The 225684-nt window shown below is 69.3% G+C and carries 225 protein-coding genes, 3 tRNA genes and 1 pseudogene (1 of these 229 only partly in view); 126 read left to right on the forward strand and 103 right to left on the reverse strand.

All coding sequences use genetic code 11. The annotated features are described in order from the left end of the window. The 12 genes from dnaA (at position 1) to LXM64_RS00060 (ending at position 15242) form a co-directional block, all read left to right on the forward strand. Entirely contained in the window at positions 1-1413 is a 1413-nt protein-coding gene (dnaA, locus tag LXM64_RS00005; protein ID WP_137418506.1) for a chromosomal replication initiator protein DnaA, read from the forward strand. Between the two features lie 438 nt (positions 1414-1851). Further along, complete coding sequence (gene dnaN / locus LXM64_RS00010; protein ID WP_137418505.1) at positions 1852-3000, forward strand: DNA polymerase III subunit beta; 1149 nt, start codon at positions 1852-1854, stop codon at positions 2998-3000. A gap of 31 nt (positions 3001-3031) precedes the next feature. Continuing rightward, positions 3032-4186 carry a DNA replication/repair protein RecF gene (recF, locus tag LXM64_RS00015; RefSeq protein ID WP_234074082.1) on the forward strand — a complete coding sequence of 385 codons (1155 nt, stop codon included), beginning with the start codon at positions 3032-3034 and terminating at the stop codon, positions 4184-4186. Beyond that, entirely contained in the window at positions 4179-4670 is a 492-nt protein-coding gene (locus tag LXM64_RS00020) for a DUF721 domain-containing protein (RefSeq protein WP_234074083.1), read from the forward strand. The genes recF and LXM64_RS00020 overlap by 8 nt, the downstream gene beginning before the upstream one ends. A gap of 121 nt (positions 4671-4791) precedes the next feature. After that, complete coding sequence (gene gyrB / locus LXM64_RS00025; RefSeq protein ID WP_137418502.1) at positions 4792-6825, forward strand: DNA topoisomerase (ATP-hydrolyzing) subunit B; 2034 nt, start codon at positions 4792-4794, stop codon at positions 6823-6825. A gap of 68 nt (positions 6826-6893) precedes the next feature. Next, entirely contained in the window at positions 6894-9452 is a 2559-nt protein-coding gene (gene gyrA / locus LXM64_RS00030; RefSeq protein WP_234074084.1) for a DNA gyrase subunit A, read from the forward strand. Further along, a complete protein-coding gene (locus LXM64_RS00035; protein WP_137418500.1) occupies positions 9449-9853 on the forward strand; it encodes a DUF3566 domain-containing protein in 405 nt (134 codons plus the stop codon). The genes gyrA and LXM64_RS00035 overlap by 4 nt, the downstream gene beginning before the upstream one ends. 64 nt (positions 9854-9917) lie before the next feature. Further along, positions 9918-9994: transfer RNA gene (locus LXM64_RS00040), tRNA-Ile, on the forward strand. A 10-nt stretch (positions 9995-10004) separates the two neighbouring features. Beyond that, a tRNA-Ala gene (locus LXM64_RS00045) sits at positions 10005-10077 on the forward strand. A gap of 295 nt (positions 10078-10372) precedes the next feature. Further along, positions 10373-11959 carry a recombinase family protein gene (locus tag LXM64_RS00050; protein ID WP_234074085.1) on the forward strand — a complete coding sequence of 529 codons (1587 nt, stop codon included), beginning with the start codon at positions 10373-10375 and terminating at the stop codon, positions 11957-11959. Positions 11960-12301: 342 nt separating this feature from the next. After that, the gene (locus LXM64_RS00055; protein ID WP_234074086.1) at positions 12302-13771 is read left to right on the forward strand and encodes a HEPN domain-containing protein; all 1470 of its coding nucleotides are present in this window, start codon (positions 12302-12304) and stop codon (positions 13769-13771) included. A gap of 175 nt (positions 13772-13946) precedes the next feature. Further along, on the forward strand, positions 13947-15242 hold the full coding sequence (locus LXM64_RS00060; RefSeq protein WP_234074087.1) for a hypothetical protein: 1296 nt from the start codon (positions 13947-13949) through the stop codon (positions 15240-15242). Positions 15243-15316: 74 nt separating this feature from the next. Here the strand turns inward: LXM64_RS00060 and LXM64_RS00065 are convergent, their stop codons facing one another. Then, on the reverse strand, positions 15317-16255 hold the full coding sequence (locus LXM64_RS00065; protein ID WP_234074088.1) for a hypothetical protein: 939 nt from the start codon (positions 16253-16255) through the stop codon (positions 15317-15319). Between the two features lie 215 nt (positions 16256-16470). Between LXM64_RS00065 and LXM64_RS00070 the strand changes: the two genes are divergently transcribed. The 3 genes from LXM64_RS00070 to LXM64_RS00080 all read left to right on the forward strand — a co-directional run bounded on the left by LXM64_RS00070 (position 16471) and on the right by LXM64_RS00080 (position 21192). Continuing rightward, on the forward strand, positions 16471-17763 hold the full coding sequence (locus LXM64_RS00070) for an RES domain-containing protein (RefSeq protein WP_234074089.1): 1293 nt from the start codon (positions 16471-16473) through the stop codon (positions 17761-17763). Positions 17764-18129: 366 nt separating this feature from the next. After that, positions 18130-19917, forward strand: coding sequence for an AIPR family protein (locus tag LXM64_RS00075; RefSeq protein ID WP_234074090.1), 1788 nt, complete (start codon positions 18130-18132; stop codon positions 19915-19917). 138 nt (positions 19918-20055) lie between these two features. Beyond that, positions 20056-21192: a PIN domain-containing protein gene (locus tag LXM64_RS00080; RefSeq protein WP_234074091.1), complete on the forward strand. Its 1137-nt coding sequence runs from the start codon at positions 20056-20058 to the stop codon at positions 21190-21192. 899 nt (positions 21193-22091) lie between these two features. Here LXM64_RS00080 and LXM64_RS00085 read toward each other — a convergent pair. From LXM64_RS00085 to LXM64_RS00095, 3 genes are read right to left on the reverse strand one after another with little or no spacing between them, the layout of a single operon-like run. Further along, entirely contained in the window at positions 22092-23405 is a 1314-nt protein-coding gene (locus tag LXM64_RS00085) for a hypothetical protein (RefSeq protein WP_234074092.1), read from the reverse strand. Next, on the reverse strand, positions 23405-23725 hold the full coding sequence (locus LXM64_RS00090) for a type VII secretion target (RefSeq protein ID WP_234074093.1): 321 nt from the start codon (positions 23723-23725) through the stop codon (positions 23405-23407). The genes LXM64_RS00085 and LXM64_RS00090 overlap by 1 nt, the downstream gene beginning before the upstream one ends. Before the next feature lie 20 nt (positions 23726-23745). Further along, positions 23746-24099: a hypothetical protein gene (locus LXM64_RS00095; RefSeq protein WP_234074094.1), complete on the reverse strand. Its 354-nt coding sequence runs from the start codon at positions 24097-24099 to the stop codon at positions 23746-23748. Between the two features lie 66 nt (positions 24100-24165). Here LXM64_RS00095 and LXM64_RS00100 point away from each other — a divergent pair, with 66 nt between their 5' ends. Beyond that, positions 24166-24606 (forward strand): NUDIX hydrolase, encoded by a 441-nt coding sequence (locus LXM64_RS00100; RefSeq protein ID WP_234074095.1) that lies wholly within the window; start codon positions 24166-24168, stop codon positions 24604-24606. Between the two features lie 43 nt (positions 24607-24649). Then, a complete protein-coding gene (locus tag LXM64_RS00105) occupies positions 24650-25819 on the forward strand; it encodes a PIG-L family deacetylase (protein WP_234074096.1) in 1170 nt (389 codons plus the stop codon). 16 nt (positions 25820-25835) lie between these two features. Here LXM64_RS00105 and LXM64_RS00110 read toward each other — a convergent pair whose 3' ends face one another. Continuing rightward, positions 25836-26285, reverse strand: a complete 450-nt coding sequence (locus LXM64_RS00110; RefSeq protein WP_419144871.1) for an aminoacyl-tRNA deacylase — start codon at positions 26283-26285, stop codon at positions 25836-25838. Between the two features lie 20 nt (positions 26286-26305). Then, positions 26306-26887, reverse strand: coding sequence for a DNA helicase (locus LXM64_RS00115; RefSeq protein WP_234074098.1), 582 nt, complete (start codon positions 26885-26887; stop codon positions 26306-26308). Between the two features lie 99 nt (positions 26888-26986). Between LXM64_RS00115 and LXM64_RS00120 the strand changes: the two genes are divergently transcribed. Beyond that, positions 26987-27544, forward strand: coding sequence for a peptidylprolyl isomerase (locus tag LXM64_RS00120; protein WP_234074099.1), 558 nt, complete (start codon positions 26987-26989; stop codon positions 27542-27544). A gap of 13 nt (positions 27545-27557) precedes the next feature. Continuing rightward, positions 27558-28430, forward strand: a complete 873-nt coding sequence (locus LXM64_RS00125; protein WP_234074100.1) for a rhomboid family intramembrane serine protease — start codon at positions 27558-27560, stop codon at positions 28428-28430. Positions 28431-28504: 74 nt separating this feature from the next. Here LXM64_RS00125 and LXM64_RS00130 read toward each other — a convergent pair whose 3' ends face one another. Further along, the gene (locus LXM64_RS00130) at positions 28505-28741 is read right to left on the reverse strand and encodes a cell division protein CrgA (RefSeq protein ID WP_137418491.1); all 237 of its coding nucleotides are present in this window, start codon (positions 28739-28741) and stop codon (positions 28505-28507) included. Positions 28742-28796: 55 nt separating this feature from the next. Here LXM64_RS00130 and LXM64_RS00135 point away from each other — a divergent pair, with 55 nt between their 5' ends. The 3 genes from LXM64_RS00135 to LXM64_RS00145 are packed head-to-tail and all read left to right on the forward strand — an operon-like array spanning position 28797 to position 30396. Next, positions 28797-29585: a class E sortase gene (locus LXM64_RS00135; protein WP_234074101.1), complete on the forward strand. Its 789-nt coding sequence runs from the start codon at positions 28797-28799 to the stop codon at positions 29583-29585. Continuing rightward, positions 29585-29740 (forward strand): hypothetical protein, encoded by a 156-nt coding sequence (locus tag LXM64_RS00140; RefSeq protein WP_234074102.1) that lies wholly within the window; start codon positions 29585-29587, stop codon positions 29738-29740. Before LXM64_RS00135 ends, LXM64_RS00140 begins: the two co-directional genes overlap by 1 nt. Beyond that, the gene (locus tag LXM64_RS00145; protein WP_234074103.1) at positions 29737-30396 is read left to right on the forward strand and encodes an anthranilate synthase component II; all 660 of its coding nucleotides are present in this window, start codon (positions 29737-29739) and stop codon (positions 30394-30396) included. Before LXM64_RS00140 ends, LXM64_RS00145 begins: the two co-directional genes overlap by 4 nt. Here the strand turns inward: LXM64_RS00145 and pknB are convergent. The 7 genes from pknB to LXM64_RS00180 form a co-directional block, all read right to left on the reverse strand. Continuing rightward, a complete protein-coding gene (gene pknB, locus LXM64_RS00150; RefSeq protein ID WP_234074104.1) occupies positions 30381-32090 on the reverse strand; it encodes a Stk1 family PASTA domain-containing Ser/Thr kinase in 1710 nt (569 codons plus the stop codon). The two genes, LXM64_RS00145 and pknB, sit on opposite strands and share 16 nt — an antisense overlap. 78 nt (positions 32091-32168) lie before the next feature. Further along, positions 32169-33914, reverse strand: coding sequence for a serine/threonine-protein kinase (locus tag LXM64_RS00155; RefSeq protein ID WP_234074105.1), 1746 nt, complete (start codon positions 33912-33914; stop codon positions 32169-32171). After that, positions 33911-35371 carry a peptidoglycan D,D-transpeptidase FtsI family protein gene (locus LXM64_RS00160; RefSeq protein WP_234074106.1) on the reverse strand — a complete coding sequence of 487 codons (1461 nt, stop codon included), beginning with the start codon at positions 35369-35371 and terminating at the stop codon, positions 33911-33913. The genes LXM64_RS00155 and LXM64_RS00160 overlap by 4 nt, the downstream gene beginning before the upstream one ends. Next, positions 35368-36750 (reverse strand): FtsW/RodA/SpoVE family cell cycle protein, encoded by a 1383-nt coding sequence (locus LXM64_RS00165; protein WP_234074107.1) that lies wholly within the window; start codon positions 36748-36750, stop codon positions 35368-35370. The genes LXM64_RS00160 and LXM64_RS00165 overlap by 4 nt, the downstream gene beginning before the upstream one ends. Next, positions 36750-37982: a PP2C family protein-serine/threonine phosphatase gene (locus tag LXM64_RS00170; protein ID WP_137418484.1), complete on the reverse strand. Its 1233-nt coding sequence runs from the start codon at positions 37980-37982 to the stop codon at positions 36750-36752. Before LXM64_RS00170 ends, LXM64_RS00165 begins: the two co-directional genes overlap by 1 nt. Before the next feature lie 9 nt (positions 37983-37991). Then, complete coding sequence (locus tag LXM64_RS00175) at positions 37992-38513, reverse strand: FHA domain-containing protein FhaB/FipA (RefSeq protein ID WP_234074108.1); 522 nt, start codon at positions 38511-38513, stop codon at positions 37992-37994. Beyond that, entirely contained in the window at positions 38513-39259 is a 747-nt protein-coding gene (locus tag LXM64_RS00180) for an FhaA domain-containing protein (protein ID WP_234074109.1), read from the reverse strand. The genes LXM64_RS00175 and LXM64_RS00180 overlap by 1 nt, the downstream gene beginning before the upstream one ends. A gap of 161 nt (positions 39260-39420) precedes the next feature. On the opposite strand from LXM64_RS00180, the gene LXM64_RS00185 reads away from it, so the two are divergent. From LXM64_RS00185 to LXM64_RS00220, 8 genes are all read left to right on the forward strand, one after another. Beyond that, positions 39421-39504, forward strand: a tRNA-Leu gene (locus LXM64_RS00185). 243 nt (positions 39505-39747) lie between these two features. Continuing rightward, positions 39748-40677: a ribokinase gene (locus LXM64_RS00190; protein ID WP_234074110.1), complete on the forward strand. Its 930-nt coding sequence runs from the start codon at positions 39748-39750 to the stop codon at positions 40675-40677. After that, positions 40674-41675: an ABC transporter permease gene (locus LXM64_RS00195; protein ID WP_234074111.1), complete on the forward strand. Its 1002-nt coding sequence runs from the start codon at positions 40674-40676 to the stop codon at positions 41673-41675. The genes LXM64_RS00190 and LXM64_RS00195 overlap by 4 nt, the downstream gene beginning before the upstream one ends. Before the next feature lie 53 nt (positions 41676-41728). Beyond that, positions 41729-42757: a substrate-binding domain-containing protein gene (locus LXM64_RS00200; protein ID WP_234074112.1), complete on the forward strand. Its 1029-nt coding sequence runs from the start codon at positions 41729-41731 to the stop codon at positions 42755-42757. Further along, positions 42757-44277 carry a sugar ABC transporter ATP-binding protein gene (locus LXM64_RS00205; protein ID WP_234074113.1) on the forward strand — a complete coding sequence of 507 codons (1521 nt, stop codon included), beginning with the start codon at positions 42757-42759 and terminating at the stop codon, positions 44275-44277. Before LXM64_RS00200 ends, LXM64_RS00205 begins: the two co-directional genes overlap by 1 nt. Before the next feature lie 37 nt (positions 44278-44314). Then, positions 44315-44770 (forward strand): D-ribose pyranase, encoded by a 456-nt coding sequence (gene rbsD / locus LXM64_RS00210; RefSeq protein WP_234074114.1) that lies wholly within the window; start codon positions 44315-44317, stop codon positions 44768-44770. A 41-nt stretch (positions 44771-44811) separates the two neighbouring features. Then, entirely contained in the window at positions 44812-45522 is a 711-nt protein-coding gene (gene deoC / locus LXM64_RS00215; protein ID WP_234074115.1) for a deoxyribose-phosphate aldolase, read from the forward strand. Positions 45523-45663: 141 nt separating this feature from the next. Further along, positions 45664-46374 carry a GntR family transcriptional regulator gene (locus tag LXM64_RS00220; RefSeq protein ID WP_202876816.1) on the forward strand — a complete coding sequence of 237 codons (711 nt, stop codon included), beginning with the start codon at positions 45664-45666 and terminating at the stop codon, positions 46372-46374. Between the two features lie 16 nt (positions 46375-46390). Here the strand turns inward: LXM64_RS00220 and LXM64_RS00225 are convergent, their stop codons facing one another. From LXM64_RS00225 to LXM64_RS00235, 3 genes are all read right to left on the reverse strand, one after another. Further along, complete coding sequence (locus LXM64_RS00225) at positions 46391-46672, reverse strand: hypothetical protein (RefSeq protein ID WP_234074116.1); 282 nt, start codon at positions 46670-46672, stop codon at positions 46391-46393. A 133-nt stretch (positions 46673-46805) separates the two neighbouring features. Further along, positions 46806-47498, reverse strand: a complete 693-nt coding sequence (locus LXM64_RS00230; protein ID WP_234074117.1) for a response regulator transcription factor — start codon at positions 47496-47498, stop codon at positions 46806-46808. Position 47499: 1 nt separating this feature from the next. Beyond that, complete coding sequence (locus tag LXM64_RS00235; protein WP_234074118.1) at positions 47500-48783, reverse strand: sensor histidine kinase; 1284 nt, start codon at positions 48781-48783, stop codon at positions 47500-47502. A gap of 343 nt (positions 48784-49126) precedes the next feature. Between LXM64_RS00235 and LXM64_RS00240 the strand changes: the two genes are divergently transcribed. Continuing rightward, the gene (locus LXM64_RS00240) at positions 49127-50068 is read left to right on the forward strand and encodes an aldo/keto reductase (protein WP_234074119.1); all 942 of its coding nucleotides are present in this window, start codon (positions 49127-49129) and stop codon (positions 50066-50068) included. 157 nt (positions 50069-50225) lie between these two features. Here the strand turns inward: LXM64_RS00240 and LXM64_RS00245 are convergent, their stop codons facing one another. Further along, on the reverse strand, positions 50226-50867 hold the full coding sequence (locus LXM64_RS00245) for a GntR family transcriptional regulator (RefSeq protein WP_234074120.1): 642 nt from the start codon (positions 50865-50867) through the stop codon (positions 50226-50228). A 312-nt stretch (positions 50868-51179) separates the two neighbouring features. Here LXM64_RS00245 and LXM64_RS00250 point away from each other — a divergent pair, with 312 nt between their 5' ends. After that, positions 51180-51386, forward strand: a complete 207-nt coding sequence (locus LXM64_RS00250; RefSeq protein ID WP_137418469.1) for a cold-shock protein — start codon at positions 51180-51182, stop codon at positions 51384-51386. A 57-nt stretch (positions 51387-51443) separates the two neighbouring features. On the opposite strand, the gene LXM64_RS00255 is transcribed toward LXM64_RS00250, so the two are convergent. The 4 genes from LXM64_RS00255 to LXM64_RS00270 form a co-directional block, all read right to left on the reverse strand. After that, a complete protein-coding gene (locus LXM64_RS00255; RefSeq protein ID WP_234074121.1) occupies positions 51444-53525 on the reverse strand; it encodes a bifunctional lysylphosphatidylglycerol flippase/synthetase MprF in 2082 nt (693 codons plus the stop codon). 26 nt (positions 53526-53551) lie between these two features. Next, positions 53552-54232 carry an HAD hydrolase-like protein gene (locus LXM64_RS00260; protein WP_234074122.1) on the reverse strand — a complete coding sequence of 227 codons (681 nt, stop codon included), beginning with the start codon at positions 54230-54232 and terminating at the stop codon, positions 53552-53554. Positions 54233-54301: 69 nt separating this feature from the next. Continuing rightward, positions 54302-55036, reverse strand: coding sequence for an endonuclease NucS (gene nucS / locus LXM64_RS00265; RefSeq protein WP_234074123.1), 735 nt, complete (start codon positions 55034-55036; stop codon positions 54302-54304). A 38-nt stretch (positions 55037-55074) separates the two neighbouring features. Then, on the reverse strand, positions 55075-55809 hold the full coding sequence (locus LXM64_RS00270; protein WP_234074124.1) for a GAP family protein: 735 nt from the start codon (positions 55807-55809) through the stop codon (positions 55075-55077). Between the two features lie 116 nt (positions 55810-55925). Between LXM64_RS00270 and LXM64_RS00275 the strand changes: the two genes are divergently transcribed. The 5 genes from LXM64_RS00275 (at position 55926) to LXM64_RS00295 (ending at position 59554) form a co-directional block, all read left to right on the forward strand. After that, positions 55926-57113 (forward strand): sensor histidine kinase, encoded by a 1188-nt coding sequence (locus tag LXM64_RS00275; RefSeq protein ID WP_234074125.1) that lies wholly within the window; start codon positions 55926-55928, stop codon positions 57111-57113. Then, positions 57110-57751, forward strand: a complete 642-nt coding sequence (locus tag LXM64_RS00280; protein WP_234074126.1) for a response regulator transcription factor — start codon at positions 57110-57112, stop codon at positions 57749-57751. The genes LXM64_RS00275 and LXM64_RS00280 overlap by 4 nt, the downstream gene beginning before the upstream one ends. A gap of 180 nt (positions 57752-57931) precedes the next feature. Beyond that, complete coding sequence (locus tag LXM64_RS00285) at positions 57932-58210, forward strand: hypothetical protein (protein ID WP_234074127.1); 279 nt, start codon at positions 57932-57934, stop codon at positions 58208-58210. A 50-nt stretch (positions 58211-58260) separates the two neighbouring features. Then, on the forward strand, positions 58261-58839 hold the full coding sequence (locus LXM64_RS00290) for a HEAT repeat domain-containing protein (protein WP_234074128.1): 579 nt from the start codon (positions 58261-58263) through the stop codon (positions 58837-58839). Further along, positions 58826-59554, forward strand: a complete 729-nt coding sequence (locus tag LXM64_RS00295; RefSeq protein WP_234074129.1) for a hypothetical protein — start codon at positions 58826-58828, stop codon at positions 59552-59554. The genes LXM64_RS00290 and LXM64_RS00295 overlap by 14 nt, the downstream gene beginning before the upstream one ends. A gap of 39 nt (positions 59555-59593) precedes the next feature. Here LXM64_RS00295 and LXM64_RS00300 read toward each other — a convergent pair whose 3' ends face one another. Further along, positions 59594-60829: an MFS transporter gene (locus LXM64_RS00300; protein ID WP_234074130.1), complete on the reverse strand. Its 1236-nt coding sequence runs from the start codon at positions 60827-60829 to the stop codon at positions 59594-59596. Positions 60830-60892: 63 nt separating this feature from the next. Here LXM64_RS00300 and LXM64_RS00305 point away from each other — a divergent pair, with 63 nt between their 5' ends. From LXM64_RS00305 to mnhG, 7 genes are all read left to right on the forward strand, one after another. Then, entirely contained in the window at positions 60893-61969 is a 1077-nt protein-coding gene (locus LXM64_RS00305; protein ID WP_234074131.1) for a LacI family DNA-binding transcriptional regulator, read from the forward strand. Between the two features lie 75 nt (positions 61970-62044). Beyond that, a complete protein-coding gene (locus tag LXM64_RS00310) occupies positions 62045-64948 on the forward strand; it encodes a Na+/H+ antiporter subunit A (protein WP_234074132.1) in 2904 nt (967 codons plus the stop codon). Then, positions 64945-65484 carry a Na(+)/H(+) antiporter subunit C gene (locus tag LXM64_RS00315; RefSeq protein ID WP_234074133.1) on the forward strand — a complete coding sequence of 180 codons (540 nt, stop codon included), beginning with the start codon at positions 64945-64947 and terminating at the stop codon, positions 65482-65484. The genes LXM64_RS00310 and LXM64_RS00315 overlap by 4 nt, the downstream gene beginning before the upstream one ends. Further along, the gene (locus LXM64_RS00320; RefSeq protein WP_137418459.1) at positions 65481-67046 is read left to right on the forward strand and encodes a Na+/H+ antiporter subunit D; all 1566 of its coding nucleotides are present in this window, start codon (positions 65481-65483) and stop codon (positions 67044-67046) included. Before LXM64_RS00315 ends, LXM64_RS00320 begins: the two co-directional genes overlap by 4 nt. After that, positions 67043-67636, forward strand: coding sequence for a Na+/H+ antiporter subunit E (locus tag LXM64_RS00325; RefSeq protein WP_234074134.1), 594 nt, complete (start codon positions 67043-67045; stop codon positions 67634-67636). The genes LXM64_RS00320 and LXM64_RS00325 overlap by 4 nt, the downstream gene beginning before the upstream one ends. After that, positions 67633-67902, forward strand: a complete 270-nt coding sequence (locus LXM64_RS00330; protein WP_234074135.1) for a monovalent cation/H+ antiporter complex subunit F — start codon at positions 67633-67635, stop codon at positions 67900-67902. Before LXM64_RS00325 ends, LXM64_RS00330 begins: the two co-directional genes overlap by 4 nt. Then, a complete protein-coding gene (gene mnhG, locus LXM64_RS00335; protein WP_234074136.1) occupies positions 67899-68279 on the forward strand; it encodes a monovalent cation/H(+) antiporter subunit G in 381 nt (126 codons plus the stop codon). The genes LXM64_RS00330 and mnhG overlap by 4 nt, the downstream gene beginning before the upstream one ends. Before the next feature lie 5 nt (positions 68280-68284). Here the strand turns inward: mnhG and LXM64_RS00340 are convergent, their stop codons facing one another. Next, positions 68285-69745, reverse strand: coding sequence for an RNA polymerase sigma factor (locus LXM64_RS00340; RefSeq protein WP_234074137.1), 1461 nt, complete (start codon positions 69743-69745; stop codon positions 68285-68287). A 261-nt stretch (positions 69746-70006) separates the two neighbouring features. On the opposite strand from LXM64_RS00340, the gene LXM64_RS00345 reads away from it, so the two are divergent. The 8 genes from LXM64_RS00345 (at position 70007) to LXM64_RS00380 (ending at position 76564) form a co-directional block, all read left to right on the forward strand. Then, positions 70007-70630: a hypothetical protein gene (locus LXM64_RS00345; protein ID WP_234074138.1), complete on the forward strand. Its 624-nt coding sequence runs from the start codon at positions 70007-70009 to the stop codon at positions 70628-70630. 75 nt (positions 70631-70705) lie between these two features. After that, positions 70706-71332 (forward strand): hypothetical protein, encoded by a 627-nt coding sequence (locus LXM64_RS00350; RefSeq protein ID WP_234074139.1) that lies wholly within the window; start codon positions 70706-70708, stop codon positions 71330-71332. After that, positions 71329-71925 (forward strand): hypothetical protein, encoded by a 597-nt coding sequence (locus LXM64_RS00355; RefSeq protein WP_234074140.1) that lies wholly within the window; start codon positions 71329-71331, stop codon positions 71923-71925. Before LXM64_RS00350 ends, LXM64_RS00355 begins: the two co-directional genes overlap by 4 nt. A gap of 53 nt (positions 71926-71978) precedes the next feature. Then, positions 71979-72521, forward strand: coding sequence for a hypothetical protein (locus LXM64_RS00360; RefSeq protein ID WP_234074141.1), 543 nt, complete (start codon positions 71979-71981; stop codon positions 72519-72521). Continuing rightward, positions 72518-73798, forward strand: a complete 1281-nt coding sequence (locus tag LXM64_RS00365; RefSeq protein WP_234074142.1) for a hypothetical protein — start codon at positions 72518-72520, stop codon at positions 73796-73798. Before LXM64_RS00360 ends, LXM64_RS00365 begins: the two co-directional genes overlap by 4 nt. An 8-nt stretch (positions 73799-73806) precedes the next feature. Continuing rightward, complete coding sequence (locus LXM64_RS00370) at positions 73807-74469, forward strand: hypothetical protein (protein WP_234074143.1); 663 nt, start codon at positions 73807-73809, stop codon at positions 74467-74469. An 86-nt stretch (positions 74470-74555) separates the two neighbouring features. Beyond that, positions 74556-75077, forward strand: coding sequence for a signal peptidase I (locus tag LXM64_RS00375; protein WP_267955116.1), 522 nt, complete (start codon positions 74556-74558; stop codon positions 75075-75077). A 92-nt stretch (positions 75078-75169) separates the two neighbouring features. Further along, positions 75170-76564, forward strand: a complete 1395-nt coding sequence (locus LXM64_RS00380; RefSeq protein WP_234074144.1) for a helix-turn-helix transcriptional regulator — start codon at positions 75170-75172, stop codon at positions 76562-76564. A gap of 10 nt (positions 76565-76574) precedes the next feature. On the opposite strand, the gene LXM64_RS00385 is transcribed toward LXM64_RS00380, so the two are convergent. After that, on the reverse strand, positions 76575-76955 hold the full coding sequence (locus LXM64_RS00385; RefSeq protein WP_234074145.1) for a winged helix-turn-helix transcriptional regulator: 381 nt from the start codon (positions 76953-76955) through the stop codon (positions 76575-76577). Positions 76956-77052: 97 nt separating this feature from the next. Between LXM64_RS00385 and LXM64_RS00390 the strand changes: the two genes are divergently transcribed. Then, positions 77053-77907 carry an SDR family oxidoreductase gene (locus tag LXM64_RS00390; protein WP_234074146.1) on the forward strand — a complete coding sequence of 285 codons (855 nt, stop codon included), beginning with the start codon at positions 77053-77055 and terminating at the stop codon, positions 77905-77907. Positions 77908-77965: 58 nt separating this feature from the next. Here the strand turns inward: LXM64_RS00390 and LXM64_RS00395 are convergent, their stop codons facing one another. From LXM64_RS00395 to LXM64_RS00450, 12 genes are all read right to left on the reverse strand, one after another. Beyond that, positions 77966-78700 (reverse strand): hypothetical protein, encoded by a 735-nt coding sequence (locus tag LXM64_RS00395; RefSeq protein ID WP_234074147.1) that lies wholly within the window; start codon positions 78698-78700, stop codon positions 77966-77968. A gap of 347 nt (positions 78701-79047) precedes the next feature. Beyond that, on the reverse strand, positions 79048-80901 hold the full coding sequence (locus LXM64_RS00400) for a YhgE/Pip family protein (protein ID WP_234074148.1): 1854 nt from the start codon (positions 80899-80901) through the stop codon (positions 79048-79050). After that, entirely contained in the window at positions 80898-81527 is a 630-nt protein-coding gene (locus tag LXM64_RS00405) for a hypothetical protein (protein ID WP_234074149.1), read from the reverse strand. The genes LXM64_RS00400 and LXM64_RS00405 overlap by 4 nt, the downstream gene beginning before the upstream one ends. Beyond that, complete coding sequence (locus tag LXM64_RS00410) at positions 81527-82144, reverse strand: TetR/AcrR family transcriptional regulator (RefSeq protein ID WP_234074150.1); 618 nt, start codon at positions 82142-82144, stop codon at positions 81527-81529. The genes LXM64_RS00405 and LXM64_RS00410 overlap by 1 nt, the downstream gene beginning before the upstream one ends. A 48-nt stretch (positions 82145-82192) precedes the next feature. Then, positions 82193-83635 carry an argininosuccinate synthase gene (gene argG, locus LXM64_RS00415; protein ID WP_137418449.1) on the reverse strand — a complete coding sequence of 481 codons (1443 nt, stop codon included), beginning with the start codon at positions 83633-83635 and terminating at the stop codon, positions 82193-82195. 187 nt (positions 83636-83822) lie between these two features. Next, on the reverse strand, positions 83823-84503 hold the full coding sequence (locus tag LXM64_RS00420) for a peptidylprolyl isomerase (protein WP_234074151.1): 681 nt from the start codon (positions 84501-84503) through the stop codon (positions 83823-83825). Between the two features lie 220 nt (positions 84504-84723). Then, on the reverse strand, positions 84724-85479 hold the full coding sequence (locus LXM64_RS00425) for an ABC transporter ATP-binding protein (RefSeq protein WP_234074152.1): 756 nt from the start codon (positions 85477-85479) through the stop codon (positions 84724-84726). Further along, entirely contained in the window at positions 85476-86285 is an 810-nt protein-coding gene (locus LXM64_RS00430) for an ATP-binding cassette domain-containing protein (RefSeq protein ID WP_234074153.1), read from the reverse strand. Before LXM64_RS00430 ends, LXM64_RS00425 begins: the two co-directional genes overlap by 4 nt. Then, positions 86282-87154 carry an ABC transporter permease gene (locus tag LXM64_RS00435; RefSeq protein WP_234074154.1) on the reverse strand — a complete coding sequence of 291 codons (873 nt, stop codon included), beginning with the start codon at positions 87152-87154 and terminating at the stop codon, positions 86282-86284. Before LXM64_RS00435 ends, LXM64_RS00430 begins: the two co-directional genes overlap by 4 nt. Continuing rightward, positions 87151-88113 carry an ABC transporter permease gene (locus LXM64_RS00440; RefSeq protein WP_234075503.1) on the reverse strand — a complete coding sequence of 321 codons (963 nt, stop codon included), beginning with the start codon at positions 88111-88113 and terminating at the stop codon, positions 87151-87153. The genes LXM64_RS00435 and LXM64_RS00440 overlap by 4 nt, the downstream gene beginning before the upstream one ends. A 60-nt stretch (positions 88114-88173) precedes the next feature. After that, positions 88174-89667: an ABC transporter substrate-binding protein gene (locus LXM64_RS00445; RefSeq protein WP_234074155.1), complete on the reverse strand. Its 1494-nt coding sequence runs from the start codon at positions 89665-89667 to the stop codon at positions 88174-88176. A 55-nt stretch (positions 89668-89722) separates the two neighbouring features. After that, complete coding sequence (locus LXM64_RS00450; RefSeq protein WP_234074156.1) at positions 89723-90421, reverse strand: DUF1684 domain-containing protein; 699 nt, start codon at positions 90419-90421, stop codon at positions 89723-89725. 201 nt (positions 90422-90622) lie between these two features. Between LXM64_RS00450 and LXM64_RS00455 the strand changes: the two genes are divergently transcribed. Beyond that, positions 90623-91909, forward strand: coding sequence for an adenylosuccinate synthase (locus tag LXM64_RS00455; RefSeq protein ID WP_137418441.1), 1287 nt, complete (start codon positions 90623-90625; stop codon positions 91907-91909). Between the two features lies 1 nt (position 91910). Further along, a complete protein-coding gene (locus tag LXM64_RS00460; protein WP_234074157.1) occupies positions 91911-93101 on the forward strand; it encodes a lactonase family protein in 1191 nt (396 codons plus the stop codon). A gap of 17 nt (positions 93102-93118) precedes the next feature. On the opposite strand, the gene LXM64_RS00465 is transcribed toward LXM64_RS00460, so the two are convergent. Beyond that, a complete protein-coding gene (locus LXM64_RS00465; RefSeq protein ID WP_234074158.1) occupies positions 93119-94243 on the reverse strand; it encodes an AI-2E family transporter in 1125 nt (374 codons plus the stop codon). A 54-nt stretch (positions 94244-94297) separates the two neighbouring features. Here LXM64_RS00465 and LXM64_RS00470 point away from each other — a divergent pair, with 54 nt between their 5' ends. Beyond that, entirely contained in the window at positions 94298-94600 is a 303-nt protein-coding gene (locus tag LXM64_RS00470; protein ID WP_234074159.1) for a chorismate mutase, read from the forward strand. A gap of 49 nt (positions 94601-94649) precedes the next feature. Here the strand turns inward: LXM64_RS00470 and LXM64_RS00475 are convergent, their stop codons facing one another. The 4 genes from LXM64_RS00475 to LXM64_RS00490 all read right to left on the reverse strand — a co-directional run bounded on the left by LXM64_RS00475 (position 94650) and on the right by LXM64_RS00490 (position 97873). Next, positions 94650-95828 (reverse strand): MalY/PatB family protein, encoded by a 1179-nt coding sequence (locus tag LXM64_RS00475; protein WP_234074160.1) that lies wholly within the window; start codon positions 95826-95828, stop codon positions 94650-94652. A 70-nt stretch (positions 95829-95898) separates the two neighbouring features. Next, positions 95899-96594: a hypothetical protein gene (locus LXM64_RS00480; protein ID WP_234074161.1), complete on the reverse strand. Its 696-nt coding sequence runs from the start codon at positions 96592-96594 to the stop codon at positions 95899-95901. Further along, complete coding sequence (locus LXM64_RS00485; protein ID WP_234074162.1) at positions 96591-97493, reverse strand: ABC transporter ATP-binding protein; 903 nt, start codon at positions 97491-97493, stop codon at positions 96591-96593. The genes LXM64_RS00480 and LXM64_RS00485 overlap by 4 nt, the downstream gene beginning before the upstream one ends. Further along, positions 97490-97873 (reverse strand): GntR family transcriptional regulator, encoded by a 384-nt coding sequence (locus LXM64_RS00490; protein WP_234074163.1) that lies wholly within the window; start codon positions 97871-97873, stop codon positions 97490-97492. Before LXM64_RS00490 ends, LXM64_RS00485 begins: the two co-directional genes overlap by 4 nt. A 405-nt stretch (positions 97874-98278) precedes the next feature. On the opposite strand from LXM64_RS00490, the gene LXM64_RS00495 reads away from it, so the two are divergent. The 3 genes from LXM64_RS00495 to LXM64_RS00505 all read left to right on the forward strand — a co-directional run bounded on the left by LXM64_RS00495 (position 98279) and on the right by LXM64_RS00505 (position 101462). Next, on the forward strand, positions 98279-99577 hold the full coding sequence (locus LXM64_RS00495) for a quaternary amine ABC transporter ATP-binding protein (RefSeq protein WP_234074164.1): 1299 nt from the start codon (positions 98279-98281) through the stop codon (positions 99575-99577). After that, positions 99574-100452: an ABC transporter permease gene (locus LXM64_RS00500; RefSeq protein ID WP_137418431.1), complete on the forward strand. Its 879-nt coding sequence runs from the start codon at positions 99574-99576 to the stop codon at positions 100450-100452. Before LXM64_RS00495 ends, LXM64_RS00500 begins: the two co-directional genes overlap by 4 nt. A 113-nt stretch (positions 100453-100565) precedes the next feature. Then, entirely contained in the window at positions 100566-101462 is an 897-nt protein-coding gene (locus tag LXM64_RS00505; RefSeq protein WP_234074165.1) for a glycine betaine ABC transporter substrate-binding protein, read from the forward strand. Positions 101463-101530: 68 nt separating this feature from the next. Here LXM64_RS00505 and LXM64_RS00510 read toward each other — a convergent pair whose 3' ends face one another. From LXM64_RS00510 to LXM64_RS00520, 3 genes are all read right to left on the reverse strand, one after another. Next, the gene (locus LXM64_RS00510) at positions 101531-102163 is read right to left on the reverse strand and encodes a TetR/AcrR family transcriptional regulator (RefSeq protein WP_234074166.1); all 633 of its coding nucleotides are present in this window, start codon (positions 102161-102163) and stop codon (positions 101531-101533) included. 83 nt (positions 102164-102246) lie between these two features. Further along, positions 102247-103059, reverse strand: a complete 813-nt coding sequence (locus tag LXM64_RS00515) for a hypothetical protein (protein ID WP_234074167.1) — start codon at positions 103057-103059, stop codon at positions 102247-102249. Between the two features lie 37 nt (positions 103060-103096). Beyond that, the gene (locus LXM64_RS00520; protein WP_234075504.1) at positions 103097-103372 is read right to left on the reverse strand and encodes a helix-turn-helix domain-containing protein; all 276 of its coding nucleotides are present in this window, start codon (positions 103370-103372) and stop codon (positions 103097-103099) included. A 46-nt stretch (positions 103373-103418) separates the two neighbouring features. Here LXM64_RS00520 and map point away from each other — a divergent pair, with 46 nt between their 5' ends. Continuing rightward, entirely contained in the window at positions 103419-104189 is a 771-nt protein-coding gene (gene map / locus LXM64_RS00525) for a type I methionyl aminopeptidase (RefSeq protein ID WP_234074168.1), read from the forward strand. Positions 104190-104215: 26 nt separating this feature from the next. Here the strand turns inward: map and LXM64_RS00530 are convergent, their stop codons facing one another. The 4 genes from LXM64_RS00530 to LXM64_RS00540 all read right to left on the reverse strand — a co-directional run bounded on the left by LXM64_RS00530 (position 104216) and on the right by LXM64_RS00540 (position 109290). Beyond that, the gene (locus tag LXM64_RS00530; RefSeq protein ID WP_234074169.1) at positions 104216-105079 is read right to left on the reverse strand and encodes a hypothetical protein; all 864 of its coding nucleotides are present in this window, start codon (positions 105077-105079) and stop codon (positions 104216-104218) included. Between the two features lie 238 nt (positions 105080-105317). After that, positions 105318-105452 (reverse strand): hypothetical protein, encoded by a 135-nt coding sequence (locus tag LXM64_RS16025; RefSeq protein WP_267955117.1) that lies wholly within the window; start codon positions 105450-105452, stop codon positions 105318-105320. Then, entirely contained in the window at positions 105452-107782 is a 2331-nt protein-coding gene (purL, locus tag LXM64_RS00535) for a phosphoribosylformylglycinamidine synthase subunit PurL (RefSeq protein ID WP_234074170.1), read from the reverse strand. Before purL ends, LXM64_RS16025 begins: the two co-directional genes overlap by 1 nt. 338 nt (positions 107783-108120) lie before the next feature. Then, on the reverse strand, positions 108121-109290 hold the full coding sequence (locus LXM64_RS00540; RefSeq protein WP_234074171.1) for an RtcB family protein: 1170 nt from the start codon (positions 109288-109290) through the stop codon (positions 108121-108123). 532 nt (positions 109291-109822) lie between these two features. Here LXM64_RS00540 and LXM64_RS00545 point away from each other — a divergent pair. The 4 genes from LXM64_RS00545 to LXM64_RS00560 all read left to right on the forward strand — a co-directional run bounded on the left by LXM64_RS00545 (position 109823) and on the right by LXM64_RS00560 (position 113845). Continuing rightward, on the forward strand, positions 109823-110344 hold the full coding sequence (locus tag LXM64_RS00545; RefSeq protein ID WP_234074172.1) for an SMI1/KNR4 family protein: 522 nt from the start codon (positions 109823-109825) through the stop codon (positions 110342-110344). A 124-nt stretch (positions 110345-110468) separates the two neighbouring features. Continuing rightward, the gene (locus LXM64_RS00550) at positions 110469-110807 is read left to right on the forward strand and encodes an ArsR/SmtB family transcription factor (RefSeq protein WP_137418423.1); all 339 of its coding nucleotides are present in this window, start codon (positions 110469-110471) and stop codon (positions 110805-110807) included. Positions 110808-110854: 47 nt separating this feature from the next. Then, positions 110855-111835, forward strand: coding sequence for an SRPBCC family protein (locus LXM64_RS00555; RefSeq protein WP_234074173.1), 981 nt, complete (start codon positions 110855-110857; stop codon positions 111833-111835). 282 nt (positions 111836-112117) lie between these two features. Continuing rightward, positions 112118-113845, forward strand: coding sequence for a DEAD/DEAH box helicase (locus LXM64_RS00560; protein WP_234074174.1), 1728 nt, complete (start codon positions 112118-112120; stop codon positions 113843-113845). 225 nt (positions 113846-114070) lie between these two features. On the opposite strand, the gene sufU is transcribed toward LXM64_RS00560, so the two are convergent. The 3 genes from sufU to LXM64_RS00575 form a co-directional block, all read right to left on the reverse strand. Beyond that, positions 114071-114532: a Fe-S cluster assembly sulfur transfer protein SufU gene (gene sufU / locus LXM64_RS00565; protein ID WP_234074175.1), complete on the reverse strand. Its 462-nt coding sequence runs from the start codon at positions 114530-114532 to the stop codon at positions 114071-114073. Further along, positions 114529-115806: an aminotransferase class V-fold PLP-dependent enzyme gene (locus tag LXM64_RS00570; protein ID WP_234074176.1), complete on the reverse strand. Its 1278-nt coding sequence runs from the start codon at positions 115804-115806 to the stop codon at positions 114529-114531. The genes sufU and LXM64_RS00570 overlap by 4 nt, the downstream gene beginning before the upstream one ends. 147 nt (positions 115807-115953) lie before the next feature. Then, positions 115954-117918 (reverse strand): APC family permease, encoded by a 1965-nt coding sequence (locus tag LXM64_RS00575; RefSeq protein ID WP_234075505.1) that lies wholly within the window; start codon positions 117916-117918, stop codon positions 115954-115956. Positions 117919-118144: 226 nt separating this feature from the next. On the opposite strand from LXM64_RS00575, the gene LXM64_RS00580 reads away from it, so the two are divergent. Continuing rightward, entirely contained in the window at positions 118145-118870 is a 726-nt protein-coding gene (locus tag LXM64_RS00580; RefSeq protein ID WP_234074177.1) for a Pr6Pr family membrane protein, read from the forward strand. On the opposite strand, the gene LXM64_RS00585 is transcribed toward LXM64_RS00580, so the two are convergent. Beyond that, positions 118871-119758, reverse strand: coding sequence for a hypothetical protein (locus tag LXM64_RS00585; protein WP_234074178.1), 888 nt, complete (start codon positions 119756-119758; stop codon positions 118871-118873). Between the two features lie 109 nt (positions 119759-119867). Here LXM64_RS00585 and LXM64_RS00590 point away from each other — a divergent pair, with 109 nt between their 5' ends. From LXM64_RS00590 to LXM64_RS00600, 3 genes are read left to right on the forward strand one after another with little or no spacing between them, the layout of a single operon-like run. Further along, the gene (locus tag LXM64_RS00590) at positions 119868-120275 is read left to right on the forward strand and encodes a YbaB/EbfC family nucleoid-associated protein (RefSeq protein WP_234074179.1); all 408 of its coding nucleotides are present in this window, start codon (positions 119868-119870) and stop codon (positions 120273-120275) included. Next, positions 120272-120604 (forward strand): hypothetical protein, encoded by a 333-nt coding sequence (locus LXM64_RS00595; RefSeq protein ID WP_234074180.1) that lies wholly within the window; start codon positions 120272-120274, stop codon positions 120602-120604. The genes LXM64_RS00590 and LXM64_RS00595 overlap by 4 nt, the downstream gene beginning before the upstream one ends. Next, on the forward strand, positions 120601-121404 hold the full coding sequence (locus LXM64_RS00600; protein ID WP_234074181.1) for a hypothetical protein: 804 nt from the start codon (positions 120601-120603) through the stop codon (positions 121402-121404). Before LXM64_RS00595 ends, LXM64_RS00600 begins: the two co-directional genes overlap by 4 nt. Before the next feature lie 25 nt (positions 121405-121429). Here LXM64_RS00600 and LXM64_RS00605 read toward each other — a convergent pair whose 3' ends face one another. Both LXM64_RS00605 and LXM64_RS00610 read right to left on the reverse strand, forming a co-directional pair. Beyond that, positions 121430-122644, reverse strand: a complete 1215-nt coding sequence (locus tag LXM64_RS00605) for an amidohydrolase (protein WP_234074182.1) — start codon at positions 122642-122644, stop codon at positions 121430-121432. Positions 122645-122816: 172 nt separating this feature from the next. After that, on the reverse strand, positions 122817-124490 hold the full coding sequence (locus tag LXM64_RS00610; protein WP_234074183.1) for a glycoside hydrolase family 13 protein: 1674 nt from the start codon (positions 124488-124490) through the stop codon (positions 122817-122819). Positions 124491-124609: 119 nt separating this feature from the next. Here LXM64_RS00610 and LXM64_RS00615 point away from each other — a divergent pair, with 119 nt between their 5' ends. Then, complete coding sequence (locus LXM64_RS00615; RefSeq protein WP_234074184.1) at positions 124610-125143, forward strand: adenine phosphoribosyltransferase; 534 nt, start codon at positions 124610-124612, stop codon at positions 125141-125143. Between the two features lie 44 nt (positions 125144-125187). Here LXM64_RS00615 and LXM64_RS00620 read toward each other — a convergent pair whose 3' ends face one another. Further along, positions 125188-125511, reverse strand: coding sequence for a hypothetical protein (locus LXM64_RS00620; protein ID WP_234074185.1), 324 nt, complete (start codon positions 125509-125511; stop codon positions 125188-125190). Between the two features lie 113 nt (positions 125512-125624). Between LXM64_RS00620 and LXM64_RS00625 the strand changes: the two genes are divergently transcribed. Then, a complete protein-coding gene (locus LXM64_RS00625; RefSeq protein WP_234074186.1) occupies positions 125625-125810 on the forward strand; it encodes a hypothetical protein in 186 nt (61 codons plus the stop codon). Positions 125811-125972: 162 nt separating this feature from the next. Here LXM64_RS00625 and LXM64_RS00630 read toward each other — a convergent pair whose 3' ends face one another. Then, on the reverse strand, positions 125973-127343 hold the full coding sequence (locus tag LXM64_RS00630) for an HNH endonuclease signature motif containing protein (RefSeq protein ID WP_234074187.1): 1371 nt from the start codon (positions 127341-127343) through the stop codon (positions 125973-125975). A gap of 237 nt (positions 127344-127580) precedes the next feature. Here LXM64_RS00630 and LXM64_RS00635 point away from each other — a divergent pair, with 237 nt between their 5' ends. The 4 genes from LXM64_RS00635 to LXM64_RS00650 all read left to right on the forward strand — a co-directional run bounded on the left by LXM64_RS00635 (position 127581) and on the right by LXM64_RS00650 (position 130604). Then, on the forward strand, positions 127581-128687 hold the full coding sequence (locus LXM64_RS00635; RefSeq protein ID WP_234074188.1) for an NAD(P)-dependent alcohol dehydrogenase: 1107 nt from the start codon (positions 127581-127583) through the stop codon (positions 128685-128687). A 156-nt stretch (positions 128688-128843) separates the two neighbouring features. Beyond that, complete coding sequence (locus LXM64_RS00640) at positions 128844-129347, forward strand: hypothetical protein (protein ID WP_234074189.1); 504 nt, start codon at positions 128844-128846, stop codon at positions 129345-129347. Positions 129348-129351: 4 nt separating this feature from the next. Beyond that, positions 129352-130143 (forward strand): hypothetical protein, encoded by a 792-nt coding sequence (locus tag LXM64_RS00645; RefSeq protein WP_234074190.1) that lies wholly within the window; start codon positions 129352-129354, stop codon positions 130141-130143. 35 nt (positions 130144-130178) lie between these two features. After that, on the forward strand, positions 130179-130604 hold the full coding sequence (locus LXM64_RS00650) for a hypothetical protein (RefSeq protein WP_234074191.1): 426 nt from the start codon (positions 130179-130181) through the stop codon (positions 130602-130604). 36 nt (positions 130605-130640) lie between these two features. Here LXM64_RS00650 and LXM64_RS00655 read toward each other — a convergent pair whose 3' ends face one another. Continuing rightward, the gene (locus tag LXM64_RS00655) at positions 130641-131483 is read right to left on the reverse strand and encodes a helix-turn-helix transcriptional regulator (protein ID WP_234074192.1); all 843 of its coding nucleotides are present in this window, start codon (positions 131481-131483) and stop codon (positions 130641-130643) included. Positions 131484-131601: 118 nt separating this feature from the next. Here LXM64_RS00655 and LXM64_RS00660 point away from each other — a divergent pair, with 118 nt between their 5' ends. After that, the gene (locus LXM64_RS00660) at positions 131602-131967 is read left to right on the forward strand and encodes a bleomycin resistance protein (protein WP_234074193.1); all 366 of its coding nucleotides are present in this window, start codon (positions 131602-131604) and stop codon (positions 131965-131967) included. Here LXM64_RS00660 and LXM64_RS00665 read toward each other — a convergent pair. Then, positions 131964-132485, reverse strand: coding sequence for an HAAS signaling domain-containing protein (locus tag LXM64_RS00665; RefSeq protein ID WP_234074194.1), 522 nt, complete (start codon positions 132483-132485; stop codon positions 131964-131966). The two genes, LXM64_RS00660 and LXM64_RS00665, sit on opposite strands and share 4 nt — an antisense overlap. Then, positions 132482-132775, reverse strand: a complete 294-nt coding sequence (locus LXM64_RS00670) for a PadR family transcriptional regulator (protein ID WP_234074195.1) — start codon at positions 132773-132775, stop codon at positions 132482-132484. Before LXM64_RS00670 ends, LXM64_RS00665 begins: the two co-directional genes overlap by 4 nt. 168 nt (positions 132776-132943) lie before the next feature. Between LXM64_RS00670 and LXM64_RS00675 the strand changes: the two genes are divergently transcribed. Continuing rightward, on the forward strand, positions 132944-133711 hold the full coding sequence (locus LXM64_RS00675; protein ID WP_234074196.1) for an SDR family oxidoreductase: 768 nt from the start codon (positions 132944-132946) through the stop codon (positions 133709-133711). Positions 133712-133775: 64 nt separating this feature from the next. On the opposite strand, the gene LXM64_RS00680 is transcribed toward LXM64_RS00675, so the two are convergent. Next, positions 133776-133967 carry a hypothetical protein gene (locus LXM64_RS00680; RefSeq protein ID WP_137418399.1) on the reverse strand — a complete coding sequence of 64 codons (192 nt, stop codon included), beginning with the start codon at positions 133965-133967 and terminating at the stop codon, positions 133776-133778. Positions 133968-134126: 159 nt separating this feature from the next. On the opposite strand from LXM64_RS00680, the gene LXM64_RS00685 reads away from it, so the two are divergent. From LXM64_RS00685 to LXM64_RS00695, 3 genes are all read left to right on the forward strand, one after another. Next, positions 134127-134987: a GIY-YIG nuclease family protein gene (locus tag LXM64_RS00685; protein WP_234074197.1), complete on the forward strand. Its 861-nt coding sequence runs from the start codon at positions 134127-134129 to the stop codon at positions 134985-134987. Between the two features lie 123 nt (positions 134988-135110). After that, positions 135111-136295 carry a hypothetical protein gene (locus tag LXM64_RS00690; protein ID WP_234074198.1) on the forward strand — a complete coding sequence of 395 codons (1185 nt, stop codon included), beginning with the start codon at positions 135111-135113 and terminating at the stop codon, positions 136293-136295. Continuing rightward, positions 136295-137011, forward strand: coding sequence for a hypothetical protein (locus tag LXM64_RS00695; RefSeq protein WP_234074199.1), 717 nt, complete (start codon positions 136295-136297; stop codon positions 137009-137011). Before LXM64_RS00690 ends, LXM64_RS00695 begins: the two co-directional genes overlap by 1 nt. Here LXM64_RS00695 and uraH read toward each other — a convergent pair. Then, positions 136996-137328, reverse strand: a complete 333-nt coding sequence (gene uraH / locus LXM64_RS00700) for a hydroxyisourate hydrolase (protein WP_137418396.1) — start codon at positions 137326-137328, stop codon at positions 136996-136998. The genes LXM64_RS00695 and uraH overlap by 16 nt on opposite strands. Further along, on the reverse strand, positions 137325-137849 hold the full coding sequence (gene uraD / locus LXM64_RS00705) for a 2-oxo-4-hydroxy-4-carboxy-5-ureidoimidazoline decarboxylase (RefSeq protein ID WP_234074200.1): 525 nt from the start codon (positions 137847-137849) through the stop codon (positions 137325-137327). The genes uraH and uraD overlap by 4 nt, the downstream gene beginning before the upstream one ends. 112 nt (positions 137850-137961) lie before the next feature. On the opposite strand from uraD, the gene allB reads away from it, so the two are divergent. Genes allB through LXM64_RS00730 form a run of 5 tightly spaced genes read left to right on the forward strand, consistent with a single transcriptional unit; the run spans position 137962 to position 144538 of the window. Continuing rightward, entirely contained in the window at positions 137962-139308 is a 1347-nt protein-coding gene (allB, locus tag LXM64_RS00710; RefSeq protein ID WP_137418394.1) for an allantoinase AllB, read from the forward strand. Beyond that, a complete protein-coding gene (locus LXM64_RS00715) occupies positions 139305-140417 on the forward strand; it encodes an acetamidase/formamidase family protein (RefSeq protein WP_234074201.1) in 1113 nt (370 codons plus the stop codon). The genes allB and LXM64_RS00715 overlap by 4 nt, the downstream gene beginning before the upstream one ends. After that, positions 140414-141982, forward strand: a complete 1569-nt coding sequence (locus LXM64_RS00720) for an AtzH-like domain-containing protein (protein WP_234074202.1) — start codon at positions 140414-140416, stop codon at positions 141980-141982. The genes LXM64_RS00715 and LXM64_RS00720 overlap by 4 nt, the downstream gene beginning before the upstream one ends. Before the next feature lie 22 nt (positions 141983-142004). Further along, a complete protein-coding gene (locus tag LXM64_RS00725; protein WP_234074203.1) occupies positions 142005-143231 on the forward strand; it encodes a pyridoxal-phosphate-dependent aminotransferase family protein in 1227 nt (408 codons plus the stop codon). Then, positions 143228-144538 (forward strand): allantoate amidohydrolase, encoded by a 1311-nt coding sequence (locus tag LXM64_RS00730; protein WP_234074204.1) that lies wholly within the window; start codon positions 143228-143230, stop codon positions 144536-144538. Before LXM64_RS00725 ends, LXM64_RS00730 begins: the two co-directional genes overlap by 4 nt. A 132-nt stretch (positions 144539-144670) precedes the next feature. Here LXM64_RS00730 and LXM64_RS00735 read toward each other — a convergent pair whose 3' ends face one another. Then, on the reverse strand, positions 144671-145255 hold the full coding sequence (locus LXM64_RS00735) for a helix-turn-helix domain-containing protein (protein WP_234074205.1): 585 nt from the start codon (positions 145253-145255) through the stop codon (positions 144671-144673). 114 nt (positions 145256-145369) lie between these two features. On the opposite strand from LXM64_RS00735, the gene add (LXM64_RS00740) reads away from it, so the two are divergent. The 3 genes from add (LXM64_RS00740) to LXM64_RS00750 all read left to right on the forward strand — a co-directional run bounded on the left by add (LXM64_RS00740) (position 145370) and on the right by LXM64_RS00750 (position 149143). Next, positions 145370-146422, forward strand: coding sequence for an adenosine deaminase (gene add / locus LXM64_RS00740; protein WP_234074206.1), 1053 nt, complete (start codon positions 145370-145372; stop codon positions 146420-146422). A 28-nt stretch (positions 146423-146450) separates the two neighbouring features. After that, entirely contained in the window at positions 146451-147515 is a 1065-nt protein-coding gene (locus LXM64_RS00745; protein WP_234074207.1) for an ABC transporter substrate-binding protein, read from the forward strand. Between the two features lie 257 nt (positions 147516-147772). Further along, positions 147773-149143: an amidohydrolase family protein gene (locus tag LXM64_RS00750; RefSeq protein WP_234074208.1), complete on the forward strand. Its 1371-nt coding sequence runs from the start codon at positions 147773-147775 to the stop codon at positions 149141-149143. A 55-nt stretch (positions 149144-149198) separates the two neighbouring features. Here the strand turns inward: LXM64_RS00750 and LXM64_RS00755 are convergent, their stop codons facing one another. Next, positions 149199-149699, reverse strand: coding sequence for a septum formation family protein (locus LXM64_RS00755; protein ID WP_234074209.1), 501 nt, complete (start codon positions 149697-149699; stop codon positions 149199-149201). Between the two features lie 305 nt (positions 149700-150004). Here LXM64_RS00755 and LXM64_RS00760 point away from each other — a divergent pair, with 305 nt between their 5' ends. The 7 genes from LXM64_RS00760 to add (LXM64_RS00790) all read left to right on the forward strand — a co-directional run bounded on the left by LXM64_RS00760 (position 150005) and on the right by add (LXM64_RS00790) (position 156455). Then, entirely contained in the window at positions 150005-151081 is a 1077-nt protein-coding gene (locus LXM64_RS00760; protein ID WP_137418383.1) for an ABC transporter substrate-binding protein, read from the forward strand. Between the two features lie 88 nt (positions 151082-151169). Further along, on the forward strand, positions 151170-151997 hold the full coding sequence (locus tag LXM64_RS00765; RefSeq protein WP_234074210.1) for an ABC transporter ATP-binding protein: 828 nt from the start codon (positions 151170-151172) through the stop codon (positions 151995-151997). After that, positions 151984-152817, forward strand: coding sequence for an ABC transporter permease (locus LXM64_RS00770; protein WP_234074211.1), 834 nt, complete (start codon positions 151984-151986; stop codon positions 152815-152817). The genes LXM64_RS00765 and LXM64_RS00770 overlap by 14 nt, the downstream gene beginning before the upstream one ends. Before the next feature lie 5 nt (positions 152818-152822). After that, the gene (locus LXM64_RS00775) at positions 152823-153704 is read left to right on the forward strand and encodes an ABC transporter permease (RefSeq protein ID WP_234075506.1); all 882 of its coding nucleotides are present in this window, start codon (positions 152823-152825) and stop codon (positions 153702-153704) included. A 49-nt stretch (positions 153705-153753) separates the two neighbouring features. Then, complete coding sequence (add, locus tag LXM64_RS00780) at positions 153754-154788, forward strand: adenosine deaminase (RefSeq protein WP_234074212.1); 1035 nt, start codon at positions 153754-153756, stop codon at positions 154786-154788. A gap of 9 nt (positions 154789-154797) precedes the next feature. Then, on the forward strand, positions 154798-155418 hold the full coding sequence (locus LXM64_RS00785; RefSeq protein ID WP_234074213.1) for a helix-turn-helix domain-containing protein: 621 nt from the start codon (positions 154798-154800) through the stop codon (positions 155416-155418). After that, positions 155415-156455: an adenosine deaminase gene (gene add, locus LXM64_RS00790; RefSeq protein WP_234074214.1), complete on the forward strand. Its 1041-nt coding sequence runs from the start codon at positions 155415-155417 to the stop codon at positions 156453-156455. Before LXM64_RS00785 ends, add (LXM64_RS00790) begins: the two co-directional genes overlap by 4 nt. Before the next feature lie 96 nt (positions 156456-156551). Here add (LXM64_RS00790) and LXM64_RS00795 read toward each other — a convergent pair whose 3' ends face one another. The 11 genes from LXM64_RS00795 to LXM64_RS00845 form a co-directional block, all read right to left on the reverse strand. After that, complete coding sequence (locus tag LXM64_RS00795) at positions 156552-156968, reverse strand: hypothetical protein (protein ID WP_234074215.1); 417 nt, start codon at positions 156966-156968, stop codon at positions 156552-156554. Positions 156969-157159: 191 nt separating this feature from the next. Next, positions 157160-158725, reverse strand: a complete 1566-nt coding sequence (locus LXM64_RS00800; protein WP_234074216.1) for a GMC family oxidoreductase — start codon at positions 158723-158725, stop codon at positions 157160-157162. A 73-nt stretch (positions 158726-158798) separates the two neighbouring features. Next, entirely contained in the window at positions 158799-159413 is a 615-nt protein-coding gene (locus LXM64_RS00805; protein WP_234074217.1) for a thiamine pyrophosphate-dependent enzyme, read from the reverse strand. Further along, the gene (locus LXM64_RS00810) at positions 159410-159910 is read right to left on the reverse strand and encodes a thiamine pyrophosphate-binding protein (protein ID WP_234074218.1); all 501 of its coding nucleotides are present in this window, start codon (positions 159908-159910) and stop codon (positions 159410-159412) included. The genes LXM64_RS00805 and LXM64_RS00810 overlap by 4 nt, the downstream gene beginning before the upstream one ends. 35 nt (positions 159911-159945) lie before the next feature. Further along, the gene (locus tag LXM64_RS00815; protein ID WP_234074219.1) at positions 159946-161322 is read right to left on the reverse strand and encodes an NtaA/DmoA family FMN-dependent monooxygenase; all 1377 of its coding nucleotides are present in this window, start codon (positions 161320-161322) and stop codon (positions 159946-159948) included. Next, positions 161319-162824: an aldehyde dehydrogenase family protein gene (locus LXM64_RS00820; RefSeq protein ID WP_234074220.1), complete on the reverse strand. Its 1506-nt coding sequence runs from the start codon at positions 162822-162824 to the stop codon at positions 161319-161321. Before LXM64_RS00820 ends, LXM64_RS00815 begins: the two co-directional genes overlap by 4 nt. Before the next feature lie 11 nt (positions 162825-162835). Further along, positions 162836-164209: an amidohydrolase family protein gene (locus tag LXM64_RS00825; protein ID WP_234074221.1), complete on the reverse strand. Its 1374-nt coding sequence runs from the start codon at positions 164207-164209 to the stop codon at positions 162836-162838. A 180-nt stretch (positions 164210-164389) separates the two neighbouring features. Next, complete coding sequence (locus LXM64_RS00830) at positions 164390-165004, reverse strand: helix-turn-helix domain-containing protein (protein WP_234074222.1); 615 nt, start codon at positions 165002-165004, stop codon at positions 164390-164392. A gap of 129 nt (positions 165005-165133) precedes the next feature. Beyond that, positions 165134-167836 (reverse strand): molybdopterin-dependent oxidoreductase, encoded by a 2703-nt coding sequence (locus tag LXM64_RS00835; RefSeq protein WP_234074223.1) that lies wholly within the window; start codon positions 167834-167836, stop codon positions 165134-165136. Further along, the gene (locus LXM64_RS00840; RefSeq protein ID WP_234074224.1) at positions 167833-168669 is read right to left on the reverse strand and encodes an FAD binding domain-containing protein; all 837 of its coding nucleotides are present in this window, start codon (positions 168667-168669) and stop codon (positions 167833-167835) included. The genes LXM64_RS00835 and LXM64_RS00840 overlap by 4 nt, the downstream gene beginning before the upstream one ends. A gap of 345 nt (positions 168670-169014) precedes the next feature. Then, positions 169015-169605, reverse strand: coding sequence for a TetR/AcrR family transcriptional regulator (locus tag LXM64_RS00845; RefSeq protein WP_234074225.1), 591 nt, complete (start codon positions 169603-169605; stop codon positions 169015-169017). A 74-nt stretch (positions 169606-169679) separates the two neighbouring features. Between LXM64_RS00845 and LXM64_RS00850 the strand changes: the two genes are divergently transcribed. Both LXM64_RS00850 and LXM64_RS00855 read left to right on the forward strand, forming a co-directional pair. After that, the gene (locus tag LXM64_RS00850; RefSeq protein WP_234074226.1) at positions 169680-170072 is read left to right on the forward strand and encodes a DUF1304 domain-containing protein; all 393 of its coding nucleotides are present in this window, start codon (positions 169680-169682) and stop codon (positions 170070-170072) included. A 73-nt stretch (positions 170073-170145) separates the two neighbouring features. After that, positions 170146-171123, forward strand: coding sequence for a zinc-binding dehydrogenase (locus LXM64_RS00855; RefSeq protein WP_234074227.1), 978 nt, complete (start codon positions 170146-170148; stop codon positions 171121-171123). A gap of 96 nt (positions 171124-171219) precedes the next feature. Here the strand turns inward: LXM64_RS00855 and LXM64_RS00860 are convergent, their stop codons facing one another. Next, a complete protein-coding gene (locus LXM64_RS00860; protein ID WP_137418366.1) occupies positions 171220-171987 on the reverse strand; it encodes a nucleoside phosphorylase in 768 nt (255 codons plus the stop codon). A gap of 123 nt (positions 171988-172110) precedes the next feature. Further along, entirely contained in the window at positions 172111-173187 is a 1077-nt protein-coding gene (locus LXM64_RS00865) for an XdhC family protein (protein WP_234074228.1), read from the reverse strand. A gap of 50 nt (positions 173188-173237) precedes the next feature. On the opposite strand from LXM64_RS00865, the gene LXM64_RS00870 reads away from it, so the two are divergent. Genes LXM64_RS00870 through LXM64_RS00880 form a run of 3 tightly spaced genes read left to right on the forward strand, consistent with a single transcriptional unit; the run spans position 173238 to position 175491 of the window. Continuing rightward, a complete protein-coding gene (locus LXM64_RS00870; RefSeq protein ID WP_234074229.1) occupies positions 173238-173798 on the forward strand; it encodes a nucleotidyltransferase family protein in 561 nt (186 codons plus the stop codon). A 35-nt stretch (positions 173799-173833) separates the two neighbouring features. Beyond that, the gene (locus LXM64_RS00875) at positions 173834-174688 is read left to right on the forward strand and encodes a hypothetical protein (RefSeq protein ID WP_234074230.1); all 855 of its coding nucleotides are present in this window, start codon (positions 173834-173836) and stop codon (positions 174686-174688) included. A gap of 32 nt (positions 174689-174720) precedes the next feature. Next, the gene (locus LXM64_RS00880) at positions 174721-175491 is read left to right on the forward strand and encodes a hypothetical protein (RefSeq protein WP_234074231.1); all 771 of its coding nucleotides are present in this window, start codon (positions 174721-174723) and stop codon (positions 175489-175491) included. Positions 175492-175495: 4 nt separating this feature from the next. Here LXM64_RS00880 and LXM64_RS00885 read toward each other — a convergent pair whose 3' ends face one another. The 6 genes from LXM64_RS00885 to aztB all read right to left on the reverse strand — a co-directional run bounded on the left by LXM64_RS00885 (position 175496) and on the right by aztB (position 182277). Next, positions 175496-176413: an NAD(P)-dependent oxidoreductase gene (locus LXM64_RS00885; protein ID WP_234074232.1), complete on the reverse strand. Its 918-nt coding sequence runs from the start codon at positions 176411-176413 to the stop codon at positions 175496-175498. A 173-nt stretch (positions 176414-176586) separates the two neighbouring features. After that, positions 176587-177897 (reverse strand): threonine/serine ThrE exporter family protein, encoded by a 1311-nt coding sequence (locus tag LXM64_RS00890; RefSeq protein WP_234074233.1) that lies wholly within the window; start codon positions 177895-177897, stop codon positions 176587-176589. Between the two features lie 167 nt (positions 177898-178064). Continuing rightward, on the reverse strand, positions 178065-179249 hold the full coding sequence (gene aztD, locus LXM64_RS00895; RefSeq protein ID WP_234074234.1) for a zinc metallochaperone AztD: 1185 nt from the start codon (positions 179247-179249) through the stop codon (positions 178065-178067). Positions 179250-179313: 64 nt separating this feature from the next. Then, positions 179314-180228 carry a zinc ABC transporter substrate-binding protein AztC gene (aztC, locus tag LXM64_RS00900; protein ID WP_234074235.1) on the reverse strand — a complete coding sequence of 305 codons (915 nt, stop codon included), beginning with the start codon at positions 180226-180228 and terminating at the stop codon, positions 179314-179316. Beyond that, positions 180225-181421: an ABC transporter gene (locus tag LXM64_RS00905; RefSeq protein ID WP_234074236.1), complete on the reverse strand. Its 1197-nt coding sequence runs from the start codon at positions 181419-181421 to the stop codon at positions 180225-180227. Before LXM64_RS00905 ends, aztC begins: the two co-directional genes overlap by 4 nt. A 10-nt stretch (positions 181422-181431) precedes the next feature. Further along, entirely contained in the window at positions 181432-182277 is an 846-nt protein-coding gene (aztB, locus tag LXM64_RS00910; protein ID WP_234074237.1) for a zinc ABC transporter permease AztB, read from the reverse strand. 55 nt (positions 182278-182332) lie between these two features. Between aztB and LXM64_RS00915 the strand changes: the two genes are divergently transcribed. Further along, the gene (locus LXM64_RS00915) at positions 182333-182980 is read left to right on the forward strand and encodes a metal ABC transporter ATP-binding protein (RefSeq protein ID WP_234074238.1); all 648 of its coding nucleotides are present in this window, start codon (positions 182333-182335) and stop codon (positions 182978-182980) included. Between the two features lie 239 nt (positions 182981-183219). On the opposite strand, the gene LXM64_RS00920 is transcribed toward LXM64_RS00915, so the two are convergent. The 6 genes from LXM64_RS00920 to purS form a co-directional block, all read right to left on the reverse strand. After that, entirely contained in the window at positions 183220-183813 is a 594-nt protein-coding gene (locus LXM64_RS00920) for a response regulator transcription factor (RefSeq protein ID WP_234075507.1), read from the reverse strand. A gap of 17 nt (positions 183814-183830) precedes the next feature. Continuing rightward, positions 183831-184922, reverse strand: a complete 1092-nt coding sequence (locus LXM64_RS00925) for a sensor histidine kinase (RefSeq protein ID WP_234074239.1) — start codon at positions 184920-184922, stop codon at positions 183831-183833. 9 nt (positions 184923-184931) lie between these two features. Beyond that, on the reverse strand, positions 184932-185693 hold the full coding sequence (locus LXM64_RS00930; protein WP_234074240.1) for an ABC transporter permease: 762 nt from the start codon (positions 185691-185693) through the stop codon (positions 184932-184934). Further along, positions 185690-186643 (reverse strand): ABC transporter ATP-binding protein, encoded by a 954-nt coding sequence (locus LXM64_RS00935; protein WP_234074241.1) that lies wholly within the window; start codon positions 186641-186643, stop codon positions 185690-185692. Before LXM64_RS00935 ends, LXM64_RS00930 begins: the two co-directional genes overlap by 4 nt. Before the next feature lie 207 nt (positions 186644-186850). Beyond that, positions 186851-187558: a phosphoribosylformylglycinamidine synthase subunit PurQ gene (purQ, locus tag LXM64_RS00940; RefSeq protein ID WP_234074242.1), complete on the reverse strand. Its 708-nt coding sequence runs from the start codon at positions 187556-187558 to the stop codon at positions 186851-186853. Then, positions 187555-187803, reverse strand: coding sequence for a phosphoribosylformylglycinamidine synthase subunit PurS (gene purS / locus LXM64_RS00945; protein ID WP_137418351.1), 249 nt, complete (start codon positions 187801-187803; stop codon positions 187555-187557). Before purS ends, purQ begins: the two co-directional genes overlap by 4 nt. A 225-nt stretch (positions 187804-188028) precedes the next feature. Between purS and LXM64_RS00950 the strand changes: the two genes are divergently transcribed. The 5 genes from LXM64_RS00950 (at position 188029) to LXM64_RS00970 (ending at position 193858) form a co-directional block, all read left to right on the forward strand. Further along, complete coding sequence (locus LXM64_RS00950; RefSeq protein ID WP_234074243.1) at positions 188029-189300, forward strand: extracellular solute-binding protein; 1272 nt, start codon at positions 188029-188031, stop codon at positions 189298-189300. A 72-nt stretch (positions 189301-189372) separates the two neighbouring features. Further along, the gene (locus LXM64_RS00955; RefSeq protein ID WP_234074244.1) at positions 189373-190428 is read left to right on the forward strand and encodes a carbohydrate ABC transporter permease; all 1056 of its coding nucleotides are present in this window, start codon (positions 189373-189375) and stop codon (positions 190426-190428) included. Next, positions 190425-191336 (forward strand): carbohydrate ABC transporter permease, encoded by a 912-nt coding sequence (locus LXM64_RS00960; protein WP_234074245.1) that lies wholly within the window; start codon positions 190425-190427, stop codon positions 191334-191336. Before LXM64_RS00955 ends, LXM64_RS00960 begins: the two co-directional genes overlap by 4 nt. 28 nt (positions 191337-191364) lie before the next feature. Further along, on the forward strand, positions 191365-192837 hold the full coding sequence (locus LXM64_RS00965) for a glycoside hydrolase family 1 protein (protein WP_234074246.1): 1473 nt from the start codon (positions 191365-191367) through the stop codon (positions 192835-192837). A 7-nt stretch (positions 192838-192844) separates the two neighbouring features. Beyond that, positions 192845-193858, forward strand: a complete 1014-nt coding sequence (locus LXM64_RS00970; protein ID WP_267955118.1) for a LacI family DNA-binding transcriptional regulator — start codon at positions 192845-192847, stop codon at positions 193856-193858. 71 nt (positions 193859-193929) lie between these two features. Here LXM64_RS00970 and LXM64_RS00975 read toward each other — a convergent pair whose 3' ends face one another. The 3 genes from LXM64_RS00975 to LXM64_RS00985 all read right to left on the reverse strand — a co-directional run bounded on the left by LXM64_RS00975 (position 193930) and on the right by LXM64_RS00985 (position 196564). Continuing rightward, positions 193930-195249: a uracil-xanthine permease family protein gene (locus tag LXM64_RS00975; protein WP_234074247.1), complete on the reverse strand. Its 1320-nt coding sequence runs from the start codon at positions 195247-195249 to the stop codon at positions 193930-193932. Positions 195250-195416: 167 nt separating this feature from the next. Continuing rightward, complete coding sequence (locus tag LXM64_RS00980) at positions 195417-196349, reverse strand: phosphoribosylaminoimidazolesuccinocarboxamide synthase (RefSeq protein WP_234074248.1); 933 nt, start codon at positions 196347-196349, stop codon at positions 195417-195419. A 44-nt stretch (positions 196350-196393) separates the two neighbouring features. After that, entirely contained in the window at positions 196394-196564 is a 171-nt protein-coding gene (locus LXM64_RS00985) for a hypothetical protein (RefSeq protein ID WP_234074249.1), read from the reverse strand. Positions 196565-196623: 59 nt separating this feature from the next. On the opposite strand from LXM64_RS00985, the gene LXM64_RS00990 reads away from it, so the two are divergent. From LXM64_RS00990 to LXM64_RS01000, 3 genes are all read left to right on the forward strand, one after another. Then, positions 196624-197241 carry a PadR family transcriptional regulator gene (locus tag LXM64_RS00990; RefSeq protein WP_234074250.1) on the forward strand — a complete coding sequence of 206 codons (618 nt, stop codon included), beginning with the start codon at positions 196624-196626 and terminating at the stop codon, positions 197239-197241. After that, a complete protein-coding gene (locus LXM64_RS00995) occupies positions 197238-198707 on the forward strand; it encodes a DHA2 family efflux MFS transporter permease subunit (protein WP_234074251.1) in 1470 nt (489 codons plus the stop codon). The genes LXM64_RS00990 and LXM64_RS00995 overlap by 4 nt, the downstream gene beginning before the upstream one ends. A gap of 165 nt (positions 198708-198872) precedes the next feature. Continuing rightward, entirely contained in the window at positions 198873-199385 is a 513-nt protein-coding gene (locus tag LXM64_RS01000; protein ID WP_234074252.1) for a hypothetical protein, read from the forward strand. A gap of 3 nt (positions 199386-199388) precedes the next feature. Here LXM64_RS01000 and LXM64_RS01005 read toward each other — a convergent pair whose 3' ends face one another. Further along, positions 199389-199544: a hypothetical protein gene (locus tag LXM64_RS01005; protein WP_234074253.1), complete on the reverse strand. Its 156-nt coding sequence runs from the start codon at positions 199542-199544 to the stop codon at positions 199389-199391. Positions 199545-199664: 120 nt separating this feature from the next. Here LXM64_RS01005 and LXM64_RS01010 point away from each other — a divergent pair, with 120 nt between their 5' ends. Next, the gene (locus tag LXM64_RS01010) at positions 199665-199940 is read left to right on the forward strand and encodes a helix-turn-helix transcriptional regulator (RefSeq protein WP_137418340.1); all 276 of its coding nucleotides are present in this window, start codon (positions 199665-199667) and stop codon (positions 199938-199940) included. Between the two features lie 75 nt (positions 199941-200015). Then, positions 200016-200387 (forward strand): DUF6907 domain-containing protein, encoded by a 372-nt coding sequence (locus LXM64_RS01015; protein WP_234074254.1) that lies wholly within the window; start codon positions 200016-200018, stop codon positions 200385-200387. Between the two features lie 8 nt (positions 200388-200395). Here the strand turns inward: LXM64_RS01015 and purD are convergent, their stop codons facing one another. Beyond that, positions 200396-201682: a phosphoribosylamine--glycine ligase gene (purD, locus tag LXM64_RS01020; protein WP_234074255.1), complete on the reverse strand. Its 1287-nt coding sequence runs from the start codon at positions 201680-201682 to the stop codon at positions 200396-200398. 51 nt (positions 201683-201733) lie between these two features. Between purD and LXM64_RS01025 the strand changes: the two genes are divergently transcribed. The 7 genes from LXM64_RS01025 to LXM64_RS01055 all read left to right on the forward strand — a co-directional run bounded on the left by LXM64_RS01025 (position 201734) and on the right by LXM64_RS01055 (position 209115). Next, positions 201734-202087, forward strand: a complete 354-nt coding sequence (locus LXM64_RS01025; protein ID WP_234074256.1) for a sterol carrier family protein — start codon at positions 201734-201736, stop codon at positions 202085-202087. Between the two features lie 72 nt (positions 202088-202159). Next, complete coding sequence (locus LXM64_RS01030) at positions 202160-202969, forward strand: HtaA domain-containing protein (protein ID WP_234074257.1); 810 nt, start codon at positions 202160-202162, stop codon at positions 202967-202969. Beyond that, positions 202966-204069 (forward strand): heme/hemin ABC transporter substrate-binding protein, encoded by a 1104-nt coding sequence (locus LXM64_RS01035; protein WP_234074258.1) that lies wholly within the window; start codon positions 202966-202968, stop codon positions 204067-204069. The genes LXM64_RS01030 and LXM64_RS01035 overlap by 4 nt, the downstream gene beginning before the upstream one ends. Beyond that, a complete protein-coding gene (locus LXM64_RS01040; protein WP_234074259.1) occupies positions 204066-205115 on the forward strand; it encodes a FecCD family ABC transporter permease in 1050 nt (349 codons plus the stop codon). The genes LXM64_RS01035 and LXM64_RS01040 overlap by 4 nt, the downstream gene beginning before the upstream one ends. Beyond that, complete coding sequence (locus LXM64_RS01045) at positions 205112-205882, forward strand: heme ABC transporter ATP-binding protein (protein WP_234074260.1); 771 nt, start codon at positions 205112-205114, stop codon at positions 205880-205882. Before LXM64_RS01040 ends, LXM64_RS01045 begins: the two co-directional genes overlap by 4 nt. A 110-nt stretch (positions 205883-205992) precedes the next feature. Then, positions 205993-208560, forward strand: a complete 2568-nt coding sequence (locus tag LXM64_RS01050) for an HtaA domain-containing protein (RefSeq protein ID WP_234074261.1) — start codon at positions 205993-205995, stop codon at positions 208558-208560. Positions 208561-208764: 204 nt separating this feature from the next. Next, a complete protein-coding gene (locus LXM64_RS01055; protein WP_234074262.1) occupies positions 208765-209115 on the forward strand; it encodes a potassium transporter Trk in 351 nt (116 codons plus the stop codon). 2 nt (positions 209116-209117) lie between these two features. On the opposite strand, the gene LXM64_RS01060 is transcribed toward LXM64_RS01055, so the two are convergent. Continuing rightward, complete coding sequence (locus LXM64_RS01060) at positions 209118-209708, reverse strand: zinc-binding alcohol dehydrogenase (protein WP_234074263.1); 591 nt, start codon at positions 209706-209708, stop codon at positions 209118-209120. A 278-nt stretch (positions 209709-209986) separates the two neighbouring features. Here LXM64_RS01060 and purM point away from each other — a divergent pair, with 278 nt between their 5' ends. Next, positions 209987-211039, forward strand: coding sequence for a phosphoribosylformylglycinamidine cyclo-ligase (gene purM, locus LXM64_RS01065; protein ID WP_234075509.1), 1053 nt, complete (start codon positions 209987-209989; stop codon positions 211037-211039). A 6-nt stretch (positions 211040-211045) separates the two neighbouring features. Continuing rightward, positions 211046-212506 (forward strand): amidophosphoribosyltransferase, encoded by a 1461-nt coding sequence (gene purF / locus LXM64_RS01070; RefSeq protein WP_137418328.1) that lies wholly within the window; start codon positions 211046-211048, stop codon positions 212504-212506. A 96-nt stretch (positions 212507-212602) separates the two neighbouring features. Here the strand turns inward: purF and LXM64_RS01075 are convergent, their stop codons facing one another. Continuing rightward, complete coding sequence (locus LXM64_RS01075; protein WP_137418327.1) at positions 212603-212797, reverse strand: DUF3073 domain-containing protein; 195 nt, start codon at positions 212795-212797, stop codon at positions 212603-212605. A gap of 145 nt (positions 212798-212942) precedes the next feature. On the opposite strand from LXM64_RS01075, the gene LXM64_RS01080 reads away from it, so the two are divergent. Further along, on the forward strand, positions 212943-213437 hold the full coding sequence (locus tag LXM64_RS01080) for a universal stress protein (RefSeq protein WP_234074264.1): 495 nt from the start codon (positions 212943-212945) through the stop codon (positions 213435-213437). A gap of 3 nt (positions 213438-213440) precedes the next feature. Here LXM64_RS01080 and LXM64_RS01085 read toward each other — a convergent pair whose 3' ends face one another. From LXM64_RS01085 to LXM64_RS01100, 4 genes are all read right to left on the reverse strand, one after another. Next, on the reverse strand, positions 213441-214046 hold the full coding sequence (locus LXM64_RS01085; RefSeq protein ID WP_234074265.1) for a PadR family transcriptional regulator: 606 nt from the start codon (positions 214044-214046) through the stop codon (positions 213441-213443). Continuing rightward, positions 214046-214879: a DUF4097 family beta strand repeat-containing protein gene (locus LXM64_RS01090; RefSeq protein WP_234074266.1), complete on the reverse strand. Its 834-nt coding sequence runs from the start codon at positions 214877-214879 to the stop codon at positions 214046-214048. Before LXM64_RS01090 ends, LXM64_RS01085 begins: the two co-directional genes overlap by 1 nt. Positions 214880-215103: 224 nt before the next feature. After that, positions 215104-215967 (reverse strand): class I SAM-dependent methyltransferase, encoded by an 864-nt coding sequence (locus LXM64_RS01095; protein WP_234074267.1) that lies wholly within the window; start codon positions 215965-215967, stop codon positions 215104-215106. Between the two features lie 76 nt (positions 215968-216043). Further along, positions 216044-216208: a DUF2207 domain-containing protein gene (locus LXM64_RS01100; RefSeq protein WP_137418322.1), complete on the reverse strand. Its 165-nt coding sequence runs from the start codon at positions 216206-216208 to the stop codon at positions 216044-216046. 229 nt (positions 216209-216437) lie between these two features. Between LXM64_RS01100 and LXM64_RS01105 the strand changes: the two genes are divergently transcribed. The 5 genes from LXM64_RS01105 to LXM64_RS01125 all read left to right on the forward strand — a co-directional run bounded on the left by LXM64_RS01105 (position 216438) and on the right by LXM64_RS01125 (position 221770). Next, on the forward strand, positions 216438-216707 hold the full coding sequence (locus tag LXM64_RS01105; protein WP_137418321.1) for a DUF7218 family protein: 270 nt from the start codon (positions 216438-216440) through the stop codon (positions 216705-216707). 1 nt (position 216708) lies between these two features. Further along, a complete protein-coding gene (locus LXM64_RS01110; protein WP_234074268.1) occupies positions 216709-217671 on the forward strand; it encodes a DNA topoisomerase IB in 963 nt (320 codons plus the stop codon). Between the two features lie 76 nt (positions 217672-217747). Continuing rightward, entirely contained in the window at positions 217748-218122 is a 375-nt protein-coding gene (locus tag LXM64_RS01115; RefSeq protein WP_234074269.1) for a fluoride efflux transporter FluC, read from the forward strand. Beyond that, complete coding sequence (locus LXM64_RS01120) at positions 218119-218490, forward strand: fluoride efflux transporter FluC (RefSeq protein WP_234074270.1); 372 nt, start codon at positions 218119-218121, stop codon at positions 218488-218490. The genes LXM64_RS01115 and LXM64_RS01120 overlap by 4 nt, the downstream gene beginning before the upstream one ends. Before the next feature lie 115 nt (positions 218491-218605). Continuing rightward, positions 218606-221770: an efflux RND transporter permease subunit gene (locus tag LXM64_RS01125; RefSeq protein ID WP_234074271.1), complete on the forward strand. Its 3165-nt coding sequence runs from the start codon at positions 218606-218608 to the stop codon at positions 221768-221770. Between the two features lie 145 nt (positions 221771-221915). On the opposite strand, the pseudogene LXM64_RS01130 reads toward LXM64_RS01125, so the two are convergent. Continuing rightward, positions 221916-222563, reverse strand: a pseudogene (locus tag LXM64_RS01130) (DUF998 domain-containing protein); the annotation flags it as partial. A gap of 287 nt (positions 222564-222850) precedes the next feature. Further along, positions 222851-223759, reverse strand: a complete 909-nt coding sequence (locus tag LXM64_RS01135; RefSeq protein ID WP_234074272.1) for an aldose 1-epimerase family protein — start codon at positions 223757-223759, stop codon at positions 222851-222853. 234 nt (positions 223760-223993) lie between these two features. Here LXM64_RS01135 and LXM64_RS01140 point away from each other — a divergent pair, with 234 nt between their 5' ends. After that, a protein-coding gene (locus LXM64_RS01140; RefSeq protein ID WP_234074273.1) for a DEAD/DEAH box helicase crosses the window boundary here: on the forward strand, positions 223994-225684 show its 5' portion. 445 nt of this gene lie beyond the right edge of the window; 1691 of the gene's 2136 nt are visible here — the first part of the coding sequence; its start codon is at positions 223994-223996; its stop codon lies off the right edge, out of view.

Here is a 225684-nt window from a genome sequence, read left to right on the forward strand (position 1 = left end):
ATGACCGCGCAAGACACTCCCGACGTCCCGGTCTGGTCGGCGGCTCTCGAGATCCTCGGCAGTGACGCCCGGGTCTCGCCGCAGATGCACGGGTTCCTCAACCTGGCGGTCGCTCAGGGCGTGATGTCGGGGTTCCTCTACCTCGATGTCCCCAACGACCTCACGGCCGCGCAGCTCAACAAGCGACTTCGACCCATGATCCTGGAAGCCCTCGCACAGGCGTCCACGAACGATGTCACCGGCTTCAGAGTCGTCGTCAACCCGGAACTGATCGACGCGCACCTCACGGCAGAGGTTCCGGTTCAGACCATGGTGATCGAGCAGCCCATCGCCACACCCGCGCCGGCCGCGGAGGCCGCGGATCCCGCATCCGCCCGGGCAGACACGCGGCTGAATCCGAAGTACACCTTCGACCGATTCGTCATCGGCCAGTCCAACCGTTTCGCCCACGCGGCCGCGGTCGCCGTCGCGGAAGCACCCGCCAAGGCGTACAACCCGCTGTTCATCTACGGCGACTCAGGTCTGGGAAAGACACACCTGCTGCACGCCATCGGTGATTACGCACTGAGCCTGTATCCCGGCATCCGCGTGCGCTACGTCTCCAGCGAAGAGTTCACGAACGACTTCATCAACTCCATCGCCAACAACCGGGGCTCCGCCTTCCAGGCTCGCTACCGCGACGTCGACATCCTTCTGATCGACGACATCCAGTTCCTCCAGGGGCGCGCCGAGACCCAGGAAGCGTTCTTCCACACCTTCAACACACTCCACGATCACGACAAGCAGGTCGTGATCACCAGCGACGTCCCGCCGAAACACCTCACCGGTTTCGAGGATCGGATGCGGAGCCGCTTCGAGTGGGGCCTGATCACCGACGTCCAAGCGCCGGACCTCGAGACCCGCATCGCGATCCTCCGTAAGAAGGCGCAGAACGAGCGGCTCCAGATCCCGCCCGAGGTCATGGAGTACATCGCGACCGTCGTCTCCAGCAACATCCGCGAGCTCGAGGGCGCCCTCATCCGCGTCTCCGCCTTCGCCAGCCTGAATCGGTCGACGCTCGACATGTCGCTCGCGCAGCAGGTGCTGCGCGACATCGTCGATCAGGACGACACCAACGTCATCTCACCGACGGACATCATCACGGCCACGGCCCAGTACTTCAAACTGTCGGTCGACGACCTCTACGGATCGAGCCGCTCGCAGGCGATCGCGACCGCACGCCAGATCGCGATGTATCTGTGCCGGGAGCGCACGAACCTCTCCCTGCCGAAGATCGGCCAGCTCTTCGGCAACCGTGACCACACGACCGTCATGTACGCCTACAAGAAGATCAGCGACCTCATGAAGGAGCGCCGCTCGATCTACAACCAGGTCTCGGAGATCACCGCCCAGCTCGGCAGAGCGGGTCGCTGAAGCTCCTCGAACCCCACGGCACGACGCCGTGGGGTTCGTCGTTTCCGGTGCGCGAAGACTCTCATTTGACAATCGCCTCGCGCGGCCTCATCCTCCGCTTTCACACATGTGGACAAGTTGTGGATAACTGTGCGAAACGCCGACGGCCGGTGTGAACGACACGGCGATCACGTGTGGAGAACGCTCGAGCTCGATGAATCACAGGAAACGTGTTCGACAGCTCCGTCCGCAGCGCGTCCACATCTCACACGCGTGTAGTTCCCATGAGCCGAGAGTCATCCACCGACTTATCCACAGTTTGCACAGGTGTTAACAAGATGACTCTCACTTCACTCTTGATGAACGTGCGATCACCTCTGGGGGCGGGAAGCGTGTTCTTCGTCTGGACCGATCGCAGCACTAGCATGGGTAAGCCCAGCCCGCCGGAGAGGGAGCACTGTGAAGTTCCAGGTCAATCGCGACGTTTTCAGCGAAGCCGTATCGTTCGTCGTCAAGCTCCTGCCCCAGCGCAATCCGCAGCCGATCCTGGCGGGTGTGCTCATCGAAGCCGGTTCCGAGGGACTCTCCCTTTCGGCCTTCGACTACGAGGCGTCCGCGCGCACCACGATCGAGGCCTCGGTGGAGGCACCCGGCACGATCCTCGTGCACGGTCGTCTGCTCTCCGACATCGCCAGCCGCCTGCCCAACGCTCCGATTCAGATCGAGGTGGACGACGACGGCATCCTGCTCACCTGCGGATCCGCGCGCTTCACGCTCGCGTCGATGCCGGTGCAGGAGTATCCCGCGATCCCCGAGGTGACGGGCGAGTCCGGCCTCGTTCCCGCCGAGGAGTTCGCCACCGCGATCGCACAGGTCGCTTTCGCCGCATCGCGTGACGACGTGACCCCCGTGCTCACGGGAGTCCAGCTCGAAGTGAGCGGAACGCAGCTCAGCCTCGTCGCGACCGACCGCTACCGCGTCGCGCTGCGAGAGATCCCCTGGGACGGGCCCGCCACCACCGACGGCGAGTCCACCACGGCGCTCGTCCCCGCGCGCACGCTCCAGGAGGTCGGCAAGACCTTCTCGCACGGCGAGAACATCTCGATCGCGTTCTCCGGTTCGGGCGACCGCGAGATCATCGCTTTCACGTCGGGCAACAAGACCGTGACCTCGTTGCTGATCAAGGGCAACTTCCCTCCCGTGCGCCGCCTGTTCCCGGAGCAGACCGCGCATCACGCCGTGGTGAACACCGCGGAGCTCGCCGAGGCGGTGCGTCGTGTCGCGCTCGTGCTCGACCGCTCCGCTCCGCTGCGCTTCACGTTCACCGCGGAGGGCGTGGCGATGGAAGCGTCGGGTACCGAGCAGGCGCGCGCATCCGAGTCCGTCGACGCGACGCTGACCGGTGACGATGTGACCCTCGGGCTCAACCCGCAGTACCTGCTCGAGTCCCTCTCGGCGGTGCGCAGCGAGTTCTCCCGCATCACCTTCACCTCCAGCGACAACGCGAACAAGCTCAGCCCGATCCTCGTGACGCCGCAGACGTCGGTGGAGCGCGCCGGCGAGGGCGAGTTCAAGTACCTGCTGCAGCCGAACCTGCTGCTGCGCTGATCGCGTCGCACCGTCGCCGTAGGGTTGTCCGGTGATCGTGGAACGCCTGAGTCTCGTCGACTTCCGTAACTACGAACACGCCGATCTCGAATTCACCCGCGGAGCGAACCTGCTCGTCGGGCGCAACGGCCAGGGCAAGACCAATCTCGCCGAGGCCGTGACCTACCTCGCCACGCTCGGCTCGCATCGTGTGTCGGCGGACGCACCGCTGGTGCGTTCGGGAGCGGATGCGGCATTCGTCCGCGCCCGTCTCGGTCACGGTGAACGACACATCCAGCTCGAGATCCAGATCAACAAGCAGGGATCGAACAAGGCGCGTGTCGGCGGGGCGCCGGTGCGCTCCGCCGAGCTGCCGCGCTACGCGCAGGTCGTGCTGTTCGCTCCGGAGGATCTGCAGATCGTGCGCGGAGACCCCTCCGCCCGCCGGCGGTTCGCCGACCAGCTGCTCGTGCAGCTCTCCCCCCGGCTCGCCGGGGTCATCGCGGACTACGACCGCGTGCTCAAACAGCGCACCGCACTGCTGAAGTCCGCGCGCGCCCGAGGTTTGCGCGGCGACGCCCTCCCGACCCTGGATGTCTGGGACGACAAGCTCATCGCCCTCGGCACGGAGATCATCGAGGCGCGAGCTCGGCTCGCCGCCGACCTGCATCCGCACCTCGTCTCCGCCTATGCCGCGATCGCCGGCGCCGATCACTCGCCCGAGCTCGAGTGGGCAAACTCCATCGCCGGTTTCGATCCGGAGGACGGCGACGATCAGCGCGTCGCGTCGGGGGCCGTGACGGCGGAAGCCTTCCGCGCCGCCCTTGCAGCGAAGCGGGCCGCGGAGTTCGACCGAGGCGTGACGCTGGTCGGTCCGCACCGCGACGACCTCATGCTCCGCATCCGCGCGCTCCCCGTGAAGGGATACGCGTCGCACGGCGAGTCCTGGTCGGTGGCACTCGCGCTGCGTCTCGCCTCCGCGCAGCTGCTTCGCGCGGATTCACTGCTGGGAGATCCGATCGTCATCCTCGACGACGTCTTCGCCGAACTCGATGCCGAAAGGCGGATGCGGCTGGCATCCCTCGTCGCGGACTTCGAGCAGGTGGTGGTGACGGCCGCCGTGGAGGCGGACGTTCCCGAAGAGCTCCGCGGGCGCACGGTGCGCGTCGAGGCCGGCCGCATCCTGGAGGTCCGCGACGATGAGTGACGAGGACGAGGTCCCCGAGACCCTCGGCACCTACCTGCGTCTGCGCGGACTCGAACCGACGACGCGTCGCGGTGCGAAGAAGCGCACGCGTCGCGGCACCGATGATGAAGGTGCGCCGTTCACACCCGGTCGCGACCCGCACGGCGTCGGCGACGTGCTCGCGCACTGGACGAAACAGGCCGGCTGGGACCCGCTTCTCGCCCGCGCGGACCTGGTGCGGCAGTGGGAGGTCGTCGCCGGCGAGGAAACCGCCAGGCACACGCGCCCAGTGGGACTGGATGCGGGAGTGCTCACGGTGCAGTGCGACTCGACCGCCTGGGCGAAGCAGCTGCGCCTCATGCGCACGCACATCGTCACGACCATCGCGCAGCGGTTCCCGGATGCGGGCGTCCAGAACGTCCGCTTCGTCGGCCCGGACGTCCCCTCCTGGAAATGGGGTCCCAGAGCCGTTCCAGGGCGCGGTCCCCGGGATACCTACGGATGAGGCATGTACGGACGTATCTCGCGTCCGTTTACGACGCCACACGGGCGTACACGCCCCGCGCGGAGCCTCCGCTTGATAGACTGGGACGGTCCGTCTACTAGAACCGGAGCGCTCGAAACCTATGACGTCCCCCACCCCCTCCAGCGTTCCCCACGACGGACAAAGCACCCCCGAGCCGGTACGGAACGAGTACGGGGCAGACGCGATCCAGGTTCTCGAGGGACTCGAGGCCGTTCGCAAGCGCCCCGGCATGTACATCGGTTCCACCGGCCCGCGCGGACTCCACCACCTGGTGTACGAGATCGTCGACAACTCCGTCGATGAGGCACTCGCGGGATACTGCGACCGCATCGAGGTGACGATCCTCGCGGACGGCGGCGTGCGCGTCGTCGACAACGGTCGCGGCATCCCCGTCGACATCCACAAGACCGAGGGCAAGTCCACGGTCGAGGTCGTCCTCACGGTCCTCCACGCCGGCGGAAAGTTCGGTGGCGGCGGCTACGCGGTCTCCGGTGGCCTGCACGGCGTCGGTTCGTCCGTCGTGAACGCGCTGTCGACGCGGCTCGAGGTCGCCGTCAAGCGCCAGGGCTACGAGTGGAACCAGTCGTACGCCAACGGTGGCGTGCCGCAGGCACCGCTCGCACAGGGCGCGGCGACCGAGTCCACCGGCACGACCATCACCTTCTGGCCGGATCCCGCGATCTTCGAGACCGTCGACTTCGACTACGACACGCTGCGCACCCGCTTCCAGCAGATGGCGTTCCTGAACAAGGGCCTCACCATCACGGTGCGCGACGAGCGAGCCGACCACACGGTCGACGAGGAGATCGACGGCAAGGTCACCACCGTTCAGCCGCACGACGAGTTCCTCTACGAGCGAGGCCTCGTCGACTACGTCGAGTACCTCAACCGCGTGCGCAAGGCGGATGCGGTCAACGACGAGATCATCGACTTCGAGTCTGAGGACACCGAGCGCCACATCGCGCTCGAGCTCGCGATGCAGTGGACGACCTCCTACACGGAGAACGTGTTCACCTACGCGAACACGATCAACACTCACGAGGGCGGAACGCACGAAGAGGGCTTCCGTGCGGCGCTCACGACTCTTGTGAACAAGTACGCCCGCGCGCAGAACCTGCTCAAGGAGAAGGACGACAACCTCTCCGGCGACGACGTGCGCGAGGGCCTGACGGCCGTCATCTCCGTCAAGCTGTCGGAGCCCCAGTTCGAGGGTCAGACCAAGACGAAGCTCGGCAACACCGAAGCGAAGGCGTTCGTGCAAAAGGTCGTGGGCGATCAGCTCGGCGACTGGTTCGACCGCAATCCGCAGCAGGCGAAGAACATCGTCCGCAAGGCGATCGACGCCGCGACCGCTCGGATGGCCGCCCGCAAGGCTCGCGAGACCGCGCGCCGCAAGAGCGTCTTCGAGTCGGCCTCCATGCCCGACAAGCTCAAGGACTGCACGAGCAAGGACCCGTCGATCAGCGAGATCTTCCTCGTCGAGGGCGACTCGGCCGGCGGCTCCGCGGTGCAGGGTCGCGACCCGCACACGCAGGCGATCCTGGCGCTGCGCGGCAAGATCCTCAACGTCGAACGCGCCCGGCTCGACCGCGCCCTCGGCAACAACGAGGTGCAGGCGATGATCCAGGCGTTCGGCACGGGCATCGGTGAGGACTTCTCGATCGAGAAGGCGCGGTATCACAAGATCGTGCTGATGGCCGATGCCGACGTCGACGGTCAGCACATCACGACGCTGCTGCTCACGCTGCTGTTCCGTTACATGCGCGGGCTCATCGAGGCCGGGTACGTGTACCTGGCACAGCCGCCGCTCTACCGCTTGAAGTGGTCGAACTCGCCGCACGAGTACGTCTACAGCGACATCGAGCGCGACGCGCTGCTGGCCGAAGGGCTCGCGGCAGGACGCCGCATCCCGAAGGACAACGGCATCCAGCGCTACAAGGGTCTCGGCGAGATGAACGCCAAGGAACTGTGGGAGACCACGATGGATCCGACCACCCGCACCCTCCTGCAGGTGACGATCGACGACGCCGCCGCGGCGGACGAGATCTTCTCCACGCTCATGGGCGAGGACGTCGAATCCCGCCGCCACTTCATCCAGCGCAACGCCAAGGACGTCCGGTTCCTCGACATCTGATCGCACCGGATGCGGCCTGAGCCGCATCCGTCAGATGACACGACACCGACGCAGAGAAGAAGAGACGAATGACTGACGAAGAGCGTCCGACGACGGAGCCCGCCGAGCACGACCACGGCCGCATCGACCAGGTCGACCTGCAGTCCGAGATGCAGCGCAGCTACCTCGACTACGCGATGAGCGTGATCGTCGGCCGCGCGCTGCCGCGCGTGGAAGACGGCCTCAAGCCCGTGCACCGCCGCGTGATCTACGGCATGTACGACGGCGGCTTCCGGCCCGACAAGTCGTTCTCGAAGTGCGCCCGCGTCGTCGGCGAGGTCATGGGCCAGTACCACCCGCACGGCGACTCCCCCATCTACGAGGCGCTCGTTCGGCTCGTCCAGCCGTGGTCGCTGCGCTACCCGCTGGCCCTCGGTCAGGGCAACTTCGGCTCCCCGGGCAACCAGGGCGCGGCAGCCCCCCGGTACACCGAGACCAAGATGGCCCCGCTCGCGCTCGAGATGGTGCGCGACATCGAGGAAGACACCGTCGACTTCGTCGACAACTACGACGGACAGACGCAGGAGCCGGTCGTGCTTCCGGCGCGCTTCCCGAACCTCCTCGTCAACGGTTCCGTCGGCATCGCCGTCGGTATGGCCACCAACATCCCGCCGCACAACCTCCGCGAGGTGGCCGACGGTGTGCTCTGGGCGCTGGATCACCCCGAGGCGACGCAGGAGGAGCTGCTCGAGGCGCTCATCCAGCGCATCAAGGGTCCCGACTTTCCGACTTCGGCGCAGATCCTCGGCACGCGCGGCATCATCGAGGCGTACCGCACCGGTCGCGGTTCGATCACGATGCGCGCCGTGGTCAACATCGAGGAGATCCAGGGCCGCACGTGCCTCGTGATCACCGAGCTGCCCTACCAGGTCAACCCCGACAACGTCGCCGTCAAGATCCGTGACCTCGCCCGCGACGGCAAGATCACCGGCATCGCCGACATCCGCGACGAGTCGAGCGATCGCACCGGTCAGCGACTCGTGGTCGTCCTCAAGCGGGATGCGGTCGCGAAGGTCGTCCTGAACAACCTGTACAAGCACACGCAGCTGCAGGACAACTTCGGCGCCAACATGCTGGCGATCGTCGACGGCGTACCGCGCACGCTCTCGCTCGACGGCTTCGTCTCGTACTGGATCACCCACCAGATCGACGTGATCGTGCGCCGCACGGCGTTCCGCCTGCGCAAGGCCGAAGAGCGCATGCACATCCTGCGCGGCTATCTGAAGGCGCTCGACGCGCTCGACGAGGTCATCGCCCTCATCCGTGCGTCCGCGACGGTCGACGATGCGCGCGGCGGACTGAAGAAGCTGCTCGACATCGATGACATCCAGGCGGATGCCATCCTCCAGATGCAGCTGCGCCGCCTGGCCGCCCTCGAGCGGCAGAAGATCATCGATGAGGCCGAAGAGCTGCAGGCGCAGATCTCGGAATACCAGGACATCCTGGCGACGCCCGCACGCCAGCGCACCATCGTGCGCGAGGAGCTCACCGAGATCGTCGCGAAGTACGGCGACGAGCGTCGCACGCAGATCCTCTACGGGTTCGACGGCGACATGTCGGTGGAGGACCTCATCCCGGAAGAGGAGATGGTGCTGACCATCACCCGCGCCGGCTACATCAAGCGGACGCGCAGCGACAACTACCGCTCGCAGCACCGAGGCGGCAAGGGCGTCAAGGGCGCGCAGCTGCGCGCCGACGACGTGGTCGAGCATTTCTTCGTCACCACGACGCACCACTGGCTGCTGTTCTTCACGAACAAGGGCCGCGTCTACCGCGCAAAGGCCTATGAGGTCCCCGAGGCCGGTCGGGATGCCAAGGGCCAGCACGTCGCCAACCTTCTCGCGCTGCAGCCGGATGAGGAGATCGCACAGATCCTCGACATCCGCGACTACGCCGTCGCGACGTACCTCGTGCTCGCCACCCGCGGCGGACTCGTGAAGAAGACGCGCCTCACGGAGTACGACACGAATCGACAGGGCGGCGTCATCGCCATCCGTCTGCGCGAGGAGGATGAGCTCGTCAGCGCGCTGCTGGTCGATGAGAGCGATGACATCCTGCTCGTGAGCCGTCACGGGATGTCGCTGCGGTTCACGGCGACGGATGCGTCGCTGCGGCCGATGGGCCGCTCCACCGAGGGCGTCAAGGGAATGTCGTTCCGCGGCACGGACAGCCTGCTGTCAGCATCCGTCGCCTCTGTCGACGGCGACGTGTTCGTCGTCACCGAGGGCGGCTACGCGAAGCGCACGGATGTGGATCAATACCGCGTCCAGAGCCGCGGTGGACTGGGCATCAAGGTGGCCAAATTGCACGAGGATCGGGGCGATCTGGCGGGCGCTCTGATCGTCGGAGACGACGACGAGGTCCTTGTGGTTCTTGCCAGTGGCAAGGTGGTACGCTCTGCCGTGGCCGAGGTCCCTGCGAAGGGTCGCGACACCATGGGCGTCGTTTTCGCCCGACCGGATGATGACGACCGGATCATCGCGATCGCCCGCAACAGCGAGCGGCGCCTTGCGGATGCGGCGGATGCCGACGCATCCCAGGAGACCGAACCGGCCGCCACCGTTCCCGAGGAGAGTACTGACGCATGAGCACGGTAGCCGACAAGCTCGCCAAGAAGTCGAGCAGCAAGACGAGCGCCAAGCAGGTTCGTCTCCGCCTCGTCTACGTCGACTTCTGGTCGGCCGTGAAGCTGTCGTTCCTGGCGGCCGTCGCCCTGGCGATCGTCACGGTCGTGTCGTTCCTGCTGGTCTACCTGGTCGTGCAGACCACGGGTCTGATCGGCCAGGCCGATGAGTTCTTCAAGTCGTTCTCGGACGGCTCGCTCTCGCTCAGCCAGTTCGTGGGGCTCCCGCAGGTGATGGCGTTCGCGGCGGTCGTCGCGATCCTGAACCTCATCGTCGTGACGGTTCTCGGAGCGGTCATCGCGGGGATCTACAACCTCGCGGTCAAGGTCACCGGCGGTCTGCTGGTGGGCTTCACCTCCAACTGACCGCGATTGGTCAAACCGGTCCGCATCCGGTAAAGTCTTGGAGGTTGGCGCCGCGAGGTGCCGAGGGGCTATAGCTCAGGCGGTTAGAGCGCTTCACTGATAATGAAGAGGTCCCAGGTTCAAGTCCTGGTAGCCCCACCACCCTTCTCACGGGGCCTTAGCTCAGTTGGTAGAGCGCCTGCTTTGCAAGCAGGATGTCAGGAGTTCGAATCTCCTAGGCTCCACCCATGGAAAGCCTCCAACTCCTCGCGAGTTGGAGGCTTTCGGCCCGTTCGGGGGCTTTTTTCGGGCTGTTTTGCGTCGTTTCGGGCCTTTTTCGGGTGTTTCCGCCGCGGGTGACATCCTTGCGCATTGGGAACTAACGGGACAGTGGAACCCTTGATTCTGTAGGGCTTCTGATGGCGGTTCGGTGCTGTCGGAGTTCTGGCTGCCGAGCGGGTGGGCAGGCTGGGTGGGGCTCCGCGTCTGCGGGCCTTTCTCGTGCCGGCCGGTGTGCCGGAGAAAGCCCTTCACCTCTCTATGTCGCTGCTTGCCGTTGTCCCGTCCGTTCCTTCCTCCTCGTCTGTGGTCTCGTTCGATCACGCTGACGGGTCGTCTGCTTCTCCGGAGTTGGTGTTGCGGGCGGTGTCGTATCTGCGGGTGTCGACCAGGGAGCAGGCGGAGCGTGCAGGGGAGCGGGAGGGATTCTCGATCCCGGCGCAACGGCAGGCGAACAGGAAGACCGCGCACGGGCTCGGCGCCTGGGTCGTGAAGGAGTTCGTCGACGCGGGCGAATCAGCGCGGTCTGCTGCGCGTCCGGCGTTGACGGAGATGCTCGAGTGGATCCGCACGAACCGGGTCGACATCGTGGTCGTGCACAAGCTCGACCGGCTCGCACGGAACCGTGCGGATGACGTGCAGATTACGCAGGCGATCGCCGATGCGAGTGCCCGGTTGGTGTCGAGTACGGAGGCGATTGATGAGTCGCCGTCGGGCAGGTTGGTGCATGGGATCATGGCGTCGATCGCGGAGTTCTACTCCCGCAACCTCGCCACCGAGGTCAGCAAGGGACTGCGGCAGAAGGCAATGAACGGCGGCACCCCGAACAAGGCACCCGCCGGGTACCGGAACGTGCGGACCTTCGATGCGCAGGGCCGTGAAGCGCGGATCATCGAAGTGGATGAGGAGCGGGCACAGATCATCCGGTGGGCGTTCACGACCTACGCGACGGGGGAGTGGAGCCTTGACCGTCTGGCCCGGGGCATGAGCCAGCTCGGCTTCACCCTCGCACCCAGGGCGGGGAAGCCGCCCCGGGCGTTGACGGTGAGTGTGTTGCAGCGGATGCTCCGTAACCCGTACTACTGCGGGATCGTCACCTACGTCGGCGTCGAGTACCCGGGTACGCACGAACCCCTCGTAGAGCCCGCGTTGTGGCAGCGGGTGCAGGATGCGCTCACCGCAAGGCGGAACACGAGCACCCGTGACGTGCACACCCACTACCTGAAGGGGCTCCTCAAATGTGGGGAGTGCGGGTCGTCGATGATGTACAACCGAACCCGGAACAACCACGGGACGCTGTACTTCTACTTCGTGTGCCTCGGCCGCCACAGCGGCCGCACCGCCTGCACGTTGAAGGCGCAGCAGGTGCATCTGATCGAGACGGCCGTGCACAGACTGATCCAACAGATAAGTCTCACCCCGGAGGAGCGGGCGAGTGCGGAGGAACGGCTTCTCGCTGAAGCCAATGCGAGCGTACGGGATGCTGATACTGGTCGCGCGGAGCTCCAGATTCGGGAGCAGGACTTGCGTGGGGAGCAGGAGCGTGTGCTCCGCGCCTACTACGTCGATGCGATCAGCACCGACATGCTCAAACGAGAGCAAGACCGCATCCGCCGGGAACTCCTCGACATCGCACAACAGCTCACCGTCATCGGGCACCAGGCCCGGCACGTGGCCTCACAGGTCGCGGAGGCCCTGGACCAGCTCGAGAACGTCGACCAACGTTTCGACATTGGCGCCGAGTATGAGAGACGTGCCCTCTGCCGGACCCTCTTCGACAGGATCGATGTCCAGGCCGACGCCACGGTCAGCGGGAGTCTTCGCCCTCGATTCGCGGGCGCCCAGTGACTTTGTCCGAGGTTGATCACCGTCCCATCGCCACCCGATGAACCCAGCGGCAACCGGATCCCCGGGAACCAGAGATCCGGCTGCACCGCCTCCCCAGCCCATAGCCCGGCGCACATAACACGATCCCTCTGCGGGCAGTGCACGATCAGGGACGCTGATCGGGCACCGCGTATCAGTCGGATGCAGGCGTGGTGGTTCGTGGCTCTCGCGGCTCGCTCGGCTGTCGAGCCGCAATCAGCCACATCTCGAGCATTGCGGATCGGGGGTCGGGGCAGCTGAGAACTTTCAATTCAGCCATGCCGGACGACGTCCAGTGTCCGTGCGATTTGCCAGGATTGCGGCATGAAAGAAAGTCGGCTCGATCAACCCCGCGAGTGGGTGGGTCACTGGTGGCGACCCGATCATCCCGAAGCGGTATCGGCGGGTGTGCTCACGTACGACCCGGAAAAGGGCGTGGCCCTACGGTTAATCGGCGGTTGGTCTCGCTTCGCATCCACTGAGCTTGTGCCGGGACTGGTCGCACATCATGACGAGATTGAACGCTGGCCAGTGATTCACGGACGCTCCGGTGATTCGCAACTTACGATCGTCGAGCCCTGGGTTTCTCACACAATTGGCCCCTACCGCGAGGATCCTCACGAGATGACCCTTGCGGCACTGACTCTGCTCGATGGGTGCCATCTCAAAGCGCCCGATTCCCCTGACTTCATCGGCGCATCCGTGACAGTGGAGAATCTCGCGGGATGGGTTGGGTGGGGGCAAGCTGAAATCAGGGCACGTGGCCAGCGGTCGCCGCAACTCGATGACGAGGAGCCGAGGCGCACCGTAGTAGCGGCATTCGGCGACGTGGAGGCGCGGTTGCACTCGTCCTCTGACTATCACTCCACTGAGTTCCGTCGCGATGGACATCGCGAGACGCGGCGATCCGACGCTGCGGTGCAGTTCACCTCAGACACTCCACGGCCGATGAACGAATGGTTCTCGATGACCGGGGCCGTCAGTGATCTGGTGTCACTCGCCACAATGTCGGCGTGCGCGGACATCACGATAAGCCTCGTTCTGCCGCCCGCGCCCGAGCTGTTTCCAAAAGGGGACTTCTTCGCCGACCGCCCCCGTGTGGTGGACGTCTACCAGCTACATACGGTCAAGCCCGATCCCGAAGGGAAGGCAGCCGTGTGGAACGACTTCGTTGTATCCGAGGCGGACCTGCCTTGGGCCCAGCTATTCCCCGCGTGGCTGCAAGTGCGCGACAGATTCGCGGCCGCACGGAGCATGGTTCTCGGATTGCGCTACATCACGCGCAGCTACCTCGATTCGCGGGTTGTCACGGCGGTCGGGGCGGCTGAAGCTTTCCATCGAGCACTTGACACGCTCCCGCCAATCCCGCCTGATGAGTTCGCAAATCTTCGCGCACTTCTCGTCCGAGCCGTACCAAAGGAGCGTCGAGGATGGGTGAACGATCGTGTTGCCTACAACGAGCCGTCGCTTAAACAGCGGCTTGTGGAGATGGCCACCCGGCCGGGCGCCTTCATGACCAAACTGGTCCCTGATCCCGACAGGTGGGCAAAGACTGCCGCGCGTGTACGCAATGATCTTGCGCATCGGGGCCACGCGGGAACGGACTATGACCTTTTGCATGCTGTCGTAGAGGTGACCTCGGCGGTGGTGGTGGTAAACCTTCTCAAGGAGATGGGGATACCGGTCCGGCGCCTTGAATCGGCGCTGAGTGAGCACCCCGAGTTCAAATGGGCGTGCACGCTCGCACAGAAGCACTTCACCGCGCCCTCCACGATCGAAGTTCACGAAGGCTAGCCGGGCGCGTCGGAAGCAGTCGTCGCGCCGCCAGTTCCCGGCGCCTCCCCGCGAAGAGGAACTGCGGCGGACCAGAATGGCATCAGCGACGCGGCGCGGTCGCGCCGCTCACCTTCCGTAAATCGCGCGATCGAGGTGCGACGTAGGCGGCGCGGATGGAAATAGTCTGGAGCGCATGGTCCTGGTGCAAGCGTCGGTTCTGGATGTCATCGAGAACGCGCTCGGCGAACGTGGCGACCGGGTGGCCTGGGACAAGCTGGCCCGAACTGAGCTTGAGAACCTACGAGATCGACTGCTGGAGTTCAGCGAGGCAGACGCGGAGACGCCCACCCCTGAAGGTACTTATCTGATGAGCGGAACGTTCTCCCGTTACTGGGAGGATCCGCTGTCACGAGGTGAAATCACTGACGCCCTGCTGTACTACCCGCAACTGCTGGTCCTTGATCCGTTCGCCGACTTCTTCGCTGACACCTCCGTCCTCCCGGAGACGCGCGACCTCCGCTATACCCACAACCGCCGAGAGACGATGCGCATCAGCGCTGGCGGCAAGGTCTGGGCGAACGCAGACTCGGCCCAGCATCATGGAGACGACTGGGAAGGCATCAGCGTCCGTCTGTCAGAGATATCGCGGAATCTCTATGAACTGGAAAGCCCGATTCGATCCGGTGTAATCATTCTGCGCAATCAGTGGGCGGTGCTGCAGAAGCGTCGCACTGCGCTCGAGACCTCCGTGCGGTTCGATGTGCGATCCGCACGCATGCAGACGACAATGCGCGAACTTCACAACGAAAACGCGAAGCTCCCGCTGTGGGACAACCTTCGGGGGTTCCACATCACGGGGAGCGGGGCGTTACACCCGGCCGATGTGCCCTGGGAATTCCAGCACTTCTTTCTCTTCCTGGCGAAGACTCTCGCTATCGCCGATTCCGCGAACGCTACTTATGCCCCCAGTTGGCCCGGCGACCTGCAGCTGCTCGAGGCGAAGGTCGACTCGACCCCGGCTCAGGGCTACCCGCCGCAGGTACTGGCTCAGATTTCGAAGATTGTGCTGCCGGCCACTGATGTCGCGATCCGAGAGGCAGCAAACATTCGCGCATCCTCGTCCGACTTCGCGGACTGGCGTGCCAAGCTGCGCGAATTTGCCCGTGCGGCGAGCGCGGACAATCCCCGGGAACTCGAGGAACGCGCCAACGATGTGTTCCAACCCGAGGTGCGTCGCATCGAGAGGGAGCTGTCTGGTCGCAAGCAAAGCGCAGCAAAGGACTCAGTGACCGAGCTTCTCCTTTATGGCACCATCTCCACCGTTGCTACGGCTGCCACTTCCGAGAACTTCGCGTTGGGCGCGACTGTTGGGGCCGCCGCCGCTGCAGCGACCGGAGTCGTCAGTTGGATCCGAAACGCATACCGCAGACCACAGCTCCATGGTGCAGACGCGGTACTTGCGGCTTTGGCCCGCTCCGATCGGAAGTAGCGACTCTCACTCCTCGGTGGCGCGGTTGGTCATCGGTATCCGAACAGCCGTGAAAGAAGGAGTCCCGATAGTCCTTACAACGCGTCGACGAAGGTGCGCAGGGACTGAAGGTACGCGTTGCCAACGGGGCGATCGAACAGGGTGCCGAGAGCTGTTCCAAACCGGTTTAGCTCGGAGGTCTTCTTGACTGACGCCATATTGATGTCGGCGGCGGCCTCGAACCTATCGGGATCGCGCCGCCACGAAAGGAAGATCTCGACCGTTTCGAAGCCGCCGACGAAGTTCTCCATAAGGTGCCTATCTACTGCGATGGAGACCGCGCCGATCGTTTGAAGCCAATCGACAATGGTCTTCTCGCCAACGTTCGACTGGTGAGCGCTGAGTGATGCCGTGCGCCGGGCACCGAGCGCCACGTTGACATGCGGCTCGAGGCCGCTAGATCCGAATCCAAAGTCATGCGCGATCCGGTTTCGCACGAGCCGAAGCTTCTCCAGCTTTCCAGTGGCGGCGCGCAGCGCCGGCGGCACATCTCCGAAGAGTCGCTTGTACGTGGCGATACGCGAGGACCACGAGCCCTTCACGAGCCCGTCCAGATTCGGTCGCTCGAGTTGGAGTTGGTGCTTGCTCAATAGCGCCCCATCAACTCGCTTCGGAAATCCAGGCGAGAGAGCTGGGTCGGATGACACGGCCGCAGTAGCGATGGCTAACATGTAGCGTTCGAGAGCAGACGTCATCAAGAGAACCACGAGAAGGCGGCGCCAGCGACTTTCGACCTTCACCCGCCGTTTCAGTTCCTCGACTGCGTGGCCAAGGCGCCGTTCGTACTTCGCAGGAGCGACGAGGGCGATCATTGGATCGTCCGACAATGGGAACGACTTGATAGTGAACGAGAAGAGTTCGCTCTCCGCCGCCCCTACCCAGTAGAAGTGACTCAGGTCCGCCTGATCGACGCGAAACCGTAGCAGGGCGAGCGATGTATCGAACGATCCCCTTGCGCGGTCAAAAGCTGCCATGAATGCGCCCCTTCTGTTGGTCCGACCAACGCTAGAGCAGATCGGAGATCGCCCGTGGAGGCACTAGCGGTTCGCAGGTCGGCGCCTGAGCGTTCGACAGCGACGCCCGTACGCGAGCTTCGTCGAGGCGCCGGAGACCCGGGTCGCTAACTTGGGGAACTGTCCGGCCTTGGGTGTTCGCCGAAATAGGGCGCCGAGGACGATAGCATCTGCCCGTGGACCCATCCGACTTCTACGGCATATATGGCATGACTGAGACCGTCTGCCTCGATCACATAACGGATGACGTGCTGCGCGGCCGTCTCGCTGGAATGGCCGAGAAATTTGCGTGCAGCTTTTGTGACCGAGTCGAGCGGCCAGACGGTGTGCCGTTCGCGATCATGATGGACGACCTTGGGGACCACGTCTGGGAAGCTGCGAACTGGCTTTACCGGTGGACGGAGGACGTTCAATATTCTGACGATGGCGAGCCATGGTCCTACGAGGACCTGTTCGGTACAAGCGACGTCATCTACGACACTGTCGAAGATGCCATTGATCCCGCGTTCTCCATGCCAATTGTGGACCGGCTGGTGGAAGCGACGAAAGCAGCCGACTACTGGGTAGGTGGGGAGAGCAGCGACCCGTCGGTGCTCGGCTGGGCGCAATTCGCGCGAACGGTTCGCTTTGAGTCCCGTTTCGTGTTCGTTGGGTCCTCTGCACGACCGGGATTCGAAAACGAGCCGCCGGCTCGCCTCGCCAAGTTCCTCGAAGCACTCCTCGCATACGTTGAGTCGGACCTAGTCGTTGAGCTGGAAGCCGGCACGACACTGTACCGGGGACGAATGACGGACGATGCACGCAGACTGCGAGCGAATATTGACCAGGAGCCGAGCAGCGAACTCGGATCAGCGCCACCGCACCTGGCGGAAGCTGGACGCCTGTCTCCCCAGGGGATAGGTATGTTCTATGCCGCCGACGAGCTCCGTACCGCCGTCGCTGAGATTGCCCTCCACTCTGCGTACGACGAGGCTGTAGTCGGCGGGTTCAAGACCACGCAGGTCTATAGAATTCTCGACTTCACCCGCCCCATGTCAAAGCTTCCCAGCATCTTCGCTACCGACCCCGATAGCCGCAGGCGTTGGATGTTTACCCGCTTCAAGAAGCACTTCACTGACATGATTTCGGCCGCCGTGCCTCTAGACGGACGCCAGGCAGTGGATTACACCCCGACCCAGGTTGTCGCGGAGTGGTTGCGATATGTGCCCAAGGCTCGAATTCACGGGATCGCGTGGCCGTCGCACGTCACCGGTGGCAAGGGAAAGAACGTGATGCTTTTTCTCGGGCCCGGTCCTCACTTTCAGACGGACCCACCGACCGCCGCCGAACTGGATCGTCGTCCACCGCGTGCGCCGTCCCTAACGCTGTCCCGAGATGACATCAGCCTTCATCACGCCGCCCGTGCTGTCACGGTCTCGGAGTTGGCGGAAGATGACTACGAAGACGACTACCTGTTTCTGTCCGAGTAGCAGCCGCGTTGCTGGCGCGAGACTCACTGCGCCGAACCTCGGAGCACACCCATTTGGTCCGCATCCGCAAGCCGGTCGTCAGCCGCGCGCGAGCACAAGATGCGCTTCCGGGGTACCCACCGGCGCATAGCTGGGGGGTCTACTTGTGGAGACCGCTCATGTTTGTGGCGAATCACGATTCCACATCGCAACCGCACGCTGCTTCCCGTTCCACCTGTACATCGCCAGTCCTTATGCCCGGCCTTTAGCGATCGCGCGACACACCGGTGACGTGCCGCCTCGCGGGGGCCTGTCGGGCGCGGGTATCAATACAATCGGGGAATGGTTAAGGGGAGTCCGTCCAACACTCAACTGCTCCTCTCGAGCGTGCTCGCTGAGCGACACGTTGCGCTGAGCCCCGACTCGGACGAGAGCACTTTCTTCGAGCTTCTCGTCGCGTCCGAGCTATTAAAGAGTTTCGATCTGGGCATCGACGAGATACAAGAAGGCCTTATAGGCGGCGGGATGGACGGCGGCATCGATGGCTTCTATGTCCTCGTTAACGGGGACCCGCTGGCGTCTGCGCAACCGAATCACCAGGATCGGGAGATCAGCGTCGATGTGGTCATCTTTCAATCAAAGACAACGCCGTCGTTCTCGGGCACCGCGCTCGACAAGCTCATCTCGACTTTGTCCACGCTGTTTGATCTGAGTCGGGACGAACGGGAACTGAAGCGTCTCTACAGCGAGAGGCTCATGGAGCGCGCCAGCGTGTTCCGGGCGTTCTACCTGAAGAGCTTCGCGCGTATCTCCCACATGACTTTCAAAGTCTTCTACGTGACGCGCGGCGACGCCCCACATGCAGCTTTCGCCCCTCAGGTGAGCACGATCGAACAAGTGTCGTCCCGGATGTTTCCCGAGGCCGACACGTCATTCGAATTCGTCGGCGCCGCGGAACTGCTGAAAATGTTGCGCAGTCCGCGATCCGAATGGCTCGAGTTGAAGCTCTCCGAGGACGCGCTGAGCGCAGGCGCGGGCGGATTCGTGGCGCTCGTTCGCCTAAGCGACTTTGCTCGGTTCCTCACCGATGAGGACGGCCATCGGCGTCGCCGTCTGTTTCTCGATAACGTGCGTGATTTCGAGGGAAACAATACCGTCAACGAGGCGATCGCGCAGACCCTTGAATTACCTGGACCGGTCGACTTCTGGATGCTGAATAACGGCGTCACGATAGTCGCGAAGGGGGTTCGGCAGGCCTACCGTGCACTCGGCCTCCAGGAGCCCAAGATCGTTAATGGATTGCAGACGTCAACGGTTCTCTTTGAGCACTTCAGGGAACGGCACGTCGAGGACGACCGGACCATTCTCGTCCGCATAGTCGTCCCACCAGACGAGGCCGCACGAGATCGCATCATCGTCGCTACCAACAACCAGACGGACATTAAGCCCGGCGTTCTTCGTGCCACGGACTCGATCCACAAAGACATCGAGCTCTTCTTCGCCGGCTCAGAGTTGGTTTACGAGCGGCAGCGCAACGCGTATCGCAATGATGGGGTCCAGCTGGAGAGGATCATCACGATCCCTCAGCTCGCTCGATCGATTGCGTCCACGCTCCTGCAGGACCCCTATCTGGCCGCGAAGGTGAACTCGCAGACACGCTTGGTCGCGAGCCCGGACCACTATCACCGTTTGTTCTCGAGTGACTATCCGTTGGCGGCGTATCTGACATCCGCGCGAATCACCAAGCGCATCGAGGCGTTCCTCGGGCGGCCTGCTCTCGATCACGAGTTCGATGCATACCAAGGCCCCAGGAGTCGAACACAACTCTGGTACACCCAGTGGCACGTTGCGATGGGAGTCGCACTCGATGCAGTCCCGGCTAAGCAGGTGACCCCTGACGCGCTCGCCGAACTGGACGTCGCGAGCATTTCCGATGCTCAGATCGAGAAGACCATTCGAGCCGTCAACCAATTCTTCAGCGAGGCGAGGCGCGATCATAAGCGGACTGTTTACCAACTCACGAAGTCGCAGGCCCTCACTGAGCTTCTGTTGAAGGAGATGGGTGCGCCCACTCGATCGTGGGCGGCGCCGCCGAAGCAGTCTGCCTCCGATCGCGGTCGAATCCGAACACCGACTAGGAGGAATCGCGACGGCGTATCAGCCACCGACCGATAGCTGGTCGCTCAGCGTACCGCGCGGGCGGAAGCCTTGGCCGCGCCGATCGTGACCAGTACGGTGGCCGCGCCAGCCAAGGATGTGTGCGCGCCGACCGTATTCGAGGTGACGGGAAGCCAACCTCCGTATTCTGGGCTTGTGATCGTCATCCTGGATGCGAACGTCATCGTCGCGAATCCCCTCCTCCGAGGGTCGCAGTGGGAGCAAATTGCTGAAGCCATTCTCGGCAAGCGTATGGAGGTACTGCTGCCGCGATTCGCGATGGAAGAGGGTGTCGCGGTGTATCAGCGCCGTCGAGAGGCGAAGAAGGTCGAGATTAAGTCCGCGTCCAGGCATACGTCTCCTGGTGTTCGCGCCCTACTCGATCAAGCGTTGCAAGCGCTCGACGCGGAGGCGCGCGACTACCCGCAGCGACTAGACGTGGCGCTGAAGCGAACGGGAGTTCAGATCTACCGCACCCCGGGGATCGGGCACGCAGCTCTTGTCTCGATGGCCGCTTCTCGTCGACGCCCCTTCGATGAAAATGGTTCCGGCTATAGAGACGCGTTGCACTGGGCGACCGTGCTCGAGGTCATGAAGGAACGCTACGAGGAAGCCGACGTGGTGTTCGTCAGCAACGATCGCCGCGCTTTCGGAGCCGGAGGCCCGAACACAGGAGAACTCCATCCCCATCTCCTGGAAGATCTTGAGCCCTTCGACGCCAGGCCGCCATGGTTCCAATGGATACGCACAATTGAGGAGTTGCCAGTTCCAGGGGTGTTCGCCGAATCGCTCGGCTACGAGATCAATCTGACTCCAGGCGAGCTTGCTGGATTTACATTGTCGGCTCTCCGGGACGCGGATCCCATCGAACTGGCGCCTCGCGACCTCGGTTTGTCGGGCGATCCGAGTGCCGTCACCGTTCTCGACATCGTTGATCCTGACGTGGACGAGATCGAAGTGCGCCAGTACTTCGACGAAGAGCGTTTTCGAGCGGACTTCAATCTGACGTTCACGCTCGAACTTGCCCTGTGGTTCTTGCCGGGGACTGACGGCAACGAGGAGGTGAGGGAGGACCAACTGGCGCTGCGGTTCTCATCCTCGGCTCATGCGAACTTCACCTTCGGATCGCGCACGACCGAGTATGAGTTCTCCCAACTCGAGCTCGAGGAAATTCATAGGCTGGTCTCGGAGCCCACCGCTGAGCCTGCACGTCCGAAACGACCCACCTACGCAAGCGGACCGGTCTTGACCTCTCCCTATCGCGAGTCGGTCAGTTCGCGAGCGAGCGAGTAGGGGGTTGCGCAAGTTGAATACGGCAATAGTCACGGGCAGCCTAGGCGATAGCCGGTCGACCAGCGTGCCTCACGAGAACGGTGAGCGTGTCCACCGAGATTCTGCCAACTGGCAATGCACGTAAGCTCCGCCCGATGAGAAGGCACGAAGGGCTGCCCTAACTGCAACATTCTTCAGATCGCTGAATCCGGGCGCAGACCCTCGGTCATGCTCCAACTCCTTGCTGTCTGGGTTCCTGAGGTCTTCGCCGAGGTAATCTCCACTCCGGGCTTGTGGTTGACCGCTGGGTTGCTATGTGCGAGTGGACTGCCGCTCTTTGGGGACTGCGCCACGTTGAAGTTCGTTCGGACCGCGTAATCGCGCTCCTGACTGGAGTAGCGCGTTTCTGACTGTGTTCGCTGTCACCCCGAAGTGTTTTCCGATAGAAGCCAGGCTGTACCCCTCCTCGTAAAGCACCGCGCTTTCCTCCGCTTTGGACGGGAGAAGACCCTTGATTCGCGTAGGGACGTTCCGGCGTCGCAGGTGCTCGCTGACTGTTACGCGATGAATCTCGTACCGGGCTGCGAGGACGCTGATCTGATCGCCGTCGAGGTACTCTCGGACGAGTTGCGAGATTTGGTCTTGGTCGAGGCGGGTGACAGCCTTCCCAACTGACTGCGTGACAGGGCCCCTGACATCAGCTCTGATGCTGGTGGACGTCGGTCGGGCTGAGCGGAGAGTGCTCCCCTTGCCCCGGTTTATCAGGGTTTTGACCGCTTGCCGCGGGTGACAAAACCTTCCCGTTCCGGCCACAGTTTCTCCCTCGGCGACATCACCGATGCGCATCCGCGTCCGCTCGTGCAGAGCACCGCAATGACGAATGCCCCGCACCTGTCGGCACGGGGCATTCGCGACGGCTGTCAGTCGCGCTCTGCGGTGGCGAGCTCTTCCTCGCCCGCCTCCGCCTCGATGACGATCTCACGCACCACCTGACGGATGCCGAGACCCGTGCGCTGCCCTCCGTCGCGGCTGGCGCCGCCCATCATGCCGCCGGGTGTCATCATCCGCGAGCCGGCGGCCGCGGCGTGAGAGCTGCCGACGCTCGCGGCGGTGGCCGCGGACGCCGCAGCACCCGTGCCCATGATCGACGACGGGGTGCCCGTGCCGGCACCGGAGCCGGATGCGCCGCCGCCGGAGGCGTACGCCCCGCCGGCACCGATGCCGCCGCCGTCGACGGAACCGTGCGCGCCGCCGATGGCGACCGCTCCCACGCCCGCGGTGCCGAGCATCGACCCGTCGGCCGTCAGGGTGCCTTCCGCCCCGACGCCCGTGGAGACGACCGCGGTCGGCGTGAAGTGCCAGTCGTCGGCCTTCTGACCGGCGCTCACGAGATTCGCCTGCGCGGTGTTGCCGAGCCGAGTGGCGCCGGAGGCATCGACGACGGAACCCGCGGTCATGGTGGTGGACTTCGCGCCGCCGCCGAGGATCGACGAGCTGAGGCGCTCGGTGCTCTTGAACAGCGAGCCGAGCTGCTGCACGAAGCCCACGAGGGACTTCACCGAGCGCACGACCTGCGTCAGAGGGCGCACGACCTTGTTGACCAGTTGGTTGACCTTGGTGACGACGCGGGCGATCGCGTAGCCGATCCCGAGGCCGAAGGATGCGGCGACGACCGCCATGGCTTCGATCGCCGTGGCGACGACCTGGGAGATGGCGTTCTTCACCACACCCTGCATCTTCGCGACGAGCGACGACGCGCTGCGCAGCCCGCCGGCCGCAGCATCGGCCCAATCGCCGGATGCGGCGATGTGCTGAGCGGTGTCCTGCGCGAACCGGACGTAGGTGCGCACCGTGTCGCCGCTGAGGCCGTCGAGATCCGACAGGCGTGTCACGAGAGTGTTGCCGGTCTCCCGGAGCGCACTGCCGGCGTTGGTCCACTGCTGTGCGACGGCCGCGACGTTGGCCTCACTGCCGGCCAGCTGATCGAGCCAGGTGCTCAGCGGCTTGAGGTACTTCATCACCCAGCCGAGCCCGATGCTCGCGAGAGTTCCGATGGGATCAGCGAGCGCGGCCGCGGCGTTGCCCAGCGTGTCGAGGAACGCGAGTCCTCCCTCGAGCCAGTCGCCGTTGCGCACGGCCTGTGAGAGGGCGTGGCCGGAATCGAGGAGCTTGCTGCCGGAGTACGGCGACGCGAAGGACGAGCCGGATGCGGCGAGGGCGGCGGGAGTCGTCATCACAGGCCCAGCGCATTCTCGAGGTCGCGAAGGGTGGTGACGGTGTCGTCTTCGAACTGCTCCCACTGCGCGGCGGTGCTGCGGAGCTCCCCGGCGGTGCGCAGCAGCAGGGACTGATCCGCACCGAAGAGGCCGGTCGCCGCGGCGGACATGGCCATCGAGGGGGGAACGAGGAAGGCGCAGAGGATCCCGAAGGCGTTGGAGGCGAGATCGCCCCCCTTCAGCATCGAGATGGCGCCGGTGACGTCATCGGCAAGCGAGGTGACCAGCGCGGCGTGCTGCCGAAGCCGATCGAAATCAAGGGCGATGTTCTCGGTCATTCGAGGCTCTTTCGAACGTGTCAGGGGGTGTCGGTGGAGCGGAGTTGTTCGGTGATGGGGTCGTCGTCGCCCAGGAGCTCGGAGACGGCGTCGATCGTGGCCGCGTGAGCGTTCTTCTCCGCGGACACGATCGTGGCGAGGATGTCGGAGGCGAGTCGCTGCGCGCCGCGGGCCAGAGCGGTCTCTCCCAGACGGAGCGTCTGGACGCGGCCGGTCGAGTCGACCTGGACGTAGACGTCGCGCGCGGGGGACCAGGCGGCGCCGCGGACGGCGGAGACGGTGGCCTCGAAGGCGGGCATCTTGGCGGCGCGATCAGCGCTCTGACGGACATCTCGCTCGATCTGCGCAAGTGATTCTTCGGGGTCCAGAGGCACGCGGTCACGCTAGCGAAGCGTCGTGAACGACAGCGTGAGTTATCCACACCCCGGTAAAGTCACGTCATGGATATGCGTGTCGCCGCCTACGCGATCATCACCGACGAGACCGGGCGCATCCTGCTGGCCCATTGGAACGAGGGTCGTCGGAGCGCCTGGACACTACCGGGCGGGGGACTCGAGGAAGGGGAGGATCCCGAGCGCGCCGTGCGACGCGAGGTCCGGGAGGAGACCGGTTACCGCGTCGCCGTCGACGAGCTGCTCGGGATCGACTCTCGGGTGATCCCCGCGACGAAAAGACTCTCGGAGACCGCGTCCGCGCTGCACACGCTGCGCATCGTGTACCGCGCTCACATCACGGACGGACGCCTGCGCAACGAGGTGGGCGGGTCCACCGATCGCGCCGAGTGGTTCACGCCGGAGGAGGTCGCCGCTCTGCGCCGCGTGCGACTCGTCGACATCGGACGTCGGATGGCCGGATGGGACGCGACGCCGACGCAGCCGTGACCTTCGGCACGTATGATCGCCGGACGTGCAGTGAGGATGATCAGTGGTGCGATGGCGTGTTCTGTCCGCGGCGGCCGTGCTGGTCGCAGCTCTCGGAATCGGCGGATGCGCGGCGAACGAGCCGCAGCCCTCCGCCCCGAACAGTGAGACCGCGGTCCCGGCTGCTCCGCCCAACACCCTCCCCGCACAGGATGTCCAGACCGTCGTCGATCGCTGTGCCACAGCGCTGGCGACCGACACCACATCTCTCAGCGCCGAGCTCTCGGCGGCGAGCCAGCCGGCAGCCGAGGCCGCGCTCTTCTTCGCGACGTCGAACCAGTGCGCAGACATCCCCATGGCTCTGCAGCGGACGGATGTCTCCTCCTTCGCCTCACCGCTGAACTTCATCGAGCAGCCCTGCGAGGGTCGCACAGTGGTTTCCTTCTGGGCGCACTACGACGATGACCTGATCTTCGGCAACCCGGTGATCGATGATGAACTGGGCGGCGGCGCCTGCGTCCGCACCTTCTTCTTCACGTACTCGGATGCGGGAGAAGGGGAATCCACCTACGCGAGCGAACGCGAGAAGGGTATCCGTGCGGCCTACGACGCCATGCTCGGGCGGAACGGAGCATGGGTCGACCGGTCGGTGACGCTGGTCAGCGGCATGACGGTCACGATGACCAAACCGAGCGACGACGACCGCGTCTCCCTCCTCTTCCTGCGTCTGCCGGATGGCGGGCTCAGCGGCACGACGTTCATCTACACCGGACAGCAGACGCTCGAGAAGCTCCTGAGCGGCGCGCTCCCGTCACTGCGCACGATCGACGCGGGTCGATCCGTGTCGGTCGCGACACTGGAGAAGTCGATCGCCGAGATCCTCGCCGGATACGGACCGGATCGTGTGCTCACACACCTGCCCACGGAGGCGCCGGACTCGGTCGGCGACCATCCCGATCACTCATCGGTCGGCACGCTCGTCTCGCGCGCGGTGGATGTGGGTGCCGCAGGCAGCGCGCAGGTCGAGTACGCCGTCGGCTATCCGTCGGCCGAGCGACCCGCGAACATCGCCGGGACGGAACTGGAGCGCAAGGCGTCGCTGTTCGCGGTGTATGCCGCACACGATCCCGTGATCGGCTGCTCATCGGCCCAGACCTGCCTCGCGCGGGCGCACTTCGGCGACTGGCTGCAGCGGGAGTACCTGGTCCCGGAGGGAGACCCCGCGCTCGGCTGAATCGGGCGCGATTCGCTCAGAGGGGCTGGGAGATGTCCGCCACGGTCGCGTCGAGCGCCTGCAACAGGGCATCGGCATCCACGAAAAGACTGAACCCGTGGGCGCCGGCGCCGAGCGCGATGCGGCGTCCGCGGATCGACTCGTCGGCGAAGACCGGCCAGGCGGTCGTACTGCCGAGGGGAACGATCGTGCCGCGCTCGTAACCGGTCGCAGCGAGAGCGACATCCGCGTCCGGCAGCTTCAGCTTGTTGACACCCACGAGTTGACGCAGTTTGGGCCAGGCGATGGCCCGATCGCCCGGGATCAGGGCGAAGAGGAACGTGTCGTCACTGCGTTTGACGACCAGCGTCTTGACGATGTCGACCGGCGAGATCCCCAGGAGCTCGGCCGCCTCGGGGAGGCTCCGTGCTTCGGGGCGCTCGCGCACCTCCACAGAAAGACCGAGGGCGGATGCGGCTTCCCGCACCCGCCTCGTCGGATCCTCGTTCACGCGTCAGGCGCGCTCAGCGGGTCGTCCGCGACCCACAGCTCGTCGTCGGCCCGCAGCGTCTGCCAGGCGGCGTAGAGCACGCCCGCTGCCGCGGCGACACCGAAGATGAGCGCGATGACGCCACCGGCGCCCATGCCCCGCTTCTTCGGCGGCTCGACCGCCAGTCGCTTGGCCAGCTTCTTCGAAGCCTTGGCGCCGTACTTGGCCGCCTTCTTCTTGTACGTGGCGGGGTCGAGGTCGATGCCGCGTCCGGCGGCGATGCGCGCACGGGTGTCGCCCGCCGCATCCCACACCGAAAGGGCGCCGCCCACGAGCGCACCGGCGGCCGGAACGACCTTGTCGCTCAGCACGTGCTTCGAGATGTTGACGCCGCGGTCCACGTACGGGGCCGCGTAGCGGTCGTACCCTTCGCGCACCGCGGGCACCACGTGCTCGCGGTTGTAGTTGCCGAGCTGGCGGCCGGCTTCGCGGGCGATGTCCGCCGCTTCGCCGACGAGCACCTGCTGCGATTCCCACACCTTGTTGGCGTGGCCTTGGAGCTTCCGGAGCTCCTTCTTACGCTTGCGGCTGAGGCTCATGCGAGATCCCCCTAATCCGTGGGTAGTCGTGAGCCCATCTTGCCAGAGGGATCGGCTGCGTACGGCAGGGCTTGCAGCGAACTCTGAGACAATGACAACATGCCTCAGCACACCGCCGTCGCCACCATTCACACCAACCACGGCGACATCGTCGTCAACCTGTTCGGGGACCACGCGCCCCGCACGGTTCAGAACTTCGTCGGCCTCGCCGACGGCACGGGAGAGTGGACCGACCCGTCCACGGGTCAGCCCGGTTCCGGCCCCCTCTACAACGGGGTCATCTTCCACCGCATCATCCCCGGTTTCATGATCCAGGGCGGGGACCCGCTCGGCCAGGGCGTGGGCGGCCCCGGCTACACGTTCAACGACGAGATCAACCCGGAGCTCACCTTCCAGAAGCCGTACCTGCTGGCGATGGCCAACGCGGGTCAGCGTCGCAACGCCATCACCGGCGCCGTCGAGGGCACGAACGGATCGCAGTTCTTCATCACGACCGACCCCACCCCGTGGCTGCAGGGCAAGCACTCGATCTTCGGCGAGGTCGCGGACGACGCGTCGCGCCAGGTCGTCGATGCCATCGCTCGGGTCCCCACCGGCGCCGGCGACCGGCCGGTCGAGCCCGTCGTGATCGAGTCGATCGACATCGCGCAGGTCTGACCACCCGCATCCCGTGACGAGCGAGAGCTTCGCGAGCAACCGCGAGAACTTCTGCTACCGGCATCCCGACCGCCAGAGCTTCGTGCTCTGTCAGCGGTGCCTGCGAACCATCTGTCCTGAGTGTCAGACGCAGGCACCGGTCGGGGTGATCTGTCCGGAGTGCATGGCAGAGCAGCGACGGGCGGCCACGCCCGCGCAGAAGAAGGCGCAGCGACGGTGGGGCCGGTCGGCGCCCGTTGCGCTCGCTGCGGGCAGCGGTCGACCGGTCGTGACCTACACGATCATCGCCCTGTGCGCCGCGGTGTTCGTGCTCTCGCTCGGACTCCCCCTCACCCAGTGGCTCGGCTTCAGCGCGGGCTATCTCTATCCGCAGTTCACCGGCGAGTTCCAGCCGTGGCGACTGCTCACGGCGAGCCTCGTGCACTCGGGCTTCTGGCACGTCGGTCTGAACATGCTCACGCTGTGGATGATCGGACGCATCCTGGAGCCCGTGCTCGGCAGCGCCCGATTCCTCACGCTGTATCTGATCAGTGCGCTCGGCGGGTCCGTCCTCGTCGACCTCATCGCTCGCGACTCGTTCGTGGTGGGCGCCTCAGGGGCGATCTTCGGGCTCTTCGGTGCGCTCATGGTCATCGCGCGCCGGTTGGGCAACGACATCACCGGCATCATCATCGTGCTGGCGATCAACCTCGTGATCGGCTTCGTCCCCGGCTTCAACATCTCGTGGCAGGCGCACGTCGGCGGCCTGGTCGCCGGAGCGGTCGTCGGGCTCATCTACGTCACGACGCGAGAGCGTCGGCGTCGCGCGCTTCAGATCGCGCTACTGAGCGGCTGGAGCGTCGTCCTCATCGGACTGCTTGCCCTCGCCCCCGCGATCTGGGTGTGACCGCGAGAGTTATCCACAGTTTCATCCACACGTGGGGATGAATCACACGGATGTAATTCGGTGGCGCTGAGCCGTCAGCGCCACCGAGTGGTCATGAGGAAGCCCACGAAGGCGATCCCGAAGCCGATCACGAGGTTCCAGGCCTCGATGCCCGGGATGGGGAACTGCATCCCGCTGAGGTAGAACACGAGAACCCACACGAGTCCCACGAGCATGAGACCGATCATGATGGGCTTGAACCACACGGGGTTGGGAGCCGGCTCACCGGCGCCAGCGGGGGTGAGGTCCTCGTCGTTGTCGGAGCGTGCCATGTGCACATTCTAGGGGTCAGGCTTCTGCGTCACCTGCGACAGTTAGACTCCCCTTGTGACCGACACCCCGCCTGCCGCCACGCGGCGTTCGCGCCGGAGCGCGACGCCGCCGCGCCGTCGGATCAGCGTGCTCGGGGTGATCGGAGAGATCTTCATCACCGTCGGGGTGCTGGCCTTCCTCTACGTCGGCTGGCAGCTGTGGGTCGGTGACTGGATCCAGGGACAGCAGAACAACGCGGCCGGCCAGGCGATCGCCGAGCAGTGGGCGCAGAACTACGTGCCGTCGACGCCTTCTCCGTCGACCAGTGAGTCGAGCACCCCCGACGTGAGCACCGCCGAGCCGATCGTCCTCCCGGATGCCTCCAGCGGTGAAGTCTTCGGCATCATGCACATCCCGCGCTTCGGACCGGACTACGCCGTGCAGATCGCCGGCGGCGTCGGCCGCTCGGAGAGCCTGGATCTCGGCGCGATCGGTCACTACTCCAGCACGCAGATGCCGGGCGCCGTCGGCAACTTCGCCGTCGCCGCCCACCGCGGCAGCCACGGTGCACCCTTCATGAATCTGCCGGACCTGCACGTGGGCGATGCGATCGTCATCCAGACGCAGGACGGCTGGTACACCTACCGCTACCGCAGCATGGAGTACGTGACCCCCGATTCCGTCGACGTGCTGCTGCCCGTGCCGCGGGAACAGGGGGTGGAGGCGAACGGACGCTATCTGACGATGACGACCTGCAGTCCGCGCTACGGGTTCTCGGAGCGTCTCGTGGCGTACGCCGTCTTCGAGTCCTTCACGCCCGGAGCCGACGGCGCGCCGGCATCCCTGAGCGAGGCGGTGACCTGATGTACGCAGCGTTCTGGCGCATCCTTCCCGGCCCCTGGTGGCTCCGACTGCTCATCGTCCTGGTCGTCGCGGCGGCTGTTCTCTACGGGCTCTTCTGGTACGTCTTCCCGTGGATCTCGTCGATTGTCGACCCGCAGGAGTCGACCGTCCAGTGACGGCAGCACGCGTGCTGGTCGTGGACAACCACGACAGTTTCGTCCACACGCTGGTGGGCTACCTGCGCGAGCTCGGGGCCGACACGGTCATGCGCGAGGCCGACGAGATCGACGCGGATGCGGCGACCACCGCCCTCGTGGGCTTCGACGGAGTCCTGGTCTCACCCGGGCCCGGGACGCCAGAGCGCGCCGGATCCTCGCTCGCCGTCGTGGCGGCCGCGGCAGAGACACAGACGCCTCTGCTGGGCGTCTGTCTCGGACATCAGGCGCTGGCGATGGCGTTCGGCGCGCGCGTCGTGCAGGCTCCCGAGCTCATGCACGGGATGACGTCGCCGATCGTCCACGACGGGAGCGGCATCCTCCAGGGTCTGCCCTCTCCCTTCTCCGCGGCCCGCTATCACTCCCTCGCGGTCGCAGCGGAGACGATCCCGGACGTGCTCCGCGTCACCGCTCGCACCCCGGAGGGCACGGTGATGGCGCTCGAACACCGCCATCTGCCGCTGAGCGGGGTGCAGTTCCACCCCGAGAGCGTGCTGACCGAGTACGGCTATCGCATGCTCGCCACCTGGCTGACCGGGATCGGGGCCGAGGATGCGCCGTCTCGTGCGCTGACGCTCACCCCCCACCGCGGGACGAGCACTCAGCCGGCGCAGTAGGTGAGGGTGATCTCCGAGCGGATGGGCACTTCACCGGGCGCGAGCGACATGACGCGGACGGTCGGGGTCGTGCCGGTCGCCTTACAGCCGGGATCGGCGCTCGGAACGACGCTCAGTCCCAGTGCCTCGAGGTCGCGTGTCGCGGCATCGATCGTGTAACCGGTGACATCGTTCAGAACCACGCGACCGCTTGCGACGCGCAGGTTGACGGTCGTTCCGACCGGGATCTCGACTCCCGCCGTCACATCGCCGGATGCGGTGCTCGCGCTGAGCACTTCGCCGGCGGGTGCCTTCGCGTCGTTCACCGGGGTGATCGTCCCGACGGCGAGACCCGCTGCGGTGAGCGCTTGGCGGGCGTCGGTCTCGTTGAGCCCGACGATCGTCGGAGCGGCGACGCTCTCCTTGCCTGTCGAGACGTAGAGCTTGATGGTCTGCCCGACCTGCACCGAATCGCCCGCTGCGGGTTCGCTGCGTACGACGCTGCCTTCGGTGATCCGATCGTCGGCCACGGGAACTCGATCCGACAGGAGGTCCTGCTCCTCGAGCACGTCGACGGCCTGGTCATAGGTCATCGTCGTGAGGTCCGGCACGATGCGCGCGCTGTCGGGCACGGCATCGCCGGGACGGATGGTCACGACCCAGAACAGCACGGACACGAGCAGAACGGCGAGCACCGCGACACCGGACCAGATCCAGGCGACGGGAGGCCCCGCCTGCGTCCGGCGCATCGTCGTGTCCGTCGACAGCTGCCTGAGCGACCGGGCGGTCTCGGCGGCCTGACGGGGGTTCGCGCCGTAAAGCTCGCTCGTGAGCGCTCCGAGCTGGCGCTTGCTGGGGGCCTTGCCACCCACGGCGTCCGAGAGCGCGGCACGGAAGGAGGCCGCATCCTGGAATCGCTGGAACGGATCCTTCGCGAGGGCGCGCATCACGAGAGCGTCGAGACCGCGAGGGATGCTCTCGGTGTGCTCGCTGGGGGGGACCGGCGTCTCGCTGACGTGCTGGTAGGCGACGGCGACCGGGGTCTCGCCGCGGAAGGGAGGTCGACCGGTCAGCAGCTCGTACAGGACGACACCGGTCGAATAGAGGTCCGCGCGCGCATCCACCGGTTCGCCCTTGGCCTGCTCAGGCGAGAAGTAGGCGGCGGTACCGATGATGGCGGTCGTCTCGGCGACCGTCGAAGAGGAGTCGGACACCGCGCGCGCGATGCCGAAGTCCATGACCTTGACCTGGCCCGCGGCCGTCACCATGACGTTGCCGGGCTTGATGTCGCGGTGCACGACGCCCGCGCGATGCGAGTACTCGAGGGCCTCGAGGATGCCGTCGACGTAGCGCACCGCATCGGTCACAGGCACGTCGCCGCCGGCGATGATGTCCTTCAGGAGCTCGCCGTTGACGAGCTCCATGACGATGAACGGAACGGGGTGCACGACGCCGTCGGGGGTCGTCTCGGTGTCCTCGCCGGCATCGAAGACCCGCACGATGGTCGGGTGCGACATCCGCGAGGCGGCCTGCGCCTCCAGCCGGAAACGCGTGCGGAAAGCCGCGTCGTCGGCGAGCTCGCGGCGGAGGATCTTGAGCGCGACCTCGCGGTCGAGGGTCAGGTCGTAGCCTCGGTACACACTCGCCATGCCCCCGCGACCGATGAGCTCATCGACACGATAGCGACCGGCGAGTACGCGTGGATCATCTGACACGGCGACTCCCTGGGTGCAACAGATCAAAGCCTAACCGACCCGCCCTGGCAGTATCCGGGGCGAGTCGGCGGCTCGTGCTCAGTTCCCGCCCAGGAGGGGATTGGTGGTGGCCGACGGCAACGGCGACGAAGACTGCACGTTGGCCTGAGCCTGCGGCGACGTCTCGGAGTTGCGCGTCGTGCCGTCGCCCGAGCCGGAGCAGGTCACGGTGTAGCTGACGATGAGTGCCTGCCCGGTGTTCGTCCCGACCTCGAGAGGGATCGGACGCTGGTTGGGTCCGGCAGCGGCCGTGGACTGGCCGGTCGAGGTGAAGATGCCGTTGACCGCCGTGAAGTTGTAGCTGACCACCGATCCCGTGCCCGACGGACAGGTGAAGCCGTCCCAGTTGATCTGCACGGTGGAGCCGGCGGTCACGGTCGCGGCCTTCTGACCGTTGACCTCGATGCGGGGTTCGGTGGGGGCGCCGATCGGAGTCTGGTCGGCGTAGACCGTCAGGGTGAGCTGCGAACCCTCGGGCGCGTTGCCGGTCGGGCTCACGCTGTACACCAGACCGACCTGGTCGGGGCTCGGGGCGGGGTTGCCCGGCGTGCAGGAGGCCTGGAGTCCAGCCTGCTGGGCGATCCCCGTCGCCTCATCACACGTCTTGCCCACCAGGTCGAGCGCCGCGACATCCACGGTCGTGGTGGTCGGCGTCGGAGTGGACGGCGGGGTCGACACCGTCGTCCGCGTGCTCGTCTCCGTCGGTCCGGCATCGGGATTCTGGTTGCCGAAGATCGCCCAGAGGGTGCCGCCCAGCACGATCAGCAGCAGGACGATGAGGGCGACGAGCGGCCACGTCCAGGGACTGCGCTTGCGGCCCGCCGGCTCGGCCACGGGCGATGCGGCGGTCGTGGCGCTCAGCAGTTGCGTGGCTGCCTGCGTCTCTCCGACGCCGAGCAGCTGGGTCGCATCGTCCGCGCCCACGGCGCCGCCGATGGCGGGCACCGCCACCGTCGCGGCCGTCACGTCGCCGCGGCGCAGGGCGCTGGCGGCGCGCGCGACGGCAGCCGCGGACGCCGGCCGCTCCTCGGGCTTCTTGGCGATCATCGCCATGACGAGGTTCTGCACGGGAACCGCGACGGTGGGAGGCAGCGGCGGCGGCTGTTCGTTGATCTGCGCCATCGCGATCGCCACCTGCGACTCGCCAGTGAAGGGGCGCTTTCCCGCAAGGCACTCGTACGCGACGATGCCGAGCGAGTAGATGTCGGTCGCAGGGGATGCGGGGTGCCCTGACGCCTGCTCGGGCGAAAGGTACTGCACGGTGCCCATGACCTGACCGGTCGCCGTCAGCGGAACCTGGTCGGCGATGCGCGCGATCCCGAAATCGGTGATCTTGACACGACCGTCGGGCGTGATGAGGAGGTTGCCCGGCTTGATGTCGCGGTGCACGAGGCCTGCGGCGTGCGCGGCCTGGAGGGCGGATGCGGTCTGCGCCACGATGTCGAGCGTCTTGTCCGTCGACAGCGACCCCTCGCGCTCGAGGATCGTGGAGAGGGCCTCGCCGGGCACGAGCTCCATGACGAGGAAGGCAGAGCCGTTCTCCTCGCCGTAGTCGAAGACGCTGGCGATCCCCTCGTGGTTCACGAGTGCGGCGTGGCGCGCCTCGGCGCGGAACCGCTCGAGGAACCCGGGGTCCCCCATGTACTCGTCCTTGAGGATCTTGATCGCCACCGTGCGCCCGATGACGTGGTCAGTGGCTTCCCAGACCTCGCCCATACCGCCGATGGCGATGCGCGAATCCAGCTCGTAACGCCCACCGAACGTCGCTCCCTGTGTCGGCCTCATCGTCCCAGCACCGCCTCCATGACCTTCTTTGCAATGGGCGCTGCGATGGAGTTACCGCTGCCCGACTGACCTTGCCCGCCGCCGTTCTCGACGACTACTGCGACCGCGACCTCGGGGTCTTCTGCGGGCGCGAACCCGGTGAACCAGAGCGTGTACGGGTTGGACCCGCCGTTCTCCGCCGTCCCCGTCTTACCGCCCACGTCGACTCCGTCTATTCTTGCATTCGACGCCACGCCGTCACTGACATTGGCGACCATCGCGCTCGCCAGCTGGTCGGCGAGATCCTCGTTCAGCGCCCGCCCGAACTCGGTCGGCTCGAATTGCTGCTGAACCGACAGATCCGGTCCGATGACCTGGTCCACCATCTGCGGATTCATGACCATCCCGCCGTTCACGATGCCGGCCGAGACCATGGCCATCTGCAGCGGAGTCGCCCGGACATCGCCCTGACCGAAACCGGTGAGGGCCGTTCTGTCGTCGCTGAGTGCGGCGGTGGGGTAGACCGACGGTGCGGAGTCCACGGGCGTCGCGAACGAGGTGTTGAAGCCGTACTTCTGCGCCTCGGTGCGGATGGCGTCGTCGCCGAGCTGCACGGCGAGCTCCGCCATGGGGATGTTGCAGCTGAGGCGCAGGGCGTCGGCGAGGGTCACCGTCTCGCCCGGGCCGCACGCGCCGCCGCCGGCGTTGCTGATCGAGGTCGAGGTGCCGGGAAGCGTGTAGCTGGCGACATTCGGCAGTGTCGACTGGAGGGTCCAGTCGCCCGAGGCGAGAGCCGCGGAGGCGACGACGAGCTTGAACGTGGATCCCGGCGGGTTCATCTTGCCGGCGATGGCGCGGTTCGACATCGGCTGCAGCGCATTGTTGATGAGGTCGTTGTACGACGCCTGCACTGCGGCGAGGTCGTGCGAGGCGAGCAGGTTGGTGTCGTAGCCGGGCGTCGAGACCATGGCGAGGATGCGGCCGGTCTTCGGCTCGATCGCCACGACGGCGCCCTGCAGGTCGCCGAGCGCGTCGTACGCGACCTTCTGCACGTTCGCGTCGACCGAGAGCACCACGTTGGAGCCCTGCGGGGGCTGCCCGGTGAAGATCTGCTCGACGCGGGAGAAGAACTGGCCGCCGCCGGTTCCGGAGAGCTCGCGATTCATGGCCTGCTCGATGCCGGTCGCCGACCCCAGCGCCGCGTTGATGTATCCCGTCACCGGCGACCACATGTCGGCATCCGTGTAACTGCGCTGCCAGCTGTAGACGTCGCCGCTCGGGCTGGAGGAGGCGATCGCCGCGCCGCTGGCGATGATCGAGCCCCGCTGGATCTCGTACGAGTCGTAGAGCGCGCGGCGGTTCTCGCCGTTCTCGGCCAGCGTCGATGCCTGGAACACCTGGATGACGCTGGTCGAACCGAACAGCACGAGGAACATGGCCAGCATCACGAAGCTGAGCCGGCGGACTTCGCGGGTCATCCGATCACCACCCTGGGCTGATTGCGCACCGCATCCGAGATGCGCAGGATGAGCGCGACGATGATCCAGTTGGCCACGAGGGAGGAACCGCCGGCGGCGAGGAACGGGGTCGTCAGGCCGGTGAGCGGGATGACGCGTGTCACACCGCCGACCATGATGAACACCTGCAGGGCGATCGTGAACGACAGGCCCGTCGCGAGGAGCTTGCCGAAGTCGTCCTGCCCGGCGACCCCGACGCGGAGTCCCCGGCTCGTGAAGACCATGTACAGACAGAGGATCGCGAAGACGCCGATGAGTCCGATCTCTTCGCCGAGGCTCGGGAAGATGTAGTCGCTCTGCGCCAGCGGCGTGATCGAGGGGCGGCCCTGTCCGAGGCCGGTGCCGAGAAGGCCGCCGTGCGCCAGACCGAAGATCCCCTGCACGAGCTGGTAGCTGCCGCCCGTGCGGTCGATGATGTCGGGGTTGAAGGCGTCGAGCCAGTTGGCGAAGCGCCATCCCACGTAGGTCAGCACCTGCGATGCGGCGACGGCGCCCGCGACGGCGAGCCCCACGCCCAGCAGCACCCAGCCGGTCTTGCCGGTGGCGACGTAGAGCATCGCGACGAACATGCCGAAGATCAGCAGGCCCGTGCCGAGGTCGCGCTGGAGCACGATGATGCCGAGCGAGATCAGCCAGACGACCAGGATGGGACCCAGGTCGCGGGCGCGCGGCCAGGTGATGCCGAGGAACTTCTTGCCGACGGATGTGAGGCTCTCGCGCGTGCGCACCAGATAGCCGGCGAAGAAGATCGCCAATGCGAGCTTGGCCAGCTCACCCGGCTGGAACGAGAAGAATCCGAGTCTGACCCAGACGTCGGCGTTCTGGTTGGTGCCCAGGCCCGGAACGAAGGGCAGGAGCAGGAGCGCGACGCCGATGAAGCCGGACACGTAGGTGTAGCGGAACAGCACGCGGTAGTTCCGCAGCAGGAGCACGACGGCGATCGCCGCGGCGATCGCGATCGCCGCCCAGACGATCTGACGCGTGGAGGCGGCGGCCCACCCCTCGCTGTCGATCTCGATGTCGATGCGGTAGATCATCGCGAGGCCGAGTCCCGTCAACACGGTCGCGATCGGGACCACGAACGGATCGGCGTCGTGAGCGACGAAGCGCAGCACGATGTGCAGGGCGAGGGCGAGCACGCCGAGCCCGCCGGAGTAGTACAGGAAGCTCGGGTCGATCGCCCCCTTCGCCCCCAGCTGCACGAGTGCGACGGCTGCGCCGTTGATCGCCAGGGCGAACAGCAGCAGTCCGAGCTCGCGGTTGCGCTGCTTCTGCGGCATGCGGATGCGGCGCAGCGCACGCAGGACGGAGGTGTCGGTCGCGGGGGCTTCGGCGGTCATCACTGCCCCTCTGCCGGTCGGAGTCGGTCGACGATCAACTGGGCGTCCGCGAGGGAACGCGCCGAGATGGTGGATTCCACGCTCTGCCGGTCGAACGGGCTGAGATCCGCCAGGGCGATGTCGGTGTCCTCGTAGACGCTCGACAGCGAGATCGGTCCGATGCCCTGCTGCACGCCCTGGTAGATCACGACGGAGTCGTCGTCGGCGCCGACGTAGTAGCGCGTCTGCGTCCAGCTGTAGCCCGCGAACGCGGCACCGGCGAGGGCGGCGAGCACGAGCAGCAGCCCGACGAGCCAGCCGATGCGGCGGCGGCGCGCGCGGCGGCGGTCCTCCTCGATGAGCTCCTCGAGGAACTCCGGCGCCGGCTCGAAGTGGGTGGGTTCGTTCGCCGCCTGGCGTCCCGGATGCAGCCATGACGAGCGGCCCGGGCGGGCGGCGGGGACGACGACGCCGGTCGGGTTCGAGGCAGAGCCGACGATGGTGGGCGTTCCCGAGAAGACCGGATGGTGGCCCCCGATGTCGACGATGACGACCGTCACGTTGTCGGGAGCCCCCGCATCCAACGCCTGCTTCAGCAGGAGATCCGCGGTGCGGGCGGGCGCCTGCCCCGCGGCGAGGGCCTTCTGCGTGTGGGCGTCGTCGACCACGCCGGACAGGCCGTCCGAGCACAGCAGCCACCGGTCGCCCGGACGCGTCGGCATGATGAACGTGTCGATCTCGGGGTCGGGATCCATGTCGCCGAGCACGCGCATGAGCACCGAGCGTCGGGGGTGGTAGCGCGCCTCTTCCGGCGTGATGCGACCGGAGTCGACGAGGCGCTGGACGAACGTGTGGTCCGTGGTGATCTGCGTCATCGCGCCGTCGCGGAACAGGTAGATGCGGGAGTCGCCGATGTGGGCGATGACGGCGTAGTCGTCGACCATCAGCAGCGCGCTGACCGTCGTGCCCATACCGGCGAGGGCGGGCCGCACGCGCACCGTGTCGATGATGTCGCCGGCGGTGTCGGTCACCGCCTGCTGCAGGGCGCGTTCGGCATCGACGGTCGAGGCGAAGGGGCGATCGAGCTGGGCGATGCGCGCGATGGCAAGGCTGGAGGCGACGTCACCGCCGGCGTGCCCGCCCATGCCGTCCGCCACCACGAACAGGTTGGAACCCGAGTACCCGGAGTCCTGATTGTTCGAGCGCACCTTTCCGGTGTGCGAGAGTGCGGCGCTCGAGCCCTGGAAGACCATCTCGACGGATCAGCCCTGGAGCTCGAAGGTCGTCGCGCCGACCTTGATCGGGGCGCCCACCAGGACCGGCACGGGGCTCGCGACGCGCTCGCCGTCGTGCCAGGTTCCGTTCGTGGAGTCGAGGTCCTGGATCATCCACTGGTCGCCCCAGAGCATGAGACGCGCGTGGTGGCTCGAGGTGTAGTCGTCGCGGATGACGAGCCCCGACTCGCTCGATCGGCCGATCGTCAGGGGCTCGGTGCCGAGCGGCAACTCGAGGCCCGCCTTCGGTCCGCTCGTGATGACGATGCGGGACACCGCCTCGGTCGTCGCCTTCTGGCCCTTCGAGGACTTTCGCGGAGAGGCCTTCGGAGCGACGGGCGCGGTGGCGGCCGCAGCGGGCGCGGCAGCCGCGGCGGCGGCCTGCTCGGGCATCTTGCGCACGCGCACGCCGAAGAGGTCGGCGCGTAGCGAGTACACGACCGCGAAGACGAAGAACCACAGCAGCAGCAGGAAGCCGATCTGCAGCAGCAGAAGCGGAAGCTCGTTCATCAGGCCTTCCCCCAGCGGTCGATGTCGTCGAGCGAGAAGGCACGCGTCGCGTCGTCGTCGACGGGCGCCGCACGGCCCCCCGTGGCCTGGGCGACGATGCGGAAGACGATGTCGGTGCGTCCGATGGAGACGGTCGCGTCGGGAGGCAGCGGCGCCTCGTCGATCTTCCGGCCGTTGAGCTTCGTGCCGTTCGTCGAGCCGAGGTCGCGCACCATCGCCCGCTCGCCGTCCCAGAGGATCTCGACGTGCTTGCGGCTCGTGCCCGAGTCGGAGATCGTGATGTCGGCATCGCTGCCGCGGCCGATGACGGTGCGGGATGCGCTGAGCGGATGCCGCTTGCCGGCGATGTCGAGCACGGCGCTCCAGGCGACCCGACCCGCGGCGGTCGAGGATTCGACGCGCACCTGACCGGTCGACAGGGTCGCGCTGCTCGACAGCGAGATCGACAGGGGGCCGGCGAAGGTGTAGCCCTGGGCGTGGGCGTGCTTGGTGACGAGCGCGTCGAGCTCGTCGGTGAGCGAGGAGCCGAGCGCCCGCATCCGCTCGTAGTCCGCCGGCGCCAGCTGCACCGTGAGGGTGTTGGGTGCCAGGATGCGCTCGCGCGAGACGACGGCGGCCTTCGTGTCGAGCTCGCTGCGCAGGGCTGAGGCGATGTCGACCGGCTGGACACCGCTGCGGAAGGTCTTGGCGAACGCGCCGTTCACGGCGCGCTCGAGACCTCTCTCGAAGCTGTCAAGTAGTCCCACGCGACTCCTCAGGCGGCTGGACGGGTGGCACCATCGTAGTTGTACGGGCTGAACAGGCCGTGCAGGACTTCCGCAGGAGGGCTGCACGGCCGACTTCTCGGGTCGTGATCGGGCGTGATACGATCGGTAGGTTGGGTTCGCACATCTCTGATGAGCGACTCGCGCGAGTGGCGGAATAGGCAGACGCGCTGGCTTCAGGTGCCAGTGCCCGAAAGGGCGTGGGGGTTCAACTCCCCCCTCGCGCACAGACAGAACCGGTCGGGATTCATCCCGGCCGGTTCTTGCGTTCACGGGCGCGTTCCGCCGCAGAGTCGCGCGCTGAAGCGCCGCCTCCGGGCCTGAGCAACGCTTCCCGGCTCCTGCGGCCTGCCGCTCTGTCGCCCGCTGCGCCATGCGCAGGCTCGTCGAAACGCTGATTGACAAGCGGCGCCGGACGCTTTAGCTTTCTCCATGTACAGGGTTGTTCATAGACAAAGGAGTCGACAGCGATGAAGATCGCAGTCGTCGGCAGCTACGGCGCCGGCTTGACCATGCGGGTCCCGAAGGCTCCCGGACCGGGCGAGACACTGTCCGGCGGCGAGTACGACGAGGGGCCCGGCGGTAAGGGATCCAACCAGGCGATCGGCGCCGCCCGCCTGGGTGCGGATGTGGCGCTGCTCACGGCTGTGGGCCGAGACGCATTCGGTGACGCGGCCCGCCGACTGTGGGCCGCGGAGGGCGTCGACGACGCCCACGTCCTGACCGGGACGCGTCCGACGATGGTCGGATTCATCCTCGTCGAGCCTTCGGGGGAGAACCGCATCACGATCGCCCCCGGCGCGCTCGACGAACTCGACGGGGTCGCGGTGCGCGGCTTCGCGGAAGAGATCGCCGCGGCCGACGTGCTCGTGGTCTCCATGGAGATTCCCGAGGCGGCGGTGCTCGAGGCGTTGCGCATCGGTCGCGAGCGGGGCACGCGCACACTGCTGAATCCGGCACCCGCCCGTGCGATCCCTGAAGACATCTGGTCGACGATCGACGTCATCACCCCGAACCAGACGGAGGCGCCCGTTCTTCTCGGGCTTGCGCCCGGTCATGGCCTCAGCGACGAAGAGCTCGTCTCGCGGCTGCGAGAGCGCACGGGCGGCGCCGTGATCCTCACGCGCGGGGGGCAGGGCGCGCTGCTCGCCGACGAGCACGGACTTCAGGAGATCGCACCGGTCGACGCCGCGAAGATCATCGACACGACCGGCGCCGGCGATGCCTTCACCGCGGCTCTCGCCGTGGGTCTCGCCGAAGGCGCGTCGCTCGCGGATGCGGCGCGCTTCGCAGCGCACGCCGGAGCCCACGCCGTCACGATCGCGGGCGTCATCCCGGCACTGCCGACACGTGAGCGACTCCCCCAGCTGACCACCGTCCCGATTGGAAGCCCGTCATGACCGCCATCGCTGCACCGACGCAGTCCACCCGGTTCAATCCTCGCAAGCTCCTGCACGCTCGAGAGGCCGGCGTGTTCGCGGCGCTCGTGCTGCTCTTCATCCTCGGCGTCGTCCTGCAGCCGAACTTCGCCCAGAGCGGCAATCTGCTCTCGGTCGGCCAGCAGATCTCGCAGATCGGCATCATGGCGATCGGAGCCACGTTCGTCATCATCAACGGTGAGATCGACCTCTCCGTCGGCTCCATCTACGCGCTCTCCGCGATCACCACGGGAATGGCCATCACGGCGGGCACGCCCTGGCCTCTCGCCATTCTCATCGGCCTCGCCGTCGCCATCGTGGCCGGTCTGCTCAACGGACTCGCCGTCGTGCTGCTGGGCGTGCCCAGCTTCATCGTCACCCTCGGCAGCCTGAGCGTCTTCCGCGGGGTGACCCTGCTCATCTCGGACGGCGCGCCGATCTCGCTCTCGAGCGACCAGGCGGGCGTCGCGGAGTTCACGCTGATCGGTCAGGGCCGACTGTTCGGCGTCGTCCCGATGCAGCTGATCATCTTCGCCGTGATCGCCGCCGCGGGCATCGTCCTGCTCTCACGGTCGCGTCTCGGTTTCAACACCTATGCGGTCGGCGGCAATCAGGAGGCCGCGCGCCTCGTGGGCATCAACGTCAAGCGGGTCAAGCTGACGGCCTTCGTCCTGTCGGGACTCACCGCAGGCGTCTCCGGCGTGCTGGGGTTGTCCTTCCTGTCCTACGTGCAGGGTGTCACCGGGACCGGCCTCGAGCTGACCGTCATCTCGGCCGTCATCATCGGCGGGGCCGCGCTCTTCGGTGGCTCGGGCACCATGTGGGGCACCATCATCGGCGTCGTCTTCATCGGCCTGCTGCAGAACATCCTGAACATCAACGGGATCTCGTCGTTCTGGCAGACCGTCGTCACCGGCCTCGTCATCGTCGCCGCCGTCGCCGCCGACACCTGGCAGCGGCGCCGCAAGACGAAGGCCTGAGCCCGACCTCTCTTTCCCCATCCCCACCCGCGGACACCAACAAAGGAGTATCGATGTCCCTCTCACGTATCGCCCGGCGACTGCTCGCCACTGCGGCCGTGGCCGCGTCGGCGGCGCTGGCCCTCAGCGGTTGCGGCGCCATCACCACCGGAACCGAGTCCTCGTCGTCATCGGGCGGCTTCCAGCTGGCCGAGTACATCCAGAAGCGCATCGACGATGGCGAGCCGTTGCGGATCAAGCTGAGCTACCACGACCCGTCTCTGGCTTTCGCGACCCCCATCTCGGCCGGGATGGAACGGGCAGGCCAAGAGTTCGGCGCGGATGTCCAGCTCATCGGCCCGACCGGAGGCGACGCGGCGAAGCAGGTCTCCGAACTGCAGACCCTCATCCAGCAGCAGTCCGTCGATGCGCTCGCGGTCTCGAGTTCGTCCAGCGACGCACTGAAGCCCGTCATCGCGCAGGCCTACGACGCGGGCATCCCGATCATCTCTTTCAACACGGACAACCCGGGTTCCAAGCAGATGGGCTTCGTCGGACAGGATCTGGCCGCATCCGGCCAGTCCGAGTCCGAAGAACTCCTCTCGGTCCTCGGCGAAGGGGCCACGGGCAAAGTCGTGGTCTTCTCACTCGACACCGGCGCCGGCTGGTCGAACGACCGCTTCAGCGGGTTCGAGAAGGGGCTGGAGGGCTCTGGACTGGAGATCGTCGGGCCGGTGAACGTGGGCAACGAGCCGAATGCGGCCTACAACACGGTCGAGTCGACGATGGCCGGCCAGTCGGACGCGATCGCGATCGCGGGCCTCGACTGCTGCAGCACCACCGCCGCCGCGAAGTGGGTCCAGCAGACGGGCAACACCGGGAAGATCACCATGGTCGGATTCGACCTGCTGCCGCAGACGGCCGACTTCGTGAAGAACGGGGTCGTCTCGTTCACGATCAGCCAGAACCCGCAGGAACAGGGATATCAGGCCGTCAAGGTTCTGTACGACTTCCTCACGAAGGGCACCGAGATCACCGGTGTCGACACGGGCGCGCAGTTCATCACGCTCGAGAACCTCGACGAGGCCACGGTGGAGGGCTGATGAGCACGCTTCCTCCGCTCGCCGTCCGCATCGAGCACCTCAGCCGGAAGTTCGGTCCGGTCGTGGCGCTTCAGGACGTGAGCTTCGACATCACAGAGGGCGAGGTGACGGCCTTGCTCGGCGAGAACGGCGCGGGCAAGTCCACCCTCCTCAAGATCCTCGCGGGGCTGCAGCCGCCGAGCGGGGGAAGCATCACCGTCTTCGGTGAGACCGTCACGACGTTCGAGCCCGCCGACATGCTCACCGCGCACGGGATCGCGATCGTTCCCCAGGAACTGTCCCTGCTTCCCGACCGTTCGGTGGCCGAGAACATCCTCGCGGGCATCGAACCGGGAAACCGTCTCTTCCCCTCCCGGCGACGGATGCTCGCCCGTGCGACGGCGCTGCTGGCGGAACTCGATCTCCGTCTCGATCCGACGACTCCTGTGCGGTCGTTGGATCTCGCCACCCAGCAACTCGTCGTCGTCGCCCGATCGATCGCCCGAGAGTGCCGCGTGCTCATCCTGGACGAGCCGACGGCGATGCTCACACCGGCCGAGTCCGACCGACTGTTCGCGCTGATGCAGACACTCAAGGCGCAGGGCACCACGATGGTCTACGTCTCGCATCGGATGCCGGAGGTCTTCCGACTCGCCGACCGCATCGAGGTGCTCCGCGACGGTCGGCACGTCGCCTCATGGCGCCGGGAAGAGGTGACTCCCGACCAGGCGGTGGCGGCCATGGTCGGGCGCGAGCTCGGTCAGTTCGCATCACGTGCGCAGCAGCGGCCGGCGCTGGCCGCGGGGGCCGCACCGGCACTCTCGGTGCGTTCCCTCACCGGTAAGCGACACACGGGGGTGGACCTCGATGTGAGACCGGGCGAGATCGTCGGCGTCGCGGGACTGCCCGACAGCGGTCGCGTCGAGATGCTGCACCATCTGTTCGGCAGCGACAAGGGCGACGACGGGAGCGTCGAGCTGCTCGGCGAGCCCTACGCGAAGCGGGACCCCATCACCAGCGTGCACCGTCGGTTGGGGTTCGTTCCCGGAGAGCGCAGGGCGCAGGGCCTGCTGACCACGATGAGTGTCGCCGAGAACATCGCGGTGCTCACCGTGAAGGCGCTGAGTCGGGCGGGCCTCGTGCGTCGAGGCGCGCTGGACCGGGGCGCGCGCACGCTGGCGGAGGGTCTTCGCGTCAAGACCGCCACGATGGATCAGCCCATCACGAACCTCTCGGGGGGCAACCAGCAGAAGGCCATGCTCGCGCGGTGGATCGCGATCGATCCCGCTGTGCTCATCCTCGACGAGCCGACTCGTGGCGTCGACGTCGGAGCCAAAGCCGAGATCTACGAGCAGCTGTTCGCCCTCGCCGACCGTGGCGTGGCCATCCTCTGCTCCTCGTCCGATCTGCCGGAGCTGCTCACCATCACGGATCGCATCGTGGTGATGGCCGAGGGGCGCGTCGTGGACGTCGTCGACTCCGCCACGGCGACCGAGGAGTCGATCATGAGCGCCGCCACCGGAGCAGGCGCCGCCGCGTGAACCGCTCCACGCCCACACCCCACAGACAGGAGACATCATGAAGCGACACGGCATCCTCAACGCCGAGCTCAGCGGTGCGCTGGCGACGCTCGGCCACACCGATCTCGTCCTCGTCGTCGACGCCGGCTTCCCGATCCCGCGCGACGCCCACCGCATCGATCTCGCCATCGCCGAGAATCTGCCGGATCTGCGCACCGTCCTCGAGCTCATCTCGCGCGAGATCGTGGTCGAAGGCGTGGTGCGCGCGCAGGACGTGACGACGAACAATCCCCGACTCGACGAGTGGCTGCACGGCACGTTCGCCGACGCGGAGTTCACCACCCGTTCGCACGCCGACATGCTCGGCGAGCTCGCCTCTCAGGCCAAGGTCATCGTGCGCACGGGAGCGTTCGAGCCCTGGGGCAACATCGGTCTCTTCTGCGGAGTCGATGTCCCCCGCTGGTTCGGCGGTGACGGCGTCATCGCCCCGGACTACTACGCATCCAAGCTCTGAGCGCCAGCTCGTCTCGATCCGCCAACAGAAAGAAGAAGAAAGTGTCCGACATCGCGACGTCCCCGTCCACCCGGCTGAAGCCCGCTGAGCTCGCGCCGTACATCCAGCACACCAAGATCGAGCTCGGCACCACGCGCGAGGAGATGATCGCCCACGCGCGAGAGACCGTCGAGTACGGCTTCAACGCAGCGATGGTGCCCGCATCCTGGGTGCCGGTGGTCGCCGCCGAGCTCGCCGGAACGGGCATCGGCATCGCGTCCGCGCTCGACTTCCCCACCGTCGGCGTGATGACCAGCGCCGGAAAGGCCGCCGAGGCGGCCGAGATCGCTCGCCTCGGGGCGACGCAGCTCGACATCGGCGTACAGATCGGCTGGCTCAAGAGCGGCATGTACGACGCCTTCCGAGAGGACATCGCGGGCGTCGTGCGCGCGGCGGGCATCCCCGTCAAAGTGATGCTCGAGCTTCCGCTGCTCACGGACGCGGAGAAGGAGGCCGCGGTCGAACTGGCGCAGGAGGCCGGGGTCGCGTTCCTCAAGAATGCCTCCAGCGGCGCGATCGAGACGGCCAACGCCGCCAGCGTCCGCTATCTCGTCGAGCGGGCCCGCGACGGCGTGCAGGTGAAGGCCTCCGGCTCGATCAAGAGTTATCCGCAGGCGTTGACCCTCCTGGACGCGGGTGCGGTGCTCATGGGCACGAGTGCGGGCATCCAGATCGTGACCGACACCGGTGACGAGTCCACCGTCAGCTACTGATGTCCCGGGGCTGTGGGGGCGGCGTGAGCCGTGCCCACAGCCCCGCACCGGATTCGCAGCGGATGCGGGACGATAGACGAAAGGTCAGGGGGAGCAATGAGCAGCGAGAAGGCGGCAGCCGGGATCGACAGAGACGCTCCAGTGGCGATTCACTCGCAGATCTCCGAGCGCATCCGCAATCGCGTCGCCACCGGCGAATGGCCCGCTCACTACCGACTCAAGAGCGAGCCCGAGCTCGCCGCAGAACTGGGCGTGAGTCGTGGCACACTGCGGCGGGCTCTGACGACGCTGATCGAGGAGGGACTTCTGCGTCAGGTGCGGGGCCGCGGCACCTTCGTGACGTCCACGACCTTCGAGCCCGCCATCGCCCAGCGTCTCAGCACCCTGTCGGAGGACTTCGCCCACCAGGGGGTCGTGTTCGACACCGAGGTACGAAGCGCCGAGGCCATCGAGCCGCCACGGCCGGTCGCGGCCCTGCTGGACGTGCCCGCGGGCGGCCAGGTGCTGCGGCTGTCGCGTCTGCGCTCCACCGACGGGGATCCCGTCACCCTTCTCACGAACTACGTGAGGCTGGATCTCACACCGGGCATCCTCGAGACCGACTTCTCGCGGGAGAGCCTTTTCGGAACCCTCGAGGGCAAGTTCGGGATGAAGATCGGCACCGCGCGTCGCACGTTCAGCGCCGAAGCCGCGACCGAGGAGATCGCCGACGCCCTGCGCTTGAGGGTCGGCGAACCGGTGCAGTACATGCAGCAGGTGACCTACCTCGCCGATGGGCGACCGATCGAGTTCTCGGATGTCTGGATCCACAGCGGACGCCTCCAGGTGACGTCGCTGCTGTCCCGACGCTGAGCGCTCGACGCTCCCGTCAGGATGCGTTCTGGCGGCAGCGAAGCGGTACCTCGAGCTCGACGACGTCTCCGATCAGGGGCGGAAGGCCCTCGGCCATCTCGATCTCGTCGCCGACCAGCGCAGCGATCGCGGCGTGGAGTGCGGCGGGCACGTCCTCGGCGCGGGTCGCCTCGAGTTCGACCTCGCGGCGAGCGACGGCGTCACCGTCGCCGTTGATGAAGCGCAGCGTCGCCCGCCAGGCGGCTCCCGTGGCTGGTGGTGCGCTCAGGCGCGCACGGATGTAGCCGGTTTCCTCCACGATGTCCCCCTGATGTCGTGAGAGTGCTTTGCTCTTCTTTCCTACACCGCCGACGTTTCGCGCAGCAGCGGCGGTACCTGGCAGTGAGCTGGGTGTCCGTGCATGTCGTGGCGGCTCGTCCCCCTCCGCCCGTTCAACCGATCGACGACGGCGCCGAGGCGTCGAGACGATTGCGCACGCCCCACAGGGCGAGCTGAGTGCGATCCTGCGTCCCGGTCTTGCGCATGGCGGACTGGAGGTGCGAGCGCACCGTGTGCACCGAGAGGTGCAGGTGCGCGGCGATGGCGTCGCTGCCCGTGACACCGATCGCCAGAGCCGCGACCACGCGCCTCTCGGCGGGCGAGAGCGACTGAAGCGCATCCGCATCCGCGGCGGCGGGGCGGCGGCGCACGAGCTCCTTGAGGATGGATGCGGTGACGCGCGACGACACGAGCGCCTCGCCGCGCGCGGCGGCGAGGACGGCCGGTACGAGCTGATCTGAGTCGTGGCTCTTCAGGAGGTATCCGACTGCACCGGAGTCCAGCGCTTCCAGGACGAGCTGGTCGACCGCGAAGCTCGTCATCACGATGATCGCCGGCGTCGCCCCGTGCGCTTCACGGCGCAGGATGCGGGTGGCCTCCAACCCGTTCATCGCGGGCATCTGCAGGTCCATCAGCACGACGTCGGCGCGCTCCGATCTCGCGAGGGCGACCGCATCCTCTCCCGTCGCCACTTCGCCGATGACGTGGATCTGAGCGATCTGCTCGAGCTGGAGCCGGAGACCTCGCCGGACTGCGCGGTTGTCGTCCGCGATGAGCACGCGGATGGGCTGCCGATCGGTGTCCACGTCAGACCCCGGCCAACGCGACGGGCAGGCGGGTGTGCACGCGCCAGCCTCCGTCCGGGGTCGGTGACGCCGTGAGAGAGCCGCCGAGCAGCTCGGCGCGGTCGCCCAGCGTCGTGAGTCCCCATCCCAGCCCGATACCCGGGTGGCGCTCGGCGTCGTCCGGGCCGGGAGCGTTCGTGACGGTGACCTCCAGCGCCCGCTCGGACAGCCTCACCGCCACATCGACGCGCGCACCGGGGGCATACTTGGCCGCGTTCGTGAGGGACTCGGCGATGACGCGGTACGCCGTCGTGGAGACGACGGCCGGCAGATCGTCGGGGCTCGCTGTGCTGATGAGCCGCACATCTGCACCGCGCGCCCGCCAGAACTCGACGAGTTCCGTGGTCTGACGGAGGTCCCGGGTGACTTCGACCGGCTCGGAGTCCACCGCTCGCAGATCCTGCAGCGCGCTGGACAGGCTCGCCGCAGCGAACCGTCCCTCGGCGCGGACATCCGCGACCAGCTCGAGCGCATCGGCGGGATGCGCCGGCGCCATCTTCAGCGCAGCATCGGCGAGGGTGATGAGTCCCGCCAGATGTTGCCCGGCCACGTCGTGGAGCTCCTGGGCGATGCGCGCGCGTTCGGCAGCCCTCGCCTGCTCGATGCGCTCCTCGTGTTCGCGTTCGACGGCCTCGGCACCGCGGCGAGTCCGCTCCGCGCGCGAGACCACGACGTGCCACCAGATGCCGAGGGCGGCGGCCGAGAAGGCGAGCAGGGCGAAGCGGGTGATCTCCGCGATGAGAAAGGCGACGATGTGCGCGGGGTTCTCCCCGAGCGTCATCGTCCAGCCCACCCACACGAGCGCGACCGCCGAGGTGACCAGCGCCGCCCATCCGAGAGCGAGAGCCGGCGTCGCACGCGCGGCCACGAGGAAGAGCGCCAGCACGATCACCAGTTGCATGGCGGCGAGCCACGTCGGGGCGTCGGTGACGAACAGCAGCGCCACGTAGACGGCGATCGTCGCCGTGAGAGCCAGGACCGGCCGCCGGGCGCTGAGCGCGAGGCCAGCCGACTGGAGCATGCACCCGAGTGTGAGTGTCGTGATCATGACGGCGGGGCTCAGCGGAAGCGTCCAGGCCATGCCGATGTCGACGAGAGCGGAGAGGGGCGTGACCAGCACCTGCGCCAGCGTCGCAACGCACATGATGGCCGCGAAGATCACACTCGTGCGCCGGCGATCGAGGAGGGCGAACGGTCCGGAGGACGCGACCGACGCGTCGGCGACGGATGGGGGGACTGGTCGCATCCGGTGCCGGCCTTCTCGTCTCGTCGGGATGGGGCTTCTCCGCCGCCGATCCTATGGTGGACCGTCGCCGCGGTGCGGCGTCGGGATCCGACCGCAGGACGAGGGCATTTCATCCATACGGATGATGACGGCCCGCATCCGATCGGGTTGTCTGGAACCGTTGCCGCGGATGCGGCGGTGTCCCTTTGGGGGGAGAGCTCGTCATCACGCCGCGTCGGGCGGTCGTGACGGGATCGCTGACACCGCTGCTCGCGGCCTCGGTGGGCGCCGCTCGGGTGGCGGCGCCCACCACACCTCGCGCGCCGCATCCGATACTGGAGACAGCGACGCGGAGGATGGGCACATGCAGGAGTCAGCGCACACGGCGGAACTCGGATTCGGTCTCGCGGCCGTGGGACGTCCCGCCTACATCACGAGCGATCGCGAACACGATCTCGGAACCCCCGCGGCCCGCTCGGTCGCCGCTCTTCGGAGCCGGGTCCACGCGCTCCTGGACACCGCGTGGGCTCTCGGCATCCGCTACCTGGATGCGGCGCGCTCCTACGGCCTGGCCGAGGAGTTCCTCGGCTCCTGGCTCGCTGCGCACCCCGAGCGCCGCGCGTCGTTGACGATCGGCTCCAAGTGGGGTTATGAGTACGTCGGCGGCTGGGATCCCGCGGCCGGGGTCCATGAGCGCAAGGAGCACACGCTCACGATGCTCGACCGGCAGTGGCCCGAGACGCTCGCCGCCCTCGGCGGCCGACCGGACTTCTATCTCGTCCACTCCGTGACGCCTGACTCCCCCGCCCTCGCCGACGCGGCGCTGCGGGAGCGGATCGGCGAGATCCGGGACGCCGGAGTCCGGGTGGGCATCTCGACGAGCGGGCCACGCCAGGCCGAGGTCATCGACCGGGCGCGAGCGGAGCACGGCGACCTCTTCTCCGTCGTGCAGTCCACGTGGAACGTGTTCGAGCCCTCGGCGGGCCCCGCTCTCGCACGGGCGCACGATGCGGGGTGGACCGTCGTTCTGAAGGAGGTGCTGGCCAACGGCTGGCTGAGCGACTCCCACGCGCCGACGGTGGTGAGGGATGCGGCGCGCACCGCCTCCCTCACCGTCGACGAGTACGCATTCGCGGTGGCTCGTCGTCAGGAGTGGGCCGACATCGTGCTCAGCGGCGCCGCCACCGACGACCAGCTGCGTCGCGGAGCCGAGCGCAGCGCGCCGGCGGGCGCACTGCCGACGCCGTCGTTCGCCGTCGATCCGGACAGCTACTGGCAGCGGCGGTCCGCCCTCGACTGGGCCTGACGGCCCTCGCAGAAGAACCTGAGTGTTGCTTATGCGATGGCACTGATTTGTCCCCCATATGGGGGACAGGGGTACTCTGAGTGCACGAGCCCTTCACCTCCCCCAATCGAAGGGCTCCACGGCCCCCTCCGCTCCCCCCAGCAGGAGGGGGCCTTTCTCATTGGCTCCGTCGACGGTGGTACGAGCGCAGGATCGCATCGCCTCGCGCGGCGTTGCGGCTGACGAGGGCGCCCCGAAGGGCGTCCCCGGCTCGGCGCCCCGTGTCGGAGGTCACGTCGATGAACGCCCAGCCCTGCAGATTCCGCTCGAGGGTGAGTGACGTCTCGCGGATGAATCGGCCGAGCACGATGTTGCCGGTGGCCATCGAGAGCGTCCGGAAGAAAGCGGTCGATGCCTCGGTGTGCCCGGCTGTGCCGACGGGAGTGGCGAGCATGCGGTCGTATGCGGCGACGAGGAGGGCCAGCTGTTCGTCCGAGCACGTCGGCAATGCCGCACGCAGAGCCTCCGCCGTGAAGCCGACGATGAAGGCGCGGGTATCCGCGACGAGGCGTTCGGTGGGCACGGTGACGCGGGTGAACCGGTTCGCTGATATCTCCACGAGTCCGATGCGCTCCAGCCGCTGCAGCGCCTCGCGTACCGGTGTGCGCGAGATGCCGAAGCGTTCGGCCAGCTCCACGTCGCGCAGGGACTGTCCGGGGGCGAGCTTTCCGTCGCGGATGGCGCGACCGAGCAGCTCGAAGACCTCGTCTCCGAGCATCCGGCGACGGCGCGGCGGCCGCGATGTCGGGTGGTCGGCCATGGCGCGACCAGTCTACGGCGCGGCCCGCCGAACGACCGCGGAGTTTTGCCCTGTCGCCGGGGAATCTCTGTGGCGATTCGGCGGCGACACAGTAGAGTGATCGCTGTCGCGCTCCGCGCGACGTATCCGGGGGGATCCGTCGACGCCCGGGCCTATGAGCTCAGCTCGGCCCGGGCGTCGAATGGTTAACGGCCCGCGTCGCCCGTGCAACGATTTCGTCACCATCTGCAACTCTTCCCCACTGGCCACTCCGCGCCGCTACGGTGGGAGGTCACTGGCGCAGAGGGTGCCGGACGCACAAGAAGGCAAGGCATGAGCACGACGGGTACGGTCAAGTGGTTCAACTCCGAGAAGGGTTTCGGGTTCATCGCTCCCGATGAGGGGGGCGCGGACGTCTTCGCTCACTTCAGCGCGATCGACGGCAACGGATACCGCTCGCTCGAGGAGAACCAGCGGGTCGAGTTCGAGGTCGAGCAGGGCCCCAAGGGTCTGCAGGCAGCGAAGATCCGCGCTCTCTGAAGCGCGAATCGACAAGAGGGACGGGATGCCTGGCATCCCGTCCCTCTTGCGTTCGCGTCAGGAGGTTCCGCGGACGAGTTCGAGACCGGCGCCGGCGAACTGACGCAGCGTCGCCGTCGGCAGGAAGGCTCTCGTGAGCCCGAGGCCGATGCGGGTGAGGTCGCTCTCGTCGCGGTAGAGCAGGTACATGGTCTCGTACCGCGGGTGGAACTTCTCCTTGAACCGGTGCAGTGACTGGAAGCCGTAAACGGGCTCCAGTGCCTCGGCGAGCTTGCCGCTCAGCTCGGCGATGAGTCCCGCATCCGGCGGATAGTCGTGGGCGAGCGGCGCTCCCGACAGCGACATGATCTGCGCGCCCTCCTCGGAGAAGGCCTTGGCGGACGAGCCGATGAGGAACTCCATCACCGGGCCGAAGCCGCCCTCGCGCCGACGCATGAGATCCAGCGTCCAGCCGTGGATGCCGCCGCCCGGTGCGTAGACGGGGAGCCACGACAGGAACCCGTCGACATCGCCCGCGGGTGAGATCGCGAGCGCGAGACGTACCTCAGGGTCGGCGGCCTCGGTCAGGGTGCCGAGGGTGAAGCTCATCTCCGGGAGGCCCTTGTCGCCCACCCAGCTCTCGGAGATCGCGCGCAGTTGGGCGCGGATCCCCCACGGTTCGTCGGCGAGCCGCGTGAGTCGGAACGTCATCTCCTCGCGCCCCGCCCGGTTGAAGGACGTGCGGACGGCGTTCCAGGCCTTGCCGGTGAACTCGAGTCCGGGAAGGTCCACGATCGTGTCGTCGGCCACCACCAGGCTGCGCCAGCTCCCCGGCACCGCGTCACGGGTCCGTTCACTCGCGCTGAAGAAACAGGGAACGAGACCGGCGCGCTCGGCCGAGTCGATGAACGCCGATACGGCGGCGCGCGCGTCTGCCTCCGGGCCGATCGGATCGGCCAGCACCAGCGCGACGGAGGCGCGACTCTGGAACGCGACGATGCTCTCCGACACCCGGGCGTAGTGGTTGCCCTCCCAGGTCGTCATCCACGACAGCGTTCCCCCGCCGAAGCGGTGCAGCTGTTCGCGCAGTGCGGTCTGATCCGGCGCGGGCGGCTGCCCGATGCGGGTGCGCCGGCGCGCGCGGAAGGCGCCGCGCACCCAGACGAGGTAGATGAGAACGAGCAGCCAGAGCACGCCGGTCGCGAGCGAGAGCGAGGGATCGCCCGAGAGGACGTCGGCGGCTTCGGTCCAGCTCGTCAGGGCGATCAGGGCGACGAGGAGAGCGAACGACAGAAGATTGAGGCCCGTCAGCACGAGCCCGAGGATCCAGGCCCACCGACGGCCGCGTCGCAGCCCGTTGGCGATGAACGCGATCGCGACCACGTCGATCGCCACATCCCAGACCGAGCCCGAGCCGGGGGTGGTGGATCCGAAGGGGCCGTCCGTCGGGACCACGAAGACGATCATCTCGAGGACGGCGAGCACGATCAGCGCGAGGAAGGCGACGAGCCGCTGCTCCCGCACGGTCGTGCGCTGCGGGCGCAGCGAGCGGTCCACGAAGAGCACCAGGACCACCGCCAGCAGGTGCTCGATATCGTCGAGATTGCCCCAGAACAGCATCGTGACGAAGACGTAGCCCAGAAGCAGCAGCCAGACGCGCATGCGCCACGGCGCGCGAAGGAGGCCCACCGCCGCGGCGATGGCGGCGAACGCGCCGCCGGAGGGCCCGACATCCAGAGCACTCGCCTGCGTGAGCGCCCAGGGCCAGCCGGTCAGCGAGAGCGTCCAGACGAGAAGGGCCGCCGCCAGCACCGCGAACAGCTGGCCGATCGTGAAGTAGGCGAGCGCCACGCGAGTGCCGCGGCGGAACTCGAGGTACGCCATTCCCGCGAAGCTCGCCACCGCGAAGAGGTAGAGGCCAGGGTGGCCGACGATGAAGGTTCCGGTGACCGGTGTCCACCAGCGGCCGGCCTCGAGGGCGGGCCAACCGTAGGCCCACAGCTCCATGCCCGGGTTCCGATGGAAGGGGTGCCAGAGCGCGCCGGTGATGATCCCGGTCACCAGCAGTGCGGCGACCAGGACGAGAGTCGCGGGCATGCGGCGTGCGACCCGCATCGCGGCGCGGGGCCTCGGTCGGCTGGCGGCGTCGTCCGTCGTCATGCGCTCACGATAGCGACGCGAAGGGCTCAGGCGTCGGAGTCGACCAGCAGCAGCGCGTGGAGTTCGTCGGCGTTGTCGACGACGGCCTGGGCGCCCTCGGCCTCGTGCGGCCAGCTGAAGCCCCACCGCACGAAGATCACCGGTACGCCGTTGGCCGTCGCGCCGTCCACGTCATGGTGCCGGTCGCCGATCAGCACCGGGCGCGAAGTGTCGACCCCGGCAGCCTGCATCCGGCGCAGAGCCTCGGCGACGATGTCGGCCTTGGTCGCGAGCGTCTTCTCATCGGGCGTCGCGCCCGTGATGGCCGTCATGTGCTCCGCGAGGTCGAAGTGCAGCATGAGCGCCTGCACCTGGTTCTCGGGCTTCGAGCTGGCCGTGCCCTGGGGAACTCCCGCGGCGGCGAGGTCGTCGACGATCTGCTTGACCCCCGGGTACAGCTTGACGTCGGTCGTGTAGCCGTCGGCCTTGCCGAGCGCACGGTAGAACGTGACCGCATCCGTGGCACCCTCCGGCGTCATCCCGGCGTGGTGCTGGAAGGACTCGTACAGGGGAGGTCCGATCCAGTGCACCAGCTCGGCGCGCGTCGGCGCCGGGAGTCCGAAGTGCTCGAGCGTGATCGTGAGGCGGCGCAGGATCCCATCGGATGCGTCGACGAGCGTGCCATCGACGTCCCAGAGGATGCAGGAGAACGGGGATCCGACGGACATGGCTCCCACGCTATCGTGCGCCGGCGAGGGGTCAGCCCGTCCGGGCGGGTCGCAAGGGTGCGGCGCGTCTCAGAACAGCGTCGGCAGACCGCTGTCGATGCCCTTCATGGCCTCGTAGTCCAGCACGACGCAGTCGATGCCGCGGTCCGTCGCGAGGGTGCGTGCCTGCGGCGCGAACGCCTGCGCAGCGAGCACGCCGCGCACGGGCCGCAGGTGCGAGTCGCGGTTGAGCAGGTCGAGGTAGCGCGTGAGCTGCTCCACCGCGTCGATCCCCGCTCGCCGCTTGACCTCGACGGCGACGTGCAGCGCGCGCGGCGTCTCGTCCTCCAGGGCGACGACGGTGGCCGCATCCGGATCGCGCAGCATGAGATCCACAGGACCGATGGCGGTGGGGAACTCGCGGCGCACGAGGGTGAGGTGCTCGCCGATCACCCCCACCTGCTCGGCCAGTAGACGCTGCAGGTCGGCCTCCACGCCGTCCTTCTGCAGTCCCGGGTCGACGCCCAGCTCGTGGCTGGAGTCGTGGATCACCTCGTAGAGGCGCACGAGCAGCGCGTCGCCGGTCTTGGCGTGGGTGACGCGCCACTGCTCGATGACGCCGGCGCTCGCCGCATCCTCGTCGGGCTCCTCGACGGCCAGCGAGCACGGCGGGCTCATCCAGTTCAGGGGCTTGTAGGAGCCGCCGTCGGAGTGCACGAGGAGACTGCCGTCGCCCTTGTGGACGAGGAGGCGAGTCGCGAGGGGCAGGTGGGCGTTGAGGCGGCCGGTGTAGTCCACGGAGCAGCGGGCGATGACGAGACGCACCCGAAGAGCCTAGTTGCCGTCGAGGCCGTCTTCGACGTTCACAGCAGATCGAACAGGCCGAGCTCGGTCGCCGCCGCACGGGCGAGCAGGAAGCCGATGACGCCGAGGATCCACGATGTGGTCTCGCCGGCCGTGCGCGCGAACCATGCCGCGAGTCGCTCGAGGGGGCGCTCGATCAAGCGCGCCGCGACGACTCGCAGACCCAGCAGCACGAGCGCCGGCAGGATCATGACGAGGCAGTACGCGGCCAGGGCTCCCACCTGCACCGGGAGCGCGAGCGGCGACTCCGCGAGCAGCGTCATGCCGATCAGGTACGGGAGCATCGTCGCCAGCTCCACGATTCCCGCCGCGATCGCCACGGCGATGACGGTGCGCGCCGGCACCCCGTCGGCGACCAGCCGGTCGCGCCACCGGACGATGCGACCGGGGCCGGCGTCGGGGCGCTCCCGCATCCGCTTCTCGTTCGCGGGGATCATGAAGGCGGCGATCAGCAGCGCGGCGCCGACCACCAGGCGCACCACCGCCCCGGCCGTCGAGGAGAAGAAGTCGCCGACCACGTCGATGACGTTCATGAGCCCGAGCAGGAACAGCACCCCGACCGCGAGGTAGAAGAGCGAGATGGTCGAGAGGTAGAGCAGGTGGCGCCCGACGCGTACCTTGCCCGGCGCGATCATGAGCAGCAGCGGGATGACGAGGGTGCCGACGCTCAGTCCGTCGACGAGTGCGAGCACGAACAGGGTGAGCGGCAACGGGGCGCCGGGAATGAGGTCCACGCTCCGAGTCTTCGGCGGGGTCGCGATCCGCACATCGGGCGAAGGACGCACTCTCGCCCTGGCGCCTCCGTCCTTCGACGGATGCCGCAGGCGCATGCCTGTGCTTGCATGAAGGCATGGGCGAAGCAGAGGTCTGCCGGCTGCGCGACTGGGTGCGCCGGCACCGGGGACCCGCCGACGCGCTCACCTATCTGCTGATCGCGCTCGCCGCCGGCGCGCTCGGACTCACGGTGTCCGGCGCCATCGTGCCGAGCGTGTTCGCCGCCGCATCCCCGTGGTGGGCGTTGATCCCCGCGCTCGCCGCCGTGGCACTCGTCCTCGTGCGTGATCGGTGGCCGATCCCCGCGCTGATCGCCGCGGCGATCGTCATGGCCGTCGACGTCTTCGTGTTCGGCGGGCTGGTTCCCCTCATCGTCGCCGTCGACGTGCTGTACGTGGCCACCCGCGAGACGGGGCGGCGGCGGCGCCGCATCCTCGTGGGGACAGTGTCGGTCGTCGCGGTCATGTCGATCGCGGCCGGGTGGATCACCGGTGACGCGCGCGCCGCCTTCCTCGTCGCTCTGCAGCTCGGCGCGCTCGGCGGGCTGGGGTACTGGTACGGCACGGCGGTGGCGCAGTCGCGGGAGCTCGTCGCGCTGCACCGACGCCAGGCGGAGGACGCGCGACGCGAGGGTGCGCGGCAGCGGGACGCGGCGGTGCAGGGCGAACGCGACGCCATGGCGCGCGAGCTGCACGATGTCGTCGCCGGCCACGTCGCGGCGATGGCGATCCGTTCCGAGGCGGCGCTGTCGATGCCGCCGGATCCGGATGCCGATCGCGCTGCACTCCGGGCGGTGCGCGACTCGTCGCGAGAGGCGCACGACACGCTTCGCACGATGATCGCCGTGCTGCGCGACGGCGGCGCGCAGATCGTTGCGCCGGCGGGGGTCGCGTCGATCGACGACCTCGCTGAGGCAGCGCGCCGTTCGGGACTGGAGGTCTCGCTCGAGAACGACCTCGACGCCGATCTCAGCACGCCCGTGGACCAGGCCGTCGCGCGCATCGTGCAGGAGTCGCTGGCGAACTGCGTCCGTCACGCGCCCGGGGCCGAGGTCCGCATCCGTCTCGTCGAGGAGGCCGGGGAGGTGTCCGTGCGGGTGGACTCCCGCGGAGCATCTGCGCCGCCCGCTCGGCTCGTGGGGAACGGGTGGGGCATCGAGCTGCTCCGTGAACGCGCGAAGGCCCTGGGCGGACGGCTGGATGCCGGCCCCCGTGCCGATGGATGGCGCGTCGAGGCCCGCATCCCGGCGGCGGTGCAGGGATGAACCCGCCGCGGGTGCTCCTGGCCGACGACCACGCCGCCATCCGTGAGGGACTGCGGATCATGCTCGTCGCCCACGGCGTCGAGGTGGTCGGCGAGGCGGCCGATGGCGCGGTGGCGGTGCGCAACGCGCGAGCCCTGCGGCCGGACGTCGTGCTGATGGACCTGCGGATGCCGGGCATGGACGGCGTGGAGGCGACCCGCCGCATCCGCGAAGACGACACGAGCGACGTGCTCGTGCTGACGAGCTTCGACGAGGACGAGCTGGTGGACGCGGCGCTCGACGCCGGCGCCGTCGGGTTTCTGCTGAAGACGGTCTCGGCGGCGGCGTTGGTGGATGCTGTGCACAGCGTCGCCCGCGGCGACGGGGTTCTCGACCCGCGGGTGACCCGGCGGGTGCTGGCCCGGCGGACGCGGCGGGCGGAGCACTACCCCGCCGCTGCGGCGCTCGACGCGCTCACGCCGCGCGAGCGCGAGGTGCTCGCCGCCCTCTCGGAAGGGCGCTCCAACCATCAGATCGCCGCGCTGCTGGAGATCTCCGTGCCGACGGTCAAGACGCACGTGTCGAGTGTGCTGACGAAGCTGGGTGCGGAGAGCCGTTCGCATGCCGTGGCGATCGCCCGCGGCACCACCGGTCGCTGATTCGCGCTGACCCTTGCTCTCAGCTGATGCACAGGTATAGGTTCTGATCACGCCACCTACCTGGGGGAATGGTGCGTTCGACTCCGGCGCGCGGGATGCCCGCGCGGGGATCCGTCGCGCGTTGGATCGATGTGGGGATCGCTCTTTGGTGACCCCAGAACCGGAGCAGGGTTGACCCGCTTGAGCCGTTCGTCCGTCGTTGCCGTATTCGCCACTCTCGTTCTTCTGGCCGGAACTCCGCAGATCGCCGCGGCGGCGGTCCAGCCCGCCACAATCGATGCGCCCGTCATCGACGACGCGGGTTCCCCTGTGGTCGAAGGTGCGCCGGCCCGCACCGAAGAGCTGTCGAGAATGGCGGCCGAGCAGGCGATCGCAACGGGCGGAGAGGTCGTCGTGGACGGGCTCACCACACCCGCATCACGCACGTACGCGTCGGCCGATGGAGTCCTGCACCCATGACTGCAGACCCAAGAGAGCTCCAGCGACCCATTCTGGAGCGACTTAGGGCGATGGGGTTCGAAGTCACCTCACTCTCCGACCTGCGCAACTCAGGCCACCCCTACAGAGAAGCCGTCAGTCTGCTGGTTGAGGAGCTCGAAAAGGCCGATGACGATGCGCTCCGCGGAGCGATTGTTCGAACCTTGGCTGTGCCCTGGGCCCATCCGGAGGCGACTGAGCCGCTGATCAGGTTGTTTCAAGGGTGTAAGAACCCGTCCGTACTGGGGCTGTGCTGGGCGGTGGGTGATGCGCTTGAGGCGGTGTGGGACGATGCATACTTCGACGAACTCGTGTCGATCGCGAAGGACCGGAGGCTCGGACGGGCTCGGGAGATGGTTGTTCTCGGGTTCCGGCGCTCCCAGCGCCCGGAAGCGCCGCTCGTGGTGGTAGAACTCCTCGATGATCCCGACGTCGCCGGACATGCTGCGCAGGCGCTGCAGCGCCTGCGCGTGCCCGAGCAGGCCCGCGCAGGTCTCGAACGACTTCTGAGCCACGATCGCGCATGGGTCAGACGGGCTGCGCAGAAGTCTCTCGATCGTCTAGATCGTCAGGGAGCTATCTCGGAGGTGGCCCCCGATGGACGCGGATGACCCGACCTACCAGTTTCACCTCGATCAACTGCGCGCAGCTATAAGCGAACGCCCCGCGCGCCAGCTGGATTCGACCGCCGTTGAGTGGTCGACGTCCTTCGATACGCCCGATTGGGAGACATTTGCCTCGTTCCTCACGGAGGAGCTCGGCGGCGAACTCGCATCGCGGATCGGGGTGATCCTGCTCGAAACCATAGCTGCAGCGCCGCACGATGCGGAGGACGCAGTGGAAGTCATTACCAACATGGGGGTAGTCCGGATCGGATGGTTCATCGATGACAGCGAAGTGGTGGACTTATCGCTGTGGGGGCCACCGAGTCTCGCCGCACTCTGTCAAGCGTGGATCATCGGCATCGACGAGGAGAGACCGGCCGCTGCCGAGCCCTTGACATTGGGTAAGGACATCGCCCGCGCCGTGCGGGGAGAGAAGCCTGCCATCGCCCTGGACGGGCGTCCCGTCGAGCAGCCCTGGGCTGTCGGGCCTGGGCGCATCATTGCCATCGTGTGCGCGGTGGTGGGCCTGGGGTTCGCGTTCCTCTTCCCGCCGATGTCGATCGCGCTCGGCGCGCTCTCATTCATCCTCGCCAACACTGCGTGGGCGCACCTCAAGCCCGTTGATCCCCGACGGCCCCTGACGGTGTGGGGCCAGGTCCTCGCGGGAGTGTCAGTGCTCGGCGGCGTCATCGGTGTCATCGTCTGGTTCTCGCTGCGGTGATCCGGAGAACGGCAGGCCAGATGATGCCGCCGCATCCGCTCAGTGACCGCGCGGCGCCTTCTCGTCGGAGGCGGTGACCAGCGGGCGTGCGGCGCCCGAGAAGAAGCCCGACGCCACGATGAGTCCCACGATGATCAGCAGGGTGTTCAGCAGGCCGATGTGCTCGCTGATGAAACCGAGGATCGGCGGCCCGCAGAGGAACGCGACGTAACCGATCGTCGCGGCGGCGCTGACCCGCGCCGCCGCGTGCTGCGGGTCGTCGGCCGCGGCCGACATGCCCAGCGGGAAGCCGAGGGACGCACCCATCCCCCACAGCGCCGCGCCGAGGAACACGAGCGGCATGTTCGGGGCGAAGATGAACAGCACGAGGCCGACCGCCGCCGTGACGGCGAGCGAGCGCAGCACGACGACGCGGCCGAAGCGATCGACGAGCGGTCCGCCGAAGACGCGCACCACGGTCATGGCCACGGAGAACACCGTCAGCGCCGCGGGTCCGAGCGCCGGGTCGGCTCCGTGATCGTCGACGACCGCGAGGGAGAGCCAGTCGTTCGCGCCGCCCTCGGCGAAGGCCATGCCCAGGATGATGACGCCGAGCGTGTAGGTGCGGGGCTCCTTCCACGCGCTCAGCGCGAGACGGATGCGCTCGCCCCATCCCTTGGGCGCATCCGCGGCGTCGACGTCCATCGCGACGTCGCGCGCAGGCACGTTGGAGGCCGTCACGACGGCCAGGACGGCGATGACGACGGCGACGATCGCCGTGTGGCCCACCACGCTGAAGGCGATGGCGGCGGCCGCCGTGCCGAGGCCCGCGCCGATCACCGTGCCGAAGCTGAAGAAGGCGTGGAACAGCGGCAGGATCGTCTTGCCGGTCTGCTTCTCGATCGCCGCACCCTCGACGTTCATCATCACGTCGAGCGAGCCGTTGCCGAAGCCGAAGAGCGCGAGACCCGCAAGGACGACCCCGTACGTGTGCAGGTAGTCGGTGCCGACGCCGATGAGCACGAGTCCGAGCACGACGAAGAAGAGCGCTCCGAGCATGCCCTTGCGTGCGCCGAACCGAGCGAGGATCGCGGAGCTCGCCGTCAGGCCGAGGATCGAGGCGACGCCCATTCCCAGCAGCAGCATGCCGACCTGGATGTTGTCGATACCCAGCGCGGTCTTGATCGCCGGCACGCGGGACGCCCACGTCGCGATGCTCAGACCGCTCGCGAGGAAGATGGCGAAGACGGCTGTGCGCCAACGCACGACCTGGGAACGGGACAGCACTGTTTCCATGCGCACACCTTACCGAATCGATTCGATCCTTGTCGCGGCGCGGGGGGTTAGCATCGAGGGACCATGAACGCACGCCGTGCCACCATCGCCGACGTCGCACGTCAGGCGGGAGTCGCCGCCTCGACCGCGTCGGTGGTGTTCAGCGGCAAGACCGCGGTCTCCGACGCGACCCGCTCGCGTGTGCTCGCCGCCGCCGCCGAGCTCGGCTACTCCGGACCGGATCCGAGGGCTGCCTCGCTCCGTCTCGGACGCTCCGGCGTCGTGGGCGTCGTCATCGGCGACCGGCTCCGCGCGGCCTTCCGCGATCCCGTCACGACGATCATGCTCGACGGCCTCGCGGAGGGCGTTGCCGAGCGCGGCAGCGGCCTGCTGCTGCTCCGCGACGACGAATCAGGGGGCGCCGCCCTCCCCGCCGCGCCTGCCGACGCCTTCGTGCTCATCGGCTGCAGCACGCGGCTGCGCTCCGACCTCGAGGTGCTGCAGCGCCGGGGCGTCCCGGTCGTCGTGGTGGAAGGGGATGCGGGCGCGGGGATCCCCCGCATCCGGCTGGACAACCGCGACGCGCAGGCCGTCATCGCCCGGCACGTGCGAGAGCTCGGCCACCGACGCGTCGTCGTGGTCGCTCTTCCCGTCGGCGGGGGACACGGCACGGGATGGTTCGATCCGCAGGCGGCCTCGCAGATCACCGTCGACGTCACCCGCGAACGTCTCGAAGGCGCTCTCGATGTGTTCGAGGATGCCGGTGTGTACGCGGCGGGGGCGAGCCTCATCGACGAGGGCTATTCCGCCGGCCGCGCCATCCTGACGGCCCCGAGCCCACGACCCACGGCGATCCTCGCCCAGAGCGACGTGCTGGCCGCGGGCATCATCCGAGCCGTCCACGATGCCGGGCTGCGCGTGCCCGAAGACGTCAGCGTCACGGGGTTCGACGGCGTGTCGGTCGACGGTGTCGCGCCCCTCACTTTGACGACGATGGTGCAGCCTGCGGCCGAGAAGGGGCGTGCCGCGGGGATCGCCGTCTCGGCGATGCTCGAGGGCGTCGTGCCCCCCGACATCCTGCTGACCTCTGTGTTCCGTCCGGGTAATACGACAGGACCCGTTTCGGCTCCCGTGGTGCCGGGCGCCTCATCCGCCCCGTAGAATAGAGAGCGACACCCCGATCGCCTGAGTGGTTCCGCCTGCCACGGAGCCCCGACGACCACGAGGAGGCCGCGTTTGCTGGTACTCCTCGCTGCGTTCGCCCTCGTCCCTCTCCTGCTCCCCTGGCTGGTCTCCCGCCTCGGAGCACGCGCGTTCGCGGTGGCGGCCCTGCTGCCGATCATCGCCTTCGGGCACACGTTGTGGCTGGCGCCGCAGGTGCTGTCGGGGAGCATTCCTTTCGAGACATACGACTGGATGCCCTCGCTCGGTATCCAGCTCTCGATGCGGATGGACATGCTCAGCTGGGTGCTGACGCTCATCGTGACCGGCGTCGGCGCTCTGGTGATGCTCTACTGCCGCTGGTACTTCGCGGGTAAACGCGAGGGCCTCGGCCAGTTCTCCGCCGTGCTCCTCGCCTTCGCCGGAGCCATGTACGGACTCGTCCTCACCGACGACATCGTCGTGCTGGTCATGCTGTGGGAGATCACGAGCGTCCTCTCGTATCTGCTCATCGGCTACTACCACGCGCGTGGCGTCAGCCGCCGTGCGGCACTCCAGGCGTTGCTCGTCACGACGCTGGGCGGGCTGGTCATGCTGATCGGCGTCGTGTTGTTCGTCGTGGAGGCCGGAACCACCAGCATCTCCACGATCCTCGCCGAGGCTCCCACCGGCCCCGTCGTCAACGCCGCGCTCGTCCTGCTTCTGGTCGGAGCCCTCAGCAAGTCGGCGATCTTCCCCTTCCATTTCTGGCTTCCCGGTGCGATGGCCGCGCCCACGCCCGTGAGCGCCTACCTCCACGCCGCGGCGATGGTCAAGGCCGGCATCTACCTGATCGCCCGCTTCGCGCCCGTCTACGCGGAGGCCGATCCCTGGCGTCCGATCATCGTGTGCCTCGGTGTGTTCACGATGCTGCTCGGCGGTGTGCAGGCCCTGCGCGAATCCGACCTCAAGCGCATCCTCGCCTTCGGCACGGTGAGCCAGCTCGGGTTCCTGACGGTCGTCCTCGGCTTCGGCACGAGGGAGGCAGCACTCGCGGGCCTCGCGCTCCTGCTGAGCCACGCCCTGTTCAAGTCCTCGCTGTTCCTCGTCGTCGGCGTCATCGACCGCCAGCTGTCCACCCGCGACATCAACGAGCTCTCCGGCGTGGGGCGGCAGGCGCCGACGCTCGCGACCTTCTCGATCATCGCGGTCGCCTCCATGGCCGGCGTCATCCCCACCATCGGGTTCGTTGCGAAGGAGTCCGCGCTCGCGGCATTCCTCGACGACGGATCGGTGTGGGCGACGGTCGCGCTCATCGGCATCCTCATCGGATCGGCGCTGACGGCCGCGTACGGCATCCGCTTCATCTGGGGCGCCTTCTGGACCAAGAAGGATGCGGCCGGCACCGCGCGAGCGCGCACCGAGTGGCCCGACCCGCCGGTCGGATTCCTGGCGGCGCCCGTCATCCTCTCCGGCCTCACGCTCGTGTCGGGGCTCGCGGCCCCCTGGGCCGACACCGCGTTCGCGCGATACGCCGAGCTCGCCCCGCCCGCAGGCGAAAAGGCCACGCACCTGGCGCTGTGGCACGGGTTCGAGCCGGCACTGTTCCTCTCGCTCGGCACGCTGGCGGTGGGCGCGTTCCTGTTCTGGTTCGCTCTGAAGGTGCGCTGGTCCGAGCGCCGCCGCGTGTTGCCGTTCACCGCCGCCGACGCGTACAACGCCGTCCTGCGTCTGATCGCACGCATCTCGGTGTGGACGACCACGCTCACGCAGCGCGGCTCGCTTCCCGTCTACGTCGGCACGATCTTCGTCGTGTTCGTCGTCTCCCAGGGCGTCACCCTGTTCGCCGCTCCCGAGTGGCGCGCGCAGCTGGATGCCTGGCAGTCCCCCACCCAGGTCTTCGTCGCCCCCATCATGATCGTCGCGGGCATCATCGCGGTGCGTGCCCGCAAGCGCTACACGGGCGTCGTGCTCGTCTCGGTCACGGGCCTGGGCATGGTCGTGCTCTTCGCCACGAGCGGCGCTCCCGATCTGGCTCTGACGCAGATCCTCATCGAGACCGTCACGCTGGTCGCCTTCGCGCTCGTGCTACGGCGCATCCCGGCCCGGATGGGCGACCACAACGCGTCGGTGGCACCGCTCGCGCGCGCCGTGCTCGCCGGAGCAGTCGGCCTCACGATGGCTTTCGTCGCGATCGTCGCGACCTCCGCGCGCGTCGAGGCGCCGATCTCGCTCGCCTTCCCGGAACTCGCCTACGAACTGGGCCACGGGCGCAACGTCGTCAACGTCGCCCTCGTCGACCTCCGAGGCTGGGACACGATGGGCGAGCTGTCGGTGCTCATCCTCGCGGCCACCGGCGTCGCCTCGCTCGTGTTCGTCACGCACCGCTCCGATACGCTCTCCGACTTCACCAAGCCGCTTCCCCGCATCCCTCGCCGTCGTCCGCTGCTCGAGACGTCGGAGGGTCTGCGCCCCCAGGGTGCGGGCGAGAGCGGCCGTCGCGCCTGGCTCGTGGGAGGAGCCAAGGTCAAGCCGGAGAACCGCTCGATCCTGCTCGAGGTGGTCGTGCGGATCCTCTTCCACTCGATCATCATCGTGTCGCTGTACGTGCTGTTCGCCGGTCACAACCTTCCCGGCGGCGGGTTCGCGGGCGGTCTCATCGCGGGCATGGCGCTCGTCATGCGCTACGTCGCCGGCGGCCGCTACGAGCTCGGTGCCGCGGCCCCGACGGATGCGGGGCGTCTGCTCGGCGTGGGAATGCTGCTCGCCGTCGGCACCGCCGTCGTGCCGCTGTTCTTCGGCGTCGACCCCCTGACGAGCACCTGGTTCGACGCGACGCTCCCCGTGCTCGGCCACGTCGAGTTCGTGACGTCGACGATCTTCGACATCGGCGTGTACCTCGTCGTCATCGGACTCGTGCTCGACGTACTCCGCAGCCTCGGCGCCGAGGTCGACCGCCAGAAGCTCCAGCTGGAGCAGCAGGGGGCGGGTGCCCGATGAGTGTCTCCGTCGTCCTGATCGCCGTCATGGCAGTGCTCTTCGCGTGCGGCGTCTACGCGATGCTCGAGCGGAGTCTCACGCGGGTCCTGATCGGCTTCCTGCTGCTCGGCAACGCCGCGAACCTGCTCCTGCTCATCGTGATGGGCTTCCCCGGAACGGCACCCTTCTTCGCGAAGGGCGCCGATTCGGCGGAGTTCTCCGACCCGCTCCCCCAGGCGCTCACGCTGACGGCGATCGTGATCACCTTCGCGGTCTCGGCGTTCCTGCTCGCGCTCATCTACCGCTCCTGGCAGCTGGGCCAGGCCGACACCGTCGAGGATGACGTCGAGGACATCGCGCTACGCGGTCGCGCCGCCCAGGACGAAGAGGCGATGGAGGACGAGTTCACCGCCGACGATGCGACGACGGACTTCGTGGATGCGGCGAGCGTTCCCATCACGGTGCTCGGCAGCCTCGACGTGCCCGGCATCCGAGACGACGCGCCGACCGACCGACCGACCAGCAGGCGCGATGAGAACGAGGAGGGCGAGCGATGAACGCACTGGTTCCCCTCCTGGTCACCCTGCCGCTCATCGGCGCGGCCATAGCCCTCGTGTTCGGCCGGCGTCGGCGCGTGCAGGTCGCCGTCTCGATCACGACCCTCACGGCCGTGCTGGCCATCGCGGCCGTCCTTCTCGTCGTCGTCGACTCGGGGCAGCCGCTCGCGGTCGCGGTCGGCGGCTGGCCGATCCCGTTCGGCATCGTGCTGTACGTCGACCGACTGGCGGCGCTGCTCGTGGTGGTCTCGAGCGTCGTGCTGCTCGCGGTCCTGCTCTTCTCGGTCGGACAGGGCGCCGCCGACGGAGACGACGAGACCCCCGTCTCGATCTTCCACCCGTCGTACCTCATCCTCGCGGCGGGGATCTTCAACGCGTTCATCGCGGGCGACCTCTTCAACCTCTACGTGGGCTTCGAGATCCTGCTGGTCGCCTCCTACGTGCTGATCACGCTCGGCGGCACCGAGTCCCGCATCCGTGCGGGCATCGTCTACATCGTCGTCTCGCTCGTCTCCTCGATCCTCTTCCTGGCCTCGATCGCCATGATCTACGGCGCTCTCGGTACCGTGAACATGGCGCAGATCGCCGAGCGGATGGGGGAGCTGCCGCAGCACGTGCAGCTCACGCTTCATCTCATGCTGCTGCTGGCCTTCAGCATCAAGGCCGCCGTCTTCCCGCTGTCGTTCTGGCTGCCCGACTCCTATCCGACCGCCCCCGCGCCCGTCACGGCCGTGTTCGCGGGGTTGCTGACCAAAGTCGGCGTCTACGCGCTCATCCGCACCGAGACGCAGCTGTTCCCCGACAGCAACGTGAACGTCCTGCTGCTGATCGTCGCCCTCGCCACGATGATCGTCGGAGTGCTCGGCGCCGTCGCCCAGGCGGAGCTCAAGAGGATCCTCTCGTTCACGCTCGTGAGCCACGTGGGCTACATGGTGTTCGGGCTCGCGATCGCGACCCCCGCGGCGATCGGCGCGACGATCTACTACATGGTCCACCACATCGTGGTGCAGACGACCCTGTTCCTCGCCGTCGGACTCATCGAGCGCCGCGCCGGCAGCACCTCCATCCTCAAGCTCAAGGGACTCATGCGCGCAGCCCCCGTGATCGCGGTGCTGTACTTCATCCCCGCGGTGAACCTCGGCGGGCTCCCCCCGTTCTCGGGGTTCATCGGCAAGTACGGACTCTTCGACGCCGCAGCCCAGGTGGGAACCCCGCTCATGATGGTTCTGATCGTGGCCGGTATCGTCACCTCGCTGCTCACGCTGTACGCGCTCATGCGCGCCTGGAACCTCGGCTTCTGGCGCGAGGACGACACGGAAGAGCCCGAGGTCGAGGCGCGCGTCGAGTATCTGGGCAACGCGCCGGCCGCCGGCATCCAGACGGAACGCCGCGTCATCCCGCGCGTCATGACTGCCGCCACCGCGGGCATGGTCGCCGTCACGGTCGCCCTCACGGTGTTCGCCGGGCCCCTCTACGACATGTGCACCCGCATCGGCGACGCGCTGCTGCAGCCCGTGCAGCTCGTGCAGCTGGAGACGCAGTCCGGGGAGGTCGATCAGTGATCCGACACCTCCGCGGCCCCAAAGGACTCATCGCCCAGACCTGGCGGCAACTGCCGTTCTTCCTGTGGCTCGTCGCCCTGTGGATGCTGCTGTGGGGTCAGTTCACCGTCATCGCGTTCCTGACCGGACTCGTGGCGGCGATCCTCGTCACCCGCGTCTTCCGGCTGCCGCCGGTGGAGCTGTCCGGCCGCGTCAATCTCTGGTACGGCCTGGTCTTCGTGCTCGCCTTCCTCGGCGCGCTCGTCAAGGGCTCGTTGCTCGTCGCCTGGCAGGTCGTGAACCCGCGGCGCTATCCAGGGGTCGCGGTGATCGCGGTGCCGCTCGCCACGAACGACGAGCTGATCCTCGCGCACACCGCCGTCACCGCCTCCCTCATCCCGGGATCTCTCGTGATCGACATCGACCGTGACGAGAGCGTGCTGTACCTGCACGTCATCGGCGTGAACTCGGACGCGGACGTCGAGGCGCAGCGTCACCAGGTGCAGCGGTGGGAGCGGCGGATCGTGCGCGCGGTCGGCTCGCGCGCACAGCTCGCGCAGGTGACGCCGGCCCGCACGGGCCAGGCCGAGGCGAAGGAGGCCAGCCGATGAACCCACTGCTCGTGGCGATCTACATCGTCTTCGCCGTGGCCGCCCTGCTCACGCTCTGGCGCGTCATCGCGGGGCCCTCGATCCTCGACCGGGCGGTCGCCAGCGACGTGCTGCTGACCGAGGTCATGTGCGTGCTGGGCGCCGAGATGGCGATCAACCATCACACCCGCACGCTGCCGGTGCTGCTGGTGATCGCTGCGATCGGTGTGTTCGGATCCATCTCGATCGCGCGGTTCGTCGCGAGGAAGGATGCGAACCAGCGATGATCGCGCACGTCCAGACGGATGCGGGATTCCCGATCGACGCCGTCCTCGACACCACGGCCCTCGTGCTGATCCTCATCGGCGCGCTCCTGTGCCTGACGGCGGCGATCGGACTGCTGCGCTTTCACGACGTCCCGACGCGACTCCACGCGGCGACCAAGCCGCAGGTGCTCGGCTTCCTGCTGATCTGCCTGGCGATCGCGCTTTCGGTGCGCAGCTGGGCCGCGGTCGCCTTCCTCATCCCGATCGCCCTCATCCAGCTCGCGACGGCACCGCTGTCGGCGCACATGGTGGGGCGGCAGGCCTACCGCAACCGCACGCTGGACGAAGAGGCCATGTACGTCGACGAGCTGCGCGACAAGGATCCCGATCCGCGCTGACCGGCTCAGCGTCGTCGCTTCGCCGCCGTGCGGCGAGAGAACGCGAGGGCAGCCGCTCCGAGTGCCAGTGAGGCAACGGCCGTGAAGACCCAACCCCACGAGGGCGGTCCGCCGGTTGCGGCGAGAGAGTCGACAGGTATGACCCCCTCGACGGCCGAGCCGAGTGCGGGAGCGTCCGCACTCCCCGCGCTCGCCCACAGCCTCACCGAGACCGTGCCGGCCAGATCCTGTCGTACGTCGCCGGCAGCGCGCACCACTGTGCCCGTCAGCTGCGCGGTGGTGCCGGGCGCCAACTGGCCGAGTGAGACGGCTGCGGGGAGATCGTCTGCGGTGACCGATGAGAGCGCGAGGGTCCCATCCCTGCCCAGCGAGAGGGCCGGCGTCTCGTCGTTGTGCGAGACTTCCCCGTCGAGGCGGGCGATGATGGTCACGGGCTGACTCGAGCGATTGGTGACCGCGGCACTCCACTCTCTCTGTTCTCCCGGTGCGGGCATGTCCAGTGCGATGCTCCCGGGTTCGGCGTCGATGTCGATACGAGCGGTGTCGAGCGGAACCGCGGGAACCGCGACGTCGGGGTCGCGGGAGTCGTCGGTGGCCGGCAGGCTGAGAAGTGCCGCGAGAGCGGCTGATACGGCGATGACCGCCGCGGCGACGCCAATGGTCGTGATCGCCGTCGACGACCTTCCGCGGGGAGCGTCCATACGAGATTCCGCCCTCGCCGACGAGGGGGGAGCCAGCGTGAACACGCCGGAGAGCGGTAGTGCGAGCGCGAGGACCGGGATCAGCGAACCCGCATCGAGCTCTTCGAGCAGGCTTCGCTCCAGTTGAGGGCAGAACTCGCATTCGGCGCTGTGCAGGCGGTAGCGACGCCCGTCCCGGAGACCGGCGCGCCCCGTCACCACCCGCGCGATGACGGCGGTATCGAAGCCGCACTCGGGCGGCGTCGACGAGAGGTACTCCGTCGCGTAGGCGTAGCGGAATGCCGAGCGGACTCTCTGGACTGCCGTCGTTACGCCCGTCGGCGTCATGCCGAGCTCGGTTGCCACCTCTGCAGCCGGACGAGCTCCGATGACCACGTGGCGCAGGAGCGCGCGTTGGCGCTCATCGAGCTGTCCTATCGCGCGCTCCGCGATCTGCACGGAGGTGTGAATGGACACGCTCACCGAGAAGTCCTCGGCGGGGCGGTCGAGGGCCTCTGCGGGGGTCGGCAGGACTCTCGCCTCGTGCAGCTGGATCTTCCGTAGGGCTGTCCGGGTCATGCTGTAGAGGTAGGCCCGGAGATTATCGATCTGGACGAGCCTGTCGGCGTCGAACGTCAGCACCGTCGCGAAAGACTCCGCCACAGCGTCCTCGGCCGTCTCCTGCGTCGCTCCGAGTCGACGGGCGTACCGGACGAGCTCGGGGGCGTGGTCCTTGAAATGTTGCGCGACGCGTTCGCGGTCAGCGCTGTTCGGGTGAGCACTCATGGCGTGGAACCCGGCAGGGAGCCGGTGCCAGGAACTGTAGCAGCAACGGACAGCTCACAGCGCCTTCGCAGAGGCACTGCGCAAAACTGTATGCACACGCATACAAAAGTGATCGCGTGCTCCTGGGTCCCTGATCTCCATCGATTTCCCGAAGAACCGGTGTGACAGATCGCTCGACCGGAGATCTCATCTATGACGCCGCAACGCGCCGCGTCGGGTTTCGCCTGGGGCGTCCCCTTTCCACGCAGAGAGAGAACACATATGAACACCCACACTTCATCGCGCGGTACCAAACGCCTCGTCGTTGCCGGCGGTTCGCTGTTGGCGATCGCCGGTCTGGTCACGGCCGCCGCCTTCACCGACTTCGCCAACCTGAACCTCGGTGACGGCACTGCTGACTCCGGTATCGGCGGCGACAACCGCTTCAACATCCAGGTCGTCGGCACGAACGCCTCTGGCGTTCCGGTCGCAGGGACCTGGCAGGAGGCCAACACGGCGGCGGGCGTCAACATCGCCGTTCCCGGCGCCGACACGATCACTCCCGGCGACACGATCTCGGTAGACATCCCGTTCCGCAACGAGAGCCCGAAGCTGAGCGCCGACATCGACTTCTCGCTTCAGGACCGGCCCGGCTATGTCTCCGACCCGGAGATCGCCGACGCTCTGCGCTACACGATCGCCCTGGATGGCACGGCCATCATCAGCGATGCCACCCAGGACCAGGTCGCGGATCTGGACCTCGGCGTCTACACGACCGGCTCGCAGGGGACGCTCCGTGTCAGCATCGCGCTTCCCGATCAGGGCACAGAGGCCGCCAACAACGCGCTCCAGTCGAAGGTGTCGTACGTTCAGGCGCACTTCGCCGCTACCTCGGTCCAGCCGTGACTCGACGGCTGGACGCCTCATCACGAGGCGTCCAGCCGTCAAGGCTGCAGCAGACGACGACATGAGGAAGCGACGATGAGAGTCAGTAGAAACGGGCGCGCGCGAGCCGTGCTCGCAACAGGGATGCTCGCGGCGGGCTGCGCGCTCGCGACCGCGGCCGCCTTCACGGACTATGCCGACGTGGAGGTCAGTCTGGACGGTTCACAGAACCGTTTCGACATCGTTACGGCCGGCGCCGTCGACGTAGACCTGCAGAGCTGGTCACCGCAGGCGGAGGGATGGCTGCAGGGAAATCCGGACGCGGTCCTGCTCGGTTCTGGTGCCGATGCCGGGATTCTCCTGGCGCCAGGGGGGAGCGTCGAGGCAGCGATCGCCGTCAAGAACGACAGCCCTCGTCTGAATGCCGCAATCTCTCTCGTCATCGAAGACCCCACCCCCCGAGGTGATGCAGTCGACCCGGCGACCGGAACCTTCCTCGAACTCTTCGATCAGCTCGTCTTCACCGTTCGTGATGCGGACGGCACCGTTCTGCTGGACCACGTTGCTGCTCCGGCCCTGACGGGCTACGTCTGGCCGGACTCGTTCGCTCCGGGCGAGTGGAAGAAACTCGACGTGACGATCGATCTGCCCGACAGCGTCGACAACCGCTGGCAGGGAGCGACGACCGACATCCTCTTCTCCTTCCAGGCGGTGCAATCATGACGCTGGCACGGACCCGCACCGGTCGAACTCGTCTGGCGCTCGCATCGGGGCTGATCCTCCTCTCCGCCGTGGCGTTCACCGCTGCCTCATTCACGGACAGTGCGCTGCTGAACCTCGGAACAGGTGCGGCGAATTCCGGAGTCGGCAACCCGAACAGGTTCGACATCGCCGTGCGCGATGGAGCGGGGCAATGGCAGGATGCGGCATCCGAAGCTGCGTCCGTGGTGCTCAGTCCCACCACGGGAACGGCCTTCTCGGAGACGACACCGGTGACATTCGAGGCCACGTTCCTCAATCGAGCGCCCGGCGTCGCGGGAGACCTGACCGTGAAGCTCTGGGATCCCGATCCGTCGGCTACGGCAGACCTGTTCGAGCATCTCCGCTTCACGTTGTATCTCGACGGATCCTCGACGCCGGCCGTCACCGGCGCGACGGCGGCCGAGGTGAACGCTGCTGGTCTTCTCTTCTCCGACGTTCAGCCGGGAGGAGAGCACCGGGTCACCGTCTCTGCGACCCTTGCCGCCGGGAGCGGGCTCTCGGTGCTCGGAAAGACGACAGCGGTCGGAGTCAAAGCGGAAGGAGAAAGCCGATGATTGGTAGAACGCGCTTGCGAGGCGCAGTGACGGTCTTCGTTGCAGCTCTCCTGATGAGCGCGGCTCCATCAGCCGCGCAGGCAGCACAGGATCTTATTGACGCCACCCCGGCATCGGTCAGCATCACCGCGCCCGCGCCCGGTGAGACGGTCACGTGGGACATGTCGGTGCGCAACCTCACCTCCGGAGCTCTTCCGATCGAGCTGAGCATCTCCGGTGATGATGGTCGTCTCCTCCAGGGTCCGACGCCCATCATGATCACGATCCGCGAAAGCGGGACGTCGCTCGTGGTCGCGGAGGGCAGCCCACAGGAGCTGCTCGGGAGCTCATGGGAGCTCCCCTCGCTCGTCGGAGGCGCAGAGTATGCGCTCGTCGGCTCGGCGACCCTGCCGCAGAACGCGGACAACTCCTACCAGGCCGCCTCGGCGACCCTCGACTTCAGGTTCACCGCCGTGTCCTCTGAAGGACCGACCGCGTTGGCGATCACGGGTAGCGACCTCGTCGGCGTCGTGGGGGTCGTTGCGGTCGGCGCGGTCGCCGTGCTTTCGGGACTCTGGCTTACTCTCTCGCGTCGGCGAAAGGAAACCCACGCATGACGAACATCACTCGACGCCGCGCGCTGGCCCTGCTGGCTCTGGCGCTGGCCGGAGTGACGGTGGGTGCATCGGTGATCCCGAGTGCCGCCGCCTATCGCGATGATGCCTTCGCTCGCACGGATGCCATCGGTGTGGTCGCCGCGCCTCCCGTCACACCCGGTCTGTCTCGCAACTCGCGCATGGTCGACACGGGTCTCGGCCTATCGACCGACGGAAAGGTGTATGTCTGGGGCCTCACGTCTCTGAACATCAACGGCGGGGCGGCGAACGCCGGCGGCCAGCGGCCGCCGCAGCAGGTGCCGTTCCCGGCCGGCACGACCATCTCGCAGGTGAGTGGCATGATCTACGAGGCAAACGCGCTCGATTCCTCCGGTCACATCTGGGGCTGGGGTCTGACCGACGTGCGCAACGGCACCGACTCCAGCCGGACGGGCAATGCTCCTCAGCGTGTGCGCATAGGCACCGCCTGGAACGGCACGGGGCCCCTGCTTGACTCGGTTGTGGCCCTCTCGACCACGGAGACAGCCGGAGCCGCCATCAGATCCGATGGAACGGTCTGGCACTGGGGATACCCCGACGGCTATGGCGGGAACAGTGGCGCTGGCGCGAGCAAGCTCGCGGGCTTGCCCGACCCGACGATCGCGGGTCAGCGCCCCGTCTACCTCAAGGGCGCCTACACGAACTTCTTCGTGATCCTCGAGAACGGCGACGTGTACTACTGGGGAGGCACGCCGACCAACAGCCTTCCTCCAGGAACGCCGAATGCCGGCGCGAACGCCACCAAGGTGAGCGCTCTCTCCTCATGGATGAAGAGCAACGTCGCCGCCGGCTCCCCCTACATCGTGGCCGTTGATGGCGGGATCGGGATGGGTGCCGCTCTGCTCTCCAACGGGACTGTGGTCAGCTGGGGCTCCAATTCGACGCGGACCGGGCGAGGCGGTCCGACCTCACCCGCTGTCATCCCCACGTTGAGCGGCATCGTTTCGATGCAGTTCGGATACACCGGGGCGGTCTTCATGGACAACCAGAACCGGCTCTGGGGCTACGGAGCATCGGACGACTACGGCGCAAACCCGCAGCTGCCGGCCATCCTCGATTCGAACATCGTCCAGTACGCCGCGGGCCAGGGCTATTACCTCTGGCAGCGAGCCGATGGCACCTTCTGGGGCCGCGGCTACAACCCCCAGGGAGCGATCGGTCTGCCGGTCGGCACGCAGACGACGAATCGACAGATCCTCTTCTCGGGTCAGAACGTCCTGCAGGTGGTGGCGAAATGAGGGCGGCGATGACCAGGCGCCGCGCGCGACTGCGGAAGGTGCGGCGGTGGGATGCAGCCCGCGCCGCGGTCGCCGCGGGAGCTCTGCTGCTCGCGGGGCTGGGGGTTTCCAGCGCCGCGCTCACCGACCAGGCGAATCTCAACCTCGGCACCGCGGGAGTGGGGTTCGCGGGAGTCTTCGACATCGCCGTGGTCACCCCTGGCGGTCTCGTGGAGCAGGCGACCGAGCCCACCGGGTACGACTGGGTGGTCGCCGACGCGGATCAGCTCGTCCCGGGCCATGAGATATCGACGAACATCTCCGTGTTCAACAACACGGAACGACTCGCCGCCGACGTGACTTTCGCCGTCGTGCTACGAAACGGCGACGGCGCTGTGTCTCCCAGTGTGCCGAACATCACACCGCTGCTGCGCTTCAGCGCGGTGAACGCCGCGGGGGATCCGCTGTTCACAGACGTGAGCTGGGACCAAGCGACTGCCTCTTTGGGGACACTCGCCGCACGAGATCTCGACCCGCTCGCCGATGGCGACCCGTACGTCGCCGGCGCTGCCGGAACCGCAACATCCTTCACCTTGACCATCGCCTATCCGGATGCCCCGGGAGTGGAGAACTACAACGGTGGGCAGGCAGCACTGGGTATCCGTTTCCACTCGAGCTCGGTGACTCCGTGAGTCGACGTCGAGGAGATGGCTTTGCGGCGAGTCGGGGTCTGCGCATCTACGGTGCGATCAGATCCGGCGTCCTCACGCTCGCAGGTGTGCTCGGTGCTGCGTGCATCGCGGTGTTCCTTCTCGCGCTCTTGACCGGAGTGCGACCGGTCGTCGTAATCTCCGGGTCGATGGCTCCAGGCATCCCGGTCGGATCGGTCGTGTTCACACAGGAGGTGTCCGCCAGGGACATCGTCGTGGGGGACATCGTCACGGTCCAGAGGCCGAGAGATCTCGGGTTGGTGACGCACCGCGTGGTCGAGGCGACACCGGTCGGCGGCGAAGGAGCATCGCTGGTTCTGCGCGGCGACGCGAACGAGACAGATGATCCGCAGCCGTATGAGGTCGCGACGGTCGGCAAGTATCTGTTCCACATCGTCGGTTTGGGGTACATCACCCTCGCACTCCAGAGCGGAAGCGGCTGGTTCATCATCGGCGGCGTCGCCGTCTTCCTCCTCGGACTGTTCGTCCTCGACCCGGGACGGCTCGGTACCACGCGTGCGCCGGGTGAGCAGAGGGAATCGGGTGGCGTCGTCGAGGAGACGCGCGCGAGCCGCAAGGCGGGAACGTGAGCGAAACGGCGGCACCGCACCCGTCGGATCCTGATCACGACGACGATCGTCAGACGAGTTCCAGGGATATCGGGGGGGCGGAGGAGGCGGGTTTGCTGAGCGCCGTGCTCGACGATCCCGTCGAGGCCTCTCGACTCGTCGACGAGCTGGTCGCGCGCGGCGCGCATATCGGCGGAGGTCTCGATGTTCTGCATCGCACAGCGCTGCTCGACAGGCTCGCCGGCCCGGTGCCGACAGGGGCGTGGCCTTCGATCGCTGCGTGGGATGACCCGGCGGATGAGGACATCGATGCGTTCCTGGTGGGAGGGGTGATCTTTCACCGTCGCCGCGGAGATCTCGTCGAGGCGGCGGCATTCGCAGACTCGCTGCGCGAGCGGCTCGAGCACAGGCCGGTCGGCGATCGAGTCGACACCGACGCTCTCATGCGAGCGGAGATCGCCCTCACCGAGGTGCTGCGGGGTCGATTCCGGGAGGCTGCCCGCGAAGCTGAGCGCGCCTTGCGGATTGCGGGAAGGGAACACCGCCGACTCCGGCGTCATCTCCTGGCGGTCCTCGCGCTCGCCCACGCAGCGGGCGGAGAGCTGAACGCCGCCGCTGATGCGATCGCGAGAGCTGAGAAGATCCTCGCAGGAAGCGGCTGGCTGGTGCGCGTCGATGACGAGCGGTTGCTTCTCGCCCGCGCGCTGATGGCGGTGGAACGGGCTGATCCCGGCGCCGGTCGTCTGCTCTCCCGCTTGAGCGACGATGTGCTCGACGAGTTGTGGCCTCTGCTCCTGCTCGCTCGGGCGCGATGGACGCTCAGCCGCGACGATGGAGAGGCTGCGGCGCAGCTGCTGGACGAAGCCGTTCCCAGCTCGCGCATCGTGATGCCGGGCTCGCTCGGATGGGATGTCTTGCGAAGTCAGCGATTCCTTCTTCGCGCTCTTCTGGGCAAGGATCCGGAAGGCGACGGCATGATCCTCGAGGAGACTCGCGACTCCCCGCTGTCGTTCTGCGCACTGCTGGCGATGGAGGCAACGCACGCGGTGGCGGTCCGCCATGCGCAACGACTCCTCGACGACGGCGAGCTCGGAGCGGCGACGCGCGCGGAGCTTCTCCTCATCCTCTCGACGAAGACGCAAGGCATCCCCGCACAAGCAGCCCTCCAGGAAGCGGCCGAGATCGTGCAGCGCGAGCGGTTGGAGAGACTGCGTCTCGTCTATCGCGATGTCGACCAGACACCGACACGAGGAGGCGGATCGCGCCAACCGGTCTCGCGGTCCGGAGCCGTCCTCAGCCGGCGTGAGCGGGTCGTTCTCGCTCGGATCGCGGAGGGTGACACGGTGGAGGAAGCTGCTGCGACGCTTCGCGTCAGCGCGAACACCGTGAAGACACAGCTCAAGTCGATCTATCGGCGTCTCGGGGTCGCATCGCGAACCGAGGCGATCGCTGAGGCGGCGCGGCGAGGCATCATCGACAGGGTCAACGAACGCCCCGATCCGCGCTGACCGGCTCGGGCTACGCCGTGGCCGGCTCCGACTCCCCCGCCACGATGTCGTCGGCGTTGACGGCGATCCACTCCAGCAGCGGCAGCATGCGCGCCATGAGGTCCCGGCCCCGATCAGTCAACCGGTACTCGACGTGGGGCGGCACCGTGGGAAACGACTCCCGCTCGACGAAGCCGTCCGCGGTGAGCTGACGCAGCGTCGATGCGAGCATCTTCTCGCTGATGCCGTCGACGGCGCGTCGAAGCTCGCTCCAACGGAGCGTTCCGCCCACGAGCGCCGAGAGCACGAGCACGCCCCACCGGCTCATCACGTGGTCGAGCACCGTTCTCGTGGGGCACGCGTGCGTGAACAATCCCTCGGGCAGGGCCTGTAATTTCACAAAACTCACCATGACGTGGGTACCTTACTCCAAAGTGGGTACCTGACAAAGGGAATGTCTCAGGCGGAAGGTGGGCTTACCCCCACGTACCGGATCGAAAGGACACCCCATGACCGTTCTCGTCACCGCCGCCAGCGGACACCTCGGCCGCCTCATCGTCGAAAGCCTGCTCGCCCGCGGCGTCGCCGCATCCGACGTCGTCGCAGGCTCCCGCAGCCTCGACAAGGTCGCCGACCTCGCCGAGCGCGGCGTGCGCACCGCCGTCGTCGACTACGACGCACCCGAAACCCTCGACGCCGCATTCGCCGGGATCGACCGCGTCGTGCTCGTCTCGGGCTCCGAGGTGGGCAAGCGTCTCGCCCAGCACCAGGCGGTCATCGACGCCGCCGTGGCCGCGAAGGTCGGGGGGCTGATCTACACGAGCCTCTACCACGCGACGACGAGCCCGCTGCCGCTGGCTGCGGAGCACGTCGCGACGGAGGAGGCGCTCGCCGCATCCGGCCTGCCCCACACGATCCTCCGCAACAACTGGTACATCGAGAACTACGCGCAGGATGTTGCCCGTGCCGCCGAATCGGGCGTGATCGCCGCCGCCGTCGCCGACGGGAAGGTCGCGGCCGCCGCCCGTGCGGACTTCGCCGAGGCGGCCGCGGTCGTCGCGACGGACGATGCCTACCTCGGGCGCGTGCTCGAGCTCGCCGGTGACGTGGCGTTCGGCTACGCCGATCTCGCCGCTGCCGCAACGGAGATCCACGGGCGCGACGTGACGTATGTGGCTCTGTCCGAGGAGCACCTGCTCGAGGCTCTGCGTGGCGCCGGGCTGGATGAGGGAACGGCCGGCTTCGTCGCCGCGCTGGACGCGGGAATCGCCGCGGGCGCTCTCGACTCCCAGGACCACACGCTGTCGCAGCTCATCGGCCGCCCGACCACATCGCTCGTCGAGGGGCTCCGCGCCGCGCTCTGACGCCGGAACGACGAAGGGGCACCCGCGCGATGCGGGTGCCCCTTCGTCATGAGGGCTCTCAGTACCAGTTGGTGGCCTGCGAGTGGCCCCACGCCGCGCACGGCGTGCCGTAGGCACGGTCGATGTAGTCCAAGCCCCAGCGGATCTGCGTGATCGCGGAGGTCTGCCAGTCGTCGCCGGCCGAGGCCATCTTCGATCCTGGCAGCGCCTGCGGGATGCCGGTCGCACCGCTCCCGTCGTTGTACGCCTGGTAGTTCCAGCTCGATTCGCGCTGCCACAGCGACTCGAGGCACGAGAACTGATCGTCACCCCAGCCGTAGTTCTCAGCCGCCATCGTGCGGGCCGCGGCACGAGCGCCGTCGGGCGTGTTGGCCTGCGCGAGCGCCGCAGCAGCCGCTTCGGCGGCGGCCTGCTGCTCGGCGGCGACACGGGCGTCGTAGGCATCCCGCTCGGCGGTGACGCGAGACGTCGCATCGCGCAGCACGGTGATGGACGCTTCGGCGACCGCATCCGAGAGCTCTGTGGACGAGCTCAATCGGGCGATCTCCTTGTCGAGCGTCGTGGTGTCGGCCTTCCCGACCGCCGAAGCGGAGACGGAGCGCGCCAGCGTGAGGTAGAGCGACGCATCGAGGTCGATCGCGCGCGGTGCGGGATCGGCGGGAGGGGTGGAGGCCGACGGGGTCGGCGTGGGAGCCGCGTCGTCGGAGGCTGCGAACGCTGCCGTGGGAAGAAGGAGGGGGACGGCCACCACGAGGGCGGCAGCGCTCAACAGGGCGCGACGAAAGCGGGGCATAGGGCTCCAGGGTCAAGCGGCCTGCCTGACGCGGGGCACGGAGAACGCGCGGGCGCGAGGGACGTCGGGGACGATCACGCGCTGCGCCAGCAGGGTGGACAGGCCCCGTCGTCGGGGCTGCCGCCGTGCGAGTTCGGGCTCGCGGGCGACCTGCACACGGTAGGGGGGCTTTCTGGACGAACCGTGGCAGGACCCTGGGCGTGCGGTGTATGCGCTCGCATCCTTCCCCGCGTCGAACCCATCCCGCGAGACTGCATCTCCGTCACGAGATCACCGTCATTACCCGTGATCTCGTGCGCGAGATGCAGTCTCGCGGCCCTGAGAGCGGACGCCGCGCGGATGCGCGGCTAGCCGATGAGGGAGGGGGCCAGGTCGCGGAGGGTGCGCTTGTGCGTCATCCGTGTGACACCCAGCGCGGCGAGCACCAGGGCGCCCAGCATCCAGGTGAGGAGCACGGTGATGTCGCTGCCGATCCGGGCGATGTCACCGCCGTACATGAGCTGTCTCATCGCGTCGACGACGAAGCCCATCGGCAGCACGTGATGCAGCCCCGTCAGCGGTGCCGGGAGCGTCTGCCATGGGAACGTCCCGCCCGCCGTCACGAGCTGCAGGACCATGAGCACGAGACCCAGGAACTGGCCGACCGACCCGAACCACACGTTCAGCGCCAGGATGATCGCCGCGTACGTCAGCGAGGCGAGCACCATGATGCCGAGCGTCGCGAGCGGGTTCGCGAACGTGAAGCCGAGCGCGAGCGACAGCACGCCGAACAACGCGATCATCTGGATGCCGCCCAGAAGTCCCGGTGTCAGCCACCCCGCCAGGGTGATGCGGACGGGGGAGTGCAGCGCCGTGACCGCCCGGCGCGAGATCGGCTTCACGATCAGGAACAGCGCGTAGATGCCGATCCAGCCCGCGAGCGAGGCGAAGAAGGGGGCGAGCCCCGCGCCGTAGTCCGCCGCCGCCGCGACCTTGCTCGATTCCACATCCACGGGATCGGCGATCGTGTCGGCCTGCTTTTCGCGCAGCGCCGCGTCGGAGTCGGGGATCTGCGCCACGCCGTCGGCGAGCCCGCTCGAGAGCTGATCCGCGCCGTCGTCCAGCTGGGCCAGACCAGAGGTGAGCGTGCCGGTGCCGTCGCGGAGCGCGGCCGCACCGTCGGCCGCGGACGCTGCGCCGTCGGCGAGCTGCGCCGCCCCGCTCGCAAGACTCGCCGCTCCCTGCGACACCTGCGCAGCGCCGGCGTTCAGCCGGTCGATCTGACTCACGGCGGACTGCACCCGGTCGTTCGCGGACGACACGTCGCCGCCGAGGGTGTCGAGTCGCGCGAGCACGGCGTCGATCTCGTCGGGAGTGAGCCCGCGCGCGGCGAGCTCGTCGGCGATCGCGGAGCGGATGGCGGGCAGATCGTTCACCAGGCCCTGCGATGCCGAGGCCGCGCGGTCGGCGTATCCGTCGAGCGTCGCCGTGCCCGCCGCCACCTGGCTCGCGCCGTCGGCGAGCTGCGACGCTCCGCCGGCGAGTTGGGAGGCGCCGGAGGAGAGCTGGGCCGTCCCGTCGGCGAGCTGGGAGGCGCCGTCGCCGAGCTTCTGGGATCCTGCCAGAGCGGATGCTGCGCCGTCGGCCAGCTGGGAGGCGCCGTCGGCCGCGGTGACGAGATTGCCCCGGATGTCGCTGATCGCCGTCAACAGACGGTTCGCGGCCTGGGTGCCGACCAGCTTGGCCACCGAGGCGCGGATCTTCTCGATCGCCTGGGAGCCGATCGTGGAGGCGAGGTAGTTGTTCGCGTCGTTGGTCGACAGCTCCAGCCCCGCCTGGCGCGGCGAGGTCCCGGCAGCCGACTGCAGGGCGTCGGAGAAGTCGGCCGGGATCGTGACGGTGAAGTCCACGGCGCCGTGCTTCAGGGCGTCCTGGGCGCCCTCGGCGCTCATCCGCTGCCAGTCGAACGTGCCGTCCTTCACGAGGTTGTCCGCGACCTCGTCGCCGTAGTTCGTGGTCTCGCCGTTCTCGGTCACGCCCGCATCCAGCACGACGAGACCGACGGGCACCTGGTCGAGGCGGCCGTACGGATCCTGGTTGGCCCACAGGTACAGGCCGCCGTAGAGCACCGGCACGCACATGAGGGCGATCAGGGCGATGACCGACATCTTCGTGGACGTCAGTCGGCGCAGTTCCGCCGTGATCATCGCGGGAACCTTCATCGCGCCACCTCCGCCTCATCCATCTCGGCCCGCTCGGCGCGGCCCGCGAGAACCGCACCGGCCGCCTGGCCGGCGATCACCAGCACGGCGAGTCCGCGGCCGGCGAACTCCTCCGCGAGCTCCCACCACACGCGCGGATCGCCGCCGTGTCGGTCGGGGGAGACGAGTACGAGGGCCTCCACATCCGGACGCAGCACGCTGAGCTCCAGCAGGATGCGCAACCGATCGGCGGGAGCGACGTCGGCGATGGGGGTGCGCGAGATCTCCAGCAGGCCGGCCTCGGTGAGCCACGCCTTCGTCGCGATCGGGTTCGAGGGTCTCCCCGCGAACATGAGCTCCTCGGACACGACCGTGAACACCGTGACGTTGGGAGCGGGATCCGACACGTCGGGCGCGTCGACGAGGGCGACCTTGCGGCGCACCGCGGAGTTGTCCTCCGCGCCGCCGATCAGCACGACTCCGGTGTCGGGCCGCATGCGCCCGCTCGCGATGAGTCCCAGAACCGTGGGGCGCTGCTCGGTCTCCGCGGTCGCGAGTCTCGCGCTCCCGCTCTCGTAAGCGAGCGACACGGGCGCCAGCGCCTGGCCGCCACGCCCCTTGCTGACGGTGATCGCCTCGACGCGCATCAGTCCTCCTCCGCGAGCTCGGGGTGGGTCTCGAGCAGCGCGTCCGTCTCGCGCCAGGAGAGTCCGGCGATACTGAGCACGGTACGCACCGCGAGGCCGCGCGCGTGAGAACTCGCCGCATCGATACGGGTGATCACCATGCGCGCCGCCTCCTCGATGAGTCGCGCGAGCGTCGCTGCGGTCAGGTCCGTGCGCAGCGTCCCGGCATCCTGTCCCTCGCGCACGATCGCCATCAGGCGGCGACGCACGGGGGCGAGGATGTAGGCGGTCTGCTCGATGTGCGCGTCGTCGAGCGCGAGGGATGCGGCGACCTGCACCTGCGCGGCCTCGTCCCAGAGGCGAGCCGTCAGTCGAGCGAGAGCGAGGGGCGCCGGCTCGTCGGTGATCGTCTCGGCAGCGAGGGCGTTGAAACGCTCAGCCCCGGAGCGGACGAGTTCGGCCACGAGGGCGCCGCGGTCGGGGAAGTGGCCGTACACGGCGCGGCGGCTGACGCCTGCAGCCTCGGCGATCGAGGCGATGGAAGCGTGCGGATCGCGCGCGATCAGAGAAGTGGCGGCCTCGACGAGCGCCGCGCGGTTGCGCAGGGCGTCAGGGCGCGACGAAACAGCGGTGGGCATGACGGGAAGTCTACGCCCAAAACTGCACACTGGTGTGCAGTTTTTCGCTCAGTCGGTTCCGGAGTCGAAAGCGGAGGCCTCGTTGACCGCATCCGTCGCCTCGGCGAGATCCTCGCGCTCGGCGTCGTAGGGCTCCGCGTGCTCGACGATCTCGTCCGCGGCACCGCGCCGCAGCTCGCCCATCAGCGCGCCGGTCGCGCCGCCGATGAGCCCCAGACCCGCGTACTGCTCGAGACGTGCGCGCGAGTCCTGGATGTCCAGGTTGCGCATCGTGAGCTGCCCGATGCGGTCGGTGGGCCCGAACGCCGCGTCGCCCACGCGCTCCATCGACAGCTTCTCCGGTCCGTAGGACATGTGGGGAGCGGTCGTGTCGAGCACCGAGTAGTCCTCGCCGCGGCGCAGACGCAGGGTCACCTCGCCCGTGATGGAGGATCCGACCCATTTCTGGATCGACTCGCGCAGCATGAGCGACTGCGGCTCCAGCCAGCGCCCCTCGTACATCAGGCGGCCGAGACGGCGTCCCTGCTCGTGGTATGTCGCGAGGGTGTCCTCGTTGAGGATCGCGTTGACGAGACGCTCGTAGGCGATGAACAGCAGCGCCATGCCGGGCGCCTCGTAGATGCCGCGCGACTTGGCCTCGATGATGCGGTTCTCGATCTGGTCGCTCATGCCCAGGCCGTGACGTCCGCCGATGCGGTTCGCCTCGAACACGAGCTCGACCGGATCGGTGTACTCGACGCCGTTGAGGGCGACGGGGCGCCCGCGCTCGAAGGTGACCGTCACGTCCTCCGTGGCGATCTCCACGGCCGGGTCCCAGAACCGCACGCCCATGATGGGCTCCACGGTCTCCAGCGACACGTCGAGGTGCTCGAGCGTCTTGGCCTCGTGCGTCGCGCCCCAGATGTTCGCGTCGGTCGAGTACGCCTTCTCGGCGCTGTCACGGTACGGGAAGTCATGCGCGACGAGCCACTCGCTCATCTCCTTGCGACCACCCAGCTCGGTGACGAAGTCCGCATCCAGCCACGGCTTGTAGATGCGCAGCGCGGGGTTGGCGAGCAGGCCGTAGCGGTAGAACCGCTCGATGTCGTTGCCCTTGTAGGTGGAACCGTCGCCCCAGATGTCGACGCCGTCCTCCTTCATGGCGCGAACCAGGAGGGTCCCCGTCACCGCACGGCCGAGGGGCGTCGTGTTGAAGTAGGTGCGTCCGCCGCTGCGGATGTGGAAGGCGCCGCAGGCGAGCGCCACGAAGCCCTCCTCGACCAGCGCGGTCTTGCAGTCGACCAGCCGCGAGACCTCCGCGCCGTACTGCAGTGCACGGCCCGGGATCGACGCGATGTCGTCCTCGTCGGGCTGGCCGAGGTCTCCCGTGTAGGTGCAGGGTACGGCGCCCTTGTCGCGCATCCACGCGACGGCGACGGAGGTGTCGAGGCCTCCGGAGAACGCGATGCCGACGCGCTCGCCGACGGGCAGGGACTGCAGGACCTTGGACATGCTCTCGATTCTACTGAGCCGACGGATGCGGCCCGTGCCGCCGGGTGCTGTGGACTGTCGTCCTGTGCCGTGCTGCGAGCTCCGACTACTCGCCGAATGCGCACACGTTCACCGAGTGCGCATTCGATCGGATGCTCGGTCGGCGAAAGGATGCTCGCTCGACGCTGAATGGACCCGGCGGCCGCGCTCAGCCGACGGTCACGCCCGTGATGGTGACCGGGGTCTTGGGCTTCCCGTCGCCGCCGCCGCTGTCGGTGCCGGCTGCGGCGATCTGCTGCACGACGGCGATGCCGGCCGCATCCATCTGCCCGAACACCGTGTAGTCCGGATCCAGGCGGGTGTCCTCGTAAACGAGGAAGAACTGCGAGCCGTTCGTGCCGGGGCCGGCGTTGGCCATGGCGACGGTTCCGGCGGGGTACGTCTCGGATCCGTCGAGCTCGTCGCCATAGCGGTAGCCGGGTCCGCCCATTCCGGTCGCTGTGGGATCGCCGCACTGCAGGACGAAGATGCCGGAGGTCGTGAGCCGGTGGCAGTTCGTGTCGGTGTAGTAGCCCTGGGTGGCGAGGGAGACGAAGCTGTTCACCGTGCAGGGGGTGCGGTCCGCATCCATGCCGATCGGGATGTCGCCCGCGGAGGTCTGCAGCGTCACCGCGACGGTGCCGGTGACCGCGGGCTCGGTCGGCGGTGCGGTCACGTCGCGTGCGGCGGCGCCACCGGCGGAGTAGGTGCAGGTACCGGCCGTCTCTGTTGCAGCAGACGGGGCCGTGCTCTGGGCGGTGAGGGCGGGGGCGGGGGCCGCGCTCGCGCACCCGGCAAGGAGGGCGAGGGCGGCGACGGCGAGGGGGAGAGCGAGGAGTCGGGCACGCATGCAGTCAGCGTATCCGTGCGCATGGGATTCGCGATGTGGCCCTCGTGGATCCGGCCAGGGTGCTCCGCCGTCGCGGGGTGCGGTGTGGGCGGGACGCCGGATGCGAACTGCCACACTTCTGCGCACCCGCCACAGTTGTTCTCAGGCGCGGGTGCGCAAAAGTGTGGCGTTTGCGCACCCGCGACGCAACTCGGGCAAAGGGGGTGACCGGTGCGCGGGGTCAGCGGGGGAGGCGGGGGACCGCGGCGACCAGCTCGCGGGCGTAGGGGGTCTCGGCGGCGGTGAGGATGCGGGCGGTCGGCGCCTCCTCCACGACACGGCCGTGCTGCAGCACCACCGTCCGCTCGCACAGGGCGGCGACGGCACCGAGGTCGTGCGAGACCATCATCAGGGCGAGGCCCGTCTCCTCGCGCAGGCGGGCGAGGAGCTCGATGACCTGCACGCGTGTGGTCACATCCAGCGCGCTCACCGGCTCGTCGGCGAGGAGCACGCGCGGACGCGACACGATCGCCCGGGCGATCGCGATGCGCTGGCGCTGGCCGCCCGAGAACTCGTGCGGATAGCGCTCGAGGGTGTCCGGGGACAGCCCCACGGCGGCGACCGACTCGGCGACGCGGGCGGCCGCATCCGCTCCCGCCGCGAGGCCCAGCGAGCGCAGCGGCTCCCCGACGATCCGATCGATGCGCTGACGTGGATCGAGCGATGAGTACGGGTCCTGGAAGACGGGCTGCACGCTCGCGCGGAACCGCCGCATGAGCGCGCGATCGCGCAGGACGAGGGGCGCGTCGTCGAAGCGCACCTCGCCGTCGCGCGGACGCGACAGTCCCAGCAGCAGGCGCAGGATCGTGGACTTGCCCGCGCCCGACTCGCCCACGAGGCCCACGGACTCGCCGGCGCCGACGGAGAGCGACACGTCTTCGAGAACGGTCTGCGACCCGTACGCGAACCCGGCCGTGCGAAGCTCCAGCACGCTCATCGCGCACCCCCTTCGTCCCGCGGACCCGCGTCGAGGGCCGTGTCGAGGATGCGTGCACTGCCGATCAGCTGCGCCGTGTACGGGTGCGCGGGCTCGGTGAGCACCGACGCCACCGTCCCCTGTTCGATCATCGAGCCCTGGCGCAGCACGATCACACGCTCGGCCATACGGGAGATCACCGCGAGGTCGTGACTGATGAACAGCAGTGCCATCCCGCGGTCGGCGACCAGGCGCTCGAGCAGCGCGAGCACGCCGTCCTGCACCGTGACGTCCAGGGCCGTGGTCGGCTCATCCGCGATCAGCAGACGCGGCTGAGCCGCCAGCGCGATCGCGATGGCGATGCGCTGACGCTGACCGCCCGACAGCTCGTGCGGGTACGCGCGAGCGATGCGGGAGTCGGGTAGGGCGACCTCCGCCAGTGCCGCGGCGACGGCATCGCGCAGCGCCGCGCCGCGGAGCCCCCGCCAGCGCCGCAGCGGCTCGGCGATCTGATTCCCCACCCGCATCAGCGGGTCGAGGGCGGTCAGCGGCTCCTGGAACACGATCTGCGCGACGGGGCCCCGCAGGCTCCGCAGGTCCGCATCCCGCGTGCCGACGACCTCCCGGTCGTCGAGCCGGATCGAACCGGATGCGGACAACGCCTGCGGCAGCAGACCCAGCACCGCGAGGGCGGTGAGCGACTTTCCGGATCCGGACTCGCCGATCACCCCGACGCGCTCGCCGGGCGCGACCTCGAACGAGATGTCGCGTACGGGCGTGACATCGCCGGCGCGCACCGACAGTCCGGCCACCGAGAGAAGGCTCATCGCGACCTCCGACGGGTCGGGTCGGTCCACTCGCGCAGTCCGTCGGCGAGGAAGTTGATGCCCAGCACGAGCGCCACGATCGCGATGCCGGGCGCGATGGCCCCCACGGGTGCGGTCAGCACGGTGCCCTGCGCCTCCTGCAGCATGCGCCCCCACGATGCGTTGGGCGGCGGGGCCCCGAGACCGAGGTACGACAGGCTCGCCTCCGCGAGCACCGCGATGCCGAACTGCAGCGCGAGGCTCACGAGCAGCGTCGGCGCGATGTTGGGCAGGACGTGCTGGCGGATGATGCCTCCCAGGCGCGTCCCGCTCGTGCGTGCCGCGATCACGTACTGCTCGCCGAGGACGCGGCGCGCAAGGATGCGGGTCAACCGGGCGACCACGGCCGACATCGCCAGCCCGATCGCGAGGATCGCCGAGAACAGCGACGGGCCCTGTACGGCGACCACGAGCATCGCGAGCAGCAGGACGGGGAACGCGATCACCACGTCGAGAGCGGCCGAGAGCGTGTCGTCGAGCCACGGGCGGGCGAACGCGGCCACGAGCCCCAGCGAGATCCCGATCACGGCGGCGATCAGCACCGCGCCCGCCCCGACCGTCAGAGCGATGCGGGCGCCCACCATGAGCTGGCTCAGCAGGTCGCGCCCCAAGCGGTCGGTGCCGAGCAGGTGCGCGGGGCCCGGCGGTTCGAGCCGGTCGCCGCTGATGTCGCTCAGCGGATACGGCAGCCAGACGAGCGAGACGATCGCGGTGAGCACGACGAGTCCCACCAGCACGATCCCGATGATCAGGGTGGCGTGCGGCCGGCGCCGCCGGACGGATGCGGTGGCCACCGCATCCGTCCGCGCCTTCAGCTCCGCGCCGCTCATCGGTTGCCCGAGACGCTCGTGCGCAGGCGCGGGTCGATCAGACGCTGCACCACGTCGGCGGCGAAACCGACGAGGAGCACGAACAGGGTGCTGACCACGAGGACGCCCTGGATGTTGGCGAAGTCGTGCTGCTCGATACCGGTGAGCAGCATGCTGCCGAGCCCCGGCAGCGTGAAGACGCTCTCCACGACGACGGCGCCCAGCAGGGTCGTGGAGAGCTCGATACCGAGCACGGCGACGACCGGCACGGCGCCGTTTCGCACCCCGTGACGCAGGAGCGCCTCGGCGCGGGAGGCGCCGCCCGCCCGGGCGGTCCGCAGGTAGTCGCTGCCGAGCACGTCGAGGGTCGCGGCGCGCACGTAGCGACTGAGCGACGCGCTCATCACGATCGCGATCGTGATGACCGGCAGCGTCAGCGAGCGGAGGGCGTCGGCGGGATCCTCCCAGTCGCGGCGGGGGAATCCTCCCGAGGGAAGCAAGCCCAGTTGGAGGGCGAAGATCCACACCAGGATGACGCCGACCCAGAACACCGGAACCGCCACCCCGAGCTGCGCGAACCCCGACAGCACGATGCCGTACCAGCGGTCGGCCTTCACCGCGGCGGTGATGCCCACGATGAGCGAGACGACGAGCGCCAGGCCGAAGGCGAGCAGGGTGAGCGGAAGCGTGATCGCCAGCCGCGCCGCGACCTCGTCGCCGACCGACCGGGACGAGATGTACGACTCGCCGAGGTCGAGGCGCAGCAGCTGCGCGGCCCAGGTCGCGAACTGCTGGACCAGTGGCTGGTCGGAGCCGACCTGGGCGCGGGCGGCAGCGATCTGCTCCGGGGTCGCATCCACCGAGAGCAGGGCATTGGCGGGGTCGCCGGGCAGCAGTCGCAGCAGGACGAAGATGACGACCATGGCGACGACGAGGGAGACCGCGAGGAACGCGGCCCGACGCAGCAGATAGACGACCATGGGGTTCACCGGGAATGGATGATGCCGCCGACCCGGTCGGTCGGCGGCATCATCCGTCGATCAGGACTTGACGATGTCGTAGGCGAAGAACTGCGAGTTCAAGCCGTTGACCGGGTACCCGCTGACGTCGCTGGAGGCGACGACGATCTGCGGGTAGAGGTACAGCCACACGCTAGCCGCATCGGCCGCGATCTGCTCGTTGACCTGCTTGAGCAGCGAGGTCTGCTCGTCGACGGTCGTGGCCTGCTCTGCCTCGGACACCCACTGGGTCACCTGCGCGTTGTCGTAGCCCCAGTAGAAGTCCGGGTTGCCGTACCAGACCACGTCGCGGTCGTTCACGTGCTCCTGCAGGGTGGCGGTGAAGTCGCGGTCCTTGAAGACCTTCGTGTACCACTCGTCGGCGCTGATCGTGTTGATCTCGACCGTGATGCCGACCTCCGCCAGCTGCGACTGCAGGAACTCCGCCACGGCGGGATGCGGGTCGTAGCTCGGGGTGTCGAGGGTGAAGGTGAAACCGTCGGCGTAGCCGGCCTGTGCGAGAAGCGTCTTGGACAGCGCCGGGTCGTAGGGGTTCACGCCGGTGAGGTCCTCGTACCAGGGGTCGGTGGGCGGGACCATCGAGCCGATGAGGGTGCCGTAGTCGCCCCAGATTGAGGTCAGCAGCTTCTTCGTGTCGATGGCCGAGTAGACGGCCTTGCGCACGTCGACGTTGTCGAACGGGGCGACGCGGTCGTTGAAGGCGAGCAGCTCCTTCGTGGTCGAGGTGCCCTCGCTCACGACGTAGTCGCTGTTGCCGTCGAACTGCGCCAGCTGGTCGGGGCCCTGGATGCTGGTGATGAGGTCGATCTCGCCCGTCAGCAGCGCGTTGTTCTCGGCCGTCGCATCGGTGAAGTAGGTGAAGACGACCTCGGCGTTCTTCGCGGGGCTGCCCCAGTAGTCGTCGAAGCGCTTCAGGGTCAGTGTGCTGCCCTGCTTCCACTCGTCGAGCGTGTACGGGCCGGTGCCGTCCTCGGTCGTGGTCAGATCGCCCGCCTCGGTGTTGACGATCCACACGTAGCTCAGGTTGTAGAGGAACGAGATCGAGCGCTGCGACAGCGTGAACACGACCGTGTTCTCGTCGGGGGTAGCGATGTCCGCGATCGGGCCGAAGCTCGACTTGCGTGCCGACTTCGAATCGTCGGCGAGGACGGCCTCGACGCTCGCCTTGACGTCGGCCGAGGTCAGCTTCTTGCCGGAGTGGAACTCGACGCCCTCGCGCAGCGTGATCGTGTAGGTCAGGCCGTCGTCGCTGACCTCTTCGGACTCGGCGAGCAGCGGCTCCACCTGGCCGTCGTCGGTGAGCTTGTACAGCCCCTCGTAGACGTTGCCGTTGAAGGCCTCGGTCACGCCCTGACCGCCGCCCTGCGTGTTGCTCAGGTTCTGCGGCTCGTACAGCGAGCCGATCACGATCGTGGCGTCGTCGGCGTTCTCGGCCGTGCCGGAACCGGCGGCGCAGCCGGCCAGCAGCAGGGCTGCAGCAGCGGCGGCCGTCACGGCGAGCAGAGGTCTTCTCATGCGGGGATACTCCAGGGTGCTGTGGGTGGGGGTCGGGATGCTGTGCGTCGCCGCGTCAGACGGCGTAGATGTCGAAGCCGTCGCGGAAGACGACGGACTTCTCGCCCGCGCGCACCGGAACCTCGAATCGGTTGGATGCGGGCGGAAGCGGGCAGTTGTACTGCGCGGAGAATCCGCACGGCGGTACGAAGGCGCGGTTGAAGTCGAGCACGACGGCGTGCGGGTCGCCCTCGACGTGTTGCACGAACAGGAACCGACCGGGCCCGTAGGTCTCCACGCCGTTGGTGGTGTCGCCGAACACGAGCAGCAGCTTCCCGCCGTCGTCGAAGGCGGCGAGGGAGCGCTCCACCCCGCCGATCGTCGCGGTGATGTCGCCCGGCACGATGAGATCGCGGGTGCCGCCGTTGTCGCGGATGTGCTCGAACGGCACGGTTCGCGAGGCCTCCACCGGGCGGAACGTGCCGTCGATGACCCAGTCCGGGTCGTAGTCGTAGGTGTCGATGCGCTCGAACGCGCCGATCGCGGGGGATGCCGCATCCCAGAACCGCAGACCGTGCTGCGGCTCACCGGTGTCGATGTCGGTGCGCTCGACCTCGGTCACCTGCACGGTGGGCGCGGCCGACGCCTGCGCGGCGCCGAGATCGGTGCGAGCACCGGTCCAGCGTGTCTCGACGAGGGCGAGGTTCCCGGTGGGGGCGGCGACGGCGCGTTCGCGCGCGGCGTGCCAGCGGGCGTGGTCTTCACGGGCGGACATGATGCGTCCATTCTCGGAACTCGGGGGCGTGGTGCCCAATCGGGCGTCACGGAAGGCAATGCGCCGGGCGATCGGGATATTCCCCGCGCGCTCGCGCGAGACCGGCTCGATAGACTGCCCGGAGACCTCCCGCTCGGTGGGGTCGCGTCTTCCGGTGCCGTCAGGTGCCGTCACCAGCCACCCGATTCGAGGGAGCCACCCATGCCAGGCATCGTGATCGTCGGCGTCCAGTGGGGCGACGAGGGCAAGGGCAAGGCCACCGATCTGCTCGGCTCGCGCACCGACTGGGTCGTCAAGTTCAACGGCGGCAACAACGCCGGGCACACGGTGGTGATCGGCGACGAGAAGTACGCCCTGCACCTGCTGCCGTCCGGCATCCTCTCGCCCGGCGTGAACGCCGTCATCGGCAACGGCGTCGTCGTCGACCTCGAGGTGCTCTTCTACGAGCTCGAGGCACTCCAGGCGCGCGGCGTCGACACGTCGCGCCTGCGCGTCAGCGCCAACGCGCACGTGATCACGCAGTACCACCGCACGCTCGACAAGGTCACCGAGCGCTTCCTGGGCAAGCGTCAGATCGGCACCACCGGTCGCGGCATCGGCCCCGCCTACGCCGACAAGATCAACCGCGTCGGCATCCGCATCCAGGACCTGTTCGACGAGAACATCCTGCGTCAGAAGGTCGAGGGCGCCCTCGATCAGAAGAACCACCTGCTCGTGAAGGTGTTCAATCGTCGCGCCATCACGGTCGACGAGATCGTGGAGGACCTGCTCTCGTATGCGGAGCGGCTGCGCCCCATGGTCTGCGACACCGGACTGCTGCTGAACGACGCGCTGGATGCGGGAGACGTCGTCGTCTTCGAGGGCGGCCAGGCCACGATGCTCGACGTCGACCACGGCACGTACCCCTTCGTCACCTCCTCGTCGGCGACCGCCGGCGGCGCCGCGACCGGTTCGGGTGTCGGCCCCAACCGGCTCGACCGGATCGTCGGCATCGTCAAGGCGTACACGACGCGCGTCGGGTCCGGGCCCTTCCCGACGGAGCTGTTCGACGAGCAGGGCGAGTGGCTGCGTTCGCGCGGGTTCGAGTTCGGCACCACGACGGGCCGTCCGCGCCGGGTCGGCTGGTACGACGCTCCCATCACCCGCTACGCCACGCGCATCAACGGCATCACCGACCTCGTGCTCACCAAGCTCGACATCCTGACCGGTCTCGAGCAGATCCCGGTCTGCGTCGCCTACGACGTCGACGGCGTGCGGTTCGACGAGGTTCCGGTGAACCAGACCGAGTTCCACCATGCCAAGCCGATCCTCGAGTACCTGCCGGGCTGGTCGGAGGACATCTCGACCGCGCGTACGTTCGAGGAGCTCCCGCAGACGGCGCAGGACTACGTTCTGGCACTGGAGCGTCTGAGCGGTACCCGCATCTCGGTGATCGGTGTGGGCGCAGCCCGTGACGCCGTCATCGTGCGCCACGACCTCGTCGACTGACGTGAGGCTGCTCACCGGCGGCTACGGCGCCGAGATGGACGGCATCGGCGAAGGCATCGGTGAACTGCATGCCGGCGCCGCCGACCAGTCGCTCGCGGGATCGGCGCTCGCCTTCGCCGGCGTGGTCGCTCCCGTCGACGGGTCGCCCTCCTGGGTCGCTCGACACCCCACCCTCGACGTGATCTACGCGGCTCTCGAGTCGGCGGGTGCGGTGCAGGCGTTCCGTCGCACGGGCGAGTCCCGCTACGAGCGTCTCGGTCCGCCGATCTCTGCGGGAGAGGCGGTCTGCCATATCGCCGTCGCGCCAGACGGCTCCTGGCTCATGGCGACGTGCTGGGGGGACGGCCGCGTCGTGCGGATGACGCTGGACGCCGCCGGGCGTCCGTCGCAGCCCTCTGTGGCACCGGCTCCCGTCGACCCGTATGCCGGTTCGGGAATGTCGGTGTCGACCGCCGTCGCCGAGGCCGCCGATGTGAGCCTCGAGGCGGCTGCTCGTGCCCTGCGCGAGGCTGCGGGCGAGGAGTACGCACACCTCATCCCGCACCTGGGGGAGTCGCGGGCGCCCGTCGCCCCCGAGCTCGAGACCCCCTTGTTGGAGCGCACGCCGCACGCCCACCAGAGCATCCTTCTTCCCGGCGGCGCGGTGGCCACCACCGACATGGGCTTCGATCTCGTGCGGTTCTGGCGCCCCTCCGGCGCCGGGATGCGCGCGGCGGGCCAGGTCGTGCTTCCCCGGGGCAGCGGCCCGCGCCACGGGGTGTGGCATCCGAGCGGTCATCTCTACGTCGTGGCGGAGCTCTCGCGCGAGGTGTTCGTTCTGGCGCCGGATGCGTCGGGCGCCTGGCGTCTGATCGGCGGCGTGCAGCTGGCCGGCACCCTCGACGGCGATACCGCTGCCGAGCTGGCCGCGTCTTCCGACGGCGCATTCCTCCTCGCCGGCGTGCGCGGCAGCAACACGCTCGCCACCGTGCGGGTGTCAGGCGCGGGGGAGCAGCTGCAGTTCGTCGCGCTCGCCGACAGCGGCGTGGACTGGCCGCGCCACCACGTCGTCTCCCGCGACACCGTGCTCGTCGCCGGTCAACGGTCGGACGAGGTCGCGGCCGTGTCGCTGGATCTTCGCACCGGCATCGCGGAGCGCGTGCGCTCGCGCGTGGCCGTGCCGTCCCCGACCTGCCTGCTGCCCATCCGCTGACGGGGGAGTTCCCGACCTCAGGCGTCGGGATGCAGTTTGGCGTCCTGCTTCGGGATGATGACCTGCTTCACGATGAGCAGCACCGACGCGGTGACGGGGATTGCGACGAGCGCTCCCAGCAGCCCGAGCAGTGTGCCGCCCACGAGCGCGCCGATCACCACGAGTGATCCCGGGATCGAGATCGTGCGGTTCATGACGCGGGGCGTGAGCAGGTATGCCTCCAGCTGCATGTAGACCAGATAGGCGATCGCGAACACGAGCGCACCCATCGGGCTCGCGAACAGGGCGAACACCGAGCCGATCACCCAGAACAGCACCGTTCCGACGAGGGGGATGAGGGTGATGCAGAACGCGACCACGGCGAACAGCTGCGGGAAGGGCAGGCCGAGCACCAGGAACATGATCAGCACGAACACCGCGTTGCACAGGGCCAGCACGACCATGCCGCGCAGGTATCCGCCGATGGAGTCCGCGATCTCCTCGGTGAGGGAGGCGACCTTGGTGCGCGAGTAGGCGGGTGCGAGCGAGAGGAGCGACTTCTTCATCGTCGGCAGGGAGGCCGTGAAGTAGAGGCTCAGGACCAGGACGATGATCCCGCCGGAGATCCCCGTGACGATCGAGACGCCGACCTTGAGCACGCCGCCGCTGATGGAGGCGATGTTGGTCGGGTTGGTGATGAAATCCTGCACGTGGCCAAGGATGTCGGGCAGGACGCTGCCGAACGTGTCGTGCAGCGATCGATAAAGGTCGCTCTGCTGGAACGTGGTGAAAAGCTGCGGCACCCCGTTCACGAACTCTGCGATCTGCTGCACCACGGTCGGGATGATGAGCAGCAGCACCCCGGCCAGCACGATCGCGAAGCCGACGAACACGATGACGATGCCCCAGACGCGTGCGACGCCGCGTTTCTCGAAGAATCGCACGAGCGGGTCGAGGCCGAGGGCGGCGAACAGCGCGAAAGCCACGTAGATCAGCACCGTGGACAGGTTCGAGACGGCGAGTCCCAGCACCAGTGCGAGCAGGCCGCCGAGGGTCACGAAGAACCCGAGGGCGAACGGGTGGTGCACGGCGCGCCAGCGAAGACCCGTGGCGGTGGGCGGGGCGGATGCGGGATCGACGGACCCAGCCGATTCATCGGTCATGACCACACTCTAGGGCGCGGCCCGCGCGGTAGTGTCGAGCGCGAGGAGGACGCCATGACCGAGCCCGTCGACCCGATCTCCACCCTCCAGGGGCTGCGCGCCAGCATCGACAACATCGATGCGGCGCTGACCTTCATGCTGGCGGAGCGTTTCCGCTGCACGAAGGCCGTCGGAGCACTGAAGGCGGAGCACGGCCTGCCTCCCTCCGACCCCGCTCGTGAGGAGCGACAGCTCGCGCGGCTGCGCAGTCTCGCGCTGCAGGCGGACCTCGACCCGGCGTTCGCCGAGAAGTGGTTCAACTTCGTCGTGGCCGAGGTGATCCGCCACCACGAGGCCGCCGCATCCGCCACCGACTGATCGCAGAGGCGCTCCCGGGCGCGGGAGCGCGACGATCACGGCGCTGCGCTCAGCCGGTCGGGCGTGTGCGCAGCGAGGCGCCGAGGCGGCGGACGACCTCCCGAAGCACCGGCGTAGGGGTCGCGAAGATGAGCCGCGCGAAACCGGTGCCGGCGGCACCGCACATGGTTCCCTCCGTGAGCTGGACGGATGCTTCCCGGTGGAAGAATTCGGCGGGCGCGTCGCCGAGGCCGGCGTCGCGGAAGTCGATCCATCCCACGTAGGTTCCCTCGGGTTCCGGCATCCATGCCCCCGGGATCTCCTCGGCCACGAGTTCCCGGAGGGCGTCCCTGTTGCGTTCGAGGTAGGGCACGAGCTCGGCGAGCCAGTCGTCGCCGCCACGGTAGGCCACGGCGTTGGCGACGGCGCCGAGATTGCTCGTGCCGTGGCCGGCGAACGGTCCGATCCTCGCCCAGGTCTCCCGGTCGACGTCGCTCGTGAGCACGAGTTGCGCGCACTTGAGTCCGGGCAGGTTCCAGGCCTTGGAGGCGCTCATCGCCGTGATCGTGTGCTGCGCGGCCGCCTCGGAGATCGACGCGTACGGGATGTGGGTCGACCCGCTGAAGACGAGCGGAGCCCAGATCTCGTCGGAGAACACGCGTCCGCCGTTGCGCTCGACGACCTCGGAGACGGCGACCAGCTCCTCGCGACTGAAGACGCGTCCCACCGGGTTGTACGGGTTGCACAGCAGCAGGAGGTTGCCGCCCTCGTCGAATGCGCGCTGGAGGGCGTCGAGGTCGAACTCGTAGCGGCCGTCACGGACGGCGAGCGGGACCTCGATGACCTCACGCCCCCGCATCGGCGGCACGAACAGGAACGGCATGTACGAGGGCGTCGGCACGATGATCTTGGAGTCCGGGGCCGAACAGTGCTCCATCGCGAGCTCGAGACCGACGATGACATCCGGCACACCCCACACATCCGATGCCGGAACCTGCCACCCGTAGCGGCGACCGACGAACTCCGCCGTCGCCTCCGAGAGATCGGCGGCCATGCCTCGGGGCATGTAGCCGAACGATCCCGCGTCGACCGCCCGGTGGAGCGCTTCGGTGATCCTGCGGTCGATGCCGAAGTCCATCTCCGCGACGAAGGCGCCCAGCGCGCCGTCCTCCGCCGACCACTTCGTGGCTCCGGTGGCCCGAAGCTGATCGACGGTGATGGCATCGATGCGTCGCGCGAAATCGCTCATGCTGTTCTCCTCGTTACGGGCGGATCCTGACTCCTATCCGGGATAGCGCCCCCTCCATCATCCGTCGTTCTCAGGGGGTGGCGCGCCGCAGCGTCGGGAAGGCGATGGCGGCCAGTACCACGGTGATCCCCGCGACCAGCAGCGTGATGCCGCCGAACCCGATCGACACGAACCAGTCGACGACCGACGGCCAGGCATCCATGCGCGTGACGGCGAACAGGGCGAGCACGATGACCGCGGCGATCGCGACGAGGGTGACGATCAGCCACAACGTGCCGAAGCGCTTGAAGATCGTCGCGCCCCAGAAGCCGGAGACGAAGAACAACATGGCGAGCACGAAGTAGAAGAGCCCCGCCAGCGCGGCTCCCGATTCCCAGATGACCCCGACGGCGAAGAAATAGCCGTTGAGCCCCCAGCCGCCGGTCGCCGTCTCGACGAGCCCGCCGATGACGAAGATCACGGCGAGCATGGCGGCGGTCAGCACCGCGGTCAGCATCGTGCCGAGAAAGAACTCGCGGCGGGTCACGCTCATCGCCTGCGAGAAGGGGAAGGTCATGGTCAGCGCCTGGGCGCCGATGACCGCGAAGTACCAGAGGGGAGCCTGCGCGCCCCCACCGTAGAAGGCGCCGGTCACCCCGGCGCTGAAGAGGATGCCGTAGACGGCGAGGCTGAGGGCGAACGCGCCGCCCAGCACGATGAGCGGGACCCACACGAAGGTCTGCTTGTTGGTCAGTTGCATGCGGACGACCTTGAGGATGCGGTTCATCGCACGGCTCCGTTCTCGAGAGCGGGGGATTCGACGCGCTGTGTGAGGCGCACGACGAGCTGTTGCAGGGACACGGGCGCGAGCTCGAGGCCCGCATCCCGCATGCGCGCGCGCTCGTCCGGGGTGAGCGCGCCGAGGACGGTGACGGATGCGACGCGGCCGAGGCTCTCGCGGTGCAGCACCTCTCGGCCGGCGACGAAGGCGTCGACCGCATCGGCGTCGCCGACGACACTCGTCGCGCGCTCGCGCAGCGCCTCGGTGTCCTCATCCAGCAGCACGCGACCGCCCTCGATCACGATGACCTTCTCGATGAGATTCGACACCTCGTCGATCAGGTGGCTCGACAGGATGATGGTGCGGGGGTGCTCGGCGTAGTCCTCGAGGAGGCGGTCGTAGAAGATCTGGCGGGCGACGGCATCCAGTCCGAGATACGGCTCGTCGAAGAAGGTGATCTCGGCGCGGGAGGCGATGCCGATGATGACGCCGACGGCGGAGAGCTGTCCGCGCGAGAGCTTCTTGATGCGCGTCTTCATCGGCAGGCGGAACTCGGCGATGAGCCGCTCGGCGAGCTCCTGGTCCCAGTTCGGGAAGAAGAGGCGGGCGATGCGGAACGCGTGAGCGGGGAGGGCGTCGTCGGGGTAGCGCTGGCTCTCACGGACGAAGCAGACCCGCGAGAGCACGTGGGCGTTCTCGTACGGGTTCTCACCGAAGACGCGCACCTCGCCGGAGGTGGCGAAGTTCTGCGCGGTCAGGATCGACATGATCGTCGTCTTGCCCGCTCCGTTGCGGCCGAGCAGGCCGTAGATGGCGTCCTTCTCGATCCGGAAGCTGACGTCGTCGATCGCGACGGTGTCGCGGTATCGCTTGGTCAGGGCGCTGACCTCGATCACGGCGGTCACGGGTTCTCTCCTTCGTTCGGGGTGTGGGCGGCGCGGTCCGTGATCAGATGGGTGATGTCCTCCGGGCCGAGTCCGAGCCGGCGGGCCTCGGCCAGCAGCGGCTCGACGAAGCGGTCGGCGAACGCGGTGCGGCGCTCGTTCAGGAGCACTTCGCGGGCGCCGGGGGCGACGAACATGCCCACTCCGCGGCGCTTGTAGAGCACTCCTTTGTCGACGAGCATGTTGACTCCTTTGGCGGCGGTGGCGGGATTGATGCGGTGGAACGCGGCGAGTTCGTTCGTCGACGGCGCCTGGTCCTCCTCGCGGAGACTGCCGTCGACGATCGCGTCTTCGACGCTCTCCGCGATCTGCAGGAAGAGCGGTTTGCCCTCTTCGATCACTGGATCCCCGTTCGGTGGTTCATTACTTGACTAACTAACCATGCAACAGGGCGTGTGGCGCTGTCAAGTAAGCGAATCGCGATTCCCACGTGCACGCGGCGGCGACGGCTGGTATCACGCGGGCGCGGTAGCGCGATCGTTCGGATCCGGCAACCGCGGAGGCCGACTTGCGAACCCCGAAAACGCATGACACGTTGGAAAAGGCCCGTCGCCGGGCCCCACGACCAGTCCGCGGTCGCCTGATGCCCCTTCGGGAGCGCGTCGGCGAGCGTACGGTCGGCGACCGTGCCCGGGCCCTATGCTCGGCGCCCGTGCGTGTTGCGCCTCCCGACGCGACCGCCCGTGGTCGTCCACCCGGGCGTGACCGATGCAGTCTGTGCACCGGACTGCCGAGGTGCAATCCACGTGAGTGTCGAACATGCCATTGAGGCGCGGAACCTGTTCAAGGTCTTCGGCAAGAATCCCAAGTCCGTCATCGAGCAGCTGCGCGCGGGCAAGACCCGAGCCGAGGTGTCGGACCGTGGCACGGCCGCGGTGATCGACGCGAGCTTCACCGTCGACCCTGGCGAGATCTTCGTGATCATGGGCCTCTCCGGCTCCGGCAAGTCCACGATCATCCGGATGCTCAACGGACTTCTGCCCCCGAGCGCCGGCGAGGTGCTCGTACAGGGCCAGAACGTGACCACCGCCTCGGCCGCGCAGTTGCGCCGCATCCGGCGCTCGTCGGTCTCGATGGTGTTCCAGCACTTCGCGCTCCTGCCGCACCGCACGGTGCTCGACAACGCTGCGTACGCGCTGGAGATCCAGGGCGTCGGCACGCAGGAGCGCCGCGAGCGCGCCCGTGAGATCCTCGACAAGGTCGGCCTCGGCGATCGGGTCGACGCCATGCCCGGCGAGCTCTCCGGCGGAATGCGCCAGCGCGTCGGCCTCGCCCGCGCCCTCACCTCCGGCACCGACATCCTGCTCATGGACGAGGCGTTCTCGGCTCTCGATCCCCTCATCCGCCGCGAGATGCAGGAGCAGCTCATCGAGCTGCAGCAGGAGCTCGGTCGCACGATCGTCTTCATCACCCACGACCTCAACGAGGCCATGTTCCTCGGCGACCGCATCGCCGTCATGCGCGACGGGCGTATCGTGCAGAACGGCACCCCGGAGGAGATCCTCACCGACCCGGCGAACGACTACGTCGCCCAGTTCGTGCAGGACGTCGACCGGGCGCGCGTGCTGACCGCCTCGTCCGTGATGGCGCCGCCGCAGGCGACCACGCCCGTGTCGGCCGGGATGCGGGGCGCCCTGCGCGTCATGCGCGATCTGCAGGCGGGAGCGGTGGCCGTGGTCGAGAACCGCCGTTACATCGGCGCCGTGACCGACCGCGCCGTGATCCGCGCGGTCAAGGCGGGCGAGACCGACCTCCGCCGCATCGTGCAGCGCGCGCAGCAGGTCGTCGGACCCGACGACCCGCTGACGGATGTCGTCGAGCACTCGGTCGAGTCGCCCTACCCCGTCGCCGTGGTCGACGAGCGCCAGCGCCTCGTCGGTGTGATCCCCCGCGTCACCCTGCTCGCAGCCCTCGGCAACGTTCCCGCCGTCACGCGGGAGAACCCGATCATCGACGTGCCCGCATCCGTGCCGGCGAGCGTGCTCACCGAGACGCTCGCCGTCGTCGACGAACCCGCCGCCACGAGCACGGGAGGTGCCCGATGAACGATCTCTTCCGCCTTCCCCTCGGCGATGTCGTCGAGACCGCCGTCCGCTGGATCATCAAGACCTTCTCGTGGCTCTTCGACGGGATCAGCGTCGCCTTCCGTGCCCTCTACGACGGGCTCGACACGGTGCTGTCCGGTCCGCCGTTCTGGGTGATCATCGTCGTCTTCGTCGCGCTCGCGTTCTTCGCGAAGGGGTGGAAGCTCGCCCTGGGCACGGCGATCGGGCTCCTGCTGATCGTCACGATCGATCAGTGGGATGCGGCCATGGACACCCTCGCGCTCGTGATCATCGCCGCCGTCATCGCGGTCGCCATCGCGCTTCCCCTCGGCATCTGGGCCGCCCGCAGCGATCGTGTCTCCGCCGTCGTGCGACCCGTGCTCGACTTCCTCCAGACGATGCCCGCCTTCGTCTACCTGATCCCCGCCCTGATCATGTTCAGCGTGGGGCCCGTGCCCGGCATCGTCGCCACCATCGTCTTCGCGATGTCTCCGGGTGTGCGACTGACGGAGCTCGGCATCCGCGGTGTGGACACCGAGGTCGTGGAAGCCGGCCATGCCTTCGGAGCGTCGCCCGGCCGCATCCTTCGTCAGATCCAGCTGCCCCTCGCTCTTCCGAGCATCATGGCCGGCGTGAACCAGGTCATCATGCTCAGCCTGTCGATGGTCGTCATCGCCGGCATGGTCGGAGCGGGCGGCCTCGGCGGTCAGATCGTCCAGGCGCTGAGCCGGATCGACATCGCGCTGGGTGTGGAGGCGGGACTCGCCGTCGTGATCATCGCGATGATCCTCGACCGCGTCACCTCGAGCTTCGCAGGCCCCCGCCCGAAGCGCGCGCTCCTCGGCCGACGCCGCGAGCTCGCCCGCGCGGCCTGAGCGCGCGCCCACCCATCCGAGACTTGCGAGCTCATCACTCGCGAGCGGCCGTCGACACTCGACGTGCCGTACCGACCTTGTCCGCGACAGCACGCGGACGGAGAGGACTGCAGATGACTGTCACCAAGAAGAACCTGACCGTGGGCATCGCCCTCGCGGGCGTCGCCGCCCTCGCCCTGACCGGCTGCTCGGCCGCCGGCGATGCGGGCGAAGGATCGGGCGAGCGCCCCATCACGATCGCCGTGTTCAACGGCTGGGACGAGGGCATCGCCGCGTCCGAGCTGTGGAAGAACGTGCTCGAGGAGCAGGGCTACGAGGTCGAGCTGGAGTACGCGGACCCGGCAGCGGTCTACACCGGTATCGCGAACGGCGACTACGACCTGACGCTGGACACCTGGCTGCCGCTGACCCACGCCCAGTACATGGAGACCTACGGCGACGACCTCGTCGACCTCGGCGCCTGGAACGATGAGGCCAAGCTGACGATCGCCGTCAACGAGGATGCTCCCATCGACTCGCTCACCGAGCTCGCTGACAACGCCGACGTCTTCGGCAACCGTCTCGTCGGCATCGAGGCCGGATCGGGTCTCGTGACCGTCACGCAGGACGAGGTCATCCCCGGCTACGGCCTGGAAGGACTCGACTTCGTGACCTCCTCGACGCCGGCGATGCTCACCGAGCTTCAGGCGGCGACGGATGCGGGCAAGGACATCGCCGTGACCCTGTGGCGTCCGCACTGGGCCTACAACGCCTTCCCGCTCAAGGACCTCGAGGACCCGGACGGCCTGCTCGGTGACGCCGAGGGCATCCACACGGTGACGTCGTCGAACTTCAAGGACGACTTCCCCGAGGTCAACGACTGGCTCTCGTCGTTCAAGATGGACAACGACACCCTCTACTCGCTCGAGGATGCGATGTTCAACTCCGGCGGCAGCGGCAACGACTACGCCCCGGCGGTCGCCGACTGGATCGCCGAGAACCAGGCGTGGGTGGACGCGCTGACGTCCTGACGATCGTCGCCGAACGCGCCGCACCCTCCGGGGTGCGGCGCGTTCTCGCGTTCAGTGCGTTCTGGTGTTCAGTGCGCGCTTTCCTCGGCGAGCAGGGCGAGCTTGCGGACCGAATCACGGAACGCGGCCTCCGTGGCTTCCACGTCGCCCGTGCCCGTGGTGTCGGAGATGAGCGACTGGAACGCGGAGACGGCGACGAGCACCGTCAGCGACGCCTCGCGCATGATCGACGTGTCGGTGTCGGCGAGCCTCCGGCGCTCCGGATGCGCCGCGAGCCACGGCACGAGGAACGCCGTCAGCTCCGTGGTCAGCGACAGGAAGGGCGCGAGGATCGCGGCCTGCGTGTCGGGCTGCTCCAGCAGCATCCGATTGCGTCCCTCCGCCACCACCGCGTTGATCTGCGCATGCCCGATCGAGGCGATGATCAGGCGGAAGACCGCTGTGGTGAGCGGGACGTCCGCCGACATCTCGATGATGACGGCGGCCTGCTCGGCCGGCAGCAGGTGCAGCGAGCGGCCGAAGAGCGCGGTCTCGCGGGAGCTCATGTAGTTGAAGAACGTACTGCGCGACACATCGGCGCGCTTGCAGATGTCGGCGACCGTGACCTTCGCGTGGCCGCGCTCGAGGGCGAGCTCGACGGCCGCGATCTCGATCGCGTTCTCGGTGTCGCGCTTCTTGCGTGCGCGCAGTGACTCGGGCATGGCTCCTGAGGTGAAAGGTGGACGTGGTATATCTTTGGACGACGTCCACGTTAGGCGCTCTGCCTGGGACGACGTGGCCTGCGTTACGGACGTGAGCGTTGCTGGGGGGCGTCGCGGGGGCCCGGGGGCATCGGCGGTTCGCGTCGGTGCCCCTCTTCATCCGACCCGGGCGCGGATGGCGGGAGACCGGCTTCCGCACCCGCCGACTCGTTCTGGGCGGCGGTCGCCGGCAGCTCGAGTGCAACGCGTCGCTCGAGCTCGTCGATCGCGGCGTCGGACAGGGAGATCAATCCGTCGAGTTCCTCTCGCACCCGGCGGTACGCGAGCTGTCGCTCGGCGGGCGTGGCCGCCTCGTCCACCGCGACGGAGAGCAGCTGTTGAGCCGTGTCGAGGCGCTTGCGTTCGGACGGCGTGAACCCGGCGTCGCGCACGCGTCGCGCCTCGCGTTCGGCGACGTCGAAGGCCACCTCGTAGTCCGTGACGGCGTTCTGGTAGGCGGTGAGCTCGGTCGCGGTGATCCGGGCATCCGCCGACACCGGCCGCATCCGGTCCGCGACACGTTTGGCGCGCAGGAACGCGGCGGTGAGCTCCTGGCGCCCGTCGCTCATGGCGGGATAGGCGATCATCTTCGCGACGTCGAGCTCGTACTCGAGCCAGCGCGCTGTGGTCGCGTCGTGCTCGGCGAGAGTGCGTTCGAGTGCGGATGCCACAGGTTCCGTCCGCGCCTCGGCGGGCGCCGGGGAGATCGCTCCGCTTCGGGCTCGGATGAGTTCGAGCCGCCTTTCGTGCCGTCGCTTCGCGCCTCGCTCCCATGCGCGGGCGGCGCCACCGGCGACGCCGATGAGGGGGAAGGCGAGCCACCAGTTGTGCTGGAGGAACGCGAACAGCTGGTCCACTTCTCCATGTTAGGAGCCGGGGCGGGCCGATCGTGGGTCAGGAGGCCAGAGTTCGCCGTGTTCCGGGGGCCGCGCCGGCCGCATCCGCCCAGAGCTCGTCGAGCGACAGGCCGAGGACCGAGGCCACGGCGGCGACCGTGGCGAACGCGGGCGTGGCGACGCGACCCGACTCGATCTTCCGCAGCGTCTCGGGGGAGATGCCGGCGTCGAGCGCCACCTCGAGCATCGAGCGCTCGCCCCTCGCTCGCCGCAGAGCTGCGCCGAGGCGTCGGCCGCGCTCCAGCTCGACGGGCGTCAGAGGGAGTCGGACCATCATGCCGCCACGATAGCGGTATTTCTGGACCGGTATAGTTATTGACATGATCGAGATCCTCACGCCCGCCGAGGTCGACCGCGCACGCCGGACGGGCGCTCTCGTCGGTCAGATCCTCGACACGATCCGCTCGCGCGTCGTGCCCGGCACCAACCTGCTCGAGATCGATGCCTGGGCGAAAGAGATGATCCTGGGCGCCGGCGCCGTCTCGTGCTACGTCGACTACGCGCCCTCGTTCGGCCGTGGGCCTTTCGGCCACTACATCTGCACGGCGGTCAACGACGCCGTCCTGCACGGCATGCCGCATGACGAGCACGTCGCCGACGGCGACCTGCTGACCCTCGACCTCGCCGTCACGCTCGACGGCATCTCCGCGGATGCGGCGGTGAGCTTCATCGTCGGCGAGGCCCGCCCCGCTGAGAGCGTCGCGCTGATCGAGGCGACCGAGCGTGCGCTCGCCGCGGGTATCGCGGCCGCGAAGCCCGGCGCCAAGGTGGGCGATCTGTCCCGCGCGATCGGCACCGTGCTCAAGCAGGCCGGTTACTCCGTGAACGTCGAGTTCGGTGGCCACGGCATCGGTACCACGATGCACCAGGACCCGCACGTTCCCAACGCCGGGCGCCCGGGGCGCGGCTTCGTGCTGCGTCCGGGCCTGCTGCTCGCGCTCGAGCCGTGGGTCATGGTCGACACGGATCAGCTCGTGACGGATGACGACGGCTGGACGCTGCGCAGCGCCACCGGATGCCGCACGGCCCACACCGAGCACACGATCGCCATCACGGAGAGCGGCGCGGAGATCCTGACGCTGCCGCGCTGACGGCGGAACGGGTTCTCCCGCCGGGCTCAGGAGCGAGGCTCGCGACCGGTGTCCCCGCTGCGGCGCGGCACGGGCCACACCGCACGAACGACCCGCTCCGTCGTCCCCGGCGACTCCTGGTCTCGCGGCGCGTGCCTCGGCATCTCCGGCGCGGGCGGCAGGGGCTCGGTGCGGGCGACGCGTGGTGTCTCGGATGCGGCGGTGCTTCCGCGCGGCGGAACCTCGGAGCGCCGACGCCCCCGCTCCGCGGAGGCCCGCAGGGCGGCGGTCTCGGCGGCGGCGAACGCATCGTTCAGCTCACGGACCGCCGCGGCGTAGGCCACGAAGTCCGCGGGATCCATGCGCGTCGCGCCGCTCGGCGGGCGCAGCCATTGCGCCCGCTGCATCGCCTGCAGGTAGGCCGCCGTCGCCGGATGGTGGGGATCGCTCATCTGCGGTACGGCGATCGCGAGCTCCACGTCGGTCTCGTACTCGAGCCAGCGCGCGGCGATCGCGTCGTGCTCGCGCACGATCCGCGCCAGCGGGAGTTCGGTGTCGCGGGCAGCAAGCTGCGCGCGTTCCGCCTTCACCCGCGTCCGCGCGGCGCGCAGGAGCAGCGTCGCCGTGCGCTGTGCTTCGCGCGCCTGGTTCAGCGCGCGGCGCGCCTCGGAGTGCGTGGCGCTGCGGGTGGCACGAGCGGCCTGGACCTCGGCCTGCGCGGCACGTGTGCGGGCTCGGGCGCTGAGCAGTTCACGGACCGCGTGCTGCTCCTGGTGCCGGGCCGCATCCAGCGCCAGACGACGCGCCCGGCGCCGCCCGGTCGTCGCCGCGACGTATCCGACGGTGCCGGCACCCGCCGCAGCGGGGGCGGTCCACCACCAGACCGCGAGGAACTCGAGCAGGGGTCCCACATCTCCATGCTACGGCGCGACCGGACGGACGGCCGAGGGGAAGCGGCGGATGCAGGCACAGCCGGGGCGGGCGGCTCAGTCGGTCCGGTTACGCGGGTCGACGTGTGCACGGCGGGCGGACCGACGTCCGCATGGCGAACACCGCGGATGCCGCCTCATGCGTCTCTCGTGTTCACGTGAGCACCACGGATCGTGCGGGCGTCGCAGCAGAGCCCGTCTGAACCGGACCGGGACCCGCTCAGCCGAAGAGCAGGGCGAGGACGGTCGAGCCGCCACCGACGAGCACGAGGGCGATGATGGCCACCCAGGCGACGACCTTCATGCGCATCTGGCGCTTGTCGGCGAAGCCCTCGTACTCCTCGTCGTCGTTCATCACGCGCCCTCGGTGACCGTCGGGCCGAACGCGGCGGGGAGCGTCGCACGCGAGCGCTCCCGCAGCTCGGAGACCGACAGGGTGAACACGTCCTGCACCTCGAGCACCGACTCGCCGTCGCCGGAATCGGTGACGCCGATGCGCAGCACGGGGTAGTCGCGCCCGTTGCACAGTCCCCGGAACTTCACATCCTCCTCGCGCGGCACGCTGACGATGACGCGACCGGTCGACTCGGAGAAGAGGGCGGATGCGGCATCCACCCCGTCGCGCTCCATGATCTCGGTGAGCCAGATGCGCGCCCCGACGCCGAAGCGCATGACGCCCTCGGCGAGGGCCTGCCCGAGGCCGCCCTCCGAGAGGTCATGGGCGCTGGAGATGAGTCCCTGGTCGCCGGCGGCGCGCAGCAACTGGGCAAGACGCTTCTCGGCGGCGAGGTCGACCGCCGGCGGACGGCCGCCGAGGTGGTCGTGCACGACCTGGGCCCATGCCGAACCGCTCAGCTCGTTCGCCGTGACGCCCAGCAGGTAGAGGTTCTCGCCGGCATCCTGCCAGCCACTCGGGATGCGGCGGGCGACGTCGTCGATGATGCCCATGACGCCCACCACGGGGGTGGGGTGGATCGGGACGTCGCCGGTCTGGTTGTAGAAGCTGACGTTGCCGCCGGTCACGGGGATGCCGAGCTCGAGGCACGCATCGGACAGGCCCTCGACGGCCTGCGAGAACTGCCACATGACCTCGGGGTTCTCGGGGCTGCCGAAGTTGAGGCAGTCGGTGACGGCGGTGGGGGTGGCGCCCGTGACGGCGACGTTGCGGTATGCCTCGGCGAGGGCCAGCTTCGCGCCCTGGTACGGGTCGAGCTGGCAGAAGCGCCCGTTCGCGTCGGTGGCGATCGCGAAGCCGAGGCCCGACTCCTCGTCGACGCGGATCATGCCGGCGTCGTCGGGGAAGCTCAGCGCGGTGTTTCCGAGCACGTAGTAGTCGTACTGGTTCGTGATCCACGACGTGTCGGCGAGGTTGGGGCTGCCGAGCAGCTGCAGGAACTGCTCGCGCAGCGCTGCTGCGTCGGTCGGACGCGCCAGAGCGGATGCGGAGTCCGCCTGCAGGGCGTCGATCCACGTCGGATAGGCGACCGGACGCTCGTACACGGGGCCGTCGACGGCGACGGTCGAGGGGTCCACGTCGACGATCTGCTCGCCGTGCCAGAAGATCGCGAGGCGGCCGTCGCCGGTGACCTCCCCGAGCACGCTCGTCTCGACCTCCCACTTGTCGACGACGGCGAGGAAGGCGTCGAGCTTCTCGGGGGTGACGATCGCCATCATCCGCTCCTGCGACTCCGACATGAGGATCTCTTCGGGAGTCAGGGAGGGGTCGCGCAGGAGAACCTTCTCGAGGTCGACCCGCATCCCGGAGCCGCCGTTCGCCGCCAGCTCACTCGTCGCGCAGGAGATGCCGGCGGCCCCGAGGTCCTGGATGGCCTCCACGAGCTCACCGCGGTAGAGCTCGAGGCAGCACTCGATGAGCACCTTCTCGGCGAACGGATCGCCCACCTGCACGGCGGGGCGCTTGGTCGGGCCGCCGTCGGCGAACGTGTCGGAGGCGAGGATGGAGGCACCGCCGATTCCGTCGCCGCCGGTGCGGGCGCCGAAGAGCACGACCTTGTTGCCGGGGCCTGTCGCGTCGGCGAGCTTGAGGTCTTCGTGGCGCAGCACACCCACCGCGAGGGCGTTCACGAGCGGGTTGCCCTGATACACGCTGTCGAAGACGGTCTCGCCGCCGATGTTCGGCAGGCCCAGGCAGTTGCCGTAGAAGGAGATGCCGCTCGTGACGCCGTGGACGACGCGGGCCGTGTCGGGGTTGTCGATCGCGCCGAAGCGGAGCTGATCCATGACGGCGACGGGACGCGCACCCATCGAGATGATGTCGCGCACGATGCCGCCGACGCCGGTGGCCGCGCCCTGGAAGGGCTCGATGTAGCTGGGGTGGTTGTGGGACTCGACCTTGAAGGTCACCGCCCAGCCCTCGCCCACATCCACGACGCCCGCGTTCTGGCCCATGCCGACCATGAGCCGCTCGCGCATCTCATCGGTGACCTTCTGGCCGAACTGGCGGAGGTAGATCTTGCTCGACTTGTACGAGCAGTGCTCGCTCCACATGACCGAGTACATGGCCAGCTCGCCGCTGGTGGGGCGACGGCCGAGGATCTCGCGGATGCGGTCGTACTCGTCGGGCTTGAGGCCCAGAGCGGCGTACGGCTGCTCGCGTTCGGGGGTGGCCCGAGCGTTCTCGACGGTATCGGCGGCAGGACGCGAGGCGGTGGCGGAAGTGGTCACGCGGCTGAGCTCCAGGGATCGGGGTGCCGGACCTGCTCAGTCTAGTTGCGGGCGCGGCTCACCGGGGGCGCGGGCCTGCGGGTGGGCGGGGCAGGGGCGTCCGGCGCGGTCCGGCGCGGCCTGCGGGTCGGTGGGGTGGTCGGGCGCGGCCCAACTCCTGCAGAACGTGCCGTCCGCGGTGTTCTCGGGCCGGGGATGCGGATTCTGCAGGAGTTCGTGCACCGGGTCCGCCGCCGGCCGCCGCATGCCCGCGTGTCTCACCCACCGCTCGCCTGTCACAGATCGCGCGTTCCGCGTCGATCTGTGACAGGCGAGCGGGGCTGATCCCGGATCCCGGGTCAGTCGCCCTTCACGTTGACGAGCTGGCGCAGCGAGTGCCGGATCGACACGAGTTCCTCCGCATCCGTCATCACCCGGTCGATCGGCTTGTAGGCCTGCGGGATCTCGTCGACGAAGGCGTCCGTGTCACGGAACTCGATGCCGACCATCGCCTCCCGCAGCTGGTCGTGCGAGAACGTGCGGCGTGCGGCGGAACGGGAGTACTCGCGACCGGCGCCGTGGGGCGACGAGTTGAGCGAGACCGGGTTGCCGAGCCCTTCGACGACGTACGAGGCCGTGCCCATCGACCCGGGGATGAGGCCGGGCCGGCCCGCATCCGCCTGGATCGCGCCCTTGCGCGACACCCACACATCCTTACCGAAGTGGCGCTCGGGCTGCGTGAAGTTGTGGTGGCAGTTGATCCGCTCGTGCTCGACGACGTCCTCGCCGAGGAACTCGCCGAGCTGGCGCGCGACGCGGTCCATCATCTCCTCGCGGTTCAGCAGTGCGAAGTGCTGCGCCCACTGCAGCTCGCGGATGTACCGCCCGAACTCGGGCGTGCCCTCCACCAGGTAGGCGAGGTCGGGGTCGGGCAGGTCGATCCACCACTGCTTCGCCAGCCGCTGCGCGACCGCGATGTGGTGCGTGGCGATCTTGTTGCCGATGCCGCGCGAGCCGGAGTGCAGGAACATCCAGACGCGGTCGAGTTCGTCGACCGACACCTCGATGAAGTGGTTGCCGGATCCGAGCGAGCCCAGCTGGAGCCGCCAGTGACCGACGTACGACGCCGGGTCGAAGCCGGATGCGGTGGCCTTCGTCTCGAGCTCCGCGATGCGCGGCGCCGCGGTGGCGACGACCTTGCGGTTGTCGTGGCCGGCCGAGAGGGGGATCGCCCGCTCGATCGCCTCGCGAAGCGGAGCGAGGTCCCGGTCGGCGAGCTGCGAGTGCTCGAACTGGGTGCGGACGGCGATCATCCCGCATCCGATGTCGACACCGACGGCCGCCGGCATGATCGCGCCGAGCGTCGGGATGACCGAGCCGACCGTCGCGCCCTTGCCCAGGTGCGCGTCGGGCATCAGGGCGATGTGCGGGTGGATGAACGGCATCCGTGACGAGGTGCGCGCCTGATCGAGGGTCTTGCCGTCGATCAGGCTCGCCCACGACACGAGCCGTGCGGAGAGCTTCTCCATGATTCCTTTCCTTGCGTGGGGTGGACCAGCCGGTCCGGGTGTTCTCCCCGCGGAAAGAAAACGCCCCGGACCTTTCGGTGCGGGGCGTGGGACGAAACTCGTCACATGCTGCGCGCCGGAGGGTACGACTCATAGCGGCCGCTGCGCTTCGAGAGAAGCTGCAGGGCCGCGTTCTGACGCAGGCCGTCGCGTGCGTGCATGGGTCGGTCTCCTCGGCTGATGCCGCGCCGAAGGGGCACAGCCCTCCGAGGCTAGGCGTGCGGCGGATGCGGCGTCAACCGTGTGAGGCGCCCGGATGCTGGCCCGCGCGGCACGACGCAGGTGGTGAGCAGGGCCCGCGTGCCCGGCGTCCACGGGTCGATGTCGTGCGCAACTCCTGCAGAACGGGGCGGGCGTCGCCTCCGAACGGCCGCGAGGCGGATTCTGCAGGAGTTCGGACGCGGGAGGGTGGGGCATCGATGGCCGGCGGGGATCTCTGAGCCGCGCAGCCAAGCTGCGGTTTGTCCCGCGTCTCGCGCCGGAGAATGGATGCGTGGACATCGCCGAACTCCTGGAGCACGCACGGCTGCGCGCGGACTGCGTCGTGCTGCCGCCGATCTCGGTCCCTGTGATCCGGCGCGACGACGAGCGCCTTCCCGACGGGGTGAGGGAGTTCTACGACGGCTGCGGCGGAGTCGTGTTGTTCGCCGGGCAGGCTCGCGAGCTCACCATCCTGCCGCCGGACGAGGTCGTTCCCGCGAATCCTGTCCTCGTCGGCGACCCGGGCGAAGCGGATGCGGTGAGCCGGGCCGCGTATCTGATCGCGCGCACTCCCGGCGGTGATCACCTCACCGTCGACATGTCCGTGCCGCGCGGCGGTCGGGTCTACGACAGCTTCCACGAGCTCCACGGCGTCGTGGGCGGCTGGCCGGTGATCGCACCGTCTTTCGAGGCGTTTCTGACCGAGGTGTGGGAGGCGTCGGGCGCGCTGCCCTACTGGCTGCCGGAGGCCGGACCCGAGGGGCGCGTCTTCCCCGACGCGTACGACGAGCGCGCGGGGCGCACGGCCGGATAGGGCGCTTGCGGCATGCCGCCGAACCACGGCCATGCGCGACGGGCTGCGCCCCGGTGCCCGTTCGGCTGAGTCGTGTCGTCGTAGCTCTTGTGGCGACCGCATCCGCACGCTAACGTGCAACCAAATGGTTGTACAAACGGAACTCAGCGACGCCGAGGTGGACCGGATCTTCCGGGCCCTCGCCGATCGCACGCGCCGCGACATCCTGCGGCGCACGATCGAGGCCGAGCAGTCGGTCTCCGCCCTCGCGGCCGTGTACGACGTGTCGTTCGCGGCCGTCCAGAAGCATGTCGCCGTGCTCGAGACCGCGCGCCTGGTCACCAAGCGCGCCGAAGGAAGGGAGCGGCTCGTGAGCGCCGATCCCGCGATGATCGCCCGCGCCCGCCTGCTGCTCGCCGAGTACGAGCAGCTCTGGCGATCGCGCATCTCCCGCCTCGACGATCTGCTCGCCGAAGAGCCCTGACCCGGATGCGGCACCGGCCGCATCCGCCGAACCAACCTGGAGATCCCATGCCCGTCACCGCCGTCACACACGACCCCGAAGCGCTCACCATGACGCTCGTCGCCGATGTCGACGCCCCCGTCGAACGCCTCTGGCGTGCCCTCACCGACCCGCGTCAGCTGGAGCGCTTCTGGGGTCCGCCCGGATATCCCGCGTCCTTCACCGTGTTCGACTTCGCCGTCGGCGGCACCGCGCGCTACACGATGACCAGCCCTCAGGGCGAGCCGTACAGCGGGGCGTGGGAGTTCGTGGCGATCGACGAGCCCCTGATGTTCGAGGTACGTGACATGTTCACGGATGCGGACGGCGTTCCCGTCGAGGGGATGCCGGTGCAGCACATGACCTTCACCTTCGCGTCGACCGAGACCGGCTCGCGTCTGACGAACGTCTCGCACTTCGACTCGATCGAGGCGCTCGAACAGGTCATCGCGATGGGCGCCGTCGAGGGGTCGAAGCTGGCGTTCAATCAGCTCGACGCGGTGCTGCAGGAGCTGCGGGCCTACGCCGAGGGCAAGGGCACGCGCACCGAGATCCTCAGCGATCAGCACGTGCGCATCACGCGGCTCATCAACGGTCCGCGCGAGATCGTCTGGCGGGCGCACACCGAGCCCGAACTCGTCCGTCGGTGGCTGCTCGGCCCCGACGGCTGGACCATGACGACGTGCGAGATCGACCTCGTCGCCGGCGGCGACTATCTCTACGCGTGGGCGCCCGGCGCGGGTGTCGTCGGCGAGCCGTTCGGCTTCGACGGGCAGACGCAGCTCGTCGTGCCCGAGCGGCGCTGGGTGACGACCGAGCACATGACGGGGACCGATTTCCCGTCGACCACGAACGACCTCTCGCTCTACGAGGAGGACGGCGCGACGCTGCTCACCCTCCTCATCGAGTATCCGGATGCGGCCACGCGCGACATGGTGCTCGCGACCGGCATGACCGAGGGCATGGAGGCCAGCTACGCCCGCCTCGAGCGCGAGGTGCTCGGCGGCTGAGACGGCGGACGACGGATCGGGCTGCGCGGCATCGGCCGCCGGCCCGGTCCTGTCTTGTCGGACGGGAGGACCGCGAGAAGACCGGCGCTTGCCGCATCCGGAATGCACCCGCGTCCACCGGTGTTAGGGTTGTGTGTCGCCTTCGGGCGGCTGCGTCGTCGATACGCGTGCTCCGCCTCCGGGCGCTGGGCCCTCTTCTCGAGCGGCGAACCGATGCGCGAATCCGCGCCGTCGCCCCGTCTTGCGATCACGATCGATCGCCTCATCCGAAAGCACTTCTTCATGCCTTCTTTCCTTGATCTCGGCGTGCCCGCGCCGCTCGCCTCCGTGCTCGCCGCCTCCGGCAAGACCGAGCCGTTCCCCATCCAGCAGGACACCCTGCCCGACGCGCTCGCCGGTCGCGATGTGCTGGGTCGCGGCCGCACCGGCAGCGGCAAGACGATCGCGTTCTCGCTGCCGATGGTGGCGCGCCTCACCGGCGTCTCGCGCACCGCCGGTCGCCCGACCGGCCTCGTGCTCGCCCCCACCCGTGAGCTCGCGACGCAGATCGCCGCGACCCTCGCGCCGCTCGCGGCCGCCGTGGGCCTGAACGTCACCACGATCTTCGGCGGCGTCAGCCAGAAGCCGCAGGAGCAGGCGCTGCGCGCCGGCGTCGACATCGTCGTGGCCTGCCCGGGCCGCCTCGAAGACCTCATGAAGCAGGGCGTCATCCGCCTCGACCGCGTGCAGGTCGCCGTGCTCGACGAGGCCGACCACATGGCCGACCTGGGCTTCCTGCCGGGCGTCACCCGCATCCTCGGCGCGACGCCGACCGGTGGCCAGCGACTGCTGTTCAGTGCGACGCTCGACCGCGGCGTCGACACGCTGGTGCGCAAGTTCCTCCAGAACGAGGTGCGCCACGAGGTCGACGAGTCCAGCGTCCCCGCAGCCGCGATGACCCACCGGGTCTTCCACGTCTCCGACGACGACAAGAACGATCTCGTCGAGCGCCTCGCGTCCGGAAACGGTCGCCGCATCCTCTTCACGCGCACCAAGCACCAGGCGAAGAAGCTCGCCAAGAAGCTGACGTCCGCCGGCATCCCCTCGGTCGATCTGCACGGCAACCTCTCGCAGAACGCACGTGAGCGCAACCTCGCCGCCTTCGGCGCGGATCCGGATGCGGGCGGCGTGCGCGTGCTCGTGGCCACCGACGTCGCCGCGCGCGGTGTGCACGTCGACAACGTCGAGCTCGTCGTGCACGTCGACCCGCCCGCCGAGCACAAGGCGTACCTGCACCGCTCCGGCCGCACCGCGCGCGCCGGCGCCGAGGGCACGGTCGTCACCGTCGTGCTCGACTCGCAGCGTCGCGACCTCGCCGACCTGCTGCGCAAGGCCGCGATCTCCGCTCCCCTCGAGCGCGTGGACGCGTCGCACGCCGCTGTCTCCGAGCTCGTCGGTGCGCCGGCCCCGCTGGTGAAGCCGTCGCCCGTCGCCGCGCCCTCGCAGGGCGGCCGTTCCGGCGGTTCGCGCTCGGGTGGTGCGTCGGGACGCTCCGGTGGTGCGGGCCGTTCGGGCGCCGCGTCGGGTCGTTCGGGTGCTGCTCCGGCTCGTTCGGGCGCCGCATCCGGTCGGTCGGCCGGCGCAGGCCGTTCGGGCGCTGCGGCCGGTCGCTCCGCGGGTGCTGCTGCCGGTGCCGGTCGTTCCGGTGGTCGTGCGGATGCTCCCGTCCGGGGTGCCGCTCCCGCTGAGGCGCGTCACAGCGCCGCGGCCGAGCGCACGCCGAACCGTCGCGCCGGACGCCCCCAGGGTCACACGGCCGAGAACGTGGCGCCGCGCGGCGGACGCACGATCGGCGACTCCGTGAGCGAGCAGCAGCGCGCCTGGGTCGAGTCGCTCGCGCGGGGCGGCGATGCCTCATCCGGTCGTTCGGGCTCGGAGCGCTCCGCCGCGGGTGCGGGCGCTGGTTCGGCCGACGCACCGCGTCGCCGGCGTCGCGGCGGCCGTGGTCGCTCCGGAGGCTCCGCCGCCTGACCCACGGGCTTTTGCCCGTGCTGCTGAACCTTTTCCCGGGCTGGCCCGTTTCACGGCGCCCGCTGGGTTCTCTCCGTAATCGCGCCACTTCTCCGCATCCGCCGCAGTCGTTGACTGTCGCCGTTGCGCAGAAGTGGCGCGGTTGTGCATACACGGCGCGGCTCACCACCGCGGCACCATGGGCGGGCTCGGGCTCGGTCCCGGCGTCTGCCTCGCCCCGCGGGGTCAGGCGCGGGCGAGGGTGTCCTCGAGTGCGACCCAGGCGAGCATCGCGCACTTGACGCGGGCGGTGAACTTCGACACCCCGGACAGCGCCGCGGCGTCGCCGAAGGTCTCCTCGTCGAGCGCCACGGCGCCGCGCGAACGCAGTGCAGCCCGGAAGCGCTCGATGCGCTCACGCGCCGCATCCGCTGTGAGGGAGCCCTGCTCGTCGATGACGTCGTCGACGAGCGACGCCAGCATGGATGCGGATGCCTGCGAGATCGAGCACCCCGCGCCGGTGAAGGTCACGTCGCGCACCGTGCCGTCGTCGTGCAGGCGCACCCGCAGTTCGATCTCATCGCCGCAGATCGGGTTGCGCTGATGCGACGTCGCCGTGCGCCCCTCGGCCTCCGCCATGGGCGTGCCGTGCGGATGCTTGGAGTGGTCGAGGATGAGCTCCTGATAGAGCCCGTCGAGCCCGCTCATGCGTCCGCTCCGAAGTAGGCGCGCACGTCGCCGACCGCGCCCAGCAGGGCGTCGACGTCGGCGTCGGTCGTGAACACCGAGGCGGAGGCCCGCACGGATGCGGTGAGCCCGAACCTCGCGTGCAGCGGCTTGGCGCAGTGGTGCCCGACGCGCACGGCGATGCCGCGGGCGTCGAGGAACTGGCCGACATCGTGCGCGTGCACACCGTCGACGTCGAAGGCCGCGATCCCGACGCGGTCGGCATCGGAGGTGTCGCCGAGCAGCCGGATGCCGGGGATGTCCCTGAGACCTGCCATCATGCGCCGCCCGATGACGCGTTCGTGCTCATGCACCGCCTCCATGCCGAGGACGTCGAGGTAGTCGACGGCAGCCGCGAGGGCGACGGTCTGCGACACGGGCTGCGTGCCGGCCTCGAACTTCTGCGGCGGCGGCAGGAACTCGGCCGCATCCTTCGTCACGGTCGTGACCATCGACCCGCCGGTGAGGAACGGCGGCAGCGCCTCGAGCACCTCGCGGCGCCCGTAGAGCGCGCCGATGCCGTACGGGCCGAGCATCTTGTGGCCGGAGAAGGCGGCGAGGTCGACGCCCAGCGCGGGCAGGTCGAGCGCCAGGTGCGGCGCGGACTGGCAGGCATCCATGACGGTGAGCGCGCCGACCTCGTGCGCCAGTGCGACGAGCTCGGCGACCGGGTTCACGATGCCCAACACGTTCGACACGTGCGTGAACGCCACGACGCGTGTGCGGTCGCCGATCAGCGCGGCCGCCGCATCCAGATCGAGGGTGCCGTCGTCATGCACGGGGATGTGGCGCAGCACGGCGCCCGTGCGCGCGGCGAGCTCCTGCCACGGGATGAGGTTCGCGTGGTGCTCGATCTCCGTCACGACGATCTCGTCGCCCGGGCGCAGCGCCAGGGCGGCGGATGCGGCGGATCCGCGCCCCGCGGTCGCATTGCCGATCGAGTAGGCGACGAGATTGAGCGCGAGGGTCGCCCCGCCGGTCCACACCAGCGTCTCCTCGTCGGCGCCGACGAAGCCCGCGACCCGGGCGCGCGCGTCCTCGTACAGCTCGGTCGCTTCGGCGGCGAGGGTGTGCGCCCCCCGGTGCACAGCGGAGTTGGCGCGCAGCAGGAAGTCGACCTCCGCGTCGATCACGGCGCGGGGCTTCTGGCTGGTGGCGCCGGAGTCGAGGTAGACGAGCGGCGCGTCGCCGATCTTCTGCTCGAGGATCGGGAAGTCGGCGCGCAGGGCGGCGGCGTCGAGGGGGGAGGAGCTCACCCCTCCAGGCTAGTTGCGCCGCGGGCGCCCGGCTCCGCGCCCGGCGCGGCGGCTGCGGCCCCGCATCTCGGAGAGACCCGCGGATGTCGGAGGATCCGGCGTGAAACCTCCGACATCCGGTCGATTCTCCGACCTGATCGGCGCGGGTCAGTTGCGGCTCTGGCCCTCGCCGTGGCGCGCGACGCTGACGGTGCGTGTGGTGGGGCGTCCCGCACGTTCCTGACCGGGAAGCGGCCTCGAGCGGCGGCCGTAGATGACCTCGGACGAGTCCAGCAGCCATGGCACGAGGGTGATCGTGACCCCGTGCACGAGCATGAGCTGCTGGGCGATGCGGCGGGCGCGGCGGTTGTGCAGGAAGCTCTCCCACCAGTGACCGACGATGTACTGCGGCAGGTAGACCGTGACGACCGCCGGCCCGTGCTTCTCGCGGTACTTCTCGATGAAGGCGATGACCGGCTGGGCATAGGTGCGGTACGGCGACTCGACGATCACGAGCGGCACGGGAGGGCGGTGGTCCTCCCATTCCTTCTGCACCGCATCCGCCGACTCCTTGGTGACGGCGACGTGCAGGGCGATCGTCTTGTCGTGGCGCGCGGCGAGGGCGTAGTCGATGGCCTTCGCGACGGGCTTCTGCAGGCGCCCGACCAGCACGATGGCGACGTCCCCGGCGGCGCCGAAGTGGGTCTCGTCGTCGTAGGTGATCTCGTGCTCGACGTCGCGGTAGTAGCGGTGCACGCCGATCATCAGGATCGACAGCACGGGGATCGCGAGGAAGACGAGCCAGGCGCCGTGCGTGAACTTCGTGATCGTGACGATGATGAACACCGCCGCGGTCAGCCCCGCACCGAGCGAGTTGATGATCAGGCCCGAGATGATCTCGCGTCGCTCGAAGCGACCCGAGTGCTGCTGGCGTGCATCTGCGGGTAGCCGGTTCAGCGCTTGGAGCTCTCGCCGCCAGTGGCGCACCATTCCGATCTGACCGAGCGAGAACGAGACGAACACGCCGATGATGTACAGCTGGATGAGGGTCGTCAGATTCGCCTCGGACGCGATGAGCACGACGATGGCCGCGAGCCCGAGCAGGATCATGCCGTTGGAGAACACGAGGCGGTCGCCGCGCGTGTTCATGGCCTTCGGGGCGTACCCGTCGCGCGCGAGCACCGCGCCCAGCAGCGGGAACCCGTTGAACGCGGTGTTGGCCGCGAGCAGCAGCACGCAGGCGGTGGCCGCCTGGATGATGAAGAACGGCACCGAGTTCATCCCGAAGGTGGCGGCCGCGACCTGCGCCATGAGGCTCGGCTGCGGCTGTGTGCAGTCGAATCCGATGAGGTGGCACGGGTTCTCCGCGTAATGCACGCCGGAGACGAGCGCGAGGATGGTCAGACCGGAGAAGAGCAGGATGGCGACGGCGCCCATCGCGACGAGGGTGCGTTGCGCGTTCTTCACCTTGGGGCGGCGGAACGCCGGCACGCCGTTGGAGACGGCTTCGACACCGGTGAGGGCGGAACAGCCGCTGGAGAACGCGCGGAGGATCAGCAGGATGACAGCCGCCTGCGTGAGACTCTCGGCCTGCACGGAGAACGCGCTGCTCGAGGCGACCGGCGGGTCGCCGAGGATCCAGCGGATGATGCCGGTGACGATCATGAGCGCGACGGATCCGATGAAGATGTACGTCGGCAGCGCGAAGGCGCGCGAGGCCTCGCGCACGCCGCGGAGGTTGACGATCACGATGAGGATGACGAAGCCGACCGCCAGCTCGATGCGCCAGGGATTCAGCCCCGGCAGCGCGGAGATGATGTTGTCGACGCCAGACGCGACCGAGACGGCGACCGTCAGGATGTAGTCGACCAGCAGTGCCGAGGCGACGATGACGCCGGGGATCTCGCCCAGGTTCGTGCGCGCCACCTCATAGTCGCCGCCCCCGGACGGGTAGGCCTTGATGAGCTGGCGGTACGAGAGCACCACCACGATGAGCAGCAGGACGACCGCCGCCGCGATCCATGGGCTGAAGGCCAGGAACGACAGCCCGCCGATCATCAGGATCATGAGCAGTTCCTGCGGCGCGTAGGCCACGGAGCTCAGCGCGTCGGACGCGAAGATCGGCAGCGCCATGCGCTTGCGCAGAAGATGATCGTCCGCATCCGTGGACGCGAGAGGGTCCCCGATCAGCAGGCGTTTCGCGATAGGGGAGTCCGGCGCCGGTTCGGCACTGTCGTTTGCCACGACGCGCGACACTACGCCGATCGCTCAGGCCGCGCAACGCGAGCGAGGGGTGTTTGCCATGCCGTCATCGTTCCGTGATCATCCGCGGCGCGGGTGCCGACCTACGATGTAGCGCATGCATGTGCCCGATCGCCGCGTCGCCCTCGCCTACCGTCTCATCGCGGCGGTCCTCATGGCGTGGGGGATCGCGCGGGTCACCGGCATCCTGGACGGACGACCCAGCCCCGTTGAGTTCCTCTATTACACGGTGCTCAGCAACCTGCTCTGCCTCGTCTGGATGGTGGTCCTCGCCGTTCGCACGATCGCCGACCTTCGCGCGGACGGACCGCGCGGTGCGTCGACGCCCTCCCCGCGCTTCTCGCTCGCCGTGGCCTTCGCGATCACGGTGACGATGCTGATCTATCTGATCGTGCTCGTGCCCGAGACGTACACCCAGGGCAACGGGTATCAGCCGTTCACGCTGACCGACAACCTGATCCACATCATCACGCCCTCGCTGGCGATCGCCGACTGGCTGCTGTTCGTGCCCAAGGGGCGCAGCCGGTGGTTCGATCCGCCCCTGTGGACGCTCATCCCGTACGTGTACCTCGCGTTCGCGTTCGTCTACGGGGCGGCCGGCGGTCGGTTCGCCGGCGGGGGTCAGTACCCGTACCCGTTCATGAACGTCGACCGTAACGGGGTCGACGGGGTCGTGCTCTGGATCGTGGGTCTCACACTTGCGCTCGAGGTCGTCGCCTACGTCTACGTCCTCATCGACAAGGGACTCGGCGCATCGGCCCGGCGGATGCGGCGGGCGGCCCCCCTCCGCGCGGCGGCGGATGCGGGCGCCGGGCGCGGCTGATCAGCGCAATGCGGAGACGATGATCGATGCGCCGCCCGCCACGACGCCGCCGGCCAGAACCAGAGCCCACACCACCCACGTGCGCCGGAAGTTGACGGCGAGTTCGTTCGAGCGCATGGGGAGTGACGCCGGCTCAGGGATCGGCGCGTTGCTGTCCGTCGTGGCCGGGATCGGTGCGCTCGCGTAGGGGGGTTCGTTCGGAACGGGTGGGCGGGGCGAGGCGATGGGGGCGCTCGGCTCGGGGAGCCGGCCCCCCAGGCGGGCGCGCAGCGCGCTGATGAGGGTGAGCACCCGCTGCCAGACGGCAGGGTCGGGGACGGCGAGCGGATGCGGCGCGTAGAGGAACAGTGATCCGCCGGCGATCTCGACATGAAAGCCGAGCGTGCCGTCGTCCAGGAGCGCTTGCATCTCGTCGTCGAACAGCCAGTCCGCCCACGCGAAGGCGCCGGGATCGGCGTACAGCAGGAATCGGTCCTGGTTCTTGAAGGGCATGGGCCGGACGTCGGGGAGTGAGGGCAGCGGTGAGCGGGGAGCGAGCCGCTGGTTCACGAGCACGAGAGGCGGTGCCCCGGTGTCCAGCTCCAGGGCGACGTAACCCCAGCTCTGCGTGAACTGGTTGCCGACCGCGACCTCGGTGTAGAAACTGTTGCCGATCTCGGTCAGCGGCGGTCCGGGGATGCGCACGATGTTGACCGAGCGTTGCATGAAGCGCGGCTTGCCGTTCCGGTCACGGAAGATCGTGCCGGGGAGCGGCTGAGCGACGGCGAGCGGATAGTACGGCCACCCGTTGTCCTCCGCGAAGATCTGCACGATCTGCGCCAGAGGGTTCCAGTCCTTCACGGGCGCGGGCGGCTCGTAGAGGGGCGCGTAGTTCACCGGAGCGGTCACGAGGACATTGTGCCCCGCGCTCCTCTGTGTGAACCACGGTTTATGCACAAGGGCAGCCCAGGACAAATGCTGTCTCTGTACGATCGGCGCTGTCGGAGGAGGGGGACACATGGACCAGACGGCAGCAGAAGAGATGCGCGAGGCACTGCAGCGCATCGATGAGCAGGTTGCGCAGGCGGCCGCTCACGCTGACCAGATGCAGCTGCTCGCTGCGCAGATCTCGGAGCTCAGCGCTGAGGTGAGCTCGCCGAGGGGCGAGGTATCGATCACCGTCGATGTCAGCGGTCGGTTGACCGACCTCCGGTTCGACGACTCCGCCTTCGATCTCACGCCGCGTGAACTCTCGGCGCTTGTGCTCGACGCGGTCGTCGAGGGCTATCGGCGCACGAGTACGGCGAGTGTCGACCTCGCCGAAGCGACGCTCGGCCCGCAGTCGCCGACCGTCGCCCATCTGCGCGACGGGGTGGAAGCCAACGCGCCGCGAATCAATCGGCCCGACGAGGGGACGATCCGATGAGCTACGAGATCGCCATCGACTGCGATCAGCTGGAGAGCCACGCGCAGAAGATCGACCGCATCGCCGACTCGCTGGATGACCCGATCGGTGCAATCACTTACATGACGCTCGGCGGAGACGCGTACGGAATCATGTGCGCCATGGCGGCGATGCCAACGAACGCCATGGGTGCCGGAGCCGGCGCGTCGCTCGTCGCGACGCGCGCGCTGCTGCGCCGATCAGCCGACATCGTTCGCACGATCTCGCGGGATTTCGCGACGTGCGAACGAGAGAACATCGACTCGATCCGCATCATGGAAGCCCGTCTCGACGGGGTGGTACAGGTATGACTCCGGTGGGCTACGGCGGACTGTTGACCAGCACGGCAGCGTCCAACATGAACTCGCTCATCGTGGCTCCAGAGGCACCGGGCTGGATGGACGGCGTCGGACCGTTCGAGGACGGGTACAACCTGGCCAACGGTCTGATGAGCGGCGACTGGGTGGGCGTCACCCTCTCGGGAGCATCCGTCGTGGCGACGGGCGTGGATGCGGTGCTCAATCCGATCTCCTGGCTGATCTCGCTCGGAGTCGGGTGGATGCTCGAGCATCTCTGGCCGCTGAAGGACTGGCTCGACCAGCTCACCGGTGATCACCGGATGGTCAGCAGCTACGCCCAGACATGGGGCAACGTGTCGACCGCGGTCAACGGTGCAGCGAACGAGTTGAACGCGAGCATCGGCGATCTGCAGGGTCTGCAGGGCTTCGCGATGGACGTGTACCGCAAGTTCCTCGCCACGATGGCGAGCACGCTGCACACGGCGTCGGCCGCCGCGCAGGGCGTCGGTGTCGCGGTCGAACTGCTCTCGACGATCGTGAAGGCCGTGCACGACATGGTGCGCGACGTGATCAGCGACGTCGTCGGTTTCATCGCCCAGAGTCTGATTCTGGGCGCGGCGACCCTCGGAACGGCGGCGCCCGTCATTGCTGGCCAAGCGGCGACGAAGACGGCCAAGTGGGCTGCGATGCTGGCCGAGTTCATCAAGGATCTGATCACGTCAGCCGCGACCTACACCGACCTCGCCAAGACGCTCAAGGAGATCTACGACCGAGTGACCGAGACTCTCGACGGCAAGCTCGGCACCGCCTGAGCCCGGCGCCGGACCGTGGCTCGGGTCAGCCCAGCCACTCGCGCGCGGCGATGACGAGGTTCTCGACGCCGCGCTCGATCGTGGGATGCAGGACGGGGGCGAAGAAGGGCGAGTGGTTCGTCGGCACGTCGCGGTCGATCGTGCCCTCGGCGCTCGCGCGGGCGAACAGCTCCGGGTCGATGCCGCCCCAGAACCAGAACACGAGCGGCACGCCCGCCTCGCGCGCGAACCACGAGACGTCCTCGCTGCCGGTGAACATGCCGGGGTCCACCACCGCCGCGTCGCCGTAGGCGCGTCGGAAAGCCGCCGTCAGCCGGGCGGTCGCGTCGGCGTCGTTGATCGTCGGCGGCAGCGTGTGGTCGGTGACGATCGTGGGCGGTACCTCGGCACCGGAGGCATCGGCCTCGGCCCGGATGATCCGCTCCACCCGTTCGAGTACGCGTTCCCGCATCCCGTCGTCCGCGTAGCGGAGGCTGAGCTGCAGCGTCGCCTCGGCGGGGATGATGTTGTGCTTGAGTCCGGCGTGCACCGATCCGACCGTGACCACGGCGACCTCGCGCGGGTCGACCTCGCGTGAGGCGACCGTCTGCAGGCGCATGATGGCGGCGGCGGCCATGACGATCGGGTCGATCGTGGCGTGTGGGCGAGAACCGTGGCCGCCGCGTCCGTGCAGGGTGACGGTCAGCCCGTCCGACGCCGCCATCTGGGTTCCGGGTCGCACGCCGATCGTCCCGGCAGGCAAAGGCGTGACGTGCTGACCGAGCACGATGTCGGGCCGCGGGAAACGATCCAGCACGCCGTCGGCGATCATCGCCTTCGAGCCCGCGCCGAACTCCTCGGCGGGCTGGAAGACGGCGACGACCGTTCCCGACCATTCGGATGCGGTCGCCACGAGCCGTTCGAGCGCACCCAGGAGTGCGGTCACGTGCATGTCGTGGCCACACGCGTGCATCACCGGCACGTCCGCGCCCTGCGGGTCGACGCCGCGCGCCGTGCTCGCGTACGCGAGGCCGGTGCGCTCGGCGACGGGCAGACCGTCCATGTCGGCACGCAACCAGACGACCGGCCCGTCGCCGTTGGTGAGCGTCGCCACGACGCCGGTGCGGCCGACACCCTCGGTGAAGGGGATCCCGAGCGTCTCCAGCGTGCGGGCGATCACACCCGCGGTGCGCGTCTCCTGGAACGACAGCTCGGGGTGGCGGTGCAGGTCGATGTACAGCGCTTCGAGGTCCAGGGTCATGTCCCGACCCTACTCGGGAGCCCTGAGCGGAGAAGTCCCCGCAGGCGCGAGCGCGCCTGGGTACCCGCAGACGTGAGCGCGCCGCGGTCCCCGTAGGCGTGAGCGCGCGTCCCCGCCCACACGAACACGCGGGCGACCCGGGAGGGTGCGCCGGCGTGTTCGTGATCGACGATCAGGCGTTGGCGAGCCAGACGGCCGTGTCGGCGGGAAGCTGACGTCCGTCGAGCGGTTCGCTCGAGACGAGGACGTCGCCGGTGGGCAGATCGATCGCGTCGTCGCCGAGGTTGGCGATCACCGTGACGTCGCCGCTGCGGAAGGCGAGCACCGTCTCCGGGTAGCCGTCGAGCCAGGTGAAGGGGGCGGCGCCCAGGCCGTGCGCCTTCCGCACCTGGAGTAGGTGCGTGTAGAGCGCCAGCGTGGAGTCGGGATCGCGCTGCTCCACGTCGCGCGCGTGCTGCGCCCACTCCGCGGGCTGCGGCAGCCACGATGCGCCCGTGCCGTTGAAGCCGTAGGCGGGGGATGCGGCCTCCCACGGGATCGGGACGCGGCAGCCGTCGCGGCCGTACTTCTCGTGGTTCGTGCGGAACCACGTCGGGTCCTGGCGCGCGTCGTCGGGGATGTCGATGACCTCGGGCAGCCCGAGCTCCTCGCCCTGATAGATGTAGGCGGAGCCGGGCAGGGAGAGCATGACGGCGGTGGCCGCGCGGGCGCGGCGCAGGCCGAGCGCGGGGATCGGCTGGGCTTCGGAAAGCGGTCCGATGCCTTCGCCCTGCGGGCTCTCGGCCGAGAGGGCGAGGCGCGAGGCGTGACGGATCACGTCGTGGTTGGAGAGCACCCAGGTGGCGGGGGCGCCGACCGCGGGGAACGCTCGCAGCGAGTCGCTGATGACCGTGCGGAGGGCATCCGCTTCCCACGCCGTCGTCAGGTACGGGAAGTTGAACGCCTGGTGCATCTCGTCGGGTCGCACCCACAGCGCGGTCTTGTCGGGCGTGGGCAGCCACGCCTCGGCGCACAGTGCGCGGTCGCCGTCGTACTCGGCGAGCACCTTGTGCCAGTCGCGGTAGATCTCGTGGACGCCGGGCTGTCCCCAGTAGGGCACGTCGTCCTCGTCGCCGCCCATCGAGTCGCCGTCGGCGGGAGGCGTGTAGTCCGGCAGGCCGTCCTTCTTGATCATTCCGTGGGCGACGTCCACTCGGAATCCGTCGACGCCCCGGTCGAGCCAGAACCGCAGCACGCCGCGGAAGTACTCCTGCACCTCGGGGTTGGTCCAGTCGAAGTCGGCCTGGCTCACGTCGAAGATGTGCAGGTACCACTGGCCCGGGGTGCCGTCGGCCTCGATGACGCGCTCCCACATCCCGCCGCCGAACACGGACTCCCAGTTGTTGGGCGGCAGCTCGCCGTTCTCACCCTTGCCGTCGCGGAAGATGTACCGCGCGCGCTCGGGGCTGCCAGGGGCGGCGACGAGGGCCTGCTGGAACCAGACGTGCTGGTCGGAGGAGTGGTTGGGCACGAGGTCGACGATGACGCGGATGCCGAGGCCGTGCGCCTTGGCCAGCATGGCGTCGAAATCGTCGAGGGTGCCGAACAGCGGGTCGACGTCGCAGTAGTCGGCGACGTCGTAGCCGGCATCCTTCTGGGGCGAGACCATGAAGGGGCTCAGCCAGATCGCGTCGATGCCCAGCTCGGCGAGCGCGTCGAGGCGGGCGGTGATGCCGGGGAGGTCGCCGATGCCGTCGCCGTTGGCGTCCGCGAACGAGCGCGGATAGATCTGGTAGATCACGGCAGCGCGCCACCACTCGGATCCGGGCGCGGCGATCACGGTCGAGGCATCGTGCGTCGAGGTCATGCATCCGATGGTACCGGGTGCGATCGTATCGATTCGAAGCCTGGTTTTCCGTGGGCGGTTCGGGGTCCGTCCGGTTCTGATCGCGGCGATGGTCACGGTGCGCCGACTACCATCGACGGGTGACCCCCTCGAATTCCGCCGCGCTCGACCGCGCCGAAAAGCTCATCGCCGTCATCCCCGACTACCCGGAGCCCGGCGTGCTCTTCCGTGACATCGCGCCGCTGCTCGCCGACGGTGAGGGCCTTCGTGTGGTCATCGACGCGATGCTCGAGCCGTTCGCCGGTACCTACGACGTGGTCGCCGGTATCGAGGCGCGCGGGTTCCTGCTGGCCGGAGCCGCGGCCATCGCCGCGGGCGTGGGCCTCGTGCCGATCCGCAAGGCGGGCAAGTTGCCGCGGCCGGCCGCATCCGTCGACTACGCGCTCGAGTACGGCACCGCGACGATCGAGATGCACGACGACATCGCCCCGGGGACGCGTGTGCTTCTGCTGGACGACGTTCTCGCGACGGGCGGCACCATCGCCGCAGCGCGCGACCTGGTGGAGCGGATCGGTTGCTCCGTGGCCGGCGTGGCCGTGCTCATGGAGCTCGACGCTCTGGGCGGCCGGTCGGTGGCCGGGCACGACGACCTGCACTCCGTGTTCCACGCCTGAGAGCCGGCTTCCGTCCCTCAGAACCGCGAGACGCCACCTCGTGATCAGGCCGCGTAGACGATGCTGCGGAACAGGAGATAGCCGACGACGATGACGGCGCTGCCGGCGACCGGTGCCCACGATGACGCTCGTTGCCGGATGTAGCCGGTCACGAGCCCGGCCGACGTGATCCCCCAGCCGAGGATCAACGCTCCTGTGAGCCCCCAGCGCGCGGTCTGCACCGCCGGGAAGCACTCCGCGCAGTCGATCTGGGAGAACGCGTCCCAGAATGCGAACAGGAGGACGAGGCCGGTCACGGCGCCCTGCAGGAGCGCGAGGCCGAGGGCGGGCGCGACGACGCGGATGTCGCGCCCGCCGGTCTGCGTCATGGTGCCGATTATCGGCCCCTGCATCCGTTGCTCGCAGCATCCATCCCCCAGCGTTGCTGGGGCGCTCGTGTGAACCTCGTCGCGAACACTCGGTTCCGACATACCCTCGGAATATGACTTCCGCTTCGACCGAGGTGCCCGCGTGGCTCCGTGTCGTGGTCTGGTCACTCGCTCTCGGACTCGCCGTGCTCGGCGTCGCGCTCGCTCTGGCCGCTGCGAGTTGGTGGCCGCTCGTCGCTCTCCTCGGGCTTGCGGTCCCGCTCCTCCCGATCTCGGGACGCACGGCTACGGACCGCTGACGCCTGGCTCCTCCCTGACGCGGCTGGCTTCTCGCTGACGCGCGCGGTTCCGTGTCGCCGCGTGCGCGCGGAGGAGCAGTGTGCACGCCGAGTAGCCGCTTGGTCCCGCGCTATGTGCGCACCGGCCAACCGCTGCCGCGCGCGGCCGGCGGCGACTCGGGTTCAGAACGGCGGCGGTGGACCCGTGGGCGGAGGGTCGGGCTCGGGTGGCGCGAACTCGGGGACGAAATGCACGCTGGGTGACGGCGGCTCGTCGATGTAGGTGTATCCGAGGGGCGAGGTCCACGCGAGGACGCCCGCGTGGATCTGTCTCACGCGCCAGCCGGTGAACTGCTTCATGGAGTGGTGGCGTTGACACAGCCCTTCGAGGTTCTCGAGCGTCGTGGACCCGCCCAGTGCGTGGTCGTGCGTGTGGTCGTGCTCGTGGCGAAGGGCGGGCACGCGGCATCCGGGGAACCGGCAGTGCGCGTCGCGGGCGCGCAGCCGACGCCGAAGATCGGGCGTGGGCTGGTAGCGGTCGGTGGCGAGTACCTGGCCCGTCGCGGGGTGGGTCAGCAGGCGATCCCAGCCCGACGCGGCCCCGGCCAGGAGCCGGGCGGTGCCGGCGTCGATCGGTGCTCGTCCAGCGAGGTCGGCCGGATGCTCGGATGCGTGCAGCAGAGTCAGCGCGGGCACGACGACCTGCACGTGGGCGCGGATGGCACCGAGAGTGCCGGGCTGATCGCCGCTGGCGGTGGGATCTACCGCAGGGGACGCGCTCAGGAGGAGGTCGGTGAGGACATCCGCACGTACCTGGTCCACCGTCCGCGCGTCTGACACCACGATCTCGTCTGTTCGATCGCCGCCGATGCGCAGTCGCTGCGCAGCGGCTCCGCGGGCGTCGTGGATGACGGCCGCCATGTGGGTGAGGCGGTCGTGGATGGCGTCGCCCAGCAGGAGGGGGATGATGGCGGTCAGCTCGCACATGCCGTCGTCGAGGGGGTGAACGGTCACGGCGCGCATCTCGGCCGCATCGCGGTGGCGCTCCGTGAGGGTACGCGGATGCAGCCGCTCGGCGATCATCTGCACACTCGTGCGGGCGCGGCCCGCGGTGTCTTCCTCACACCGCACGAGCGCGCGCTGCTCGAACTCCGCTCGTGCGTGCCCTGGCAGCCCGCCGCCGCTCTCGCTGATCACGCGGACGTGCGCCTGCGTGATGTGCCCCGCCTCCCACGCGTCGACGGTTGCCGGATAACTCGTCACGAGCTCGGCGGCCTCGACCATCCGGCGCTGCATCGTGCGGTCTGAGATCCGCAGCGGAACCGCCAGTTCGCTCGCGATGGCGCGGTGGGCCATGTCGGCGCCGCGCGCGGACCGACTCTGCCCGTCGCTCATCCGGCACGCGAGCTCCTCCGCGCGGGCGAGTGCGCGCACCAGACGCGCCTGCGCGGCGGCGAGGTCGGCCTGCGCCGCATCCACCTGGTGTGCGATGGATGCGAGCGCAGCCGCATCCGCGTCGGAGAGACCGACGACGCTCGCAACCTTCGAAGACATGTTCTAAGAATAGGAGAGGTCTCGGACATCCGCCGCTTGAGCCGCAAGCACGGATCTCGTCTCGTGCGGCCGGCTCGACGACCGACGCTGCGGCGCCTTCCATCTGCCCCGCGCGGCGCACGCTGACCGGCCGGACAAATTGAGAATCGATCTCGGATCGTTACCTCCGGGGCAGGCGTAGCCTGACGATGCGCACGGTTACATACGTGCGCATTGAGTTTTCTCAGGAGGTTTGCCATGTCCACCACCGCCCTCGCAGCCGTGCTCAACGGAGTCGACGAGTCGTTCGTCTTCGAAGACGTCGTGCTCCAGGATCCCCGCCCCGACGAGCTGCTCGTCCGCATCGTCGCGGCCGGCCTCTGCCACACCGACCTCGCCGTGCAGCACGGCCACATCCCGAGCGCCTTCCCGCGCGTGCTGGGCCACGAAGGCGCGGGCATCGTCGAGCGCGTGGGCGCCGACGTGACCGGCTTCGCCGAGGGCGACCACGTCGCGGTGTCGTTCGCATCGTGCGGTCGCTGCGAGAACTGTCTCGCCGGACGCCCCGCGTACTGCCTGCAGTTCATGCTCCTCAACATCGGAGGCGTCCGCGCCGACGGAACCGGAACGATGGCTCTCCCCGACGGCGGCGACGTCGTCGGCAGCTTCTTCGGACAGTCGTCGTTCGCGACGCACGCCCTGGTGGCGGCGCGCAACGCGGTGAAGATCGACGAGGACGTCCCCCTCGAACTCGTGGGACCGCTCGGATGCGGTATCCAGACCGGCGCGGGAACCGTGCTGAACTCGCTCGGCGTCGGCGCGGGCGACGCGCTCGTGGTCAGCGGAACGGGGGCCGTCGGGCTGTCGGCGATCATGGCGGCCAAGGCTGCAGGGGCGACGACGATCGTTGCCGTCGACGTTCTGCCCGAGCGCCTCGAGGCCGCGAAGCGTCTCGGTGCCACGCACCTCGTCGACGGTAAGGCGGACGACGTCGTCGACCAGATCAAGGCGGCCACGGGCGGCATCGGAGCCGAGTACGCGCTCGACACCACGGCGATTCCCGCGGTCATCGGCAATCTCGTCGCTTCGGCGCGTTTCGGAGCGAAGGTCGCCACGGTCGGCGTTCCGAAGCCGGACGCGGTCGCCCCCGTCGGCCTGTTCTCCGGCTCCGGTGTGACCCTCGTCGGCGCGATCGAAGGCGACGCCGTGCCGCAGACCTTCATTCCGAAGCTGCTGGCCATGTACAAGGCCGGCGAGTTCCCGTTCGACACCCTCGTGACCACCTACCCGTTCGATGAGATCGAGAGGGCGATCGCCGACACGCAGTCCGGCGCAGCCGTCAAGGCCGTCCTGGTCATGCCCTGACCGCGTCCTGATCGGGGGGGCGACCGGTGATCTCCACGGTCGCCCCCGAAGTACCCGGCGGCGACGCCCGGGACGAATCCACAGCCGCATCCCGTTGCGATCACGGGCGGGACCGCCTCGGAGACAATGGTGTGTCGGTGGATCAGGAGGTCGCTCATGCCGCGTTCGTCACGGAGGTCTCGCGCGACCCCTCTGTCCCTCTCGGCGGTCCTGGCCACGGGGATCGTCATCTCCCTCGCCGGATGCGCATTGCCGGGCATCGTCCCCCTCGAAGCGGGAGCGCCATCGTCCTCGAGCACGGAGGAGACCGACCTCCAGAGCGTGTACGACGCGGTGCTGGCAGCCGATCCTCGTGTCGCCGACCCATCGGCGAGCGTCTCCCTCTCCGGTGTCGCGCGGACGATGACCGTGGTCGTGCTCATCGAGGGTGAGGAATCGGTGACGACGGCGACGCTCACCGCGATCCTCATCGCGGTGCGCCACGCGACGGCCCGGAGCATCGAGACCGTCACGGTGATCGCGCGGGAGGCGGCCGACGAGGAGAAGATCGTCAACCTGACGCCAGCCATCGCCGGCCTTCCCTCCGACGTCACTGCGCTGGGCGACGGAGGAGTGACGCTCTCACGCGTCGACCTCGACAAGCTCGTTCCGGTGGAGTGACCCGATGAGGCGCCCGCAGTCGAAGAGAGGCCGCATCCTTCACCGCCTCGTCAGAGCCGCCGTGCTGCTCAGCGCCGCCGCCGCCGTCGCGGTGCTCTTCGTGATGACGACCGGTGCGATCGAGGTGGAGCAGGCGATACCGACGATCATCGTGCTGGGCATCGCCGCCGGCCTCATCTCCAGCATCCGGTACTTCACGGTGCGGCTTCCCCTCGCGATGGATCCTGCCACGATCGAAGCGGGGAACGAGACGTGGGGTCGCCTGCGCGGACTCGCGGGCGACATCGGCTTCGCGCTTCTGGTCGGCGTCGTCGGGTGGATCGCCGTCTGGATCGTCCGCGCGCTCTCGCTACGGCCGGATCAGTCCTCGGCCGGCGACGGGCTCGCGCTCTTCATCATCGACGCCGCATGGTCGGCGGGATGGCTGCTGAGCACCATCGCGGTCTTCCTGGTCTGGATGCCGACAGCCGCGTTCATCGGGATGAGGCGTGCCCGCCGGCGGGGTGCGACCCCGAGCAGCGGCTGGCGCATCCTCGCATGGGCGCTCCTCGGCCTGGACGTCATCGTCCTCGTGATGATCGCGGATGCGGTCTTCGTTCCGAAGGAGCACGCCGGGCCCCTGGCGTGGTGGCAGATCGTTCTGTCGGTGCTCGCCGGGATCGTGGGCCTGCTGCTGGTCCTGCTGGCGCTCGCCACCGTGTCGTGGCGCTGGTGGCCGAGGAGGTGGCGCCGGAGCAGGAAGGCGCCGACCGCGGTGGTCGAGCACCCGACCCGCTCCCACGAATCCGAGAGCTGAGCCGTCGCGTCGGAACCCACTGGCAGGGTGGCCGCATGGTCACACCGTTCGAGTTCCGGCGCACACCCACGCCCGCCGACGTGAAGGCTTACAGGTCCCTGTCCGAAGAGGAGCGTCTGCAGGCGCGCATCGCGCTCGCGGGTAAGGCGCAGCTCAACACGGCCGTCGCCGTCTCTGCCACCGCTCTCGTGGTGGCCACCATGAGCTTCGTCCCCCGGCTCACCGCGGGCTGGTCTCTGTCGAACCTGGTCATCGTCCTGCTCTTCTGCGTGGCGGTCATCTCCTTCGCGGGCATGGCCCTCGTGCTCGCGGGCCGCGACCCGCAGCGCACAGGTCGCGCATGGCGAGAGGTCTTCGACTACGTTGACGCCCACCATCCTCCGAAGGCTCAGGGGGCGGATCCGCACAGGTGCCTCCTCACCCGGTGGCGGAGGCGCCTCGCGTCGAGGAGCGCCCGCTGAGCGGGCGGCACGCCCGCTCAGCGACCAGCGGGTTGGTCAGTCGACGCGGCCGAACTGCTGGATCCCGACCACGTCCAGCAGCCGCAGCTTCTCCTCGTCGCTCGAACCGGGCACCGCGGTGAGCACGAGGAGGGACTGCGACTGGTCCTCGGTGAACAGCACCTGGCAGTCCACCTCGACCGGTCCGATCTCAGGGTGCAGCAGCACCTTGTGATCGCTGAACCGGCGCGCCACCTCCTGCCTCTCCCACAGCGCCGCGAACTCGTCGCTGATCTGCAGCAGCTCGTCGACGAGCGCCTGCGCGCGCATCCCCTCGACGGCGAGCACGGCGCGAAGCCCCGAGACGAGAGCACGCGACTGCCGTTCGTGGTCGTCACGCGGATAGCGGGCGCGTACCGCATCCGGGTGTGCGAACCAGCGGTACGCCTCGTAGCGCTCCCACCCTCTCGCCCCGGCATGATCGCCGAGCAGTGCCGCACCCATCCGGTTCTGCAGCAGCGTCTCGCCCAGTGACGAGATGATCACCGCCGGTGTATCCGCGAGACGGTCGAAGACGCGCTGGAGCGCAGGGGCCACGTGATCACGAGCCAGGATGCGGTCGGGAGCGTTGTGACCGGCGACGCGGAACAGATAGTCGCGCTCGTCCGCCGACAGCCGCAGCGCACGAGCGAGCGAGGCGAGCATCTGCGTGCTCGGCTGCGGTCCTCGCTGCTGCTCGAGCCGCGTGTAGTAGTCGGTCGACATCGCCGCGAGCTGCGCGACCTCCTCGCGGCGCAGGCCGCTCGCACGCCGGCGCGGTCCTGTCGGCAGCCCCACGTCACCCGGGCGCAGCTGTTCGCGACGAGAGCGGAGGAATTCGGCGAGGGCGGCGCGATCCATGCGTCCATTGTGTGCGGCCAGTCGCATCCGGAGCCAGGGATCGACGATCCGCCCGTGACACCCGCGGACCTCGTAGGAGGGCTTGAGCAGGTCCGAGTGCATGGTTAAGGTCCCACGCATGACCGATCGAGCGGTTCCCCACCTTCCGTCCCGCGACTTCGAGGCGACGGTCGCGTTCTACGGCGGTTTCGGGTTCCAGCCCACGTATCGCGACAGCGAGTGGCTGATCATCGAACGCGGCGACCTGCAGCTCGAGTTCTTCCCTGCCGCCGATCTGGATCCGACCCGGAGCTCGTTCATGTGCGGCCTGCGCGTCGACGATCTCGACACGCTCTACGACTCCATCCGGGCGAGCGGCGTCGCTGAGCGGACAGAGGGGCACCCTCGGCTGCACGCCCCGCTTCGTCAGACCTGGGGGCGTCGGGTCGCGCACCTCATCGACCTCGACGGCACGCAGGTGAACCTCATCGAGAACGAGCCCTAGGCGAGCTCGGCGCGCCGGAACAGGCGCCACGACCGCGCGCCCAGAAGGAGCGCGACGGCCACCACCACGGCGGGGACTACGAGCCACTCCGCGCCGCCGGACCAGCCGATGCCGATGCCGTCCGGGTTCGAGAACGCGATGACGGGGACGAAGAGGAAGCGAGCCTGGGCGCTCATGGGCGCGGCAGTATCGACGACCGCCAGCATCCCTCCGACGAACGCGAGGAAGATCACCCAGTACGTGAAGAGGGCAGCCAGAGCGGTGAGCACGCCGATCGACCACAGCGGCCTCGGTCGTCCCCCCTCGCCGTATCGTGCCGCGAGTGCGCGCGGCGACCCGAGGTCACCGAGTGCCGCCTCGAGGGGTCGCGGATCATCGTCGATCTCCTCGCGCAACGAGCGGAGGATGCGGCGGCGTTCGGATGCGGGCACCGCAGCTTCGAGGTGCCAGTCGACGCGCATCAGGTAGAGCGATGCGCGCAGCCCCGTCGAGCGGCGGGTGGATCGTGAACCGGTCATGCGCCTTCCCTTCCGGAAGTGAGTGCGTGATCGACGGCCGAGGCCGTCTGTTCCCACTGCGTGCGGGCATCGGCGAGTGCTGTCATTCCCGCCGAAGTGAGCGCGAAGTACTTCCGAGGCGGCCCGCTCGGCGAGGGCTTCGAGGTCGTCGTCACCCAGCCCTCGCGCTCCATCCGGTTCAACACCGGGTAGACGAGACCCGTGCTCGCATCCAGGCCGAGCGCAGCGAGCCGTTCGACGAGCTCGTAGCCGTACGACTCGCGCGCATGGATGAGGTGCAGCGTGAGCATCGGAAGCACCGCCCTTGTGAACTGCGCATCCTGTCGAGCCTGTATCCGTGACACGCTAATAGTGAAACACGAATAGTACGTGTTCGCCATCCCTGCTCATCGGAGGATCCGCGATCCCCCGATCACCGCTCCCTTCACGGATGCGGTGACTCCGGCGACGCTCGAGGCATGGACATCTCCGGAAACACCGTCTTCATCCCCGGCGCGACCAGCGGGATCGGTCTGGCGCTCGCGCTCCGCCTGCAGGAGGCCGGCAACACGATCGTCGTCGGCGGCCGGCGCCGCCGGCTCCTCGAGAAGATCGCCGCTGACCATCCCGGCATCGACACGGTCGAGATCGACACGGCGGATGCGGCGTCCGTGCGCGCCGCCGCCGCATCCGTCGTCGAACGCCACCCCGCCCTGAACGTGCTCGTCACGATGGCGGGCGTCATGCACGTCGAGGACTGGACGACGCCCGACGGCTTCCTCGCCTCGGCTGAGCAGACCGTCGCCACCAACGTGCTCGGCCCCATCCGCCTCATCGCCGCCGTCATCGAGCAGTTGCGCGCGCAGCGGTCCTCGACGATCATCACCGTCTCTTCCGGCCTCGCCTTCGCACCGCTCGCCGCGACTCCCAGTTACAACGCGTCGAAGGCGGCCATCCACATGCTCAGCGAGTCGCTACGCCTGCAACTGGCGGGAACGTCCGTCGCGGTGAAGGAGCTCGAGCCGCCCTCCGTGGCGACCGATCTGCTGCCGGGGCAGCGCGACAGTGCGTTCGCGATGCCGCTCGATGCGTTCGCCGACGAGGTCATGCAGCTGCTGCGCGACGAGCCCGATGCGCCGGAGATCCAGGTCGAGCGCGTCAAGTTCCTGCGGTACGGCGAGGCGCGCGGCGATTACGACCAGGTGGTCGCCACCCTCAACCAGTCCGACCCACACGGCAAGGGGTGATGTGGCGACACTCGGGCTGCAGCATTCCGCTGCGGCGAGCGGATGCGGCGGATGAGGGCCGACGCTACCCGCGCGACGAGGTCTCGTCGCGCACGAGCCCGATGATCCCGCGAAGGGTCAGCAGCACGCCGAGCACGAGCGAGAACCAGAGCCATCCCGTCGGTTCGATGATGAGGCCTGCGACGGAGACGCCGAGGGCGAGCAGTCCGAACACGAGCATGAAGATCGCGACACCGCGAGAGATGGTCCCCAACATGCGGTGAGCGTAGCGTGCCGCGGGTGCGTGTGGGGCGTTTCGTCTCGGTGGCCTCGGAACACGATCGCGCGGGTGTCCGGGTTCGTTCGGGATGCGGCAGCGACCGTTCCTCGGCGACCCGGCCGACCGTACGCTCGCGGCAGAGACCCGAGGAGCGCCGTGATCCGATTCGCAGACTTCATGCCCGTGCCCGCCCCCGAACGCACGAAGGTGAAGTTCAACATCCGCGCAGGCGTGGGCGGCGCGGCCGCATACGACCTGCTGATGGCCGACGATCCCGAGCCCTGGCTGTCCATGACGCGGTACCGCTCGCGACACCAGAACAACAATATGGGCCGAGCGGAATATGTCCTGGCGTTCGCGCAGTACTACCCCTACGGACCCGAGTACTTCGTGTTCGGCGGCCTCTTCCGGGTCGAGCCGACCGTCCCCGAGACGCTCGGCGACGACGGCTATCGGCTCACCCCGCTCGACCGGTACTCGGAGTACGTGAAGCGCCTCATCGTGAAGCTGAACGAGCCCATCGGCCGCAACCTCTACCTCCGCTCCTACGACAACCTGCAGGACGGCCCCCTCGCCCCCGAGGTGTACGAGCTGGCCCGGGACGTGAAGCTCGGGGCCTTTCCCGGCTACCAGAACGTACGGCTGCGTCACGGGGACCTGCAGCGCATCATCGCGAACGACGAACCGAGCTGGAAGGACGCCCTCTCCAGCGTCAAGGGCGTGTACGTCATCACCGACCTCAGCGACGGGCGCCTCTATGTCGGCTCGGCGTCGGGTGAGGCGAACGGCCTCTGGCAGCGGTGGGCGGGCTACGCGAACGTCGCCGATCTGACCGGCGGCAACCGCGAGCTCGAGCTGATCAAGCTCACACGCGGCGACGGTCACATCGTCGAGCACTTCCAGTACTCGATCCTGGAGATCTTCGACCCCAAGACCCGCGCGGAGACCATCGTGCAGCGCGAGTCGTTCTGGAAGCTCGCCCTCGACAGCCGCGCTCACGGGCTCAACGCCAACTGACCGGGCACCCGCGCCGTCGCGACCGATGTCCGGATTCGTCCGGGAGTGGCCTCCCCGGCCGGGCCCGTCCCTCCACGGCACCTAGCGTCGAGGCGTCATGACGCACGGCGAGAGGACACGAGCATGCCGGACGGGAACGTCGACTGGGACTTCTGGGCGCAGATCGCGACGGTGATCGCGGCGTTCGCCGTGCCGATCGCCGTGCTCGCCCTCGTTCTCGAGATGCGCCGGACGGCGGCCGCCCAGGCCGCTCGTGTGGTGGCGTGGACCGTGGTGCCGCACGACCGCATCCGCTCCGCCGGGGTGCGCGGGATCGTCATCGTGAACGAGTCCGAGCAGGTCGCCCGTGACGTGCGCATCGACGTGCACGCGGAGGGAACGGATGCGGTGACCGCCGTCTATCCGATCGTCCCGCCCGGGGCGCACTTCCTCACCCTCCAGGAACGCCAGGCAGCCGATGCCGAGGGGGAGGCGCCGTGGGTCGGCGAGGGCAACGACTACGTGCTGCTGCCCGTGAATCAGAAGGACGGCGCGCTCACCATCAGCCTTCGTCACGCGCAGACGTCTCCCGGCGACGAGATGCGCCAGTACGAACTCCTGCCGTGGACGAAGGCGGGCACGCAGTCGGACTCGAGCTTCGCCGCGGAGGTCTTCGAGTACTCCCTCGGGAACACCCGCTGGCGCCGTCGGTCCGACCTCAGCATCCGTCGCCGCCGTCCGGCGCGGGCGCGGGGGTGGCAACTGTGGCGTCCGCGCCCCGCGGGACAGCCGGAAGTGGGCGAGCGCCGGTTCCCGGAGGTGTCGCTCAACAGCGAGCAGGCCAGGCTCGTGATCGCCGACACGGAGGACACGTACCAGCAGTCGCGAACGCTGATGGATGCGGTGGGCCAGCGACTCGCCGGCGGCATCGACCCGGCCGAGTCCAAGCCGGTGACCGACCGGCGACTGCTCGAGGCCGGCATCGTCGAGATGCGTCGGACGCGCGAGTCGACGCGGCAGGGAGAGGTCGGTCGCGGCGCCCTGGCGTTCGAGTTCTCCTACGCACCCGCGGGAGGGGAGGCGGTGGCCGCCTACTCGTTCGGCGCGTCGCAGTACGGCGATGTGCCGGCCTGGTTCGGGCGCAAGACGCCCAAGGGGGCCGAGTCCGTGTCGTTCAAGAAGCGCGGGTGGCATCCGAAGCGCCGCAAGGCGTCCGACTGGCCCGCCGACGGCGCGGAGCTCGCTGCGGCCATCGTCGATGCGATCGTGGAGGACCTGCGCGAGCACGTCCCCTCGATGGATGCGGCCGCAACCGCTGACTTTCGCTGATGGACTCGCTGTACCGACCGCATCCGTCCTGGCTGCCGGCGACGTACCTACTGTTGGCGACGATCGGGCTCATCGCCCTCCCGCTCGCCGTCATGGGGAGGGTGGACGAGTCGACCGTCGTGCTCGTCGGCCTCGTCTACGTCCCGCTCGGCTGGGTGGCGATCACCCTCGCTGCGGCCGTGCGGATCCGTCCGCGGGTGCGGTTCGACGCCGCGCGATGGGTGGGCCTGCTGGCGCTGCCCGCCTGGGGCTGGTCGTGGCTGTGGACGAGGTTCATGCGCCTCGTGGCCACGCACTTCCTGCGAACGGTCATCATCACGTCGATCGTCGTGTGCGTCGGGGTCGTCGCCGGGCTGCTCGCGGCGGGCGTCAGCGGATGGATCGTGCTCGTGGTCGGCGTCCTCGCGCTCGGGGTGCAGATCGGCGGCGTGCGCTGGGCCAACGGGTACGCGTCGGGCTACACCGGGGGCGTCAGCGTGTTCGCGCTCGCGGCGGCCGGCATGTTCGTCGTCGGATGCCTCGGGTGGGTGTTCGCGCTGGCCGCCGGTGTGTTCTTCCTCGCCCTTCCGGCGCTGCTCGCGTGGTTCGTCCTCGGTGTGCTGGGCGCGCCGGTGTGGCTCGTGATCACGGCCGTCGCGATGGCGCTCGCGAGCTTCGTGGTGCCCTTGATGCTCGAGCTGCGCTCCACCTCCCGCGTGCGTCAGCTTCCCCGGTAGGTGGAGTACGCGAACGGGCTCAGCAGCAGCGGCACGTGGTAGTGCGGCCGGTCGGCGATCGTGAAGGTCACCGTCGCGAGAGGGTAGAAGGTCTCGACGCCGCGGTCGGCGAAGTACGCGCCGGTCGCGAACGTCAGTGCGTACATTCCCGCCTCGAGAAGGTCCGGGCCGATCGCGAGACGGCCGTCCGCATCCGTGAATCCCTCGGCGACGCTCTCGATCGCACCGCCCTCATGATGCCGGTGCAGGGTGACCGCGACGTTCGGCGCCGGCGTTCCGGCGGTCGCGTCGAGGATGTGGGTGGTCAGGTGGCTCATTCCGCCTCCTCCGGTTCGGCCTCGTCGGCGACGATCGTCGCGTCCAGGCGCAGCAGCGCGATCTCGGCCAGCTGCGCGGTCGCCTCACGGGCTTCGGTGTCGTCGTCGTTGCCGAGTCTGCGGTGCAGCTCGGCGAGCATCTCCTGGGGGCTGCGACCCGCGGCGCGGATGAGGAAGACGCGGCCGAAGCGCTCCTCGTACGCGCGGTTGCCCGCGGAGATCGCGGCGGCCACATCGTCCGCCGCGGTCGACATCGCGGCCTGTTCCTTCCGGGACGCATCGGCCTCGGCGCCCGAGCCCGTCGGCTTCTCCCCGATCCGCGGATGATGTGCGAGCGCCGCATCCAGATCGGCCCGCGACCACACGCCGGCGAGGTCGCCGGCGTAGGAGCGGAGGGCGTCGATCGAGGCGAAGGGGCGCGCGGCGACGATCGCGTCGACCCAGCCCGGCACCGCCGCCCACACCGACACGACCAGCGACGCCTCGGCGGCGTCGAGGGCGTTGAACTCGTCCAGTTGCATGCGCGCCACCCTACCCAGCCCGCATTGCCGTCGCGTGACCCGGCGGGCGCGTGCGCGCGGAATGTTGGTAACAGTTACATTTGCGAAATGTGGAGCACTTAGCGTTGTCGGCATGACGACCCCCGCACCCGCCGTCATCGCGGCGCGACGTGTGTTCCTCGACGGGGCCTTCCGCCCCGCCACCGTGACCGTGACCGATGGGCGCATCAGCGCGATCGGCGATTTCGATCCGGATGCGGAACGCGCTCTGCCGGACGACCTCGTGCTGCTGCCGGGTCTCGTCGACTCGCACGTGCATCTGAACGATCCGGGTCGGGCGAGCTGGGAGGGCTTCGACACGGGGACGGCGGCGGCGGCCGCGGGCGGTGTCACGACCGTGCTCGACATGCCGCTCAACAGCATTCCGGTCACCACGACCCCCGCGGCCCTGGCGGAGAAGCGGGCCGCTGCGAGCGGACGCATCGCCGTCGATGTGGGCTACTGGGGCGGCGCCGTACCGGAGAACATCGGCCGCCTACGGGAGCTCGCCGAGGCGGGCGTCGTCGGCTTCAAGTGCTTCCTCTCGCCGTCGGGCATCGACGAGTTCGGACACCTCAGCGCGGAGCAGCTCGATGAGGTGCTCACCGAGCTCGCCGCCTTCGACGGACTGCTCATCGTCCACGCCGAGCACCCCGCGCACCTGCACGCCGACGGCGCGCTCGGTGTGCACTACGCGGACTTCCTCGCCTCCCGCCCGCCCGCCAGCGAGCGGGCAGCGATCCAGCTCGTGATCGAGACCGCGCGGCGCACGGGTGCGCGCGTGCACATCGTGCACGTCTCCGACGGCACGGCGCTCGACGACGTCAGGGCGGCCAAGGCCGAGGGCGTGCGGATCACCGTCGAGACGTGCCCGCACTATCTGACCCTGGATGCGGCGGCCGTTCCCGACGGCGCCGCATCCTTCAAGTGCTGCCCGCCGATCCGCGACCTCGCCAATCAGGACCTGCTCTGGCAGGGCGTCCTCGACGGCACGATCGACGCGATCGTCAGCGACCACTCGCCCGCGACCCCGGAGCTCAAGGGCGAGCCGGACTTCGGCCTTGCGTGGGGCGGGATCTCGGGCCTGCAGACGGGGCTGTCGAGCGTGCACACCAGAGCGCTCGAGCGCGGCATCCCGCTCGAGGCGTTCCTGCCGCTCATGACGACGGGGCCGGCGCGTGTCGGCGGACTCGGCTCCCGCGGCACGATCGCCGTCGGCGAACCCGCCCACCTGACCGTCTTCGCGCCCGATGAGACGTTCACGGTGGATGCCGCTGCCCTCGAGTACCGCAATCCGCTCTCGCCGTGGCACGGAGCGAGCCTCACGGGCGTCGTCGCCGAGACGTGGCTGCACGGCGAGCCGGTGTACCGTCGCGGCGAGGGTCTGCTCGCGCGCACCGGACGCGAGCTGATCGCGGCAATCGACGAGGAGCGCCAGTGAGCACACCCATCCTGCAGCCGGGCGTCGGCGACGTCACGGGCGAGCACTACCTTCCCGCCGCCGTCGAGAACGTGTTCTGGGGCCGGCTGCCCTGCGCGACCGACGCTCCGGTGCTGCGGATCGAACCCGGCGCCACCGTCACGGTCGACACCGTGAGCCACGAGGGGATCCTCGAGGATCAGGGCAAGGATCCCCGCGCCTTCTTCGGCGCGCACGGCGTCGCCGCCGAGCAGGTGCTCGAGGATGCGGTGGCGATCGCCGCATCCCTCTCGCGCGACGTGATGGCCGACGGCCCGCACGTCGTGACCGGGCCCATCCATGTCGCCGGCGCCGAACCGGGCGACCTGCTGCAGATCACGGTCGTGCGGCTCGAGCCGCGGGTGCCCTACGGCGTGATCAGCAACCGTCACGGCAAGGGCGCGCTCGTGGGCGAGCTGCCTCGCGGCGAGCGCAACGTGAGCGTGTTCACCCCCGTCGTCGAGCAGGACGGCGCTCTCGTGGGCACGTTGCCGCTCGTCGAGGGGGGACCGGTGGCGGTGACCTTCCCGCTCGCGCCGTTCCTGGGCACGATGGGTGTGGCCGTCGCAGGCGAGGACCGCCCGCACTCCGTGCCGCCCGGAGCGCACGGCGGCAACATCGACATCAAGCTGCTGACCGAGGGTGCCGTGCTGTACCTGCCGGTCCAGGTCGCGGGCGCGCTCGCGTACGTCGGCGATCCGCACTTCGCGCAGGGCGACGGCGAGGTCGCGCTCACCGCGCTTGAGGCGTCACTGCGGGCCACGCTGCGGTTCGACGTCGTGCCGCGCGCGGTCGCGCTGGCGGAGTTCGGCGAGCTCCTCGGACCGCTCGTGCGCACCGACGAGTACCTCGTTCCGACGGGGCTGGACCCCGACCTCGGCGAGGCGATGCGTCGCTGCGTACGCGCGGCCCTCACCCTGCTCCAGGCGCGGTACGGCATGGCCGAGCACCTCGCCTACGCGTACCTCTCCGCCGCGACCGACTTCGACATCTCGCAGGTGGTGGACATCGTGTGCGGTGTGCACGCCCGCATCCGGGAGGCGGACTTCGCGAATGCACCTTCCATGACGGATGCGGAGGGCCGGGCATGAGCGAGATCCCCGCCGACCTCCGGGCCGCCTTCGACCGCTACGAGCGGGCGATCCTCGACAACGACCTCGCGGTGCTCGACGAGATGTTCGCGCCCGGCGACGAGACGCTGCGCGGGGATGCGGCCGGGCTGCTCGTCGGCCACGACGTGATCAGCGCCTTCCGGGGTGTGCGCGGCGGAGTCGCGCCGCGGACGATCCAGCGCATCGAGTACCGGCCGCTCGCCGACGACCTCGCCCTGCTCGTCTCGGTGTCGCGCTTCACCGGCGGCGGCACGGGGCTGCAGACCCAGCTGTGGCGGCGCGGCGGAAGCGGATGGGTCATCGAGGCCGCGCACGTGACGGGCAAGGCCCAGGCGCTCGACCGGTCGGTCTGGCGCACGGTCGGCGACCCGCTGTGGCAGGGCGCATGGGAGGGTCCGCTCGAGGGCCTCAACGTCGCCGTCAAAGACCTCTTCGCCATCAAGGGCTACCGCATCGGCGCGGGCAACCCGACCTTCCTCGAGACGGCGAGGCCCGAGTCCACCACGGCTCCCGCCGTCGCCGATCTGCTGCGCGGCGGGGCGTCGCTGCGCGGCATCGCGCGCACCGACGAGTTCGCCTACTCGATCGCGGGGGACAACGCGCACTACGGCACCCCTCCCAACGGTGCGCTCCCGGGCGCGCTGCCGGGCGGATCGTCGAGCGGACCCGCATCCGCCGTCGCGACAGGGCAGGCGGAGGTGGGACTCGCGACCGACACCGCGGGGTCCGTGCGCGTGCCCGCTTCGTACCAGGGCCTGTGGGGCCTGCGAACGACTCACAACCTCGTACCGCGGCAGGGGATGCTGCCTCTCGCGCAGTCCTTCGACACGATCGGCTGGCTCACGCGCGACGGCAGCACCCTTCAGCGGGTGGTCGACTGGTGCCTGAGCTACGACGGCTCCGAGTCGACCGAGAGCGTCTTCGGCGAATCCGCGGGCGACCTGCCCTGGCGCTTCGTCATCCCCGAGGACGTGCTGACCCACGTCGAGCCCGACACCCGGGCGGCGTTCGACGCCTACGTGGAGCGGCTCGCCGCATCCGAGAGGGCGCCGGAGATCGAGACGGTCTCGATCGGCGATCTCGACGAGTACTTCGAACCGTTCCGCACCGTGCAGGCGGCGGAGGCCTGGCGCAACAACCGCGAGTGGCTCCGGGCCCACCCGGGATCCACGGGGGCGGCGGTCGCCGAGCGGTTCCGCATCGCCAGCGAGGTCACGGCCGAGGCGGAGCGCATCGCTCGCCAGGCGCTCGAGCCGCTCCGCGAGCGCGTGCACTCCCTCCTGCAGAACGCCGTGCTGCTGCTGCCCACGGTGCCCGGTCCCGCCCCGATGCGCACGTCGGATCCGGCGAAGGTGGACGCGGTGCGTCAGGCGACGCTGCGCATGACGACGCCCGCGGCCGTCGCCGGCACCCCCGCCCTCTCGATCCCGCTGCTCACCGTCCGCTCGCAGCTCGGCCCCGCGCCCGTCGGGGTCTGCCTCGTCTCGCGCAGCGGCACCGACATCGCCCTCGTCCGCCTCGGACGCCGCCTCGCGGCGCTCTGACCGCGATCCCCAGGAAGCACTCATGACCGACACCCTCCCCATCGATCCGCCCGCACGCCTGCTCATGGGACCGGGCCCCATCTCCGCCTACCCGTCCGTGCTGCGCGCCATGTCGGCGCCACTCGTGGGCCAGTACGACCCGTTCATGACCCACACGATGAACGAGACGCAGGAGCTGTACCGGCAGGTGTGGGCCACCGAGAACGAGGCGACCCTGCTCGTCGACGGCACGTCCCGCGCCGGCATCGAGGCCGCGATCGTGAGCCTCGTGCGCCCCGGCGACCGCGTGCTCGTGCCCGTGTTCGGACGCTTCGGGCATCTGCTGGCAGAGATCGCCGAACGCGCGCTCGCCGAGGTGCACACGATCGAGACCGAGTGGGGTCAGGTCTTCACCCCCGCGGCGATCGAAGAGGCCGTCGTGCGCGTCAAGCCGACGCTCCTCGCGCTCGTGCAGGGCGACACCTCGACCACGATGCTGCAGCCGCTGGAGGAGATCGGCGAGATCTGCCGCGCGCACGGCGTGCTCTTCTACTCCGACGCCACCGCATCCCTCGGCGGCAACGCGTTCGAGGCCGACGCCTGGGGGCTGGATGCGGCGACCGCCGGTCTGCAGAAGTGCCTGGGCGGCCCGAGCGGCTCCGCTCCGATCACCCTCAGCGAGCGCGCCGTCGAGGTCATCCGCTCCCGCAAGCGGATCGAGGCCGGCATCCGCGAGGCGGGCGACGAGGACGCCCCGGACTTCGTGCGCTCCAACTACTTCGACCTCGGCATGATCCTCGACTACTGGGGTCCGCGCCGATTGAACCATCACACCGAGGCGACGAGCATGCTCTACGGCGCCCGCGAGTGCGCGCGCCTCCTGCTCCTCGAGGGCCGCGAGGCGGTGATCGCCCGGCACGAGCTCGCCGGCCGCGCGATGCTCGCCGGCGTCGAGGCTCTTGGCCTCGCCGTCTTCGGAGACGTCGCGCACAAGATGAGCAACGTGGTGGCCGTGTACATCCCCGAGGGCGTGCCCGGCGATGCCGCACGCACCGCGATGCTCGAGGACTTCGGCATCGAGATCGGCACGTCCTTCGGTCCGCTGCACGGCAAGGTGTGGCGCATCGGCACGATGGGCTACAACGCCCGCAAGGACACGGTGCTCACGACCCTCGCCGCCCTCGAGGCGGTGCTGCGTCGGCACGGCGTCGCCGTTCCCGCCGGCGGCGGCGTGGAGGCCGCATCCGACGTCTTCGCGGGGCGCGCATGATGTTGGAGGTCTCGCCCGACCGCATCGCGGCCGCCGCGCGGCGCGTGATGGCAAGGTGCGACGAGCTCGCGCGCGTCACCGCGACGCCGGGCCGCATCGAGCGGGTCTACCTCTCTCCTGAGCACGCGCGGGTGAACCGCCTCGCGGCGGAGTGGATGCGCGAGCTCGGCATGCGCACGCGACAGGATGCGGCGGGCAACCAGATCGGTCGGCTCGACCGCATCGTCGGCGACACGCTCGACCCGGACGCGCCCGCATTGATCATCGGGTCGCACCTGGACACCGTGCTGGATGCGGGACGCTTCGACGGGATCGTGGGCGTGCTGATGGGGCTCGAGATCGCCCGGCTCCTCCGGACGCCGGTCGGCGACGGGCGCTTCGGCGTCGCGCTCCCGTTCGCGCTGGAGGTCGTCGCGTTCTCGGACGAGGAGGGCACGCGCTTCGGCAAGGCCCTGCTCGGCTCCTCTGCGGTCGCGGGACTGTGGGACGAGGATTGGTGGGCGCTGACGGATGCCGACGGCACGAGCCTGCGGCAGGCGTTCCTCGAGTTCGGGCTCGACCCGGCGCGCATCGCCGAGGCCGCCCGGCGGCCCGACGAGCTGATCGGATATCTCGAGGCGCACATCGAGCAGGGGCCGGAGCTCGACCGGCGCGGTGAGCCGCTCGCGGTCGTCTCCTCGATCGCCTCCGCGCGCCGCTTCCAGCTCGTCGTCGAGGGGGAGGCCCGTCATGCCGGTGGCACGCCGTACGACATGCGCCGCGATGCGCTGCTGGGTGCGAGCGAGGCGGCGCTCGCGGTCGAGCGCATCTGCCGCGACGAGCACCACATCATCGGCACCGTGGGTCAGCTCGAGGCCTACCCGGGTGCGGTCAACGTCGTGCCCGGCGAGGCGCGTTTCTCCCTCGACCTCCGCGGAGAGTTCGACGAGACCCGCGACCACGTGTGGGACGAGCTCTCCCGCGAACTCGACGCGATCATGGGGCGCCGGGGACTGCGCTGGAGCTCGCGCGAGGTGCACAGCGCCGCCGCCGTCATGTGCGCGCCGCTCCTGCAGGACGTCGTGCGCGAGGGCATCGGCGCGGCCGACGCGCCCGGCGGCGACGACCCGGCCGTGATCTTCAGCCGCGCCGGCCACGACGCGATGTCGATCGGTGCGATCACCGACGTCGGGATGCTCTTCCTGCGCAACCCCGACGGCATCAGCCACCATCCGGGCGAGTCCGTCTCGTCACCGGACGTGGCTCTCGGCATCCGTGCCCTCGCCGAGTCCGTGCTCGCGCTCGCCGCCGACGTCCGCGTGCGCTGACGACGGGGGTGCGGGGCCCGGGCTCGCCTGAAGGAGGGGCGGCGCCGTCATCCGCGACAGGTTCCCGCATCCGCCACAGGAATCGACAGGCGCACCTGCGCATTTGTGTGGCATCTGCGCACGCGCAGGGGATCAGCGGGGGCGCGGGACGCTCGTGACGAAGAGGGCGACGACCCGCTCCTCGCCGACGAGGCGCCAGCGGTCGCGGGCGCCCGCGGGGAATCGGATGAAGTCGCCCGGCTCGAGCGCATAGGTGCCGGCGCCGAGCACATCCACCTCGAGACGCCCGGAGACCAGGTACAGGCCGCTCTCGCCCGGCGACTCGAACCACTCGGCGATGTACTCGTCGGGGCCGAACGCGTACTCGACGACCTCGAGGGCCGAGCTCTCGCGCAGCAGCAGCGCGCGTCCGAGTGCGGCATCGTCTCGCTCGGCCACGGGGATGCGGCGCCCCTCGCCGGCGCGGACGACATCGACCTCGTCGACGCCCACGGCGGGCAGCAGATCGCCGGGTCGTACCCCGAGCGCGCGGGCGAGACGGTAGACCGACGCCATCGACGGGGCGCTCGCGCCGCGCTCGATCTGGCTCAGGAACGGCTGGCTCATCCCCGCCGCGGCGGCCAGCTCACGCGTCGAGAGCCCGGCCGCATCGCGGAGTCGGCGGATCTCAGCGCCGACGACCGAGCCGAGGTCGGCATCGAGGGAGGGGTCGCTCAATTTACGCTCCGGAAACGTTCGCCGAATGCTCTCGTCATCGCATGCATTGAATATGAATGCTGTCAGTTATCACTGAGGGTGTCTCCCTCAGTTTAGAAGAGCACGGAGAGCCCCATGAGCGCATCGGCCGAGATCGAGCGGATCGTGCGGGGACTGCCGAAGGTCAGCCTGCACTGCCACCTCATCGGCTCGGTGCAGGCGACGACGCTCGTCGAGCTGGCGGCCAAGCACGGCGTCGCGCTCGACGGGGGACGCACCGCGGAGAACCTCTTCGACCACGCCAGTTACGAGGACCTCGACGAGTTCCTCCGCGTGCTGGATGTGGCCGGCTCCGTCATCCGCGACGTGGACGACTTCCATCGCGTCACCTACGAGTCGCTGACCGCGGGCGGAGCCGCGCACAATGTGCTCTATCGCGAGATCTTCCTCAGCCCTCCCGGCCATCCTGGCATCGCGTACCGCACGATCATCGACGGCGTCCGCGCCGGGATGCGCGACGCCGAGGTCGACACCGGCATCCGCAGCAACCTCATCGTCGGCCTCAACCGCAATGACACCCCGGGCGCCGCCACCGAGCTGGTCGAGACGATGATCGCCAACCCCTTCGACGAGGTCATCGGGATCGGGCTCGACTACTCCGAGATGATCGGGCCGCCCGAGAAGTTCTGGAAGGCCTTCCGGCTCGCGGGCGAGGCCGGTCTGCAGCGCACCGCGCACTCCGAATCGGGGCCGCCGCACAACATCGAGACCATCCTCGACCTGCTCGGATGCAGCCGCGTTGACCACGGTTATCACGTCGTCGACGACCCGGACATCACGCGCCGCTGCGTCGAAGAGCGCATCCCCTTCACGTGCACGCCCGTATCGAGCGACATCGGCCGCTACTCCGGCAGCGGGGACGGCAGCCACCTCCGCATCAAGCAGATGGTGGATGCGGGACTGCTCGTGACCATCGACTCCGATGACCCGCCGATGTTCGGCACCGATCCCACCCACGACTACCGTGCCCTCGCCCAGGCGCTCGGGTACGGCCTCGACACCCTCGCATCCTTCACCGCCAACGCGATCGAGGCGAGCTGGCTCGACGCGGACAGCAAACGCGACCTGCAGCAGCGCGCCGACCGCATGGTCGCCGACCTCGCGGCGCCGCTCGGCACGACCCCCTGACCCACCCCATCCACCACCAGGAGCACCCATGTCACGCAGCCACCGATCCCGCCTGGGAGTCGCCCTCGCCGGCCTCGTCGTCTCGGCCGCCGCCCTCACCGCCTGCGCCGGCGGGGCGGGGGAGCCGTCCGCATCCGGATCGTCCGACTCAGCCGGTCTCGGCGATGTCACCCTCCAGCTCAGCTGGATCCTCAACGAGGAGTTCGCCGGCGAGTACTTCGCCGACTCGAAGGGCTACTACGAGGAGGCGGGCCTGGGGCAGGTGCGGCTGATCCCCGGCCCCTCGACCGGTGTCGCGGAGCTGCTCAGCGGCACGACCGACATCGCCATCAACGACGCCGTGTCGGCCGGCACGGCGGTGGCCACCGAGGGCGCGCCCATCAAGATCATCGGCGCGACGCTGCAGAAGAACCCGTTCACCATCCTGTCGCTGGCCGACGGGGGCAACATCCTGAAGCCGTCGGACATGATCGGCAAGCGCATCGGTGTGCAGGACTCCAACCGCGCGCTCTTCTCGGCGCTGCTCGCCGCGAACGACATCGACCCCTCGCAGGTCGACATCGTCCCCGTGCAGTACGACCCGGCGCCGCTGACCAACGGCGAGGTCGACGGCTTCACGGCCTACCTCACCAACGAGGCGATCACGGTCGAGATGGCCGGGTTCAAGACCGCCAATCTGCCGCTCGCCGAGAACGGCCTGCCGTTCGTCGCCGAGACGTTCTCGGTCACCGACGACACCCTCAAGAACCGGCGCGACATGCTGAAGGCCTTCCTCGTCGCCGAGATCCGCGGGTGGACCGATGCTCTGGCCGATCCCGACGAGGGCGCGCGTCTCGCGAAGGACGTCTACGGCAAGGACCTCGACCTCGATCCCGCCAAGACGATCGCCGGCCTGCTGGCCACCAACGCTCTCATCACCACGGAAGAGACCGCTGAGAACGGTCTGTTCACCATCTCCGACGCCCTGCAGAAGCAGACGATCGCCAGCCTCGCCGGTGCCGGCATCACGCTGGAGGCGTCCGACCTGTTCGACATGAGCCTGCTCGACGAGGTCTACCAGGAGAACCCTGACCTCATCGCGTACGCCGGCTGAGTCCGCAACGCCGCCGCCCCGCATCCCGCGTCGGATGCGGGGCGGCGCCGTGTCCGGCATCTCCGCTGCGCTGGGGCGACACCTTTCCGCATCCGCCACAGTGATCGACTGGCGCATCTGCGGAGAAGTGGCGCATCCGCGCAGATGCGACGCAACTCGGGCATCGGCCACGCGCCGCGGGCGCCACGTGCGCGAAACATCCCAGTGTTAGCGTCACCAACATCCGTGTCGTCCGCCCCGAACCGAACTGGAGCCCCATGAGCCTGCTGATCACGCACGCCCGCCTCATCACCGTGCCCGCCGGCACAGAGGACGCCGGCTACATCGAAGACGGGTGGATGCTCGTCGAGGACGGACGGATCGCGGCCATCGGGTCGGGCGCTCCCACGGTCACCGCCGATGAGGTCCTCGACGTCGACGGCGCGTTCGTCGCCCCCGGGTTCGTGTCGAGCCACTCGCACCTGTTCACGAGCGGACTGCGCGGTCTGGGCGTCGGCGAGACGCTCTACGGATGGTGCGACTCCATGCTCGGCATGACCTCCGCGGCGACGCCGGAGGACATCTACTGGTCGACCCTCCACGGCGCCCTCGACTTCCTCGGGAACGGCGTCACCACCGCCTACAACTTCACCGACCCGCTGCAGGCGTGGGAGTCGATGGTCGACGGCAAGCGCGTCGGCAACGCCGCGATGCGCCCTCTCGAGTACCACACCCGCCAGGCGGACGGCTGCCTCGACGCCGGCATCCGCTTCGTCGACGCGATCGGCATGGATGCGACCGTGGGCAGCGACGACGAGATCTTCGACCGGTTCGCCGCAGAGGTGGCGCACGCGCGCGCGATGGACCCGGCGTTCGCGCTGGGTGCGTCGATCATGGGTCAGGTGCAGTGGTCGCCGCGTCCGGATGCGGCCGAGGTCGAGGTGGAGGCGATGCGCCGCTTCGGAGTGACCAACCAGGCCCACTTCCTCGAGTCCCCCGAGGCCGTGCCCCTGCAGCAGTCGAAGTTCGCGATGTACCGGGATGCGGGAGCCCTCGGGCCCGGCATGATGTTCGGCCACTTCATCCAGACCACCCCCGAGATCATCGAGCAGACCGCCGCCGGGGGCGCCTCCATGTCGTGGCAGCCCGCATCCAACGGACGCCTCGCCTCCGGGGTCGCTCTCGTGCCCGAGATGCTGGCGATGGGCATGAAGGTGGGGATGGGGCTCGACGACCAGGCCTGCACCGACGTCTCCGACCCGTGGCAGAACATGCGCGCCGGCATCTTCATGCAGCGCGCCCGCACGAAGGATCCGCTGTCGATGATGCCCGAGCGGGTCCTGCGGCTGCACACCCTGGGGGGAGCAGCGATCCTGGGCGTCGACGACCGCGTCGGCAGCCTCGAAGTCGGCAAGTTCGCCGACTTCGTCGTGGTCGACCCCCGCAAGCCCGATGTCGGTCCGCTCTGGCACCCCGTGCGCAGCTACGTGCTGTCGATGACGCCCCGCAACCTCAAGCGCGTCTACGTGGGCGGACGCCTCGTCAGCGAGGACGGCGTCTCGACGAACCCGCTCGCGCCGGAGGCGACCATCCGCGTGCACGAGGACCTGCCACGCGTGGCCGAGCGCCTGGGGCGCCACCCCGCCTGACGCCGCGAACGACGAAGGGGGCCGGGATGACCCGGCCCCCTTCGTGTGCGATCGGTCAGCGCGCGGCGCCCGCGAGCGTGCCGGTGACCTGACCTGCGGTGTCGTAGATGATGCAGGAGACCAGACGGTCGTTGCCCTCGTCCCAGCTCTGCTGGGTCGGGACGAAGTAGGAGAACTCCAGGGTCGACTCCTCGTACGCGATGCCCGTGAAGGTCGTGAACTCGGGGTAGCAGCCTTCGTCGGCCGCGGCGTAGACGCCGTCCTTGCCGGGGAACTCGCCGTCGGGCAGCGAGAACTCGTAGTAGACCTCGTTGTCGTGCGGCTCGCTGCAAGGCACGACCGGAACGTCGGTGACCTCTTCGCCGGACTGGTCGTTGAGGCAGTCGCCCACCGAGAGGGTGAAGACGTCGGCCTTGCCGGCGTCGGTCACCTCGCCCGTGTCGGAGTCGCGCACCGCCTCGGGGCCGCCCCCGAGGTCGCTGATCTGGAAACAGCCGCCGAGGAACAGGGCGGCCCCCATGACGGCGGAGGCGGTAAGGAGGCGGGAGGTACGCATGGCACTCGCTTTCGGGCACGCTCGGACGGCTGTGCCGTCGGTGGAGGCTGAAGGGGACGTGTTCGCTGTGGTGAACGGCCGCCAGGCTATCGGTCCGCGCACGCCCGCATGAGCCTCTTGACGCCGACCTGTGGATAGGTCAGGTGTAACGGTGCGGAAACACGACCGCCAGTGTTCGTGAAATCTACATCGCTTAGCGTCGGACTCGTCACGCAGACCGCTGCCGCCGGGATGAACCCGAGCACGGGAGGCGCCGGCATCCCAACCACCCGAAGTGCACCACCCGACAAACCGGGAGACAGCTTATGTCCCGCTTCACCGCACGCCGCACGCGCGTCGCCGTGTCCATCGCCGCCGTCGCTCTCTCGGCCCTCGCGCTCAGCGCGTGTGCCGGATCCAGCGACCCCGCATCCTCGTCGTCCTCCGGCGGCGACGCCGCGGGCCTGGGCGACACCACGATCCAGCTCAGCTGGATCAAGAACGAGGAGTTCTGCGGCGAGTTCTTCGCCGACTCCAAGGGCTACTACACGGACGCGGGCTTCAGCAGCGCCACGCTCGTGCCCGGCCCCTCCACGAGCGCCACCGAGCTGATCGCCGGATCCGCCGACTTCGGTCTCAGCGACGCCGTCGCGATCGGCTCCGTCGTCGCGAGCGAGGGCGCGCCGCTGAAGATCATCGGCACCACCTACCAGAAGAACCCGTTCACGATCCTCTCGCTGAAGGACGGCGGCAACATCGCCACGGTCGCCGACCTCAAGGGCAAGAAGATCGGTGTGCAGGACCCGAACACGTCGCTGTTCAACGCGTTCCTCGCCGCCAACGGGCTGACCACGTCCGACGTCACGGTCGTCCCGGTGCAGTACGACCCGGCGCCCCTCACGAACGGCGAGGTGGACGGCTTCGTGTCCTACCTGACCAACGAGGCGATCATCGTCGCGAACGAGGGCTACGAGACGGTCAACCTGCCCTTCGCCGACAACAACCTCGCGTTCCCGGCGGAGACCTTCGTCGCGACCGACGACATGATCAAGAACAACCCGGAGAAGGTCAAGGCGTTCCTGAAGGCCGAGATCCAGGGATGGACCGACGCGATCGCCGACCCCGCCGAGTGCGCGCGTCTCGCCTACGAGGACTACGGCAAGGACCTCAACCTCGACCCGAAGAACTCCGAGGCCGGTGCCGCCGCCCAGCTGAGTGACCTCGTCGTCTCCGACGAGACCTCCGAGAACGGCCTGTTCACGATCTCCGACGACCTCAAGGACGCCACGATCAAGAGCCTCTCGGAGGCCGGCATCGACGTGACCGCCGACCAGCTGTTCGACACCTCGCTCCTCGAGGAGCTCTACAGCGAGAACCCCGACCTGGTCAAGTACGCAGGTTGACACCGCGAGGGCGCCCGTCCGCGGGCGCCCTCGTCCTCCCCTCCCCCCGTCGGTGACCCACCGACCCCGAGCGAAAGCAGCCATCGACGTGACCCAGACTGTCGTCGAGACCGGCGCGACCGATGCCGCGCTCGGCACCGGCCTCCAGATCACCGGCCTGAACAAGGTTTTCACCACCGGCCGCAAGTCGGTCGTCGCCCTTCAGGACACGAACCTCCACACCGACCAGGGCACGTTCCTGTCGTTGCTCGGACCTTCGGGATGCGGGAAGTCGACCATCCTCCGCATCCTCGCGGGCCTCGAGCAGCCCACGAGCGGCACGACCCGCGTCGACGGCAAGAGCCCCAAGGAGATGCGTCGCGAGAACAAGCTCGGGATCGCCTTCCAGGACTCGGCGCTGCTTCCGTGGCGCAGCGTCTACGCCAACATCCGTCTGCCGTTCGAGATCGCGGGCAAGAGCCCCGACAAGGCGTACATCGACGAGATGATCGCCCTGGTCGGGCTCCGCGGCTTCGAGAAGGCCAAGCCGGCGCAGCTGTCGGGCGGGATGCGGCAGCGCGTGTCGATCGCTCGCTCGCTCATCATGCGCCCCGAGGTCCTGCTGTTCGACGAGCCCTTCGGCGCTCTCGACGACATGACCCGCCAGAAGCTCAACCTCGAGCTGCTGCGGATCTGGACGGAGAAGCCGGCGACCACGCTGCTGGTGACGCACGGCATCTCCGAGGCCATCTTCCTCTCGGACCAGGTCGCCGTGATGAGCCCGCGTCCCGGTCGCATCAAGGAGGTCATGACCATCGACCTTCCCCGGCCGCGGATGCCCGAGATGATGCGCAGCCCGGAGTTCCACTCCTACGTCGATCACGCCTCTGAGCTCCTGTTCGGAGCGGGAGGGGCTGCGGCAGATGACGACCACTGACGCATCGCCCAAGGGCAGAGCGGTCCAGTGGGAGGACGTCCGCCTCCCCGCGTGGGTCATCGGAGTCATGGGCGGGATCGCCCTCATCGCCTTCTGGTGGCTGATCTCGACGATCTTCCTCAACCCCTCGGGCCGGCAGATCATCCCGAGCCCGCCCGACGTCATCGGGGCCTACATCACGACCGGCTGGGACTACTTCGCCCGCAACTTCTCGGTGACCCTGGTCGAGGCGGGTATCGGATACCTCTGGGGGAACGGACTCGCGCTCGCGCTCGCGTTCATCGTTCTGCTCGTCCCGCGGTTCGAGGGCGTGGCCATGCAGTTCGCGATCCTGACCTACTGCGTGCCGATCGTTGCAATCGGCATGCTCGCCGTCGTGCTGTTCCCCGTGCCGAAAGCGGGCGAACCCAGCGGTACGGCGGTCTTCCTGGCGGCCCTGTCGGTCTTCTTCACGACCGTGGTCGGGGCCCTGCTCGGGCTCAAGTCGGCGGACCGGTCGAGTCTGGATCTCATCACCGTCTACGGCGGCAGCAAGCTGACGCAGCTGCGCAAGGTGCGGCTCATCGCGGCACTTCCCGCCATCCTGAATGCGCTGCAGATCGCCGTCCCTGCCGCCTTCCTCGGCGCCGTGCTCGGTGAGTTCTTCGGCAAGATCGAGGCCGGGGTGGGACTGGCGATGATCCTCGCGCAGCAGAACTCCGACGCGCCGCTCGTCTGGGCGCTCGCCCTCGCCTCCGGTGCCGTGGCGCTCGCGGGCTTCGCCCTCGTCGGACTCGTCGCCCGCCTCATCGCGCCCTGGTCGAAGGGAGCCCAGAAGTGACCACCATGATGACTGCTCAGCCGCCGATCGCGGGCCCGGGTTCCGCGCAGAAGCCCGATATCCAGGTGACGGTGCGCAAGCAGGTGGCGTCCGGCGCCCTGAAGGCGTTCGGCTGGGGCATGGTGACCTTCGTCGGCACCCTCGTGGGCGTGCTCGCCCTCTGGGTCGGTGTCCTGGCGATCCTCAACGTCTCGCCCATGATCGCCAAGGGCCCCATCGACGTGTGGAACTACCTCTTCACGCTGCCGGCAGCCGAGGCGAACCGTGAACTGATGTTCGGGAACCTCGCCGTCACGCTGGGGCACTCGCTCATCGGTTTCGTGTCGGGACTGGTCGTCGCGATCCTCGGCGCCAGCATCTTCCAGCTGAGCAAGGGGATCGAGCACGCGCTCATGCCGGTCGCGATGCTCCTGCGCTCGGTGCCCCTGATCGCGATGGCGCCGGTGATCATCATGATCTTCGGCCGCGACATCGCGACCGTGGCCGTCATCGGCGGGATCGTCGTGCTCTTCCCCGCCCTGGTGAACATCTCGTTCGGTCTCAAGTCCGCCTCCGCGCAGATGAACGATCTCGTCGAGGTCTACGGCGGTGGTTCGTGGGCCAAGCTGCGCAAGATCGCCATGCCGTCCTCGCTCCCGGCGTTCTTCGCCGCCGTGCGCATCTCGGTGCCCGGTGCGATCACCGGTGCGCTGCTCGCCGAGTGGCTCGCCGTCGGCGGCGGGATCGGCGGCTCGATCGCCGGCTACATCCCGCAGGCACAGTTCAGCGCACTCTGGACATCCGTGGTGCTCGTCACGATCGTCTCGCTCGTGCTGTACAACGTGATCCAGATCGTCGAGAATGTGGTGCTCGCCCGCATGGGCATGCGCGCCCAGACCGGTATCTGACCCCGCGGCGACTCGCGCCGCATCCGCCGATTCCAGGAAGATCTTCGGTATGACCGATCTCACCGCGTTCGCGCACGGCCTGCCCAAGGCAGAGCTCCACCTGCACCTCGAGGGCACCCTCGAGCCCGATCTCAAGTTCGCGCTCGCCGAGCGCAACGGCATCGAGCTCGCCGAGAAGACCGTCGACGAGGTGAAGGCCACCTATGACTTCACCGACCTCACGAGCTTCCTCGCGGTGTACTACCCGGCGATGCGGGTGCTGGTCACGGCCGACGATTTCCACGACCTCGCCTGGGCCTACCTCCAGCGGGCCGCGGCGCAGGGCGTCGTGCACGTCGAGATGTTCTTCGACCCGCAGGCGCACACCGGTCGCGGAGTGCCGTTCGCCGACGTGATCGGCGGCTATCGCCGTGCCGTGGTGCGCGCGGAGCGCGAGCTCGGCATCTCGGCCGAGCTCATCATGTGCTTCCTGCGCGACTACTCCGCCGAGTTTGCCTTCGCGACGCTCATGGAGGCGCTGCCGTACAAGCAGTGGATCCTCGGGATCGGCCTGGATTCGGACGAACGCGGCAACCCGCCGGAGAAGTTCGCCGAGGTCTTCGCCCGGGCGCGCGCCGAGGGCTTCCTGCTGACGATGCACTGCGACATCGACCAGCCCGGCTCCATCGACAACATCCGCACCGTGCTCGATGAGATCCAGGTCGACCGGATCGACCACGGCACCAACATCGTCGAGGATCCGGCGCTCGTCGCCCTCGCCATCGAGCGCGGGCTCGGCTTCACGACGTGCCCGGTGTCGAACTCGTTCGTGACCGAGCAGATGAAGGCGGACGAGATCGTGGGGCTGCTCCGGCAGGGCGCCAAGGTCACGTTGAACTCCGACGACCCGGCCTACTTCGGCGCGTACGTCGGCGACACCTACGTCGCGCTCGCTGAGCACGCGGGGCTGACCGAGACCGATCTGGTGCAGTTCGCGATCAACTCGTTCGAGGCCTCCTGGCTGACGCCGGCCCGCCGCGCCGGCTACCTCGCGGCCGTCGCCGACTACGCGGCGCGCCACGGCGTCGCGATGCCGGCGGCATAACCTCGGACCATGACCGACCCTGTCGCCACGATCGCCGCGGACGAGGATGCGGCCGGCCAGCGCCTGGGCGCCCGCATCCGCGAGCTGCGGCAGGCCCGCGGACTGACCCTCGTGCGTCTGGCCGCGGCCACCGAGCTGTCGCATCCGTTCCTGAGCCAGCTGGAGCGCGGGCTCGCCCAGCCGAGCCTGGCATCGCTGCGGCGCATCGCGGTGGCACTGGAGACGAGTCCTATCGAGCTCATCGCCGCCTCCGACGAGCCGCGCGAGGCCGCATCCGCGATCGAGATCCAGCGTGCCGGATCCGGCGCGGTGCCGGAGGGCTTCGCATCCGGCACCGCGCGGATGCTGGCGCACGACGCCCGCGCCTTCCACCCGGTCGAGGTCGTCGCCGACGCCCTCGTGCCCGGCGAGAGCTTCACCCACGAGGAGGAGGAGTTCCTCTACGTGGTGGCCGGCGGCATCCGGATCGAACTCGACGGCGAGGCGCACGATCTGATCGCCGGCGACTCGGTGCACTTCCCCGGAGGCGTCGTGCACCGCTGGTGGTCGCTGGACGGGGAGCCGTACCGGCTTCTCGTCGTCAAGAGCGCGGGCGTTCTCAGGCCCCGCACACCCGGAGGAACGCCGTGATCTCGTACGCCGACTATCTGCAGCTGCTGCCCAAGACAGAACTGCACTGCCACTTCGCCTCGACCATGACGGCGACCACGTTCATCGAGCTGGCCGCGCGCTACGGCGTGGAGCTGTGGGGCGACGACCCCGAGACGCTCTTCGACTTCGCCGACCTGCCCGAGTTCCTCGTCGCCTTCCGCGCCGCGCACGACGTGCTGCGCGAGCCGGCGGACTTCGAGCGGGTCGCCTGGGAGGGCGTGCGGGCGGCTGTCGCCGAGGGCAACCTGCGCTACCGCGAGTACTACGTGAACCCGCAGTACTTCGCCGCTCGCGGGATCGGCTACCGGGACGTGATGGACCCGATCATCGCGGGCCTGCGCCGCGCCGAGGCCGACTTCGGTGTCGGGTTCCGCATCGTGGCCGCGATCAACCGGCGCGACAGCCCCGAGTCCGCGGTCGCGATGGTGCGCGAGGTGATCGAGCACGGCATCCCCGAGGTCGTGGGCATCGGCCAGGACGACCTGACCCCGGAGAACACCGAGGACCCCACCCGGTTCGCGGCCGCGTACCGACTGGCCGCATCCGCGGGTCTGAAGCTGACGGCGCACGTCGGGGAGACGCCGACGGCGACACCGGATGCGGTGCGCGAGGCGATCGAGGTGCTGGGCTGCGACCGCCTCGACCACGGCTACCGCATCGTCGACGATCCGGCGGTGGTGGCGCTCGCGCTCGAGCGCGGCATCGGCTTCGCGACGACCCCCGTGTCGACGACCATCTGCTCGGGGTGGACGCTGGACGAGGGCCACCGCCTCCGCGCCATGATCGACGCGGGTCTCACGATCAGCGTGTCGACCGACGATGCGATGTTCTTCCGCACCGACATCGGCAAGGAGTACCGCGAGGGGCTCATGGCGCTGGGCGTCGACGCCGCCACGGCGAAGCGGATCGCCCTCGCGGGCATCGACATCTCCTTCGCGGATGCGGCCACGAAGGCGCGCCTGCGCGGCGAGTTCGAGGGCGCGTTCATCGCCCTCGACGCCCTCCTGGAGCTCTGACCCGCGCCGTCGGGCACCGGCTGATCCTCGCTGTTCGCCTGTCACAGATCGACGGAAGCCCGTCGATCTGTGACAGGCGAACGGGCCTGGACGCGGTCAGGCGGCCGCTGGACGGCGACGGAAGTACGGGTTCGATGCCGGCAGGTACATCAGCACGGCTGCCCCGATCGCGACCACCACGATGAGGATGTCCACGATGTTGCCCGTGGCGAAGGCGGGGAGTCCCGCCAGCACCGCGATGATGGCCAGGATGAGCAGCACGATGCGCGCCCAGTTGCGTCCGCGCAGCATGTACACCGCGAACAGGATGCGCAGCGTTGCCCCGACGGCGAGGCCGATGATCGCGGCGGCAGGGCCCACCGCGGCGGCGACCTGTTGGTTGCCGCCGATATCGATGAAGGCATAGGTCCCGTTTGCCAGCGACGTGAGGATCGAGATCGCCGACAGCACGACGCTCGCGATCCAGAGCCAGAAGGATGCGGTGACTGTCGCCGGGCGGGCGGTGTTGTCCATGATCGTTCCCCCTTCGAGTCGCCCACGGTGGGTGCTCTGGCTCAGACCATAGGGCACGCACAGCGCGTCTCGGGCCCCACGAACCGGGCTCGCCTGTCACAGATCGCGCCGAAGGCGTCGATCTGTGACAGGCGAATGGGGGAGGGGAAGAGAGGAGAGGGGAGAGGCCGCGGGAGCGGAGTGGTGCGAGGTCAGCGGGCGGCGGCGACGAGCTCGGCGCCCCGCTCGGCGATCGCGACCGTCGGGGCCTGCGTGTTGCACGTGGGGATCGACGGCATGACCGACGCATCCGCCACCCAGAGCCCCTCGAGCCCCCTCACGCGCAGCGTCGGATCGACGACCGCGAGCTCGTCCGTGCCGATGCGCGCGGTGCCCGAGCAGTGGAAGAACGTGCCGATGTTCTCGCGTACGAATCGCACCTTGTCCGCGTGCGCGAGCCCTGCCGCCGGCGTGATCGGCCCCTCCGCGAGGTCGGCGTAGGCGGATGCCGCCACGAGGTCCTGCACGGCGTCGACCGCCTCGACCATCGCGGCGAGGTCGGTCGGATCGGCGAGGTAGTTCGGGTGGATGTCGGCGGCCGCATCCGGATCCGCCGAGCGCACCCGCACCCAGCCCACGCTGCGCGATCGGTACAGACCGGGGACCAGGGCGAAGACGCGGTTTCCGGTCAGGTCGTGGCGTGCGTGCAGCGCCTCATCGCCTCGAGAGCCGTGCGCGACGACGGTGTGGAGGTCGGGGCCCGCCTCGGCGTGGGAGCTGCGCCAATTGAGCATCGCGCCGCCCCCGTTGCCGATCACCGGACCGAGGTCGTGCCGGGCACGGAAGTTCATGCCCAGGATCAGCGGGTGATCCTGGAAGTTCTCGCCGACGCCGGGCAGATGGTGCGTCGTGCGGATCCCGGATGCGGCGAGCCGGCCGGCGTCGCCGATGCCCGACAGCTGGAGCAGGCGCGGGGTGTCGAGTGCGCCGGACGCGAGCACGATGCGCGCTGCGGTGGTCTCCACAGCGACATCGCCGACCGTGTGCCTGACGCCCGTGACACGGTCTCCGGCCAGCACGAGCGCGTGCACGCGGCTGTCGACCAGCACGTCGAGATTCGCCCGGCCGAGCGCGGGCTCGAGGTAGCCGCGCGCCGTGCTCCAGCGTTCGAACGAACCGTCTTCACCCTGGATCGCGTTGTAGTCCGCGTAGGTCGCGCCCTCGTTGGACGCCGCATTCGCGTCGTCGATCACCGGGAGGCCGCGTTCGGCGGACGCGGCGATCAGCGCGTGCGCGATCGGGTGCACGTGCGCGAGCGGGGCCAAGCGCATCGGGCCGTCGAGGCCCCGGTAGACGGGGTCGCCCCCGGCGCGCGCCTCGGACCGGCGGAAGTACGGCAGCAGATCGTCGTAGCCCCAGCCGGTGGCGCCCGCATCCGCCCACGCGTCGTAATCCGCGCGGTTGCCGCGGTACCAGAGCATGGCGTTCGTCGATGACGATCCGCCGAGCACCTTGCCGCGCGGCATCGCGAGCGAGCGGCCGAGCACGTGCGGGGTGGGCGTCGACCGGTAGCCGTGGTCGTACTCGCCGCCGATGAGGGCGTCCCAGTGGGCCGCGTCGAGGATCTTGCGCACGCCGCGGTGGTCGCCGCCCGCTTCGATGAGGAGCACGCGGACGGCGGGATCCTCGGACAGGCGCGCCGCCAGCACGCATCCGGCCGCCCCGCCGCCGACCACGATCTCGTCGTAGCCGGCGGCGGGGGTGCGCACGAGAGGCATCACGCGCTCCCGGGCACGAGGGCGTCGTCTCGAGACGCTCGTGGAGCGACCGGCACGATCCGAGACGCGACCATCAGTTGTGCTCGCTCGGACCCATGATGCTGATGCCCTCCGTGGCCTCGACGTGGCGCACGAAGATGTACTTGTCCTCGCGTCCGTCGGAGTGCTTGCGCTTGATCCCGGGCTCGAGGACGCCGTCGGTCTTCGCGACGACGATGTACGGCTCGGATGCGGCGAGCCCCGCCGCGCAGTGCGCGTCGAACTCTTCGAGCGTCTCGGCGGTGAAGGCCTTGTCGACACCGGCGCCGCGGGCGATCGCGGCGAGGTCGACGCGGCCCTTCGCCGTGTGCGTGGCAGGTCCTCCGATGGACTGGTACTGCTCGTTGTCCCAGACGACGATGAAGAGGTTCTCCGGGCGCTCGTTGCCGAGGGTCGCGAGGATCCCGAGGTTGAACAGCAGGCCCCCGTCGGTGTCGAGGGAGACGATGCGGCGGTGGGGGAGGCCGACGGCGAGGCCGAACGCCTCCGGCGTCACGCATCCGAGCTGCTGCTGGAACAGACTCGCCTCGCGCATGTGCGGGGCGGCGTTGTACCACTCGTCGACGGCGCCGCCGAGGGAGAGGATGACCAGCTCGTCCGAAAGACGTGCGGCGAGCAGCTTCATGGCTTCGAACCGGGAATAGCTCATCGGACCAGATCCCCTCCGAGGACGATGGCGGCGTGGTAGTACGACGCGTAGGCGGTGTCGTAGGCGCGGACGATCGCCGTCTCGAGCTGGTCGACGTCGCGGACGATCGTGTACGGCGTGCGCAGCGCCTTGAGCAGCGGCTCCATCGTGATGCCGTGCGGGATGGCCCACCAGTTGTTCTCGCCCATCTCTCCCCGGTAACTCATGATCATGACGACGGGGATGCCCGCGCCGAGTCCCATGCGCGCGAGGTGCTCGGTCCCGGCGCGCAGCCCCGAGTTCTCCATGACCAGCACGGCGCGCTTGCCGGAGAGGAACACGCCGCCGGCGATCGCGGCGCCCTCGCCCTCATTGGTGACCGGGATGGTGCGGATGTCGGGGTCCGCGTCCAGAGCCGGGTACAGCTCCTTCAGCAGCGAGTCGGGCAGGTACGTGGCGACGGAGACGCCGGCTCGCTTGAGCCCGCGGATCACCGCCTCGACGGCGTCGGCTCTCATGTGCTCTCTCTTTCTTACGGGATGGCGGCGTCGGATCAGGACGGAAGGGATGCGGTCTCGCGCGCCGCGAGCCGATGCGCGCGGTGCGTGGCGGCGAGGCGGGGGCCGCCGCCGAAGTGCTCGCGCAACGTGGCGCCGGAGGGCGGGCTGACCCTGCCCCGCTCGGCCAGCACGGGCACCACGAGGTCGATGAACGCACGGTAGGCGCCGGGGCCGCCGAACGTCGGCTCCAGCATGAGGCCGTCGAGTCCGGAGCCGTCGACGATCGCCTCGATCTCGTCGGCGACCTGTTCGGGGGACCCGGTGATCTGGAACCCCCGGATCGCCTTCGTGCGGAACTGGTCGAGGATCTCGCCCACCCGCATCTCGGCGTTCTGGCGCGCGTAGCGCTGGATGAGGGTCTGGCCGAGGTCGGTGCGCAGGTCGACGACCCTGGTGTCGGGATCGATGCCGGTGAGGTCGAGTCCGGTGATCCCGGCGAACATGACCGCCGCATCCGAGCGCTGCAGCACGGCTTCGTACTCGTCCCGCAGGGCGCGTGCCTCGGCCTCGGTCGCCGCCACCGTCACGGTCATGCCCGAGATCACGGCGATGTCGTGCGGGTCGCGACCGTGCGTCACGGCCTGCGCCCGGATGTCGTCGACGTGCGCCTTGGCGGCGGCGATCGACTGGCCCTGGATGAACACGGCCTCGGCGTTGCGGGCGGCGTAGGCGCGGCCGCGATCCGAGGTGCCGGCCTGGAAGAGCACCGGTGTGCGCTGCGGGGTGGGCGGCACCGCGAAGATCCCGGCGGCGCGCTGGTACGTGCCCGCGACCTCCACGCGGTGCAGCTTCGCCGGGTCGGCGTACACGCCCCGCGTGCGGTCGCGCTGTTCGGCGTCGTCGTCCCAGCTGTGCTCCCACAGGCGCAGGCAGGTGTCGAGGAACTCGTCGGCGGCGTCGTAGCGCTGGTCGTGGTCGAGCGTCTCTGTCACGCCGAAGAGCTGGTCCGTGGTGGCCTGCGAGCTGCCGGTCACGACGTTCCAGCCGATGCGGCCGTCGGTGAAACGGTCGAGCGTCGCGAAGCGACGGGCGGTCCCATAGGGCTTCTCCACGGTCGTGGGCGAGGTGACGACGAACCCCAGGCGCTCCGTCGCCCGCGCCAGCGTCGCGATGGCCAGCATCGGATCCAGCGCGGGGAACTGGATGCCGTGCGCCGCCACCTCGTCGGGCATCCGACCCTCGAGCGTCGCGTAGCCGTAGGTGTCGGCGAAGAACAGGAAGTCGAAGCCGGCCGCATCCAGTTCGCGCGCCAGATCGACCCAGTAGTCGAGGCGGTCCCAGTCGTCGCCGCGGCCGCCCGGATGCGTCCACGTCGGCATCCCGTTGGAAGGGTTCATCATCTCGAAGACCCCGAGCACGATCCTGTTCATACGACCATCACCACCGACTTCGTCTCGAGGTAGTTCTCCAACCCCTGCGCTCCGTTCTCATAGCCCCATCCGGACTCCTTGTGCCCGCCCTTGGGCAGTTCCGGTCCCAGGAAGGAGTGGCAGTTGACCCAGACGGTTCCCGCCGCAAGGCGCGCGGCGACGCGGTGGGCGTTGCTGAGGCCCTCGGTCCAGATGCTCGCGGCGAGCCCGTAGTCACTGTCGTTGGCCCATCCGACGACCTCGTCGAGATCGTCGAACGGGGTCACGACGGCGACGGGGCCGAAGATCTCCTCGCGCATGAGGCGGGCGTGCGGGGGGACGTCGGTCAGCACCGTGGGGGTGAAGAAGGTCCCGGCGCTTCCGGTGCGCTCGCCGCCGGTGACGACGGTGACACCGTCGGCCGCGCCCTCGTCGACGTAGGCGGCGACGCGGCGCGCCTGCGTCTCGCTCACGAGGGGGCCGAGATCCGTCCCGGCCGCGAGACCATGACCGAGTCGCAGGGCGTCGCCCGCGGCCGCCATCCCGGCGACGACCTCGTCGTACACGTCGCGGTGCGCGTAGATGCGCGCGCTCGCGACGCACACCTGGCCGCCGTTGTCGAAGATGCCGCGCGAGACGCCCGCGACGGCGGCGGACAGATCCGCATCCGGCAGGATGATCGACGGCGACTTGCCGCCGAGCTCGAGCGTGAGACGGGCGAGGCGATCGGATGCGGTCGCCACCAGCTTCTTGCCGACCGCGGTCGAGCCGGTGAAGGCGATCTTCGCGACGCCGCGGTGCTCGACGAGCGCCTGTCCCGTCTCGTGTCCGTAGCCGGTGACGATGTTGACCACGCCGTCGGGGAGCCCCGCCTCCTGCAGGAGGCGACCGAGGTAGAGCGCGCTGAGCGAGGTGTTCTCGGCGGGCTTGAGCACGATCGTGCAGCCGGCCGCCAGCGCGGGGGCGAGCTTCATGGCCGTCATGATGAGCGGCGAGTTCCACGGCACGATCGCCGCGACCACGCCCACCGGTTCGCGCCGCGTGTAGGCGAAGACGTCCTTGCCCTCGGGGGTGCGGGTGAGCGAGGTGGGGATCGTCTCGCCCGTGATCTTCGTGGGCCAGCCCGCGTAGTAGCGGAACTGCGAAATGGCCGCGGGGACCTCGCCGAAGCGGGCCGTGCCGAGGCTCTTGCCCTGGTCGAGGGTCTCGAGCTCGGCGAGGTCGTCGAGGTGCTCCTCCATGACGTCGGCGATGCGCCACAGCAGCTTCGAGCGGTCGGCGGGGCGCATCCTCGCCCAGGCGGGGCTCTCCAGGGCGGCGCCGGCCGCACGCACGGCGGCGTCGACGTCGGCGCTCGAGGCGCGGGCCACCTCCGCGAGCGTCTCGCCGGTCGCCGGGTCGAGCGAGGCGAAGGTGTCGGATGCGGCCACCCAGCGTCCGCCGATGAGAAGGCGTCCGGGGTCGTCGGCGAGGAAGCGGGCGACCCGCTCGCGGAGCGGCCCGTGATCGAGCGCGATGGTCATGGCGTGGCCTTTCAGTGGAACAGTCCGTCAAGTTCGCCCTGCGCCGAGATCCAGGCGGAGCGGCGGGCGAAGAGGTCGGGAACGAGCGCGCGCACGCGGTCGATGAGCTCGCCCAGGTCGGCGTTCACGAGGCGGCCGTCCCGCACGACGATCTCGCCGTCGACGACCGTCATGTCGACGTCGGAGCCGCGCACCGCGTGCACGAGGTTGTGGTGGATGTTGGGATATGCGCCGTCGGGCATGAAGGGCGTCATGCGGGGGGTGTCGGTGCGCATGGCCACGAAGTCGGCCTTCCGACCCGGCGTCAGCGCGCCGAGCTCGTCGCCGCGGCCGATCGCGGCCGCGCCGCCACGGGTCGCCATGCCCAGCACCTGCCACGAGTCCATCGCGGCCGCATCCATCGTGCGGAGCTTGCCGAGGAGGGAGGCGACCTTCATCTCCTCGAACATGTCGAGGTTGTTGTTCTCCTTCTCGCCGTCGGTGCCGAGCCCCACGTGGACACCCGCGGCGAGCATCTCCGCCACCGGGGCCATGCCGCTGGCGAGTTTCATGTTGGAGACCGGGTTGTGCGAGACGCCGACGCCGCGCGCCGCGATGAGGTCGACCTCGGCCTGATCCAGCCACACGGCGTGGGCGATCATCGCGCGCGGCACATCGAAGAAGCCGAGCTCCTCGAGGGCGAACATGGGGCGCGCGCCGTGGCGGTCGGCGAAGTCGGCGAGCTCGATCTCCGACTCGCTGCAGTGCGTGTAGAGGCCGGTGCCGTAGGCGTTCGCCAGCGCGATCGCGCGGCGCTGGCCCGCCGCATCCGCGTAGAACGGGTGCTCGAGTCCGACCCACGGCATGATGCGGCCGTTCGCCGCTCCCGTCCACTCCGCCAGCATCCGCTCGTTGTCGTCGAGGGTGTCGAAGTAGTCGAAGTCGGGGTGCTCGCCGACGTAGTTGACCGTCACGACGCGGTTGCCGAGGACGGATGCGGCCCGCGCCGCGCCGTCCATGTACCGCCACATGTCCACCACGGTCGTGGTGCCCGCCAGGAGCCCCTCGGCGTAGCAGAGCCACGCGGCGGCCTCGGCCTCGTCGGAGCGGAGCACCCGGTGCATCGGGTCGATGTGCAGCCGCAGCCACTCCCACACCGGCAGGTGCTCGGCGGTGCCGCGCAGCATGCCGGAGTGGTGGTGGGCGTTGATCAGGCCCGGCATGAGCAGGCGGTCGGGCAGCTCGATGCGCTCGGCATCGGGGTGCGCCGCGATCAGCTCCGCGCGGGGGGCGACGTCGGTGATCGTGTCGCCGGTGACGAGGACGCCCGCATCCGTGAGGACGCGGCGCTCGTCGTCCATCGTGACGACGAGATCGGGCAGGAAGAGGCGCGCGGTGGGAGGCACGCTTCCGATCGTAGATACCTATCGTTGATTACACATACCAATCACGTTTCGCGCGCGTTACCTCTCCGCCGAGCCGGGCGCCGGAGCGCGCGGACTGCTCGCCTGTCACAGATCGACGCGACCGCGTCGATCTGTGACAGGCGAGCAGGGAATGTGAGGGGCGGGCGGCGAGGCGCGGGTTCAGCGCTCGGCGACGTGCACGAGCAGGAGCACGGCCGGCTCGGCACCCTCGATGCGCCAGCGGTTGCGCAGTGCTCCGGGGTGCGAGAGGGCGTCGCCCGCGCCGAGCGTCCACGAGCCGCGGTCCTCCAGCTCGACCGTCAGGGAGCCGGAGACGAGGTAGATCGTGTTCTCGCCGTCGGATTCGAACCACTCGCCCACGTACGGCGCGCGGGCGATGCGGTACTCCTGCACGGTCGCGCCCCGGGTGGCGGCGGAGGAGATGATCCGGCTGACGGCGCCGTCGTCGCTCTCCGAGACGGGAACGAGCTCGCCCTCCCCGCGACGGACGATGTGGATCGGCTCCGGCTCCTCCTCGGCCGGCAGCAGCTCCGACGGCGAGATGTCGAGCACCTTGGCGAGCTTGAAGAGCGTGAGGATCGACGGCATCGTCCGGCCGCCCTCGATCTGGCTCAGGAACGGCTGACTGATCTCCGCCGCGCCCGCCAGCGCGCGCATCGACAGCTTCTTGGCCGTGCGGGCGGCACGGATGCGACGTCCCAGCGAGACGCCGATGTACGCCTCCGCGTCGGCGGGGCCGGCCGCATCCGGCTCGGTCAGGGCGTCGGTCGTCACGGACCCAGGATCGCACCGGCCCCGCCGAGCCACAAACCAACCGGCATCCGAACGATGCTCGAGGGGCCCGGCGCGTCGTGTCTCGGGCCGCGGGGCCGCGTCCCGGGTCCCTCGAGCCGGGGATGCTGCTCAGCGCTGCGCGAGCCGCCAGACGCGCGCGCGGGTGAACGGCTGCTGGTACGGGCGCACGCCCAGTGCACGGGCGATCGCGTTGCCGATCGCCGGGGCCACCGGGTTGTAGGGCGACTCGCTCATCGACTTCGCGCCGAACGGACCGAGGTCGTCACGGGTTTCGGCGAAGTACACCTCGGTGTCGACGATGTCGGCGAACTGCGGCACGCGGTACGTGCGGAATACGGGGTTCTCCACCCGGCCGTCCTCGTCGATCAGCACCTCTTCGTAGAGCGCGCTGCCGATGCCCTGGGCCGCGCCGCCCTCGACCTGGCCCCGGCACTGTGCGGGGTTGAGGACCGTGCCCGCATCCGCCGACTGGATGGACTGGAGGATGCGCACGGTGCCGGTCGAGGGATCGACGGCCACCCGCACGGCGTGCACGTTGAACGCCAGCGAGCGTACCTCGCCGAGCTCCGCGCCCGTCGCCGTCAACCCGTCCGGCGTCGCGTCGGATGCGGCCGCCACGATCTCCGCGAAGGAGATGAGCCGGTCGCCGGCGCGCACGCCGTCGGGGGTGAGTTCCGGTTCCGCATCCGGGACGAGCTCGCGGGCGATGTGCAGCATCCGCTGCTCGAGGGCGAGGCAGGCGGCGTAGAGCGCCTTGCCTGCCACCGTCACACCGGCCGAGGCGAAGGCGCCCGTGTCGTGGCTGACCAGGTCGGTGTCGGCGGTGCGCAGGTCGAGCCGCTCGATGTCGACACCGAAGACGGATGCGGCGATCTGGCGCAGCACGACCGTGGTGCCGTTGCCGAACTCGCTCGTACCGGCGCGCAGCGCGTAGGTGCCGTCGGGGCGCAGGGTGGCGGTGGTGTGGGAGATGTGCCCGAACGGTGCCATCGTGGCGATCATCGCGACCGCCATGCCCTCGCCGACCGCCCAGCCCTCGGGGGCGGTCACCCCGTTGCCGCGCCGCAACGCGGTCTCGGCCAGATCCAGGCACTGGTCCAGGCCGTACGAGCCCCAGCGGAGGTCGGGCTCGTGCAGGTCGTCGCCCGGCCGGATGACGTTGCGTCTCCGGAGCTCGAACGGGTCCATGCCGAGCGCGAGGGCCAGCTCGTCCATCGCCGACTCGACACCGAGGATCACCTGCCCGAGCCCGTAGCCGCGGAAGGCGCCGGAGGGCACGTTGTTCGTGTAGACGACCTCCGCGTGGATGCCGCGCACGGGCGAGCGGTACACCGTCATCGCGTCGGCGCACGCGTGGAACAGCACGCCCCGCGAGTGGTTGCCGTAGGCGCCGGTGTCGCTCAGCAGATCGAGCTTCATCGCGGTCAGCACGCCGTCGCGCGTCGCGCCGAGCGTCACCGCGACACGCATCGGATGACGCAGTGCGGCGCGCTGGAACTCGTCGGTGCGGGAGAACTCGTACGAGACCGGACGACCGGTGTCGAGCACGGCGAGGGCCACGAGGTCCTCCGTGAAGATCTCCTGCTTGCCGCCGAAGCCCCCGCCGACGCGGGCAGCGTACACTCGCACCTCGGCGGGATCACGGCCGAAGATCCGTGCGATCTCATCGCGCACCAGGAACGGCACCTGGGTGCTGGAGCGGATGACGAGCCGCCCGTCGTCGTCGATCCACCCGATCGAGCCGTGCGTCTCGAGCTGTGCGTGCGTGACACGACCGGTCTGCCAGGTTCCCGTGACGGTGACCTCGCTCGCCGCCAGCGCCTCCTCGACGTCACCGCCGTGGTTCTCCTGCAGGGACAGGACCGTGTTGCGATCGGCGTGGTCGACGCGGTCCTGCGGCGTGCGGTCCGGGTGCAGCAGCGGCGCGCCCGGGGTGCGGGCGGCCTCCGGGTCGAAGACGGCGGGCAGCACCTCGTAGTCCACCCGGATGGCGCGGCAGGCCGCATCCGCCGCCGCCGCGGTCTCGGCGACGACGGCGGCGACCCGCTGCCCCACGTGGCGCACCACCGAGTCGAGCATGCGGGTGTCGTCGGGGTCGTCCGTGCGGTGCTCGTGGCGGCCGGTCGAGTACCGGACGTCGGGGACGTCCTCATGCGTATAGACCGCCACGACACCCGGGATCGCGCGCGCGGCGGTCGTGTCGATCGAGCGGATGCGGGCGTGCGCGTGCGGCGAGGACAGCACGCGCAGCACGAGGGCTCCGACGACGGGCTCGTCGAAGGTGTAGGGCTCGAGTCCCTGCACGATGCGGCGCGCGGCGGGCGGGACGAGCGAGGTCCCGACGGCGCCGGTGGGCGCGGGGCCGGTCTCGCGCACGGGGCCCAGCACCGACGAGCGGATGGCCTCGCGGATGGGGCGGTACCCGGTGCAGCGGCACAGGTTGCCCTTCATCTTGCGGTCGAGGTCGTCGAGATCGTGCTCGCAGACGGTGGATGCGGTCACGCTCATTCCGGGCGTGCAGAATCCGCACTGGAACCCGAAGTTCTCGGCGATCGCCTCCTGCACGGGGTGCAGCTCGCCGGGCGGGGCGAGGCCCGCGGCGGTCGTGACCGAACGGCCCTCCATCCGCACGGCCGGGATGATGCAGGAGTGCACGGGCTCGCCGTCCAGGAGCACCGAGCATGCGCCGCAGTCGCCGGCGTCGCACCCCTTCTTCACCTCGGTGTGTCCGTGCTCGCGCAGGAGCGTGCGCAGGCACTGACCGGCGGCGGGCTCCGCATCCACGGGCTCGCCGTTGACCTCGAACCTCATACGGCCTCCTCCAGCTCGGCCCGGATCCGTTCCGCGAACTCGATGCTCACCCCGCGCCGCCAGTCCGCCGACCCGAGGGGATCGGTGTAGTAGCCGGACACGGAACCGACGGATGCGGCCAGCGTCGCCGCATCCGGAAGCCCGGCGAAGCGCAGCACGGTGGGGGCAGCGGTGGCGGCGGTGAGGGTGAACACGCTCGCGCCGTCCTCGTCGACGCGGCCCGTGACGACCGCCCCGGAGCGGCCCAACTCGGCGAGGGCGATCTTGCGCAGGCGCACGGTGGAGCGCAGGGCGGATGCGGGGAACTCGAGCGCGCGCAGGACCTCGCCGGGGGCCAGCACGTTGGTGCCGTTGCCGGTGGGCACCTCGGCCACGGGCATGCGGCGCTCGCCGCCGTCCGGCGTCCAGATGACGGCCGTGGCGTCGAGCGCTGCGGCGAGCGAGATCATGGCGCCCGCGGCGAACGAGCGGCACACGTTGCCGCCGACGGTGGCGGTGTTCCAGATCTTGAACGAGGCGAGGAGGGCGTGCGCCGCATCCGCGACGAGGTGTGCGGCGGCCCACTCGGCGGGCACCGGCGGCAGGTCTGCTGCGCGCCCCTCGGACCAGGCGAGGAAACGGGCGATCGTGCAGGTCGCCCCGACCCGCAGGCCGTCGTCGGTGAGCTCGATCTCGGGCCAGTCGAGGGTCGTGAGATCGACGAAGCCGGTCGTGCCCGGCAGGGGCTCGCTCATGAGCCAGGTGCCGCCCGCGATGAAGACCTCGCCCTCGTTCAGGCGCAGGTCGGACCGGCTTCGCGCCGGGCGGAAACTCGTGATGGTCGTGATGTCCACGGCTGCCTCGGGATGTTGGTCACATGAACAGCCCTCAGTGAACCAGGGCGGCGTTTCGTGGGTGTTTCGCGGGCGTGAGCCCGCGGTCCCTCGGCGAGCAGGCTACGCCCCGGCGGGTGCCCAACTCCTGCAGATCCGCCGTGCCGTACTCTGCCGCGCCGCTCACCGCCGGTTCTGCAGGAGTTCGGACATCCCGGTGCGAGCGAAGCCGCGTTCGACTGCGGTCCGCATCCGAGCGCCCGCGGCGACGCAACTCCTGCAGAACCCTGGCGTCGGGCGGACACTGGCCTCAATCGGCGGGTTCTGCAGGAGTTCGAACACTCCCTGTGCACGCGGGGCGGCGGGTCAGCGCGGAGCCCACCCGGTGACCAGGATGCGGGCATTCTCGACGAGGTCCGCCGCCGCGGCGGGTTGTGCGCGCACGATCGCCATGGCCGAGAGCACGTGCGCGGTGCAGGAGCGGGTGAGCACTGCGCGGCCTTCCGCGTCCAGATCGGGGCGTCGGGCGGCGACGCCGGCGGCGAAGGCCGTCGTCAGCTCGGCGCGGTACTGGCCGACCGCGCGCTTGACGTGCTCGTCGTCGGCCAGGGTGCCGCGCACGGTGTTCATCAGGAGGCAGCCGTGCTCGGCGAGATGTGTGCGGGGGGCTTGCAGGGCGGCGGCAAGACCGGTGAGGTAGGTCTCGAGCGCATCGGCGCTCACGGGGGCTCCCAGGAGAGGGGCGAGTCGTGGCCGGATCACCTCGTCGAGGTAGCTCTCGATCGCCGCGTCGAACAGCTCGCGCTTGCTGCCGAACGAGTGGTACAGGCTCGAACGGCCGAGCCCGGTGGCCGCCTCGAGGTCCGGAACGGATGCCTCGGCGTACCCGTGCTGCCAGAACACGTCGCGCGCGGCGCGCACGACCGCATCCTCGTCGAAGGTCCGAGTGCGACCCATCCCGACCACCGCCTTTACTAGAACGTCCATTGCAGTATATATTGAAACGACCGTTGCAATAACAGGAGGATTCCATGCTCATCGTCGGACTCGTGTTCGCGGGCCTCGCGGCCGTGCTGCACGTCTACATCTTCTGGATGGAATCGTTCGCATGGGATCGTCCCCGCACCCGCCAGACCTTCGGGCTGGGCAGTGACGAGCAGGTGCAGATGACGAAGCCGATGGCGTACAACCAGGGCTTCTACAACCTGTTCCTCGCGATCACGGCCTTCGTCGGCATCGTCGGCGTCGCCGCGGGAGCGGTCGCGGTCGGAGCGGCCCTCGTGCTGACCGGAACCGGCTCGATGCTGGCGGCGGCCCTGGTGCTGCTGCTCTCGGATCGCACCAAGGCCCGCGCCGCGATCACGCAGGGCACCCTGCCGCTGCTCGCCGTCATCGCGACGACGATCGGCCTGCTGCTGCAGTAGGACCCGCCCCGATCCTCGGGAGCGTCCATCCGACGCCCCCGCCTTCCCTCACCCCACGAGAAAGAGGAACAACATGCGCGCCATCGTGCACTCCGCCTTCGGCGATCCCGCCGAGGTCCTTCACGTCGAGGATGCTCCGCTCCCGGAGCCCGGCGCGGGGCAGGTCCGCGTGCGGACGCTGCTCTCGCCCATCCACAACCACGATCTGTGGACCGTGCGCGGCACGTACGGCTTCAAGCCGGAGCTTCCGGCGCGCGCCGGCACCGAGGCCGTCGGCGTCGTGGATGCGGTCGGTGAGGGCGTCGAGAACCTGAGCGTCGGTCAGCGCGTCGCCACCGGCGGCACCTTCGGCGTGTGGGCCGAGTACTTCATCGGCCACGCGGCCTCGATGATCCCGGTGCCCGACGCGATGGACGACGTCACCGCCTCCCAGCTGGTCTCCATGCCCTTCAGCGCCCTGAGTCTCATCGAATTCCTCGAGCTCGAGCGCGGCGACTGGCTCGTGCAGAACGCGGCGAACGGTGCCGTCGGTCGCCTCGTCGCGCAGCTCGCGGTGGCCCGCGGCCTGAACGTGCTCGGACTCGTGCGCCGCGACGCGGGCGTGGCGGAGCTCGAGGGCCTCGGGATCGGCAACGTCGTCTCGACCGAGAGTGAGAACTGGCGCGAGCGTGTCGCCGAGATCACCGGCGGCGCCCCGATCGTCGCCGGTGTGGACTCGGTCGGCGGTGCCGCATCCGGCGAGGTGCTCTCGCTGCTCGCCGAGAACGGCACGCTGGTCGCCTTCGGCGCGATGGCCTCGCCGATCATGGAGATCGCCTCGGGCGACGTGATCTTCAAGCAGGCCACGGTCAAGGGCTTCTGGGGCAGCAAGGTCAGCTCGTCGATGGCGCCCGCGCGCCGCGGCGAGCTGCTGCGCGAGCTCGTGACCCGGATCGGCGAGGGTGTTCTCACGCTTCCGGCGTCGCACACCTTCAGCTTCGACGAGATCTCGGATGCGGCCCGCGCCAACTTCGAGCCCGGCCGCATCGGCAAGGTGCTGCTCAAGCCCTGACCGCGCCTCCTCCCGCCGAGCGAGCATCCGTTCGCCGGGCGAGCATCCGATGGGGTGCTCACTCGGTGAACGGGTGCTCGTTCGCGTTGCGTGGGTTCAGAGCTCTAGCTCGACGGCGGTCTCGAGAGCTGCCTCGATCGAGCGCATCCACCCGTCCTTGAGCGCGGTGTTCTTCTCGTCGTACAGCGACGCGCCGTCGACGAGGTTGCTCGAGCAGGCGCAGACCATGCCGGCGCGCAGCCCCCGCATCCGCGCGACGATGTACAGCGCCGACGCCTCCATCTCGACGTTGAGGATGCCCATGCGGTTGAGCTGGCCGATCCACTCCGGCGTCTCGGCGTAGAACGCGTCGTCGCTCACGCTGATCCCGCTGTGCGAGCGCGTGCCGGATGCGGCGGCCAGCCGCTCGGAGTGCCGCTGCAGAGCGAGCGTGAGCGACAGGTCCGGCACGGCCGGGAAGCCCTTGGGAAGGTACGCGTCGGTCGTGCCGTCGTTGCGGAAACTGCCTTCGCTCACGAGCAGGTCGCCGGGTTCGATGCCCGGTTGGAGCCCGGCGGAGCTGCCGACGCGGATGAACGAGGTCACGCCGACGCGGGCGAGCTCCTCCACGGCGATCGCGGTCGAGGGGCAGCCCATCCCGGTGGAGGTGGCCGTGATGTGGCGCCCCTTGTACCAGCCGGTCATCGTGCGGTGCTCGCGGTTGTGCGCGACCTCGCGCACGTCGGTCAGGAACTCGGCGACCAGCGGTACCCGGAACGGGTCGCCCGGCAGCAGAGCCACGGACGACACCTCTCCCGGCGCGATGCCGATGTGGTACTGCCGGGCGGTGAGACCGGCCTGGGACTTGTCGACGGGCTGAGACATGCCTACTCCTCGGGTGCTGAGACGAACGGTTCGTCGCAGTCCCCGCCCTGGCTGTCGCCATGGTTGTTAGGACGCGCGGTCAGGCTAGCACCGCGCCGCCGGCTCCCCTCGCCGAGCGAGCATTCATTCGTCGAGTGAGCACCCGATCGAATGCTCGCTCGCCGAAAGGATGCTCTCTCGCGAGGCGGAGGCGGAAGCGGATGCGGAGGCGCGGGGGTGCAGGGCGCCGGTGCCGGCGCGCAGCGGCAGACCCGAGCCGCCCCGGCGCGCGGCGACGATCTCGGCCAGGACGGCGATCGCCGTCTCCGCGGGGGTGACGCCGGCCAGATCCAGTCCGAGGGGTGAGTGCAGGCGTGCGAGGTCCGCGTCGGCGACGCCCGACTCGCGCAGCAGCTGGGCGCGACGGGCCACGGTGCGCCGCGCGCCCATCGCGCCCACGAAGCCCACGGGCAGGGCGAGCGCGGTCTGCAGCGCCGGGATGTCGAGGCGCAGGTCGTGGGTGAGCACGCACACCGCGGTCAGCTCGTCGAGCTCGCCCCGCTCGTCGAGCTGACGCAGGTACTCGTGCGGGAGCGCGCACACCCGCTCGTCGGCCTCCGGAAAGCGCTCTTCGGTGACGAGGGTGTCCCACACGTCGCAGACCGAGACGGCGAAGCCGGATGCGGCGGCCACCCGGCTGAGGGTCGCGGCGTGCTCGCCCGCCCCGAGGATCACGAGGCGCGGACGGCGCGGGGCCGCCACGACGAGCAGGTCGTCCTGCAGCGCGCTCTCGGGCACCGGGTCGTGCGGCGCGAGCGTGCCGGCGCCGGGTCCCGAGGCGACGATGCCGATGGCGGCCGGGCGGTCCGCTGCCGCCCGCTCGAGCGCGTCACGGGCGACCGCATCCGTGGGGGAGATGACGCTGATCACGGCGTCGATCGTGCCGCCGCAGGCGAGCCCCGCAGCGAACGCCTGGTCGTCGGTGAAGCCGAACCGCGCCGCGTCGCCGGTACCGCGGCCCAGCGCCGCGAGGGCCAGCGCGACCGCGTCGCCCTCCACGCATCCGCCCGAGATCGAGCCGATCACCCGCGCATCGCGCGTCACGGCCATGGCCGAGCCGACGCCCCGGGGCGCGGAACGGGCCACTCCCGCGACGGTGATGGTCGCCACTGTCTGCCCCGCACGCAGCAGCGGCAACAGGTCGGCGGCGAGTTCGAGCATCCTCCCACGCTAACCAGCGCGTGTTTCGTGCGCGATACGCTGACCTGATCATGCCCCAGCCAGCTGTCGCCGGCCTCGTGCTCGCCGCGGGTGCGGGGCGCCGGTTCGGTTCGCCCAAGGCGCTCGCCCGCACCCCCGACGGGCACTCGTGGCTCGCGCTCGCCGTCGGAGCGCTCCGGGATGCGGGCTGTCTGCCGATCTACGTCGCCGTGGGGGCGAGCCTCGACCAGGTGCTGCCGCTCGTGCCCGCCGACGCGGAGCCCGTTGTGGTCCCCGATCCGACGCAGGGGATGAGCGCGTCGCTGCGCGCCGGGCTCGACGCCGCGCAGGCCTCGGATGCGGTCGCGGTCGCGATCATCACGGTGGACACCCCCGATCTGCCGGCCGCCGCGGTGCAGCGGGTCACGGCTGCGGTGGATGCCGCGTCGCTCGTGCAGGCCGTGTACGGTGAGCGCCCCGGGCACCCCGTGGTGATCGGCCGCGACCACTGGCCGGTGCTCGCCGCATCCGTCGTCGGCGATCGTGGCGCGCGAGACTATCTGCGTGCTCACGGGGCCGAGCGGATCGACTGTGCCGATCTCTGGGCGGGCGAGGATCGCGACACGCGCTGATGCGCCCTGGCGCCGCCGCAGCCCAGAATGGGCGTATGCCGGACGACACCGACGACGAGCTGGCGCGTCTGCAGGCGCGTGCGTACGGTCCCGCCGCCGACATCGATGCGGAAGGCCTCGCTCGGCTCGCCGAGCTGCAGGAGAGCAGGACCGCTGTCGTGCCCGTCGCCGCGTCGACGGCGGACGCCGCCTCTGCCGCGGAAGCGTTGGCCGCTCTGTTCGGGCCGCCGTCGGGGTCGGCAGCCGCATCCGATGCCGCTGCGCCGACGCGGCGCGGACTGCGTGCCGGACTCCGTGAGGAAGACCTCGCGCCCGCACCCGAGCCCGAGGTCGCGTTCGAGCCCCTGCCCGACGCAGCGCCGGAGGTTCCTGAGGAGGAACCCGCGACGCCTGCGCGATCGATCGCAGCGACGCGGTTCGCCTCGTCACTGCCGAGCGGACGGATGCGGTGGGTGTGGCTCGCGAGCCTCGTGGTGGCCGTGGTCGTGACGGCGCTGGTGACGGCGTGGATGCGCCCGTCGGACGGCGCGGGGCAGCTCGCGAGCATGCACCTTCAGGCCGACGTCGTGAGCGGGGAGCGCACACGGGGAGGGATGTGGGAGCAGGAGGGCGTTCGCTACTACGGCGACTACCTCGGTCTGCACATCTACTCGCTGCGCTCGTGCCTTCAAGCTGCTGTGGATGCGACACGCACGCCCGTCTCGGGCACCTGTGCCGGCGAGGGCCTGCCGCCGATCATGGACATCTACTTCGGCGGTACGAGTTCCGGCGGGAGCTTCGCGGTACCGGATGCGGTCCTCGAGCGGTACCCCGACGGGGGTGTGCTGCGCTTTACGCTGCGCGGTGACTCCGTGTTGGTTGACGAGGGCGACCTTCCGGGTCGCACCTGACGCCAGCGAGATCCGGCCGAACAAGGAGGAACATGCCCGACCCGACCGAGGAAGAGCTCGCGCGCCTGCGTGTCCGCGCCTACGGGCCGGATGCCGATCTCGACGAGGCGGGGCTCGCGCGGCTCTCCGAGCTCGAGGCCGAGCTCTCGCTCCGGCGGCCCCGCGCTTCGCGAGCCCCGGAACCGGAACCGGAGCGGGAAGCGGAGCCGGAACCCGCGCCGTCACCGGTCGACGCGGCGGAGCCGCCTCCGGCCGCCGAGCCGAAGCCGGTCCCGCTCATCGCTCCGGTCTCGCTGACCGCGGAGCCGGCGACGCGGACGCTCGATCGCCGTCTGCGCGCCGCCTGGGGCCTCAGCATCCTCGTGACGGCGGCCGTCGCCGCAGGGCTCACGGCGTGGACGCTCCCGTGGGGCGTGCGCGACGACCAGCAGCACGCCGCCCGGCTCACCGAGCAGCCGGGCGCACCCGACGGTGCGGGTCAGTGGAATATGTCCGGGCTCGAGGTCGATGAGCTCCGTTCGTTCGGCTCGTACGCCGGCCTCGAGGTGTACGCGACCGATGCGTGCATCATCATCGCGACTGCTCCTCTCGCGGATTCGAGCCCAGGCACGGGTACGTGCGCGGGTGCAGGGCTCGAACCTGTCGTCGAGTTCCTCATCCCCCGACGCTCGCGGGCGAGCGCCGGGGACTTCGGCTATCCCGAGGAACTGCGCGACCGCTTCCCGGATGGCGTCACCTTGCGGTTCGCGCGCCGCGGAGACGTCATCCTCGTCGACGAGGGAGCACTGCCTCCGGGGTTCTGACCCCTCATGTGCGGATCACGACGTTCTCGGGCTCTTCGCCCGCGAGCAGATGTTCGATCTGGCGGCGTACGAGGGCCACCATCCGCGGCTGCATGGCGGTCGATGCGCCGCCGACGTGGGGTGAGATGAGCACACCCGGCAGCTCCCAGAGCGGGTGATCCGCCGGGAGCGGCTCGGGGTCGGTGACGTCGAGTCCGGCGCGGATGCGGCCGCGGCGCACGTGATCGACCAACGCAGCCGTGTCGATGAGCGTGCCGCGTCCGACGTTGACCACGAGCGCGCCGTCCGGCAGCGCCGACAGCTCCGCGTCGCCGACGATGCCGCGCGTGCGCTCGGATGCGGGGAGCGCGAGGATCAGCACCTCCGTCTCGGCGAGCACGGTGTGCAGGTCCTCGAGGGCCGCCACCTCGACGCCGTCCTCGGTGCGCGCATGCGTGGCGACGGCGCGCAGCTTCACCTCGAAGGGGCGCAGGCGCGCGGCGATCGCCTTGCCGACGCCGCCGAAGCCGAGCACAGTGGCGCGGCGGTCGGCGAGGCTCTGCGTGAAGCCCCGCGTCCAGTCCCGCTGACGGGCGAAGACGTCCAGTTCGCGCTGGACGGCGAGCGTGAGCGCGAGGGCCAGCTCGGCCGTCGAGGTCTCGTGCACGGTCGCGGCGTTGGCGAACACGATCCCCGGGGGCAGCAGTTCCTCCGTGCCTTCGTAGCCGATCGACTGGCTCTGCACGAGGCGGGTCTCGACGCCCTCGAGTCGCGCGACGACGTCACGCGCGCTCATGTACGGCGGCACGACCAGGTCGATCCGGTCCGTCTCGGCTGCCGCATCCATGGTCCAGACGATCACCTCCACCTGTTCGCCGAGATCCGCCAGCTCGGCGGCGAAGGACGGGTCGGGCACGGACACGATGAGGCGGGAGGGCGTCATGCTGCGAGCGTAGCCACCGTGCCGATGCGTCCCCGGAGTGTTGCGCTGCCGTATCCGCGTCCGCCCTGCATCCGCGTCCGTTCCGCAGGAGATCTCCGTTGTTCAGGAGGATCCCGCGGGAATCGTCCTGTTGAGGGGATTTCTCCTGCGCTGCGGATGCGGCTGACGGACGCTCAGCGGGAGCGGTCGCCCCACTCCTTCTCCGACACGACCCGCGCGACCGTGAGCCCGATAGCCAGTGCCGCCACGACGAAGAGCGCCTGCACGCTGTTCTGCACCGCCGCGAGGGTGTCGCCGTCGATGGTCGCGACGATGGCGCGATACGCGGCGGCGCCGGGGACCATGATGACCACCGCCGGCACCGTCAGCGCCACCCTCGGAGCGTCGAGGCGGCGGTAGCAGACGAAGGCGCCGAGGCCCACGAGCACCCCCGCGGCCATCGCCGCGACGGCGGGCATGAGTCCCGCATCCACCGCCGTCAGGCGCGCGGTGTTCGCGATCGCCCCCACGGCGGCCGAGGCGATCGCGATGCGCCAGGGGGTGGCGAACAGGAGGGCGAAGCCGAGCACGCCCACGAAGCCCGCCACGAGGCGCAGGACGGCGAGCACGGGTTCGCCCAGCAGGGGTGTCGCCACGGCGACGGGCGACGTGGCGAACAGCGCCGCCACCGCCCAGACGGCGGAGCCGGCAGTGAGCAGGATGAGGCAGGCATAGACGACGCGCGCGATGCCGGCGTTGAGGTCGAGACGGGCGAGGTCCATGGCGCCCGTGACCAGGGGGAAGCCGGGCACGAGGAAGAGCACGGCGCTCGTGAGGGCGGCGTCGTGCGCAAAGGGCTGGCCCAGCATCTCGAGGAGCTGGGCGGCGCCGAGGTAGATCAGCAGCGCCGTCGCCGCGGCGAGGAACACGGTGAGGAACTCGTTCAGCCGGGCGCGGCCGAGCAGCATCCGGATCGCCTGACCCGCCGCGGCGCCGAGGCCGACGGCAACGGCGGCCGCCCACCCGCCGTTGTTGAGCAGGGCGAAGGCGGCGCAGGCGGCACCCGCGGCGATCACCCGCAGCAGCATCCCGTACCGGGCCGGACGTGCGGCGATCGCATCCAGGCGCGCCGCGAAGTCCTCGACGCTCCCGCCCGCCTCGGCTTCGACCTCGTGGGAGAGCCGCTGGAGGGCGGCGATGCGCTCGGCGTTGACGACGGGGCGCGCGACCTCGGCCACGCGGGTGCGCACGAGCTGGCCGCGGCTGACCGTGAGCACGATGTCGAGCATGCCGACGCGGGCGTTCATCGCCTCGATGCCCCACGCGCGGCCGACGCGCTCCATCGTGGTGCGCACGCGGGCGGAGGAAGCGCCCGCGCCCAGCATGAGGATTCCCAGGCGCAGCACCGCGTCGGTGAGCGCGACGAACCGCACGGGTTCCAGTCGTGCCTCATCGAGGGGGGTGGCGTCGCCATCGTCCGCCGGGATCATACGGGCGCCGGCCATGGTGCCATCTTCCCATCCCGACCCGGCCGGATGCGGGACCAAGGCCCCGCCGAGCCCGCGTTGTGTGTCCTGGGCCGACACAACCTGTTCGCCTGTCACAGATCGACGCGTTCCGCGCGATCTGTGGCAGGCGAACGTGGGGTGGGCGCCCCAGGGTGACGATGGCGTCAGGAGACGGCGACCTCGTTCGGGGTGACGGCGAGCGTCGTGCTCGCGAGCACCTCGCCGCTCGTCAGATCGAGCGCGTGCACCTTCTTCGCCGCGGGCTCGGTCACGTAGGCGATGTCGCCCGACACGACGATGGCGGGATGCGGGTCCTGCCACTCGACGGGGCCCTCCCACGCCGCGATGACCGGGAACTCGTCCACCAGCTCGCCGCTCGCGGGGTCGATCACGTGGATCGAGCCGTCGGTGGCGAGGATGTAACCGAGGTCCTTCGGACCCCGGGCGAGGTCGCGGAAGGTGTACGAGACGCCCTCCGGCAGCGGCACGACCTTCATGCTCGCCTTCTGGGTGTCGATCAACGCGACGCTCGAGAGCAGGTACCCCTCCGCATCCGGGTCGTTCTTGTAGTCGCCGACGACGAGCGGGCTCGTGTCGGTGACGAAGATGTTGCCGGTACGGCCGTACGTGTCGGGTGCCGTGACCTTCGCGATCTCGCCGTCGCGGTAGATCAGCGCGCCGTTCTCGCATCCGAAGACGACGACCTCGTCGGCGGCCGTTCCCTCGCCGTGCACGCCGGGGCAGTCGGCGTTGGAGGTGATCTCGGTGCCGTCCTCGTCGCGCACCGTGATGCCGGTGCGCCCGGTCGCCGAGCCGACGGTGGTCACGAGGGTGCCGTCCTCGAGCACGATCGACACTCCGTGGTGCGCCTCGGTGCCGGGGATCGTCGTCGATGCGGGAAGGGCGTCGCCGAGCGAGGCGAACGCATCCGTGTCGATGATCGTCGTGTCGCTCGTACCGTCTGCGTAGAGCACCGTCTTGCCGGCGTGCCGCACGACGTGCCCGGGAGCGTCCGCGGGGAACACGAGATCGGTGAGCGTCGGCTCGGACCCGGATGCGGCACCGGTGTCGAGGATCTGGAAACCCTCGCTCATCGTGACCAGCACGTGCGAGCCGTCGCCGGCCCGATTGAGCCGGGTGAACTCCTCGGAGGCGAGATCTCCGACCGTCTCCAGCGTCGTGCCGTCGAGCACGAGAATGCCGCCCTCGTAGCTGATCGCGACGCGTTCGCCGGCGGGAGGCTCGACGGCGCTCGAGGATGCGGGGTCAGGAGCTGTGCCGGCGCAGGCGGTCAGCGTCGCCGCGGCGACGAGTCCGAGCGCGAGCAGCGCGGGACGTCTCAGGTGCATGTGGTGCCTCGTTTCTGTGGTTCGCGGGCGGGGCCCGCCGGCCGGTGCGGCCGTGTGGATGGGCTCAGGAGAGCCCGGCGACGATGCGCTGCGTGTTGACGCGCATCATGGTCAGGTAGTCGCCGGCCGCGCCGTCGGCGGCGGTGAGCGACTCGGTGAACAGCTCGACGACCTGTACGTCGATGCCGGCCTCCTCGGCCAGCGCGCGCATGAGTCGATCGGGCGAGGAGGACTCGGCGAAGATCGTGCGCACGCCGGCCTCCCGGATGGCGGAGACGAGCTCCGCGAGGTCGGCCGCGCTCGGTGCGGCGAGCGTGGTTCCGCCGGGGATCGCGGCACCCACGAGACGCACGTCGAAGCGGTCCGCCAGGTAGCCGAAGACGTGGTGATTGGTCACGAGTGCGCGCCTCTCGGCGGGGATGGCGGCGAGGGCACCGCTCATCTCGGCATCCAGGGCCGCAAGCTCGGTGCGATACGCGGCGGTGTCGGCGCGGAGAGTCGCCGCATCCACCCCGTCGATGCCCGCGAGCGTCGGCTCCAGTGCGTCGACGACCTGCATCATCCGCGCGGGATCGGTCCAGAAGTGCGGGTCGTCGGCGCCGTCCGCCTCCTCACTCGCGTACGGCAGGACGTCGATGACGTCACCCGCGACGAACGGGCTGACGCCCTCGTCCGCCGCCGCCTCGAGGTGCTGACCGAGGCCCTCTTCGAGCCCGAGACCGTTCGAGACGACGAGGTCCGCCGAGCGCAGTCGCGCCGCCTCCTGGGCCGAGATCTCGAAGGAGTGCGGATCCGAGTCCGGCTTCATGAGGGTCACGACCTCGGCCTGATCGCCGACCAGTTCGGTCACGACGTCGCCCAGGATGTTGGTGGAGACCACGACGAGGGGGCGATCCTCGACCGTCGGGGCGCAGGCGGACAGTACGCCCGCGGCCACGAGCGCGGCGGCGAACGCGGCGATGCGCCGCCCGGCGGTCATCGGCCGGTCTCCGCGACGAAGGCCGGCTCATCGGTCGTGGTGAACGTGCGGGCGATGCGCCCCGCATCCGCGAAGTCGATCTCGAAGAGCACGCGTTCGGTGATCCCGTTGAGGTACGCACGCCGGTCGTCCGCGATGAGGGTGGGTGTCCGTCCCGCCGCGAGAGAATCGGCGACGAGCGGTTCCGTCAGGGCGAGTTCGGCACCCGTCGCGCCGTCGATCACGCTCATCCGTCCGTCGACCGTGAGCCCGAGCACGTGCTCGGATGCGTCGTCGACCGCCGTGACGGCGATCAGCGGTCGCGGGGCGGGAACCGCCGTCGCGGTGCGTTCGCGCGTGTCGAGCAGGACGATCGATCCGTCAGGACTGAGGCCTGCGGCGGTCGGGCGACCCTCTCTGTTGGCCCAGGCGCCGGGCGCCGCGACCCCGTCGGGGAGCGCGATGCGTTCGATGGCGGTGCCCGCGTCGGTGGCGACGGCCAGCAGCACGTCGTTCCGGCATCCGAGGATGGCGCCCACACGCGTGGTGAGCGTGCCGGCGGGGTCGGCGCAGGGGACGGGGTCGCCGTGGAGGGCGCCGTCGCCGTCGCGAACCCGGACGGTGCCCTCACCGGTCGTGACGAGGGCGTGGTCGCCCACGGGCACGACGTAGCCGTCGTGCTCGGGCATCCGCACCCGGAACTGCTCGACGACCTCGCCGTGGGAGAGGGCCTCGGTGTCGAGCAGCACGGCCTCGCCGTCGGCGAAGAAGATCCCGGTGCCGCCCGTCGTCGATGAGTTGGTCGTCGCGATACGAGCCGTGCCGTGGCCGGGGACCTTCTCCAGCAGGCGCGGTTGGGCGCGGTAGTAGTGGAAGTGATCCACGTGATCCCAGGTCCACATCCCGCTGTCGACGATCTCGATGCCGTCGCCGGTGTCGGCGAAGAGGTAGCGACCGTCGGTCGCCGTCGCGAGGGGAGCGTCGATGCGGCCGAGGCTCGAGGTCTCCTCGGAGAGGAGGTCGAGCAGTGTCAGTCGGCCGTCGGCGGTCGCGGTCAGCAGATGCAGGGGCGGCTCGCTCACCTCGGCGGCGCCGGCGACCTGCCCGTGGCCGGCGCCTGCGGTGGGCACGGGTTGTGACTGCGGAGGGCTCGCGCAGGCGGCGAGCAGGAGAGCGGATGCGGTGACGACGGTGAGGGCGAGGGGATGACGCACACGGAGCTTTCTAGAGCGGAGCCGGCACCGCGGTCGCGGAGCGGCGGGGGACGAACAGGGAGCGGAGCAGCGCGGACAATGCGGCCGCGGCGATGGCGGATGCGGCGATCGACGCTCCGGCGGCGGTGCCGAGGTGCCACGAGAGCGCGAGTCCGGCGGTGACCGCCGCGATCCCGATGGCGGCGGCGAGGGCCATCGCGGCGGCGATCCCGCGCACCCACGGTCGGGCCGCCACAGCCGGGGCGAGCAGCATCCCGACCACGAGGAGCGAGCCGACGGCCTGGTACGAGGCGACGACGGCGAGCGTCACGAGGCCGGTGAGCGTGGCCTCGGCCCAGGCCGGACGCACACCCGTCACCCGTGCGACGCGCGCGTCCACGGCCACCGCGACGAGCGCCCGGTGCGCGACGACCGCGAGCGCCAGCCCGATCGCTGTGGCGACGGCCAGCACCGCGAGATCCTCGGCCGAGATCGCCAGCACATCGCCGAAGAGGATCGCGGTCGCATCCGTCGCGAAGCTGCCGGAGTGGGAGATGACGATCACTCCGACGGCGAGCATCGCGACGAACAGGAGCCCGATGCTCGTGTCGTATGCGAGACGCCCGCGCCGGCGCAGCGCCCCGATCCCGATCGTCATGGCCACGGCGCTCGCGGCGCCGCCGAGGAGCACGGGGGCGCCTGTCACGGTGGCGAGGGCGACGCCGGGGAGCATCCCGTGCGCCAGTGCCTCGCCGAGGAAGGCCATGCCCCGGATGACGACCCAGGTGCCCACGATCGCGCACAGCACGGCCACGAGCGAACCGCCGACGAGCGCGCGCAGCAGGAACGCGTGTTCGAGGGGAAGGAGGAGGGTCACGACATCCGACCGTAGCGATAATGAGAACCGTTCTCAACGTGGCTAGGCTGGGCGGATGTTCCTCTCCGATCCGCCGCCGGCTCCCGCATCGACCGCACTGTGCGCGACGGGGCTGCGCGTCGACGCGGGGGGTCGGACCCTCCTGCATCCGCTCGATCTGCGCCTCGATCCGGGCGTGGTGACGGTCATCGCGGGGCCGAACGGCGCGGGTAAGACCACGCTCCTCGAGGCGCTCGCCGGGGTGCGGCCCGGCCGGAGCGGCGTCGTCGACGGCGCCGGGCGGATCGCCTTCGTGCCCCAGTACTCGGCCATCGCCGAGGGGCTGCCGCTCACGGTGGCGCAGCTCGTGCGGATCGGGGCCTGGCGGAGCCGGCTCCCGCTGCCCTCACACGCGGAGCGGACGGATGCGGCGGAGGCGATGGCCGCGCTGGAGATCACCGATCTCGCGTCCCGGCCCGTGGCGATGCTCTCCGGCGGTCAGCGACAGCGAGCACTGCTCGCCCAGGCGCTCGCCCGCCGCGCCGACGTGCTGCTGCTCGACGAGCCGACGACGGGGCTGGATGCGGCCAGCAGCTCCCGCATCCTCGCCGCCGTCGAGCGGGAGCGAGGCCGCGGTGCCGTCGTCGTGTGCGTGAGCCACGACCCGGTGCTCATCGCCGCGGCCGGGCGCGTGCTCCGGCTGGACGGCGGTCGCCTCGTGTGACTGACCCGACCACGGTGCCCGCGCCGGCGCGCCCCGGCCCCGGTGCACCGCCGCCCCGGTGCACCGCCGCCCCGGTGCGCTCCTGCCCCGGTGCACCCCCGCCCCGGTGCGCTCCTGCCCCGGTGCTCCTGCCCCGGTGCGCCCCGGCCCCCTTGTTCGCCTGTCACAGATCGACGCGTTCCGCGCGATCTGTGACAGGCGAACGCCCGGGGACGGACGTCCGCGCTGACAGCGGAGGGCTAGATCCAGCCCTTCTCGCGGGCGACCTGTGCGGCCTGCGAGCGATTCTCGGTGCCCGTCTTGCCGATCGCCGACGAGAGGTGATTGCGCACGGTGCCCGCCGAGAGGAACATCTCCGCGGCGATCTGCGCGACCGCCCGCCCGTCCGCCGACAGGCGCAGCGCCTGCTGCTCGCGCTCGGTCAGCGGGCTCTGCCCCTCGAACAGTGACGCCTCGGCGAGCTCGGGATCGACCACACGGAGCCCCGCGTGCACGCGCCGCACCGCCTCGGCGAGGCGATCCGCCGGCGCATCCTTCACGATGAAGCCGCTGGCTCCCGCATCCAGAGCCTGACGGAGGTAGCCGGGCCGGGCGAACGTCGTGACGACGAGCACGCGGGTCGTCGGACTCGCCTCACGCACCTGACGCGTGGCCGTGATGCCGTCCACCCCGGGCATCTGGATGTCCATGAGGCAGACGTCTGGTGTGGTGTCGGCGGCGAGGGATGCGGCCTGCGCGCCGTCTGCGGCCTCGGCCACCACGACGAGGTCGCCCTCCAGCTCGAGCAGGGCCCCCATCGCGCCGCGCACGAGCGCCTGGTCGTCGACGAGCATCAGTCTGATCGGTGCGGTCACCACGTCATGCTCACTCTCGTTCCGCCGCTGGGTGCGGGAGCCACCTCCAGGACGGCGCCGGCCGCGGCCGCTCGCTCCTGCATGCCACGGATGCCGTTGCCCGGGCGCTGGCGCACCCCCTCGCCGTCGTCGTCGACCGTCACGACGCCCGGTGCCACCGAGATGCGCACCGTGCGGGCGTGCGCGTGGCGCAGGATGTTGGTCGTCGCCTCCCGCACGATCCACCCCGCCGGCAGTGACTGCGCGGGCGAGAGGGATGCGGCGTCGCCGCTGACCTCGACGGCCATCCCCGCCGACTCGAGCGCCGCACGGCTGGCGACGAGCTGCTCGGCGAAGGCCTGCCCGCGGATGCCGGTCACGGTGCTGCGCACGCCCGTGATCGCCTCGCCGGTCAGTCGCACGATCTCGGCGAGCTCGGCCTTCGCGCGATCGGGGTCGCGGTCGACGAGACGCTCGGCGAGCTCGGCCTTCAGCTTCACCGCCGTCAGCGTGTGACCGAGCAGGTCGTGCACGTCGCGGGCGATCGCGGTGCGCTCGTCGCTGGCGGCGAGCTCCAGCCGGATCCGATCCGTGTCGACGGAGCGGCCGATGAGCCAGCTCGTCACGGTGTTGATGACGGAGATCATGACGACCACCGACAGGATCTGGATGTTGTCCGCGATCGAGCCCGTGGCGACGATCACGATGACGACGAGCCCGATGCCGGCCACCATCGTCACCCAGTGCCACATGCGCCGAAGGCCATAGCTCGCGTACGACATCACGAACGGCACGAAGCTCAGGGCGCCGTCGGCGATCGCGGGCACCGTGGCCGCGGCGCAGGCGATCTGCACCCAGAAAAGATTCCTCACGAGCCGGCTCGGCGTGCCCCAGGCCGACCGCATCCCCGCCACGAACCCGACGACGTAGGCCACGGCGAACCCCGCCAGCGCAGCCCATCCCAGTACGAGCAGACCCAGGGGTGCCGGCGACGAGAGCAGCGAGAGCACCGGGAAGACCAGGAACACCATCCACACGATGGCCATGAGCCAGCCCCAGCGCTGCCACGGATCCTGCGGCACGCGCGGGAGCGTGGAGGAGGTCGTCACCGCTCGAGCCTAACGACGGCGGCGCGATCGCACGACGCCGAAGCGCACCAGCAGGGCGAACAGTGCACCCCAGACGAGCACGTTGAGAACGACCGCCCAGAGCGGATCGGAGCCGCCGGCTACGAGCGTGCCGCCGGTTGCCGGCCAGCGCACGAGGGCGGCATAGCCGTACATCGGCGTCCACTTGGCGATGTCGAGCATGACGCCGCTCAGGGGGACGAACACGTTGCCGAAGAAGCCGAAGAAGGTGATCGAGATCGAGGCGAGGGCTGCGGCCGAGTCCGAGTTGAACGCGAGCCCGACACCCAGGCCGAACAGGCCGTAGACCAGGCCGAGGGCCAGCGTGATGGCCGCCGAGGCGAACCAGCGCCACATGTCATCGGCGGCGGCACCGGTGACGTATCCGGCGATGTAGACGATCAGCACAGACAACGCGGCGAACGACATCGCCGACAGCACCTTCGTCAGGGCGTATCCGGCGGTCGAGAGGGGCGTGAGGGCGAGCTGTCGTCCCCACCCCTGACCGACCTCGGATGCGGCGAGCGAGCACAGCGAGCTCATCGCGGTCGCGGTGCCGTACGCACCCATCGAGACCATGACGTAGAACGAGGCGTTCGCGTGACCGACGCTCTGCGAGGCGTAGTCCATGCTGGCCCCGAAGAGCAGGTACATCGCGAACGGCATGGCCAGCGTGAAGGCCAGCGTGTAGGGGTTCCGCAGTTGACGCAGACCCTCGATGCGGTACATCGCGGGCGAGACGAGCGTGCTCATGAGGGCTCCTCGGTGAGTCGGGTGAAGGCGGATTCCAGGGTTGGGGCGGTGATCTCGAGGTCGCTCGCGCCCGCGGCGAGCAGACGCGCGGCGAGAGCATCGGATGCGGCGGTGCGCACCGTGAGCCGCGACGCGTCCACCGACACCTCGGCGGCGGACTCGTCGCCCACCAGCTCTGCGGCGAAGACCGTGGCCAGCGCCTCGTCGGCGAGCGTCGCCGAGACGAGGCGGCCGCCGAGGGAGGCGCGCAGGTGCGCGGTGGCGGCGTCGGCGACGATGCGGCCCTTGGCCATCACGACGGTGCGCCGGGCGAACTGCTCGGCCTCCTCGAGGTAATGGGTGGCGAAGACGATCGTGCGTCCCGCATCCGCGTCGGCGCGCATCGCCTGCCAAAACCGGCGGCGGGCCGTGACGTCCATGCCCGCGGTGGGCTCGTCGAGCACCAGCACGTCGGGGTCGGGCAGGAGTGCGAGCGCGAACTTCACGCGCTGCTTCTCGCCGCCGGAGCACTTGCCCACCCGGCGACGGGCGATCTCGGTGAGATCGGCGCGCTCCATCACCTCGGCGACGCGGGAGCCCGCACCGTACAGGTCCGCGATGACGGTGACCGTCTCCCGCACGGTGAGATCCGACAGCAGGCCGCCGGTCTGCAGCACCGCGGCGAGCCGGCCGGCCGCCACCGCGCGGTGCGGATGCGCTCCGAAGACGAGCGCGCTGCCCTCATCCGGCTCCGCGAGTCCGAGCAGCACGTCGATCGTCGTGGTCTTGCCCGCTCCGTTCGGGCCGAGCAGCGCCACGATCTCGCCGCGTTCGATGCGCAGGTCGATGCCGTCGACGGCCGTGAAGCGCTGACCGGCGCGGCCGAAGCGGCGCACGATTCCGCGCAGCTCGACGGCGGCCGCGTCCGGGGCGAGGGGGGTGGCGGGTATCTGCACGCGCGGTTCGCTCATGCCTTCAGCCAACCGTGCGGCGTCCCTCCGCGCCGGAGGCTTCTGTCACGTCCGCGGCATGACACGTGTCATGCCCGACGGGCCGCAAGCCGGTGCTCGCCCGTTCGGTGCCGCCTTCACCCCCACGCTCGCCTGTCACAGATCGACGCGCGGGGCTCGATCTGTGACAGGCGAGCAGGGGAGGGAAGGGAAGGCGTCCGGGCCGGGTCAGGCGGCGGCGGAGACCACGGCCTGGATGGCCGAGCTGAAGAAGCCGAGGCCGTCGACGCCGGAGCGCATGGCGGCGGAGGTGTCGGGGCCGAAGCCCGGCTCGACCGCGTGCTCGGGATGCGGCATGAGCCCCACGACGTTGCCGCGCTCGTTGGTGAGTCCGGCGATGTCGTCGAGCGAGCCGTTGGGGTTCACGCCGACGTAGCGGAACGCCACGAGGCCCTCGCCCTCGACGCGCGCGAGCGTCTCGGCGTCGGCGATGTAGCCGCCGTCGGCGTTCTTCAAGGGGATGACGATCTCCTGGCCCGCGCTGAAGTCGCTCGTCCAGGCGGTGTCCGCGTTCTCGACGCGCAGACGCTGGTCGCGACGCACGAACTGCTGGTGCGCGTTGCGGATCAGCCCGCCCGGGAGCAGATGCGCCTCGACGAGCATCTGGAAGCCGTTGCAGATACCGAGGATCGGCATGCCGGCGGCGGCGGCGTCCTTCACCTCGGACATGATCGGCGCGAGGGCCGCGATCGCACCCGCTCGGAGGTAATCGCCGTAGCTGAAGCCGCCGGGCAGAACCAGGGCGTCGACGCCCCGCAGATCGTGGTCACCGTGCCAGAGCGCGACGGGCTCGGCGCCGGCGACGCGGATGGCACGCTGCGCGTCGCGGTCGTCGAGCGAACCGGGGAAGGTGATGACCCCGATGCGTACGCTCATTCGACGACCTCGATGCCCACGACGTCCTCGATGACCGCGTTGGAGAGCACGTCGTCGGCGATCTCGCGCACCTTCTCGAGCAGCGCGTCATCGACGGTGCCCTCGACGGTCAGCTCGAACCGCTTCCCGATCCGGACGGAGCCGAAGTCCTCGACGCCGAGGCGGTGGAGGGCGTTCTGGACCGCCTTGCCCTGCGGGTCGAGCAGTTCGGCCTTGGGCATGACATCGACGACGATCGTGGGCATAACGGCTCCGAGGGTGCGCGGGAGATGGTCTGCTCCCAGTCTAGAGGCGGGCGGGAGGACCGCGATGCCGCCGCGTTACCGAACCGTTACTCGAAGGCTGGGAGCGCTCTCTTGACCTCTCGGGAGCGCTCCCATACTGTGAGTCGCGTCCGATGAGAGCGCTCCCAGTCCTGGGGACAGCGGAGAGCTTTCTGGCACCGAACCGCATCCACAAAGGAGTGTCCCGTGAAATCACGCGCCCTGCGACCGCTTGGCCTCGCCGCCGGCATCGCAACCGCAGCCATCGTCCTCGCCGGTTGTTCGACCGGTGGCGGAGAGCAGTCCGACCCGAACGCACCGGTCACGCTCACCATCGCCACCTTCAACGACTTCGGCTACACCGATGCACTCCTGCAGGAGTACATGGACGAGAACCCGAACGTGAAGATCGTCCACAACAAGGCCGCGACGTCCAACGACGCCCGCGCCAACTACTTCCAGAAGCTCGGCAAGACCGGCCTCGCCGACATCGAGGCGATCGAGGTCGACTGGCTTCCCGAGGTCATGCAGTACTCCGACATGCTCGCCCCGGTCCCCACCGACCTGACCGACCGCTGGCTCGACTGGAAGGTCAAGGCGGCCACCGACGCCGACGGCAACCTCATCGGCTACGGCACCGACATCGGCCCCGAGGCCGTCTGCTACCGCTCCGACCTGTTCCAGGCCGCCGGTCTTCCGACCGACCGCGCCGAGGTCGGCAAGCTCTTCGACGGCGACTGGGCCAACTACTTCAAGGTCGGCGACCAGTACGTCGCGGCGACCGGCAAGGCCTTCTTCGACTCGGCCGGCGGCACCTACCAGGGCATGATCAACCAGGTCGAGGCAGCCTACGAGAACCCCTCGGACGGCAAGATCACCGCCACGACCAACGCCGAGGTCAAGGACATCTACGACCAGGTCACCAAGGCCAGCGCGACGCAGTCGGCGCACTTCAGCCAGTGGTCCGACGACTGGTTCGCCGGTCTCAGCAACGGCGACTTCGCCACGATGCTCTGCCCCGGCTGGATGCTCGGTGTCATCTCCGGCAACGCGAAGGACGTCACCGGCTGGGACGTCGCGCCGATGTTCCCCAACGGCGGCGGCAACTGGGGTGGTTCGTACCTGACCATCCCCGCCAACGGCAAGAACGTCGCGGCCGCGCAGAAGCTGGCCGACTGGCTGACCGACGCGAAGACCCAGGTCAAGGCGTTCGAGAACGCCGGCACCTTCCCGAGCCAGAACGACGCGCTCACCGACGCCACGCTGCTGGACTCGACCAACGAGTACTTCAACAACGCTCCGGTCGGCCAGATCTTCTCCGAGCGGGCCAAGGCCGTGACGGTCACCCCCTTCAAGGGCGAGTTCTACTTCCAGGTCAACGACGCGATGCAGAAGGCGCTCACGCGCGTCGAGGACGGCACGCAGGACGCGAAGGCTTCGTGGGACCAGTGGGTCTCTGAGGTCGAGGCCATCAAGTAATCCCGCAGTGGGACGGGCCCGCAGGGCCGACCCTGCGGGCCCGTCCCACGCTCAACGAAACGAAGGAACGACGTGAGCGCCTCGTCCACGACGGCCAGATCCCCCAAGCGCATCGGCTTCGGTGGCAAGAGCTTCAGCTCCTGGGACCTCAAGCTGTCCCCCTATCTGTACATCTCCCCCTTCTTCATCCTCTTCCTGATCGTCGGGCTCTTCCCGATCGCCTACACGGCGTACATCTCTTTCCAGGACTGGGACCTCGTGCGCGGCACGGGCACATTCGTCGGCTTCGACCAGTACGCGACGGTCATCAACGACCCGAAGTTCTGGACGGCGCTGCGCAACTCGTTCTCGATCTTCCTGCTCTCCACCGTCCCGCAGCTGATCCTCGCGATCTTCATCGCGGTGCTGCTGGACCAGAACATCCGCGCCAAGACCTTCTGGCGCATGGGCGTGCTGCTGCCCTATGTCATGGCCCCCGTCGCCGTGGCGCTCATCTTCTCCAACATGTTCGGCGACCAGTACGGTCTCGTGAACTCGATCCTGACCGATCTCGGCATCCCGGCCATCAAGTGGCACTCGGATGCGTTCGCCAGCCACATCGCGATCGCGACGATGGTCAACTTCCGCTGGACCGGGTACAACACCCTCATCCTGCTGGCGGCCATGCAGGCCATCCCGCGCGACTTCTACGAGGCCGCGACGGTCGACGGCGCGGGCAAGGTCCGCCAGTTCTTCTCCATCACGCTGCCGAGCCTGAAGCCCACGCTGATCTTCGTCATCATCACCTCGACGATCGGCGGCCTGCAGATCTTCGACGAGCCGCGGATGTACGACCAGACCGGAACCGGTGGCGCCGACAACCAGTGGCTCACCATCACCCTGTGGCTCTACGACCTCGGTTGGGGCCAGTGGAACTTCGGTCGCGCCGCAGCCCTCGCGTGGATCCTGTTCCTCATCATCCTCGCGATCGGCGCGATCAACCTCTTCGTCACCCGCGGTCTCGTGCGTGACGAAGGCAAGAAGTCCGATATGAGTCGAGCCCAGATGCGCGCTGCCCGCCGCGCCGCCAAGGAAGCGGTCGAAGCGTCCCGCACCGCCGCGCCCCAGAAGACGGAGGTCCTCCGATGACCACTCTGCAGACCCCGCCCGTCGCGGCGGAGGAAGCGCTGCTGGAGCCCGGCCGCAAGCCGGTGCGCAGGCGCCGCCCGGTGCGCGGGTCGCGTCCGGGCTGGTTCGTGTACGCCGCCCTCGGCGTCGTCCTGCTCAGCGCCGCGTTCCCCTTCTACTGGTCGCTGCTCATCGGCTCCGGCGACTCGTACACGATCCGCGACCCCAACATGTCGTGGATCCCCGGCGGCAACTTCATCGCGAACGCTGCGAAGGTCATCAACGATCCGGCCGTGAACTTCTGGCCGGCGCTGTGGAACTCGATCTTCAGCTCGGCGCTCATCGCCGCATCCGTCGTGTTCTTCTCGACGCTGGCCGGATGGGCCTTCGCGAAGCTGAAGTTCCGCGGCTCGAGCTGGCTGCTCGTGTTCGTCATCGCCACGATGGCCGTGCCGACCCAGCTCGGCGTCGTGCCGCTGTACCTCCTGTTCAGCGAGATCGGATGGACGGGTCAGATCGGCGCGATCATCATCCCGGCCCTGGTGAGCGCCTTCGGCGTGTTCTGGATGACGCAGTACATCCGCCAGGCCGTGCCGGACGAGCTGATCGAGGCGGCCCGCGTCGACGGGGCGAGCTCGTTCCGCACCTTCCTCACGGTGGGTGTGCCCGCCGCGCGTCCCGCGGCCGCGATGCTGGCGCTGTTCACGTTCGTGACGGCCTGGAACAACTTCTTCTGGCCGTTCATCGTGCTCGACCGGCAGAACCCGACCCTTCCGGTCGCGCTGTCGCTGCTGCAGTCCAACTACTTCGTCGACTACTCGATCGTCCTCGCGGGCGTGCTGCTGTCGACGATCCCGCTCCTGATCCTCTTCGTCTTCGCCGGCAAGCAGCTGGTGAGCGGAATCATGCAAGGCGCCGTCAAGGGCTGAGGCCCGGCGCGAGAAAGGTACATCGACAATGAGCGACGCTCTGCGCGCGTTCCCGCGGAACTTCCTGTTCGGAGCGGCCACCGCGGCCTTCCAGATCGAGGGCGCTGCCTTCGAGGACGGGCGGACCGCATCCATCTGGGACGCGTTCTGCCGCGAGCCCGGTGCCGTCATCAACGGCGACAACGGTGACGTCGCCTGCGACCACTATCACCGCTACGGCGAGGATGTGGCGCTGATGAAGGGTCTGGGGCTCGACACCTACCGGTTCTCCGTGTCGTGGTCGCGCGTGCGCCCGGACGCCGGCCCGCTCAACCAGAAGGGCCTGGATTTCTACAAGCGTCTGGTCGATGAGCTGCGCGACGCCGACATCCTGCCGTGGCTCACGCTCTACCACTGGGACATGCCGCAGGCGCTGCAGGAGCGCGGCGGCTGGGCGGTGCGCGAGTCCAGCGACCTGTTCACGGAGTACGCGCTGGACGTGTACGACGCGCTCGGCGACCGGGTCGACATCTGGACCACGCTGAACGAGCCGTGGTGCTCGTCGTTCCTCAGCTACACCGCCGGCATCCACGCTCCGGGCCACTACTCCGTCGCAGAGGGGATGCTGGCCTCGCACCACCTGCTGCTCGGCCACGGGCAGGTCGTCCGGGAGCTCCGCGGACGCGACGCGGGCAAGAACCTCGGGATCACGCTGAACCTCACCGTCCCCGACCCGGTGGACCCGGAGAACGAGGGCGACCGGGATGCGGCGCGTCGCATCGACGGCCAGTTCAACCGCTGGTTCCTCGACCCGATCTTCCGGGGCTCCTACCCGGAGGACGTGGTAGACGACATCCGCGTCGTCGATGCGGCGGCGGTCGAGACATGGCAGGCAGCCATCCGTCCCGGCGACCTCGAGCTCATCTCGCAGCCCATCGACAGCCTCGGGGTGAACTACTACCACGGCGAGTTCGTGGGCGCCGAGCCCGACCCGAACCCGCCGCTGCCCGGCGAGGCTCCCACCGATCGTCCGGGCCGCTCGCCGTTCCCGGCGGCGGAGGGCATCTACTGGCACGACCGCGGCCTGCCGCGCACCTCGATGAACTGGGAGGTGCAGCCGGAGGGGCTGACCAGGCTGCTGCGCCGCGTCTCGGACGAGTACGCCGCCGCCGCGGGCACGGTTCTCTACGTCACCGAGAACGGTGCGGCCTACGACGATGAGCTCGTCGTCGAGGAGGGCGTCGCGCGGGTGAAGGATGCGGAGCGCACCGAGTTCCTGCGCGCGCACCTGTCCGCCGTGCTGAATGCGGCCGACGCGGGCGTCGACGTGCGCGGCTACTTCTACTGGTCGCTGCTGGACAACTTCGAGTGGGCCTGGGGCTACGAGAAGCGGTTCGGCATCGTCCACGTCGACTACGACACCCAGGTGCGTACGTTGAAGGACAGCGCTCTGGAGTATCGTCGGGTGATCGCCGCCCGTGCGATCGATAACGCGCCCGAGGGCGCCGTCCTGCAGAGGTAGAGATCTCGTGACCAGCGACCCTCGTCGTGCCACCGCCACCATCGAGGACGTCGCCGCGATGGCCGGGGTCTCCCGGTCCACGGTCTCCCGAGTCGTCAACGGCGCCACCGCAGTGAGTCCCGCTGCGGTGGCGGCCGTCGAACTCGCCATCAGCGAGCTGAACTACGTGCCCAACCGGGCCGCCCGCTCGCTGGCGAGCCGAGCGACGATGGCGATCGCGTTGATCGTGCCGGAAGACACCAACAGGTTCTTCGGCGACCCGTTCTTCGCGTCGATCGTGTCGGGCATCAACGCACGGCTCAGCAGGTCGGACTACGTGCTGAATCTCATCATCGCGAGCAACGATCCGCGGGATAAGACCGCGGCGTATCTGCGAAGCGGCGCCGTCGACGGCGCGATCGTCGTCTCGCACCACACGAGCGACACGTTCGTCGACCGGATCGCCGCGGCGGTCCCCGTGGTCTACGGCGGGCGGCCCGCCCACGGCCGCGACGGCGCGTACTTCGTCGACATCGACAACGTCGACGGCGGCCGCACGGCGACCCGGCACCTCGTCGAGGCGGGACGCACCCGCATCGGCACGATCTCGGGTCCGATCGACATGCCCGCGGGCATCGACCGTCTCACCGGGTACCGCGAGGTGCTGCAGGACGCGGGGCTGCAGGTCGGCCCGATCGAGGACGGCGGCTTCACCTCGGCCGGCGGCTACACGGCGATGGAACGCATCCTCGCCTCCGGCACCGAGATCGACGCCCTGTTCGTCGCGAGCGACCTCATGGCGCGTGGCGCGCTGGCGGCGCTCGAGCGCACGGGTCTCAGCGTGCCCGACGACATCGCCATCGTCGGCTTCGACGACTCGCCGGTCGCGACCGCGGTCACCCCCGCGCTGACCACCGTCCGCCAGCCCTCGCAGCAGCAGGGCGAGCAGATGGTCGACGTGCTGCTGGCGCTGCTCGCGGGCCAGAACCCCCCGCACGCCACGATCCTGTCGTCCGAGCTGATCCGGCGCGAGTCGGCCTGAGCCGCCGCATCCGCTTCACGCGGATGCGGGGCGCCGCGAGCGGGACGGATCCCACCCGCGACGCCCGTGCCTCACTCGGGGTCGCCGCCCAGCGGACCGACCGCAGGGATCGGGCCGCCGTCGTCGGCGCCCGTCTTGCGCCAGCGCGCGATGGCGTTGCCGAGATGGTAGATCACCAGGGCCGCCGCGGTGGCCACCACGATCGCGCCGAGCTGGAAGTCGCCCCACGACATCGAGAACCCGGCGATCGCCATGACGAGGGCCACCGCGGCGGTGTACTGGTTCACGGGACGTGAGAAGTCCACGCGGTTGTCGACCCAGATCTTGATGCCGATGATGCCGATGAGGCCGTACAGCGCGGTCGTCACACCGCCCAGCACGCCCGCCGGCACGGAGTTGATGACGGCGCCGATCTTGGGCGACATGCTCAGCAGGATCGCGACGATGCCGGCGACCCAGTACGCGGCGGTCGAGTACACGCGGGTCGCGGCCATCACGCCGATGTTCTCGCCGTAGGTCGTGGTGCCCGAGCCGCCGAAGAAGCCGGCGACGGTGGTGGCGGCGCCGTCCGCGATGAGGGCGCGACCGGTTGAGCGGTTGACGGACGCATCCGTCATCGTCGCGACACCGCGCACGTGGCCGACGTTCTCGGCCACCAGTACGAGCACGACCGGCAGGAACATCGCGATCGCGCTCCAGGTCCCCGCGCTCGCGAAGTCGGCGATGTGGAAGGGGGGCAGGCCGATCCAGACCGCATCCGCCACGCTGCTGAAGTCGAGCTCACCGGCGATCGCGGCCGCGATGTAGCCGACGACGACGCCCAGGAAGATCGAGATCCGGCCGAGGAAGCCGCGGAAGAGCACGCTGAAGAGGATGACGGCCGCGAGCGTGATCGAGGCGATCACGGGCGCCTGCTGGAAGTTGTTCCAGGCCGCGGGGGCCAGGTTGAAGCCGATCAGCGCGACGATGGCGCCGGCGACCACGGGGGGCATGAGCTTGTCGACCCAGCCGAGGCCGGCGAGCTGCACGACGACACCGATGATTGCGAGCAGCACACCCACGGCGACGATGCCGGCGAGCGCGGAGCCCATGCCGGCGGATGCGGTCGCCGCCGTCACGGGAGCGATGAACGCGAACGACGAGCCCAGGTAGCTCGGGAGCTTGTTCTTCGTGACCAGGAGGAACAGCAGCGTGCCGATGCCGGAGAACAGCAGCGTGGTGGCGACCGGGAATCCGGTCAGGATCGGCACGAGGAAGGTGGCGCCGAACATGGCGATCACGTGCTGAGCGCCGATCGCGATCGTCGCGGGCCAGTTGAGGCGCTCGTCGGGGGCGACGACGTCGCCGGGGGCGACGGTGCGGCCGTTTCCGTGGATCTTCCACAGGGGCATGGGTGGTCCTTTCGGGGGTGTTCATCCCGCGAGGCTGCATCTCCCGCACGAGATCACGGGTAATACCCGTGATCTCGTGGCCAAAGTGCAGTCTCGCGGGAAAGTCTGGCGTGCCCAGAGACGCTGCGGTAGTGTCCTCCGGCCCGCCCGGCGACGCGGATGCGGGGTCAGGCGGCGGTGAGGCGGCGCAGCAGCTCGGCGTAGCGGGCGGAGGTCTGCGCCGCGATCTCGTCGGGCAGTCGTGGCGGTTCACCCTCGCGGGGAACCCATGCGGCGGCGAGCCAGTTGCGCACGATCTGCTTGTCGAAGCTCGCCATCCGCTCGGCGGGCGTCGTGCCGGTGCGCCACGCCTGCGCGTCCCAGTACCGGGACGAGTCGGGGGTCAGCACCTCGTCCGCGAGAGTGAGCACGCCCTGGTCGTCGAGACCGAACTCGAACTTCGTGTCGGCGAGGATGAGCCCGCGTTCCTCTGCGGTGGCCGCGGCGCGCGCGTAGATCTCCAGCGAGAGCTCGCGCAGGCGCTCGGCCATCTCGCCCCCCACGATCTCGGCGGTGCGCTCGAACGAGATGTTCTCGTCGTGCTCGCCCATCGGCGCCTTGTAGGCCGGGGTGAAGATCGGCTCCGGTAGGCGGTCGCCGTCGTTCAGTCCCGCAGCGATCGGGATGCCGCACACCGTTCCCGTGCTCTGGTACTCGAGCCAGCCGGAGCCGGTGAGATAGCCGCGCACGACGCACTCGATGGGCTGCATCTCGAGCGCGCGCACGACCATTGCGCGGCCGGCGACCGCATCCGGGATCAGCTCGTGCGCCGTGTCGTCGGCGCCGAGGACGTGGTCCGCGACGAGGTGGTTCGGGATGCGGCGGCCGCCGTCGCCGCCCGCGAGGCGGTCGAACCACCAGAGGCTCAGGGTCGTCAGCAGCACGCCCTTGTCGGGGATGCCCGGCTCGAGCACGTGGTCGAAGGAGCTCACGCGGTCGCTCGCGACGACGAGCATGCGCTCGCCGGAAGCGCCTTCGGGGATGTCGTCGGGAACGTAGAGGTCCCGGACCTTCCCGGAGTACACATGCCGCCAGCCGTCGAGGAGCGCAGGGTCGTTCACCCGCCCATTATCCCGTGCGGGGGCCGCTCGGCCCGTCGCGGTCGTCAGGGCGTGATCTCGTCGAGGAAGGCGAAGACCTTGCCCCGGATGCGGACGCCCTCCGAGCCGAACATCCGGCCCACATCCACGTCGGGCATCTCGAGCAGCGGCTCGACGATCGGATCGAAGATCTCGTGGCCGCGTCGGCGGGCGGCCTCGCGCTGCGGATCCGACATGCCGGCAGAGTACGCCGCGGGTGTATAGTCCATGTGGACTAATCGACCTGGAGTATCGGATGACGACTCGGATCACCCCATTGGGGATCATGGTGCTCGCGCTGCTGCGCGAAGACCCCATGCATCCGTACGAGATGCTGCGCCTCATGCGGCTGCGGCACGACGACCGCATCCTGAACATCACCGGCGGCACGGTCTATCACACGGTCGCCCGCCTGGAGAAGGCGGGACTCATCGCCGAGGCGGGCACCGAGCGCGAGGGGAATCGTCCCGAGCGCACGACCTACGCGCTGACGGATGCCGGGCTGGCGTCGCTGGACGAGTGGATCCGCACCGAGCTCGTGCGCATCGACCACCCCGTCGAGTTTCGTGTCGCGCTCGCCGAGGCCCACAACCTCGACCGCGACGACGCCGCGGCGCTGCTCGCCTTACGGCGCGCCGCACTGACGGAGCAGATCGCTGACATCGCCGCGGGGCTGAACAAGGCCCGCCGGGGAGGGGTTTCCGAGCAGTACCTCATCGAGGTCGATCGCTCCCACGCTCTCGCCGAGGCCGACCTGGCCTGGCTCGATGCTTTCCTCGGGCGCCTCGGCGACCCGAGCTTCGCCTGGGGGCCGGATGCGCACGACCGCACCAGCGACCGGTACCTCACTCAGAGAAAGGCTGCTCGCGAATGAGCGCTCCCACCACCGCCACCACACCCACTCGCAGTCCCTGGCCCGCCCTGTGGGCCCTCGTCATCGGGTTCTTCATGATCCTCGTTGACACCACGATCGTCTCGGTCGCCAATCCGGCGATCAAGGCCGCGCTGGATCCGAGTACGAACAACCTCGACAACGTCGTGTGGGTGACCAGTGCCTATCTGCTCGCCTACGCCGTGCCGCTGCTGATCACCGGCCGCCTCGGTGACCGGTTCGGTCCCAAGAACATCTACCTCATCGGCCTCACGCTGTTCACCCTCGCCTCGCTCGGGTGCGGGCTCTCCTCCAGTCTCGGCATGCTCGTCGCCATGCGCGCCGTGCAGGGCATCGGCGCCGCGCTCGTCACGCCGCAGACGATGGCCGTGATCACGCGCACCTTCCCGCCCGCGCAGCGCGGTGCCGCCATGGGGCTGTGGGGTGCGACCGCCGGTGTCGCGATGCTCGTCGGCCCTCTCGCCGGCGGACTGCTCGTGGACGGTCTCGGCTGGGAGTGGATCTTCTTCATCAACGTGCCGGTCGGCATCATCGGACTGGTCTTGGCCTGGATCCTGGTGCCGCAGCTCGAGACGCACCGCCACCGCTTCGACATGGTCGGCGTCTTCCTCTCCGCCCTGGCGCTGTTCCTCATCGTCTTCGGTCTTCAGGAGGGTGAGCACTTCGACTGGGCGCCATGGGTCTGGCTCATGATCGCCGCGGGTGTGCTGGTTCTCGCTGTGTTTATCTGGACCCAGGCGCGCACCCGCAGCGAGCCGCTCGTTCCGCTGGACCTGTTCCGCGAGCGCAACTTCTCCGCCGCGAACGTCGGAATCGCCGCCGTGGGCTTCGCGGTGACGGCCATGTCGCTGCCGTTCATGTTCGCGTTGCAGCTGGCGCGCGGACTCACGCCCACCGAAGCCGCGCTGCTGATGATCCCCATGGCCGTGCTCTCGGGAGTGCTCGCGCCCCTGGCCGGTCGCCTGCTCGACCGCGTGGATCCGCGCGTCATCCTCGTGCCCGGACTCATCCTCGTGGGCGGGTCGCTCGTGTTCAACGCCGTCCTGATCGCCGATCCGGCGACGCCGATCCTGATGTTCCTGCTCCCCTCCGCCCTGCAGGGAATCGGCAACGCCGGGATGTGGGGGCCGCTGGCCACCACGGCGACCCGCGGACTCCCGCCGCGGCAGGCCGGCGCGGGTGCGGGCATCTACAACACGACGCGCGTCGTCGGTTCGGTCATCGGGTCGGCCGCGATCGCGGCGGTCATGCAGGCCCGGCTCGAGGCGAACCTCCCGGGTGCGGCGGATGCCACCTCCGGTTTCGGCACCGGCACCCTTCCCGAGCCCGTGATCGCGGGGTTCTCCACCGCGATGGCGCAGGCCACGCTGCTTCCCGCGGGCATCGTCCTCGTGGGGCTCGTCGCCGTGCTCTTCATGCGGCGCCCGAAGGAGCTCGTGCGCCGCTGAGTGCAGGGCCGGACTCCTGCAGAAGCAAACCGCCGGGGGCTTCCGGGCCGCGGTGCAACGATTCTGCAGGAGTTCGGACCGGATGCGGGCGCCCACCGTAGACGGCGCGCTGCCAAGAATCAACGGGCTGTGCGACCGTGGCGGGCGCTTTCTACCGTGGACGGCATGAGCAGCCGCATCCGTCCCCTCCTCTTCGGTGGTGTCGTCCTCGCCGCTCTCGGTATCGCCGGGTGCACGGCGGGCGCCGTCGACAGCGATCCGACCACCTCCGTCACGCCACCCGCGTCGTCCGGCGAGCCGACGCCGGCTGGCGAGGCGTCCTCCGCGCCGGCGCCGCAGCGCACACCGGATGTCGACGATCCGAGCCAGATCGCGCTCTTCCTCCTCAATCCCGACCATCGGGAGGCCTACAACGAGTCCACGGCCGGACCGGGCGTGATCGAGGCCGGACAGGCTCTGCGCATCGATGGCTGGTGCGAAGGGGGACGCGTGTCGTACGAGCTGATGACGGCGGCTGTCGGCGATGAGAAGCGCTCGATCGCCGGTGGCACGTTCGTCTGCGGCGACGCGATCGTGTCGAACGAATGGGCTTCGGTCGATTACGTGGGGCCCGTTCAGCTCCAGCTCACGACCACCGACGACATCTCGACCGGATGGGTGCAGGCGCGCGTGCAGTGACCCTCACGCTCCGAACGTCGTCCTGAGGGCGATGCAGATGGCGAGGAGCCACATCGCCACAGCCAGGGTGGTGGCGAGCAGCGCCGGTGCGCGTTCGATGACGGCCATGAGCGCGATCAGCGCTGTCCGCCGTATGGCGCCGAGACGACTTCTGCGCATTGGTTCCCCATACCCATGAAGCATGTATACATGAGCATGTCATAATGCGGGGATGGGGGCAAGCAGTGATCGCACGTATACATGTGCATGCCAGTGTGCAGTGTGTCCGATGCTGGAACCATGTCCGATCCGCTGCCGCCGTGGGACGACTTCGCGCGCCGGCTGGGAGTCAATCTGCGCCAGGCGCGGGCCCGACGCGGCATCAGCCAGGAACGCGCCGCCCACGCGGCGGGTATCTCCGCCTTCACCTATCGGAAGCTGGAGCGCGGCGAGTCGAACCCGGGCACACCGGCCAACCCGCGACTTCGCACGCTCGTCGCGCTTGCAGAGGTGCTCGACACCCCCGTCGAACGGCTGCTCCCGCCGATGCCGGAGGGGATCGCGGAAGGCCGCTGATCGTGCTCGCGCGGCGGATGTCGCTGCCTCGTGCGTGAATGTCGTCGTGCCCGCTCGATGACTCTGGAGTGAAGCATGCCCGCGAGCCGGCCGTCCTGGCAGATGCACGAGTGTCCGACCTGGTGCGAGGGTGGGCACCGAGAGGACGATCACGTCGAAGATCGTCTGCACCGCGCCGTCGGTGAGGCGGTCGAGATCCTTCTCGGTCCGGATGCGACGACGACCGTCCAGCTGGAGTTCGCGGTGTGGCGCCGCGATGGTCAGGCCGACACCTGGTTCTACGTCGGGGCCGGGCCCGGGAGCGAGCTGCAAATCCCCCTCGCCGATGCTCCTCGGGTTCTGCGGAGCGCGCTGAGGCTGGCGGGGGTGGAGGATGCGGGTGTCGAGGAACGGCTGTTTGCTGCGCTGGCCCGCTACGCGGAGTCTCCCGGAAAGGCGATCCGGTAGGCCGGGACTCAGTCGGCGACGCGCGCCGCGATGTCGGTGCGGTACTGCCCGCCCGCCAGCTCGATCGCATCCAGCGCGCGGTAGGCGCGATCGCGGGCCGTCGCGAAGTCGTCGGCGACGGCCACCACGTTCAGCACGCGCCCGCCCGTCGCGACGAGTCCACCGTCCTGGTCCCGGGTGGCGGCGTGGGCGATGTGCACGCCCTCGACGGATGCGGCCGCATCCAGCCCCGCGAGCGTGCGGCCCGTGACGGGCGCCGTCGGATAGCCCTCGCTCGCGAGCACGACCGTCACCGCGGACGCGTCGGAGAACTCCGGCCGCGGTTCGTCCTCAAGCGTTCCGGATGCCGCCGACAGGAGAAGCTGCGAGAGCGGGGTGACCAGGCGCGGCAGCACGACCTGCGTCTCCGGGTCGCCGAAACGGGCGTTGAACTCGATGACCTTGACACCGGTGTCAGTGAGGATGAGGCCGGCATAGAGCAGCCCGATGAAGGGCGTGCCCTCGCGATCGAGTTCGCGGATGACGGGAAGGGCGACGGTCTCGGTCACGAGGTCGACGAACGAGCGCTCGTCGCCGAAGCGCTCGGCGAGCCAGGGGAGCGGGGAGTACGCACCCATGCCGCCCGTGTTGGGGCCGCTGTCACCGTCGCCCAGGCGCTTGAAGTCCTGCGCCGGGCTGAGCGGCCTCACGGTGTCGCCGTCGCTGAGGAAGAAGAGCGAGACCTCGGGGCCCGAGAGGAACTCCTCGATGAGTACGGCACCGCTCGGGAGGAACTCGGCCGCGTGGGCGAGCGCCGCGTCGCGGTCCTCGGTGACGATGACGCCCTTGCCGGCGGCGAGCCCGTCGGCCTTGACGACGTGCGGAGCGCCGAGGTCGTCGAGCGCTGCGCCCACCTCGTCGATGGTCTGCGCGCGCACCGCGCGGCCGGTGGGAACGCCCGCCGCATCCATGATCCGCTTCGCGAAGGTCTTGGAGCCCTCGAGCTGTGCGGCGGCACGGCCGGGTCCGAAGACCGGGATCCCGCGCTCGCGCAGCGCGTCCGCGACGCCGGCGACGAGGGGGGCCTCGGGGCCGATGACCACGAGATCGATCGCGTGGGCGTTGGCGTACTCCGTGACGGCGGCGGGGTCCTCGGGGTTCAGCACCGCGCCGCCGGGCACGTGGGCGATGGCGGCGTCCCGAGCGATTCCGGCGTTGCCCGGCGCTGCGAGGATCTCGTGGTGCGCCTGTTCGGAGGCGAGCGCGAGGATGATGGCGTGCTCGCGCGCGCCGGAGCCGAGAACGAGGATCTTCACCCGCCCCACCCTACCGAGAGCCGCTCGCGGGCGCCGGGGTAGCGTGGCGTCATGCCGCGCATCACCACCGACGCCGGCCGCGCTGCGCTCGCCGCGGTGTCGGCGGCCGAATCGCCCGCTCGCACCGATCTCGCCACCGCCGTGCGGTACCTCCTGCAGCTGCTCGCGGAGAAGGCGCCCGGTCACACGGTCGAGGTGCGTGTGCCGCCTTTCGGCGCGGTGCAGATCATCGAGGGACCGCGGCACACCCGCGGCACGCCGCCGAACGTCGTGGAGACCGACGCGCGCACGTGGATCGCCCTCGCGACGGGGCTCGAGTCGTGGTCGGATGCGGCGGCCGCCGGCCGCATCCGCGCCTCCGGCACCAGGTCGGACGTCTCCGACCTGCTTCCCCTGCGTCCGTAACGCCGCGGGGGCCAGCGCGACCATCCGCTAGGGTAGGCAAGGCTTACCTCACTCACCCGGAATGGTCCCGCCATGCTCCTTCGCTCTGCCGCGTCCGCGATCACCCTGGCCGTCGCTCTGCTCGCCGTGCCCACGACCGCGGTCGCGGCGGAGCGCGCGGATGAGGCGTGCGCGGTGACCGGCGGCTCGTTGACGTGGGGCTTCAAGGAGTCGTTCCGCTCCTACATCTCCGGCACGATCGCGAAGGGATCGTGGGAGCCCGTCGACGGCGCGTTCTACGCGACGCCGGTCTTCAGCTGGCCGGCGACCGGCGGGAGCGTCGACCCTGTCACGGGCGAGGGTTCGGTGTCCTTCGGCGGCGGCGTCCGCTTCACCGGACACAACGGACTTCTCGACACCACGATCGCCCAGCCGACCCTCGTCATGGACTCCGCGGGCGGGCACCTCCTGCTCGACGTCAGCGGCCTCTCGATGGACGACGCGCTGGCCGGGGCGACCGACCAGGTGCACTCGGCCACGCAGGTCGACTTCGTCACGCTGGATCTCGCAGCCGTCGCGCCCACGATGACCGCCACCGGGATGTCCGCGGCGGAGGTGCCGACCGCCATCACCGCGGACGGGTACGCGCAGTTCGGGAACTACGAGACCGGGACGGCGTTCGACCCGATCTCGTACGACCTAGCGCTCGAATGCGCCGATCCCGAGCCCTCGCCCGCCGTGTCGCCCGAGCCGTCGCAGACCGCCGGGGCGTCGGAGCTCGTCGCCGAGGCGCCGATACCCGCCTGGGGGTGGGGCATCGGTGCCACTGTCGCCGTCGCCGCTGCTGCCGCGACCGTGATCATCGCCGTGCTCCGGCGCCGCGCGCGCGGAGGAAGGTCGTGAGACGCCGGCTGCTGGTCGTCGCGGTGGCGACCGCCGTCGCGCTGCTGGCAGGTTGTGCGGCACACGGCCCGTCGGCGCCACCGACGAAGACCGGGTCGGCGGCCCAGCCGCGGCCCATCGCCGAGCTCGACGTGCTCGAGGATCCGCGCTCGTACGAAGGCCCGTCGACGGCCGTCCTGCCCGATGCGGCGATCGTCCCGGTCGTCGACGGCCCCGCGCAATCTCTGCCGACGACGGCGCTCTCCCATGATCTCGGCGGGGTGCGCGAGGTGACGGTCGCCGACACGTCCCGTGTCGTCGCGATGGATCTCGCCGGTTCGCTGGCGGCGACGGTGTGGGGACTCGGCTTCGGCGGCTCCCTCGTCGGACGTGACGTGTCGACCGTTTTTCCGGGCGTCGAGGACCTGCCCGTCATCACGACGGGCGGGCACACGGTCAGCTCCGAGGCGGTCATCGCGCTTCGCCCCACCCTCGTCATCACGGACGGCTCGATCGGGCCGAGGGACGTGGTCGAACAGCTGAGGGATGTGGGCATCCCCGTCGTCTTCGTCGAGAACGAGGCGTCCTTCGCCGGGGCGCAGCAGCTGGCCCGTGACGTCGCAGCCGTGTTCGGCGCGCCCGCGGCGGGGGAGGCCCTCGCCGCGCGCATCGGCGCCGAGGTGGAGCGCACGCGGGCCGACATCGCCGCCGTCGCGCCCGTGAGCGATGCGGATCGGCTGCGCATGGTGTTCCTCTACCTGCGGGGAACGGCCGGCGTGTACTACCTCTTCGGCGAGGAGTCCGGCGCGGATGAGATCATCCGCGCGCTGGGCGGCGTGGACGTGGCCGGAGAGCTCGGATGGGACGGGATGCGGCCCCTCACCGACGAGGCGATGGTCGCGGCGAATCCCGACCTCATCCTGGTCATGTCCGGCGGCATCGAATCCGTCGGAGGCGTCGACGGACTTCTCGCGTCGAAGCCGGCGATCGCCATCACGACCGCCGGGGCCCACCGCCGCTTCGTCGACATGGCAGATGGCCAGATCCTCTCGTTCGGTCCGCGCTCGGCCGAGGTGCTCGAGGCGCTGGCGCGCGCCGTATACGCGCCGACCGCGTCGTGAGCGCGCGGGCGCTGCGGACCCGTCGGACGCTGGTGGGCGGCGCGGCCGCCCTCCTCCTGGTCGTCGGGGTGCTCCTGTCGGCGGGCGTCGGGCAGCTGCCCATTCCCGCATCCGAGGTCGTCGGATCCCTGCTGCGCGCGATCGGAATCGCGAACCCTTGGGCGCCGGGCGATCCGCTCGTCGAGCAGACCCTGTGGCAGATCCGCTTCCCCCGCGTCGTCATGTCGCTCCTGGTGGGTGCGCTGCTGGCTGTGGCCGGGGCCGTGATGCAGTCGATCTTCGGGAACCCGCTCGCCGAGCCGGGCGTCGTCGGCGTCTCCTCGGGAGCCGCCGTCGGCGCGGCGGCATCCATCACACTCGGCCTTGCGGCCTTCGGCGGCTGGACGACCGCGGTGTTCGCCTTCCTGGGCGGCCTCGCCGCGACGGGCATCGTCTACGCGACCGCGCGGGCCCAAGGGCGCACCGAGTCGGTCACGCTGATCCTCACCGGCATCGCCGTGAACGCGTTCGCGGGCGCGGCCCTGGCCGTGTTCATGTTCGTCGGGGACACCGCCTCTCGTGAGCAGATCGTCTTCTGGCAGCTCGGGTCCATGAACGGCTCGCGGTGGGACGAGGTCGCCGTCGTCGCCGGCGTCGGCGCGCTCTCCGCCGTCGGCGCGTTGGCGCTGGCGCGGAGGTACGACCTACTGGCGCTCGGAGAGCGGACGGCGGCACACCTCGGCGTACGGGTGGAGCTGCTGCGGATCGTCTCCATCGTCCTGGTGGCTTCCATGACCGGTGTCGCGGTGGCGTTCGTGGGGATCATCGCATTCGTCGGGCTGGTCGTCCCTCACCTGGTACGGATGCTGCTGGGTCCCGCCAACCGTCCGCTGCTGGTCGCCTCGCTCCTCGGCGGTGCGGTGCTCCTCGTCTATGCCGACCTGCTGGCCCGCACGCTCGTGCCCGCGGCCGATCTGCCGATCGGCATCCTCACCTCGCTCATCGGAGGCCCGTTCTTCTACTGGCTCATCCGGCGCAGCCGCCGTCGCGGCGGAGGATGGGCATGAGCGCGTCGGCCATCCGTCTCGACGCGGTCGGTCTGCGCCTGGGCGGCGCCGAGATCCTGCGTGACATCAGCGTGGACATCGGGTTCGGCCGGGTCGTCGCGCTCGTGGGTCCCAACGGAGCGGGCAAGTCCAGTCTGATGGGGATCATGGCGGGGGACGTGCGTCCCGCCTCCGGCGAGGTGCTGCTGGGCGGGCGCCCCATCGGCGCTCTCCGACCTTCGGAGCTCGCGCGGATGCGGTCCGTGCTGCTGCAGGAGAACCGCGTCGCCTTCGCGTTCACCGCGCACGACGTTGTGGAGATGGGCCGCGCCCCCTGGCAGGGGGAGGGCTCCGGCGACGTCGCGATCGCCGAGGCCATGGCGGCCGCGGACGTCGCGCGTCTCGCCGAGCGGACCTACGCATCGCTCTCGGGGGGCGAGAAGGCTCGTGTCTCGCTCGCGCGGGTGCTCGCGCAGGAGACGCCCGTGGTGCTGCTCGACGAGCCGACGGCGGCGCTGGATCTCCGGCATCAGGAGGACGTCCTCCGGATCGCCCGCCGGCTCGCCGCCGCCGGTCGCGCGGTCGTGGTCGTGCTCCACGACCTCTCGCTGGCCGCCGCATACGCGGACGAGGTGGCGATGGTCGCCGACGGAGCGCTCGCCGCTTTCGGCATCCCTGCCGACGTGATCACGGCCGATCGTGTCGAGTCCGTGTACGCCACACCCGTCCGGATTCTCACCGACCCCGATACGGGCCGGCCGATCATCTTGCCGCGCCGGTCCGCGTAACGAGCGCATATCGAATTCCCAGATTCGAGTTTGGTAAGGCTAAGCTAACCCAAGATCGCAGATCGAACGACAGTCGCGATCATCGACCCGCCTTCCGCAAGGAGTTACCCGTGCACAGATCACCTCGAGCGTCGCTGCGGCGCCTGCTCGCGAGCGCGGTGGCGACCGCGCTCGTCGCCTCCGCCGCCGTCTTCGGCGCCGCCGTCCCCGCCCAGGCCGCCAGCTACACCCTTTCGGCGACGGCAGCCGTCGACCCCGCCGCCTCCGTCAGCGTCTCCGTCACGGGCGGCGGCTACGGCAGTGTCCCGCTCCTGCCCGGCCAGTCGCAGCGTTCGCTGTACATCGCGCTCATCCCCGCCGACACGGATCTCGGCAGCATCCAGCTCGGCGGCAGCATTCCCGCCGCAGCGGTCTACCCGGACGACTCCGGCGCCATCTCCGGCTCGCTCGAGCAGTCGGCCGCGACGTTGGACCGCACGAAGTCCTACGACGTGATCGCATGGCCGTCCCGTTCGAACCCCAGCGAGAGCAACCTCTACGCGCGCACCGGCGTAGCGATCGACTGGGCGGCGTTGTTCCCCGCGACGTCGACGACCACCACGCTCGCAGCCTCCCCGGCATCCGCCGTGGCCGGAACCGAGGTCGTGCTGACGGCGGCCGTCGCGCCCGCCGCGGCGGGATCGGTCGAGTTCTTCGACGGGGCCGCATCCCTCGGCACTGCGCCCGTGGATGCCGGGACGGCCGTCCTGCGCACCTCTTCGCTGAGCGTCGCCGACCACACCCTGAAGGCTGCCTTCACGCCCGCCGACACGTCGGCATACGCGGCGTCGACCTCGACCGCGACCACGGTGTCGATCACCGCGCCCCCGTCCGAGCCGGTGTTCACCCCGGTGCTCTCGGTGTTCCTCGCCGACGGGACCACGCCGTACACCGGACAGCCCGTGTACAGCGACGATGTCCTCGTGGTCCGCGGCTCCGGCTTCGACCCCGCGTCCAACGTCGGCGGGCGCGGGGTGCCGATCCCCAACACTCTCCCTCAGGGCACCTACGTCGTCTTCGGCTCGTTCCTCGACACCTGGCGCCCCTCTCAGGCGGCGCCCTCGTCGGCGCGCAAGGTGGTCTCTCAGCTGTGGGCTCTGACCGCCGACACCGTCTCGAAGGTGCCCGTCGCCTATCAGAGCGCAGTCCGCCAGCAGTGGACGGAGCTGGCGACCGATGGCACGTTCACGGCGAACCTCGTCGCGAAGGATGCGGCCAGCGCCCTCTCCGGTGGGCGCTGGGGTGTGTACACCTACGGTGCCGGCGGTGTCGTGAACGCGCAGCAGGAGCTGTCCGTTCCGGTCAACTACGTCGGCGATCGGGTTGAGCCCGAGCCCGAGCCGGAGGGCGATCCCGCCGTCACGGTGACGCCGAACACTCCACTGGACCCCTCAGCCGAGAATGTGCTCACGGTCAGCGGGACCGGCTTCGTCGGAGCCGGCGCGGCGAACGGCGCCTATGTCCTGTTCGGCGAGGCATCCGTCTGGAGCGGCGGGGCGCCGCTGCCGTCCGCGGGGTGGATCGCCCAGGCGTGGGTGCCGTCTTCGGTCATCGTCGACGGCGCGTTCTCGGTGCAGCTGACGGTGCCTGCAGGGGTCCTCGACCCGTCGAAGAGCTACCAGGTCGCGACCTCCGCGGCGCACGGCCTGTCGATCACGGACCGCTCGCTCGACACCTTCACGCCGGTCGCGGTCGCCGCACCCCTCGCCCCCTTCGTCGGCTTCCCGGTCGGCGCGAGCGCGCAGCAGGGCGGCGTCCTCACGATCACCGGAGGCGGCTTCCAGCCCGGTGACGCCGTGACCGCCGTCGCTCACTCAGAGCCGGTGACCATCGGCACGGTGCCGGCGAGCGGCAGCGGTACCGTCACGTTCAGTTGGAACGTCCCCGCGGACTTCCCGACGGGCGCGCACACGGTCGAGCTCAGCGTGGACGGCGCGGTCGTCGCATCCGCTCCCTTCTCCGTCACCGCCGCGGCCGTCGTTCCTGCCGTCGAGCAGGTCGCGGCGCCCGTGTGCGTCGCACGCGCCGTATCGGGCGCGAGCATCGACTGGGGGGTCAAGGCATCGTTCCGCTCCTACGTCACCGGCTCTGTCGCGAACGGGTCGATCGACGGTGGCTGGGGATCGGGTTCGGGCGCGTTCAACACCGAGGCCGACCGCGGGCGGGTGAGCTTCGGCGGATCCGTGCACTACACGGGGCACAGCGGCGCGCTCGACATGACGCTGTCCAACCCCCGCATCCAGATCAACAGCGCGAGCTCCGCATCGCTCATCCTGAACGTGCAGTCGAAGGGCTTCAACGGCTCGCCCGACACGAACGCCTCGGGCATCGTCTTCGCGACGCTGTCCCTGCCTCAGGCCCAGGAGACGGCGAACCGCGTGACGTTCTCCGGGGCGTCGGCGACGCTCACCTCGGCGGGCGCGCAGGCCTTCGCCGGCTTCTACGAGGCGGGCACGGCGCTGGACGCCGTCACCTTCTCGCTGCCGCTCGGCGCCGAGGTGCCGTGTGACGCCGCGACAGACAACGCGCTCGCGTCCACCGGCAACGCGGCTCCGACGGGCGCCCTGTGGCTCGGCATCGGCGTCATCGCCTTCGGCGGGATGCTGCTGATCGCCGTGCGACGCCGTCAGCGAGCCTGACAGACTCGACGCCCCGCGAACGGCTTCCGCGGGGCGTCGAAACCCGAAGCGCCGGTCCTGGGGGCCGGCGCTTCGGTGTGCCGCCGGGCACCGTCACTCGTGCAGGATGACCCGGGAGCGGTTGTGGCCCTGCTCGCCGGCCCGCGACCTCGAGACGGCGCGGAGCGGCCCGTCCGTGTGTGCAGCGGATGAGACAATGGACCCATGGCCCCCGAGCCGCAGGACCCCCAGACCCCCCGCACGGTCACCGATGAACACGTCGAGACCCTGCGGGTGCGTCGCGCGCCCAAGTACGGCGTCTTCCTCGTTCTGGGTGCAGCCGTGGGTGTGCTCGTCGCGATGATCCTGACCTTCGTGTTCCACGGCACCGAGGAGCCGAGCGCAGCGGGCGTGCAGTACACCCAGATGCAGGTGTTCGGCTTCCTCGCCCTCGTCTGCGCCGTCGTCGGCCTCACTGTCGGCGGAGTCATCGCCCTCCTCTTCGACCGGGCGATGGCGCGACGCGCCCGCGACGTCTCGGTCGAGGTGGCCCACGTCCGCCGCGACGAGGACTGAGCTCAGGCCAGTTCCGCGATGATCGGGTGGATCGCCGCGTCGAAGGCCACCACATCCCCGCGCAGCCCGTCGGTCACGGCGATCGTGAGGGAACCGATCCACCAGAGCCCGCGCTGGGCGAGCGGCAGCACCTGCACGTTCAGCTCGAACGAGTGCGCGCGCCTGCCCACCTCGCGCTCGTGCACGGCGATCGCGCTCGCGTACGCGCGGTAGGACGAGCCGCGCACGCGATCGGTGTGGACCGCGCTTGCGGACCGCGCGAAGGCGAGCGCCGCGCCCGCATGCGGGACGATCGCCGCGCGCAGCTCGTCGGCGCCGTCGGCGGGGAGCGCGAGCAGCGTGTCCATGCCCGCGACGAGCTCCAGCGGCACCTCGGAAGGGTGCGCGAGCGGCTCGACGGTCATCGCCCACAGTGCCCGCCACTGCCTCTCCAGCACCGCATCCGCCGGGGGCGCGTCGGTGGGAACGCCACGCAGCCCTGGCAGTTCCTCGGGGCTGCGGATGCCGAGCATCTGCCGTAGGTAGAGCGCGGCGAGCACGCTCGGCCCCGCGTCTTCGCGGACCACCCATTGCGGCCTCTCGGCGCTCGGCATGCCGACATTGTAGGGGCCGCCCGCCCCTCGCCGGGTGCGTTGCGCCCAGGCGCGCATCTCACCGGTATCCGTGCGACGACGTGTGCACGACCGATCGCACCTCGGTCGGCTCATGCGACTCGTGCGTACACGTGCGCCCCACCGATCGTGCAGATGTCGCACCGCTCTCCCGCGGCGGAGCGACGGTGCGTTCGTCCGGGTAGGCTGAGGGGGTGGCTCCCGATCCCTATGCCGCCGCGGGTGTAGACACCGCCGCGGGTGATCTGGCCGTCGAACTCATGAAGTCGGCCGTGCGTCGCACTCAGGGCCCCGAGGTCCTGGGTGGCGTCGGCGGATTCGCAGGGCTGTTCGACGCCTCCGCTCTTCTCGGCTACCGCCGGCCGCTGCTGGCCTCCAGCACCGACGGCGTGGGCACCAAGGTCGCCATCGCGCAGGCGATCGACAAGCACGACACGATCGGTCAGGATCTGGTCGGCATGGTCGTCGACGACATCGTCGTGGTCGGCGCCAAGCCGCTCTTCATGACGGACTACATCGCGTGCGGCAGGGTCGTCCCCGAGCGCATCGCCGCCATCGTGCGCGGCATCGCCGAGGGCTGCGAGGCCACCGGAACGGCGCTCGTGGGCGGCGAGACGGCCGAGCACCCCGGGCTCCTCGGGGTCGCGGACTACGACGTCGCGGGTGCCGCGACCGGCGTGGTCGAGGCCGACCGTGTGCTGGGCGCCGATCGCGTCCGCCCCGGCGACGCCGTGATCGCCCTGGCCTCGAGCGGACTCCACGCCAACGGCTACTCGCTCGTGCGTCACATCGTCGCTCGCGCGGGCGTGCAGTACGGCGACCACGCGGCGGACTTCGGCCGCACGTGGGGAGAGGCCCTCCTCGAGCCCACCCGGCTCTACACGACGCCGATCCTCGCGCTCATCGACGAGCTCGGCGCCGACGTGCACAGCCTCAGCCACGTGACCGGCGGCGGCATCGGTGCGAACCTCGCCCGCGTGCTCGCGCCCGGAAGCTGGGTCGAGGTCGACCGCTCCACGTGGTCGCCTGCTCCGGTGTTCCGCGTCCTCGCCGATCTCGGCGACCTGGAGCTCGAGGCCACCGAGGGCACGTGGAACCTGGGCATCGGATTCTTCGCGGTCATCTCCGCCGAGCGCGTGGATGCGGCCGCATCCGTCCTCGCCCGGTACGGCATCGATGCGTGGCAGGTCGGCGTCGTGGGCGAGGGAGCCCGGGCCGACGGTGAATGGATCGAAGGCGCCAAGGGCGTCGACGGCGGTGCCGTGCGCCTGGTGGGCGCTTACGGCGACAGCACGCGAGACGGAGCGAAGTAACACCTCATGTGCGGCATCGTCGGAATGGTCGGGCAGGGTCCGATCAATCAGGACATCTACGACTCCCTCCTTCTGCTGCAGCACCGCGGACAGGACTCCACCGGCATCGCGACCGCCGAGGGCACGGGCGTCTTCCACATCGCCAAGGCGAAGGGGCAGGTGCGCGAGGCGTTCCGCACCCGTGACATGCGCGCCCTCCTCGGTGAGATCGGGCTCGGTCACGTGCGCTACGCGACGAAGGGCACGGCATCCAACGAAGAAGAGGCGCAGCCCTTCTACGTCAACGCGCCCTACGGCATCGTCTTGGTGCACAACGGCAACCTGACGAACACGCGAGAGCTCACCGAGGAGCTGTTCCGCAAGGATCGCCGCCACCTCAACACGAGCTCCGACACCGAGCTGCTCGTCAACGTGCTCGCCGGTGAGCTGCAGGCCGAGATCCCGGGTCTCGAGCTGGACGCCGAGCAGGTCTTCCGCGCCGTCGCGCGGGTGCACGAGCGCGTCGAGGGCTCGTACGCCGCGATCGCCCTGATCGCCGGTCACGGTCTGCTGGCCTTCCGGGATCCGTTCGGCATCCGCCCGCTGATCCTCGGTCGCCGCTCCAACCCGGACGGTCACGACGAGTGGGTCGTGGCCTCCGAGTCGCTCGTGCTCGACAACGCCGGCTTCGAGGTCGTCCGCGACGTCGCCCCCGGCGAGGCGGTGTTCGTCGCGCTCGACGGCACACTGCACGCACGCCAGTGCGCGAGCGACACGACGCTCGCGCCGTGCTCGTTCGAGTACGTGTACCTCGCGCGTCCCGACTCGGTCATGAACGGCATCTCGGTGTACGAGACGCGACTGCGCATGGGTGACCGCCTCGCAGACACGATCGCGAAGTACACCCCGCAGGGCAAGATCGACGTGGTCATGCCGATCCCGGACTCGTCGCGTCCCGCGGCGATGCAGGTCGCCCGCAAGCTCGGCATCGAGTACCGCGAGGGCTTCTACAAGAATCGCTACGTGGGTCGGACGTTCATCATGCCCGGCCAGGCCGTGCGCAAGAAGAGCGTGCGTCAGAAGCTCAACGCCATGCCGAGCGAGTTCAAGGGCAAGAACGTGCTGCTGGTCGACGACTCGATCGTGCGCGGCACGACGAGCAAGGAGATCATCCAGATGGCGCGCGACGCGGGCGCCCTGTCGGTGACGTTCGCCTCGGCCGCGCCGCCCGTGCGGTTCCCGCACGTGTACGGCATCAACATGCCGTCGCGGCACGAGCTGGTCGCGCACGGCCGGACGATCCCCGAGATCGCCGAGGAACTCGGCGCCGACTACATGGTCTACCAGGAGATCGATGACCTGAAGGCGGCGATCCTCGAGGGCTCGGACATCACCGACCTCGACATGAGCTGCTTCGACGGCCGCTACGTCACCGGAACCGTCAGCGACGAGTACCTGGCCTGGGTCGAGGGCACGCAGACGTCCTGACATCACAGAGCAGCCGCACGGGCACCGATGCGGTGCGCCGTGCGGCCTGGCTGTGACGACGAGCGGGCGAGGTGCCGCTGCGTGGGCGCCGGTGGGTTACCGGGCGCCCTCGAGCGAGTCCTCGTCCTCGTCTTCGTCCTCGTACTGGTCGGCCCACTTGTCGACGTACTCGTTCTCGTCACTCGGGTGACCGAGTTCGCGCTCGAGCGCCGCGTAGTTCACCGACGGGCTGAATGACTTCAGCTCACGGGCGATCTTCGTGTGCTTCGCCTTCTGACGGCCACGCCCCATGCGAGACCCCCTCATATTCTGACGGCGAGGGCTGCAGCTGGCGCCCGTCGCATCCGCGTAGTCCGGTTTCTGAACCGGGAAGAGTAGCATCAACAATAACACGGCGGTTCGCGGGGTCTCTCCCGCGGCCGCCCGCGGAGGAGTCATGAGCGAAGAAGCTGTCGGGCCGGTCGTGCTGGGAGCGACCGCGGACCTTCCCGATCGAGTGTGGAACGAGGCCGCCCGCTACGCGCGGCTCTTCGGGCGTGATCTCATCGTCGCGTATGTGGATGTGACCCGGTTCGTCACCTATGCCGATCCCGACGGTGTCGAGCACAGCGCGCCCATCGACATCAACCTCGCGGCGGGGCAGGCGCAGGTGGACGCGGTGCGTGACCGAGCCGAGAAGCTCCTCGAGCCGGATGGGTGGACGCTGCGCTCGCTCGTCGGCGATCCCGCGATGGCGCTGAAGGATCTGGCCGATCAGGTGGACGCCGTGATGATCGTGGTCGGCACCCGCAGGCGCGGATTCGGTGAGACCCTGCGGGAGTTCTTCACCGGCTCCGTCGCCGCGCGCCTGGCGCACCGCCAGCACCGGCCGGTGCTCGTCGTCCCCCTCGAGGAGCCCCTGGCCGATGCCGACGACCCCTGGGTCGAATAGCTCCTAGCCGCGCAGTCCGCGGGTGAGCTCGCGCGCCGCCGCATCCATCGCCTCGATGAAGGCGTCGACCGCTGACGCGGAGAGCTGGCCGCCGCGGGCGACGTGCGTGCGCATGTCGGCGCGCACCTGCGTGCGGAACTCGGTGACCGCCGCCTCTGCGCGTCGCAGTTGTTCGCGTGCCGCACTGCGCTCGTCGTCCTCATGGGGGCGGGCGGGAGCATCCCGGTCCGCCTTGGACGCTGCGGCGAGATCGGCGCGCAGGCTCCGCATCGCCTCGCGCACACTGCCACGGACCTCCTGGGCGATGAGGCGCACGGAGTCGGCGAGGTCGGACTGGATGCCCTCGAGCTCGCCCGCACGGGCCGCGACCTCGGCGCGCCCCGCATCCGTGAGCGCGTAGACCGTCTTGCGACCGTCGACCGTCTTGGTGACCAGGCCCTCCTCCTCCAGCTTCGCGAGGCGGGGATAGATCGTGCCGGCGCTCGGCGTGTAGGTGCCGCCCGTGCGGTCGGCGAGTGCCTGCATGAGGTCGTAGCCGTGGCGCGGGGACTCGTCGAGGAGGCTCAGCAGATACAGGCGCAGGTCGCCGTGCGAGAACACCGGGGCCATCACTGCTCGTCCTCCGCGGCGGAGCGGCGCAGGACCGTGATGTCGCCCGAGACCGAGTTCGCCCGGACGTCGACGAAGCTGCCGCTGAGCTCGCCGATCGAGCCGGAGTAGTTCGTGGTGGGTCCGCTGCCTCGGCCGGACTGTGGCACCCCATCGATCTGCACGCGTCCGCTGACACTGCGCACCACGTAGTTGGCGGGCAGTCCCGCATCCAGACGGATGGTGGTGCTGCCGGCGACGGTGTTCAGCCCGATCTGGTGCACCGGTCCGATCGCGTCGATCATCATGCTGCCGGACACCGTGTCGACCGTCGCCTTCGTGATGCGGCCCGTCGCCGTCACGTCACCGGAGACGCTGTTCGCGTTCAGCGCGCCGTCGAGTCCTCGGCTCTGGACGTCGCCCGACACGGCGTTCACGGTGAGGTCGCCGCTCAGTCCGTCCACGATCACGTCGCCCGAAACCGTGTTGACGCGCGCATCCGCGGCGAGGCCGGAGACGAGAGCACTGGCGTTCACGACGCCGAGGGTGAGCGCGATGTCCGCGGGCACCGCGACGCTGATCTCGGCCTTGGGGCCTCCGGAACCGAAGTTGCGGAACACCTCGAGGAAGTTGTCCCAGCGCAGCTGCGGGTGGTCGATCTCGATGCGGCCGTCTTCGGCGGAGATGCGCAGATCCTTGGTCGTCACTGCGTGCACTTCGATGCGCACCCCGGGTTCGTCGTGGGCGACGATGTCGATCTCACCGCCGACCAGACCCACCTTCAGGTGCGTGATGTCGTCCAGGTCGATCACGCGGGTCTCGCCGGGGTGGATGAGCCACTTTTCCGGTGCCATGTCGGTTCTCCTCGTCTATCGAGATATATCGCGTTGCGAAGATAACACGATATATCTCGATCCGGAAGACCCGAACTCCTGCAGATCTGCTGATTCGGCCTCTCGGCGTCGCCCGCGCAGCGAGTCTGCAGGAGTTCGGGCGGCGGGCGGCGGAGCCGGGGCGAGCGGCGGCCGGGGGAGGGAGGTATCGGGGCGGCGGGTGGAGGCGCGGATGTGACTCAGGCTCAGGCGGGCTTGGTGGCGCGGATCGTGTAGGTGAGCGGCATGACGCCGGCGAACCGGCCGGTCAGCACCCACTCGCCGTCGGTGGCCCGATGCGTCATCCGACCGGGCAGCGCCTCCCACGGCACGCTGTCGTGTTCGACGAGCGCGTCGATGCGCAGGCCCGCATCCAGCAGGGCGGTCACGATCTCGCCCAGGGCGTGGTTCCACTCGTACGTCTTGGTCGCCGTCAATGGACGCGTGGTCGGCACGTAGGTGGAGTCATCGTCCCACTCGAGCGGCTCGGCGGGCTCGAAGTAGGAGAAGCGGAGGTGGATGTCGTCCTCGAGCGTCTCGTTGACCGACCACAGGATGGGGTGGCCCTCGCGAATGAACAACGACCCGCCGGGCGCGAGCAGCGCCGCGACGACCCGCGCCCACTCGTCGACCCGCGGCAGCCAGCACAACGCGCCGATGCCGGTGTAGACGAGGTCGAAGGATGCGGGCTGCAGCACCGATGCCGCATCCCGCACATCGGAGCGTACGAAGTCGACGTCGTCGCCGGACTCGGCGACGAGCCGTCGGGCCTCGGCGATCGCCGTCTCGGAGAAATCCAGCCCGGTGACGTGCGCGCCGAGCCTGGCGAGGGAGAGCGTGTCAGTACCGATGTGGCACTGCAGGTGCACCGCGCGCTTGCCGCGGATGTCGCCGAGCAGAGGCAGGTCGAAGCGGACGACGTCGGAGAGCGCCTCGTGGTCGTCGACGAAGCGCTCGATCCCGTACCCCGACCCGTCACGGGCGGCGTGGAGCTCGGCGCGCTCGTCCCAGTTGGCGCGATTCGCCTCGACGAACGGGGTGGGATCGATGTGCTCGCGCGCGGAGACCATGCGCTCACGCTACCCGCGGACGGCCGCGCGCGAAAAAGGGGCACCCGTCGGCGACGGATGCCCCTTCTTCGAGGTGTCAGACCTTGCTGCCGCCTCGAATGACTCGGAGCAGGAATGCGATCAGCGCGATGACGCCGACAATGAGGGCCACCCACAGCAGCCAGTTCAGCGCTGTGTTGAGGCCTCCGACGATCGCCAGCACGATGGCGACGACGATGATGATGAGCAGTGCGATGTTCATCTGGATTCTCCTCGTTCTCGCCGGGACGCCGCGCGACCCGGATGCCTCGTGGGCACATCCCAACATTCCCACTGCGCACTCACAGCGTCAGAGGGGTTGACGCTCGAAAGCGCCCGGTGCTACTCGCGTAGGCGCGCGTCCTCTCACATGTCAAGCCCGCTGATGTACGGATGCGGCGCGCTCTAGCGTCGGGGAAACGCCTCGTGGACGCGGGGCGGGAGAGGCCGACATGCCGGGTGGACGCGGGGCGAACAGCCTGAAGGATCCGAAGCTGTACGAGGAGTTGCGCGACGAGGGCGCCTCGAAGGAGAAGGCCGCGCGCATCTCCAACGCGGCGGCGCGCGACGGGCGTTCGGCCGTCGGCAGGCGCGGTGGGCGCTCCGGCGACTACGAGGACTGGACGGTCCCCGAACTGCGCAAGCGCGCGAAAGAACTCGGTCTCACCGGATACTCCGGCAAGCGCAAGGCGGAGCTGATCTCGGCTCTGCGCAACCACTGACGTGGCGCGACTGGCCCGGGTCGATCCCGGATCGGACGCGGGGATCTCCCGCACGCGCAGCGGCACGGGGTTCAGCTACACGCGGCCCGACGGCACGAAGGTCACGACGGCGGAGCGTGCTCGCATCGAGGCCCTCGTCATCCCGCCGGCGTGGCAGGACGTGTGGATCTGTGCGAAGGACAACGGTCACATCCAGGCGGTCGGCACCGACGACGCCGGTCGACGGCAGTACCTGTACCACGCCGACTGGTCGGTCAAGCGGGACAAGGGCAAGTACGCGCGTGCCCTCGCCCTCGCGGAGTCGCTGCCGCGCGCCCGCGGCCGGGTGACGGCGGCGCTGCGGCGAGCGGACGACTCGCGCGAGGCCGTGCTCGCCGCCGCGTTCCGGATGCTGGATGCGGGAGCCATCCGGATCGGCTCCACGAAGTACCTGCGCCGCGGCGGCGGGCGGGGCCTCACGACCCTGCAGCGGCGCGACGTCCGCGTCGAGGCCGGGGTGATCGAACTCGACTTCCCCGCGAAGAGCGGGGTGCGCGCCCGCATCCGCATCGAGGACGAGGACCTGGCCGTCGTCCTCGAGCAGCTGACGGCGGGGCGCCCGCGTTCGCCGCTGCTCGCCTACCGGCGCGGTCGACGGCGGGTGGCTCTCACGCCCGGCGAGGTGAACGCCTACATCCGTGTGCTCACCGGAGGTGACTTCACCGCGAAGGACTTCCGCACGCTGCGGGGCACGGTCACCGCGGCGGAGAGCCTGGCGCGTCTCGGGCACGTGGAGTCGAAGAAGGCGCGCAAACTGGCGGAACGCGACGCCGTGAAGGCGACCGCCGCGGTGCTGTGCAACACGCCGTCCGTCGCGCGCAGCAGCTACATCGATCCGCGCGTGTGGCGGGCCTATGCCAAGGGGCGCCTGCTGGAGTCGGGCGTCTCGCCCGAGACCGCGATCCGGCGTCTCGTCGAAGGCTGAACTCCGGCGACGGCTGACGAGCCGCGCGTAGATGGATGTCGGAAGGAGACGTCCGCGGCGGGAGTAGCGTTGCCCCGTGGCAGCAGGCTTCTCGTGGCGGCATCTCGGGCTGATCGTCCTCGGCGGCGCGATCGGCACCGCCGCACGAGCCGGGCTCCTGCTCATCGACGCCCCGGCGTGGCATCCGATCGCGGTGCCCGTGATCAACGTCACGGGTGCGTTCGCGCTGGGGCTGTTGACGGCGGTGCTCACCCGCCGCGCCGAGACCGCGCGCTCGAGAGATCTGCGTCAGCTGCTCGGAACCGGCGTGCTCGGCGGCTACACGACCTACAGCACGTTCGCGGTTCAGGCCGTCGACGGGGCGGCCGTGGCCCTCACGCTCGCCACGGCGGCCGTGGGGCTCGCCGCCGCCTGGGCGGGCCTCGCCCTCGGGCGGAGGGGGGCCGCGTGACGCCGCTCGTCTTCCTCATCGTCGTCGTCGCCGGCGGCGTCGGGGCGGGCGCGCGCTACGTCGTCGACCTCGCCGTCACGACCCTCGTGGGCGCTCGCTTCCCGTGGGGCACGCTCGTCATCAACGTGACCGGATCGTTCGCGCTCGGCCTGCTGACCGGTGCGGTCTCGGATGCGGCTCTGCTCGCCGTGGCCGGCACGGGACTCCTGGGCGGTTTCACGACCTTCAGCTCGGTGGCCGCGGTCAGCGCCGTCATGGCGACCGAGCGGCGCGGATGGGCGGCCGCGACCAACACGGTCGGAACGCTCGTCCTGGCGCTCGCCGCCGCCGCGGTCGGTCTCGCGGTCGGCGGGCTCGTCACCCGGTAGCGGGATATGCCCGGCGACGGCCCGAGAACGCGTGAGATACTGAGCCCGATACAACCCTGTATCGTGCCTCCTCGCCGCTGCACCTTCTCGAGTCGGCCGTCCTGAAAGCGCTCCCGTGTCACATCTGGCAGTCCTCAGCCTGAAGAACCGCGCCCTCATCGCGCTCATCACGATCGTCGCGGCGATCTTCGGCTCGCTCGCGCTCACGAGCCTCAAGCAGGAGCTCATCCCGTCGGTGGAGTTCCCGCAGCTGTCGATCCTGTCGACCTATCCCGGCGCTTCGCCCGAGGTCGTCTCCAACGACGTCTCGACACCGATCGAGACGGCGATCCAGGGCGTGCCCGGCCTCGAGTCGACGACGGCGACGAGCACCACGAACGCCTCGATCGTGCGCGCCTCGTTCACGTACGGCACCAATCTCGCCACCGCAGAGCAGAAGATCAGCCTCGCGATCGGCCGCATCAAGGACCAGCTGCCGACAGGTGTCGAGCCCAACGTCATCTCCGTCTCGATCGATGACCTGCCCGTCATCCAGCTCGCAGTCACGGGCTACAGCGACGCGCAGGCGATCCAGGACAAGCTCGAGTCCGCCGTCATCCCCGAGATCCAGGATCTCGCCGGCGTCAACGCCGCGCAGATCGTCGGCGGCATCGGCAAGCGTGTGGTCATCACCCCGGATGCGGCGCAGCTGGCCGCATCCGGCTTCACGCAGCAGGCGATCACGGACGCACTCGACAAGAACGGCGTTCTCTTCCCGGGCGGTGCGATCACCGAGGGCGATCAGACGCTGACCGTGCAGACCGGCGCCAAGATCACGTCGGTCGACGAGCTCGCGGCGCTCCCTCTCGTGCCCACGGATGCGGCGCAGTTCGGCGCGGGCACCGTGACGATCGGCCAGGTCGCGACGGTCGCCGAGGCGGCCGACCCCGTCACCTCGCTCTCGCGGGTCAACGGGGAGCCGGCTCTGACGATCGCCGTCACCAAGCTCCCGGCGGCGAACACGGTCGACGTCTCCCGCGCGGTCACCGACGCACTGCCGCGCCTCAGCGACGCGCTCGGCGGTGACGCCCAGTTCTCCGTGGTCTTCGACCAGGCGCCCTACATCGAGCAGTCGATCGAGGCGCTGGCGCAGGAGGGGCTGCTCGGGCTCGTCTTCGCCGTTCTCGTCATCCTGATCTTCCTGCTGTCGGTGCGCGCGACGATCGTCACCGCGATCTCGATCCCGACCAGCGTGCTGATCACCTTCATCGGCATCCAGGCGTTCGGCTACTCGCTCAACATCCTGACCCTCGGTGCTCTGACCATCGCGATCGGCCGCGTCGTCGACGACTCGATCGTCGTGATCGAGAACATCCGCCGCCACTACGTCGGCGACGCCGACAAACGCGCCTCGATCCTGCTCGCCGTGCGCGAGGTGGCGGCGGCGGTGACCGCATCCACGATCACGACCGTCGCGGTGTTCCTGCCGATCGCCTTCGTCGGAGACCTGACGGGCGAGCTCTTCCGTCCCTTCGCGTTGACGGTTACCCTCGCGATGGTCGCATCGCTGTTCGTGTCGCTCACGATCGTGCCCGTGCTCGCGTACTGGTTCCTGAAGCCCGGTAAGCCGGTGCAGGGACCCGACGGCGAGAGCATCGACCCGGAGGATCCCTCCGCGCCGCCCTCGCGCCTGCAGAAGGCGTACCTGCCGGTGCTCTCCTGGACGCTCAAGCACTCGTGGGTGACGCTCGGACTCGCCCTGCTCGTCCTGGTCGGCACCGGCGCGCTCGCCCCGCTGATGAAGACGAACTTCCTCGGCGACTCCGGTCAGAACACGCTGACCATCACGCAGACGCTGGGTCCGGCCGCCAGCCTCGACGCGGAGGACGCCGCGGCGTCCCGCGTGGAGGAGACCCTCAAGGGCGTCGACGGCATCGAGACCGTGCAGGTCTCGATCGGCTCGAGCGGCTCCGCCGTGCGCGATGCGTTCTCCGGCGGCAGCGGTGGCATCACCTACTCGATCACGACGGATGCGGGAGCCGACCAGCTCGCCCTCCGCGACCGCGTGCAGTCCGCCCTGGCCGATCTCGACGACGTGGGCACCATCGCGCTCGCCTCCTCCGGCGGCGGCTTCGGCTCGAGCGACATCGAGATCGATGTGACCGCGCCGGACCAGCAGACGCTGCAGGAGGCGACGGATGCGGTGCAGTCGGGCCTCGAGGGCAAGGACGGCATCTCGCAGGTCACGAGCAACCTCTCCGCATCGTTGCCCTACATCGCCGTGACGGTGGACCGGGATGCGGCCGCTGCCCGCGGCCTCTCTGAGGTCGCCGTCGGCGGGCTCGTCTCCGGCACCATGCAGCCTCGCCAGGTCGGCTCGGTCGAGATCGACGGCACCTCGCTGACGGTGTACCTCGCCGCATCCCAGGTCCCGGTCACGATCGATGATCTGCGAGCACTCACCATCCCGAGCGTCGGCGGCGTGGTGCGGCTCGACGAGATCGCGACGGTCGAGCAGAGCCAGGGGCCCACCTCGATCACGACCGAGCGCGGTCAGCGCACGGCCACGGTCACCGTCACCCCGTCGGGCGACGACCTGACCTCGGCGAACGCGACCGTCAACAAGGCGCTCGCCGACGTGTCGCTGCCGACGGGGGCCGACGCCTCGCTCGGCGGTGTCGTGACCCAGCAGAGCGACGCGTTCACGCAGCTGGGCCTCGCGATGCTCGCGGCCATCCTGATCGTCTACATCGTCATGGTCGCGACCTTCAAGTCACTGCGTCAGCCGCTGCTGCTGCTGGTTTCCGTGCCGTTCGCGGCGACCGGCGCCATCCTGTTGCAGATCGCGACGGGTGTGCCGCTGGGAGTGGCCTCGCTGATCGGTGTGCTGATGCTCATCGGCATCGTGGTGACGAACGCGATCGTGCTCGTCGACCTGGTCAACCAGTACCGCGAGAAGGGGCTGAACGCCCACGACGCGACGGTCGCGGGCGGCTCACGCAGACTCCGTCCCATCCTGATGACGGCGGCGGCGACGATCTTCGCGCTCACGCCGATGGCGTTGGGGATCACGGGCCACGGCGGCTTCATCTCGCAGCCGTTGGCCATCGTGGTCATCGGCGGATTGGTCTCGTCGACGGTGCTGACACTGCTCGTGCTGCCGACGCTCTACAACCTCGTCGAGGGTGCGAAAGAGCGCCGGCGTTCGCGGCGCGCCGGCGACGAATCGGCATCCGGCTCGCCCGGGACCGCCGGGGAACCCGATGCTCCGACGACCCGGCGGGCGCTGCGAGGGTCGTGACCTCGAGGGCGACCGACGATTCGTCATCGGACACCGTGGCGCGGGTGACGAGCGTCGGCTCCGTCGACGCCGACGCGGGCACCGCCGGCTCGGCCTGAGCCGCGGGTGAGGCGCACGCGGCCAGAGCACTGAGGAACACGCCCGACCAGCCGAACATCGCGCTGAAGGCGATGACCTCGAACAGGGCGAGGTTGATCGTGCCCGCGACGAAGACCCAGGCTCCGGCGAACAGGCCGACGAACACGAATCCCGTCGTGAGCACCAGTCGCTTCGGGAAACGGTGCATCATGAACGGGCTCGTCAGGAGGAGTCCCGCGAAGCCGAGGACCATCGCGGCGGCGACCCGATCGTGGACGAATCCGTTGGTCGTCAGCGGCACGCATCCCACCAGGGCGAGGTTGGCGCCGACGACGGAGAAGAGGATGCGGGCGGTCGTCGCCGTGCCGCGGCGCACACGCGTCCCCTCCAGCGGACGGAGCTGACGCGCGGCGGCGCGTGCGAACAGCAGCACGGTGGAGCCGCCGAGGATGAGCGTGCCGTTGAAGAACATCGCCGACGCGTCGCCGTACGTGCCGAGCTCGCTGAAATGCAGCCGCCACCACTGCGGATTCGTCGTCGTCGCGATGGAGATCCCGAGCCCGGTGAGCAGGATCGTCAGCGCCAGCACGGCGAGAGGCAGTGCGTCCGCCCGCAGGAGCCCGGCCACCGCCCGGTGCAGCCGCACGCGCGGTGGCGTGGGGTCTGCCCCGCTGAGGCTCGAAGCAGGAAACGACGCGAATACGGTACGCAGCATGCGGGTACCCTCCACCCAGACGGACACCGATCCAGCCGGTGGAAACGTGGAGCCCCTTGCACGCACCGGCTGGCGAGCAGCTCAGCCGGTCGGCGTCGCCGCAGCGGCCGAAACCGCTGGGGTCAACGATATCCGTCGGAGGTTACCGACAACCCCGATGCGTGTTACCGGCGGACGCGGAACGGAGCGTTCGTCTGTGCCGACCGAGCATCCGTTCGTCGAGCGAGCATCCGATCGTGTGCTCACTCGACGAACGAATGCTCACTCGCGGGGCTCAGTCAGGCGTTTCAGGGGCGTGTGAGGGAGATGCCCCACTCGAGTTCCCACGTCTCACCGGGCTCGAGCCAACGCAGATCGCGGCCCGAGTTCAGAGCGTCGGCCGGGGCGGTCATCGGCTCGATCGCGACAGCGACCTCCTGGCCCGGGTAGCGGTCGGTCGTGAAGACCTGCAGGTACTCGAACCCGGCGCCGGCCCAGAGCTCGAGGCGGCGGCCGTCCGGGGCGTGGAGCACGCCGCGAACGCGGCCGTCCGCACCACGGCGGAGCGTCGAGTAGGCGGTGTCGAGCGTGAGGTCTCCGACCCGGCGCGGGGTGCGCAGGTCGCGCGCCGCGTCCACGGGCTCCTCCGCGATCGGCAGGTTGCGCTCGTCGAGGCGGAACCACGTCGCCGCGTCCACCTCGAGGCGCAGCTCTGCGGTGGGCACGTCTGCGATGCAGAGGTACGGATGCGTGCCGAGCGCGACAGGTGCCGCATCCGCTCCGACATTCGTGATCTGGTGCAGGACGTCCAGGCCGTCGTCGGTCAGGGCGTAGGTGACGCGGGTGGCGAGATGGAAGGGGTAGCCGGTCTGGGGGAAGACATCGGCCTCGAGCGTCACGGCGTCGGTCTCGGCGCCTACGACCCGGTACGGGGCGAAGCGCAGGAGCCCGTGCGAGGCGTTGCCGAGCTTGGGCTCGGTGAGCGCGAGCTGGTAGTCGGTGCCGCGCTGCGACCAGCGCCCGTCGCGCACCCTGTTGGGCCAGGGCACGAGGACGACCCCGGATGCGGCGGGCGTCGGTGCGGTGTCGGGATAGTGCGGAACGAGGTCGACCCCATCGATCCGCAACGCCCGCAGGGAGGCCCCGACCTCGGTGATCTCGGCCGATCCGTTCGACGACGACAGGCGGTGACGGACTCCGGTCGGATCGGCGCTCATCCTCCCAGCGTAGTCACGTGAGGCACTTTCCCAGCCGTGTGGGTTACTCTGGAATGTCGGCTCTGGACACCGCGTGGTGCGCGGATGGGTTTGTGAGTCCATGGGGCCGATGGTGAGCGCCGCTCGGCGCACATGACCATCATCGAAAATGGCCCCGGCCGACGGTAGTCCGGGTATGCCCGCGTTCTGAGCGGGTGCTGTTCTCGTGCGAAGAGAACCCAGGAAGAATCACCCATGCCCAAGAACAAGAAGCCCGCCGGCGGACGTCCGGCCAAGAACTTCGAGCCCCGCTACGGCACGAAGACCTCGTTCCAGGACCGCAAGCGTCGTCCGGGCGAGTCCTCGGCCGGCTCGACCGGCTCCAAGAGCCCCAACCACCGCGGCTACCGTGAGGATGCCGCTGAGTCGGCCCCCAAGCGCCGGTGGACCGCCGCTGAACGCGCCGGTCGCGACGAGGCCCGCGGCATCCGCGAGGGTCGCCCCGCCCGGTCGTTCGACGACCGCCCCGCCCGTCGTGACGGCGAGCGCCCCGCGCGTTCGTTCGACGATCGTCCCCGTCGTTCGTTCGATGACCGCCCGGCGCGCTCCTTCGACGACCGTCCGCGTCGTTCCTTCGATGACCGCCCGGCTCGTCGTGACGGCGAGCGCCCCGCGCGTTCGTTCGATGACCGTCCGCGTCGTTCGTTCGATGACCGTCCGGCGCGCTCCTTCGATGACCGTCCGGCTCGCCGTGACGGTGACCGTCCGGCGCGTTCGTTCGACGACCGCCCCCGTCGTTCGTTCGATGACCGTCCGGCTCGCCGTGAGGGCGAGCGCCCCGCGCGTTCGTTCGACGACCGTCCGCGTCGTTCCTTCGACGACCGTCCGGCGCGTTCGTTCGACGACCGTCCCCGTCGTTCGTTCGATGACCGTCCGGCTCGCCGTGAGGGCGAGCGCCCCGCGCGTTCGTTCGATGACCGTCCGGCCCGTCGTGACGGTGACCGTCCGGCGCGTTCGTTCGACGACCGTCCCCGTCGTTCGTTCGATGACCGTCCGCGTCGCTCCTTCGACGACCGCCCCGCGCGCCGCGAGGGCGGCAGCCGTTCGGACTGGAATGCGACGGCCGCCAAGGCGCACGACCAGCACGTCGACGTCGTGCACGAGCGTCTCGAGGCCGAAGCCGTCCAGGCCGAGACCATCGAGGGGCAGGGCTTCGGTGAGCTCGGTCTCGGTCAGAACATCGTGAAGGTGCTCGCCGAGCTCGGCGCCCCCAGCCCGTTCCCGATCCAGTCCGCGACGATCCCCCCGATCCTCGAGGGGCGCGACGTGCTCGCCCGTGGCCGTACCGGCTCCGGCAAGACCATCGCCTTCGGCGCGCCGCTGGTCGAGCGCATCCTGCGCGCGCAGGCGGGCACCCGTCGCGAGTTCGGCCGCCGACCCAAGGCGCTCATCCTCGCGCCCACGCGTGAGCTCGCCCTGCAGATCGACCGCACCGTGCAGCCGATCGCCCGCAGCGTCGGCCTGTTCACCACGCAGATCTACGGCGGCGTGCCCCAGGCGCGCCAGGTCGGTGCGCTCAAGAAGGGCATCGACATCATCATCGGTACCCCCGGTCGCATCGAGGACCTCATCAACCAGGGCAAGCTCGATCTGTCCGAGGTGCAGGTCTCGGTGCTGGACGAGGCCGACCACATGGCGGAGCTCGGATTCGCCGAGCCCGTGCAGCGCATCCTGCGTCTGACGGGCGAGGGCAGCCAGAAGCTGCTGTTCTCCGCCACGCTCGACCGCGAGGTCGCGGCCCTCGTCGACGAGTTCCTCGTCGACCCTGCCGTCTACGAGGTCGCGGGTGAGACGCAGGAGACCGGAACGATCGACCACCGCGTCTTCGTCGTCGACCACCGCGACAAGGCCGAGCTGCTCGCATCCCTCGTGGACCGCGACGGCAA

The sequence above is a fragment of the Microbacterium binotii genome (genome assembly GCF_021398715.1).
GTDB lineage: Bacteria > Actinomycetota > Actinomycetes > Actinomycetales > Microbacteriaceae > Microbacterium > Microbacterium binotii_A.

Coding starts and splice junctions, on each gene's coding strand:
- mnhG (WP_234074136.1), top strand. CDS start 67,899: ATGATCGCGCACGTCCAGACGGATGCGGGATTCCCGATCGACGCCGTC.
- LXM64_RS00115 (WP_234074098.1), bottom strand. CDS start 26,887: ATGAGCCTCAGCCGCAAGCGTAAGAAGGAGCTCCGGAAGCTCCAAGGC.
- LXM64_RS00035 (WP_137418500.1), top strand. CDS start 9,449: ATGAGCACGGTAGCCGACAAGCTCGCCAAGAAGTCGAGCAGCAAGACG.
- LXM64_RS00865 (WP_234074228.1), bottom strand. CDS start 173,187: ATGCTCGAACTCGCCGCCGACCTGTTGCCGCTGCTGCGTGCGGGGCAG.
- LXM64_RS00810 (WP_234074218.1), bottom strand. CDS start 159,910: ATGAGAGCCGACGCCGTCGAGGCGGTGATCCGCGGGCTCAAGCGAGCC.
- gyrA (WP_234074084.1), top strand. CDS start 6,894: ATGACTGACGAAGAGCGTCCGACGACGGAGCCCGCCGAGCACGACCAC.
- sufU (WP_234074175.1), bottom strand. CDS start 114,532: ATGAGCGGGCTCGACGGGCTCTATCAGGAGCTCATCCTCGACCACTCC.
- LXM64_RS00785 (WP_234074213.1), top strand. CDS start 154,798: ATGACCGACCCTGTCGCCACGATCGCCGCGGACGAGGATGCGGCCGGC.
- dnaA (WP_137418506.1), top strand. CDS start 1: ATGACCGCGCAAGACACTCCCGACGTCCCGGTCTGGTCGGCGGCTCTC.
- LXM64_RS00205 (WP_234074113.1), top strand. CDS start 42,757: ATGAGCACGCTTCCTCCGCTCGCCGTCCGCATCGAGCACCTCAGCCGG.
- LXM64_RS00295 (WP_234074129.1), top strand. CDS start 58,826: ATGGACGCGGATGACCCGACCTACCAGTTTCACCTCGATCAACTGCGC.
- LXM64_RS00305 (WP_234074131.1), top strand. CDS start 60,893: ATGAACGCACGCCGTGCCACCATCGCCGACGTCGCACGTCAGGCGGGA.
- LXM64_RS00435 (WP_234074154.1), bottom strand. CDS start 87,154: ATGAGCGGCGCGGAGCTGAAGGCGCGGACGGATGCGGTGGCCACCGCA.
- LXM64_RS00755 (WP_234074209.1), bottom strand. CDS start 149,699: ATGCGTACCTCCCGCCTCCTTACCGCCTCCGCCGTCATGGGGGCCGCC.
- LXM64_RS00860 (WP_137418366.1), bottom strand. CDS start 171,987: ATGTCTCAGCCCGTCGACAAGTCCCAGGCCGGTCTCACCGCCCGGCAG.
- LXM64_RS01005 (WP_234074253.1), bottom strand. CDS start 199,544: ATGCGCAGAAGTCGTCTCGGCGCCATACGGCGGACAGCGCTGATCGCG.
- LXM64_RS00635 (WP_234074188.1), top strand. CDS start 127,581: ATGTCCACCACCGCCCTCGCAGCCGTGCTCAACGGAGTCGACGAGTCG.
- LXM64_RS00555 (WP_234074173.1), top strand. CDS start 110,855: ATGCCCGTCACCGCCGTCACACACGACCCCGAAGCGCTCACCATGACG.
- LXM64_RS00655 (WP_234074192.1), bottom strand. CDS start 131,483: ATGGATCGCGCCGCCCTCGCCGAATTCCTCCGCTCTCGTCGCGAACAG.
- LXM64_RS00795 (WP_234074215.1), bottom strand. CDS start 156,968: ATGGACAACACCGCCCGCCCGGCGACAGTCACCGCATCCTTCTGGCTC.
- map (WP_234074168.1), top strand. CDS start 103,419: ATGATCGAGATCCTCACGCCCGCCGAGGTCGACCGCGCACGCCGGACG.
- LXM64_RS00935 (WP_234074241.1), bottom strand. CDS start 186,643: ATGAGCGAACCGCGCGTGCAGATACCCGCCACCCCCCTCGCCCCGGAC.
- LXM64_RS00425 (WP_234074152.1), bottom strand. CDS start 85,479: ATGAGCGTGCTGGAGCTTCGCACGGCCGGGTTCGCGTACGGGTCGCAG.
- LXM64_RS00260 (WP_234074122.1), bottom strand. CDS start 54,232: ATGTCCGTCGGATCCCCGTTCTCCTGCATCCTCTGGGACGTCGATGGC.
- LXM64_RS00340 (WP_234074137.1), bottom strand. CDS start 69,745: ATGAGTGCTCACCCGAACAGCGCTGACCGCGAACGCGTCGCGCAACAT.
- LXM64_RS00455 (WP_137418441.1), top strand. CDS start 90,623: ATGCCAGGCATCGTGATCGTCGGCGTCCAGTGGGGCGACGAGGGCAAG.
- LXM64_RS00575 (WP_234075505.1), bottom strand. CDS start 117,918: ATGGCGCTGCCGATCTTCGCGTCCGACGCGCTGAGCTCCGTGGCCTAC.
- LXM64_RS00055 (WP_234074086.1), top strand. CDS start 12,302: ATGAAAGAAAGTCGGCTCGATCAACCCCGCGAGTGGGTGGGTCACTGG.
- LXM64_RS00720 (WP_234074202.1), top strand. CDS start 140,414: ATGAGCGAGATCCCCGCCGACCTCCGGGCCGCCTTCGACCGCTACGAG.
- LXM64_RS00370 (WP_234074143.1), top strand. CDS start 73,807: ATGACCAGGCGCCGCGCGCGACTGCGGAAGGTGCGGCGGTGGGATGCA.
- LXM64_RS00560 (WP_234074174.1), top strand. CDS start 112,118: ATGCCTTCTTTCCTTGATCTCGGCGTGCCCGCGCCGCTCGCCTCCGTG.
- LXM64_RS00665 (WP_234074194.1), bottom strand. CDS start 132,485: ATGACCGGTTCACGATCCACCCGCCGCTCGACGGGGCTGCGCGCATCG.
- LXM64_RS01080 (WP_234074264.1), top strand. CDS start 212,943: ATGAGCGAAGAAGCTGTCGGGCCGGTCGTGCTGGGAGCGACCGCGGAC.
- LXM64_RS00725 (WP_234074203.1), top strand. CDS start 142,005: ATGACCGACACCCTCCCCATCGATCCGCCCGCACGCCTGCTCATGGGA.
- LXM64_RS00885 (WP_234074232.1), bottom strand. CDS start 176,413: ATGACGCCCTCCCGCCTCATCGTGTCCGTGCCCGACCCGTCCTTCGCC.
- gyrB (WP_137418502.1), top strand. CDS start 4,792: ATGACGTCCCCCACCCCCTCCAGCGTTCCCCACGACGGACAAAGCACC.
- LXM64_RS00100 (WP_234074095.1), top strand. CDS start 24,166: ATGGATATGCGTGTCGCCGCCTACGCGATCATCACCGACGAGACCGGG.
- LXM64_RS00510 (WP_234074166.1), bottom strand. CDS start 102,163: ATGCCCGAGTCACTGCGCGCACGCAAGAAGCGCGACACCGAGAACGCG.
- LXM64_RS00975 (WP_234074247.1), bottom strand. CDS start 195,249: ATGCCCCTGTGGAAGATCCACGGAAACGGCCGCACCGTCGCCCCCGGC.
- LXM64_RS00770 (WP_234074211.1), top strand. CDS start 151,984: ATGACGACCACTGACGCATCGCCCAAGGGCAGAGCGGTCCAGTGGGAG.
- LXM64_RS01015 (WP_234074254.1), top strand. CDS start 200,016: ATGCCCGCGAGCCGGCCGTCCTGGCAGATGCACGAGTGTCCGACCTGG.
- LXM64_RS00995 (WP_234074251.1), top strand. CDS start 197,238: ATGAGCGCTCCCACCACCGCCACCACACCCACTCGCAGTCCCTGGCCC.
- purQ (WP_234074242.1), bottom strand. CDS start 187,558: ATGAGCGTACGCATCGGGGTCATCACCTTCCCCGGTTCGCTCGACGAC.
- purS (WP_137418351.1), bottom strand. CDS start 187,803: ATGCCCACGATCGTCGTCGATGTCATGCCCAAGGCCGAACTGCTCGAC.
- LXM64_RS00675 (WP_234074196.1), top strand. CDS start 132,944: ATGGACATCTCCGGAAACACCGTCTTCATCCCCGGCGCGACCAGCGGG.
- LXM64_RS00450 (WP_234074156.1), bottom strand. CDS start 90,421: ATGTCCGCCCGTGAAGACCACGCCCGCTGGCACGCCGCGCGCGAACGC.
- LXM64_RS00330 (WP_234074135.1), top strand. CDS start 67,633: ATGAACCCACTGCTCGTGGCGATCTACATCGTCTTCGCCGTGGCCGCC.
- LXM64_RS00480 (WP_234074161.1), bottom strand. CDS start 96,594: ATGAACCGCATCCTCAAGGTCGTCCGCATGCAACTGACCAACAAGCAG.
- LXM64_RS00845 (WP_234074225.1), bottom strand. CDS start 169,605: ATGGGTCGCACTCGGACCTTCGACGAGGATGCGGTCGTGCGCGCCGCG.
- LXM64_RS00410 (WP_234074150.1), bottom strand. CDS start 82,144: ATGCCCACCGCTGTTTCGTCGCGCCCTGACGCCCTGCGCAACCGCGCG.
- LXM64_RS00690 (WP_234074198.1), top strand. CDS start 135,111: ATGCCGGACGGGAACGTCGACTGGGACTTCTGGGCGCAGATCGCGACG.
- LXM64_RS00280 (WP_234074126.1), top strand. CDS start 57,110: ATGAACCCGCCGCGGGTGCTCCTGGCCGACGACCACGCCGCCATCCGT.
- LXM64_RS00680 (WP_137418399.1), bottom strand. CDS start 133,967: ATGTTGGGGACCATCTCTCGCGGTGTCGCGATCTTCATGCTCGTGTTC.
- LXM64_RS00600 (WP_234074181.1), top strand. CDS start 120,601: ATGACTCCGGTGGGCTACGGCGGACTGTTGACCAGCACGGCAGCGTCC.
- LXM64_RS00315 (WP_234074133.1), top strand. CDS start 64,945: ATGAGTGTCTCCGTCGTCCTGATCGCCGTCATGGCAGTGCTCTTCGCG.
- LXM64_RS00170 (WP_137418484.1), bottom strand. CDS start 37,982: ATGGTCTTCCAGGGCTCGAGCGCCGCACTCTCGCACACCGGAAAGGTG.
- LXM64_RS00385 (WP_234074145.1), bottom strand. CDS start 76,955: ATGGTGAGTTTTGTGAAATTACAGGCCCTGCCCGAGGGATTGTTCACG.
- LXM64_RS00405 (WP_234074149.1), bottom strand. CDS start 81,527: ATGCGCGTCGAGGCGATCACCGTCAGCAAGGGGCGTGGCGGCCAGGCG.
- LXM64_RS00275 (WP_234074125.1), top strand. CDS start 55,926: ATGGGCGAAGCAGAGGTCTGCCGGCTGCGCGACTGGGTGCGCCGGCAC.
- LXM64_RS00750 (WP_234074208.1), top strand. CDS start 147,773: ATGAGCCTGCTGATCACGCACGCCCGCCTCATCACCGTGCCCGCCGGC.
- LXM64_RS16025 (WP_267955117.1), bottom strand. CDS start 105,452: ATGAACGACGACGAGGAGTACGAGGGCTTCGCCGACAAGCGCCAGATG.
- LXM64_RS00400 (WP_234074148.1), bottom strand. CDS start 80,901: ATGAAGGTTCCCGCGATGATCACGGCGGAACTGCGCCGACTGACGTCC.
- LXM64_RS00890 (WP_234074233.1), bottom strand. CDS start 177,897: ATGGCCGGCGCCCGTATGATCCCGGCGGACGATGGCGACGCCACCCCC.
- LXM64_RS00645 (WP_234074190.1), top strand. CDS start 129,352: ATGAGGCGCCCGCAGTCGAAGAGAGGCCGCATCCTTCACCGCCTCGTC.
- LXM64_RS00760 (WP_137418383.1), top strand. CDS start 150,005: ATGTCCCGCTTCACCGCACGCCGCACGCGCGTCGCCGTGTCCATCGCC.
- LXM64_RS00200 (WP_234074112.1), top strand. CDS start 41,729: ATGTCCCTCTCACGTATCGCCCGGCGACTGCTCGCCACTGCGGCCGTG.
- LXM64_RS01045 (WP_234074260.1), top strand. CDS start 205,112: ATGAGCGCGTCGGCCATCCGTCTCGACGCGGTCGGTCTGCGCCTGGGC.
- LXM64_RS00505 (WP_234074165.1), top strand. CDS start 100,566: ATGACTGTCACCAAGAAGAACCTGACCGTGGGCATCGCCCTCGCGGGC.
- LXM64_RS00590 (WP_234074179.1), top strand. CDS start 119,868: ATGGACCAGACGGCAGCAGAAGAGATGCGCGAGGCACTGCAGCGCATC.
- LXM64_RS00835 (WP_234074223.1), bottom strand. CDS start 167,836: ATGAGGTTCGAGGTCAACGGCGAGCCCGTGGATGCGGAGCCCGCCGCC.
- LXM64_RS00870 (WP_234074229.1), top strand. CDS start 173,238: ATGCCCCAGCCAGCTGTCGCCGGCCTCGTGCTCGCCGCGGGTGCGGGG.
- LXM64_RS00915 (WP_234074238.1), top strand. CDS start 182,333: ATGTTCCTCTCCGATCCGCCGCCGGCTCCCGCATCGACCGCACTGTGC.
- add (WP_234074212.1), top strand. CDS start 153,754: ATGACCGATCTCACCGCGTTCGCGCACGGCCTGCCCAAGGCAGAGCTC.
- LXM64_RS01000 (WP_234074252.1), top strand. CDS start 198,873: ATGAGCAGCCGCATCCGTCCCCTCCTCTTCGGTGGTGTCGTCCTCGCC.
- LXM64_RS00175 (WP_234074108.1), bottom strand. CDS start 38,513: ATGAACGAGCTTCCGCTTCTGCTGCTGCAGATCGGCTTCCTGCTGCTG.
- LXM64_RS00140 (WP_234074102.1), top strand. CDS start 29,585: ATGTACGCAGCGTTCTGGCGCATCCTTCCCGGCCCCTGGTGGCTCCGA.
- LXM64_RS00595 (WP_234074180.1), top strand. CDS start 120,272: ATGAGCTACGAGATCGCCATCGACTGCGATCAGCTGGAGAGCCACGCG.
- LXM64_RS00620 (WP_234074185.1), bottom strand. CDS start 125,511: ATGACGCAGACCGGCGGGCGCGACATCCGCGTCGTCGCGCCCGCCCTC.
- LXM64_RS00120 (WP_234074099.1), top strand. CDS start 26,987: ATGCCTCAGCACACCGCCGTCGCCACCATTCACACCAACCACGGCGAC.
- LXM64_RS01095 (WP_234074267.1), bottom strand. CDS start 215,967: ATGGTCTCCGCGCGCGAGCACATCGATCCCACCCCGTTCGTCGAGGCG.
- LXM64_RS00365 (WP_234074142.1), top strand. CDS start 72,518: ATGACGAACATCACTCGACGCCGCGCGCTGGCCCTGCTGGCTCTGGCG.
- LXM64_RS00360 (WP_234074141.1), top strand. CDS start 71,979: ATGAGCGCGGCTCCATCAGCCGCGCAGGCAGCACAGGATCTTATTGAC.
- aztD (WP_234074234.1), bottom strand. CDS start 179,249: ATGCACCTGAGACGTCCCGCGCTGCTCGCGCTCGGACTCGTCGCCGCG.
- LXM64_RS00730 (WP_234074204.1), top strand. CDS start 143,228: ATGATGTTGGAGGTCTCGCCCGACCGCATCGCGGCCGCCGCGCGGCGC.
- purF (WP_137418328.1), top strand. CDS start 211,046: ATGTGCGGCATCGTCGGAATGGTCGGGCAGGGTCCGATCAATCAGGAC.
- LXM64_RS00800 (WP_234074216.1), bottom strand. CDS start 158,725: ATGCCTCTCGTGCGCACCCCCGCCGCCGGCTACGACGAGATCGTGGTC.
- LXM64_RS00445 (WP_234074155.1), bottom strand. CDS start 89,667: ATGAGAAGACCTCTGCTCGCCGTGACGGCCGCCGCTGCTGCAGCCCTG.
- LXM64_RS00240 (WP_234074119.1), top strand. CDS start 49,127: ATGCAGGAGTCAGCGCACACGGCGGAACTCGGATTCGGTCTCGCGGCC.
- LXM64_RS00805 (WP_234074217.1), bottom strand. CDS start 159,413: ATGAGCTATTCCCGGTTCGAAGCCATGAAGCTGCTCGCCGCACGTCTT.
- LXM64_RS01030 (WP_234074257.1), top strand. CDS start 202,160: ATGCTCCTTCGCTCTGCCGCGTCCGCGATCACCCTGGCCGTCGCTCTG.
- LXM64_RS00920 (WP_234075507.1), bottom strand. CDS start 183,813: ATGCTCGTCGACGACCAGGCGCTCGTGCGCGGCGCGATGGGGGCCCTG.
- LXM64_RS00255 (WP_234074121.1), bottom strand. CDS start 53,525: ATGACGACGGACGACGCCGCCAGCCGACCGAGGCCCCGCGCCGCGATG.
- uraH (WP_137418396.1), bottom strand. CDS start 137,328: ATGAGCCACCTGACCACCCACATCCTCGACGCGACCGCCGGAACGCCG.
- LXM64_RS00855 (WP_234074227.1), top strand. CDS start 170,146: ATGCGCGCCATCGTGCACTCCGCCTTCGGCGATCCCGCCGAGGTCCTT.
- LXM64_RS00660 (WP_234074193.1), top strand. CDS start 131,602: ATGACCGATCGAGCGGTTCCCCACCTTCCGTCCCGCGACTTCGAGGCG.
- LXM64_RS00625 (WP_234074186.1), top strand. CDS start 125,625: ATGACTTCCGCTTCGACCGAGGTGCCCGCGTGGCTCCGTGTCGTGGTC.
- LXM64_RS00430 (WP_234074153.1), bottom strand. CDS start 86,285: ATGAGCCTTCTCTCGGTGGCCGGACTGTCGGTGCGCGCCGGCGATGTC.
- LXM64_RS00350 (WP_234074139.1), top strand. CDS start 70,706: ATGAGAGTCAGTAGAAACGGGCGCGCGCGAGCCGTGCTCGCAACAGGG.
- aztC (WP_234074235.1), bottom strand. CDS start 180,228: ATGACCGCCGGGCGGCGCATCGCCGCGTTCGCCGCCGCGCTCGTGGCC.
- rbsD (WP_234074114.1), top strand. CDS start 44,315: ATGAAGCGACACGGCATCCTCAACGCCGAGCTCAGCGGTGCGCTGGCG.
- LXM64_RS00990 (WP_234074250.1), top strand. CDS start 196,624: ATGACGACTCGGATCACCCCATTGGGGATCATGGTGCTCGCGCTGCTG.
- LXM64_RS01060 (WP_234074263.1), bottom strand. CDS start 209,708: ATGCCGAGCGCCGAGAGGCCGCAATGGGTGGTCCGCGAAGACGCGGGG.
- LXM64_RS00820 (WP_234074220.1), bottom strand. CDS start 162,824: ATGACCATCGCGCTCGATCACGGGCCGCTCCGCGAGCGGGTCGCCCGC.
- LXM64_RS00320 (WP_137418459.1), top strand. CDS start 65,481: ATGAACGCACTGGTTCCCCTCCTGGTCACCCTGCCGCTCATCGGCGCG.
- LXM64_RS00290 (WP_234074128.1), top strand. CDS start 58,261: ATGGGGTTCGAAGTCACCTCACTCTCCGACCTGCGCAACTCAGGCCAC.
- LXM64_RS00815 (WP_234074219.1), bottom strand. CDS start 161,322: ATGAACAGGATCGTGCTCGGGGTCTTCGAGATGATGAACCCTTCCAAC.
- LXM64_RS01010 (WP_137418340.1), top strand. CDS start 199,665: ATGTCCGATCCGCTGCCGCCGTGGGACGACTTCGCGCGCCGGCTGGGA.
- LXM64_RS00395 (WP_234074147.1), bottom strand. CDS start 78,700: ATGCCCCGCTTTCGTCGCGCCCTGTTGAGCGCTGCCGCCCTCGTGGTG.
- LXM64_RS00090 (WP_234074093.1), bottom strand. CDS start 23,725: ATGACCGAGAACATCGCCCTTGATTTCGATCGGCTTCGGCAGCACGCC.
- LXM64_RS00670 (WP_234074195.1), bottom strand. CDS start 132,775: ATGCTCACGCTGCACCTCATCCATGCGCGCGAGTCGTACGGCTACGAG.
- LXM64_RS00390 (WP_234074146.1), top strand. CDS start 77,053: ATGACCGTTCTCGTCACCGCCGCCAGCGGACACCTCGGCCGCCTCATC.
- LXM64_RS00470 (WP_234074159.1), top strand. CDS start 94,298: ATGACCGAGCCCGTCGACCCGATCTCCACCCTCCAGGGGCTGCGCGCC.
- LXM64_RS01100 (WP_137418322.1), bottom strand. CDS start 216,208: ATGAACATCGCACTGCTCATCATCATCGTCGTCGCCATCGTGCTGGCG.
- LXM64_RS01085 (WP_234074265.1), bottom strand. CDS start 214,046: ATGGCCCCGGTGTTCTCGCACGGCGACCTGCGCCTGTATCTGCTGAGC.
- LXM64_RS00580 (WP_234074177.1), top strand. CDS start 118,145: ATGCATGTGCCCGATCGCCGCGTCGCCCTCGCCTACCGTCTCATCGCG.
- LXM64_RS00605 (WP_234074182.1), bottom strand. CDS start 122,644: ATGACCCTGGACCTCGAAGCGCTGTACATCGACCTGCACCGCCACCCC.
- LXM64_RS01135 (WP_234074272.1), bottom strand. CDS start 223,759: ATGAGCGCCGATCCGACCGGAGTCCGTCACCGCCTGTCGTCGTCGAAC.
- argG (WP_137418449.1), bottom strand. CDS start 83,635: ATGTCCAAGGTCCTGCAGTCCCTGCCCGTCGGCGAGCGCGTCGGCATC.
- LXM64_RS01055 (WP_234074262.1), top strand. CDS start 208,765: ATGGCCCCCGAGCCGCAGGACCCCCAGACCCCCCGCACGGTCACCGAT.
- LXM64_RS00965 (WP_234074246.1), top strand. CDS start 191,365: ATGAGCGACGCTCTGCGCGCGTTCCCGCGGAACTTCCTGTTCGGAGCG.
- LXM64_RS00195 (WP_234074111.1), top strand. CDS start 40,674: ATGACCGCCATCGCTGCACCGACGCAGTCCACCCGGTTCAATCCTCGC.
- LXM64_RS00640 (WP_234074189.1), top strand. CDS start 128,844: ATGCCGCGTTCGTCACGGAGGTCTCGCGCGACCCCTCTGTCCCTCTCG.
- LXM64_RS00420 (WP_234074151.1), bottom strand. CDS start 84,503: ATGCGTGCCCGACTCCTCGCTCTCCCCCTCGCCGTCGCCGCCCTCGCC.
- uraD (WP_234074200.1), bottom strand. CDS start 137,849: ATGCAACTGGACGAGTTCAACGCCCTCGACGCCGCCGAGGCGTCGCTG.
- LXM64_RS00440 (WP_234075503.1), bottom strand. CDS start 88,113: ATGGTCGTCTATCTGCTGCGTCGGGCCGCGTTCCTCGCGGTCTCCCTC.
- LXM64_RS00695 (WP_234074199.1), top strand. CDS start 136,295: ATGGACTCGCTGTACCGACCGCATCCGTCCTGGCTGCCGGCGACGTAC.
- LXM64_RS00540 (WP_234074171.1), bottom strand. CDS start 109,290: ATGGAGAAGCTCTCCGCACGGCTCGTGTCGTGGGCGAGCCTGATCGAC.
- LXM64_RS01090 (WP_234074266.1), bottom strand. CDS start 214,879: ATGGCACCGGAAAAGTGGCTCATCCACCCCGGCGAGACCCGCGTGATC.
- LXM64_RS01075 (WP_137418327.1), bottom strand. CDS start 212,797: ATGGGGCGTGGCCGTCAGAAGGCGAAGCACACGAAGATCGCCCGTGAG.
- LXM64_RS00630 (WP_234074187.1), bottom strand. CDS start 127,343: ATGTCTTCGAAGGTTGCGAGCGTCGTCGGTCTCTCCGACGCGGATGCG.
- LXM64_RS01025 (WP_234074256.1), top strand. CDS start 201,734: ATGCCGCGCATCACCACCGACGCCGGCCGCGCTGCGCTCGCCGCGGTG.
- LXM64_RS00500 (WP_137418431.1), top strand. CDS start 99,574: ATGAACGATCTCTTCCGCCTTCCCCTCGGCGATGTCGTCGAGACCGCC.
- LXM64_RS00250 (WP_137418469.1), top strand. CDS start 51,180: ATGAGCACGACGGGTACGGTCAAGTGGTTCAACTCCGAGAAGGGTTTC.
- LXM64_RS00985 (WP_234074249.1), bottom strand. CDS start 196,564: ATGTCGGATCCGCAGCGCGAGGCCGCCCGCCGACGCGGCCACGAGATC.
- LXM64_RS00610 (WP_234074183.1), bottom strand. CDS start 124,490: ATGACCTCGACGCACGATGCCTCGACCGTGATCGCCGCGCCCGGATCC.
- LXM64_RS00060 (WP_234074087.1), top strand. CDS start 13,947: ATGGTCCTGGTGCAAGCGTCGGTTCTGGATGTCATCGAGAACGCGCTC.
- LXM64_RS00085 (WP_234074092.1), bottom strand. CDS start 23,405: ATGACGACTCCCGCCGCCCTCGCCGCATCCGGCTCGTCCTTCGCGTCG.
- LXM64_RS00065 (WP_234074088.1), bottom strand. CDS start 16,255: ATGGCAGCTTTTGACCGCGCAAGGGGATCGTTCGATACATCGCTCGCC.
- LXM64_RS00355 (WP_234074140.1), top strand. CDS start 71,329: ATGACGCTGGCACGGACCCGCACCGGTCGAACTCGTCTGGCGCTCGCA.
- purM (WP_234075509.1), top strand. CDS start 209,987: ATGAAGTCGGCCGTGCGTCGCACTCAGGGCCCCGAGGTCCTGGGTGGC.
- LXM64_RS00300 (WP_234074130.1), bottom strand. CDS start 60,829: ATGGAAACAGTGCTGTCCCGTTCCCAGGTCGTGCGTTGGCGCACAGCC.
- LXM64_RS00960 (WP_234074245.1), top strand. CDS start 190,425: ATGACCACTCTGCAGACCCCGCCCGTCGCGGCGGAGGAAGCGCTGCTG.
- LXM64_RS00775 (WP_234075506.1), top strand. CDS start 152,823: ATGATGACTGCTCAGCCGCCGATCGCGGGCCCGGGTTCCGCGCAGAAG.
- LXM64_RS00650 (WP_234074191.1), top strand. CDS start 130,179: ATGGTCACACCGTTCGAGTTCCGGCGCACACCCACGCCCGCCGACGTG.
- LXM64_RS00745 (WP_234074207.1), top strand. CDS start 146,451: ATGTCACGCAGCCACCGATCCCGCCTGGGAGTCGCCCTCGCCGGCCTC.
- LXM64_RS00465 (WP_234074158.1), bottom strand. CDS start 94,243: ATGACCGATGAATCGGCTGGGTCCGTCGATCCCGCATCCGCCCCGCCC.
- LXM64_RS01105 (WP_137418321.1), top strand. CDS start 216,438: ATGCCGGGTGGACGCGGGGCGAACAGCCTGAAGGATCCGAAGCTGTAC.
- allB (WP_137418394.1), top strand. CDS start 137,962: ATGACGACCCCCGCACCCGCCGTCATCGCGGCGCGACGTGTGTTCCTC.
- LXM64_RS00155 (WP_234074105.1), bottom strand. CDS start 33,914: ATGAGGCCGACACAGGGAGCGACGTTCGGTGGGCGTTACGAGCTGGAT.
- LXM64_RS00345 (WP_234074138.1), top strand. CDS start 70,007: ATGAACACCCACACTTCATCGCGCGGTACCAAACGCCTCGTCGTTGCC.
- LXM64_RS00930 (WP_234074240.1), bottom strand. CDS start 185,693: ATGAGCACGCTCGTCTCGCCCGCGATGTACCGCATCGAGGGTCTGCGT.
- LXM64_RS00235 (WP_234074118.1), bottom strand. CDS start 48,783: ATGCGACCAGTCCCCCCATCCGTCGCCGACGCGTCGGTCGCGTCCTCC.
- LXM64_RS00875 (WP_234074230.1), top strand. CDS start 173,834: ATGCCGGACGACACCGACGACGAGCTGGCGCGTCTGCAGGCGCGTGCG.
- LXM64_RS00550 (WP_137418423.1), top strand. CDS start 110,469: ATGGTTGTACAAACGGAACTCAGCGACGCCGAGGTGGACCGGATCTTC.
- LXM64_RS00020 (WP_234074083.1), top strand. CDS start 4,179: ATGAGTGACGAGGACGAGGTCCCCGAGACCCTCGGCACCTACCTGCGT.
- LXM64_RS00190 (WP_234074110.1), top strand. CDS start 39,748: ATGAAGATCGCAGTCGTCGGCAGCTACGGCGCCGGCTTGACCATGCGG.
- LXM64_RS00050 (WP_234074085.1), top strand. CDS start 10,373: ATGTCGCTGCTTGCCGTTGTCCCGTCCGTTCCTTCCTCCTCGTCTGTG.
- LXM64_RS00165 (WP_234074107.1), bottom strand. CDS start 36,750: ATGACCGCCGAAGCCCCCGCGACCGACACCTCCGTCCTGCGTGCGCTG.
- LXM64_RS00475 (WP_234074160.1), bottom strand. CDS start 95,828: ATGAGCGATTTCGCGCGACGCATCGATGCCATCACCGTCGATCAGCTT.
- LXM64_RS00160 (WP_234074106.1), bottom strand. CDS start 35,371: ATGACCCGCGAAGTCCGCCGGCTCAGCTTCGTGATGCTGGCCATGTTC.
- LXM64_RS00880 (WP_234074231.1), top strand. CDS start 174,721: ATGCCCGACCCGACCGAGGAAGAGCTCGCGCGCCTGCGTGTCCGCGCC.
- LXM64_RS00520 (WP_234075504.1), bottom strand. CDS start 103,372: ATGGTCCGACTCCCTCTGACGCCCGTCGAGCTGGAGCGCGGCCGACGC.
- LXM64_RS00850 (WP_234074226.1), top strand. CDS start 169,680: ATGCTCATCGTCGGACTCGTGTTCGCGGGCCTCGCGGCCGTGCTGCAC.
- LXM64_RS00245 (WP_234074120.1), bottom strand. CDS start 50,867: ATGGCCGACCACCCGACATCGCGGCCGCCGCGCCGTCGCCGGATGCTC.
- LXM64_RS00130 (WP_137418491.1), bottom strand. CDS start 28,741: ATGGCACGCTCCGACAACGACGAGGACCTCACCCCCGCTGGCGCCGGT.
- add (WP_234074206.1), top strand. CDS start 145,370: ATGAGCGCATCGGCCGAGATCGAGCGGATCGTGCGGGGACTGCCGAAG.